The organism is Rhizobium sp. LjRoot258 (genome assembly GCF_964254185.1).
GTDB lineage: Bacteria > Pseudomonadota > Alphaproteobacteria > Rhizobiales > Rhizobiaceae > Rhizobium.
Window position 1 is genome coordinate 3,547,877 of record NZ_CAXUST020000001.1, and the last position, 223,039, is coordinate 3,770,915.

At 60.2% G+C, this 223,039-nt stretch carries 220 protein-coding genes, 2 tRNA genes, 6 pseudogenes and 3 riboswitches (2 of these 231 cut by a window edge); of the genes and pseudogenes, 103 read left to right on the forward strand and 125 right to left on the reverse strand.

What is annotated here, in order from left to right:
• From zapE to sdhC, 6 genes are all read right to left on the reverse strand, one after another.
• Window positions 1-882, reverse strand: partial view of a cell division protein ZapE gene (zapE, locus tag ACSQ9D_RS17405; protein WP_436283221.1) — the 5' portion only. It extends 282 nt beyond the left edge of the window; the window shows 882 of its 1,164 coding nt (coding positions 1-882); its start codon is at window positions 880-882; its stop codon lies beyond the left edge, outside the window.
• Window positions 883-930: 48 nt separating this feature from the next.
• Window positions 931-1,440, reverse strand: a complete 510-nt coding sequence (locus ACSQ9D_RS17410) for a protease inhibitor Inh/omp19 family protein (protein ID WP_436283222.1) — start codon at window positions 1,438-1,440, stop codon at window positions 931-933.
• 222 nt (window positions 1,441-1,662) lie between these two features.
• On the reverse strand, window positions 1,663-2,442 hold the full coding sequence (locus tag ACSQ9D_RS17415) for a succinate dehydrogenase iron-sulfur subunit (RefSeq protein WP_037116326.1): 780 nt from the start codon (window positions 2,440-2,442) through the stop codon (window positions 1,663-1,665).
• 12 nt (window positions 2,443-2,454) lie between these two features.
• Complete coding sequence (gene sdhA, locus ACSQ9D_RS17420) at window positions 2,455-4,296, reverse strand: succinate dehydrogenase flavoprotein subunit (protein ID WP_436283223.1); 1,842 nt, start codon at window positions 4,294-4,296, stop codon at window positions 2,455-2,457.
• Window positions 4,297-4,303: 7 nt separating this feature from the next.
• Window positions 4,304-4,684, reverse strand: coding sequence for a succinate dehydrogenase, hydrophobic membrane anchor protein (sdhD, locus tag ACSQ9D_RS17425; RefSeq protein ID WP_024316814.1), 381 nt, complete (start codon window positions 4,682-4,684; stop codon window positions 4,304-4,306).
• An 11-nt stretch (window positions 4,685-4,695) separates the two neighbouring features.
• Complete coding sequence (gene sdhC / locus ACSQ9D_RS17430; RefSeq protein WP_436283224.1) at window positions 4,696-5,091, reverse strand: succinate dehydrogenase, cytochrome b556 subunit; 396 nt, start codon at window positions 5,089-5,091, stop codon at window positions 4,696-4,698.
• 312 nt (window positions 5,092-5,403) lie between these two features.
• Between sdhC and ACSQ9D_RS17435 the strand changes: the two genes are divergently transcribed.
• A complete protein-coding gene (locus tag ACSQ9D_RS17435) occupies window positions 5,404-5,928 on the forward strand; it encodes a hypothetical protein (protein ID WP_436283225.1) in 525 nt (174 codons plus the stop codon).
• Here ACSQ9D_RS17435 and ACSQ9D_RS17440 read toward each other — a convergent pair.
• Genes ACSQ9D_RS17440 through tsaD form a run of 5 tightly spaced genes read right to left on the reverse strand, consistent with a single transcriptional unit; the run spans window position 5,918 to window position 9,388 of the window.
• Entirely contained in the window at window positions 5,918-6,565 is a 648-nt protein-coding gene (locus ACSQ9D_RS17440; protein ID WP_436283226.1) for a class I SAM-dependent methyltransferase, read from the reverse strand. The genes ACSQ9D_RS17435 and ACSQ9D_RS17440 overlap by 11 nt on opposite strands.
• A 7-nt stretch (window positions 6,566-6,572) precedes the next feature.
• Window positions 6,573-7,004, reverse strand: coding sequence for an EVE domain-containing protein (locus ACSQ9D_RS17445; RefSeq protein WP_436283227.1), 432 nt, complete (start codon window positions 7,002-7,004; stop codon window positions 6,573-6,575).
• Window positions 7,005-7,006: 2 nt separating this feature from the next.
• Entirely contained in the window at window positions 7,007-7,300 is a 294-nt protein-coding gene (locus ACSQ9D_RS17450) for a YciI-like protein (protein WP_024316809.1), read from the reverse strand.
• 10 nt (window positions 7,301-7,310) lie between these two features.
• The gene (locus tag ACSQ9D_RS17455; protein ID WP_436283228.1) at window positions 7,311-8,294 is read right to left on the reverse strand and encodes an NAD(P)H-dependent glycerol-3-phosphate dehydrogenase; all 984 of its coding nucleotides are present in this window, start codon (window positions 8,292-8,294) and stop codon (window positions 7,311-7,313) included.
• Window positions 8,291-9,388 carry a tRNA (adenosine(37)-N6)-threonylcarbamoyltransferase complex transferase subunit TsaD gene (tsaD, locus tag ACSQ9D_RS17460; RefSeq protein WP_436283229.1) on the reverse strand — a complete coding sequence of 366 codons (1,098 nt, stop codon included), beginning with the start codon at window positions 9,386-9,388 and terminating at the stop codon, window positions 8,291-8,293. The genes ACSQ9D_RS17455 and tsaD overlap by 4 nt, the downstream gene beginning before the upstream one ends.
• Window positions 9,389-9,461: 73 nt before the next feature.
• On the opposite strand from tsaD, the gene hemC reads away from it, so the two are divergent.
• The 7 genes from hemC to ACSQ9D_RS17495 all read left to right on the forward strand — a co-directional run bounded on the left by hemC (window position 9,462) and on the right by ACSQ9D_RS17495 (window position 15,887).
• Entirely contained in the window at window positions 9,462-10,391 is a 930-nt protein-coding gene (gene hemC, locus ACSQ9D_RS17465) for a hydroxymethylbilane synthase (protein ID WP_436283230.1), read from the forward strand.
• 7 nt (window positions 10,392-10,398) lie between these two features.
• Complete coding sequence (locus ACSQ9D_RS17470) at window positions 10,399-11,106, forward strand: uroporphyrinogen-III synthase (RefSeq protein ID WP_436283231.1); 708 nt, start codon at window positions 10,399-10,401, stop codon at window positions 11,104-11,106.
• An 88-nt stretch (window positions 11,107-11,194) separates the two neighbouring features.
• The gene (locus tag ACSQ9D_RS17475; protein WP_436283232.1) at window positions 11,195-12,406 is read left to right on the forward strand and encodes a COG4223 family protein; all 1,212 of its coding nucleotides are present in this window, start codon (window positions 11,195-11,197) and stop codon (window positions 12,404-12,406) included.
• A 3-nt stretch (window positions 12,407-12,409) separates the two neighbouring features.
• Window positions 12,410-14,002, forward strand: a complete 1,593-nt coding sequence (locus ACSQ9D_RS17480) for a heme biosynthesis protein HemY (protein ID WP_436283233.1) — start codon at window positions 12,410-12,412, stop codon at window positions 14,000-14,002.
• Between the two features lie 15 nt (window positions 14,003-14,017).
• Window positions 14,018-14,503: a TerB family tellurite resistance protein gene (locus ACSQ9D_RS17485; protein WP_007794220.1), complete on the forward strand. Its 486-nt coding sequence runs from the start codon at window positions 14,018-14,020 to the stop codon at window positions 14,501-14,503.
• Complete coding sequence (locus ACSQ9D_RS17490; protein ID WP_436283234.1) at window positions 14,493-15,251, forward strand: glutamine amidotransferase; 759 nt, start codon at window positions 14,493-14,495, stop codon at window positions 15,249-15,251. Before ACSQ9D_RS17485 ends, ACSQ9D_RS17490 begins: the two co-directional genes overlap by 11 nt.
• Window positions 15,252-15,401: 150 nt before the next feature.
• The gene (locus ACSQ9D_RS17495; RefSeq protein ID WP_037116339.1) at window positions 15,402-15,887 is read left to right on the forward strand and encodes a RidA family protein; all 486 of its coding nucleotides are present in this window, start codon (window positions 15,402-15,404) and stop codon (window positions 15,885-15,887) included.
• Between the two features lie 6 nt (window positions 15,888-15,893).
• Here ACSQ9D_RS17495 and ACSQ9D_RS17500 read toward each other — a convergent pair whose 3' ends face one another.
• Window positions 15,894-17,141, reverse strand: coding sequence for an MFS transporter (locus ACSQ9D_RS17500; protein WP_436283235.1), 1,248 nt, complete (start codon window positions 17,139-17,141; stop codon window positions 15,894-15,896).
• A 139-nt stretch (window positions 17,142-17,280) separates the two neighbouring features.
• Here ACSQ9D_RS17500 and ACSQ9D_RS17505 point away from each other — a divergent pair, with 139 nt between their 5' ends.
• Window positions 17,281-17,571 (forward strand): YggT family protein, encoded by a 291-nt coding sequence (locus ACSQ9D_RS17505; RefSeq protein ID WP_016556606.1) that lies wholly within the window; start codon window positions 17,281-17,283, stop codon window positions 17,569-17,571.
• The gene (locus ACSQ9D_RS17510; RefSeq protein ID WP_436283236.1) at window positions 17,568-17,882 is read left to right on the forward strand and encodes a DUF167 domain-containing protein; all 315 of its coding nucleotides are present in this window, start codon (window positions 17,568-17,570) and stop codon (window positions 17,880-17,882) included. Before ACSQ9D_RS17505 ends, ACSQ9D_RS17510 begins: the two co-directional genes overlap by 4 nt.
• On the opposite strand, the gene ppa is transcribed toward ACSQ9D_RS17510, so the two are convergent.
• From ppa to ACSQ9D_RS17535, 5 genes are all read right to left on the reverse strand, one after another.
• Window positions 17,883-18,419 (reverse strand): inorganic diphosphatase, encoded by a 537-nt coding sequence (gene ppa, locus ACSQ9D_RS17515; RefSeq protein ID WP_037116342.1) that lies wholly within the window; start codon window positions 18,417-18,419, stop codon window positions 17,883-17,885. It abuts the gene before it with no gap.
• 400 nt (window positions 18,420-18,819) lie between these two features.
• Window positions 18,820-19,326 carry a GNAT family N-acetyltransferase gene (locus ACSQ9D_RS17520; protein WP_037116344.1) on the reverse strand — a complete coding sequence of 169 codons (507 nt, stop codon included), beginning with the start codon at window positions 19,324-19,326 and terminating at the stop codon, window positions 18,820-18,822.
• A gap of 203 nt (window positions 19,327-19,529) precedes the next feature.
• The gene (gene typA / locus ACSQ9D_RS17525; protein WP_024316796.1) at window positions 19,530-21,347 is read right to left on the reverse strand and encodes a translational GTPase TypA; all 1,818 of its coding nucleotides are present in this window, start codon (window positions 21,345-21,347) and stop codon (window positions 19,530-19,532) included.
• Window positions 21,348-21,470: 123 nt separating this feature from the next.
• On the reverse strand, window positions 21,471-23,048 hold the full coding sequence (locus ACSQ9D_RS17530) for an alkaline phosphatase D family protein (RefSeq protein WP_436283237.1): 1,578 nt from the start codon (window positions 23,046-23,048) through the stop codon (window positions 21,471-21,473).
• 193 nt (window positions 23,049-23,241) lie between these two features.
• On the reverse strand, window positions 23,242-25,329 hold the full coding sequence (locus tag ACSQ9D_RS17535) for a M3 family metallopeptidase (RefSeq protein ID WP_436283238.1): 2,088 nt from the start codon (window positions 25,327-25,329) through the stop codon (window positions 23,242-23,244).
• Window positions 25,330-25,541: 212 nt separating this feature from the next.
• Between ACSQ9D_RS17535 and ACSQ9D_RS17540 the strand changes: the two genes are divergently transcribed.
• A complete protein-coding gene (locus ACSQ9D_RS17540; protein WP_436283239.1) occupies window positions 25,542-25,973 on the forward strand; it encodes a hypothetical protein in 432 nt (143 codons plus the stop codon).
• A gap of 2 nt (window positions 25,974-25,975) precedes the next feature.
• Here ACSQ9D_RS17540 and ACSQ9D_RS17545 read toward each other — a convergent pair whose 3' ends face one another.
• A complete protein-coding gene (locus ACSQ9D_RS17545) occupies window positions 25,976-26,617 on the reverse strand; it encodes a LysE family translocator (RefSeq protein WP_436283240.1) in 642 nt (213 codons plus the stop codon).
• Window positions 26,618-26,819: 202 nt separating this feature from the next.
• Between ACSQ9D_RS17545 and ACSQ9D_RS17550 the strand changes: the two genes are divergently transcribed.
• Window positions 26,820-28,004, forward strand: coding sequence for a multidrug effflux MFS transporter (locus ACSQ9D_RS17550; RefSeq protein WP_436283241.1), 1,185 nt, complete (start codon window positions 26,820-26,822; stop codon window positions 28,002-28,004).
• Window positions 28,005-28,052: 48 nt separating this feature from the next.
• Here the strand turns inward: ACSQ9D_RS17550 and ACSQ9D_RS17555 are convergent, their stop codons facing one another.
• Entirely contained in the window at window positions 28,053-29,276 is a 1,224-nt protein-coding gene (locus tag ACSQ9D_RS17555) for an argininosuccinate synthase (RefSeq protein WP_436283242.1), read from the reverse strand.
• Window positions 29,277-29,463: 187 nt separating this feature from the next.
• Here ACSQ9D_RS17555 and ACSQ9D_RS17560 point away from each other — a divergent pair, with 187 nt between their 5' ends.
• Together ACSQ9D_RS17560 and ACSQ9D_RS17565 are read left to right on the forward strand one after the other, a co-directional pair.
• On the forward strand, window positions 29,464-30,318 hold the full coding sequence (locus ACSQ9D_RS17560; RefSeq protein ID WP_436283243.1) for an SDR family NAD(P)-dependent oxidoreductase: 855 nt from the start codon (window positions 29,464-29,466) through the stop codon (window positions 30,316-30,318).
• Between the two features lie 81 nt (window positions 30,319-30,399).
• Window positions 30,400-31,041: a LysE family translocator gene (locus ACSQ9D_RS17565; RefSeq protein WP_024315288.1), complete on the forward strand. Its 642-nt coding sequence runs from the start codon at window positions 30,400-30,402 to the stop codon at window positions 31,039-31,041.
• A gap of 13 nt (window positions 31,042-31,054) precedes the next feature.
• Here the strand turns inward: ACSQ9D_RS17565 and ACSQ9D_RS17570 are convergent, their stop codons facing one another.
• The 5 genes from ACSQ9D_RS17570 to ACSQ9D_RS17590 form a co-directional block, all read right to left on the reverse strand.
• The gene (locus tag ACSQ9D_RS17570; protein WP_436283244.1) at window positions 31,055-31,849 is read right to left on the reverse strand and encodes an ABC transporter ATP-binding protein; all 795 of its coding nucleotides are present in this window, start codon (window positions 31,847-31,849) and stop codon (window positions 31,055-31,057) included.
• The gene (locus tag ACSQ9D_RS17575) at window positions 31,846-32,727 is read right to left on the reverse strand and encodes an ABC transporter permease (RefSeq protein WP_436283245.1); all 882 of its coding nucleotides are present in this window, start codon (window positions 32,725-32,727) and stop codon (window positions 31,846-31,848) included. Before ACSQ9D_RS17575 ends, ACSQ9D_RS17570 begins: the two co-directional genes overlap by 4 nt.
• A gap of 119 nt (window positions 32,728-32,846) precedes the next feature.
• Window positions 32,847-33,800, reverse strand: coding sequence for an ABC transporter substrate-binding protein (locus ACSQ9D_RS17580; RefSeq protein ID WP_436283246.1), 954 nt, complete (start codon window positions 33,798-33,800; stop codon window positions 32,847-32,849).
• 94 nt (window positions 33,801-33,894) lie between these two features.
• Entirely contained in the window at window positions 33,895-35,130 is a 1,236-nt protein-coding gene (gene rlmN / locus ACSQ9D_RS17585; protein ID WP_436283869.1) for a 23S rRNA (adenine(2503)-C(2))-methyltransferase RlmN, read from the reverse strand.
• A 227-nt stretch (window positions 35,131-35,357) separates the two neighbouring features.
• Window positions 35,358-35,921: an invasion associated locus B family protein gene (locus ACSQ9D_RS17590; protein WP_436283247.1), complete on the reverse strand. Its 564-nt coding sequence runs from the start codon at window positions 35,919-35,921 to the stop codon at window positions 35,358-35,360.
• Between the two features lie 333 nt (window positions 35,922-36,254).
• Between ACSQ9D_RS17590 and ACSQ9D_RS17595 the strand changes: the two genes are divergently transcribed.
• A complete protein-coding gene (locus tag ACSQ9D_RS17595) occupies window positions 36,255-36,815 on the forward strand; it encodes a sigma-70 family RNA polymerase sigma factor (RefSeq protein ID WP_037116376.1) in 561 nt (186 codons plus the stop codon).
• 13 nt (window positions 36,816-36,828) lie between these two features.
• On the opposite strand, the gene ACSQ9D_RS17600 is transcribed toward ACSQ9D_RS17595, so the two are convergent.
• A complete protein-coding gene (locus ACSQ9D_RS17600; RefSeq protein ID WP_007794295.1) occupies window positions 36,829-37,218 on the reverse strand; it encodes a YkvA family protein in 390 nt (129 codons plus the stop codon).
• Between the two features lie 51 nt (window positions 37,219-37,269).
• Window positions 37,270-37,575, reverse strand: a complete 306-nt coding sequence (locus tag ACSQ9D_RS17605; protein ID WP_436283248.1) for a 4a-hydroxytetrahydrobiopterin dehydratase — start codon at window positions 37,573-37,575, stop codon at window positions 37,270-37,272.
• A gap of 35 nt (window positions 37,576-37,610) precedes the next feature.
• Between ACSQ9D_RS17605 and ACSQ9D_RS17610 the strand changes: the two genes are divergently transcribed.
• Entirely contained in the window at window positions 37,611-38,111 is a 501-nt protein-coding gene (locus tag ACSQ9D_RS17610) for a low molecular weight protein-tyrosine-phosphatase (RefSeq protein WP_436283249.1), read from the forward strand.
• Here the strand turns inward: ACSQ9D_RS17610 and thpR are convergent.
• Complete coding sequence (thpR, locus tag ACSQ9D_RS17615) at window positions 38,018-38,611, reverse strand: RNA 2',3'-cyclic phosphodiesterase (RefSeq protein ID WP_436283250.1); 594 nt, start codon at window positions 38,609-38,611, stop codon at window positions 38,018-38,020. The genes ACSQ9D_RS17610 and thpR overlap by 94 nt on opposite strands.
• 68 nt (window positions 38,612-38,679) lie before the next feature.
• Window positions 38,680-39,324 (reverse strand): arylesterase, encoded by a 645-nt coding sequence (locus tag ACSQ9D_RS17620; RefSeq protein WP_436283251.1) that lies wholly within the window; start codon window positions 39,322-39,324, stop codon window positions 38,680-38,682.
• Window positions 39,325-39,377: 53 nt separating this feature from the next.
• On the opposite strand from ACSQ9D_RS17620, the gene ACSQ9D_RS17625 reads away from it, so the two are divergent.
• From ACSQ9D_RS17625 to ACSQ9D_RS17640, 4 genes are all read left to right on the forward strand, one after another.
• Window positions 39,378-40,085 (forward strand): ABC transporter ATP-binding protein, encoded by a 708-nt coding sequence (locus tag ACSQ9D_RS17625; RefSeq protein ID WP_436283252.1) that lies wholly within the window; start codon window positions 39,378-39,380, stop codon window positions 40,083-40,085.
• The gene (locus ACSQ9D_RS17630) at window positions 40,082-42,625 is read left to right on the forward strand and encodes an ABC transporter permease (protein ID WP_436283253.1); all 2,544 of its coding nucleotides are present in this window, start codon (window positions 40,082-40,084) and stop codon (window positions 42,623-42,625) included. The genes ACSQ9D_RS17625 and ACSQ9D_RS17630 overlap by 4 nt, the downstream gene beginning before the upstream one ends.
• Before the next feature lie 178 nt (window positions 42,626-42,803).
• Window positions 42,804-43,532 (forward strand): Bax inhibitor-1/YccA family protein, encoded by a 729-nt coding sequence (locus ACSQ9D_RS17635; RefSeq protein ID WP_037116392.1) that lies wholly within the window; start codon window positions 42,804-42,806, stop codon window positions 43,530-43,532.
• 111 nt (window positions 43,533-43,643) lie between these two features.
• Window positions 43,644-44,201: an N-acetyltransferase family protein gene (locus ACSQ9D_RS17640; RefSeq protein ID WP_436283254.1), complete on the forward strand. Its 558-nt coding sequence runs from the start codon at window positions 43,644-43,646 to the stop codon at window positions 44,199-44,201.
• A gap of 6 nt (window positions 44,202-44,207) precedes the next feature.
• Here the strand turns inward: ACSQ9D_RS17640 and ACSQ9D_RS17645 are convergent, their stop codons facing one another.
• Window positions 44,208-44,609, reverse strand: a complete 402-nt coding sequence (locus ACSQ9D_RS17645) for a DUF2794 domain-containing protein (RefSeq protein ID WP_436283255.1) — start codon at window positions 44,607-44,609, stop codon at window positions 44,208-44,210.
• Between the two features lie 366 nt (window positions 44,610-44,975).
• A complete protein-coding gene (locus ACSQ9D_RS17650; protein WP_436283256.1) occupies window positions 44,976-45,713 on the reverse strand; it encodes a DUF1223 domain-containing protein in 738 nt (245 codons plus the stop codon).
• Between the two features lie 315 nt (window positions 45,714-46,028).
• On the opposite strand from ACSQ9D_RS17650, the gene ACSQ9D_RS17655 reads away from it, so the two are divergent.
• Complete coding sequence (locus tag ACSQ9D_RS17655) at window positions 46,029-47,060, forward strand: IS110 family transposase (RefSeq protein ID WP_436283257.1); 1,032 nt, start codon at window positions 46,029-46,031, stop codon at window positions 47,058-47,060.
• Window positions 47,061-47,434: 374 nt separating this feature from the next.
• Here ACSQ9D_RS17655 and ACSQ9D_RS17660 read toward each other — a convergent pair whose 3' ends face one another.
• A complete protein-coding gene (locus ACSQ9D_RS17660; protein ID WP_436283258.1) occupies window positions 47,435-48,466 on the reverse strand; it encodes an IS110 family transposase in 1,032 nt (343 codons plus the stop codon).
• Window positions 48,467-48,596: 130 nt separating this feature from the next.
• On the opposite strand from ACSQ9D_RS17660, the gene ACSQ9D_RS17665 reads away from it, so the two are divergent.
• Complete coding sequence (locus tag ACSQ9D_RS17665; protein ID WP_436283259.1) at window positions 48,597-48,767, forward strand: hypothetical protein; 171 nt, start codon at window positions 48,597-48,599, stop codon at window positions 48,765-48,767.
• A gap of 175 nt (window positions 48,768-48,942) precedes the next feature.
• Here ACSQ9D_RS17665 and acnA read toward each other — a convergent pair whose 3' ends face one another.
• Entirely contained in the window at window positions 48,943-51,633 is a 2,691-nt protein-coding gene (gene acnA, locus ACSQ9D_RS17670) for an aconitate hydratase AcnA (RefSeq protein WP_436283260.1), read from the reverse strand.
• 258 nt (window positions 51,634-51,891) lie between these two features.
• On the opposite strand from acnA, the gene ccmA reads away from it, so the two are divergent.
• From ccmA to ACSQ9D_RS17695, 5 genes are read left to right on the forward strand one after another with little or no spacing between them, the layout of a single operon-like run.
• On the forward strand, window positions 51,892-52,539 hold the full coding sequence (ccmA, locus tag ACSQ9D_RS17675) for a heme ABC exporter ATP-binding protein CcmA (RefSeq protein ID WP_436283261.1): 648 nt from the start codon (window positions 51,892-51,894) through the stop codon (window positions 52,537-52,539).
• The gene (gene ccmB, locus ACSQ9D_RS17680) at window positions 52,536-53,195 is read left to right on the forward strand and encodes a heme exporter protein CcmB (RefSeq protein ID WP_436283262.1); all 660 of its coding nucleotides are present in this window, start codon (window positions 52,536-52,538) and stop codon (window positions 53,193-53,195) included. Before ccmA ends, ccmB begins: the two co-directional genes overlap by 4 nt.
• Window positions 53,196-53,242: 47 nt before the next feature.
• Window positions 53,243-54,010: a heme ABC transporter permease gene (locus tag ACSQ9D_RS17685; protein WP_436283263.1), complete on the forward strand. Its 768-nt coding sequence runs from the start codon at window positions 53,243-53,245 to the stop codon at window positions 54,008-54,010.
• On the forward strand, window positions 54,007-54,174 hold the full coding sequence (locus ACSQ9D_RS17690) for a heme exporter protein CcmD (RefSeq protein ID WP_436283264.1): 168 nt from the start codon (window positions 54,007-54,009) through the stop codon (window positions 54,172-54,174). The genes ACSQ9D_RS17685 and ACSQ9D_RS17690 overlap by 4 nt, the downstream gene beginning before the upstream one ends.
• Complete coding sequence (locus tag ACSQ9D_RS17695; RefSeq protein ID WP_436283265.1) at window positions 54,171-54,776, forward strand: DsbE family thiol:disulfide interchange protein; 606 nt, start codon at window positions 54,171-54,173, stop codon at window positions 54,774-54,776. The genes ACSQ9D_RS17690 and ACSQ9D_RS17695 overlap by 4 nt, the downstream gene beginning before the upstream one ends.
• On the opposite strand, the gene ACSQ9D_RS17700 is transcribed toward ACSQ9D_RS17695, so the two are convergent.
• From ACSQ9D_RS17700 to dapF, 5 genes are all read right to left on the reverse strand, one after another.
• Window positions 54,777-55,364: a DUF2585 domain-containing protein gene (locus ACSQ9D_RS17700; RefSeq protein ID WP_436283266.1), complete on the reverse strand. Its 588-nt coding sequence runs from the start codon at window positions 55,362-55,364 to the stop codon at window positions 54,777-54,779. It abuts the gene before it with no gap.
• The gene (locus ACSQ9D_RS17705) at window positions 55,361-56,005 is read right to left on the reverse strand and encodes a septation protein A (RefSeq protein WP_037116412.1); all 645 of its coding nucleotides are present in this window, start codon (window positions 56,003-56,005) and stop codon (window positions 55,361-55,363) included. Before ACSQ9D_RS17705 ends, ACSQ9D_RS17700 begins: the two co-directional genes overlap by 4 nt.
• Before the next feature lie 63 nt (window positions 56,006-56,068).
• Window positions 56,069-57,664 carry a signal recognition particle-docking protein FtsY gene (gene ftsY / locus ACSQ9D_RS17710; RefSeq protein ID WP_436283267.1) on the reverse strand — a complete coding sequence of 532 codons (1,596 nt, stop codon included), beginning with the start codon at window positions 57,662-57,664 and terminating at the stop codon, window positions 56,069-56,071.
• A 15-nt stretch (window positions 57,665-57,679) separates the two neighbouring features.
• Window positions 57,680-58,954, reverse strand: coding sequence for a tRNA (N(6)-L-threonylcarbamoyladenosine(37)-C(2))-methylthiotransferase MtaB (gene mtaB, locus ACSQ9D_RS17715; protein ID WP_436283268.1), 1,275 nt, complete (start codon window positions 58,952-58,954; stop codon window positions 57,680-57,682).
• Entirely contained in the window at window positions 58,951-59,856 is a 906-nt protein-coding gene (gene dapF, locus ACSQ9D_RS17720; protein ID WP_436283870.1) for a diaminopimelate epimerase, read from the reverse strand. Before dapF ends, mtaB begins: the two co-directional genes overlap by 4 nt.
• Before the next feature lie 209 nt (window positions 59,857-60,065).
• Between dapF and ACSQ9D_RS17725 the strand changes: the two genes are divergently transcribed.
• Complete coding sequence (locus tag ACSQ9D_RS17725) at window positions 60,066-62,024, forward strand: elongation factor G (protein ID WP_436283269.1); 1,959 nt, start codon at window positions 60,066-60,068, stop codon at window positions 62,022-62,024.
• 3 nt (window positions 62,025-62,027) lie between these two features.
• On the opposite strand, the gene ACSQ9D_RS17730 is transcribed toward ACSQ9D_RS17725, so the two are convergent.
• Window positions 62,028-63,032, reverse strand: coding sequence for an MBL fold metallo-hydrolase (locus ACSQ9D_RS17730; protein WP_436283270.1), 1,005 nt, complete (start codon window positions 63,030-63,032; stop codon window positions 62,028-62,030).
• Between the two features lie 308 nt (window positions 63,033-63,340).
• Between ACSQ9D_RS17730 and ffh the strand changes: the two genes are divergently transcribed.
• The 5 genes from ffh (at window position 63,341) to trmD (ending at window position 67,045) form a co-directional block, all read left to right on the forward strand.
• The gene (gene ffh / locus ACSQ9D_RS17735; protein ID WP_436283271.1) at window positions 63,341-64,915 is read left to right on the forward strand and encodes a signal recognition particle protein; all 1,575 of its coding nucleotides are present in this window, start codon (window positions 63,341-63,343) and stop codon (window positions 64,913-64,915) included.
• Window positions 64,916-64,929: 14 nt separating this feature from the next.
• Window positions 64,930-65,250 (forward strand): chorismate mutase, encoded by a 321-nt coding sequence (locus ACSQ9D_RS17740; protein ID WP_024315320.1) that lies wholly within the window; start codon window positions 64,930-64,932, stop codon window positions 65,248-65,250.
• 49 nt (window positions 65,251-65,299) lie between these two features.
• Window positions 65,300-65,668 carry a 30S ribosomal protein S16 gene (rpsP, locus tag ACSQ9D_RS17745; protein WP_037116424.1) on the forward strand — a complete coding sequence of 123 codons (369 nt, stop codon included), beginning with the start codon at window positions 65,300-65,302 and terminating at the stop codon, window positions 65,666-65,668.
• 118 nt (window positions 65,669-65,786) lie between these two features.
• The gene (gene rimM / locus ACSQ9D_RS17750; protein WP_436283272.1) at window positions 65,787-66,356 is read left to right on the forward strand and encodes a ribosome maturation factor RimM; all 570 of its coding nucleotides are present in this window, start codon (window positions 65,787-65,789) and stop codon (window positions 66,354-66,356) included.
• Window positions 66,357-66,364: 8 nt separating this feature from the next.
• Complete coding sequence (trmD, locus tag ACSQ9D_RS17755) at window positions 66,365-67,045, forward strand: tRNA (guanosine(37)-N1)-methyltransferase TrmD (protein WP_436283273.1); 681 nt, start codon at window positions 66,365-66,367, stop codon at window positions 67,043-67,045.
• A gap of 41 nt (window positions 67,046-67,086) precedes the next feature.
• Here trmD and ACSQ9D_RS17760 read toward each other — a convergent pair whose 3' ends face one another.
• Window positions 67,087-68,541, reverse strand: a complete 1,455-nt coding sequence (locus ACSQ9D_RS17760; protein ID WP_436283274.1) for an NCS1 family nucleobase:cation symporter-1 — start codon at window positions 68,539-68,541, stop codon at window positions 67,087-67,089.
• A gap of 344 nt (window positions 68,542-68,885) precedes the next feature.
• Between ACSQ9D_RS17760 and rplS the strand changes: the two genes are divergently transcribed.
• From rplS to ACSQ9D_RS17785, 5 genes are all read left to right on the forward strand, one after another.
• On the forward strand, window positions 68,886-69,422 hold the full coding sequence (rplS, locus tag ACSQ9D_RS17765) for a 50S ribosomal protein L19 (protein ID WP_037116434.1): 537 nt from the start codon (window positions 68,886-68,888) through the stop codon (window positions 69,420-69,422).
• 147 nt (window positions 69,423-69,569) lie between these two features.
• The gene (locus ACSQ9D_RS17770; protein ID WP_436283275.1) at window positions 69,570-70,367 is read left to right on the forward strand and encodes a transporter substrate-binding domain-containing protein; all 798 of its coding nucleotides are present in this window, start codon (window positions 69,570-69,572) and stop codon (window positions 70,365-70,367) included.
• A gap of 22 nt (window positions 70,368-70,389) precedes the next feature.
• Window positions 70,390-71,211 carry an amino acid ABC transporter permease gene (locus tag ACSQ9D_RS17775; protein ID WP_436283276.1) on the forward strand — a complete coding sequence of 274 codons (822 nt, stop codon included), beginning with the start codon at window positions 70,390-70,392 and terminating at the stop codon, window positions 71,209-71,211.
• Window positions 71,212-71,457: 246 nt separating this feature from the next.
• Window positions 71,458-72,867, forward strand: a complete 1,410-nt coding sequence (gene leuC, locus ACSQ9D_RS17780; protein WP_436283277.1) for a 3-isopropylmalate dehydratase large subunit — start codon at window positions 71,458-71,460, stop codon at window positions 72,865-72,867.
• Window positions 72,868-72,979: 112 nt separating this feature from the next.
• Window positions 72,980-73,516: a SixA phosphatase family protein gene (locus ACSQ9D_RS17785; RefSeq protein WP_436283278.1), complete on the forward strand. Its 537-nt coding sequence runs from the start codon at window positions 72,980-72,982 to the stop codon at window positions 73,514-73,516.
• 57 nt (window positions 73,517-73,573) lie between these two features.
• Here ACSQ9D_RS17785 and ACSQ9D_RS17790 read toward each other — a convergent pair whose 3' ends face one another.
• Both ACSQ9D_RS17790 and ACSQ9D_RS17795 read right to left on the reverse strand, forming a co-directional pair.
• Window positions 73,574-74,404: an aldo/keto reductase gene (locus ACSQ9D_RS17790; RefSeq protein WP_047518757.1), complete on the reverse strand. Its 831-nt coding sequence runs from the start codon at window positions 74,402-74,404 to the stop codon at window positions 73,574-73,576.
• Window positions 74,405-74,544: 140 nt separating this feature from the next.
• Entirely contained in the window at window positions 74,545-75,093 is a 549-nt protein-coding gene (locus ACSQ9D_RS17795; protein ID WP_436283279.1) for a L,D-transpeptidase family protein, read from the reverse strand.
• Window positions 75,094-75,236: 143 nt separating this feature from the next.
• Between ACSQ9D_RS17795 and ACSQ9D_RS17800 the strand changes: the two genes are divergently transcribed.
• Both ACSQ9D_RS17800 and ACSQ9D_RS17805 read left to right on the forward strand, forming a co-directional pair.
• The gene (locus ACSQ9D_RS17800) at window positions 75,237-75,920 is read left to right on the forward strand and encodes a response regulator transcription factor (protein WP_007528266.1); all 684 of its coding nucleotides are present in this window, start codon (window positions 75,237-75,239) and stop codon (window positions 75,918-75,920) included.
• A gap of 1 nt (window position 75,921) precedes the next feature.
• Window positions 75,922-76,377: a cyclic nucleotide-binding domain-containing protein gene (locus ACSQ9D_RS17805; RefSeq protein ID WP_037116444.1), complete on the forward strand. Its 456-nt coding sequence runs from the start codon at window positions 75,922-75,924 to the stop codon at window positions 76,375-76,377.
• Window positions 76,378-76,381: 4 nt separating this feature from the next.
• On the opposite strand, the gene xth is transcribed toward ACSQ9D_RS17805, so the two are convergent.
• From xth to tesB, 6 genes are all read right to left on the reverse strand, one after another.
• Window positions 76,382-77,185 carry an exodeoxyribonuclease III gene (gene xth, locus ACSQ9D_RS17810; RefSeq protein ID WP_436283280.1) on the reverse strand — a complete coding sequence of 268 codons (804 nt, stop codon included), beginning with the start codon at window positions 77,183-77,185 and terminating at the stop codon, window positions 76,382-76,384.
• Between the two features lie 123 nt (window positions 77,186-77,308).
• Entirely contained in the window at window positions 77,309-77,980 is a 672-nt protein-coding gene (locus tag ACSQ9D_RS17815) for an outer membrane lipoprotein carrier protein LolA (protein WP_436283281.1), read from the reverse strand.
• A gap of 135 nt (window positions 77,981-78,115) precedes the next feature.
• Window positions 78,116-80,776 (reverse strand): FtsK/SpoIIIE family DNA translocase, encoded by a 2,661-nt coding sequence (locus ACSQ9D_RS17820; protein ID WP_368514522.1) that lies wholly within the window; start codon window positions 80,774-80,776, stop codon window positions 78,116-78,118.
• 241 nt (window positions 80,777-81,017) lie between these two features.
• The gene (locus tag ACSQ9D_RS17825; protein WP_037116450.1) at window positions 81,018-82,451 is read right to left on the reverse strand and encodes an ammonium transporter; all 1,434 of its coding nucleotides are present in this window, start codon (window positions 82,449-82,451) and stop codon (window positions 81,018-81,020) included.
• Between the two features lie 28 nt (window positions 82,452-82,479).
• A complete protein-coding gene (locus ACSQ9D_RS17830; protein ID WP_007794422.1) occupies window positions 82,480-82,830 on the reverse strand; it encodes a P-II family nitrogen regulator in 351 nt (116 codons plus the stop codon).
• Window positions 82,831-83,041: 211 nt separating this feature from the next.
• Window positions 83,042-83,926 (reverse strand): acyl-CoA thioesterase II, encoded by an 885-nt coding sequence (gene tesB, locus ACSQ9D_RS17835; RefSeq protein ID WP_436283282.1) that lies wholly within the window; start codon window positions 83,924-83,926, stop codon window positions 83,042-83,044.
• An 86-nt stretch (window positions 83,927-84,012) separates the two neighbouring features.
• Here tesB and ACSQ9D_RS17840 point away from each other — a divergent pair, with 86 nt between their 5' ends.
• A complete protein-coding gene (locus ACSQ9D_RS17840; RefSeq protein WP_436283283.1) occupies window positions 84,013-85,227 on the forward strand; it encodes a ubiquinone biosynthesis hydroxylase in 1,215 nt (404 codons plus the stop codon).
• On the opposite strand, the gene ACSQ9D_RS17845 is transcribed toward ACSQ9D_RS17840, so the two are convergent.
• The 4 genes from ACSQ9D_RS17845 to ACSQ9D_RS17860 form a co-directional block, all read right to left on the reverse strand.
• Entirely contained in the window at window positions 85,228-85,416 is a 189-nt protein-coding gene (locus ACSQ9D_RS17845; RefSeq protein WP_007794429.1) for a Trm112 family protein, read from the reverse strand.
• A 9-nt stretch (window positions 85,417-85,425) separates the two neighbouring features.
• Window positions 85,426-86,094, reverse strand: a complete 669-nt coding sequence (locus ACSQ9D_RS17850) for an LON peptidase substrate-binding domain-containing protein (RefSeq protein ID WP_024315341.1) — start codon at window positions 86,092-86,094, stop codon at window positions 85,426-85,428.
• Between the two features lie 111 nt (window positions 86,095-86,205).
• Window positions 86,206-87,171: a thioredoxin gene (trxA, locus tag ACSQ9D_RS17855; protein WP_436283284.1), complete on the reverse strand. Its 966-nt coding sequence runs from the start codon at window positions 87,169-87,171 to the stop codon at window positions 86,206-86,208.
• 53 nt (window positions 87,172-87,224) lie between these two features.
• A complete protein-coding gene (locus tag ACSQ9D_RS17860) occupies window positions 87,225-87,734 on the reverse strand; it encodes a prolyl-tRNA synthetase associated domain-containing protein (RefSeq protein WP_436283285.1) in 510 nt (169 codons plus the stop codon).
• 253 nt (window positions 87,735-87,987) lie between these two features.
• Here ACSQ9D_RS17860 and ACSQ9D_RS17865 point away from each other — a divergent pair.
• Window positions 87,988-88,062 (forward strand) — tRNA-Gly (locus ACSQ9D_RS17865).
• 436 nt (window positions 88,063-88,498) lie between these two features.
• On the opposite strand, the gene ACSQ9D_RS17870 is transcribed toward ACSQ9D_RS17865, so the two are convergent.
• From ACSQ9D_RS17870 to ACSQ9D_RS17900, 7 genes are all read right to left on the reverse strand, one after another.
• The gene (locus ACSQ9D_RS17870) at window positions 88,499-88,681 is read right to left on the reverse strand and encodes a hypothetical protein (RefSeq protein ID WP_436283286.1); all 183 of its coding nucleotides are present in this window, start codon (window positions 88,679-88,681) and stop codon (window positions 88,499-88,501) included.
• 115 nt (window positions 88,682-88,796) lie between these two features.
• A complete protein-coding gene (locus ACSQ9D_RS17875) occupies window positions 88,797-89,846 on the reverse strand; it encodes an Ldh family oxidoreductase (RefSeq protein WP_436283287.1) in 1,050 nt (349 codons plus the stop codon).
• 33 nt (window positions 89,847-89,879) lie between these two features.
• Window positions 89,880-90,845 (reverse strand): hydroxyacid dehydrogenase, encoded by a 966-nt coding sequence (locus ACSQ9D_RS17880; protein WP_436283288.1) that lies wholly within the window; start codon window positions 90,843-90,845, stop codon window positions 89,880-89,882.
• A gap of 79 nt (window positions 90,846-90,924) precedes the next feature.
• Complete coding sequence (pdxA, locus tag ACSQ9D_RS17885; RefSeq protein WP_436283289.1) at window positions 90,925-91,908, reverse strand: 4-hydroxythreonine-4-phosphate dehydrogenase PdxA; 984 nt, start codon at window positions 91,906-91,908, stop codon at window positions 90,925-90,927.
• Window positions 91,909-91,938: 30 nt separating this feature from the next.
• Entirely contained in the window at window positions 91,939-93,072 is a 1,134-nt protein-coding gene (locus tag ACSQ9D_RS17890; protein ID WP_436283290.1) for an iron-containing alcohol dehydrogenase, read from the reverse strand.
• Window positions 93,073-93,419: 347 nt separating this feature from the next.
• The gene (locus ACSQ9D_RS17895) at window positions 93,420-94,607 is read right to left on the reverse strand and encodes a sialidase family protein (RefSeq protein ID WP_436283291.1); all 1,188 of its coding nucleotides are present in this window, start codon (window positions 94,605-94,607) and stop codon (window positions 93,420-93,422) included.
• Window positions 94,608-94,618: 11 nt separating this feature from the next.
• Complete coding sequence (locus ACSQ9D_RS17900) at window positions 94,619-95,524, reverse strand: dihydrodipicolinate synthase family protein (protein WP_436283292.1); 906 nt, start codon at window positions 95,522-95,524, stop codon at window positions 94,619-94,621.
• A gap of 306 nt (window positions 95,525-95,830) precedes the next feature.
• Here ACSQ9D_RS17900 and ACSQ9D_RS17905 point away from each other — a divergent pair, with 306 nt between their 5' ends.
• From ACSQ9D_RS17905 to ACSQ9D_RS17965, 13 genes are all read left to right on the forward strand, one after another.
• Window positions 95,831-97,480 carry an ABC transporter substrate-binding protein gene (locus ACSQ9D_RS17905; RefSeq protein WP_037116465.1) on the forward strand — a complete coding sequence of 550 codons (1,650 nt, stop codon included), beginning with the start codon at window positions 95,831-95,833 and terminating at the stop codon, window positions 97,478-97,480.
• A 141-nt stretch (window positions 97,481-97,621) separates the two neighbouring features.
• Window positions 97,622-98,578, forward strand: coding sequence for an ABC transporter permease (locus ACSQ9D_RS17910; RefSeq protein ID WP_436283293.1), 957 nt, complete (start codon window positions 97,622-97,624; stop codon window positions 98,576-98,578).
• 2 nt (window positions 98,579-98,580) lie between these two features.
• Window positions 98,581-99,543 (forward strand): ABC transporter permease, encoded by a 963-nt coding sequence (locus ACSQ9D_RS17915; protein WP_436283294.1) that lies wholly within the window; start codon window positions 98,581-98,583, stop codon window positions 99,541-99,543.
• Window positions 99,543-100,550 (forward strand): ABC transporter ATP-binding protein, encoded by a 1,008-nt coding sequence (locus tag ACSQ9D_RS17920; RefSeq protein ID WP_436283295.1) that lies wholly within the window; start codon window positions 99,543-99,545, stop codon window positions 100,548-100,550. Before ACSQ9D_RS17915 ends, ACSQ9D_RS17920 begins: the two co-directional genes overlap by 1 nt.
• The gene (locus tag ACSQ9D_RS17925) at window positions 100,550-101,542 is read left to right on the forward strand and encodes an ABC transporter ATP-binding protein (protein WP_436283296.1); all 993 of its coding nucleotides are present in this window, start codon (window positions 100,550-100,552) and stop codon (window positions 101,540-101,542) included. The genes ACSQ9D_RS17920 and ACSQ9D_RS17925 overlap by 1 nt, the downstream gene beginning before the upstream one ends.
• A complete protein-coding gene (locus ACSQ9D_RS17930; protein WP_436283297.1) occupies window positions 101,539-102,600 on the forward strand; it encodes a four-carbon acid sugar kinase family protein in 1,062 nt (353 codons plus the stop codon). The genes ACSQ9D_RS17925 and ACSQ9D_RS17930 overlap by 4 nt, the downstream gene beginning before the upstream one ends.
• 25 nt (window positions 102,601-102,625) lie before the next feature.
• On the forward strand, window positions 102,626-103,390 hold the full coding sequence (locus tag ACSQ9D_RS17935) for a FadR/GntR family transcriptional regulator (RefSeq protein ID WP_436283298.1): 765 nt from the start codon (window positions 102,626-102,628) through the stop codon (window positions 103,388-103,390).
• A gap of 47 nt (window positions 103,391-103,437) precedes the next feature.
• A riboswitch (TPP riboswitch) is annotated at window positions 103,438-103,549 on the forward strand.
• A 92-nt stretch (window positions 103,550-103,641) separates the two neighbouring features.
• On the forward strand, window positions 103,642-105,468 hold the full coding sequence (thiC, locus tag ACSQ9D_RS17940; protein WP_436283299.1) for a phosphomethylpyrimidine synthase ThiC: 1,827 nt from the start codon (window positions 103,642-103,644) through the stop codon (window positions 105,466-105,468).
• A 1-nt stretch (window position 105,469) separates the two neighbouring features.
• Window positions 105,470-106,444, forward strand: a complete 975-nt coding sequence (gene thiO, locus ACSQ9D_RS17945) for a glycine oxidase ThiO (RefSeq protein WP_436283300.1) — start codon at window positions 105,470-105,472, stop codon at window positions 106,442-106,444.
• Window positions 106,441-106,638 (forward strand): sulfur carrier protein ThiS, encoded by a 198-nt coding sequence (gene thiS / locus ACSQ9D_RS17950; RefSeq protein WP_037116485.1) that lies wholly within the window; start codon window positions 106,441-106,443, stop codon window positions 106,636-106,638. Before thiO ends, thiS begins: the two co-directional genes overlap by 4 nt.
• Window positions 106,639-106,641: 3 nt before the next feature.
• Window positions 106,642-107,415 carry a thiazole synthase gene (locus tag ACSQ9D_RS17955; protein ID WP_436283871.1) on the forward strand — a complete coding sequence of 258 codons (774 nt, stop codon included), beginning with the start codon at window positions 106,642-106,644 and terminating at the stop codon, window positions 107,413-107,415.
• Window positions 107,412-108,041, forward strand: a complete 630-nt coding sequence (locus tag ACSQ9D_RS17960) for a thiamine phosphate synthase (protein WP_436283301.1) — start codon at window positions 107,412-107,414, stop codon at window positions 108,039-108,041. The genes ACSQ9D_RS17955 and ACSQ9D_RS17960 overlap by 4 nt, the downstream gene beginning before the upstream one ends.
• A gap of 113 nt (window positions 108,042-108,154) precedes the next feature.
• A complete protein-coding gene (locus tag ACSQ9D_RS17965; protein WP_436283302.1) occupies window positions 108,155-109,480 on the forward strand; it encodes a glucoamylase family protein in 1,326 nt (441 codons plus the stop codon).
• Here ACSQ9D_RS17965 and ACSQ9D_RS17970 read toward each other — a convergent pair whose 3' ends face one another.
• From ACSQ9D_RS17970 to ACSQ9D_RS17995, 6 genes are all read right to left on the reverse strand, one after another.
• Window positions 109,481-110,521, reverse strand: a complete 1,041-nt coding sequence (locus ACSQ9D_RS17970; RefSeq protein ID WP_436283303.1) for an ABC transporter ATP-binding protein — start codon at window positions 110,519-110,521, stop codon at window positions 109,481-109,483. It abuts the gene before it with no gap.
• On the reverse strand, window positions 110,518-112,134 hold the full coding sequence (locus ACSQ9D_RS17975) for an ABC transporter permease (protein ID WP_436283304.1): 1,617 nt from the start codon (window positions 112,132-112,134) through the stop codon (window positions 110,518-110,520). Before ACSQ9D_RS17975 ends, ACSQ9D_RS17970 begins: the two co-directional genes overlap by 4 nt.
• Window positions 112,135-112,248: 114 nt before the next feature.
• Window positions 112,249-113,277, reverse strand: a complete 1,029-nt coding sequence (locus ACSQ9D_RS17980) for an iron ABC transporter substrate-binding protein (RefSeq protein ID WP_436283305.1) — start codon at window positions 113,275-113,277, stop codon at window positions 112,249-112,251.
• 142 nt (window positions 113,278-113,419) lie between these two features.
• Window positions 113,420-114,409 carry an Ldh family oxidoreductase gene (locus ACSQ9D_RS17985; RefSeq protein ID WP_436283306.1) on the reverse strand — a complete coding sequence of 330 codons (990 nt, stop codon included), beginning with the start codon at window positions 114,407-114,409 and terminating at the stop codon, window positions 113,420-113,422.
• 70 nt (window positions 114,410-114,479) lie between these two features.
• On the reverse strand, window positions 114,480-116,018 hold the full coding sequence (gene amaB / locus ACSQ9D_RS17990; RefSeq protein ID WP_436283307.1) for an L-piperidine-6-carboxylate dehydrogenase: 1,539 nt from the start codon (window positions 116,016-116,018) through the stop codon (window positions 114,480-114,482).
• Window positions 116,019-116,037: 19 nt separating this feature from the next.
• Entirely contained in the window at window positions 116,038-117,321 is a 1,284-nt protein-coding gene (locus ACSQ9D_RS17995; protein WP_436283308.1) for an NAD(P)/FAD-dependent oxidoreductase, read from the reverse strand.
• A 219-nt stretch (window positions 117,322-117,540) separates the two neighbouring features.
• On the opposite strand from ACSQ9D_RS17995, the gene ACSQ9D_RS18000 reads away from it, so the two are divergent.
• Window positions 117,541-118,431, forward strand: a complete 891-nt coding sequence (locus ACSQ9D_RS18000; RefSeq protein ID WP_436283309.1) for a LysR family transcriptional regulator — start codon at window positions 117,541-117,543, stop codon at window positions 118,429-118,431.
• Window positions 118,432-118,502: 71 nt separating this feature from the next.
• Window positions 118,503-118,739: an Lrp/AsnC ligand binding domain-containing protein gene (locus tag ACSQ9D_RS18005; protein WP_024315373.1), complete on the forward strand. Its 237-nt coding sequence runs from the start codon at window positions 118,503-118,505 to the stop codon at window positions 118,737-118,739.
• Between the two features lie 62 nt (window positions 118,740-118,801).
• Here the strand turns inward: ACSQ9D_RS18005 and ACSQ9D_RS18010 are convergent, their stop codons facing one another.
• From ACSQ9D_RS18010 to epmA, 7 genes are all read right to left on the reverse strand, one after another.
• Window positions 118,802-121,276, reverse strand: a complete 2,475-nt coding sequence (locus tag ACSQ9D_RS18010; protein ID WP_436283310.1) for a glycoside hydrolase family 2 protein — start codon at window positions 121,274-121,276, stop codon at window positions 118,802-118,804.
• A gap of 16 nt (window positions 121,277-121,292) precedes the next feature.
• Complete coding sequence (locus tag ACSQ9D_RS18015; protein WP_436283311.1) at window positions 121,293-122,255, reverse strand: DUF1839 family protein; 963 nt, start codon at window positions 122,253-122,255, stop codon at window positions 121,293-121,295.
• A gap of 8 nt (window positions 122,256-122,263) precedes the next feature.
• A complete protein-coding gene (locus ACSQ9D_RS18020; RefSeq protein ID WP_436283312.1) occupies window positions 122,264-123,172 on the reverse strand; it encodes an amino acid--[acyl-carrier-protein] ligase in 909 nt (302 codons plus the stop codon).
• Between the two features lie 4 nt (window positions 123,173-123,176).
• Window positions 123,177-124,358 carry an acyl-CoA dehydrogenase family protein gene (locus tag ACSQ9D_RS18025; RefSeq protein WP_436283313.1) on the reverse strand — a complete coding sequence of 394 codons (1,182 nt, stop codon included), beginning with the start codon at window positions 124,356-124,358 and terminating at the stop codon, window positions 123,177-123,179.
• Window positions 124,359-124,610 (reverse strand): acyl carrier protein, encoded by a 252-nt coding sequence (locus ACSQ9D_RS18030; RefSeq protein WP_024315378.1) that lies wholly within the window; start codon window positions 124,608-124,610, stop codon window positions 124,359-124,361.
• Window positions 124,611-124,868: 258 nt separating this feature from the next.
• The gene (locus ACSQ9D_RS18035) at window positions 124,869-125,924 is read right to left on the reverse strand and encodes a lysine-2,3-aminomutase-like protein (protein WP_436283314.1); all 1,056 of its coding nucleotides are present in this window, start codon (window positions 125,922-125,924) and stop codon (window positions 124,869-124,871) included.
• A complete protein-coding gene (gene epmA / locus ACSQ9D_RS18040) occupies window positions 125,921-126,988 on the reverse strand; it encodes an EF-P lysine aminoacylase EpmA (protein WP_436283315.1) in 1,068 nt (355 codons plus the stop codon). Before epmA ends, ACSQ9D_RS18035 begins: the two co-directional genes overlap by 4 nt.
• 151 nt (window positions 126,989-127,139) lie before the next feature.
• Between epmA and efp the strand changes: the two genes are divergently transcribed.
• Window positions 127,140-127,709, forward strand: a complete 570-nt coding sequence (efp, locus tag ACSQ9D_RS18045; RefSeq protein WP_024315381.1) for an elongation factor P — start codon at window positions 127,140-127,142, stop codon at window positions 127,707-127,709.
• Between the two features lie 176 nt (window positions 127,710-127,885).
• Here the strand turns inward: efp and ACSQ9D_RS18050 are convergent, their stop codons facing one another.
• Entirely contained in the window at window positions 127,886-128,149 is a 264-nt protein-coding gene (locus ACSQ9D_RS18050; RefSeq protein WP_018855881.1) for a YMGG-like glycine zipper-containing protein, read from the reverse strand.
• Window positions 128,150-128,175: 26 nt separating this feature from the next.
• The gene (locus ACSQ9D_RS18055) at window positions 128,176-128,331 is read right to left on the reverse strand and encodes a DUF3309 family protein (protein ID WP_436283316.1); all 156 of its coding nucleotides are present in this window, start codon (window positions 128,329-128,331) and stop codon (window positions 128,176-128,178) included.
• A gap of 513 nt (window positions 128,332-128,844) precedes the next feature.
• Here ACSQ9D_RS18055 and ACSQ9D_RS18060 point away from each other — a divergent pair.
• From ACSQ9D_RS18060 to ACSQ9D_RS18080, 5 genes are all read left to right on the forward strand, one after another.
• Complete coding sequence (locus tag ACSQ9D_RS18060; protein WP_436283317.1) at window positions 128,845-131,877, forward strand: helicase-related protein; 3,033 nt, start codon at window positions 128,845-128,847, stop codon at window positions 131,875-131,877.
• A 4-nt stretch (window positions 131,878-131,881) separates the two neighbouring features.
• A complete protein-coding gene (locus tag ACSQ9D_RS18065) occupies window positions 131,882-132,286 on the forward strand; it encodes an RNA-binding S4 domain-containing protein (protein WP_436283318.1) in 405 nt (134 codons plus the stop codon).
• A gap of 194 nt (window positions 132,287-132,480) precedes the next feature.
• Window positions 132,481-132,819 carry a ferredoxin FdxA gene (fdxA, locus tag ACSQ9D_RS18070; RefSeq protein WP_436283319.1) on the forward strand — a complete coding sequence of 113 codons (339 nt, stop codon included), beginning with the start codon at window positions 132,481-132,483 and terminating at the stop codon, window positions 132,817-132,819.
• Window positions 132,820-133,218: 399 nt separating this feature from the next.
• A complete protein-coding gene (locus ACSQ9D_RS18075; RefSeq protein WP_037116510.1) occupies window positions 133,219-133,791 on the forward strand; it encodes a CarD family transcriptional regulator in 573 nt (190 codons plus the stop codon).
• A 376-nt stretch (window positions 133,792-134,167) separates the two neighbouring features.
• On the forward strand, window positions 134,168-135,031 hold the full coding sequence (locus ACSQ9D_RS18080; protein WP_018855886.1) for an RNA polymerase factor sigma-32: 864 nt from the start codon (window positions 134,168-134,170) through the stop codon (window positions 135,029-135,031).
• A gap of 53 nt (window positions 135,032-135,084) precedes the next feature.
• On the opposite strand, the gene ACSQ9D_RS18085 is transcribed toward ACSQ9D_RS18080, so the two are convergent.
• The 5 genes from ACSQ9D_RS18085 to ACSQ9D_RS18105 form a co-directional block, all read right to left on the reverse strand.
• Entirely contained in the window at window positions 135,085-136,629 is a 1,545-nt protein-coding gene (locus ACSQ9D_RS18085; protein WP_436283320.1) for a M48 family metalloprotease, read from the reverse strand.
• A gap of 249 nt (window positions 136,630-136,878) precedes the next feature.
• Entirely contained in the window at window positions 136,879-137,595 is a 717-nt protein-coding gene (locus tag ACSQ9D_RS18090; RefSeq protein ID WP_436283321.1) for a thiamine ABC transporter ATP-binding protein, read from the reverse strand.
• A complete protein-coding gene (gene thiP / locus ACSQ9D_RS18095; protein WP_436283322.1) occupies window positions 137,588-139,222 on the reverse strand; it encodes a thiamine/thiamine pyrophosphate ABC transporter permease ThiP in 1,635 nt (544 codons plus the stop codon). Before thiP ends, ACSQ9D_RS18090 begins: the two co-directional genes overlap by 8 nt.
• Window positions 139,222-140,250 carry a thiamine ABC transporter substrate binding subunit gene (gene thiB, locus ACSQ9D_RS18100; protein WP_436283323.1) on the reverse strand — a complete coding sequence of 343 codons (1,029 nt, stop codon included), beginning with the start codon at window positions 140,248-140,250 and terminating at the stop codon, window positions 139,222-139,224. The genes thiP and thiB overlap by 1 nt, the downstream gene beginning before the upstream one ends.
• A 44-nt stretch (window positions 140,251-140,294) precedes the next feature.
• Window positions 140,295-140,406: riboswitch (TPP riboswitch) on the reverse strand.
• Window positions 140,407-140,466: 60 nt separating this feature from the next.
• A complete protein-coding gene (locus ACSQ9D_RS18105) occupies window positions 140,467-141,999 on the reverse strand; it encodes an MDR family MFS transporter (RefSeq protein ID WP_436283324.1) in 1,533 nt (510 codons plus the stop codon).
• Window positions 142,000-142,119: 120 nt separating this feature from the next.
• Here ACSQ9D_RS18105 and ACSQ9D_RS18110 point away from each other — a divergent pair, with 120 nt between their 5' ends.
• The 4 genes from ACSQ9D_RS18110 to ACSQ9D_RS18125 all read left to right on the forward strand — a co-directional run bounded on the left by ACSQ9D_RS18110 (window position 142,120) and on the right by ACSQ9D_RS18125 (window position 145,938).
• The gene (locus ACSQ9D_RS18110; RefSeq protein WP_436283872.1) at window positions 142,120-142,650 is read left to right on the forward strand and encodes a MarR family winged helix-turn-helix transcriptional regulator; all 531 of its coding nucleotides are present in this window, start codon (window positions 142,120-142,122) and stop codon (window positions 142,648-142,650) included.
• Window positions 142,651-142,698: 48 nt separating this feature from the next.
• Window positions 142,699-143,349, forward strand: coding sequence for a thiamine diphosphokinase (locus tag ACSQ9D_RS18115; protein ID WP_436283325.1), 651 nt, complete (start codon window positions 142,699-142,701; stop codon window positions 143,347-143,349).
• A gap of 3 nt (window positions 143,350-143,352) precedes the next feature.
• Complete coding sequence (locus tag ACSQ9D_RS18120; protein ID WP_436283326.1) at window positions 143,353-145,179, forward strand: ATP-binding cassette domain-containing protein; 1,827 nt, start codon at window positions 143,353-143,355, stop codon at window positions 145,177-145,179.
• A gap of 141 nt (window positions 145,180-145,320) precedes the next feature.
• A complete protein-coding gene (locus tag ACSQ9D_RS18125; protein WP_436283327.1) occupies window positions 145,321-145,938 on the forward strand; it encodes a DUF5666 domain-containing protein in 618 nt (205 codons plus the stop codon).
• 4 nt (window positions 145,939-145,942) lie between these two features.
• Here ACSQ9D_RS18125 and ACSQ9D_RS18130 read toward each other — a convergent pair whose 3' ends face one another.
• Complete coding sequence (locus ACSQ9D_RS18130; RefSeq protein WP_436283328.1) at window positions 145,943-147,769, reverse strand: ABC transporter ATP-binding protein/permease; 1,827 nt, start codon at window positions 147,767-147,769, stop codon at window positions 145,943-145,945.
• 150 nt (window positions 147,770-147,919) lie between these two features.
• A riboswitch (SAM riboswitch) is annotated at window positions 147,920-147,997 on the forward strand.
• Window positions 147,998-148,032: 35 nt separating this feature from the next.
• On the opposite strand from ACSQ9D_RS18130, the gene metA reads away from it, so the two are divergent.
• The 8 genes from metA to ACSQ9D_RS18170 all read left to right on the forward strand — a co-directional run bounded on the left by metA (window position 148,033) and on the right by ACSQ9D_RS18170 (window position 154,451).
• Window positions 148,033-148,956: a homoserine O-acetyltransferase MetA gene (gene metA, locus ACSQ9D_RS18135; RefSeq protein WP_436283329.1), complete on the forward strand. Its 924-nt coding sequence runs from the start codon at window positions 148,033-148,035 to the stop codon at window positions 148,954-148,956.
• Between the two features lie 137 nt (window positions 148,957-149,093).
• Complete coding sequence (locus tag ACSQ9D_RS18140; protein ID WP_436283330.1) at window positions 149,094-150,116, forward strand: aldose epimerase family protein; 1,023 nt, start codon at window positions 149,094-149,096, stop codon at window positions 150,114-150,116.
• Window positions 150,117-150,230: 114 nt separating this feature from the next.
• On the forward strand, window positions 150,231-151,004 hold the full coding sequence (locus ACSQ9D_RS18145; protein WP_436283331.1) for a GntR family transcriptional regulator: 774 nt from the start codon (window positions 150,231-150,233) through the stop codon (window positions 151,002-151,004).
• Window positions 151,001-152,032: an SIS domain-containing protein gene (locus ACSQ9D_RS18150; protein WP_436283332.1), complete on the forward strand. Its 1,032-nt coding sequence runs from the start codon at window positions 151,001-151,003 to the stop codon at window positions 152,030-152,032. The genes ACSQ9D_RS18145 and ACSQ9D_RS18150 overlap by 4 nt, the downstream gene beginning before the upstream one ends.
• Window positions 152,032-153,183: an N-acetylglucosamine-6-phosphate deacetylase gene (nagA, locus tag ACSQ9D_RS18155; RefSeq protein WP_436283333.1), complete on the forward strand. Its 1,152-nt coding sequence runs from the start codon at window positions 152,032-152,034 to the stop codon at window positions 153,181-153,183. Before ACSQ9D_RS18150 ends, nagA begins: the two co-directional genes overlap by 1 nt.
• A gap of 14 nt (window positions 153,184-153,197) precedes the next feature.
• Window positions 153,198-153,926 carry an SIS domain-containing protein gene (locus tag ACSQ9D_RS18160; protein ID WP_436283334.1) on the forward strand — a complete coding sequence of 243 codons (729 nt, stop codon included), beginning with the start codon at window positions 153,198-153,200 and terminating at the stop codon, window positions 153,924-153,926.
• Window positions 153,927-154,062: 136 nt separating this feature from the next.
• On the forward strand, window positions 154,063-154,209 hold the full coding sequence (locus ACSQ9D_RS18165; RefSeq protein WP_197065953.1) for a hypothetical protein: 147 nt from the start codon (window positions 154,063-154,065) through the stop codon (window positions 154,207-154,209).
• Between the two features lie 89 nt (window positions 154,210-154,298).
• Window positions 154,299-154,451 (forward strand): hypothetical protein, encoded by a 153-nt coding sequence (locus tag ACSQ9D_RS18170; RefSeq protein ID WP_167546215.1) that lies wholly within the window; start codon window positions 154,299-154,301, stop codon window positions 154,449-154,451.
• On the opposite strand, the gene ACSQ9D_RS18175 is transcribed toward ACSQ9D_RS18170, so the two are convergent.
• Complete coding sequence (locus tag ACSQ9D_RS18175; RefSeq protein WP_072369695.1) at window positions 154,448-155,173, reverse strand: beta-ketoacyl-ACP reductase; 726 nt, start codon at window positions 155,171-155,173, stop codon at window positions 154,448-154,450. The genes ACSQ9D_RS18170 and ACSQ9D_RS18175 overlap by 4 nt on opposite strands.
• A gap of 68 nt (window positions 155,174-155,241) precedes the next feature.
• On the reverse strand, window positions 155,242-156,423 hold the full coding sequence (locus ACSQ9D_RS18180; protein WP_436283335.1) for an acetyl-CoA C-acetyltransferase: 1,182 nt from the start codon (window positions 156,421-156,423) through the stop codon (window positions 155,242-155,244).
• Window positions 156,424-156,658: 235 nt separating this feature from the next.
• Between ACSQ9D_RS18180 and phaR the strand changes: the two genes are divergently transcribed.
• Window positions 156,659-157,231, forward strand: a complete 573-nt coding sequence (gene phaR, locus ACSQ9D_RS18185) for a polyhydroxyalkanoate synthesis repressor PhaR (RefSeq protein ID WP_007528399.1) — start codon at window positions 156,659-156,661, stop codon at window positions 157,229-157,231.
• A 3-nt stretch (window positions 157,232-157,234) separates the two neighbouring features.
• Here the strand turns inward: phaR and ACSQ9D_RS18190 are convergent, their stop codons facing one another.
• From ACSQ9D_RS18190 to mtgA, 5 genes are all read right to left on the reverse strand, one after another.
• The gene (locus ACSQ9D_RS18190) at window positions 157,235-157,642 is read right to left on the reverse strand and encodes a hypothetical protein (protein ID WP_037116545.1); all 408 of its coding nucleotides are present in this window, start codon (window positions 157,640-157,642) and stop codon (window positions 157,235-157,237) included.
• 147 nt (window positions 157,643-157,789) lie between these two features.
• Window positions 157,790-157,975, reverse strand: a complete 186-nt coding sequence (gene rpmF / locus ACSQ9D_RS18195) for a 50S ribosomal protein L32 (protein WP_003543812.1) — start codon at window positions 157,973-157,975, stop codon at window positions 157,790-157,792.
• Window positions 157,976-158,131: 156 nt separating this feature from the next.
• A complete protein-coding gene (locus ACSQ9D_RS18200) occupies window positions 158,132-158,779 on the reverse strand; it encodes a glutathione S-transferase family protein (RefSeq protein ID WP_436283336.1) in 648 nt (215 codons plus the stop codon).
• 13 nt (window positions 158,780-158,792) lie between these two features.
• The gene (locus ACSQ9D_RS18205; RefSeq protein ID WP_436283337.1) at window positions 158,793-159,512 is read right to left on the reverse strand and encodes a DUF1868 domain-containing protein; all 720 of its coding nucleotides are present in this window, start codon (window positions 159,510-159,512) and stop codon (window positions 158,793-158,795) included.
• A gap of 97 nt (window positions 159,513-159,609) precedes the next feature.
• Window positions 159,610-160,356: a monofunctional biosynthetic peptidoglycan transglycosylase gene (gene mtgA, locus ACSQ9D_RS18210; protein ID WP_436283338.1), complete on the reverse strand. Its 747-nt coding sequence runs from the start codon at window positions 160,354-160,356 to the stop codon at window positions 159,610-159,612.
• Window positions 160,357-160,491: 135 nt separating this feature from the next.
• Here mtgA and ACSQ9D_RS18215 point away from each other — a divergent pair, with 135 nt between their 5' ends.
• Together ACSQ9D_RS18215 and ACSQ9D_RS18220 are read left to right on the forward strand one after the other, a co-directional pair.
• The gene (locus ACSQ9D_RS18215; protein ID WP_436283339.1) at window positions 160,492-161,406 is read left to right on the forward strand and encodes a polyprenyl synthetase family protein; all 915 of its coding nucleotides are present in this window, start codon (window positions 160,492-160,494) and stop codon (window positions 161,404-161,406) included.
• A 118-nt stretch (window positions 161,407-161,524) separates the two neighbouring features.
• The gene (locus ACSQ9D_RS18220; protein ID WP_436283340.1) at window positions 161,525-162,163 is read left to right on the forward strand and encodes a LysE family translocator; all 639 of its coding nucleotides are present in this window, start codon (window positions 161,525-161,527) and stop codon (window positions 162,161-162,163) included.
• 17 nt (window positions 162,164-162,180) lie between these two features.
• Here ACSQ9D_RS18220 and ispG read toward each other — a convergent pair whose 3' ends face one another.
• The 3 genes from ispG to ACSQ9D_RS18235 all read right to left on the reverse strand — a co-directional run bounded on the left by ispG (window position 162,181) and on the right by ACSQ9D_RS18235 (window position 165,557).
• Window positions 162,181-163,431, reverse strand: a complete 1,251-nt coding sequence (gene ispG, locus ACSQ9D_RS18225) for a flavodoxin-dependent (E)-4-hydroxy-3-methylbut-2-enyl-diphosphate synthase (protein ID WP_436283341.1) — start codon at window positions 163,429-163,431, stop codon at window positions 162,181-162,183.
• Window positions 163,432-163,528: 97 nt separating this feature from the next.
• Window positions 163,529-164,722, reverse strand: coding sequence for an MFS transporter (locus ACSQ9D_RS18230; RefSeq protein ID WP_436283342.1), 1,194 nt, complete (start codon window positions 164,720-164,722; stop codon window positions 163,529-163,531).
• A gap of 58 nt (window positions 164,723-164,780) precedes the next feature.
• The gene (locus tag ACSQ9D_RS18235; protein ID WP_436283343.1) at window positions 164,781-165,557 is read right to left on the reverse strand and encodes a DeoR/GlpR family DNA-binding transcription regulator; all 777 of its coding nucleotides are present in this window, start codon (window positions 165,555-165,557) and stop codon (window positions 164,781-164,783) included.
• 246 nt (window positions 165,558-165,803) lie between these two features.
• On the opposite strand from ACSQ9D_RS18235, the gene ACSQ9D_RS18240 reads away from it, so the two are divergent.
• From ACSQ9D_RS18240 to ACSQ9D_RS18250, 3 genes are all read left to right on the forward strand, one after another.
• On the forward strand, window positions 165,804-166,577 hold the full coding sequence (locus ACSQ9D_RS18240) for an amino acid ABC transporter substrate-binding protein (protein ID WP_436283344.1): 774 nt from the start codon (window positions 165,804-165,806) through the stop codon (window positions 166,575-166,577).
• 102 nt (window positions 166,578-166,679) lie between these two features.
• Complete coding sequence (locus ACSQ9D_RS18245) at window positions 166,680-167,360, forward strand: amino acid ABC transporter permease (RefSeq protein ID WP_436283345.1); 681 nt, start codon at window positions 166,680-166,682, stop codon at window positions 167,358-167,360.
• Window positions 167,357-168,118 carry an amino acid ABC transporter ATP-binding protein gene (locus ACSQ9D_RS18250; protein ID WP_436283346.1) on the forward strand — a complete coding sequence of 254 codons (762 nt, stop codon included), beginning with the start codon at window positions 167,357-167,359 and terminating at the stop codon, window positions 168,116-168,118. Before ACSQ9D_RS18245 ends, ACSQ9D_RS18250 begins: the two co-directional genes overlap by 4 nt.
• Before the next feature lie 22 nt (window positions 168,119-168,140).
• On the opposite strand, the gene ACSQ9D_RS18255 is transcribed toward ACSQ9D_RS18250, so the two are convergent.
• The 3 genes from ACSQ9D_RS18255 to ACSQ9D_RS18265 all read right to left on the reverse strand — a co-directional run bounded on the left by ACSQ9D_RS18255 (window position 168,141) and on the right by ACSQ9D_RS18265 (window position 173,087).
• Window positions 168,141-168,701 carry an NADPH-dependent FMN reductase gene (locus ACSQ9D_RS18255; protein ID WP_436283347.1) on the reverse strand — a complete coding sequence of 187 codons (561 nt, stop codon included), beginning with the start codon at window positions 168,699-168,701 and terminating at the stop codon, window positions 168,141-168,143.
• A gap of 65 nt (window positions 168,702-168,766) precedes the next feature.
• Window positions 168,767-172,231, reverse strand: coding sequence for a pyruvate carboxylase (gene pyc, locus ACSQ9D_RS18260; protein WP_436283348.1), 3,465 nt, complete (start codon window positions 172,229-172,231; stop codon window positions 168,767-168,769).
• 115 nt (window positions 172,232-172,346) lie between these two features.
• The gene (locus tag ACSQ9D_RS18265) at window positions 172,347-173,087 is read right to left on the reverse strand and encodes a helix-turn-helix transcriptional regulator (protein ID WP_037116571.1); all 741 of its coding nucleotides are present in this window, start codon (window positions 173,085-173,087) and stop codon (window positions 172,347-172,349) included.
• 322 nt (window positions 173,088-173,409) lie between these two features.
• Between ACSQ9D_RS18265 and ACSQ9D_RS18270 the strand changes: the two genes are divergently transcribed.
• The 3 genes from ACSQ9D_RS18270 (at window position 173,410) to ACSQ9D_RS18280 (ending at window position 177,747) form a co-directional block, all read left to right on the forward strand.
• A complete protein-coding gene (locus tag ACSQ9D_RS18270) occupies window positions 173,410-175,173 on the forward strand; it encodes a glucan ABC transporter ATP-binding protein/ permease (protein WP_436283349.1) in 1,764 nt (587 codons plus the stop codon).
• A gap of 112 nt (window positions 175,174-175,285) precedes the next feature.
• Complete coding sequence (locus tag ACSQ9D_RS18275; protein WP_436283350.1) at window positions 175,286-175,639, forward strand: VOC family protein; 354 nt, start codon at window positions 175,286-175,288, stop codon at window positions 175,637-175,639.
• Between the two features lie 221 nt (window positions 175,640-175,860).
• Window positions 175,861-177,747: an MFS transporter gene (locus tag ACSQ9D_RS18280; RefSeq protein ID WP_436283351.1), complete on the forward strand. Its 1,887-nt coding sequence runs from the start codon at window positions 175,861-175,863 to the stop codon at window positions 177,745-177,747.
• 72 nt (window positions 177,748-177,819) lie between these two features.
• Here ACSQ9D_RS18280 and ACSQ9D_RS18285 read toward each other — a convergent pair whose 3' ends face one another.
• Both ACSQ9D_RS18285 and leuB read right to left on the reverse strand, forming a co-directional pair.
• Window positions 177,820-178,578, reverse strand: a complete 759-nt coding sequence (locus ACSQ9D_RS18285) for a phosphatase PAP2 family protein (RefSeq protein WP_436283352.1) — start codon at window positions 178,576-178,578, stop codon at window positions 177,820-177,822.
• A gap of 118 nt (window positions 178,579-178,696) precedes the next feature.
• Window positions 178,697-179,809: a 3-isopropylmalate dehydrogenase gene (gene leuB / locus ACSQ9D_RS18290; RefSeq protein ID WP_436283353.1), complete on the reverse strand. Its 1,113-nt coding sequence runs from the start codon at window positions 179,807-179,809 to the stop codon at window positions 178,697-178,699.
• A 180-nt stretch (window positions 179,810-179,989) separates the two neighbouring features.
• Between leuB and ACSQ9D_RS18295 the strand changes: the two genes are divergently transcribed.
• The gene (locus ACSQ9D_RS18295) at window positions 179,990-180,922 is read left to right on the forward strand and encodes a pyridoxal-phosphate dependent enzyme (RefSeq protein WP_436283354.1); all 933 of its coding nucleotides are present in this window, start codon (window positions 179,990-179,992) and stop codon (window positions 180,920-180,922) included.
• Window positions 180,923-180,982: 60 nt separating this feature from the next.
• Here ACSQ9D_RS18295 and leuD read toward each other — a convergent pair whose 3' ends face one another.
• From leuD to ACSQ9D_RS18310, 3 genes are all read right to left on the reverse strand, one after another.
• Complete coding sequence (gene leuD / locus ACSQ9D_RS18300) at window positions 180,983-181,591, reverse strand: 3-isopropylmalate dehydratase small subunit (RefSeq protein ID WP_037116583.1); 609 nt, start codon at window positions 181,589-181,591, stop codon at window positions 180,983-180,985.
• A 138-nt stretch (window positions 181,592-181,729) separates the two neighbouring features.
• The gene (locus tag ACSQ9D_RS18305; RefSeq protein WP_436283355.1) at window positions 181,730-182,158 is read right to left on the reverse strand and encodes a VOC family protein; all 429 of its coding nucleotides are present in this window, start codon (window positions 182,156-182,158) and stop codon (window positions 181,730-181,732) included.
• Between the two features lie 116 nt (window positions 182,159-182,274).
• Complete coding sequence (locus ACSQ9D_RS18310) at window positions 182,275-182,517, reverse strand: hypothetical protein (RefSeq protein ID WP_436283356.1); 243 nt, start codon at window positions 182,515-182,517, stop codon at window positions 182,275-182,277.
• 113 nt (window positions 182,518-182,630) lie between these two features.
• Here ACSQ9D_RS18310 and ACSQ9D_RS18315 point away from each other — a divergent pair, with 113 nt between their 5' ends.
• Both ACSQ9D_RS18315 and ACSQ9D_RS18320 read left to right on the forward strand, forming a co-directional pair.
• Window positions 182,631-183,539 carry an HpcH/HpaI aldolase/citrate lyase family protein gene (locus ACSQ9D_RS18315; RefSeq protein ID WP_436283357.1) on the forward strand — a complete coding sequence of 303 codons (909 nt, stop codon included), beginning with the start codon at window positions 182,631-182,633 and terminating at the stop codon, window positions 183,537-183,539.
• Between the two features lie 13 nt (window positions 183,540-183,552).
• Window positions 183,553-183,759: a DUF1737 domain-containing protein gene (locus ACSQ9D_RS18320; RefSeq protein ID WP_018855932.1), complete on the forward strand. Its 207-nt coding sequence runs from the start codon at window positions 183,553-183,555 to the stop codon at window positions 183,757-183,759.
• A 15-nt stretch (window positions 183,760-183,774) separates the two neighbouring features.
• On the opposite strand, the gene ACSQ9D_RS18325 is transcribed toward ACSQ9D_RS18320, so the two are convergent.
• Entirely contained in the window at window positions 183,775-184,212 is a 438-nt protein-coding gene (locus tag ACSQ9D_RS18325; protein WP_018855933.1) for a metallopeptidase family protein, read from the reverse strand.
• A 161-nt stretch (window positions 184,213-184,373) separates the two neighbouring features.
• Between ACSQ9D_RS18325 and ACSQ9D_RS18330 the strand changes: the two genes are divergently transcribed.
• Genes ACSQ9D_RS18330 through bfr form a run of 5 tightly spaced genes read left to right on the forward strand, consistent with a single transcriptional unit; the run spans window position 184,374 to window position 191,135 of the window.
• The gene (locus tag ACSQ9D_RS18330; protein WP_436283358.1) at window positions 184,374-185,321 is read left to right on the forward strand and encodes an ImuA family protein; all 948 of its coding nucleotides are present in this window, start codon (window positions 184,374-184,376) and stop codon (window positions 185,319-185,321) included.
• Window positions 185,322-185,331: 10 nt separating this feature from the next.
• Window positions 185,332-186,777, forward strand: a complete 1,446-nt coding sequence (locus ACSQ9D_RS18335) for a Y-family DNA polymerase (protein WP_436283873.1) — start codon at window positions 185,332-185,334, stop codon at window positions 186,775-186,777.
• Entirely contained in the window at window positions 186,777-190,202 is a 3,426-nt protein-coding gene (locus tag ACSQ9D_RS18340; RefSeq protein ID WP_436283359.1) for an error-prone DNA polymerase, read from the forward strand. Before ACSQ9D_RS18335 ends, ACSQ9D_RS18340 begins: the two co-directional genes overlap by 1 nt.
• Window positions 190,203-190,261: 59 nt before the next feature.
• On the forward strand, window positions 190,262-190,684 hold the full coding sequence (locus tag ACSQ9D_RS18345; protein ID WP_436283874.1) for a (2Fe-2S)-binding protein: 423 nt from the start codon (window positions 190,262-190,264) through the stop codon (window positions 190,682-190,684).
• Window positions 190,650-191,135, forward strand: coding sequence for a bacterioferritin (gene bfr, locus ACSQ9D_RS18350; protein WP_436283360.1), 486 nt, complete (start codon window positions 190,650-190,652; stop codon window positions 191,133-191,135). The genes ACSQ9D_RS18345 and bfr overlap by 35 nt, the downstream gene beginning before the upstream one ends.
• Before the next feature lie 36 nt (window positions 191,136-191,171).
• Here bfr and ACSQ9D_RS18355 read toward each other — a convergent pair whose 3' ends face one another.
• The 6 genes from ACSQ9D_RS18355 to rsfS form a co-directional block, all read right to left on the reverse strand.
• On the reverse strand, window positions 191,172-191,705 hold the full coding sequence (locus ACSQ9D_RS18355; RefSeq protein WP_436283361.1) for an RNA pyrophosphohydrolase: 534 nt from the start codon (window positions 191,703-191,705) through the stop codon (window positions 191,172-191,174).
• Between the two features lie 13 nt (window positions 191,706-191,718).
• Window positions 191,719-192,924: a divergent polysaccharide deacetylase family protein gene (locus tag ACSQ9D_RS18360; protein ID WP_436283362.1), complete on the reverse strand. Its 1,206-nt coding sequence runs from the start codon at window positions 192,922-192,924 to the stop codon at window positions 191,719-191,721.
• Window positions 192,925-193,005: 81 nt separating this feature from the next.
• Window positions 193,006-194,328 (reverse strand): S41 family peptidase, encoded by a 1,323-nt coding sequence (locus ACSQ9D_RS18365; RefSeq protein ID WP_072369779.1) that lies wholly within the window; start codon window positions 194,326-194,328, stop codon window positions 193,006-193,008.
• Window positions 194,318-195,781: a murein hydrolase activator EnvC family protein gene (locus ACSQ9D_RS18370; RefSeq protein WP_436283363.1), complete on the reverse strand. Its 1,464-nt coding sequence runs from the start codon at window positions 195,779-195,781 to the stop codon at window positions 194,318-194,320. The genes ACSQ9D_RS18365 and ACSQ9D_RS18370 overlap by 11 nt, the downstream gene beginning before the upstream one ends.
• A gap of 92 nt (window positions 195,782-195,873) precedes the next feature.
• Window positions 195,874-196,356, reverse strand: coding sequence for a 23S rRNA (pseudouridine(1915)-N(3))-methyltransferase RlmH (gene rlmH / locus ACSQ9D_RS18375; RefSeq protein WP_436283364.1), 483 nt, complete (start codon window positions 196,354-196,356; stop codon window positions 195,874-195,876).
• Window positions 196,357-196,471: 115 nt separating this feature from the next.
• The gene (gene rsfS, locus ACSQ9D_RS18380; RefSeq protein WP_007791018.1) at window positions 196,472-196,915 is read right to left on the reverse strand and encodes a ribosome silencing factor; all 444 of its coding nucleotides are present in this window, start codon (window positions 196,913-196,915) and stop codon (window positions 196,472-196,474) included.
• Between the two features lie 204 nt (window positions 196,916-197,119).
• Between rsfS and ACSQ9D_RS18385 the strand changes: the two genes are divergently transcribed.
• Window positions 197,120-197,479 carry a winged helix-turn-helix domain-containing protein gene (locus tag ACSQ9D_RS18385; RefSeq protein ID WP_024313287.1) on the forward strand — a complete coding sequence of 120 codons (360 nt, stop codon included), beginning with the start codon at window positions 197,120-197,122 and terminating at the stop codon, window positions 197,477-197,479.
• Here the strand turns inward: ACSQ9D_RS18385 and modC are convergent, their stop codons facing one another.
• The 7 genes from modC to obgE all read right to left on the reverse strand — a co-directional run bounded on the left by modC (window position 197,480) and on the right by obgE (window position 204,739).
• The gene (modC, locus tag ACSQ9D_RS18390; RefSeq protein ID WP_436283365.1) at window positions 197,480-198,547 is read right to left on the reverse strand and encodes a molybdenum ABC transporter ATP-binding protein; all 1,068 of its coding nucleotides are present in this window, start codon (window positions 198,545-198,547) and stop codon (window positions 197,480-197,482) included. It abuts the gene before it with no gap.
• Window positions 198,544-199,245, reverse strand: a complete 702-nt coding sequence (gene modB / locus ACSQ9D_RS18395; protein WP_436283366.1) for a molybdate ABC transporter permease subunit — start codon at window positions 199,243-199,245, stop codon at window positions 198,544-198,546. Before modB ends, modC begins: the two co-directional genes overlap by 4 nt.
• Window positions 199,246-199,319: 74 nt before the next feature.
• Complete coding sequence (gene modA, locus ACSQ9D_RS18400; protein WP_436283367.1) at window positions 199,320-200,105, reverse strand: molybdate ABC transporter substrate-binding protein; 786 nt, start codon at window positions 200,103-200,105, stop codon at window positions 199,320-199,322.
• Between the two features lie 488 nt (window positions 200,106-200,593).
• Window positions 200,594-201,187, reverse strand: coding sequence for a nicotinate-nucleotide adenylyltransferase (locus ACSQ9D_RS18405; RefSeq protein ID WP_436283875.1), 594 nt, complete (start codon window positions 201,185-201,187; stop codon window positions 200,594-200,596).
• Between the two features lie 37 nt (window positions 201,188-201,224).
• Window positions 201,225-202,508 (reverse strand): glutamate-5-semialdehyde dehydrogenase, encoded by a 1,284-nt coding sequence (locus ACSQ9D_RS18410; protein ID WP_436283368.1) that lies wholly within the window; start codon window positions 202,506-202,508, stop codon window positions 201,225-201,227.
• Entirely contained in the window at window positions 202,501-203,670 is a 1,170-nt protein-coding gene (proB, locus tag ACSQ9D_RS18415) for a glutamate 5-kinase (protein WP_436283369.1), read from the reverse strand. Before proB ends, ACSQ9D_RS18410 begins: the two co-directional genes overlap by 8 nt.
• The gene (gene obgE, locus ACSQ9D_RS18420) at window positions 203,657-204,739 is read right to left on the reverse strand and encodes a GTPase ObgE (protein WP_024313280.1); all 1,083 of its coding nucleotides are present in this window, start codon (window positions 204,737-204,739) and stop codon (window positions 203,657-203,659) included. Before obgE ends, proB begins: the two co-directional genes overlap by 14 nt.
• 84 nt (window positions 204,740-204,823) lie before the next feature.
• Here obgE and ACSQ9D_RS18425 point away from each other — a divergent pair, with 84 nt between their 5' ends.
• Window positions 204,824-205,687, forward strand: a complete 864-nt coding sequence (locus tag ACSQ9D_RS18425) for an endonuclease/exonuclease/phosphatase family protein (RefSeq protein WP_436283370.1) — start codon at window positions 204,824-204,826, stop codon at window positions 205,685-205,687.
• 42 nt (window positions 205,688-205,729) lie between these two features.
• On the opposite strand, the gene ACSQ9D_RS18430 is transcribed toward ACSQ9D_RS18425, so the two are convergent.
• From ACSQ9D_RS18430 to rplU, 4 genes are all read right to left on the reverse strand, one after another.
• Window positions 205,730-206,317 carry a GNAT family N-acetyltransferase gene (locus ACSQ9D_RS18430; RefSeq protein WP_436283371.1) on the reverse strand — a complete coding sequence of 196 codons (588 nt, stop codon included), beginning with the start codon at window positions 206,315-206,317 and terminating at the stop codon, window positions 205,730-205,732.
• Window positions 206,314-206,970, reverse strand: coding sequence for a GNAT family N-acetyltransferase (locus tag ACSQ9D_RS18435; protein ID WP_007790983.1), 657 nt, complete (start codon window positions 206,968-206,970; stop codon window positions 206,314-206,316). Before ACSQ9D_RS18435 ends, ACSQ9D_RS18430 begins: the two co-directional genes overlap by 4 nt.
• A gap of 126 nt (window positions 206,971-207,096) precedes the next feature.
• The gene (rpmA, locus tag ACSQ9D_RS18440; RefSeq protein ID WP_004127267.1) at window positions 207,097-207,366 is read right to left on the reverse strand and encodes a 50S ribosomal protein L27; all 270 of its coding nucleotides are present in this window, start codon (window positions 207,364-207,366) and stop codon (window positions 207,097-207,099) included.
• A gap of 35 nt (window positions 207,367-207,401) precedes the next feature.
• Window positions 207,402-207,719: a 50S ribosomal protein L21 gene (gene rplU, locus ACSQ9D_RS18445; protein WP_007790977.1), complete on the reverse strand. Its 318-nt coding sequence runs from the start codon at window positions 207,717-207,719 to the stop codon at window positions 207,402-207,404.
• 305 nt (window positions 207,720-208,024) lie between these two features.
• Between rplU and ACSQ9D_RS18450 the strand changes: the two genes are divergently transcribed.
• Window positions 208,025-208,114, forward strand: a tRNA-Ser gene (locus tag ACSQ9D_RS18450).
• 44 nt (window positions 208,115-208,158) lie between these two features.
• Here the strand turns inward: ACSQ9D_RS18450 and ACSQ9D_RS18455 are convergent.
• Window positions 208,159-209,348, reverse strand: a pseudogene (locus ACSQ9D_RS18455) (IS481 family transposase).
• 216 nt (window positions 209,349-209,564) lie between these two features.
• Between ACSQ9D_RS18455 and ACSQ9D_RS18460 the strand changes: the two are divergent.
• The 6 genes and pseudogenes from ACSQ9D_RS18460 to ACSQ9D_RS18485 all read left to right on the forward strand — a co-directional run.
• Window positions 209,565-209,722: pseudogene (locus ACSQ9D_RS18460) on the forward strand (Ku protein); the annotation flags it as partial.
• A 15-nt stretch (window positions 209,723-209,737) separates the two neighbouring features.
• A pseudogene (locus tag ACSQ9D_RS18465) lies at window positions 209,738-210,247 on the forward strand (tyrosine-type recombinase/integrase).
• A 142-nt stretch (window positions 210,248-210,389) separates the two neighbouring features.
• Window positions 210,390-210,719, forward strand: coding sequence for an ArsR/SmtB family transcription factor (locus ACSQ9D_RS18470; RefSeq protein WP_436283372.1), 330 nt, complete (start codon window positions 210,390-210,392; stop codon window positions 210,717-210,719).
• Window positions 210,716-211,171, forward strand: a pseudogene (locus ACSQ9D_RS18475) (SRPBCC family protein); the annotation flags it as partial. The gene ACSQ9D_RS18470 and the pseudogene ACSQ9D_RS18475, both read left to right, overlap by 4 nt.
• Window positions 211,172-211,198: 27 nt before the next feature.
• Window positions 211,199-211,612: a GFA family protein gene (locus tag ACSQ9D_RS18480; RefSeq protein WP_436283876.1), complete on the forward strand. Its 414-nt coding sequence runs from the start codon at window positions 211,199-211,201 to the stop codon at window positions 211,610-211,612.
• Window positions 211,613-211,615: 3 nt separating this feature from the next.
• Window positions 211,616-211,879: pseudogene (locus tag ACSQ9D_RS18485) on the forward strand (tyrosine-type recombinase/integrase); the annotation flags it as partial.
• A gap of 142 nt (window positions 211,880-212,021) precedes the next feature.
• Here ACSQ9D_RS18485 and ACSQ9D_RS18490 read toward each other — a convergent pair.
• The 3 genes from ACSQ9D_RS18490 to ACSQ9D_RS18500 form a co-directional block, all read right to left on the reverse strand.
• Window positions 212,022-212,387: a hypothetical protein gene (locus ACSQ9D_RS18490; protein WP_436283373.1), complete on the reverse strand. Its 366-nt coding sequence runs from the start codon at window positions 212,385-212,387 to the stop codon at window positions 212,022-212,024.
• A 271-nt stretch (window positions 212,388-212,658) separates the two neighbouring features.
• On the reverse strand, window positions 212,659-212,964 hold the full coding sequence (locus ACSQ9D_RS18495) for a hypothetical protein (RefSeq protein ID WP_436283374.1): 306 nt from the start codon (window positions 212,962-212,964) through the stop codon (window positions 212,659-212,661).
• A gap of 597 nt (window positions 212,965-213,561) precedes the next feature.
• Complete coding sequence (locus tag ACSQ9D_RS18500; protein ID WP_436283375.1) at window positions 213,562-214,998, reverse strand: DUF6880 family protein; 1,437 nt, start codon at window positions 214,996-214,998, stop codon at window positions 213,562-213,564.
• Window positions 214,999-215,173: 175 nt separating this feature from the next.
• Here ACSQ9D_RS18500 and ACSQ9D_RS18505 point away from each other — a divergent pair.
• Window positions 215,174-215,555: pseudogene (locus ACSQ9D_RS18505) on the forward strand (site-specific integrase); the annotation flags it as partial.
• Here the strand turns inward: ACSQ9D_RS18505 and ACSQ9D_RS18510 are convergent.
• The 6 genes from ACSQ9D_RS18510 to ACSQ9D_RS18535 form a co-directional block, all read right to left on the reverse strand.
• Window positions 215,553-216,326: a crotonase/enoyl-CoA hydratase family protein gene (locus ACSQ9D_RS18510; protein ID WP_436283376.1), complete on the reverse strand. Its 774-nt coding sequence runs from the start codon at window positions 216,324-216,326 to the stop codon at window positions 215,553-215,555. The pseudogene ACSQ9D_RS18505 and the gene ACSQ9D_RS18510 overlap by 3 nt on opposite strands.
• Complete coding sequence (locus tag ACSQ9D_RS18515) at window positions 216,326-217,213, reverse strand: hydroxymethylglutaryl-CoA lyase (protein WP_436283377.1); 888 nt, start codon at window positions 217,211-217,213, stop codon at window positions 216,326-216,328. Before ACSQ9D_RS18515 ends, ACSQ9D_RS18510 begins: the two co-directional genes overlap by 1 nt.
• Complete coding sequence (locus ACSQ9D_RS18520) at window positions 217,210-219,195, reverse strand: acetyl/propionyl/methylcrotonyl-CoA carboxylase subunit alpha (RefSeq protein WP_436283378.1); 1,986 nt, start codon at window positions 219,193-219,195, stop codon at window positions 217,210-217,212. The genes ACSQ9D_RS18515 and ACSQ9D_RS18520 overlap by 4 nt, the downstream gene beginning before the upstream one ends.
• Before the next feature lie 7 nt (window positions 219,196-219,202).
• Entirely contained in the window at window positions 219,203-220,810 is a 1,608-nt protein-coding gene (locus tag ACSQ9D_RS18525) for a carboxyl transferase domain-containing protein (protein ID WP_436283379.1), read from the reverse strand.
• A gap of 35 nt (window positions 220,811-220,845) precedes the next feature.
• A complete protein-coding gene (locus ACSQ9D_RS18530) occupies window positions 220,846-222,009 on the reverse strand; it encodes an isovaleryl-CoA dehydrogenase (protein ID WP_436283380.1) in 1,164 nt (387 codons plus the stop codon).
• 458 nt (window positions 222,010-222,467) lie between these two features.
• On the reverse strand, window positions 222,468-222,782 hold the full coding sequence (locus ACSQ9D_RS18535; protein WP_037116634.1) for a DUF6074 family protein: 315 nt from the start codon (window positions 222,780-222,782) through the stop codon (window positions 222,468-222,470).
• Between the two features lie 235 nt (window positions 222,783-223,017).
• Between ACSQ9D_RS18535 and ACSQ9D_RS18540 the strand changes: the two genes are divergently transcribed.
• Window positions 223,018-223,039 carry the 5' end (the start) of a lysophospholipid acyltransferase family protein gene (locus tag ACSQ9D_RS18540; protein ID WP_436283381.1) on the forward strand. Its footprint extends 623 nt past the window's final position, so 22 of the gene's 645 nt are visible here — the first part of the coding sequence; its start codon is at window positions 223,018-223,020; the stop codon falls past the right edge of the window.

Consider the following 223,039-nt stretch of genomic DNA (forward strand, 5'->3'; position numbering starts at 1 on the left):
GTCGGCCGCGCCCAACGGCCTTTCGCAGAGATCGGCAAATGAGAAGCGCGCCAGGCGATCGACTGCCAGCGGCACATGGATCGACCGACCCCTCATCGGAATCTCCAGCGGCTGTGCCCTGCGGCCATGCAGTGCCTGCATCCAGGATGCATCCATCGCCATGTCGGTCCGGTCATCGAGCGGCGTCAGATAGACCGGCTGACTGTCGAGCTTCTCCATCCGGTAGTCGGTCGGCGAGTCGAGGGTCGCGATCTCGACGCGCTGCTTCAGAAGATCGACAAACGGCAGGAACAGGCTTCGATTGAGGCCGTCCTTGTAGAGATTGTCCGGCTCGACATTCGAGGTCGCGACCAGCAGGCATCCGCGCCGGAAAAGTTCGGAGAAAAGCCGCGACAGGATCATCGCGTCAGCGATGTCAGTCACGGTGAACTCATCGAAGCAAAGCAGTTCGGCTTCGTCGTAGAGCGCAGCAGCGACGACCGGAATAGGATCGGCCTGCTTGGTCTCGCCCTGCTTGAGCTTCAGTCGGTGCGCCGCGATCCGGTTGTGCACATCGGTCATGAATTCATGGAAATGCGCGCGCCGCTTCTTCGCGCAGGGTGCCATTGCGAAGAACATGTCCATCAGCATCGTCTTGCCGCGGCCGACGCTGCCGTGAATGTAGAGCCCCTTGACCGATTCCGACGGCTTCTTCTTGTTGGCGAACAACCAGCCGAGAGCGCTCGCCTTTGCCGCCGGCCGCCGCTGCTTCAACCCCGACAGCACCCGATCCAGGCATTTCGCAACATGCATCTGGGCTGAATCGATTTGAAGCGCGCCCGAAGCCGTCAGCGACTTCAACTGCTCGCTGACGCTAAGCGTGTAGTCTGGCATGGGTTGCATAAAGGAGGTCCGCCTATGCAGGATCGGCGGCCTTCGCCGCCCAATCTTTTAACGGCTGAGGCTGATCGCCTGCCCGGTATTGGTCTGGCCGCTAAAGGCGTTGTCGGCAGTCTTGTAGACGCTGCCGATCTGGTTGCCGCTGCGGTCCTTCAGGATGACCTGCTTGCCCGTGACTTCCCAGGAGCCCATCGCCGTCAGTTCGCCGACGCAGCCGCGCGTACCGCCGCGCGAGCCGCTGCCGAGATTGGTAAGCGTCAGGAACATGTCGCAGGACCCGTTGACGCGCCAGCTGCCGACCATCGATTCCTTGGTGACATCCATCGCATTCGCAGCCATCGCGCCGGGCTGACCACCGGCGACGGGCGCCGTGGTCGTCGGGGCAGCGGGGAACTGCGAAGAGCCGGAAGGCGGCGGAAGCTGCCCGCCCTGAACCGAGGGAACCGGCTGCGCTGTCAGCGGCGCCGGGGCAGAATAGCTTGCATCATTATATGCGGTGCGCTGGCAGCCAGCTAACGACAGAATAACCACGAGACCTGTCGCCATATGTCTGAACTGCATCATGATACTCCTGATTTTTCCAGTATTGTCCTGAAGCTGCCGCTCAATCACGGCGGAATTATCTTGAAAGGCTGTATTGAATCAAGCCAGCGCGAGGAGAAATTGTGTCGATGTGGGAGCAACGCCGTAAACCCGAGACAAATTTGGCGCAATCCCGGGCAAATCAAGGTTTCGTGATCGGATAAAGAAAAGGGCCGCATCTGCGGCCCCCTTGCTGGACGATCAGACGCGACGCTCGACCATCATCTTCTTGATTTCGGCGATTGCCTTGGCAGGGTTCAGACCCTTCGGGCAGGTCTGCGCGCAATTCATGATCGTATGGCAACGATAGAGGCGGAACGGGTCCTCGAGGTTGTCGAGGCGCTCGCCGGTCGCTTCGTCTCGGGAGTCGATCAGCCAGCGGTAAGCCTGCAAGAGAACGGCTGGGCCGAGGTAACGGTCACCGTTCCACCAGTAGCTCGGACAGGAGGTCGAGCAGCAGGCGCAGAGAATGCACTCGTAAAGGCCGTCGAGCTTCTGGCGTTCCTCGTGGCTCTGCTTCCACTCCTTTGCCGGCGCCGGCGAAACTGTCTTCAGCCACGGCTCGATCGAGCGGTGCTGGGCGTAGAAGTTGGTCAGGTCGGGAACCAGGTCCTTGACGACAGGCAGATGCGGCAACGGATAGATCTTTACCGCGCCCTTGATGTCGTCGAGGCCCTTGGTGCAGGCCAGCGTGTTCGTGCCGTCGATGTTCATCGCGCAGGAACCGCAGATGCCCTCGCGACAGGAACGGCGTAGCGTCAGCGTCGGGTCGATCTTGTTCTTGATGTAGAGCAGGCCGTCGAGCACCATCGGGCCGCAATCGTCGACATCGATGTAGAAGGTGTCGATCGACGGGTTCTGGCCGTCATCCGGGCTCCAGCGGTAGACGCGGAATTCGCGGGTGTTCTTCGCACCCGCCGGCTTCGGCCACACCTTGCCTTCGCGCATCTGGGAATTCTTGGGAAGAGCGAGTTCAACCATGTCCAGTTCCTCTTAATACACGCGAGCCTTGGGCGCGATCTTCTTGGGATCGATGCCCTCTGCGATGAGCTCGGTGTGAACCGGGCGGTAGTCGAGCTTGACGTCGCCGGCGTCATTGACCCAGGCGAGCGTATGCTTGCGCCAGTTGACGTCGTCGCGGCCGGCGAATGCGCCTTCCGTAAAGTCTTCGCGTGCGTGGGAGCCGCGGCTTTCCTTGCGGGCCTCGGCGCCATAGATCGTGGTGATGGCGTTGGCCATCAGGTTCTGCAGCTCGAGCGTTTCCACGAGGTCGGAATTCCAGATCATCGAGCGGTCGGTGACCTTGATATCACGCATTTCCTGCCAGATGGCCGAGATGCGCTTGCAGCCCGATTCCAGCGATTCCTGCGTGCGGAACACGGCAGCGTCTTCCTGCATGGCGCGCTGCATCTTCTCGCGCAGCACGGCTGTCGGTGTGCCGCCGCTGGCGTGACGGAGGCCGTCGAAGCGATCCATGATCTTGTCGCAGGCGGCCACGTTCAGATGCGGCACCGGTGCCGCACGGTCTATCACCTCGCCGGCGCGGATTGCCGCGGCGCGGCCAAAGACCACGAGGTCGATCAGCGAGTTGGAGCCGAGACGGTTGGCGCCATGCACCGAGGCGCAGCCGGCTTCGCCCACGGCCATCAGGCCGGGGATGATGCGTTCCGGATTGGCGCTGTCGGCATTCAGCACTTCGCCCCAGTAGTTGGTCGGAATACCGCCCATGTTGTAATGGACCGTCGGCAGGACCGGGATCGGCTCGCGGGTGACGTCGACACCGGCGAAGATCTTGGCGCTCTCGGAAATCCCCGGGAGGCGCTCGTGCAGAACGGCCGGATCGAGATGGTCGAGATGCAGGAAGATATGGTCCTTGGCCTTGCCGACACCGCGGCCTTCACGGATCTCCAAGGTCATGCAGCGCGAGACGACGTCGCGCGAGGCAAGGTCCTTGGCCGAAGGCGCATAGCGTTCCATGAAGCGTTCACCTTCGGAATTCACGAGGTAACCGCCTTCGCCGCGCGCGCCTTCGGTGATGAGACAGCCCGAACCATAGATGCCGGTCGGGTGGAACTGCACGAACTCCATGTCCTGCAGCGGCAGGCCGGCACGGGCCACCATGCCGCCGCCGTCGCCGGTGCAGGTATGGGCAGACGTTGCCGAGAAATAGGCGCGGCCGTAACCGCCGGTCGCCAGCACCACCATCTTGGCGGCGAAGCGATGGATCGTGCCGTCGTCGAGGCACCAGGCGACGACGCCGGTGCAGCGGCTGCCGTCTTCCGACATGATCAGGTCGAGCGCGAAATACTCGATGAAGAATTCCGCGTTGTTGCGCAGCGACTGGCCGTAGAGCGTGTGCAGGATGGCGTGGCCGGTACGGTCGGCAACGGCGCAGGTGCGCTGCACCGGCGGGCCTTCGCCGAAGTTCTGCATGTGGCCGCCGAACGGCCGCTGATAGATCTTGCCTTCCTCATTGCGCGAGAAGGGAACGCCGTAGTGCTCCAACTCATAGACCGCCTTCGGCGCTTCCATGGTGAGATACTGCATGGCGTCGACGTCGCCGAGCCAGTCGGAGCCCTTGACGGTGTCGTAGAGATGCCACTGCCAGCTGTCAGGCGTCATGTTCTGCAGCGAGGCGGCAATCCCGCCCTGGGCGGCGACCGTGTGCGAGCGGGTCGGGAATACCTTGGTGATGCAGGCCGTGCGGAAACCCTGCTCGGCCATGCCGAGCGTGGCGCGAAGGCCGGCGCCACCGGCGCCGACGACGATCACATCGTATGAGTGATCGACATATTTGTAGGCCTTCCCATTCTGAGCGGGTGAAGTCGGTGCCATGATACGGTTATCCTACGAATGCAATTTTCAGAATGGCGAAGAGACAGAACCCCGCCATCAGGATCGAAAAGAAGGTGTTCAGCATCAGCAGCGCGAGCTTGGCGAATTCGCCATGCACGTAGTCCTCGATGATCACCTGCATGCCGAGACGCATATGAATGGTGCCGGAAATGACCATCAGGCCCATGACGACTGCAACAAACGGGCTCGACAGCGCGTGAACCACGTCCGCGTAAGGCTCGCCAGCGTGAACGATCATGAAAATGATAAAGAAGAGAAAGAGCGGCACATTGGCAACCGCAGTGACGCGCTGGCGCCAGAAATGATCGGTTCCTTCCTTGGCCGAGCCAAGGCCGCGAACCTTACCCAGAGGGGTGCGCATATCCATGAGAACAACCTTCAGAAGCGAATGAGGAAGCCGATCACCCAGACCAGCACGGTCAGACAGAGCGATACGACGATGGAAGCCTGGGCCATCTTGGTCGAGACTTCCTTATCGAGACCGTAGCCGAGATCCCAGACGAAGTGACGGAAGCCGCCGACCATGTGGTGCAGCAGCGCCCAAGTATAGCCGAGCAACACGAGCTTGCCGACGATGCTGCCGAGTATCCAGTTGACCCAATCATAATAGCCCTGGCCGGTTGCAGCCCCGATCAGCCACCAGGCGACCAGCAGCGTGCCGACATAAAGTGCGCCACCAGTAATACGGTGGACGATCGACATAACCATGGTGGGGATTGGTTTGTAAATTTGCAAATGCGGCGACAGGGGCCGGTTATTTGTGACATTCGCCATCAGAACCTCGCGGCGTCTTCTCTGCGCTCCCGGATTTCGGAGCATTCAAGGCAACCACACGAATGACAAATTTGTTTGTGTGCGTCGCATCAATGGCGACGTTTAATCACGGAAGCCCCTAACGACAAGTATAATTGCACCCCCAATTTAATTTAATCGATTTGCGTCTCTGGGTGGCGTGAACTGCGCTTGACGGCGCGGCGGCTCCGCTGCGCAGGCAGCATGGCCAGACGTCTTCTGGACAAGCGGCAGCTTTTGGCGCATTTTGCGGTTAACGCTTTGTTAACCATCTCATTTCCGGAGATCCGCGCGATGCTGAAGGCAATATCCATGCTCGTTTCTCTCGCGGCTGCGGCCCTGATCGCGCTGCCGACCTCAGCAGGCGATTTCGGCAAGAATTCGTTCTCTCGCCACGGTGGCACGAAATTCATGAGGCATCACGCACCCACGATCGTCGGCCGACCCTTTCGTGGATGGAATGATGGACGCGTCCGCTTCTCAGATGGATACGGCCGGTTCGGCCATCGTCCCGGTCGCGCGCCTCTGATCAAGCGCGCCTCATGGCCGTATCGTGGCTACAATAGTTATAGCGGCTATGGCGGACGCAACGTCATCATCTTGGTTCAGCCGCAGCCGGGTGGAGGGGTCAGCGGCACCTATTCGGGATCGTCATACGTCTATGATGCCGACGGTGGGACCTATGTCGCCAGCAGCGGCTATGGCTTGCCTGCCCCGCAGCAAACCACCAACCTCGCGCCAATGGCTAAGGTGATCAACGTCACCGCCAAGAGCAGCAGCTGTTCATACGAGGCTGGCGTCTGCGTTATCAGGCCATGAGGCGCCAAACGGTCGTTTTCTTCACCTCGCTGTCTTCCAATGCCCGGGTAACGGGAACCTCATAGACTGCGCAGAATTCCAAGCGCTTCTTGGGAAGATACGCGCGTCCCGGATCCCCAACGAGGACTGCGATACCCCGACGGCTGAGCGTCTCGAACCATGGAACGATCGCTCCCGCAAAATCGCTGTCGTAGAAGACGTCGCCCGCGAGCAAAATATCCGCCTCGACCTTGTCGCCGATCAGATCAGCACCGGTAAAATCGACTTCGACCTGGTTCAGGCCGGCGTTCAGCCGTACCGCGGTTTCGGCCCACGGGTCGATGTCGGCGGCAACGACCTTGGCCGCTCCCGCGATCTTTGCCGCAATCGCCACCAAGCCAGAACCTGTGGCGAAGTCGAGAACGCGCTTGCCGGCAACGATGTGCGGATGATCAAGTATGTAGCGCGCCAGCCCCTGACCACCCGCCCAGGCGAAGGCCCAGAAGGGTGGCGGGAGACCGATCTCCGCAAGCTCCTCTTCCGTCTTCAGCCACAACTCATGCGCTTCGTCTGCTAGATGCAATCGAATTTCCGGCACATGCGGCGGCGCCATCTCGCTGGTGTTGGCGCGGATAAAGATCTCGGGATCGGTTTTCAACGGCGTCTCAACGCGGCGGACTATCGAGGCCACCTAGCCGGCAAATCTCCAGATACTCATCGTCAGTCACCGGCTGGACCGAAAGCCGCATGGAGGTGACGAGCGACATCTTGGCAAACCTCTCGTTGGCCTTGATGTCCTTCAGCGAAACCGGTTTGGGAATGTCGCAGACGGCACGAATGTCAACGCAATCCCAGCGGTCATCGCCTTTGGCGGTCGAGTCCGGATGCGACAAGGCACACACCTCGACGATGCCCACGATCTCGAGACCTTCGTTTGAGTGATAGAAGAAGCCCTTGTCGCCAAGCTGCATCGCCCGCATGTTGTTGCGGGCGAGATAGTTGCGGACACCCGTCCACTCGGTGCCCTTCTCGCCGGCCGCCTTTTGCTGCTCCCAGGACCAGGAAGCCGGTTCTGATTTGTAAAGCCAATGCGCCACGCTCATGCCTCCGGATTGTTGAAGACCCAATTGAAGGGCTTGATCTCGACGCTCTCAAAAAGCCCGGCCCTCGTGTAGGGGTCGCTGTCCGCCAGCGCCTTGGCCGCTTCGATCGTATCGGCATGAATGATGACGAGGCTGCCGCATGGCTTGCCCTCACCGTCGAGAAACGGGCCGGCCATCTTCAACACGCCCTCAGCATTGAGCTTGTTGAGATGTTCCACGTGAGCGGGCCGGGCCTCCATGCGGACACTGAGATGATCGGGCTTGTCCTTGCAGAGAAGAGCAAAGAGCATATCGAAACTCCTATTCTGTGGTAATCGGGCGCGTCATGAGCTGATCGATCGCCTCGGCAATGCCGAGCCTCCCGTCGATGATAGCGGAAACGGCATCGGTGATCGGCATGCTAACAGCGAGCGACTGCGCCAGACGCGATGCAACAGCGGCCGCAAAGGCACCTTCGACGAGCTCGCCGTGGGCGGGATTGACTGTCTCGCCACGGCCGAGCGCAATCCCGAAGCGCAGGTTGCGCGATTGGTGGCTGGTCGCCGTCAGCACCAGGTCGCCGAGGCCGGACAGCCCGCGCACAGTATCCGCCTGTCCACCCTTGGCGACGACGAAACGCGACATCTCGGCAAGCCCGCGTGCAATCAGCGCCGCACGCGCGGAGTCTCCAATGCCGGCCCCCTCGACAATGCCGCATGCAATCGCCAGAACATTCTTCAGTGCGCCGCCGAGCTGCACGCCGACCCGGTCAGACGAGGCATAGAGCCGGAAAGTTCGACCGGAGATCGCATGTGCCAGCCTTTCGGCGACATCCATATCAGCCGCAGCAATCGCCATCGCCGTCGGCAATCCCTTGGCGATATCGGCGGCAAAGCCGGGTCCCGACAGGACAGCAACCGCATGACCGGGTATTTCGCGCTCCAGCATGTCGGTCAGAAGATTGCCCGTTGCCCTCTCAATGCCCTTGGCGCAGGTCACGACGATGGCACTGCTCCCCAAATAGGGTCGGTACTGTCTCGCGGCATCCGCCTGCGCCTGCGAGGGCATCGCGAAGAGCACGATATCTGCATCGCCGATCGCATCGGGTTCGGCGGAGAAGGCGAGAGACTCCGGCAATACGATGCCCGGCAAGACCGCATCGTGCAAACGCTCAGCGTTCAGGTCCGCGATCAGTTCAGGATCCCGACCGACCAGCGTCACCGCGTTGCGCTCCGTCAGGGCGATCACCGCGGCAAGCGCGGTTCCAAAAGCACCAGCTCCGACGACCGCAATCTTTTCGCTCATGCTTTCGCTCCCCGTTTGCCGAAGCCAAGCAAGGTTTCGGCGTTGGAATCCAGCGGCCAGCGCGAGCGCGGCTGCACATCGAGGTCATCGGGCGCCACGCCTGTCGCCATCCGCTCCAGACCAGCCCAGGCAATCATCACGGCGTTGTCGGTGCACAGCCGCAGCGGCGGCGCGACGAAACGAAAACCGTGCTTGCCGCAAAGCGACTGCAGCGTGCTGCGAACCTCCAGGTTGGCAGCCACGCCGCCGGCCACCACGAGGGCCGGTGCGCCGTCGACATGAAGGAACTCGGACTTGAAACGCTCCAGCCCGCGGCCGATGCGATCCTTCAGCGTCCGTGAGATCGCCTTCTGGAATGAGGCGCAGATGTCCGCCACATCCTGCTCCGTCAACGGCGCGATTTCGGTTGCGGCCTGGCGCACGGCCGTCTTCAAGCCGGAAAACGAGAAGTTGAGCTTGGCCTCTCCCACCAGTGGCCGCGGAAAATTGAAGCGATCCGGGTTACCACTCTTGGCCGCGCGCTCGACCGCCGGCCCGCCGGGATAAGGCAGACTGAGCAGTTTCGCCGTCTTGTCGAAGGCTTCGCCGAGCGCGTCGTCAATGGTTGTGCCCCAGCGCTCGTATTGCCCGACGCCACGGACAAGAATAAGCTGCGTATGGCCGCCAGAAACGAGCAGCATCAAGTATGGAAATGCGAGCCCATCGGTCAGCCGCGCTGTCAATGCATGCCCTTCGAGGTGATTGACGGCGTAGAGCGGCTTTCCGGAGGCCTTGGCGATCGCCTTTCCGGTCATGAGGCCGACGAGCAGACCGCCGATGAGGCCAGGCCCGGACGTTGCCGCGATGGCATCGATATCCGAGAGCGACACATTGGCACGTTTCAAGGCTTCGTCGATCAGCGTATCGAGTGCCTCGACATGGGCGCGAGCGGCGATCTCGGGCACAACGCCGCCATAGGCGCTGTGTTCCTCGAGCTGGCTCAGGACGACGTCCGAACGCACCGTCGGCTGCCCGTCGACGGCTCGCTCGACCACTGCCGCCGCAGTTTCGTCGCAGCTTGTTTCGATGCCGAGGATGCGTAGAAAGGGCGCCATGAAACCTGATCGTTGATTGCGATGGGTCTTAAACCCGTTTACGAGGAACTCCGGTAACAACGGATCAATGCGGATGCAAACAAAACCTTTCCGGATCGGCACCCGAGGCAGCCCGCTGGCACTCGCCCAGGCTCACGAAGCACGCGACAGGCTGATGGCGGCGCACGGACTGCCGGAAGAGATGTTCGAAATCGTCGTGCTGAGCACCAAGGGCGATCGCATCACCGATCGCTCGCTGGCCGAGATCGGCGGCAAGGGCCTGTTCACCGAAGAACTGGAGCAGCAGCTTACGAGCGGCGACCTCGACATCGCGGTGCATTCCGCCAAGGACATGCCGACACGGCTTCCGGAAGGGCTCTGTCTTTCTACCTACCTGCCGCGCGAGGATGTCCGGGACGCGGTGATCGGACGCACCGCGCCAAAGCTGATCGACCTGCCCCACGGCGCGACCGTCGGCTCCTCGTCGCTTCGCCGCCAGGCGCTGATCCGCCGCATGCGTCCCGATATCAAGGTCATCACCTTCCGTGGCCTCGTCGAGACACGGCTGAGAAAGCTGCAAGAAGGCCAGGTCGACGCCACGCTGCTTGCGCTCGCCGGATTGAAGCGGCTCGGCAAGGTCGACGTGATAACCGATATCCTCGCCGCGGAAACCTTTCCGCCGGCACCGGCCCAGGGTGCGATCTGCATCGAAAGCCGCATTGCTGACGCCCGCATCGATGCACTCCTTGCCCCCATCAACGATACGGCGACCTTCGACACGGTCTCCTGTGAGCGCGCCTTTCTCGCAGCCCTGGACGGCTCCTGCCGCACACCGATCGGCGGCTATGCCATCTGTGAAGGCGACCAGGTACGCTTCTCCGGCTTGATCATCACGCCGGACGGCCGCAACCAGCACGCCGTCAGCGTTGACGGTCACAGGCGCGATGCGGCCGCGTTGGGCACGCGTGCCGGGCAGGAGATTCGGGCGCGCGCCGGCAGCAGCTTCTTCGACGACTGGAGCTGATGTCCTGATGCGTGTCCTCGTGACCCGTCCTCAGCATTCGGGCGAGCGCACCGCCGAGCGTCTTCGCAAATTGGGGCACGAACCGATATTGCTGCCGCTGTCGCAGCCGGTTCACGATGGCGATGCGGCGGTGCGCGGCCTCGAGACGACCGAAGGCGGTATTGTGATCACCAGTGCTGAAACGATCAGGGCGCTTGCAACGCATAGCGCCGAGCTCGCGGTTCATCTCACGCGGCCTGTTTTTGCAGTCGGGGATGCGACGGCCGAGGAAGCGCGGACGATCGGTTTCACCGCAGTCACGGCATCCGGCGGCAGCGGCAACGAGCTCGCCGAGACAATCGCGGAAAGGGCAGGCGGCTTTGTCCTCTACCTTGCCGGCCGACCAAGAGCCGAGACCTTCGAGAAGCGCGCGCGCGAAATCGGCCTAAGGATCACTGTCGTGGAATGCTACCGGATGGAGGAGACACGGATTGCGCCGCAAACACTGCAAACGATCTTCGCGCATCAGCGGCCGGACGCGATCCTCTTTTTCTCGCGCCAGACAGCGGAAAACTTCTTTCGCATGATCGAGGCCCACGTCAGTCCCGACGGGTTGGCTGGAATGCGCTTTCTCTGCCTTAGCAAGTCCGTTGCAGAAGCAGTCCCCATACCGCTGCAGGGCGCAGTAAGCATCGCCAGCATGCCGGAGGAGCGCAGCCTTTTGTCGCTCCTTTGAACGCTTGCCCGCCCAAATTTTATCTAACCTCTTTCCTTGACTGGCATCACTGACTACTTTCGTTGCATTGCATAAATATGAGGATCTCATGGCACCAGGAAATCCGCCTCGCCACTCGAAGAGCACCGAAGAGCCGGTCACTATCGATCTGGACGCGCAGGAATTTGCTTCTGCCAGGGATGCCGAAACGAAAGCCGATGAACCGGACGCGAGCCCCTCGGATGAGCCCCCAGCGCAGTCCGAATCGCCCAACGGACCGCCGCCTCACGAAGCGCCGGCAGCTGCTGCCGATCCCGCGGCCGATGAGCCGATTCCACCAGCACCGCCTGCCCCGCAGCGCGGCAGCACGTCGGCTCTGGTCGCCGCCGGTATCGTTGGCGGCCTCATAGCACTTGTCGGCGCCGGGGCCATTCAATATGCAGGCTACCTGCCCGGCTCATCCGCACCTGTTACAGCGTCTGGCGATGTCACCAATCTCTCCGCCGAAATTGACGGGCTGAAGCAATCGGTCGCCAATCTCGCCGCTGCCCCCTCCACGTCCGATAACAATGCGCTAGAGCAGCGTATCGCTGCGTTGGAATCGACGGCCAAAGCACCGCCGCCTGTTGCCACCGACACGACCGCGGTCGATGCCCTCAATCAGAAGATCGCCGACCTGAACGGCCAGATCGATCAGCTGCGTGGCGCCATCTCTCAAGCCGCGGAACAGAAAACCTCCGACGGCGCCGATATCGAGCAACGTCTGGCTGAGACGGAGAAGAAGCTGAACGAACCGCGGCAGGACGTTGCTGTTGCCAAGGCGATCGCCGCCGCCGCGCTGAAGGCTGCAATCGATCGCGGCGGGCCGTTCCTTGCCGAGCTTGACACTTTTGCCAGCGTCTCCCCTGATGACCCGGCTGCCGCAGATCTGCGCAATTTCGCCGAGACCGGCGTTCCCTCACGCGCCGAGCTGATCCGCCAGGTACCGGATGTCGCGACGGCGATCGTCGATTCCGTCAATCAGGCCGACCCCAACCAGAGCTGGTCCGACCGATTGATGGCAAGCGCCAAAACGTTGGTTAAAGTTCGCCCCGTCGGCAATATCGAAGGCGAGAGCGTTGAGGCGATCGCCGCCCGTATGGAAGACAAGGTGAAGAACGGCGACCTACAGGGGGCCGCATCCGAATGGATCGATCTGCCGGCTCAGGCCAAGCAGGCATCGGCCGCCTTCAAACAATCGCTGGAAGCCCGCATCCGCGTCGAGGATCTCGTGGGCAGCGCCTTGTCCAAGGCCGTTTCCAACGCCGGCAAGGAGGGCTGAAGCATGGTCAGGCTCGTCATATTTGCCTTCCTCGTGCTGGCTCTCGGCTACGGATTTTCCTGGCTGGCCGATCGCCCCGGCGATCTTTCGCTGATCTGGGAAGGGCAGCTCTACCAGACCCGGCTCATTGTTGCGGCGAGCGCCCTGATTGCACTCATTGCAGTCGTGATGATCCTGTGGTGGCTGCTGCGGATGATCTGGATGTCGCCCTATTCCATCACCCGCTATTTTCGTGCCCGCAAGCGCGATCGCGGCTATCAGGCACTATCAACAGGCCTGATCGCAGCGGGCGCCGGCAATGCGCTGATGGCGCGCAAGATGGCCGCCCGCTCCCGCGGTCTGATCCGCGCCGATCAGGAACCGCTGATTGCCCTGCTGGAGGCGCAGGCTGCTTTGATCGAGGGTCGCCACGACGAAGCCCGCGCCAAATTCGAGGCGATGACCAACGATCCAGAGACCCGCGAACTCGGGTTACGCGGACTGTATCTCGAAGCCAAGCGGCTCGGCGCCAATGAGGCCGCGCGTCAATATGCGGAAAAGGCTGCCGACAACGCGCCCTATCTGCCGTGGGCTGCCCAGGCGACGCTCGAATATCGGAGCCAGGCAGGTCGCTGGGACGAGGCGCTAAGACTGCTGGAACAGCAAAAGGCCGGCCGCGTCGTCGAAAAGGCAGAGGCCGAGCGGCTTCGCGCCGTACTGCTGACCGCTCGCGCAACCGAGAAGTTAGAGAACGATCCAGCGGGAGCGCGCGACGACGCCACACATGCGCTCAAGCTCGCCGCCGACTTCGAGCCTGCCGCCGTCATCGCGGCGAAGGCGCTGTTCCGCGAAGACAAGTTGAGGAAGGCGGCGTCGATCCTCGAGCAGGCGTGGAAGTCGGCCCCGCACCCGGATATCGGCCGGACCTATGTGCGAGCCCGCAGCGGCGACTCTGCTGCTGACCGCCTGAAGCGTGCCGAGCGCCTGGAGGGGATGCGGCCAAACAACGTCGAATCCCTGCTTCTCGTGGCGCAGGCCGCTCTCGACACGAAGGATTTCGCGAAGGCCCGTGCCAAGGCGGAGGCTGCTGCCCGTATCGAGCCACGCGAATCCGCCTTTCTGCTGCTCGCCGACATCGAGGAGGCCGAAACCGGCGATCAGGGTCGCATTCGCCATTGGCTTGCTCAGGCCCTCAAGGCGCCGCGCGATCCGGCATGGCTGGCGGATGGCTTCGTTTCCGACAAATGGCTGCCGCTCTCGCCCGTCACTGGCCGACTGGATGCTTTTGTCTGGAAGGCTCCGTTCGACCATGTGGAGAAGGCGGCCGATGAAAGCACGACGATTTCGATCGACAGCGCGCTGAGAACGCTGCCGCCGGTGCGCGAAGCCCGTTCAGAAAGCACGACCAACGACCACCGCATCATCGAACTCGAGCGGGCTGCCACAATAGCTGAGGCGGCGCGTCCATCTCCAAAACCGCCTACACCAACCAAGCAGGCGGCAGAAACTGCAATTTCACCCGAACCGCGCCCCTTCTTTGGCGGCCTGCCGGACGATCCCGGCGTTCGCAATCCAGCGGCAGAGCCAGAACCCAAGACACGGCTTCGCCTTTTCTAGACAAACAGGACCTAAATGTTCGAACGCTTCCAGGAATTCTTTCAGAATCTGACTTCCGACAATGCAAAGAAAGGCTTCGCCCCCGATGATCCGCGCATCGCGGTGGCTGCGCTCTGCATGCAGGTCATGGAGGCGGACGGTCAGGTCAAGGACAGTGAGACGAAGCGGCTTCGTAAGCTGCTGAAGGATCAGTATGGGCTCGACCGCAAGCAGCTCGATGCGTTGATGGCCGCTGGCCAAGAGGCGGAAAGCGATGCCGTCGACTACTACCGCTTCACCTCGGATCTGAAACGCCACCTCAACACGGAACAGCGGCTCGAACTGATCGGAGTCCTCTGGGACATCGTCTATGCCGACGGCGAGCGCAGCGAGATGGAAGATGACGCGATCTGGCGTATCGCCGAACTTCTTGGCGTTTCGGCTCGTGAGCGCATCCAGAAGCGGCAGGAGGCAGCGCGACGGGTCACGGATACCGAGGTGGTGCAGGACGATGCCGACTGACCGCTTACCGGAGAAGGGCGAACATCCCGTCCTGATTGTTCTGCATCAGGAGCGTTCCAGCCCTGGCCGGGTCGGTCAGCTTCTGGTCGAGAAGGGATATCGGCTCGATATCCGGCGCCCGGTTCTCGGCGATAGACTGCCCTCCACGCTCGCCGAACATGCGGGCGCCGTTGTCTTCGGTGGCCCTATGAGCGCCAACGATACAGATGACTTCGTCAAGACGGAGATCAACTGGCTCGATGTGCCGCTGAGAGAGAAACGCCCGTTTCTCGGCATCTGCCTTGGCGCACAGATGCTGGTGAGGCAGCTCGGCGGCAAGGTTCAGGCGAATGCCGACGGTTCCACCGAGATCGGTTGGTATCCGCTACGTCCCACCGAGAAGGGCCGCCTGCTGATGCACTGGCCCAAGATGGTCTATCACTTCCATCGCGAAGGATTCGACCTGCCGCACGGTGCCGAGCTGCTCGCGGAAGGCGATACCTATCCCAATCAGGCCTTCCGCTATGGCGGCCATGCGTGGGGTCTGCAGTTCCATGCCGAGCTGACACGCGCGATGATGCACCGCTGGGTGGTTCACGGCGCCCATCGCTTCATTCTTCCGAACGCGCAGCAGGGTCGTGAGCATCTGGAAGGACGCATGCTCTTCGACGCGCCGCTGAAAGCGTGGCTGAACGAGTTCCTTGATATTGTTTTCGAGGGCAAGACGTCCAAATCCGTCGCAACATCCAGGGCCGTCCTTCCCGCTTAGCAGCGTGCGCCTGGCACTGCGTCGTGCTAGAATCACGCCCACCACCACCCTGGTTATATTCACGAGCAAAATTGCGTTCCGAGAAAAGATTAGATCTTGGAATTGCCGTGCCCGAGCAATGACGACCAAAGCGATCTCCGGAGGAATTCCATGGCCAACTACGAGCAGAGACTTGCCGCGATGGGATTGGTTCTACCGCAACCCCTGAAACTGCCTTCCAACATGGTCCTTCCGTTTCCGTGGGTGAATGTGCGCGGCAATCGCGCATTCGTCTCAGGCCATGGTCCGCAGAATACCGATGGTACGCCCGCCGGCCCATTCGGAGCCGTTGGCGAGAACATCTCCATTGAAGAGGCCAAGGCATCCGCGCGCAAAGTAGCTCTTTCCATGTTAGGCAGCCTGAAGCGGGAGTTGGGCAGCCTCGATCGCATTACCGGCTGGTGCCGCGTGTTCGGTATGGTGAATTGCGCGCCGCGCTTTGCCAATCCGCCAGCCGTAATCAATGGTTTTACCGAACTGATCATCGAGGTGTTCGGACCGGAGGTGGGCAGTCACTCCCGATCCGCGATTGGCGTTGCCGGCCTGCCGCTGAACTTTCCGGTCGAAATCGAAGCAGAGGTCATTGTCTCGGCCTGAGGGCCGTCACACTTGTCCTAGCCGCTCCGGCGCATCAAGCGTGTCGATCTTGCGGAGCTTCGGAAAGCTCGTTGCCCAAATCGCCGCCACGGCAAGCGTGCCAACACCGCCGATGATAACCGCAGGGACGGCGCCAAAAATGGAAGCCATCGTGCCCGCTCGAAATTCGCCGAGTTCGTTCGAGGCGCCCACGAAGACCATGTTGACGGCATTGACCCGACCGCGCAGTTCGTCCGGCGTCCAGAGTGCGATCAGGCTCTCCCGCACATAGACGGAAATCATATCGGCCGCACCCATGATGGCCAGCGCCGCGATCGACAGTTCCGTGCTGGTCGAAAACCCGAAAACGACGGTGCCGATGCCGAAAAGGGCGACGCCGACGAACATGGCGACGCCAGCACTATGCCTGAGCGGATAGGCGGCGAGAAAAATTGCCATGGCGATCGCGCCGACCCCGGGCGCCGAGCGTAGGAGGCCGAGCCCCCAAGGACCGAGGGTCAGGATATCGCGGGCGAAGATCGGCATCAGTGCCGTTGCGCCGCCCAGCAGCACCGCGAAGAGATCGAGCGAAATCGCGCCAAGCACCACTTTCTCCGCACGAATGAAGCGGAAGCCGCCGAGGATCATGTCCCAGCTTTTGGCTTCACCAGTCGTCTTCTGCGGCGGCTTGGGGATCATGTAGAGCAGTGCTGCACCAAGGGCCGCGAAGATAACAGCGACCGTGTAGGCCGTATGAGGGCTGACGCCGTATAACAGACCGCCAAGAACGGGGCCTGTGATCGCCGCGAGCTGCCATGATGACGAATTCCAGGCAATGGCGTTCGACAGATCCTCTGGCGGCACAAGGTTCGGCGCCAGCGACTGCACTGCCGGCGACATGAAGGCGCGCTCGATGCCGAAAACCAGCAGAACGGTAAATACAGGCAACGGCGAGAACGTGCCGGTTATCGTCATCAATAGCAGCGCCAGCGTACACAAGGCGCTGACGAGCGAGCAGATGGCGGCGATCGCACGTCGATTGTGCCGGTCGGCGACGGATCCTGTGACAAGGATCAGGACGAGCGACGGCAGAAATTGCACGAGGCCAATCAGTCCGAGATAGATCGCGCTGCCGGTCTGGTCATACATCTGCCAGCCGACGGCAACACTGACGATCTGCTGCGAGAAAGACAGCAAAAACCGTGCGAAGAAGAACCGGGTGTAGGACGAATGCCGGAACGCAGCAAAACGATCTCCGGTTGGCGAGAAGGACATGAAGGCTTTCCAAGGCAACAGGCCAGACGCCAACGCACGACGCCGCTGTTAAACATGATTTACAATGCGTTTCGAGACAGCACTTGCTCGTTTAGTCGTCAATGTCTACATGTCTGTCAACAACGAACTGGAGATTGCAATGCTTGCGCTTTTTCAAACCATTGATTTGGCTTTGAATCTCTACACTTGGGTGCTGATTGCCAGCGCTATCTTTTCCTGGCTGTATGCTTTCAACGTGATCAACTCCAGCAACCAATTCGTCAATTCGGTTGGCATGTTCCTCTACAACGTGACCGAACCGCTGCTGCGACCGATCCGCCGCGTGCTGCCGAACCTCGGCGGCATCGACATTTCGCCGATCATCCTGCTGCTGATCATCTTTTTCGTGCGCTCGCTGATGTGGAATTCAATCTTCCCGCTGGTGGCATGAGCCAGCCCTGGGCTGCATTCACCGACCACATCTCTCTTGCAGTTCGCCTGACGCCCAATGGCGGGCGCGACGCAATCGACCGCGTGGACACCGACGCCGAGGGCAAATCCCACCTCAAAGCCAGAGTGACTGCCGTTCCTGAAAAGGGAAAGGCGAACAAGGCGCTGATCGCGCTCGTCGCCAAGTCGCTTGGCGTCGCCAAATCATCGATCAGCCTCGCCTCAGGCGATACGTCGCGTAAAAAAACCCTCCGGATCGAAGGCGACCCGGAGGATTTGATCAGGAAATTGAGTGCTCTCGTCGAGAGCTGATCAGGCCTTTTCCTTCTTGGCGCGTTCGATCGCCTCAAGGATCAGGGCGCCGGCTTCCTTGGAATCACCCCAGCCGAAGATCTTCACCCACTTGCCGGGCTCGAGATCCTTGTAGTGCTCGAAGAAGTGCTCGATCTGCTTCAGCGTGATCTCCGGAAGGTCGGTATAGTCCTTTACCTTCTCGTAGCGCAGCGTCAGCTTCGGCGACGGTACGGCGATGATCTTCTCGTCCTTGCCGGAATTGTCTTCCATCTTGAGAACGCCAATCGGGCGCACGTTGATGACGCAGCCCGGAACGAGCGGACGCGTGCTGGCGATAAGGACGTCGATCGGATCGCCGTCTTCAGAGAGCGTGTGCGGCACGAAGCCGTAATTGCCCGGATAGGTCATCGGCGTATAGAGGAAGCGATCGACGACCAGCGTCCCGGCCTCCTTATCCATCTCGTACTTGATCGGATGGCCGCCGACGGGCACTTCAACGATTACGTTGACATCTTCCGGGGGGTTCTTGCCGATGGAGATCGCGTCAATGCGCATAGAGCTTCCCTCTAAAGGTTAAGTCGATGGTTGCCAGATACTGGGAATCATCCCGCAACGCAACACGCCCGTGCGGATTTGGGGCTGTCTTAAACCGACGGTCAGGCAATACGCGGCTTGCGGGTCGTTGCCACGCAAGCGCCGCACCGGATCCGAGCAACGTCCCTCATCGGCCTGATGAGACGCGGGCGCAGGCAACGGCTCAGCTGCCTCAGCCCTCTCCAGAGGTGGAGACCAAGCATGACCCGACGCTCCAGCTGGAGGCGACTATGCCCGTCACCAGCCCCGAGCCTATCGAGATCATGTCCGGCAACGTCGCCGTAATAAAGTTCGCGGGATTGCCGTTATCGCCCTGAGGCCACCGATTCGGACTGCAAGAGGAAAAACAAAGAGACCAGCCTCAACCCCAGATGAAGCCGATTTTCTTTAGCTGCTTCTGGTCGAAAGTTTCCATACCCTCGCAATAGTCGACGCCACCGTGGCTGCGATAGAACTGCGCGCCGGTCTCGTTTTCCTCGAGGCACCAGACGACCAGTCCATTGCAACCGAGCGACTTCAGAAGTCGTCTTGCTTCGCCGAAGAGCATGTGCCCGAGGCCAATCCCCTGGTACTCCGGCCGGAGATAGAGCTCGTAGATCTCGCCTTCCTGCGGCAGAGCACGGGCACGATTGAGGCCAAGTGTCGCGTAGCCTGCGACCGTGCCGGCCACATCGAGAACGAGTAGTGTTGCGGGTCCGCGGGTCGCCTTGCGCCACCAGCTCTCCCCGCGACGCTCGATCATTTGCCGTAACGCACGATGCGGAATAATCCCCGCATAGGTGTGCTGCCACGCAAGCCGATGCACTTCCGATATAGCTCGGGAATCTTGCGGTTCGGCCCGCCGAACATCGATCGACAACGTCTTCATAACGCTTACTCTGGTCCCATTGTCGGCAATTAACCATATGCGCCCAACGCATTCAGGTCGCTTGCCCACAGACTTAACGTGTGGACGATGGCTGAAATTTAACGCTTTTTTAACTATTGCGACAAGCCGGATTCGACGCAGCACACAATAAAAAACCCCGGCACGATGGCCGGGGTTTAAAGACTTCAAGGCGTCTGGATGGCTCAGGCGATCTTTGCCTTGCTGAAGCGCTTGCGATCGTTTGCGTCGAGATACATCTTGCGCAGGCGGATCGACTTCGGCGTCACTTCCATCAGCTCGTCGTCCTGGATCCAGGACAGGGCGCGGTCGAGCGTCATGCGGATCGGCGGCGTCAGCTTTACGGCTTCGTCCTTTCCGGCAGCGCGGATGTTGGTCAGCTGCTTGCCCTTGAGAACGTTGACTTCAAGATCGTTGTCGCGGGAGTGGATGCCGATGATCATGCCCATATAGACCTTTTCGCCCGGCTCGATCATCATCGGGCCGCGATCTTCCAGGTTGAACATGGCATAGGCCACAGCTTCGCCGGCAGCGTTTGCGAGCAGAACGCCGTTGGTACGGCCACCAATTTCGCCCTTGTAAGGCTGGTAGTCCTTGAACAGACGGTTCATCACGGCGGTACCGCGCGTGTCGGTCAGGAGTTCCGACTGATAGCCGATCAGGCCGCGCGTCGGCGCATTGAACACCAGGCGAACACGGTTGCCGCCCGAAGGACGCAGCTCGGTCATTTCGGCCTTGCGCTCGGACATCTTCTGGACGACGACGCCGGAATGCTCTTCATCGACGTCGATGACGACTTCTTCGATCGGCTCCATCAGCTGGTCGTTCTCGTCGCGATGCATCACGACGCGCGGACGCGATACGGCGAGCTCGAAACCTTCGCGGCGCATGGTTTCGATCAGAACGGCAAGCTGCAATTCGCCACGACCGGACACGTAGAAGGAATCCTTGCCTTCTGCTTCCTCGATCTTCAGCGCGACGTTGCCTTCGGCTTCCTTGTAGAGACGATCGCGGATGACGCGCGAGGTCACCTTGTCGCCTTCGGTGCCGGCCAGCGGGCTGTCGTTAACGATGAAGGACATGGTGACGGTCGGCGGATCGATCGGCTGTGCGGTCAGCGCCTCGGTAACAGCCGGATCACAGAAGGTGTCGGCAACCGTGCCCTTTGAGAGACCGGCGATGGCCACGATGTCGCCTGCGTGTGCTTCCTCGATCGAGGTGCGCTCGATGCCGCGGAAAGCGAGGATCTTCGAGATACGGCCGTTTTCGATCAGCTTGCCATCTTGGCTCAGAACCTTGACGGCCTGGTTCGGCTTGATCGAACCGGAATTGATGCGGCCGGTGATGATGCGGCCGAGGAAGGGGTTGGCTTCGAGGATCGTGCCGATCATCGTAAACGGGCCCTCGTGGACTGTCGGCTCCGGAACGTGCTCGAGCACGAGGTCGAGAAGCGGTGCCAGACCCTGGTCCTTCGGACCTTCCGGGTTGACGTTCATCCAGCCATCGCGTCCCGAACCGTAGAGGATCGGAAAGTCGAGCTGCTCGTCGGTCGCGTCGAGGTTCGCGAAGAGGTCGAAGACTTCGTTGATGACTTCTTCGTGGCGACCATCCGGACGGTCGATCTTGTTGATCGCGACGATCGGGCGGAGGCCGACCTTCAGCGCCTTGGAGACGACGAACTTCGTCTGCGGCATCGGGCCTTCGGAGGAGTCGACCAGGACGATTGCGCCGTCCACCATCGACAGGATACGCTCGACTTCGCCACCGAAGTCGGCGTGTCCGGGGGTGTCGACGATGTTGATGCGAACACCCTTCCACTCGACGGACGTTGCCTTGGCAAGAATCGTGATGCCGCGCTCTTTTTCCAGGTCGTTGCTATCCATGACGCGTTCTGCAACGCGCTGGTTCTCGCGGAACGAGCCGGACTGTTTCAGAAGCTCGTCAACCAGTGTCGTCTTGCCATGGTCAACGTGCGCGATAATCGCGATGTTGCGAAGTGCCATATTCTATATCTCTGAGGCTGGGGCGCCGCGCTGGGAGAAGGCGCCAATTTCATTTGGGCGGCTCATACAGTGTTTTTCGCTTCTGCGAAAGGGGGGAAAGCCGATTGCCTGCCATGCATGGCGTCAACTCGATATCTGCGGGTCGATGGTCGTCCGCCACAGTTCCGTGTCGTTCCGGTCCATCAGCCGCACCGTCAGTTGCTCGGTCTGCCCATCGATATCGATCAGCCCGAAAAATTGCATGCCGGCCGATGGCGGCAGGTTCTGCTCCGCGCCGCCGGGTGCTGCCCTCATGAACTTCACCTGCGGCCCGAAGGTCATGTCGAGTTGTTGCGGGCCGTAGGTTCCGGAATGGAGAGGTCCAGCCACAAATTCCCAAAATGGGAGGAACTCGCGGAACTTCGCCTTGCCGGGATCGTAGTAGTGCGCTGCCGTATAGTGCACGTCGGCCGTCAGCCAGACCATGTTGGATATGCCGGCATCGCGGACGAACCGCAGCAGGTCGGCAAACTCCAGCTCGCGACCGAGTGGCGCGCTATTGTCGCCGTTCGAGATCGACTCGCTTCCCCGCCGATGTCCGTAGTCGTCCCAGATCACAAGCCCGATCGGCAGATCGCAGGCAATCACCTTCCACGTCGCCGTCGAGCGAACCAGTTCTCGCTTCAGCCATGCCACCTGACGTTCGCCCAGCAGGAGAGAGCCATCGGAGGGGTTGGTATCAACGCCATGGCTGTTCGGGCCGCGATAAGAGCGCAGATCCACGAAGAAGACGTCGAGCAGAGGGCCATAGGCGACCTTGCGGTAAATGCGGCCGGGCTCGTCTGCGATATAACGGATCGGTGTCATCTCATGAAAGGCACGGCTGGCCCGGCTGGCGAGGATCGAAACCGACTTTTCCGTGTAGCGGTTGTCGTCGCGAAGGTCGGTCGAAGGCGACCAATTGTTCAATACCTCATGATCGTCCCATTGATAGAAGACGGGACAGACCGCGTTGAACTCCTTCACGTGACTATCGAGCAGATTATAAGCCCATTGCCCGCGAAACTGGTCGAGCGTTTGGGCGATGTCCCGCTTTGCCGCCGTGACGATCCTGTTTTTCCAGACACCGCCGTCGCGCAGCTTGATCTCGTCGGGCACCGGGTTGTCGGCATAGATCGTATCGCCGGAATGGATCATGAAATCAGGGCGGTGATAGGCAATAGTCTGATAGGTGCGCATGCCTTCGTCGTCGATACCCCAACCCTGCCCCGCCGTATCGCCCGACCACGCGAAGCGGACGCTGCGCTTGCGCAACGGCGCGGTGCGAAACCGCCCCAGGATTGGCTCCGAAAGATCGTTGATATCCTGCAAATCCGCCGCTCGGAAGCGATAGAAAATCTCCTGGTCGGGCGGAAGGTTTTCAAGCAGCAGCTTTCCGGCAAGACCGGTTTGTGGCGTGACGTCTATGGGCGCCACGCGCACGGCATTGGCGAACCTGTCGCTCGTCGAGTACTCGATATGGAGCCGAGCTGGCCGGTCCACCTGTGTCCATATCATTCCGGATCTGGTATCGATATCGCCCGACTGGACGCCGGACGCAAAAACCGGACGACTGGAGGAACCACGCGCATAGTAGGGCATCGCCAGCCCCGCCACTGCAAATCCACCTACCGCTCCCATGGATGAGAGAAAGCGTCGGCGGGTCGTTTCGGTCAATTTCATGCCAAGGACTATCCGGCTGGAGCGGGAGAGAGCCTCCCGCGCCGAACCTATGGCGGCCGTCATGTCATATTCTTGAAGACGGCATGACGGTTTTTCGAAACTTCAGTGACAGTCATGTGACGAAGCGGTCAGATGACTGTCACCCGCCAATACTTTAGCTTTTGCGCATTGAGGATGCGCAATACATGACTTGTCAGGCGTCGCTGCCGGACAGTTCTTCGAAGGTCGCAAGTCCCTTCTTCAGCAGCATTGCATCCGGGCTCGGCAACTTTCCGCGGAAGGCCTTGTAGGCATCCTCGGGATCGATCGCGCCACCGACGGAATAGATGTTGTCCTTCAGCTTGGCTGCCATTTCCCGGTTGAACGCGTCGCCCGTCTCCTCGAAGGCGGCGAAGGCGTCCGCATCAAGCACCTCGGACCACATGTAGGAATAGTAGCCGGCGGAATAACCGCCGGAGAAGATGTGCTGGAAGTGCGGCGAGGCGTGACGCATGACGATCGATTTCGGCATGCCGAGCTCCGAGAGCACCCCGGCCTGCACCGCCATCGGGTCCTCGACCTTGTCGCGTGTGTGGAACGCCATGTCGACAAGCGCGGAGGAGGTAAACTCGACCGTACTGAAGCCGGAATTGAAAGTGCGGGCCGCCAGAACCTTGTCCAGCAGCGCCTGTGGCATCGGCTCGCCGGTTTCGAAATGCACCGCATACTGCTTGAGAATCGCTGGCACCGTCAGCCAGTGCTCGTAAAGCTGCGACGGCAATTCAACGAAATCGCGCGAGACGCCCGTGCCGGAGACCGAGGGATAGGTGACGTTCGAGAGCATTCCGTGGAGCGCATGGCCGAATTCGTGGAACAGCGTGCGCGCATCGTCGAGCGACAGAAGCGCGGGCTTGCCTTCGGCAGGTTTGGCGAAATTGCAGACATTGTAGATGATCGGCAGCTCGCCCTGTCGTCCGTCCTTCAGCGGCAGCTTGTGCTGCGACTGGAACGAGCTCATCCAAGCGCCCGAGCGCTTCGAGCTGCGAGCGAAATAGTCGCCAAGGAAGAGCGCCACCAGCGTGCCCTCTTGGTCGCGGATCTCGAAAACGCGAACATCGGGATGATAGGCGGGAACGCCCTTCTTCTCGACGGCGCGAATGCCGAACAGCCGGCCAGCGACGTCGAAGCAGGCATCGATGATCTTCTCGAGTTGGAGATAAGGCTTCAACTCGGCTTCGGAGAAGTTGAACCGCTCTGCACGGATCTTCTCAGCATAGTGCCGCCAGTCCCAGGGCATGACCTCATGGTTCTTGCCCTCTGCGGCGATCAGCTTGGCGATGTCGGCCTCTTCTTCGCCGGCCCGCTTGACAGCTTTCGCCCACACCTCTCGAAGTAGGTGATTCACCGCACCGGGCGTCTTCGCCATCGTATTGTCGAGCTTCAGTTCCGCGAAGTTACCATAGCCGAGGAGCTTGGCCACCTCGCCGCGAAGCGCAAGCGTATCGCGGATGATGCCGCGATTGTCCGTCACACCATCGTTCTCGCCGCGCGCCACCCAAGCCTCGAAGGCGCGCTCACGCAGATCGCGCCGCTCGGAGAAGGTGAGAAACGGTTCGATGATCGAGCGCGACAGGGTCACGGCAAATTTGCCCTCTTCGCCTCGCTCGTGTGCAGCAGCCGCCATCGCATCCTTTAGGAATTCGGGAATGCCGTCGAGATCGGCGCCGTCGGAAAGGATCAACGCCCAGTTCTTTTCATCGGCAAGTACGTTCTGCCCGAACTGGGTGCCGAGGCCGGCGAGCTTTTCGTTGATGCCCGCAAGCTTCTCCTGCTCGGGCTTCGGCAGCTTGGCGCCAGATTTGACGAAACCCTTCCAGTGCCGCTCCAGCACCCGCGTCTGCTCCAGCGTCAGACCAAGGCTTTCGCGCGCTTCCCACAGGGCATCGATGCGGGCAAAGAGCGCCGCATTCATGCCGATCTTGGAGTAGTGACGCGACATCTTCGGCGAAATGTCCCGCTCCAGTGTTTGGATTGTGTCGTTGGTGTGAGCGCCTGCCCGGTTCCAGAACAGTGCGGATACGCGCGACAGCTGATCGCCTGCAATCTCCAGAGCAACGACCGTGTTCTCGAATGTCGGCGCTTCCTGATTTCCGGCGATTTCATCGATCTCCTTCTCGTGTGCGGCGAGTGCGGCATCGAAAGCGGAAGCGAAGTCACCGTCGTTGAGCGCATCGAACCGTGGCAGGCCATGAAGGCCGTTCCATTCGAAGAGTGCCGGATTGAATTCTGGTGTGGAAGGCATGCGGACATCCTTTGTGGCAGGCAACTGAACAGGCAATATAGGGATGCCCGTACGCAATTGGTATTGCCGATCGGACGCTCTTTCCGCCGCATGACTGTGAAAAGTTCACGGCAAGAAATGACGCATGAGAATTAACCAATCGTTAACGATTGACGCGGCTTCGGCGCGCGCGATAGCCTTGCTCGTCATCTTCTTGCAATTGGACATGGGCCATGGAAATCCTTTCTGTGCGGTCTTCGCCGAATTTCCTTTTCAGAAGAAATTCCGATAATTCTAATAGTTACAATGAATTAGAAGCCAAAATCGGCACAGCTGCGAAGCCTTCGACGGCATTCCAAATTGATGAAACAGGCGGCGATGCGCCGGATTTCTCCGCGATCAGCGCCAGCGAACTGCGCCAGTATGCAAGGCAGAGCCTCGATGCGGGCGCGATCGATCAGGATACATTCGCCGCCATCTCCGAACCGCTGCCGATGCGAACGATCGACCCAGCAGGCAACATCCTCGACCTCTCCGATATCACCGATGCGACGAGCTTCAATTTCCGGGACTACTACAAAGATCAGCTGCAGATCGCGACGTCGATCGGCGACCCGGCAACGGTGGCGACGCTCAATTCGGTCGTCAATTTCCTCGACGTCTGATCTCAGGCTTTCCGCCACCCCAGCAGGCCCGGCGTCGCGTGCCAGAGTGCCTGCGCTGCAAAACCCATGAACAAGACACCTGAGCAGCGGACGATCAGCCGCTCGTGCGAGCGATAGAACCGCCTCACCGTGCCGGCGCCAATGATCGTGATCAGGATCATATCGGCGACAATGAAGCCCAGAAACGAAACCGCAAGCAGGACCGGCAACGTGTGAAACTGCAACGCGCTCGCCGAGCCGGCAACGAGAGCCGTGAACGTCGCGAGCGCCACGGGATACCCTTTCGGGTTGGTGACGCCGAAGATCAGGCCACGGCGGAACGGCCGCTCGACGACCATCAAAGCCTGTCCGTCTGCTTTCGGCTTTGCCCTCACGGCATTCCAGCCGATCCAGGCAAGGTAGAAGCCACAGAGAAGACCGAGCGCGTCGAAGACAAAGGTCCCGATCGTCTTTGCGCCGATGATTGCAATCAGCGCCAGTGACGCCCACAGCAGATCACCGACCAGATGGCCGCCGACGAACAGCGCGCCGGCGCGACGTCCCTGCCCCGCACCGATGCCAAGCAGCGCGAGGAACGCCGGACCGGGAATGAGCACATAAAGAAGGGCAGCCAGAAAGGCGCCTGCAAGCAACGATTGGGTCATCGAAAGAACTCCGAAGGAACCACCGCAGCTTATGCGCTAATCGAAACCCGTCAAGCGATGATGGCGACCCATAAGATTTTTGAATTGCCGGATCACGCAGCTTCCGACAGAAGGAAGGGGTCGCCATTTTGCGGCTTCGCACATGCCACCAAAACCGAGTACCCCTATGCCCCCATTCCGGATGAGCGAACGGCGAACCAGCATGCTCGGCGCGCTTCTCGCAACAATCGGGCCGATCTCGATGTCGATCTACACCCCTGCGATGCCCGAGCTCGTGCAGGCGTTCCGGACGTCCGACTCGGCGATCAAGATGACGCTCTCCGTCTATTTCGCCGGTTTCTCGGTTGCGCAATTGCTTGCAGGCCCGCTCTCGGACGCCTTCGGCCGGCGCGCGGCGACGCTCCTTTTCATCGGCATCTATGTCACCGGTAGCCTGCTTGCCGCCTTTGCGCCTGGCATCGAATGGTTGCTCGCCGGCCGTCTCATCCAGGGTATCGGCGCCTCTGTCGGGATCACGGTCGCCCGCGCCATCGTGCGCGACCAGTTCACCGGAACCGAGGCCTCCCGTATCATGAACCTGATCGGGATCATGATCGCCATTGGGCCGGCCGCGGCACCGACAATCGGCGGTTTGGCGCTTGCCGCCTTCGGCTGGCAGTCCGTCTTCTTCCTTCTGATCGGTTTCGGTCTGCTGATCTGCCTTTCGGTGGTCGTCTTCATGCGCGAAACCAGCATGCCCGATCGCCGCCGTGCCCTACCCGGACCGCTGCTGGCCGCGTATACCGAGCTTGCACGTGAAAGCCGTTTCGTCTCCGCCTCGCTCGTGCTCGGCGGCTCGATCGGCGCCCTCTATGCGCAGGCGACGCTGCTCCCGTTCATCCTCATCAAGGTCGTCGGCCTCTCGCCGACAGCCTTCGGCCTCGGAATGCTGATGCAGTCCGGCTCCTACTTCCTGGGCTCCATCTGCCTGCGTTATGCGGCGCCGCGCTTGGGCGGCGACGGTTCCGTGCGCGTCGGGCTCGGGCTGCTCGGGTTCGCGGGCATCATGATTGCGCTCTCCGTCCACTTCGTGACGCCCACCTATCTCTCGATCATGGGGCCGATCGCGTTCCTGGCCTTCGGACTTGCCTTCCTGACGCCGCACATGACAACCTCGGGCCTCTACCCCTTCCCGCATATTGCCGGCTCGGCGTCCGCAATGATGGGCTTCATCCAGATGGGTGGCGGTTTTGCAGGCGGCGTCGCGGGTTCGTTGATCGGCATGCCGCTTCTCGCCTTCGGAACCGTGATCCCGACCATGGCACTGATCTCCATCGCGAGCTACGTCTGGTTCGTCCGCGCCTCACGGCGCCCTGCAAAGGTTTCCCGCGCCACGATTGGCGCATGAAAAGGCCCGCACGAGGCGGGCCTTTGATCTCTATCGGGCTGTTCTCGCTTACTTCGAGATATTGCGCTTTGCGAGCGTGCGCAGACGCAGTGCGTTGAGCTTGATGAAGCCGGCGGCATCCTTCTGGTCGTAGGCGCCCTGGTCGTCTTCGAAGGTGACGAGCTTGTCGGAGTAGAGCGACTTCGGGCTCTCGCGGCCGATGACCATGACATTGCCCTTGTAGAGCTTCAGCGTCACTTCGCCTTCGACATGCTCCTGGCTCTTGTCGATCAACGCCTGCAGCATCTCGCGCTCCGGCGAGAACCAGAAGCCGTAATAAATCAGCTCGGCGTAACGCGGCATCAGCTCATCCTTGAGGTGCGCGGCACCGCGGTCGAGCGTGATGGATTCGATTGCACGATGCGCGGCAAGCAGGATCGTGCCACCGGGCGTTTCGTAAACGCCGCGCGACTTCATGCCGACGAAGCGGTTTTCCACGAGGTCGAGACGTCCGATGCCGTTGTCGCGGCCGTAATTGTTAAGGGTTGCAAGCAGCGTTGCCGGGCTCATGCGAACGCCGTTGATCGAAATAGCATCGCCCTTCTCGAAACCCACCTTGATGATCGTTGCCTTATCAGGAGCGGCTTCCGGCGAAATCGTGCGCATATGCACGTATTCAGGAGCTTCCTGCGCCGGATCTTCCAGAACCTTGCCTTCGGACGAGGAGTGCAGCAGGTTGGCGTCGACGGAGAACGGCGCCTCTCCCTTCTTGTCCTTGGCGACCGGGATCTGATGCTGCTCAGCGAATGCCAGGAGATCGGTACGGCTCTTGAAGGCCCAGTCGCGCCACGGCGCGATGATCTTGATATCCGGGTTCAGCGCATAGGCGGAGAGCTCGAAACGAACCTGGTCGTTGCCCTTGCCGGTAGCGCCATGCGCGATCGCATCGGCGCCGGTCTTGCGGGCAATGTCGATCAGGTGCTTGGAGATCAGCGGACGCGCAATCGACGTGCCGAGCAGATAGACGCCCTCATAGACGGCATTGGCACGGAACATCGGGAAGACGAAGTCCTTCACGAACTCTTCGCGCACGTCCTCGATGTAGATTTCCTTGATGCCGAGCATCTCGGCCTTCTTGCGCGCCGGCTCCAGCTCTTCGCCCTGACCGAGATCGGCCGTGAAGGTCACGACTTCGGCGCCGAGCTCCGTCTGCAGCCATTTCAGGATGATCGAGGTATCGAGGCCGCCGGAATAGGCGAGCACGACTTTCTTCACGTCTTTCTTAGATGCCATGATGATGAGGTCCGTTGCAAAAGGGCAGCGGCAAACCCGCCAAGCCCGGTATGGCTGCGCACTTTTAGCGAGATTGACGCACGACGCAAGGGCAACGGCGACCATAGACGGCGCGGATAATGTTTGACAGGCCGAAAGCGCAACCCATATCTGCCAGCGTCCTGACAATGCTGAGGAGACGCTGGCCGTGACAAGAATCCAAGACATCATCAAGAAATCCAATGTTGCCGTCATCACCGGCGGGGCCTCCGGAATCGGGCTTGCCGCGGCAAAGCACTTTGCCCGCGCCGGCATGAGCGTCGCCATTGCCGATCTCGGCGGCGAACGGCTGGCAGAGGCCGCCAAGCAGCTGAAATCGATCTCCGGAGAGGAGCATGTGCTGGCCGTTGAAACCGACGTTGCGCAGAAGGACTCGCTGGACGCGCTGGAACGGACCGTGATCCAACGCTTCGGCCGCGTGCATATTCTCATGAACAATGCCGGCATCGGCCCCGAGACGTCGATGTTCAGCGCCCAGGCCGATTGGGACAGCATCCTCGGCGTCAACCTGCTTGGCGTCGTCAACGGAACGCGCACCTTCGGCCAGCACATGCTCTCGCACGGCGAACCGGGCCTTATCATCAACACCGGTTCGAAGCAGGGCATCACCACCCCGCCCGGCAATCCGGCCTACAATGTTTCGAAGGCCGGTGTGAAGGTGTTCACCGAAGCGCTGCAGCACGAATTGCGAAACACAGAGGGCTCGGCGATCTCTGCCCACCTGCTCATCCCCGGATTCGTCTTCACCGGCCTGACAAAGGGCGATCGTGCCGAAAAGCCGGCGGCGGCCTGGACGCCGGAACAGACCGTCGACTTCATGATCGAAAGCCTGGAACGCGGCGACTTCTACATCCTCTGCCCCGACAACGACGTCGCCCGCTCGGTGGACGAACGCCGCATGGCCTGGGCGATGGGCGACATCATCGAGAACCGTCCGCCGCTCTCGCGCTGGCACAAGGACTACGCCGACAAGTTCAAGGCCTACCTCGAACGCAAGGAATAGGTCGCATTAGAACGTTTGATTAGACATTTTCTGAAAGCCGGATATGACGGCTAAGCTTTCATCCGGCTTTCGGAGTGTACCATGGACTTCCTGCCCAGCTTTCCGACGCTTCTCGCCTTTGCCGCTGCGACCCTTCTGCTTGCGGCGACACCCGGCCCCGATATGACCCTGTCCATCAGCCGGGCGCTGGCGCAGGGCAAGAAGGCGGCGTTGTTCGTCGTTCTCGGCACGAGCCTCGGCATCGTCGTTCACACCATGCTGGTCGCCTTCGGCGTTTCGGCCTTGATCACCGCATCGCCCACGGCCTTCCTGATCCTGAAGACGGGCGGTGCAGCCTATCTGCTCTGGCTTGCCGTCCAGGCGATCCGGTACGGCTCGAAGTTCTCGGTCAACAAGGTGGAAGCGTCAAAGGGCACGCCGCTTGCCAACATCTCCTCGGGCTTCTGGGTCAACCTGTTGAACCCGAAGGTTATCATCTTCTTCATGACGTTCTTGCCGCAGTTCGTCAGTGCCGGCGACCCGACAGTGACGCAGAAGCTGCTGTTTCTCGGGTTCTGTTTCATCGTCATCGGCATGCCGGTGAATGCTGCCGTCGTCTTCGCGGCCGACTGGCTTGCCGGCTGGCTGCAGAACAACAAGAAGGTTCTGCGCGGCATGGATTTTACCTTCGCCGGCGTGTTCTCGGTTTTCGCGGCAAAGATCCTTCTGACGCAGGCGCGCTGAGTCGCCCTGCGGCTCAACCGATCAGCAGCGCGTCGTCATCCAAGGTCTGGCCGCGCATTTTGCGGAACATGGCGATCAGGTCTTCGACCTGCAGCGTCTTGCGGCTGTCACCGCTGACGTCGAGAACGATCTCCCCACCATGCAGCATGATCGTGCGGTGGCCATAATCGAGCGCCTGGCGCATGGAGTGTGTGACCATCAGCGTCGTTAGCTTGCGTTCCGAGACGATCTTCTGGGTGAGGCCCATGACGAATTCGGCCATGCCAGGATCAAGCGCCGCCGTATGCTCGTCGAGCAGCAGCACTTCGGAGCCGGCAAGCGTCGCCATGACCAGCGACACCGCCTGCCGCTGACCGCCGGAAAGCAGGTCCATGCGGTCCTTCATCCGATTTTCGAGGCCGAGGTTGAGCGCGGCAATGCGATCACGGAAATGCTCGCGGCGCTGCGGTCCGAGCGCCGAGACAAGGCCGCGCCGCTCACCGCGACGGGCCGCCAGCGCAAGGTTCTCCTCAATCGAAAGCGAGCCGCAGCTTCCCGTTAGCGGATCCTGGAAGACACGGGCGACGAGGCCGGCGCGGGCCGCCGTGGACTTGCGCGTGACATCGGCGTGGCCGATCAGAACCTGGCCTTCGCTGGCAAGCACATCGCCGGCCAGAACGCCAAGCAGCGTCGACTTGCCGGCTCCGTTCGAACCGATGACAGTGACGAACGAACCTTCTTCGATGGTAAGGCTAACACCGTTCAGTGCCTGCTTCTGCAGCGGCGTCCCCTTGCCGAAGATGACCTTGATATCCTTGAGGGTTATCACGATGCGGCACCTCCGCGGCGAAGGCGTGGAAGAATGAGCGCAACGGTAACGAGGACGGCCGTCACGAAATTGAGGTCGGATGCCTGCAGCCCGATGACATCGGTCGAGAGCGCCAGCTGGATGGCGATACGGTAGAGGATCGAGCCGAGGACGCAGCCGATCAGCGCGATCAGCAGACCCCGCCGGCCGAGCAGCGTTTCGCCGATGATGACCGCCGCAAGACCGACGACGATCGTTCCGACACCCGAGGTGACGTCGGCAAAGCCGTTCGTCTGCGCAAACAGCGCACCGCCGAGGGCGACCAGCGCATTCGAGATCGCCATGCCGAGATAGATCTGGCGGCTGGTATCGACGCCCTGGGCGCGGGCCATGCGGGCATTCGCACCAGTCGCACGCATCGCCAGACCCGAGTCGCTCTCGAGGAAGCGCCAGACGAGGACGACGGCGACAACGACGAGGACGCCGACAAACAGCGGTCGAACGTAGAAATCACGCAGCCCATGACCGAAGAACGGGCTGATCATCGTATCTGCATTGATCAGCGCGACGTTCGGCTTGCCCATGACGCGCAGATTGACCGAGAAGAGCGCGATCATCGTCAGGATCGAGGCCAGCAGATTGAGGATCTTGAACCGTACATTGAGCATCGCCGTGACGAGACCCGCCGCAGCACCAGAGACCATGGCAACGAGAGCAGCAAGCCAGGCGTTGACGCCGGCGACAATCAGCACCGCTGTCACGGCAGCACCCAACGGGAAGGAGCCGTCGACGGTCAGATCCGGAAAATCCAGCACCCGAAATGCGAGGTATACGCCGAGCGCTACGAAGGCATAGACCAACCCCAGCTCCACGGCTCCCCAGAATGCGATCTGACTCAAGGCTCCTGCCCTTTCTTCTGACCTGTCCCGCCTCTTAGCGGACCCAAGCTTCTAATACCATCAGCCGCCCCCGCATAAAACGGGAGCGGCTGGATGGTTGGTTCTGAAATCTACTTCGATCAGTCGATGGTCTTCGTCGCGCGCTTCAAAACGCTTTCCGGCAGTGTGACGCCCATCTTTGCTGCCGCACCCTTGTTGATGACGAGATCGCTGCCGGCAGCAACCTTCACCGGAATGTCCCCTGGGTTTTCGCCCTTGAGGATGCGAACGACGATCTCGCCGGTCTGCTTGCCGACGTCGTAGTAGTTGAAGCCGAGCGCAGCAATCGCACCGCGCGAGACGGAGTCCGTGTCTGCCGTGAAGAGCGGCAGCTTGCTTTCTTCGGCAACGGCAACGGCACCTTCGAGCGCAGAGATGATGGTGTTGTCAGTCGGGATGTAGATGGCATCGGCACGGCCGACGAGCGCGCGCGCAGCACCCTGCACTTCGGCGGACTTGGTGGCGGCCGACTCAACGACCGCCAGGCCGGCCTTCTCGGCCTCCGTCTTCAGGACGGCAAGCAACGATACGGAATTGGCTTCGCCGGAGTTGTAGAGGTAGCCGATCGTCTTGGCGTTCGGCAGGATTTCCTTGATGAGTGTAACATGCTCCGCAACCGGCGACATGTCGGACAGACCTGTGACGTTACCGCCGGGCTTGTCCATGTTCTTTACGAGCTGCGCGCCAAGCGGATCGGAAACGGCGGTGAAGACAACCGGAATGTCGCGCGTTGCGGAAACGACGGCCTGCGCGGAAGGGGTGGAAATCGGCACGATGACATTGGGGCCTTCGCCGGCGAACTGGCGGGCGATCTGCGCTGCCGTTGCCGGATTGCCTTGAGCGGACTCGAACATGAACTTCAGGTTCTCGCCGTCCTTGTAGCCTGCGGCCGTCAGCACATCGAGGACACCCTTGCGTGCGGCGTCGAGAGCCGGATGCTCGACAATGGCCGTGACCGCGACGGTAACGTCTTCCGCCTTGGCAGGCAGGGTAAGAGCCAGCGTGGCCGCGACAGCAAGCAGGATTGAACGCATTGGGTATCCTCCAGATATGATTTTGCCCTGCTTCTAGGAAAAGCAGGCCATGAAATCAATCATCCGGAGGTGTTTGAAGGATCAAACTTGCTGATCAATCATCCGCGCCGTGATTGGCGATCATCATCGCCTCGAAAGCCAGCCGTTCGGTCTTGCGCATGCGCTCCGATTCCGACTTCAGCTGGCCGCAGGCTGCAAGAATGTCGCGGCCGCGCGGCGTGCGGATCGGCGAGGCATAGCCGGCCGAGTTGATGAAATCGGCAAACTTCTCGATCTGCGCCCAGTCGGAACACTGATAGTTGGTGCCCGGCCACGGGTTGAACGGAATGAGGTTGATCTTCGCCGGCACGCCCTTCAGCAGCTGGACGAGACCCTTGGCATCCTCGAGGCTGTCGTTGACGTCCTTCAGCATCACATATTCGAAGGTGATGCGGCGGGCGTTCGACAAGCCCGGGTACTTCCGACAGGCATCGATCAGTTCCTTCAGCGGGTACTTCTTGTTGATCGGTACGAGGATGTCGCGCAGGTCGTCGCGCACGGCATGCAGCGAGATTGCCAGCATCACGCCGATTTCATCTCCGGTGCGGAAGATTTCGGGCACGACGCCTGACGTCGACAGCGTCACGCGACGCTTCGACAGCGACAGGCCGTCGCCATCGGTGGCGATCAGCAACGCCTGCTTCACGGCGTCGAAATTGTAGAGCGGCTCGCCCATGCCCATCATCACGATGTTGCTGACCTTGCGGCCTTCGGCTGGCATGATGGTGCCCTGCGGCGCTTCACGGTCCGGGAAATCGCCCAGCCGATCGCGGGCCAGTAGAAGCTGCGAGAGAATTTCTTCCGCCGTCAGGTTGCGCACCAGACGTTGCGTTCCGGTATGACAGAAGGAACAGGTCAGCGTGCAGCCCACCTGGCTTGAGATGCAAAGCGTTCCACGGCCCTCTTCCGGGATATAGACAGCCTCGATCTCGACCGGACGGCCGGCACCGCGCGCCGGGAAGCGCAGCAGCCACTTGCGGGTGCCGTCGTTTGACACCTGCTCCTCGACGATCTCCGGGCGCGCGATGGTGAAATGCTGCTTCAGCATCTCGCGCATGTCCTTGGCGACATTCGTCATGTGATCGAAATCGGAGACGCCGCGTACGTAGATCCAGTTCCAGAGCTGGGCCACGCGCATCTTGATCTGCTTTTCGGCCACGCCCCTTTCGCGCAGCGCAGCGCCCATTTCTTCTCGGCTCAGGCCGATCAGCGAAGGCTTCAGCGCGGCATCGGCACCGCGCATCGGCGCGCCGGCAGGCTTGGTAACGGTCATCGCATCCATGACGGACATAGTCTCTAATCCCGAATTCAACATGCGATCCTCCCAGTAAGCCGGATGACTTGCGGGCACGGAGGGCATGATGGCAGAGTTGAATGCGGAGTACGGCGGCAAAGCCGCGATCTATCCGCTATTGTGCGGGCCTTTAGCATCATTTTTGCCGCGCGTCACTAGAGATGGAAAACGACGAAGGCCGGCGCAAGGCCGGCCTTCGAATTCAATGAACAGTCACGAACCGCTTATTTGCAGCCTTCAACCTGTTTCAGCGCGGCCGAAATGCCGGAGAGCGAATAGCTGTAGGAGGTCGACGTGCCTTTGCGAGACGTAGCGTTGACGGTCATCGCGTGACCGGTCTTCATGGCCGCGACGAGTGCCGGCTCCTGAGCTGCGTTCTCAACCCAGCCGGCCTTGTCCTTGGTGAACATCACAAAGGTCTTGTTGTCGATAACGACATCGATCTTCGAGTTCTCCTTGACCGTGTAGCCCATCATTGCCTGCGGCTCGTAGGAAATGTTCTGGCCGGGACGCTGCGAGACGATGAAGAAGTTGTCACCGTGATCGATGCCCGCCGGCTTCTTTTCCGTCGGCACAGACAGCACGTAGCAGACGGTGCTCGCGCCGGACTTGTACGAATAGGCGCCCCAGGCCTGGAACTGCTGGATACGTGTCGGCGCCGTCGAAGCCGGCGTAGCCTGCTGCTGCGCTGCCGGCGCTGCAGGCTGCGACTTCTTGGACTGAGCGGATGCAATGCCGGCGCCGGTGAGAACGATGGAAAGGGCGATTGCGGTACTTCTTACAAACATGGATATCCTGCCGGTTCTTGCGATTCGAGCCCGAGGCGAACGGGCGGCGCATAATCACGATCTGCTTTATTTTGACTTAATTCAGGTTACCAAAGCGTCAACAGGGACTGCGAGAAGTCCCTGCCTGTGTCATTTTCGCCCAAGTGTCAACGTCGGGCGCTGGCGCCTCGCCCGTGATGGCGTGATGCCGCGTGGGCACGCAGACCATCGTCATGAGTGATTTAAGACATAAAGATTCAGGCAAGAGTTTGACCTTTTCAGAAACCGTTGTACGTCAATAAGCGTTGGAAATCCGTTGGAGAATTCGCTGAGCCAGGGGACTTTGCACGCAACATGAATGCCGAGGAGAAACAGCGCTTCGCCGCCCTCGCCAGGGCCGTTGCCGAACGCCGCGACCAGGAAGCATTCGCCGTGTTATTCGACTACTTCGCACCGCGCCTCAAATCTTGGTTACTACGTCAAAGGATGGCAAGCAGCGAGGCAGAAGAACTCGTTCAGGAAGTGATGATCGTGCTTTGGCACAAGGCGGGGCTCTATGATGCAACCCGATCGTCCCTGTCGACCTGGCTTTTTCGCATTGCCCGCAACCGGCGGATCGATCTTCAGCGTCGGGCCAGAGCGCATGTCCTGGATCGGGCAGACCCGGCATTGCAGCCGGTCGCTGAAAGCGGCGCCGACGAGATCCTCGCAAACGACGATCGCGACGCCCACGTGCGCGCCGCTGTCAGCCAACTCCCGGAAGAACAACGGGAAATGCTCCGCGCCGCGTTCTTTCTCGGCCAATCCCATTCGCAGATCGCGGAGGCGACGGGCTTGCCGCTCGGGACCGTAAAGTCCCGCATCCGGCTTGCCTTCGGAAAACTCAGGAAGGTGCTTGAGGCCGAGAGCGCCTGACGTACCGACGCGGCTAGATCGTCTTCATGCCTTCAGGCTTGTCGGCGAGCGCACGGTCTGCTGCTTCATAATGCCTCGGCTGCAGGTGCCTGCTGACCATCGCGAAGGCGGCGGAAAGGACTGCTACGTCGTCCGAAAAACCGATCACGGCAAAAACATCAGGGATCATGTCGATCGGCATGACGAAATAGGCAAGCGCAGCCAGAAGCACGCCGCGCACCCTCGTCGGCGTCTGCGGATCCATCGCGCAATAGAATGCGGCAACGACATCGCGCGCGAATGGAATCTGCCGCACGGCCTTCTTGAAGGTCGGCCAGAATTTCTTGCGCACAGTCTGCTCGCGCCGGCTCTGGGTATCATCGTCACCCGGCAGAAGGATCTCACCGAATTTGACGTCGTCCATCCCGATTGGTCCTTTCGTTCACGCGCACATATGGTGATGGCTGCACCGGATTCAATCAAGCCGGCGTGCTGCCGCCTTCTCCATCGCCGTCGCCAGCCGGAAGTCAAGCTCGGTCAGGCCGCCAGCATCGTGGGTGTTGAGCTTCACCTCGACGCGCGAATAGACATTGAACCACTCGGGATGATGATTGAGCCTTTCGGCCGCGAGCGCCGCTTCGGTCATGAAGCCGAAAGCCTCGACGAAATTGCGAAACTTGAAGCTTCGCGATATCGACGTGCCGGTGTCATCGAGCGACCAGCCATCCAGCTTGGCGAGCTCGGCAGCGATGGCCTGCCGTTCCAGTTTTTCCCGTTTCATGCGATTGTCCCTCCTCTTTCCATCATGGACCACAGATGAAACGCATTAGCATCCTGTTCGTTTGCATGGGCAATATCTGCCGTTCTCCCCTTGCCGAGGGCATCTTCTCGCATCTTGTCGACGCGGCCGGCTTTGCTGATCGTTTCGAGATCGGCTCTGCCGGCACCGGTGGCTGGCACCAAGGCGAGCATCCGGATCAGCGTTCGATCGCGACGGCCAGAGGTCACGGGATAGAGATCTCCCGGCAACGCGCCCGTCGGATAACGACGGAGGATTTCAGTGACTTCGGCCTGATACTCGCGATGGATCGCACAAATATCGCCGAACTGCATCGGATCCGCCCGGAAGCCACAAACATCCACCTATTCGGCGATTTCGCATTGGCGAGCGGCGAGGATATACCCGACCCCTATTATGGCGGCGGGGACGAGTTCGAACTTGTCTACGCCAGGCTCTTCACCGGCTGCAGGAAGCTGCTGGAGACGCTGGGAACAGACAATGCCTCGTGGAGCGGGAAGATCTCTTCCGTCAGATAGGGACCGCCGCCGACCGATTCCCTTGACGACAGCAGGACGAAGCGGGGAACAGTGAAGGCCGAGGTCTGGAAGTTTCCGCGACCGGCCAGATATTGCACCACATCGTCGACCCGCGACGATTTCAGCCGCGCGAGCGTGACATGCGGCGTGAACTTACGGGGATCCGGCGGCAATCCGACACGCTGGCAGATCCGCTCGATTTCGGCCTGTAGCGCATACATCTCGGCCGAAGGCGAGACGCCGGCCCAGACCGAATGCGGCTTCTTGGACCCGAATGCGCCGATACCATCCAGACGGATCTGGAATTCGGGCCGGTCGATGCGGTCGAGCCGATCGACAATTTCGTCTGCCGTCCGTCCATCGACATCGCCGATAAACCGCAAAGTGATGTGGTAATTTTCCACATCGATCCATCTTGCACCAGGGAGACCACCGCGCAGCAATGAGAGGCTCATCGCGGCATTGCGCGGAATTTCGAGGGCGGTAAAAAGTCTCGGCATCACGAGCACTCCCCGAATCTTTTGCAGGTGCTCACACGGAATCACGCATTGGGCACCTGTGCAAGCCCCTAATTCTTCACAGTAGAAATCGTTGCCAAGAATTGCGTGATAGCCGGCTCCATCCTTTCGACCATCACATCAACCCCCTTGCTGTTGGGGTGCATCCCATCCTCAAGCTGCAGACCGGCATTGAGGACAACGCCGTCGAGGAAGAAGGGATAGAGCGCAACGCCATGTTTTTGCGCAAGTTTCTGGTAGATCGGGTTGAAGCGCGCCGCATAGTCCCCGCCCATGTTCGGAGGCGCCAGCATACCGACGAGAAGGACGGCAATCCCACGCTCCTTTAGCCGGGCAATCATCTGATCGAGGTTCTTTTCACTTTCTTCGGGAGGGATGCCGCGCAGCGCATCATTGGCACCCAGTTCGAGAATCACGCCATTGGTGCCGTCAGGGATCGACCAGTCGATCCGCGCAAGACCGCCAGTCGTGGTGTCGCCGGACACTCCCGCATTGGCGATCGATATGTCGACCCCTTTGGCTTTCAGTGCTGCTTGCAGTTTTTCTGGAAAGCCATCGCCGGAAGGGAGTTGGTAGCCCGCCATCAGGCTGTCTCCAAAGCCGACCAGGCTGATGGTCCGTGCGCTAGCCGCGGCCGCAAAGATCAGCGAAGCAACAATGACGGCGATGTGAAGGCCGGCAACTTTAAATCTCATTCCGCTTTCCCTAGATTGGCAAGACGATCGGCATCTATATAGGGCGAATACTGTTGGCAAAAACCATCATCGAGTTGAAGCGCGCCGATTTGACGCTTGGCAGCGCCGCCGCCTCCGTTCATGTGCTGAAGGGCATCGACCTGACGATTGCCGCCGGAGAGTCGGTCGGCATCGTAGGACCGTCGGGCTCTGGCAAATCGACGTTGCTGATGGTGCTTGCAGGGCTTGAGAAACTCGATAGTGGCGAGATCAATGTCAGCGGCACACCATTGCATGCCCTGAGTGAAGACCTTGTGGCCGACTTCCGTGGCCGCAACATCGGCATCGTCTTCCAATCTTTCCACCTGATTGCCAACATGACGGCGCTGGAAAACGTTGCTGTGCCGCTGGAGCTTGCCAACCTTCCCAACCCCTTCGAAATCGCACGCCGCGAATTGAAATCCGTTGGTCTTGGCGATCGATTGAACCACTATCCTGGCCAGCTTTCCGGCGGCGAACAGCAACGCGTGGCAATTGCCCGCGCCCTCGCACCCTCGCCGGCATTGCTGATTGCCGACGAACCGACCGGCAACCTCGACACCGACACCGGCCGCCAGATTGCAGATCTCCTGTTTTCGAAGCAGGCTGAGCGCGGCATGACGCTGCTGCTTGTCACCCATGACACCGCCCTTGCCAAACGCTGTTCCCGGCAGATTCGGGTTCGTTCCGGCCAAATCGAGGGCGATAGTGCGCCAGTGCAGCCCGAGGCGGCGATTGCATGACATTGCTGACCCCGCGCGTCTCCCTTGCCTTTCGCCTCGCGCTCCGCGAGCTTCGCGGCGGGCTCGGCGGCTTCTACATCTTTTTGGCCTGCATCGCCCTCGGCACCGGCGCCATTGCGGCGGTCAATTCGGTTTCGCAGTCGATCACCGACACGATCGCCACGCAGGGTCAGGAGATCCTTGCCGGCGACGTGCGCTTCGAGCTCAACAACCGCGAGGCGACTGAAGCCGAAATGGGCTTCCTGCGCGGCTTCGGAAAGGTGTCGGCGTCGACTGGCCTGCGCTCGATGGCGCGCAAGCCCGACGGCTCGGATCAGGCCCTGGTCGAAGTCAAGGCGGTCGACGGCGCTTACCCACTCTACGGTACCTTCGAAGCCGATCCGAACTATCCGTTGCACGCGCTCCTATCCGGGCAGAGCGGCACCTATGGCGCAGTGGCTGCGCCGCTTCTGCTCGAGCGGCTCGGCCTCTCCATTGGCGACGAGATCCTGCTCGGCAATGTCATCCTGAACATCACCGGCACGATCAAGACTGAGCCCGACGCGGTCTCGGAAGGTTTCGGCTTCGCACCCCGCCTCCTCGTGAGCAGGGACGCGCTCAAGGCATCCGGCCTCATCCAGACCGGCAGTTTGGTCGAGCACGTTTACAAGATCCGCATGGACGACCCGGCCGAGAGATCCACGATCCGCGATCGGGCTGCGAAGGACTTTCCGTCCGCCGGCTGGTCGATCCGCACGAGCGATCGGGCAGCGCCTTCGCTAACCGAGAACATTGAGCGCTTCTCGCAATTTCTAACGCTGGTCGGACTGACGGCCCTGATCGTCGGTGGTGTCGGCGTCGCAAACGCTGTGCGTGCTTTCCTGGATTCCAAGCGCACGACGATTGCAACGTTCAAGTGCCTCGGCGCGCCGGCAGCGACCGTGGTCCTGATCTACCTGTTCCAGATCGCGATCATTGCCTTGGGCGGCATGGTCATCGGCCTCGTCATCGGAGCGCTGGCGCCAATCGTGGCGTCGCAATTTCTGGCGCAATTCCTGCCTGTTACCACCGATCTGACGTTCTACCCCGGGGCCCTGTCCCTCGCCGTCCTTTTCGGCATTCTGACAACGCTGGCCTTTGCCATCATGCCGCTCGGACATTCCCGCGAGGTTCCGGCGACAGCTCTCTTCCGTGAACAAGGTTTCGAGGCGCGGGGGCTGCCGTCGTGGCCCTACATCCTTCTTGCCGCGGTCTTTCTCCTTGCCCTTGCCGGTCTTGCCATCGTGACCGCTCACGATCGATTCATCGCGATCGTCTTTGTCGGGGCGATCGCCTTCTCCTTCGTGATCTTGCGGCTTGTCGCTGCCGGTATCGCTTGGCTCGCGCGTCGCAGCCCCCGGGTGAATTCACCCGCCCTGCGGCTCGCAATCGGCAACATCCATAGGCCCGGCGCGCTGACGCCCTCCGTCGTCCTGTCTCTCGGTCTTGGCCTTGCACTGCTCGTCACCCTCACCCTGATCGACGGCAACATGCGGCAGCAATTGACCGGGCGCATGGCCGCCGGCGCGCCGAACTTCTTCTTCGTCGACATTCAGGGATCGGAACTCGAGAGATTCCGTAGCGTCATCAAAGCCAGTTCCCCGGATGGCCACTTGGTCGAGGTGCCGATGCTGCGCGGCCGCATCCTCGCCCTCAACGGCGAGGACGTGACGAAGCGGAAAGTTCCGCCGGGCGGCCAGTGGGTCCTGCGCGGTGACCGCGGCATCACGTATTCGGAAACACTGCCGGAAAATGCATCGTTGAGCGAGGGTTCATGGTGGCCGAAGGATTATAGCGGTGAGCCGCTTGTGTCCTTTTCTGCCGAGGAAGCGAAGGAACTCGGCTTGACGATCGGCGACACCGTCACCGTTAACGTGCTTGGGCGTAACATCACAGCCAAGATCGCCAATCTGCGCAAGGTCGAGTGGGAATCGCTTTCCATCAACTTCGTGATGGTGTTCTCGCCGAATACGTTCCGCGGCGCCCCGCACGCCTGGCTGGCGACGCTCACCGACCCGACCGCGACCTCTACCCAGGAGGCCGCGATTCTCAAATCCGTGACAAATACCTATCCGACGATCACCAGCGTGCGGGTCAAGGATGCGATCGATATCGTCAACACACTGGTGGCGCAGCTTGCGACCGCGATCCGCGCCGCCGCCTCCGTTGCACTTATCGCCTCGGTGCTCGTTCTTGCCGGCGCTCTGGCTGCCGGCAACCGCGCCCGCACCCATGATGCGGTCGTCCTCAAGACACTGGGCGCGACGCGACGAATGCTGATCCGCGCCTTCTGCTACGAATACCTCATTCTCGGGGCAGCAACCGCAGTCTTCGCCCTCTTTGCCGGCGGGGTCGCGGCCTGGTTCATCACCGCCCGGATCATGCGCATCCCCTCGCACTTCCTGCCCGACGTCGCCGGCCTGACACTCATAACGGCGCTGGTGCTCACCGTCGGCATTGGACTCATCGGCACTTGGCGCATCCTCGGCCAGAAAGCGGCACCCGTTTTGCGCGAGCTCTAATTGACCAAACGGAGACATTCCCTTCACCTTACGGCGATTTAACCCGATCGCGGGTTGCAAGGGCCTTGTTTGCGAAAGGCGAAAGGCTCATATTGTGTGCAGGCTTGCTGGGCTCCGCAGCGGCGCCCGGGTTACGCGCCCGCCACCGTGTCCACACCGGAGCTTATAAGAGGAAACTATGGCTGACCTTCGTAATTACCAAGGCCGCGTACAAACTGGCGAGATGATCGACCAGGGCCTACGCAGCTATATGCTCAAGGTCTACAACCTGATGGCGCTGGGTCTGGCGATCACGGGTGTGGCCGCCTATCTCGGCTTCAATTTCGCCGTCCGGGACAATCAACTGACGCAGTTTGGCGTACTGCTCTTCCAGTCGCCGCTCCGCTGGGTGGTCATCCTTGCCCCGCTGGCCGCCGTGTTCTTCCTGAGCTTCAGGATTAACCGCATGAGCGTTGCCGCCGCGCAGACGACCTTCTGGGTCTATGCCGCGCTGGTGGGTCTGTCGCTTTCGTCGATCTTCCTGGTCTACACGCAATCGAGCATCACGCAGACGTTCTTCGTGACGGCTGCCTCCTTTGGCGCGCTCTCGCTGTATGGCTACACGACCAAGCGTGATCTCTCCGCCATGGGCTCGTTCCTGATCATGGGCCTCTTCGGTCTGATCATCGCGTCGATCGTGAACATCTTCCTGGCGTCGTCTGCCCTGCAGTTCGCGGTCTCTGTGATCGGCGTGCTGATCTTCGCCGGCCTGACCGCCTACGATACGCAGCGCATCAAGGAGCTGTATTACGAAGCCGACGGCGCGGAAGTTGCCGGCCGCAAGGCGATCATGGGTGCACTGACCTTGTATCTCGACTTCATCAATCTCTTCATGTTCCTCCTGCAGTTCATGGGCGACCGCAAGTAAGGAACCGGGATGTTGTCGAAAAAGGCGGCTTCGGCCGCCTTTTTTGTTGCCTGGTCATACGGAGAATGATTTCTGGAACGGTCCATTGTTCATATCCTCCCGGCCGACCCAATGCCCATCTTCCTCCGTGACGCTTCCCCATTCGACCTCCCCACCATCACGGCCATCTATCGCGAATCCGTGCTGAATGGTGTCGCAAGCTACGAGATCGTCCCGCCGGAGCAGAGCGAGATGGCGGCGCGATTTTCCGGCATCACGGGCCAGAACTATCCCTACATCGCCGCCATCGATGAGGATGGCAGCCTGCTCGGTTACGCCTATGCCTCAGCCTTCCGGACGCGGCCGGCCTATCGCTGGATGGTTGAAGATTCGATCTACCTGGGGCCTGAAGCACGCGGCAGGGGCGTTGGAAGGCTGCTGCTTGCCGAACTGATCCGACGCTGCACGGATCTCGGCTTTCGCCAGATGGTGGCCGTGATCGGCGGCGCACATCCGGCATCGATTGCCCTGCATCGCGCATTGGGCTTTGAGGAAACCGGCCGCCTGAGAGCAACAGGTTACAAGCACGGACGCTGGCTCGATACGATGATCATGCAGCGCGCCCTTGGTGAAGGCGCGGCCACGGACCCCGATGCCTCGACTTATCCAGGGATCCTGTTCAAAACTTGAGCCGAGCTATTTCTCGACCAGCTTCAAGGCCTTATTGAAGACCTTCAAAACCTGCTGCAGCTCGTGCCCGCGCTTCAGGATGACGCCGTGAGTGTTTAAAACGGAATAGGCACCCTGCTTGGCGGCAAGCTTCGGATTCTTCTCGATCCGAAAAAGCGGCATTTCGCCCGATCGCTTGAAAACCGAGAAGATGGCGCAGTCTTTCAGATGATCGATCGCGTAATCCCGCCACTCACCCTCGCCGACCATGCGGCCGTAAATCCACAGGATCGCGTCGAGCTCGCGACGATGAAAGGTGACCGGCGGTGGGTCCTTGCTCTGCTTGTACTCCTTGAGATCTATGACGACTGAGGAACTGTTCTCGGCCGACCGGCTTTCGCCGCGCCGCAAATCCGGCTGATCTGTCATCAGTCTCCCTGTGCCTCCGCTCGTGACAGGAGAATGACAGTTTGCCTTAGCGTTTATAAATTGCAAGCAGGCGATCAGTCACATTAATCATAGTCTGTGCAATCTCCCGAGCGCCGCAATTCAGTCAAAACAGCGCCTCATTTGCAAGGGAAATTCCCTCACGACTGCGCCGCGGGCTCGTTCGGACCCGTCGTCGCACCCGAATTGCGCATGATCTTCTGCCAGATTTGGTCTGCTGAAACGGTTGTGTGTGAGTTTGGCGCCAGCGCGCCAAAGGGCCCGGCTGACCGTATCGACCTTAACCCCAGCCCCGAATACGATCAGCCGGGCCGCCCCGTTTTCCATCCGCAGAAGCAGATGAAACGGTCAGATGTTCTTCCCGGCCATGACAACCGTCGCTCCGAGGATCGCAGATGGATTGCCATCGGCGGTGGAGGATTGAAGTAGAATCGCGCAGCCCTCAAGGTCCGGCTTCTGCATCACGCTGGCCGGCAGCGTCAAGCTCGTTTCCTTGCCCTCCCACATGCCGACGGTCTCAACATCGGCAACGCTGTTGAGGTATGCAATCTTCTGTCCGCTGTTCTCGCCCTTCTCGACGTCGATGGTCTTCTCGCGATTGAAGTAGACCATGACGACATTGGCTTTGCCCTGTCCTGCGCCGATCTTGATCTCGAGTTGGTCGTCGCGCACCTGCGCAGTCACCGGCACGGACAACCCCATGCCTTCGGCTGCATAGCCATCGATCTTCTTGTTGATCGCGCCAAGATCGGCTCCCGCTACGTGGTCGCGGCCGTTGATGATGACCTGCGGCGTATAGACGTTGGCGCGTCCCATCGTCTGCGCGTAGCCATACTGCCGCTCCGTATTCTCCTTGGAACTCAGCGTATCGGCCCATCCCATATAGTTCCAGTAATCGACGTGATAGGCGAGAGCGATAACGCCGCCGGCCTCGACGAGCTTGCGGAATGCCGCATCGGCTGGAGGACAAGAAGAACATCCCTGCGAGGTGAAGAGTTCAACCACACCTTTCGGCGTGTCCTGGGCAAAAAGTGGGCCGGCAAGCGCCACACCTGCAACCATGGAAATCAGAAACCGCGGGGACATTCACTGCACCTTTTTATTCAGTACCTACCGCCACGCTTCGCCGCAGGTTCCGATGTATGAACGTAGAGATAGTGGTTCTCGGTCCAAACGGAAAGTCACGAACGGGTGAGACCAAGCTTCGTGGAAGCCAAGCTGAAACACATCGTCGTGACCGGGCAACCGATACCTCGCGCACAACCAAAAACATGGGGTAATCGCGGCGCGATCGTCCCAGGCCATTTTTAAAATGATGGCTGGCGAGGGTGGTTGCCCCCGATAAGATGGAAATACGGGCTCACGATTGGAACCGGGCCCAAACATCAAATGGAGGCAACTTTGGACCAATATATAGGGCTGGACATTTCATTAAAAGATACCACGATTTCGATCCGACAAGACGGGAAGCGGATATGGCGCGGGAAGTGCCCTTCTGACCCAAAGCTCTTGGCGCAGGTGATCCGCAAGCACGCCCCGCACGCCAAGCGCGTTGTGTTTGAGACGGGGCCATTGTCAACGTGGTTCTATCATGCACTGATGGCAGAAGGGGTTCCCGCGATCTGCATCGAAGCGCGGCACGCGCAAAAGGTCCTGAACGAGACGCTCAACAAGACCGACGCCAATGATGCGGATGGATTGGCCCAGTTGGCCGAAGCCGGGTTCTACAAGGCGGTCCGGGTAAAGGCGTTCGACAGCATGCTGACGCGCACGCTGGTGGCGGCTCGCAATCAGTTTCTGAGCATCTCGACCCAGCTCAGCAACCAGATTCGCGGCCTGACGAAGACGTTCGGTCTCATCATTCCCAAAGGAACAGGTCGGGTATTTGATGGCAATGTAAGGGAACTCTTGGATGGGAATGACGGCCTGGCAAGGATCATATTGCCTCTGCTCGATGCGTTGCGCGACATACGCAAGCGGGCGGCTGATCTCGATCGCCAATTGCTCGCAGCGGCGCGACAGAGCCAGGCGACGAAGCTTCTAATGACGATTCCGGGTATCGGCGCCGTCACGGCGGTATCCTACGTTGCAGCGATTGAAGATCCAGATAACTTCAAAACGTCGCGCTCGGTTGGCGCCTGGCTTGGGCTGACAACGCGGCGTTACCAGTCTGGCGAGGTCGACTATGACGGCCATATCTCGCGACGAGGCGACAACCATCTGCGGGGCCTGCTTTATGAAGCAGCAACGGTGATCCTCACGAGAACCAGAGCCAATAACGAAAGCCGCCTCAAGAGCTGGGGACTTAAGCTGCGTGAGCGCTTGGGCTTCAAGCGCGCCGCGGTGGCCGTCGCCCGAAAGCTCGCGGTCATTATGCACAGCATGCTCAAGACAGGAGAAGTATTCCATGCATCGGCTGGCGCCACAGCGTAAGCGACACGCCAGCCATCTCCCTCGGCGCGTCAAACCTGGTTGTATAATCGCACTCCCTTCGTCAAGGTGTTTGAGCGTTCGGCATCGTCGCCGTTCTGCGGTAGATGCAGAGCGACGTAAATCCATTGGTTGAGTCGGTCCTCAGCGGTGATATTTTTTGAGCTGTCCAGTGCTGGGAGCAGGGTTGTCTCCGCGGTCGACATAGTGACGCCGCACAATGGGTCTTCGCAGGTAGGACCTTCCTAATGTTTGAGGCGCAGTCTCGATGAGCTGCAGCCAGGTTAAGCGGAATGATCCGACCCACGTCCGCAGCAGGGACGCTCAGTGCCTCAAATCGGGTTTGACGCGCTGAGGGAGGAAGGCTGACACTTCGCTTATGCGGTGGCGCCAGCCAATGCGTTGAACATCTCTCCTGTTTTGAGCATGCTGTGCATGATGACGGCAAGCTTTCGGGCAACCGCCACCGCAGCGCGCTTGAAGCCCAACCGCTCACGCAGCTTGAGCCCCCATCTTTTGAGACTGCTCTCGTTCCTGGCACTGGTCCTCGTGAGGATCACCGTCGCCGCTTCATAAAGCAGTCCGCGCAAATGGTTGTCGCCTCTTCGCGAGATATGGCCATCATAATCGACCTCGCCTGACTGGTAGCGCCGCGTTGTCAGCCCGCACCAGGCGCCAACCGAGCGCGACGTTCTGAAGTTTTCTGGATCTTCAATCGCCGCGACATAGGAGACGGCTGTGATGGCGCCTATACCCGGAATCGTCATCAACAGCTTTGTCGCCTGGCTCTCCCGTGCAGCCGCAAGCAATTGGCGATCAAGATCGGCCGTGCGCTTGCGGATGTCGCGCCACGCCTCAAGCAGCGGCAATATAATCCTTGCCAAGCTGTCATTCCCATCTACGAGTTCCCTCACATTGCCATCAAACACCCGTCCTCTTCCTTTGGGTACGATAAGACCGAACGTCTTCATCAACCCGCGGATCTGGTTGCTGATCTGGATCGAAATGCTCAGGAGCTGATTGCGGGCGCCCACCAGCGTGCGCGTCAGCATGCTATCGAACGCCTTTACCCGGACCACCTTGTAGAAGCCGGCTTCGGCAAGTTGCGCCAAGCCATCCGCATCATTGGCATCGGTCTTGTTGAGCGTCTCGTTCAATACCTTTTGTGCGTGCCGCGCTTCAATGCAGATCGCCGGCATCCCCTCGGCCGTCAGGGCGTGATAGAACCACGTCGACAACGGCCCCGTCTCGAATACGACGCGCCTGGCGTGCGGGGCGTGCTTGCGGATCATCTGCGCCAGAAGTTTTGGGTCAGAAGGGCACTTCCCCCGCCATATCCGCTGCCCGTCCTGTCTGATCGAGATCGCAGTATCTTTCAACGAAACGTCGAGCCCTATATATTGGTCCATGGTTGCCTCCACTTGATGTTTGGGCCCGGTTCCAATCGTGAGCCCGTTTTTCCATCTTATCGGGGGCAACCACCCCCGCCAGCCATCATCTGAGAAAAGTGGCCTGGGACGATCGCGCCGCGATTACCCCATGTTTGAGGCACTGAGCGTCCCTGCTGCGGACGTGGGTTGGATCATCCCGTTCCGGCGGCTGCACCTCATCGAGCTGCGCCAAAAACATAGGAAGGTCCTACCTGCGAAGACCCACTATGCGGCGACACCTGTCGACCGCGAAGACAACCCTGCTCCCGGCACTGGATAGCTCTGACTGGTAAGACGGTCGCTGAGGGGACGACCAACCATTCAATTTTACACCGTGTTCGCTTTCTCCGACGCGGTGACGATGCCGAGTGCCAAAACCATCTTGACGAGTAGTGTGCGATTAGACAACCGCCGGAAATCTCTTTCCGGCGGTTGTCACGGAAGCCTGTTAACAATCAGGCGGCGAGATCGCGCAGAACCGTCTGCAAGATGCCGCCGTTGTTCAGGTAGATCACTTCATCGAGCGTATCGACACGCGACAGCAGTGGAACCTCCTTCACGGTGCCGTCGCCATAGGTGATCTTGGCGATCTTCTTTTCGCGCGGCTTGATGTTTTCAAGGCCTTCGATGGTGACGATTTCGTCGCCCTTCAAACCGAGGCTTGCCCAGGTCGTGCCTTCTTCGAACACGAACGGAATGACGCCCATGCCGACCAGGTTCGAGCGGTGGATACGCTCGAAGGACTGCGCGATCACAGCCTTGACGCCAAGCAGGTTGGTGCCCTTCGCCGCCCAGTCGCGGGACGAGCCGTTGCCGTATTCGACACCTGCGAAGATGACGAGCGGAACGCCCTCGGCCTTGTACTGCATGGCCGCGTCGTAGATCGATTCTTCTTCCTTGGAGGGATAGTGGATCGTGTAGCCGCCTTCCTTGCCGTTCGGGCCGAGCATGTGGTTGCGGATGCGAATGTTGGCAAATGTGCCGCGCATCATCACTTCATGATTGCCGCGGCGCGTGCCGTACTGGTTGAAGTCCGCGACGCCGACATTGTGCTCGAGCAGGTAGGCACCGGCCGGAGACGCCGCCTTGATCGAACCGGCCGGGGAAATGTGGTCGGTGGTGATCTTGTCGCCGAACAGGCCGAGAACGCGGGCGCCCTTGATGTCGGAGACACCTGAGCCGGACTTGCCCATGCCCACGAAGTAAGGCGGGTTCTGCACGTAGGTCGAATCGTCGTCCCAGGCATAGGTCTGGCCAGGAGGAACCTGAACTGCCTGCCAGTTCTCGTCGCCCTTGAAGACGTCAGCATACTTCGTCTCATAGAGCTCGCGAGTAACGTACTTCTGGATGAATTCCTGAACTTCGTGCGAAGTCGGCCAGATATCCTTGAGGAACACCGGATTGCCGTTCTGGTCCTCGCCGATCGGCTCTTTGGTCAGGTCCTTCTGGACCGAACCGGCAAGCGCATAGGCAACGACCAGCGGCGGGGACGCCAGGTAGTTCGCCTGAACATCAGGCGAGATACGGCCTTCGAAGTTACGGTTGCCCGACAAAACGCCCGAAACGATGAGGCCCTTGTCGTTGATTGTCTTCGAGATCGGCGCCGGCAGCGGGCCGGAGTTGCCGATGCAGGTCGTGCAGCCGAAGCCGACGAGGTTGAAGCCGAGCTTGTCGAGGTGAGCCTGCAGGCCTGATTTGGCTAGGTATTCGCCGACCACCTGCGATCCTGGAGCGAGCGAGGTCTTGACCCACGGCTTGGACTTCAGGCCCTTGGCAACGGCGTTGCGGGCGAGAAGGCCGGCAGCGATCAGAACCGACGGGTTGGACGTGTTGGTGCACGACGTGATGGCGGCAATCGCGACGTCGCCATGGCCGAGGTCGAAGTCGGTGCCTTCGACGGCGTAGCGGTTGGTAAGCTGGCCCGGCTTCTTGTAGTCGGCGTCCATCGAACCAGCGAAGCCGGACGCGATGTTTTCGAGCGGGATGCGGCCTTCGGGACGCTTCGGGCCGGCCATCGCAGGCACGACGTCGCCGAGGTCGAGTTCGAGCGTGTCGGTGAAGACGAGGTCCGAACCGTCGCCGTCGCGCCACATGCCTTGAGCCTTGGAATAGGCTTCGACGAGCGCGATGCGGTCCTTGGTGCGGCCCGACATGTTGAGGTAGTTGATGGTTTCGCCGTCGACCGGGAAGAAACCGCAGGTCGCGCCGTATTCCGGACCCATGTTGCCGATCGTCGCGCGGTCTGCCAGCGGCATGTTGTCCATGCCCGGGCCGAAGAATTCGACGAATTTGGAAACGACGCCCTTCTTGCGCAGCATCTGCACGACCATCAGCACCAGGTCAGTCGCCGTGACGCCTTCCTTGAGCTTGCCGGTGAGCTTGAAGCCGATGACTTCAGGCAGGAGCATCGAGACCGGCTGGCCGAGCATGGCAGCTTCCGCTTCGATACCGCCGACGCCCCAGCCGAGAACGCCAAGGCCGTTGATCATCGTCGTATGGCTGTCGGTGCCGACGCAGGTGTCGGGATAAGCGATCGTCTCGCCGTCCTCTTCCTTCGTCCAGACGGTCTGGCCGAGGTATTCGAGATTCACCTGATGACAGATGCCAGTGCCGGGAGGAACGACGCGGAAGTTCTTGAACGCCTGCTGGCCCCACTTCAAGAAGCGATAGCGCTCGCCGTTACGCTGGTATTCCAGCTCGACGTTCTTGGCAAAAGCCTGCGGCGTCCCGAATTCGTCGACGATAACAGAGTGGTCGATGACGAGGTCGACCGGAACCAGCGGATTGATCTTCTCCGGGTCGCCACCGAGCGACACCATCGCATCACGCATCGCGGCCAGATCGACGACGGCGGGAACGCCGGTGAAGTCCTGCATCAGCACGCGCGCCGGACGATAGGCGATTTCGTTTTCGACGGCACCCTTGTTATCAAGCCATGCGGCAACGGCCAGAATGTGTTCCTTGGTCACCGACTGACCGTCTTCGAAGCGCAGCAGGTTCTCGAGCAGAACCTTCATCGAGTAAGGAAGCTTCGAAACACCCGGCAGGCCATTCGCCTCAGCCTTGGGCAGGCTGAAATAGACGTAGTCCTTGCCGTTCACGGAAAGCGTGGAACGACAATTGAAGCTGTCAAGAGATTTAGACACGAGAGACCCCGTTTCTGATAGCGAACACAATCGTGCGGACGCCTATGCACGTAATGCACATCAGGATGCGGGTACGGCCATTTCCGCTGTCCGCACGTGGAGCAAAGCCCATGTTCGGCGCAAGGATGAAATTCACGCCGACCGCTGGCGTGGTTGCGGGTCTTATAGATAATTTCTAAGAAAGGTGCCAGAGAGTGCGTGGCCCATTTCGGATTTTTTTGCATTGCGATGACTGAAAAATTAAACCACGGAAAAGTCATGTATCTCGAGGCCGCCAATCTGGCCGCGCGCCGGGGAGAAGAGCTCATTTTCGAGGGCGTATCCTTTCGCCTGGAATCAGGCGAAGCGCTGGTTTTGACAGGCAAAAATGGATCGGGAAAGTCAACTTTGTTGCGCGTCGTCGCCGGTTTGCTGCATCAGGAAAGAGGCTCGGTGAGCTTCACCGATTCGCATGGCAACACTCTCCGGCGCGTCGGCGAAATCAGCCACTATCTCGGGCACCGCAATGCGATGAAAAGCGAGTTGACGGTCGCCGAAAACCTCGACTTCTGGCGCTGCTTTCTGGGGGATACGCATGGCGGTTCGACCGTTTCCATCGATGAGGCAGCCGAGGCGGTCGGGCTCGCGGGAATAGCGCAGCTTCCTTTCGGCTACCTTTCGGCTGGCCAGCAACGCCGCTTTGCCTTCGCCAAGCTGCTTATCGCCTACCGGCCGGTCTGGATTCTCGATGAGCCGACGGCTGCGCTGGACACAAGCGGCGACCGCCTTTTTGCAGAGCTTATCGAGGCGCATCGGCGCAGCGGCGGGATCGTGCTTGCCGCAACCCACCAGCCGCTAGGCCTGGAGGGCGCGCAGGAGCTGCGGATGGCGGGATTTTCGCACACTGGTCCGGGAGTGTGGGCATGAGGGCCCTTCTGCTGCGTGACCTCAAACTTTCCATTCGCGCCGGCGGCGGCGCGCTGATCGGCGTTCTCTTCTTCCTGACCGTTGTCGCGGTCATTCCCTTCGGCGTCGGGCCTGACCTCGCACTTCTGTCTCGCATCGGTCCCGCGATCGTGTGGATCGGTGCGCTGCTTGCCGCGCTTCTCGGCCTCGACCGCCTGTTTCAGGCCGAACGCGACGATGGCTCGCTCGATCTCATGCTGATGCACGAACACCCGCTTGTTCTGACGGTGCTGGTTAAGTGCCTGGCACACTGGATCGCGACCAGCCTGCCGCTGGTCATCGCCTCGCCGCTGCTTGGCCTCTTCATGAATATGAGTGAGACGGCGATCGGCGCGACGATGCTGACGCTACTCGTCGGTTCGCCCGCGATTACTTTCATCGGCGCCGTCGGCGCAGCCGTTGCTGTCGCCTTGCCGCGTGGCGGACTGCTGGTCTCGATCCTGGTGCTGCCGCTGACCATTCCGGTGCTGATTTTCGGCGTCAGCGCCACTTATGCGGCAGTCGAAGGCCCATCGCCCTTTCTGCCGCCCTTCCTCATCCTGATCGCACTCACTCTGTTCTTCGCCGTCATCGGGCCGGCAGCGGCCACACTGGCACTACGCAACACGTCGGATTGATGGGGCGCTCGATTGCGGCATCGGGCATATCGCGGTAAGGAAACGGCATGAGCGAAACGAGCCTAGCCATCACGAAATTCAGCGATCTCGCCAACCCGACGCGGTTTCTGGCGCTGGCGGCACGCATCATTCCCTGGATGGCCGGTTTCACGGCCCTCTGTTTTATCGTGGGGCTGTATCTCTGCTTCACGACCGAAGGCGACTATCAGCAAGGCGAAACGGTTCGCATCATGTATGTCCACGTGCCAGCGGCCTGGCTGGCGATGATGGGCTATACGATCATGAGCCTCTCGGCGATCGGTACGCTGGTCTGGCGCCATCCGCTGGCGGATGTATCGGCAAAGGCCGCCGCCCCGCTCGGCGCCGCCTTCACGCTGATTGCCCTGGTGACAGGTTCGCTCTGGGGCAAGCCGATGTGGGGCACCTGGTGGGTATGGGACGCCCGGCTCACCTCCGTCTTCATCCTGTTCCTGATGTATCTCGGGCTGATCGCCCTTAATCGCGCGATCGACGACCCGTCAAAGGCCGCCCGCCTCAGCGCCGTCCTGATCCTCGTTGGCTTCGTCAACATCCCGATCATCAAGTTCTCCGTCGAATGGTGGAACACGCTGCATCAATCCGCGAGCGTACTGCGCCTCGACGGCCCCGCCATTGATCCGGAGTTCCTGCGGCCACTGCTGTTGATGGCCGTTGCGTTCACCGCGCTCTTCTTCACGTTGCACATCATGGCCATGCGCAACGAAATCTGGCGACGACGCGTCACCGCCCAGCGCCGTATGGCAGCACGCTTGGCGAGCCGCGAGGGACAGTCATGACACAGGCTTTCTATGTCTATGGCGCCTATGGCTTTGCGGCCCTCGTCACCATCGCAGCCACGCTTTGGACGTGGGCGGACGGGCGTGCGCGCCGCAGCGAGATGGCAACCCTCGAAGCAGCCGGAATCCGCCGCCGCTCCGCGCGGACAAAGGATGGCGAATGAGCACCCCACTGGAAACGAGCCGTACCAAGCGCGGATATGGGCGATATGCCGTCGCCTTGATCCCGTTGATCGTCTTTGCCGGCATTGCAGCCACCGCGGCAAAGATGCTTTACGACCAGGACGTCCACGGCAAGGATATCTCGGAAATCCCCTCTGCACTGATTGGCACGAGGGCGCCGGCACTGAACCTTGCGCCGCTTGAGGGTACCAACCTGCCGGCGCTGACTGACAGTGCCATCAAGGGCAAGCTGACCCTCGTCAACGTCTTCGCCTCCTGGTGCATTCCCTGTCGCGAAGAACATCCGATCTTGAAGGAGCTGGCAAAGGACGGCCGCCTCAACGTGGTTGCGATCAACTACAAGGACAAGAACGACAACGCGCTTCGCTTCCTCGGCGAACTCGGCAATCCCTTTGCCGCCATCGGCGTCGATCCCAAGGGGCAGGCAGCCATCGATTGGGGTGTGTACGGTATCCCGGAAAGCTATCTCGTCGCTCCCGACGGCACGATCCTCTACAAGCGGGTCGGCCCGTTCGACGAGGTCAGCCTGAAGGAAGGGCTTTTCCCCGCCATGGAAAAGGCGCTGGCCAAGCCGGCGTCCTAGTTAGATCCCGCCTTGCCAGGTCTTGATCGCCTCAATGGGCCAGATCAGCATCAGCACGTTGAGCGTCAGGTTGTCGCGAATGAGGTAGCCGGTCAAGAGCTCGAAGAAAATCGCGATCGCGACCGTTAGTGCGACGGGCGCTCGCGAGGCGAAGAAGAACCCGACCACCATGAAGACCGTGTCCATCGCGGAATTGAGAATGCTGTCGCCGTAATAATCGAGCGAGATCGTTGCCGTCCGATAGCGGTCGATGATCAAGGGCGAATTTTCCAGCAATTCCCAACCGGATTCGATCACGAGCGCCAAAAGCAGCCGCACGGCGATCGGCTTTCCGCGCATAAGGAAGTGCGCCATGCCGTAGAAAATGAAGCCGTGGATGATGTGGGACGGAGTGTACCAGTCGGAAATATGCTGAGAGTTACCGCTGGAATTGACGGTGCCTTCCCATAACTTGACATATCCGCAGGTGCAGATGGGCGTGCGACCCATCATGTATTCGGCAATGATCTGGACCAGAAAAACGGCAATGCACGCAGCAAACCAGAAGGTCTGATGCTTGGCTCTGCCTGCCGTATCCAGTGTTGTCAATTCTCGGTCTCTCCCGCCGGCGTGACCGTATGCTTCATGATCAGTGGCATCTGTGCAAGCGTGAAGATGATGGTGATCGGCATTGTGCCCCAGACCTTGAAGGCGACCCAGAAATCATCGGAGAAATTGCGCCAGACGACCTCATTCAGCACCGCGAGGAAGAGGAAGAAGATGCCCCAACGGATCGTCAGCTTGCGCCATCCCTCCGCATCGAGCTGGAAGGCCGCGTTGAAGACGTAGCCGAGCAACGATTTGCCGAAGGCGAGGCCGCCAAGCAGAGCAACGCCGAAGAGCGCGTTGACGATGGTCGGCTTCATCTTGATGAAGGTCTCGTTCTGCAAATAGATCGACAGCGACCCGAAGATGACGACCACGATGCCCGACACGAAGGGCATGATCGGCAGATGCCCGAGCACGACCTTAGAAACGATCAGTGAGATCACCGTTGCCGCCATGAAGAGGGCCGTCGCCACGAATAGTGGTCCGCCAAGCTCCGAAAGAGCCGGGAACCGCTCGACCAGCCAGGGGCCGCGCAGGTTGGCGAAGAAGAAGATCAACAGGGGGCCAAGTTCCAGCGCCAGCTTCAGCATCGGGTGATGCCGGTCGGCCGCGCTTGGGGTGATATCGCTCTCTGTCGTCATTCTATCTCAAATCCGTTTGTGAACACGAAACGCTTGCCCGTGCTTGGCGGCATATCTGTGGCATTATTGGCCGAGACCGGCAATGGCATGCGCGAAATCCTCGGCCTCGAACGGCTCCAGATCCTCGACGCCTTCTCCGACACCGATGAAATAGACCGGCAGCTTGTGCTTGGCCGAGATCGCCACGAGAATGCCACCCCGCGCCGTGCCATCGAGCTTTGTCATGATCAGGCCGTTGACGCCGGCGACATTGCGGAAGATCTCCACCTGTGACAGCGCGTTCTGCCCCGTTGTGGCGTCGAGCGTCTGCAGCACGGTATGCGGCGCATCCGGATCGAGCTTGCCGAGAACGCGAACGATCTTCTCGAGCTCCGCCATCAGCTCCGCCTTGTTCTGCAGGCGGCCGGCCGTATCGATGATCAACACGTCGCACTTCTTCGCCTTCGCCTGCTCGAAGGCGTCATAGGCAAGACCCGCGGCATCGGCGCCGAGCTTCGTGCCGATGAATTCCGACTTGGTGCGGTCAGCCCAGATCTTCAGCTGCTCGATGGCAGCGGCGCGGAACGTATCGCCGGCCGCGACCATGACCTTGAGGCCGGCACCCGAAAGCTTCGCGGCCAGCTTTCCGATCGTCGTCGTCTTGCCGGTGCCGTTGACCCCAACGATCAGGATGACGTGCGGCTTATGGCTCAGATCGAGCTGTAGCGGCTTTGCGACAGGCTTCAGCACCTTGGCGATCTCGCTTGCCATGATGCGGCTGACATCCTCGCCGGTGACGTCCTTGCCGTAACGCTCGGATGCGAGCGTATCGGTAACCCGCATCGCCGTCTCGACGCCGAGATCGGCCTGGATCAGCAGATCCTCCAGATCCTGCAGCGTCTCGTCATCGAGCTTGCGCTTGGTGAATAGTGCCGCGATCTGACCGGTGAGCTGCGAGGAGGTGCGGGCAAGGCCGGCGCGCAGCCGCTGGAACCAGGAAAGCTTTGGCGGAGGGACCAGGGGCACAGGCTCGGAAGCCGCAGGACCCGTGGCAAATCCCTTGGGAAGGACGGGAGCGGCAAAAGGATCACTTGAAGAACTGTCGTCTTCCTCTGTCCGGGCGGATATCTCTTCCGCGGCCGGAGAGATAGGATCGGCGATGGGCTCCTGCTCCGCGTCAGCTTCTGCGGCAAGCCCTGCAGCAGGCGCCTCTTCAGTTTTGCCGACAGATGCCACTTCCGCGACACCCTCATCCTCTAGCCGATCGCCACTCCCCGGCTGAAGAGCAGCAGGAAGCATCTCTTCCGTAGTGCTTTCGGCAGGAGCCTCGGTCTCGGCTTCGGCTTCCGCTTCAAGCAGCGAGAGCGGCACAAGGCCCATATCGCCGGCCTGCACCTCAGCTTGAAGAACATCGGAAACATCGTCCTCTTCCGGCGCGCGCGCTTCCGCCTGCTCGGCAAACTCCTCGACGGAGGCATCCTCGCCTACGTCATCGGCAGGCCCACCGGCCGTCTCCATCTCTTCCGCCAGGACCGGGTCGGCGGCAACGGGAAGGTTCTCCTCACGCGAATGCGGCTCCAGTTCGGAACCGAGTACCCTCGCCTCGACCGCCTCCGGCGCCTGTTCTTCCTCCGGCTTGGGGCCGAAGGTGAAGACCTTTTTGATGAAACTGAACGCCATGAGGATTCCGTAAACTCAGGCCGCGTCGGCGGCCGTCAATTGCATGTCGAGGTGCTTGCCGTTGTGGCCGGTAATTGCCGCCTGCACGAAGCTTGAAGGCGCAAGCCCCGCTGCGGCGACAAGCGTGAAGTTTTCCGTGTGCGCCAAACCGTTGTTTTCCACCAGCAGCCATTGCCGCGTTCCGACCATTCCGTCGAGATGGGACTGATGCAGGCGATGTCCAGTGGTGCGAAGCCGTGCAGCCCGCTCCTTGACCAGCGCGCGATCGAGCTGTGGCATTCGCGCGGCAGGCGTCCCTGGCCGCGGGCTGTAGGGAAAGACATGGAGATGGGCGATATTGGCCTCCTCCGCCAGCCGCACGGCATTGGCGAACATCTCTTCGCTCTCAGTCGGAAAGCCGGCTATCATATCGGCGCCGAAGCTCATGTCCGGTCGCACGCCGCGCACGTCGTTGATAAAGGCCAAGGCATCCGTGCTCGAATGGCGGCGCTTCATGCGCTTCAGGATCATGTCGTCGCCATGTTGCAGCGAAAGGTGGAGATGCGGCATGAAGCGCGCTTCGTCGGCGATAAGATCCAGCAGATGCCTGTCCGCCTCGATGCTGTCGATCGATGAAAGCCGCAGGCGGCGAATATCCGGCACCTGTTTCAAAAGCGTCTTGGCAAGCAGTCCGAGCGTCGGCTCCCCCGGCAGATCGACGCCGTAGCTGGTTGCGTCGACCCCGGTCAGCACGATCTCGCGGTAGCCGCTTTCGATGAGCTTGCGCGCCTGGTCGACGACTGCCCCCATCGGCACGGAACGCGAATTGCCACGGCCATAGGGAATGATACAGAACGTGCAGCGGTGGTCGCAACCGTTCTGGACCTGGATGAAAGCCCGCACATGACCATCGATGTGCTTGACCATCTGCGGCGCCGTCTGGCGTACGCTCATGATATCGTTGACGCGCAGTTTCTCTTCCGCTGAAACGCCGAAATCCGGAAGCGTGCGATAGGAGGCGCTTTTCAGTTTCTCTTCGTTGCCGAGAACGGCATCGACCTCGGCCATGCGAGCGAAGGTCTCCTTTTCCGTCTGCGCCGCACATCCGGTAACGACAATGCGGGCATGCGGGTTGTCACGCCGTGCGCGTCGGATCGCCTGGCGAGCCTGGCGCACAGCCTCGCTGGTGACCGCGCAAGTATTCACGAGGATGGCATTGTTGAGCCCGGCCTTCTCGGCCTCCGCCCGCATCACTTCGGATTCGTAGGTGTTCAGACGACAGCCGAAGGTGATGACCTCGACGCCGCTCACCGCGCTTCCGCTCCCTGTGTCGCATCTCGCGACCACGCACCCGTCGACGGATCGAGCGCGCCGGACCACTCCCACTCGGCAGGGCCCGTCATGATGACGTGACCATCATGCTCGCGCCATTCGATCGTCAACACACCCTGGTTGGGGCTGCTTGCGACCTTCACCGCGACTTCGCGCCCCGTCCGACCGGTACGGGCGGCAGAAACGGCCGTGGCGCAGGCGGCAGAACCGCAGGCAAGGGTCAGTCCCGCGCCCCGTTCCCAGGTGCGCGTCGTGATCGAGTTTAGAGAGGTCACCTGCGCCAGCGTTATGTTGGCGCGCTCGGGGAACATCGGATGGTTTTCGAGCAACGGGCCAAAGCGCCCGAGATCGAAGGACATTACATCCCTATCTACCCAGAAGATCGCGTGCGGATTACCCATCGAAGCGACGGAAGGTGAATGCAGCACCGGATTGTCGATCGGCCCGATTTGCAGCTCGATGCGGCTCGTGTCGTGGAATTCCTCCGCAAGCGGAATTTTGTCCCAGTCGAAGACCGGCTTACCCATATCGACGGAGATCGTCCCGTCCTCGTGTTCGACGGCATTCAGAATGCCTGCCACCGTCTGGAAGGTGAAAACCTTCTTGCCGGTTTCCGCAGCGAGTGCCTGTACGACGCAGCGCGTGCCGTTGCCACAGGCCTGCGCCTTCGACCCGTCGGAGTTCAGGATATCGATCCAGGCATCCATGCCCGATGCCTTCGGATCGTGGATCGCCATGATCTGGTCGAACTGCGTGTCCGGCTCGGCATTCAGCGCGATTGCCGCGGCAGGCGTCACCCTGTCGGCGCGGCCGCGCATGTCAACGACCAGGATCTTGTTGCCAAGCCCGTTCATCTTCGCGAATTCGACCGTTGCGCTCATGGGTGTCATGTCCGTCTCTGTTCGGGCTGTATATGGCGGAAATGCGGGGGAATTACCAGTGGGTTGACGGACTCGAACGCAGCGACACATTGATGGGAGAGCTATACCGAAGCCTCATATTTAAGAATGATCGCAACGATCTGGCGCTTTTCTTCGCTTCGAGGCATTCTTTGGTTTCGGATGCGTGCTTTTGGCAGGGAGGATCGCCGATGCGCTGCTTCACGGTACTTGGGCCCTCGCAGACGGGAAAAACGACACTCGTCGCAAAGCTGGCCTCGCTCGAGGGAACGCCCAGAAAGTCAGCCTCTCCATACGGATCAAGCCTGACGGAATTCGATTTCAAGGACGAAGCGTGGTGTGCGGTCGACACGCCTGGGGCAAACGAGGCCCTGGCCTTGGCGCAGGATGCCCTGCTCGTCAGCGACGCCTGTATCCTCTGCATATCGCCGACGCCGGACGATGCCGTTCTGGCCGCACCTTATCTGCGCGCCATCGAGGCCTCCGGCACGCCCTGCGTGGTCTTCATCAATCGGATGGACGAGCCGCGCGGTCGACTGCGCGATGTCATTGCCGCACTTCAGACCTATTCCAACCACCCCCTCGTCTTACGGCAGGTCCCGATCCGTGAAGGCGACACGATTGTCGGCAGCTGCGACCTGATTTCCGAGCGCGCCTGGCGCTACCGTGAGGGGCAGCCCTCCGCGCTGATCGAACTGCCGCAGGATGCGGTCGAGCGCGAGCACGAGGCCCGGGCAGAGATGCTCGAGCAGTTTTCGGAGTTCGATGACTGGCTTCTCGAGGAGCTCATCGAAGACCGGGAGCCGGCAAGTGACACGCTGTTTGCCATCTCCTCGCGCATCCTCAAAGAGAACCGGGTCATCCCCGTGCTGTTCGGTGCCGCCTCCCACAGCAACGGCGTCATGCGCCTGATGAAGGCCCTGCGCCACGAAGCCCCACCGGCAACGGCACTGCGGACCCGGCTCGCGACAAGTTCCGGTGCGGAAGAAACGGCACTTTCCGCCGTTAGTTTCCATGCCTATCACAAGGCCAATGTCGGCAAGACGGTGCTGGTTCGCGCGCTGGCCGACGGCTTGAAGCAGGGTGCCTCCTTGGGCGGCGCAACTCTGGGCCCGCTGCAGGAGGCCGGCAGCGGAAAGCCGATCAGCGGCAGCGTGCAGCCCGGCGGCGTCTTTGCCGCTCTGAAATCAGACCATCTGCCCGCGCCCGCCCTGCTGACGCAGTCGACAAGCGTCGAACCGCCCGACTGGACGACACCGCCGACACCGATGCTGGAGAGAATACTCGTTCCCGGCAGCGAGCGTGACGAAACCAAGCTCTCGGCAACGCTGGCGAAATTGGCGGAAACAGATCGCGGCCTGAAGGTGATGCAGGAGGAAGGCACCGGCGCGGCACTGATCTGCGCTCAGGGACCGGTCCATCTACGCGATCTTCGCAAGACGCTGTCGGAGGTCTTCCGGGTCGAAGTTTCGGACCGCGCGCCAAACCCGATCTACCGGGAGACGATCTCGAAGCCCTCGGACGTCCACTACCGGCACCGCAAGCAGACAGGCGGCGCCGGGCAATTCGCCGATGTGCAGCTCAGCGTCCGGCCGAACGAGCGCGGCCAGGGCTTCACGTTCGGCGAAAGCGTCAAAGGGGGCACTGTGCCGCGAAACTACATACCGGCAGTCGAGGCCGGTGCCCGCGAAGCGATGGAGAAAGGGCCGCTCGGCTTTCAGGTCATTGACATCGATGTGACATTGACCGATGGCCAGTATCATTCGGTCGACAGCTCTGATTTCGCCTTCCGTGCGGCCGGCAAAATGGGCGTCAAGCAGGCACTTTCACAGGCGTCCTCGGTTCTCATGCAGCCGGTCGTACGGGTGGAAATCCATATCCCCTCTATCTTTTCCGGCGGCATTGTAACGCTCGTCTCCTCAATGAGAGGTCAAGTACTCGGCTTCGATCGGGACGAGAACGCGAAGGGCTGGGACATATTTCGAGCACTCGTCCCCGGCGGGGTGCTTGACGAACTGGGACGGTCGCTCAGGTCCGCAACGCAGGGCATTGGCCATTTCTCCAAGTCTTTCGATCACTTCGAGGAGCTCTATGGCAAGGAGGCCGACACCATCATCAATACGCACGGCGCGGGGGCACAAGCGCACTGACCATCATGCCGACGGTACGTCGAATACCTCGCCGGCCCTGAGCGGACGGAACCGCTCGGGCGCTATGCCATGCTCAGCCATGGCTGCTTTTAGCGCCTTGACCGGCGCATCGATCGCCTCGTCGGTCAGCTGGAACGTCGCAAAGTGATGCCCTGCCACATAGGCCGCATTCGCCAGCTGCATGCCCATCACCGCTTCCGCAGGATTTTGATGCTGGCCCTTCATGAACCAACGCGGCTCGTATGCCCCGAAGGGAAGGATGGCGAGGCGAAAGGCGCCGTGCTTTTGCCGCGCAGCCTCATAGTTGACGCCGCCGTGGAAGCCCGTATCCCCGACGTGGTAGATCTTCCCGGCCGGCGTCGCCAGGACGAAAGCAGCCCACAGCGCCATGCGGCGATCCCCGGTGCCGCGTGCGGACCAATGATGCACCGGTTCGGCATCGATGCTGATTCCCGCAAGGGATAGGCGCGCGCCCCAATCCATAGCCGTCACCTGCATGTCGGGCACCGCACTGCGAATGATCGTATCGTTGCCGAGGGGCGTCACAACATGCGGCCGATGCTTTGCCTGTAAGAGCTTGAGCGTCACAACATCAAGATGGTCGTAGTGATTGTGGGAAACAAACACGAGATCGATCGGCGGCAGATCGTCGATTGCGATGCCCGGCGCAGCGGCGCGCTTCGGGCCGGCAAAGGTGAAGGGGCTGGCGCGCTCGGACCAAACCGGATCCGTAAGGATGTTAAGTCCCGCGACCTGAACCAACAGTGTCGCATGACCGACCATGGTCACCCGCAGATCATTTCCGTCCACGCGCAGATCGGGTTTTGCTGGTGCGAACGGGCTTGGAACCGACCTCGGCCAGCGATCGCGACCGCCGCCGAACTGCCATCTCATCAGATCTCGGAAGCCGAGAGGCTCGATGCCATCCGGATTGAAGAAATGCGTGCCGTCGAAGTGGTCGGAAACAGGCCCCTGATAGTATGGATTGCGTCGCTTGGCTGTCGGCATTCGATAAGCGGTTCCGTTTGAGAGGAAAATAGGATCTGGGTTTGGGCGCGTGCTTTTGAAAGACCCGCGCGTGGTCTTTTCTCGGCTTCCCTTGACTCCCGGCCCGTTTTCCTGTTTATCGCCGCTCAATCTGCGACGAGCTTCAAGACTCGAGCCACCGACCGGGACCCGTTAAAAGGTATAAAGAGATCCCGGAGGTCCACACCCGACAGCGCGATGCGCCCTCGGGTGCTTTTTGGCTATGCGTCTTGTTTTCGTCAAGGAAAAGCACGAGGTTTCCGCTATCCCGGAAACACAAGGAAGAGCCGATGTTTGAAAACCTCCAGGACCGTCTTGGTTCCATTCTGAATGGACTGACAGGCCGTGGCGCGCTTTCGGAAAGTGATGTTTCCGCAGCGCTGCGCGAGGTTCGCCGTGCGTTGCTGGAAGCCGACGTCGCGCTCGACGTGGTGCGTGCCTTCACCGACCGGGTCCGCGAAAAAGCCGTCGGCGCCGAGATCTTGAAGTCGATCAAGCCTGGCCAGATGGTCGTCAAGATCGTCCATGACGAGCTGATCGAGATGCTCGGTGGAGAAGGCGTCGGTGTCGACCTACACGCAGCCGCCCCCGTCGTCATCATGATGGTCGGTCTGCAGGGCTCGGGCAAGACCACCACGTCCGCCAAGATTGCCCACCGCCTGACGACGCGCGAGAAGAAGAAGGTGCTGATGGCATCGCTCGACACGCGCCGTCCGGCAGCCCAGGAGCAGTTGCGCCAACTCGGCGTCCAGGCGAGCATTGACACGTTGCCCGTCATCACGGGCCAGTCGCCCACCGATATCGCCGCCCGCGCCGTGCAGGCAGCCAAGCTCGGCGGCCATGACGTCGTCATCCTCGACACCGCCGGCCGCACTCATATCGACGAACCCTTGATGGTCGAAATGGCCGATATCAAGAAGAAGTCGAATCCGCACGAAATCCTGCTGGTCGCGGACTCGCTGACCGGTCAGGACGCCGTCAACCTCGCCCGCAATTTCGACGAGCGCGTCGGCATCACCGGCCTCGTTCTGACCCGCATGGACGGCGACGGCCGCGGCGGTGCCGCGCTGTCGATGCGCGCCGTGACAGGCAAGCCGATCAAGCTGATCGGTGTCGGCGAGCGCATGGGCGAGTTGGAGGAATTCCATCCCCGCCGTATCGCCGACCGTATTCTCGGAATGGGCGACATCGTTTCGCTGGTCGAGCGCGCTGCCGAAAATATCGACGCCGAAAAGGCGGCCGCCATGGCCGCCAAGATGGCCAAGGGCAAGTTCGACCTGAACGACCTCGCCGACCAGCTGCGCCAGATGCAGAAGATGGGCGGCATGGGCGGCATCATGAGCATGATGCCCGGCATGGCCGGCATGAAGGACAAGATGGCCTCGGCCGGCCTCAACGACAGCCTGTTCGGCCGTCAGCTCGCCATTATCGGTTCGATGACCAAGGCCGAACGCGCCAACCCTGACATGCTCAAGCATTCGCGAAAGAAGCGCATTGCCGCCGGCTCCGGTACCGATGCCTCCGACATCAACAAGCTTCTGAAGATGCACCGTCAGATGGCCGACATGATGAAGATGATGGGCGGCAAGGGCAAAGGCGGGATGATGAAGCAGATGATGGGCGGCCTTGCCGGCAAGATGGGCCTCGGTGGCCTTGGCGGCGGCATGGGCGGCATGCCTGATCTCTCCAACATCGATCCGAAGCAGCTGGAAGCACTGCAGAAGCAGGCGGAAGCCGCAGGCCTCGGCAAGCCGAGCGGCGGCATGCCTGGCCTCGGCGGTGGTTTGCCGGGTCTGGGCGGCGCCAAGCTCCCCGGCCTTGGCGGTGGTTTCCCGGGTCTGCCCGGCTTGCCAAAGAAGAAGTGAAGGGTCGCGTAGAGATGATTGATCCTGAAATCAAAGCCCAGCTTTCGAGCTATCGCCAGTCGATCGACAACATCGACGCGGCATTGGTCCATATCCTGGCCGAACGTTTCCGCTGCACCAAAGAGGTCGGCGTTCTCAAGGCCAAGTACAAGTTGCCGCCGGCCGATCCGGCACGCGAAGAATACCAGATCGAACGCCTTCGCCATCTGGCGAAGGATGCCAATCTGGATCCGGATTTCGCCGAGAAGTTCCTGAACTTCGTCATCAAGGAAGTCATCCGGCATCATGAGCAGATCGCCGCGGATCACGCCGAAAACGGCGCCGCAGCAAAATGAACCATACCGCCAAACCAAGCGGTCCAAAAAAGTCCAAGGAGTAAAGAAAATGGCACTGAAAATTCGTCTCGCCCGCGGTGGCTCCAAGAAGCGTCCGTACTACCATGTTGTCGTCGCCGACGCCCGTTCGCCGCGCGATGGCCGCTTCCTCGAAAAGCTCGGTTCCTGGAACCCGATGCTCGCCAAGGATGATGCAAAGCGCATTGAACTGAACGCCGAGCGCATCAAGCATTGGCTCGACAACGGCGCACAGCCGACCGACCGCGTTCTGCGCTTCCTCGACGAAGCTGGCGTTGCAAAGCGCGAAACCAAGAACAACCCGGTCAAGGCAAAGCCGGGCAAGAAGGCTCAGGAGCGTGCTGCTGAAAAGGCTCAGAAGGCCGCTGACGCTGCCGAAGCTGCTGCTTCCGCAGAATAATCGGGATCCTTCCCTTATGAAGCGGGCGGCATGGTGACATGCCGCCCGTTTTCGTTTTCATTCCGCCGCACTTCGGTTAAGAGAAGCCCCAGATTTGCGGCTTCATGTGAAGGACGTCATGGCAAAGCTTGAAAATCCGATTCTGATGGCAACGATCGGTGGCGCCCAGGGGCTGCGCGGCGAAGTGCGGGCCAAGGCCTATACCGCCGACCCGACCGCGCTCGGCGACTACGGCAACCTGCACAGCATGGATGGGCGCACCTTCGAGATCCTCGATATCCGGGAAATGAAGAACGTTGTCGTCGTCCGCTTCCGCGGCATCAACGACCGCAATGCGGCCGAGGCGCTGAACGGATTGGAGCTCTACATCGAGCGCGACAACCTTCCGGACGAGGAGTTGGAGGAGGACGAATTCTTCTACGCCGATCTCGAGGGGCTGGAAGCGCTCGACGACCAGGGCGTCAGCTACGGCACCGTGACCGGCGTTTTCGACTTCGGCGCCGGCGATCTCCTGGAACTGAAGGGGCCCGGCAAGCGCCCGGTACTGATCCCCTTCTCGGAAGTCTCGGTGCTCGACATCGACCTCGAAGGCGGCAAGATCACCATCGATCCGCTGGCTGCCGGCCTCGTCGACGGTGAGGATGACGGCCCGAAATTCACACCCGACAAGCCAAAAAAGAACAAGTGAGGCCGTCGATGGCGTTCCGCGCGACCGTGCTGACACTCTACCCGGAAATGTTTCCGGGCCATCTCGGCTACTCCCTTGCCGGCAAGGCAATCGAGCGTGGCCAGTGGTCGCTCGATACCGTGCAGATCCGCGATTTCGCCACAGACAAGCACCGCACCGTCGATGACACGCCCGCCGGCGGCGGCGCCGGTATGGTGCTGAAGGCCGACGTTCTCGCCCGCGCCATCGACAGCGCCTCCGAAAATGACACCCGCCCGCGACTGCTGATGAGCCCGCGCGGCAAGCCGTTGACACAGGAGCGCGTGCGCGAACTCGCATCCGGCGACGGCGTTATCATCGTTTGCGGCCGCTTCGAGGGGGTGGATCAGCGTGTCATCGATGCACGCGAGCTCGAAGAAGTCTCGATCGGCGACTACGTGCTTTCGGGCGGCGAGCCGGCGGCACTGACCGTGCTCGATGCGATCGTCCGCATTCTGCCCGGCGTCATGGGCAACGATCTTTCCGGACTGCATGAGAGCTTCGAAGGCGGCCTGCTGGAGCATCCGCACTATACCCGGCCGCAAGAATGGGAAGGCCGGGAAATTCCGGCGATCCTTACATCGGGGAACCACGGTGCGATCGACAAATGGCGCCGCGAGCAGGCACGTCAGCTGACTCGGGAACGGCGCCCGGACCTGCTGGAAGAATAAGAAGTGCCCGGGCGAAGCCGGGCACTCGATCTTCGGGTTGGTCAGCTGGTGGCTCCGACCGCCGAGCCACGCGCGCTCATGCGCAACACGTAGTAGACGACGCCGCCAATGCCGACGCCGAAGAACCAGCCATAGGTCGCCCACCAATCCGGCAGGATTGACGTGAAGGTCGGTAGGATCGATGAGAACAGCGCACCGATCACGAAGGCGATGAAGGCATTCGTGTGCCAGCCGTTCTGGAAGCGGAACTCGCCATTCTCCTGATAGAGGGCCGCAACGTTCAACTCGCCCTTACGGATGAGATAGTAGTCCACCATCATGATCCCGAAGATCGGCCCCATCGTCGAACCGATGAAGTTGACGAAATGCGCGGCACCCGTTTCCCACGGTGCGAACGGATAGAGCACCAGCGCAATCAGAGCAGCGATGTAACCGCCCCGCTTGAAGCTGATCTGCCGGGGGAAGACATTCGAGAAATCGAAAGCCGGCGAGACGAAGTTTGCAACCACGTTGATGCCAAGCGTTGCGACGGCAAAGGTCAGAGCCGCAAGCAGCGCAAGGAACCAGCTGTCGAATTTCGCCGAGATCGCCTCCGGATGCAGCAGCACTTCACCGTAGACGGTGAACGCAGCCGTCGTCGTAACGCCGGCGACGAGGCAGAAGGCGATAAGATTGATCGGCAGACCCCAGAGATTGCCCTTGCGAAGGGTCTTGGTGTCCTTGGCATAGCGGGAAAAATCGCAGAAGTTCAGGTAGAGAGCCGCAAAGTAGGTGATCCATGTCGCGGCAACCGCGGCAAGAGCCGGGAACGAGCCCGGTTCGCCTGGAATGCCCGCATCCTTCGTCTTCTCAAGCAGGACGTCGCGCGGGATCTCGGCTCCGAAGGAGAAGGTGCCTGCCTTGATGACAAGATAGACCGCCAGGACAAGCATCATCACCCAGACGGCCGGACCAGCCATATCCTGGAACTTGCGCACCGTCTCCATGCCACGCTGGATGATCAGCAGCTGCAGGGCCCAGACGACGACGAAGCATATGACCTCCAGCGTCGAATGGCTGAGCATATGGCTATTCTGATGGAAGGCGAGCATGCTCTCGTTGCGGATCAGCAGGGCAACAATCGCGCCGGATGCGGCCGCCGTTTGCGCACCGTACCAGAAGCAGGCGACGACCGCGCGCACGAGGGCCGGGGCATTGGCCCCGAACGTACCGAACGAGGCGCGGGCAAGAACCGGGAACGGCACCCCCGTCTTGACGCCGGCATTGCCGACGAGGCTCATGAGGAAGAAGATGACCAGCGATCCGATACCAATCGCGATCACGAAGTTGATGAAGCTGCCGCATAGCAGGAAAAGGCTCGCGGCAAGATAATAACCCCAGAGGCTGTGAACGTCCGAAGTCCACACATTGAAGATACTGAAGGCGCCCCACTTCCTCTCCTGAGCGGGCGCCAAGTCCTCGTTATATAACGAGGGCGACGGATTGCTTAGCGTCATTCATTCCCCTCCGAAACTCAAACGGATCACAATTTGACCCAAACGAGAATCTGCTCTCCTCTTGTGCATTTGACAAATATTTAATCAAATGAGTCACAGGCTTGACATCGAGCAATGCTGGCAAAGGCTGCATTTGGCGCTCGGCGCGGCGAAATTTCCAGCCCGAAGGGGTGACAAAGTCCGCGCAATAGGGTATCGGCACGCCCGGAATGGGAAATTTCCCATCAACCACGTAAAGAAAAACAGACGAATTCGCTCCTGCCCTCACCGGCAAATATCTGCGGCTTGACCAAGGATAGATCGTCAGAGCGCTCTGGCTGTTGAACCAACAAAGAGGTTGAGTCATGAACATCATTCAGCAGCTTGAGGCCGAACAGGTCGCCAAGATCGAAGCCCAGCGCACGCTTCCGGAGTTCTCCCCGGGCGACACCGTTCGCGTCAACGTCCGCGTCAAGGAAGGCACCCGTACCCGCGTACAGGCCTACGAAGGCGTTTGCATCGCTCGCTCCGGCGGCGGTTTGCAGGAAAACTTCACGGTTCGCAAGATCTCCTACGGCGAAGGCGTCGAGCGCGTATTCCCGGTCTACTCCCCGGCTATCGAAAGCGTAGAAGTCGTTCGCCGCGGTAAGGTCCGTCGCGCCAAGCTCTACTACCTGCGCGACCGTCGCGGCAAGTCGGCTCGTATCGTCGAGAACACCGGCACCCGCGCCCGCAAGCTCAACGACGCCGAGCGTCAGGCCGTTGCCGAGGAAAAGGCACGCCTGGAAGCCGAAAAGGTTGCAGCAGCTCAGGCGCTCGCAGCCGAGAAGGCAGCACAGGAAGCCGCAGAAGCCAAGGCAGCAGCAGAAGCTGCAGCCGCTGCGGAACCGGCAGCAGAATAAGTTTTGCAGCAACGCAAAAATCTTTGCACGGAAAGGCGGTCTTTGGGCCGCCTTTCCTGTTTTTGGATGCCCGCATACGGCAATGCTCTTGCCATCGGCTTCGCACCTATGACAGGTTTCGCGAGCCATGTTTCGGGGAGATATTCAATGCCGTTCCGCCGCACCGTCCTTGCTGGACTGACCGCTCTCATTCTGTCGCCACTGGCAGCCTTGGCCGCCGATCTTCCGAACCTTCAAGGCAAGTCGGTCGTCGTCGTTACCGAGAACGCCTACCCGCCGCTGCAGTTCGTCGATCCGAAGTCGGGCAAGGCGATCGGCTGGGAATATGATGCGATGAACGAGATCGCCAAGCGGTTGAATTTCAAGGTCGAGTACCAGAACACCAGCTGGGACGCGATGATCCAGGCCGTCTCGGACAACCAGTACAACATCGGCATGACCGGCATCACCATCAAGGATGATCGCAAGGCCAAGGTGGATTTCTCCGATCCCTACATGCGCTCGCAGCAGTTCATGCTGGTGCGCGGCGACGAGAAACGCTTCACCGACGCAAAGACGTTCGGTGCCTTCAATGACGGCCTCGTCGGCGCACAGCCGGGTACCTCGCCTTTCTATACGGCCGTCTACGAGATTCTCGACGGCAACGAGCAAAACCCCCGCGTGAAGCTCTTCGAGACCTTCGGCGCCACCGTGCAGGCCCTCAAGGCCGGCGACGTCGACGTGGTGCTGACCGACAGCGTCGCTGCCAAGGGTTATGTCGACGCCTCGAACGGCGGCCTGAAGGTCATCGGCGGCCCGCTCGGCACTGAGGATTTCGGCTTCATCTTCCCGAAGGCCTCCGATCTGGTTGCGCCGGTGAATGCCGCGATCGCAAGCCTGAAGGCCGACGGCACCTTTGATGCCCTAAACAAGAAGTGGTTCCTCGACTACAAGATGGGCGAATGATCCGGTCTTCGGCTGACACGTGATGGCTCCTCAGCAAGCCCCTGGTGGGCATAGTAAGGGCGACTACCCCTGGTGGCTGGTCGCCCTTGTCGTGATCGGCATCGTCCTTGCCGTCGTCATCATTACCAACGACATCTATGCGCAGGTCTTTCGCACCATCTTCAACGGCGTCGGCGTCACCATCTTCGTGACGTTGGTGGGATTCGCACTGGCGACCATCCTCGGCCTCGGCATAGCGCTGCTTGGGCTGTCCGACAGCGTCGCGCTCCGCCAGACCTCGCGCTTCTATATCGAGGTTATCCGCGGCGTGCCGATGCTGGTGCTGCTGTTTTATGTTGCCTTCGTCGGCGCCCCTGGCATCGTCGCCGCCTACAATTTTCTGACCACGCCGCTGGTCCAGGCCGGCTTCAGCGAGCCGGTGATGGTGCGGGACTTCTCGCTGATGTGGCGGGCGATCATCGCCCTGATGATCGGCTATTCGTCCTTCATCGCCGAGGTTTTCCGTGCCGGCATTCAGTCCGTCGATCATGGGCAGATCGAAGCGGCCAAAGCGCTCGGCCTGTCGCGCTATCACCGCTTCCGCTTCGTCGTCTTTCCGCAGGCGATCAAGGTGATCTTCCCGCCGCTGTCGAACGATTTCGTGGCGATGGTGAAGGACAGTTCGCTGGTCTCGGTACTCGGCGTTTCCGACATCACGCAGATGGGCAAGATCTACGCCTCCGGCTCGTTCCGCTTCTTTGAAACCTATTCGATCGTCACCTATATCTACCTCATCCTGACAATCGGTTTGTCGCTTGCCCTGAGGCAAGTGGAGAAACGGATGCGCGGCAGGGATCAGCGATAGCGGCTGAATGATTCGAATTGCCGCCGTCGCGAAAAATTGGTATGTGACAGCCCATGGAATCCAAATTTAGTTGCATTGGGGCACATATTTTCGTGCTGCAGGATCATTACCGCCTGCCGGCACGCTTCTTTGCGGCCGTTTCCGGTGCACTCAACAGCCGACTTCGTTGATCGAATGACGGCCCGGCGGGCCTCTCCGCCACCAGCTCCATTTCTCCACACGCTTCCAAAAAACGGACTTACCGCCATGAGCGCACCGCGTACCCTTTACGACAAGATCTGGGACGACCATCTGGTCGATCAACAGGACGACGGCACCTGTCTTCTCTACATCGACCGCCACCTGGTCCACGAAGTTACCTCGCCGCAGGCTTTCGAAGGCCTGCGTATGACCGGCCGCAAGGTTCGTGCGCCTGAAAAGACACTGGCTGTCGTCGACCACAACGTCCCGACCTCGCCGGATCGTCATCTCGGCATCAAGAACGAGGAAAGCCGCATCCAGGTCGAGCAGCTCGCCATCAACGCCGCTGAATTCAACGTCGAATACTACTCGGAGAACGACAAGCGCCAGGGCATCGTCCACATCATCGGACCGGAACAGGGCTTCACCCTGCCGGGCATGACGATCGTCTGCGGCGACAGCCACACCTCGACGCACGGCGCCTTCGGCTCGCTTGCACATGGCATTGGCACGTCTGAGGTCGAGCACGTGCTCGCAACCCAGACGCTGATCCAGAAGAAGGCGAAGAACATGCTGGTGCAGGTCGACGGCCAGCTGCCGGCTGGCGTCACTGCCAAGGATATCGTTCTCGCCATCATCGGCGAAATCGGCACGGCCGGCGGCACCGGCTACGTCATCGAATATGCCGGCGAAGCCATTCGCGCGCTGTCGATGGAAGGCCGCATGACGATCTGCAACATGTCGATCGAAGGCGGCGCCCGCGCCGGCCTGATCGCGCCTGACGACATTACCTTCGAGTACATCAAGGGCAAGCCGCGTGCGCCGAAGGGCGAGACGCTGGAGCAGGCTATCGCTTACTGGAAGACCCTGAAGTCAGACGAGGGCGCGCATTTCGACCGGGTTGTGAAGCTCAACGCCGCCGAGCTGCCCCCGATCGTTTCCTGGGGCTCCTCGCCGGAGGACGTTGTTTCCGTTCAGGGCGTGGTTCCGAACCCGGACGAAATCCCGGAAGAGACGAAGCGCGCTTCCAAATGGCGTGCGCTTGACTACATGGGCCTGAAGCCCGGCACCCCGATCACCGAGATCAACATCGACCGTGTCTTCATCGGTTCCTGCACCAACGGCCGCATCGAGGACCTGCGCGCCGTTGCCAAGGTCGTCGAAGGCAAGACCGTTGCCTCGACGGTCAACGCCATGATCGTTCCAGGCTCCGGCCTCGTGAAGGAGCAGGCAGAGCAGGAAGGCCTCGACAAGATCTTCAAGGCGGCCGGCTTCGACTGGCGCGAGCCGGGCTGCTCCATGTGCCTGGCCATGAACGACGACCGCCTGAAGCCCGGCGAACGCTGCGCCTCGACCTCGAACCGCAACTTCGAAGGCCGTCAGGGCTTCAAGGGTCGGACGCACCTCGTCTCGCCGGCAATGGCCGCCGCTGCCGCGATCGCCGGCCATTTCGTCGATATTCGCGAGTGGAACTAACAACAGATAGCCTCCCTCTCGCAGACGAGGGGGAGGTTATCCCAGCAGACACCGGACGTATTCGGTGAGACAATAGCCGCGTTCGATCCTGGGCTCCTTTTGGATGAGCAACATGAACGCCGCAAAGTCGACCGCGAAACGACGCCTCCTGCTTCTTCGCCACGCCAAATCCGCGTGGCCTTCCGACACTGCGGACCACGACCGTCCACTCGCGGGTCGAGGCGAGAAGGCGGCACCGCTGATGGGCCGCTATCTCGCTCACGAAAGACTTATTCCCGATCTGGTGCTCGTATCGTCTGCTCGCCGTACGCAGGAGACTTGGGAACTCCTCGCCAAGAAGCTTCCATCCTCGATCACAAAGCAGGATGCGGAAGATTTGTACGAAGCGTCCGCGGCGAAAATCGCTGCCGTCATGCAGACCATCGGCCCGCAGGTTCGAACGCTCATGCTGATCGGGCACAATCCGGGATTTCAGGATCTCGCAGACGGTCTGATCGGCGAAGGCGATCCGGAGGCATGCGCTCGCATCAGGGAGAAATTCCCGACGGCAGCACTCGCAGTCATCGATTTCGATGCCGATCGCTGGAAGGATCTGAAACCGAGAAGCGGCATGCTGGAACGGTTCATCACGCCGCGCTCACTTGGCTGACTGCCCAAGACGGCATCTCCCCTCTCTCGAAACGGAGAAGGGAGAGCGGAGTTCCGATCAGAAGTTGGCCGTGTACGGATCCGGCCCCATACGGGCGCCCTTGTCGTCAAGCTTGGCGATTGCCGCCATGTCGGTCGCATCGAGCTTGAAATCGAAGACCTTGAAATTCTCCTCGATGCGCGACGGCGTCACCGACTTCGGAATGACCACGAGGCCGCTGTCGATATGCCAGCGGATGATGACCTGCGCGGGCGTCTTTCCATGCTTCTTGGCGATATCGCCAATCGTCGGATCGGCGATCAACTTGCCCTGACCGAGAGGGCTCCAGGATTGGGTGACGATGTTCAGCTTCTTGTGTGCTTCCTGCGCCGCCTTCTGCTGGAAATCGGGATGCAGCTCGATCTGGTTGATGACGGGAACGACGCCCGTGTCGCCGATGATCTGTTCGAGATGATCCGGATAGAAGTTCGAAACGCCGATGGAACGGGCGCGGCCTTCTTCCCTGATCTTCACGAAAGCCTTCCAGGTTTCGCGATACAGCCCACGGTGCGGCGATGGCCAGTGGATGAGGTAGAGATCGACATACTCCGTGCCGAGGTTCTTCAGGCTGCCCTCGAACGCACGCATGGTCGCGTCGTAGCCCTGGTCGGTATTGCGAAGCTTGGTGGTGACGAAAATGTCCTTGCGATCGAGACCGGACGAGCGGATGCCTTCGCCGACACCTTCCTCGTTGTCATAGCCGGAAGCCGTGTCGATGTGACGATAGCCGGCGGCAATGGCCGTACGCACCGTCGGTGCTGCGATGTCCTGGGGCGTCTGCCAAACACCGAGGCCGACCTGGGGAATGGAATGTCCGTCATGGAAAGTGATGATGGGTTGCTGTGCCACAATATGTCTCCGGAAGTTTAAAGAATTCGACGGGGCGTGATTGAACCCGCGTCCTTTGCGGATTTCCCTGCGCGCATTTCAGCCCGTGCGCCGGTCGAAAGGCATATAGGTCAGCAGGGCTGGTTTATCACCCCCGCGGATCAAAGAACGCGAATGACTGTGCCCTTGCGCATGAAGGGCAGAAGGCGACGCATATCGCGCGGATGAACCGCCACACATCCCGCGGTCGGCTCGTAGCCGGGCTTGATCAGATGGAAGAAGATTGCCGAGCCGCGATTTCGCATCCGCGACGTGATATTCCAGTCCATGACGAGGCAGACGTCATAGAGCCCGTCCTTGCGCTTCATTTCCTCGTGGCTCGGCCGAAACGGCGCTCTGACGAGCCTGTTGTAATTCGCATTCTCGGGCTGGTCGCACCAAAGCATATCCCCACGAATGCGGCGAACCGCAAGTGGCGTCTCAAGGCGTATGGGTCGGTCGCCGCGGCGGAAGCCGGAAAGCAGCGTCATCGAGGCTATGGGGGTGGCACCATCTCCCTCGCGCTTGAGAACCGTTCGGCCTGAACGACCAATTGCGGCGGGCACGGTAATCGTGCCGAACTGGATCAAAGCCCTGCTTTTTTTGCCCGGCGCAGGACGAACGAGGAGGGTCGTCGACTTTATCGGTCTCGGACGCCTTCTTTTCTCCATTTTTCTCACATGTGGTTGCGATTGCTAGGACAACGATTGAAATCATATAGCATCGTATACGACAACAGCTCGGTCGCCCGATCTTTGCCAATGGTGGAAAATTGGCGTAGGAATGAGGGACCGCAGGCGAGGGATAGAGCCGCATGACCGCACGCACCATTCTCTTGGTGGATGATGATGACGATCTCCGCGAGACACTCACGGAGCAGCTTTCTCTCTATGACGAGTTCACGGTCCTTCAGGAAACGACGGCGGCCAAGGGTGTCGAGCGCGCGCGATCAACGCCGATCGACCTGCTCATCATGGATGTGGGCCTGCCTGACATGGACGGCCGCGAGGCTGTGAAGCTGCTGCGCAAGGGCGGACTGAAAGCCCCGATCATCATGCTGACCGGCCATGACACAGACTCGGATACGATCCTTGGCTTGGAGGCCGGCGCCAACGACTACATCACCAAGCCATTCCGCTTTGCGGTCCTGCTTGCGCGCATCCGCGTACAGCTGCGACAGCATGAGCAAAGCGAGGATGCTACCTTCAATGTCGGCCCCTACGTCTTCAAGCCGAGCCAGAAGCTCCTTACGATGGACAGCGGCCAAAAGATCCGCCTGACCGAGAAGGAAGCGGCGATCATTCGCTACCTCTATCGCGCGGAACAAAAGGTCGTCACCCGTGACGTACTGCTTGAAGAGGTATGGGGTTACAATTCGGGCGTCACGACGCACACGCTGGAAACCCATGTCTACCGGCTGCGCCAGAAGATCGAACGCGATCCCTCCAACGCCGAAATTCTGGTAACGGAAAACGGCGGCTACAAGATCATACCGTAAGATGGCACTGAACGATGACATCCGGCTGCTGTCGCAGCTTCCGCTGTTCCACGGAATGTCCGAGGATCAGTTGCGGCTGATCGCCTTCGGCGCGGACAGACGTGTCATTTCAGCCGGCCAGATGCTCTTTCGGGAAGGCTCGCCGGCGGAAAGCGCCTATGTCATCCTCGGTGGCGGCGTCGAACTCAGCCGGACGGGTCGCGATGGCCAGCCCGAAATTCAAAGCACCGTCGGACCCGGCACGCTTCTGTCCGAACTTGCGTTGATCACGTTGGTCGAGCGCAAGTTTACGGCCATTGCAACGGAAGACACGAGCATTATCCGCATCACCCGCTCGCTCTTCCATCGGCTGATCGAGGAGTATCCGGATGCCGCCAGACTGATCGAGCATCGCATCCGCGACAACATCGCGGAGCTCGCGGCCAAAGCCGCTGCCCAACTTCACCGCTTTGTCTGACAGATCAGAGATTGAAGTGCGCCGTGACCGGCACATGGTCGGACGGCCGTTCCCAGCCGCGCGCTTCCTTCAGGATGTCGATGCGCTGCAGGTGCGGCCCAAGGTCTTTTGAGGACCATATATGGTCGAGGCGGCGACCGCGATCAGCCGCTTCCCAGTCCTTGGCGCGATAGCTCCACCATGTATAGAGCTTTTCGTTTTCCGGGACGTGCTGCCGCATCAGGTCGAGCCAGGCGCCACGTTGCATCACCTCGAGAAGACCTTCGGTCTCCACAGGCGTGTGGCTGACGATCTTGAGCAGCTGCTTGTGTGACCAGACGTCGTGCTCAAGGGGAGCAATGTTAAGGTCGCCGACAAGGATTGCCGAGGTGTTCGCCTCGCCATTTGCCTTGAGTTGTTTCATTTCCTCGACGAAATCGAGCTTGTGGCCGAATTTCGGATTGATCGTCCGATCCGGTTCGTCACCGCCGGCTGGCACGTAGAAGTTATGCAGGCGAATACGACGGCTACCGCGCTCGAAGACGGCCGAGATGTGTCGCGTGTCACCGACGTTGCAATAGTCTTGGCGGTGGTCCTCGACCAGCGGAAAGCGCGATGCGATGGCAACGCCGTGATAGCCCTTCTGGCCATGGATGATGATATGTTCGTAGCCCATTGCGCGCAACGGCGAGGCAGGAAACAGGTCGTTCGGAACCTTGGTTTCCTGGAGGCAAAGGATGTCTGGCTTATGCTTGAGGACGAATTGCTCGACGATCGGCATGCGCAGCCGCAGAGAATTGATATTCCAAGTCGTAACCGAGAAGCCCATGCGATTGCCTTTCAAAACCGGACAAACTCGCTTTAGAGCAAAGGCCGTGCCGATGGAACGGATGCGCGCAAAGAAAAACGCCCCCGGGATCGCAGGGCGTTCCTCTCGTAAAACAGCAGAAAATCAATCTCGGTAAGCGGCTGTTCCCGGGATCACCTCGTACGGCACCCTGAACACCTTGTCGTCGAACTGTACGCCGGTCTTGACGTTGAAGACCATGACCGAGGTGTCCTTGCCCTGGTTGTCGGTGATCGTCCACTGGCGAAGATCATAGGTCTTCGGATCGAACATCATCGTAATCGTCGAGTTGCCAAAAACCGTGTTGTTGCCGAGAGCGATTGTCGTCAGGTCGGATTCCTGCTTGACGCTCTTCACCGAACCGGCCGACAAATCGATACGCTGCGCCAGCAGCAGACTGAGAGGCGTCTTGGAGAGGGGGTAGAGATCCCACGTCTTGAGCTTCGTATTCCCGACAGCCACGTTCTTTCCGTCAGCAATGACGCGGATCGGCGACGGATTGTCATAGTTGAAACGCAGCTTGCCGGGGCGCTGGATGTAGAACTTTCCGCCCGTCTGCTCGCCGCGCGGGCCGAATTGAACGAATTCGCCCTGCATCGTGGCGACACTCGAGAAGTGGTCCGCGATCGCCTGTGCTGTAGCGTTGCTGGAAGCCGCGGATGCCGCTTGGGCATAGGCCGCGATCGGGATCGCAGACGCAGCAGCGACCGCCAGCGTACCCAAAAGATGGCGCCGGGTCAGCGAGATGCGGTCCAGGATAGAATCGGAGTTGTTCATCTATGTCTCCTTTATGCAATTTGAATGCTGCGGAAACGCGGCGCCTTCATGGCGTAGTTCGCAGACCTGCATAAACTAACGGTTTCGAGGCAATCAGGTTTCCGTGAAGACGGCGTCATTCAATTGCTGCTGACCTCAGCGGTCGAGAATATCGCCTTCGGTCGGAACCAGGATCTCGCGTTTACCAGCATGGTTGGCGGGGCCGATGATGCCTTCCTGCTCCATCCGCTCGATCAGTGATGCGGCGCGGTTGTACCCAATGCCAAGTCTGCGCTGAATATACGACGTTGACGCCTTTCCGTCACGCAGAACGATGGCGACGGCCTGATCATACGGATCGTCGGAATCGGAGAGATTGGACGTCCCGGCCGGACCACCACCGTAATCGCCATCGTCGTCCTCGTCGGCCGTGATGGCGTCAAGGTACTGCGGCGCGCCTTGCGTCTTCAGATAAGAGACGATCTCTTCCACTTCCATGTCGGCAACGAACGGGCCGTGGACACGCTGAATGCGTCCGCCCCCGGCCATGTAAAGCATATCGCCCATTCCGAGCAGCTGCTCTGCGCCCTGTTCACCGAGGATGGTGCGGCTGTCGATCTTCGACGTCACCTGGAAGGAGATGCGGGTCGGGAAGTTCGCCTTGATCGTACCCGTGATGACGTCGACGGACGGACGCTGCGTCGCCATGATAACATGGATGCCGGCAGCACGTGCCATCTGCGCCAGGCGCTGCACCGCGCCTTCAATGTCCTTGCCCGCGACCATCATCAGGTCAGCCATCTCGTCAATGATGACGACGATATAAGGCATCGGCTGCAGGTCGAATTCCTCCGTCTCGTACATTGCCTCGCCGGTATGGCGGTCGAAGCCTGTCTGGACGGTTCGCGAGATCACGTCACCCTTGGCGAGCGCCTGTTCGACGCGGCTGTTGAAGCCGTCGATGTTGCGGACGCCGATCTTGGACATCTTCTTGTAGCGCTCTTCCATCTCGCGGACGGTCCACTTGAGCGCAACGACAGCCTTCTTCGGATCCGTCACGACGGGCGAGAGAAGGTGCGGAATGCCGTCATAGACCGACAATTCGAGCATCTTCGGATCGATCATGATCAGGCGACACTGCTCGGGCGTCATACGATAGAGCAGGGACAGGATCATCGTGTTGATGGCGACCGATTTACCGGAACCGGTCGTACCGGCGACGAGCAGGTGCGGCATCTTCGCAAGATCGGCGATGACAGCCTCGCCGCCGATGGTCTTGCCGAGCGCCATGGCGAGTTTCGCCTTCGAGCCTTCAAAGTCGCGGGAGGCGATGAGCTCGCGCAGATAGACGGTCTCGCGCGTCGAGTTCGGGAGTTCGATACCGATGGCGTTGCGGCCTGGCACGACTGCGACGCGGGCAGCGATCGCGCTCATCGAACGGGCGATATCGTCGGCAAGGCCGATGACGCGGGACGATTTGATGCCCGGCGCAGGTTCCAGTTCGTAAAGCGTCACGACGGGACCCGGGCGAACATGGATAATCTCGCCCTTGACGCCGAAATCCTCGAGCACGCCTTCGAGCATGCGCGCATTCTGCTCCAGTGCATCAGCAGACAGCGTCGAATCACGCACGACATTCTTCGGTTCGGCGAGCAGGTGCATCGACGGAAGCTGGAAGCCTTCGGGACGAATGAACGATCCCTGCTGTTCGCGTTCGACGCGGGCACCGGGTTTCGGCCGCGCCACAGGCTGCACGACGCGCGGCTCCGCACGCCCGGTCGGCTTGGCTGGGGCACGCATCATCCAGTCGTCGTCATCGGGCAGGATATCGGCCGGACGCGGCGGCATATCGTCGAACGGCAGATCGTCGTCATCCTCGTCATCATTAAGCGAAATGGATGGCGCAGAAACAACACGGCGCTGCGAGGCAGCGCGCGTGTCCATTGATGGTTCCATGCGCTCTCCGCGCGCGACCGGCGCCTTTGCGCGGACCGGCTCGTTCAGCTTGCCAAACTCGTCATCATTGAAATCGTAAGGCGACTCGAAATCGTCCTGCCGCCGCTTGCGGGGACCCATGCCGAGCAGGCGTCGCAGCCGAGCCTGGCTCATGTACCAGGCGTGCGTCAGCGCACCGAAGGCAAGCCAGCCACCGTCATCGTCATCCTCGTCTTCATCGCCCACCGAACGCAGCTTCGAGCGAGTGTTTGCATATTCAGCCTCTGCCTCGTCCTCTTCATCCTCGCTGCGACCAACGATACCGGCGGCAAACAACATCATCCACACTGTCGGGACAGCAAACACGCAGCCGACCGCCGTCGCGAAAGCGCCCGTCGGATAGGCGCCAACAAACAGCGCAGGAAACCGCAGGATCATATCGCCGATGACGCCGCCGATGCCATTCGGGATCGGCCAGGTGAGCGGCGGCGGGAAGCAACCGATGACGGCCGAGGAGAGCACGGAGCCGAGGCCCCAGGCGGCGGCTCGCGCCGGAATACGGCTGAAACGGCGGCCTGAGATCAATGCGAGCGCCCAAGCCACGACCGGCAAAAGCGCGACGACACTGGCAAGGCCGAAGAATTGCATGGCGATGTCGGCGAAGGCGGCGCCGCTGTAGCCCAGAATGTTGCTCGGTTCGTTCCCCGTCGCATAGGAATAGCTCGGATCCGCGACGTTCCAGGTCGCGAGCGCTGCGACTGCCAATGCGAGCAGCAGGAAGATCGCGAAGCCAAAAAGCGTCTGCGCCTGCCGGAGCATGAAACCCGAAAGGGAAAAACGGTCCGGCCGGCCATCCATTGCTGGCGATGTGCTTCTTGCCATATGTGTACCCGTCCAATGCGTGAGAGCGTGCGAATCGCCAAGCGGCTGCGCTCAGTGCCTTCGCCCCACCTAATCAGAGGACGGTTAAAGCGGTATTAACCATGCCGTCCCCACATCTTGCACCGGAAAATAAAAAAGCCCGAACCTGTGGAGGTCCGGGCCAAGAGCGGTCTATTCGGATGAATAGGCCGCGACGGGCTGTTCAGCGGCGCCTACTTCCGCAAGCGCCGCAATGCCTTGATTACGAGTGGTAGGCTGCTTCGCCGTGGGTTGCGAGGTCGAGACCTTCGCGCTCGGCTTCGACAGAGACGCGCAGACCAATGACGACATCAACGATCTTGTAGAGGATCGCGGAACCGACGCCCGACCATACGATCGTCGTCAGGACGGCCTTCAGCTGAGCGAGAACCTGCGTCGCCGTACCCGGATAGCTGGCTGCGAAATCAGCCGTCGAGTAATCGACGATGCCTGCACCACCAAGCGCCGGGTTGACCAGGATACCGGTGCCAATAGCGCCGAGGATACCGCCGATGCAGTGAACGCCGAAGACGTCAAGGCTGTCGTCGTAGTTGAACTTGTTCTTCACGACGTCGACGAAGAAGTAGCAGACCGGCGAAACGATGAGGCCGAGAACGATCGAACCCATCGGGCCGGCGAAGCCGGCTGCCGGGGTGACGGCAACGAGACCAGCGACGGCACCCGAGGCTGCACCGAGCATCGAAGCCTTGCCGCGTGCAAAGTTTTCGACGAGGCACCAGGACACAGCGGCAGCAGCCGTTGCAACGAAGGTGTTGATCATTGCGAGCGAAGCATAGGCGTTGGCTTCGAGGTTAGAGCCGGCGTTGAAGCCGAACCAACCAACCCACAGAAGCGAAGCACCGACCATGGTCAGGGTCATGGAATGCGGAGCCATGATTTCCTTCTTATAGCCCGTACGCTTGCCGAGCATGATGGCGCCGATGAGACCGGCAATACCGGCATTGATGTGGACGACCGTGCCGCCGGCGAAGTCAAGCGCGCCGTAGGAGAAGATCAGACCCGATGGCGAGGTGTAGGAGCTCGGACCGCCCCAGAACCAGACCATGTGTGCCATCGGGAAGTAGACGAACGTGACCCACAGGACAACGAAGAGCATGACAGCCGAGAACTTGATGCGCTCGGCAAAGGCGCCGACGATCAGCGCCGGCGTGATGCAGGCGAAGGTCATCTGGAAGCAGACGAAGGACAACTCCGGAATGGCAACGCCCTTCGTGAAGGTCTCGGACAGGGTCGTCGTGTCGACACCCGCGAGGAAAGCCTTCGAGAAGCCGCCGACGAAGCTGTTGAGCGAACCGCCATCGGTAAAGGCTAGCGAATAGCCGTAAGTTACCCAGATGATCATCACCACGGCCGTGATCATGAAGACCTGCATGAGAACCGAGAGCATGTTCTTGGCGCGAACGAGACCGCCGTAGAACAGGGCAAGGCCCGGGATCGTCATCAAAAGGACCAGAACCGTCGAGATCAGCATCCAGGTGTTGTCACCCTTGTCGACCGTCATCGCAGGAGCAGCAGCGGCGGCAGCAGGCGCAGCCGTCGTGGCGGCATCCTGCGCGAAGGCAGCGATCGGCGCGAGCAGCGCAGCCGACGCAGCAGCAAGCCGCGCATATGTGGAAGAAAACTTCGAAATTGACATTGAAAGAGGCTCCCTTGCTCTGCCGCGCTTACAGCGCTTCTGTGTCGGTTTCGCCGGTGCGGATGCGCACGGCATGGTCGATCGAATAGACGAAGATCTTGCCGTCGCCGATCTGGCCGGTCTTGGCAGATGACGCGATAGCCTCGACGGCCTTGTCGACGAGTTCGGAGGCAACCGCGATCTCGATCTTGAGCTTCGGCAGGAAGCTGACCGCATATTCGGTGCCGCGATAAATCTCAGTATGCCCCTTCTGGCGCCCGTAGCCCTTCACTTCGGTCACGGTCAGGCCCTGAATGCCGATCGCCGTGAGGGCTTCACGCACCTCATCCAGCTTGAACGGCTTGATAATGGCCATCACAATTTTCATCTGGTTTTCCATCCTTCGTTACCCTCGGCGCGGAGCCGACTCTCCTTGCCGCTGACGTTCCCGAACAGCGACCGGGGATATACATTCAAAGGGCGTGCCAGATTCGAGGGGTGAAACTAACTCATTGAAAAATAAAAGTTATATAAATTGGCGCCAATAAACAGGCAAATGATTGCCCAATATTCGATCATAAAATATCCAAATGAATAAATATGCCTATAATTTATTCATTTGCCCTTTTACGAATCAGTCCCTCCTGCGCTACCGACGCAATCAGGAGACCGTCTTTCGTAAACAGACTACCGCGGGTCAGCCCCCTCGCGCCGGAGGCAGAGGGGCTGTCCTGCGTATAAAGAAGCCAATCGTCGAGTTTTGTCGGCCGATGGAACCACATGGAGTGATCGAGGCTGGCGACCTGGATCGTCTGGTCGAAGATCGACGTTCCATGCGGATGGAGCGAGGTATCGAGCAGGGTCATGTCGGAGAGATAGGCAAGAATGGCAGCCTGATAGTACCGATCGTCGGGAACCGGCCCCGTTGCCCGAACCCAGACATGCTGCACCGGATCAAGCTTCTTATCCGAGAAATAGTGCGTGAGCGATATCGGCCGGATTTCGATCGGCCGTTCGCGCTCCCAGTATTTGCGAATCGGGGCCGGCGCGTTGGCGAGAAACTGAGCCGCGATCTGCTGTTCATCGAGCAGCTTCTCGGGAACGGGCACATCGGGCATGGCAATCTGGTGATCGAAACCGGGTTCCTCGATCTGGAACGAAGAAGATAGGGCGAAAATTGCCTTTCCATGCTGGATGGCCACGACCCGGCGCGTATTGAAACTCGATCCGTCACGAATCCGCTCCACCTGATAGACGATCGGCACCGAGGGATCGCCGGGGCGCATGAAGTAAGCGTGCAACGAATGCACGGTGCGTTCGCGCTCCACCGTGCGCTGTGCCGCCATCAACGCCTGGGCAATGACCTGACCGCCGAACACGCGCTGCCAGCCGACCTGCGGGCTTCGTCCACGAAAGATGTCAACCTCGATCGGCTCGAGATCCAGCGTAGAAAGCAGGGTCTCCATTGCGGTCGGTTTTTCGGTGTCGCGCGTCATTTTGTATAGCTCCGGGCGGTAGGAAGTGCGGCAGCGATGATCTATATAGATCAATACGATATTCACAAGAAACGGAGCGGAACTCCATGCGGGACATGCTAGTTGTAGGCGCGGGTTATGTAGGGCTCTCCGCTGCCGTGGCAGTCAAGCAGGCGGCGCCTCACCTCGATATCGCGGTCGTCGAAGCAGCGCCTGCTGGTGTATGGCAGAAGGACATGCGCGCCTCGGCAATTATCGCCGCCGCAACCAGGATGCTTGAGGTTTTCGGCATCTGGGACGAGATCGAGCCCGAAGCGCAGCCGATCACCAAGATGATCGTTACCGATTCGAAGACATCCGATCCGGTGCGCCCGGTCTTCCTGACTTTCGATGGTGAAGTGGAGGATGGACGGCCTTTCGCGCACATGATTTCAAATGTCGCATTGGTCGGGGCACTCCGCGGAGCATGTGACCGGCTTGGCATCGAAATTCGTCACGGCTTCAGCGCGACCGGGCTTTCCATTGCCGATACGCATGCAGCGGTCACGGCCTCGGATGGCAGCGTGCTGGAAGCCCGGCTCGTCGTCGCCTGCGACGGCGTCCGCTCACACCTACGGGATCTGGCAGGCATCAAGACAGTCTCTTGGGACTACGGCCAGTCGGGGATCGTCACGACGGTCGAGCATGAGCGTCCGCATCATGGTTGTGCGGAAGAGCATTTCCTTCCGTCTGGACCTTTTGCCATCCTGCCGCTGAAAGGGAACCGCTCCTCGCTTGTCTGGACGGAGCCGACGTCGGAGGCCAACCGTCTCGTCACATCCGACGATCTCATCTTTGAGGAAGAGCTGGAGCGCCGCTTCGGTCACAAGCTCGGTACCTTGAGGGTTGTCGGCGAGAAGCGGGCCTTCCCGCTCGGGTTGACGCTTGCAAGGGCTTTCGTGGCGCCGCGTGTAGCACTCGCCGGCGACGCTGCGCACGGCATTCACCCGATTTCGGGCCAGGGCCTGAATCTCGGCTTCAAGGATGTTGCCGCCCTTGCCGAGACCATCGTCGAAGCCGACCGACTCGGCCTGGATATCGGTTCAATCAATATCCTCGAGCGCTATCAGGCATGGCGTCGCTTCGACACCTTCCGCATGGGCGTCACCACGGACGTGCTGAACCGGCTCTTTTCGAACGATATGGCACCACTGCGCATCGCCCGCGATTTCGGTCTCGGTATCGTCGATCGCCTCCCCGGCCTCAAATCGTTCTTCATCGGACAGGCTGCCGGCACCACCGCCAAAGACAATCCCCGCCTGCTGGCAGGGCAGACAATCTAGTCAGTCGTCCAGACCGCGCGCCTCTGAGACCAGCATGATCGGAATGCCATCACGGATCGGATAGGCTAGGCGCGCCTTTTCCGACACGAGTTCATTATGCTCCCGGTCGTAGGTAAGGCGCCCCTTGGTCAGGGGGCATACCAGCAATTCCAGAAGCTTCGGGTCAACGCGGCTGAGCTTTTCATCCATAAGACGAACCTACTGCAGAACCGTGTCCGAGTCACCGAAGACACGCGCCAGCACGATCTCCGTGATCGCGATCAGCGTTTCGGCCCGCGTCTTTAGATCGGGCGCCTCCAGAAGGGCTTGCTTCTCGGCTGGCCCGAAGGGCGACATCATCGCGAGCGAATTGACCAAGGTGAGATTGCTGGCGCGCTCGACGCTTTCCCAATCGGCCTCGAGCTTGTTTGCGTCGAGATAGGCCTTGAAGGCGGCTAGAAGCGCGGCACGATCAACGGCATCCTCCTCGTCGCGCGCGGAAAGATCGGCAATGAAGGGGGCGATGCGGAAAGTCCGGAACGGATGATGCGTCTCCCGTTCCTCCAGCAGGCGAAAACGGCAGATGCCCGTGAGGGAAACGATATAGCGACCATCACCTGTCTCTGCGAACGAGGTAATGCGCCCAAGGCAGCCAACCGGAGCCAGATGAGCCTCGCCCGGCCCCTCCTGGTCGCCCAGTGCCGGCTGAACGATGCCGATTAGCCGATTGCCTGACAAGGCGGCATCAAACATCGCAAGATAGCGCGGCTCGAAAATATTGAGGGGCAACTGGCCGGTGGGCAGCAGCAGCGCGCCGCCAAGCGGAAAGACCGCGATCGTATCGGGCAGATCACCGGGTTTCAGATATCGTGCATTCCCCACTTGCATAGAGACTGGTCCTGCGTCACCGGCAAGCGCGACACGATGCGCCCGCACAAACGGAAATGTGGGGCCCGGCTCCAAAAACGCAAGGGCGCTGATCGAAACTTAGAGGGCGGATTAGGAAAACAGCATGGCGGAAAGCTTGCGCCGCGCCGAAACCGTTGCAGAATCCTTGAAACCCCAGACGTCGAAGAACTGCAGCAGCTGGCGGCGCGCACCATCGTCGTCGAAAGCCCGGTCCTTGCGCATGATATAGAGCAAATGCTCTGCCGATTCCTCGCGCCGACCCTCAACGTTGCGGATCTTAGCAAGTTTCAGCCGGGCTTCGTGATCATCGGGATTTCGCGCCAACTCCTGCTCCAGGGCAACGGGGTCACCGAGCTTGCGCGCTTCCTCGATCTGGTCGAGCTTCTTCGATACGGCCTGGATCGCCGGGTCCTTCGCCATTTCCTCCGGCAGTTCGGTCAGCGCCTCGCGCGCGCGCTCATGCTGGTTTGCCGCAATCATGCACTCCGCCATTCCCGCCAAAGCCTTGGCATTTTCGGGATCGGCCTGCATGATGGCGCCGTAAAGCTGTGCGGCACCGTTGATATCGCCGGATGCCAGCAGTTCGTCAGCCTCCTTCAGGACAGCCTCGATTTCGGCCGCCTGATCGGCGCCGGCCGGACCAGCGATGCGATCGATGAACTGATGAATCTGGCTCTCCGGCACAGCACCCATGAAACCATCGGCAGGACGACCGCCGACAAAGGCGATCACGGCCGGAATCGACTGGATGCCGAGCTGGCCTGCGATCGAGGGATGGTCATCGATGTTCATCTTGACCAATTTGACGCGCCCTTGCGCTTCGTTGACGACCTTTTCGAGCACCGGCGTCAGCTGCTTGCAAGGACCGCACCAAGGCGCCCAGAAATCCACGAGAACCGGCTGGTTGCGTGATTCCTCGATGACATCCTTCGCAAAACCCGCAGTCGTCGTATCCTTGATATAGCCAGCCGCGCCCGGGGCCGGTGCTGCCCCGTAGTTTGCCGTGGCCGTCATCTGGCCAAAGGAATTGTTGTAAGGATTGTCGTTGCCGCTCATGGATATCTCCCGCCGCGCCGGTCAGCCGGCTTTTCTAGCGCTAAAATCGTATGTCAGGACGTCACTTTCAAGACAAGCGGCTTGTGCCCTGTCGCTTCCATAAAGCGAATGAGGTCGCTGCTTGCGATCGATGTCGTGGCATCATTGGACAACGGATGACAATTGATCGTCTCGTCTTCCATCAGATCGACATCGAGAACGAACGTCACGTTTCCGCCCGTATCGTTGATCGCTCCAAACGCCGTGACCGAACCGGGAGCGACGCCAAGATACTCCATCAGCTTTTCCGGCTTTCCGAACGAGACCTTGCTGGCGGCGCCGATTAGCGTATGCACCGTCTTCAGATCCACCGTCGCGTTCTCTTCCACCGTCAGCAGGAAAAATTGATCCTTCTTATCTTTGACGAAGAGGTTCTTTGTGTGGCCGCCGGGGATCTCGTCACGCAGCGCGACCGATTCGGCGACCGTGAACACGGGCGCGTGATCCTTGGTGCAGTGCTTGATATCCAGGCCGTCAAGAAAGGCAAAAAGGTCATCTTTGGTCTTCGGCGTCACGTCGGTCATCATAAAATCCATGCGGTCAGGAGAGCGATAGGGTGCCTGATTACGTCCCGCCACCGTCTTTTGCAACGCTCGGAGTCGACGCTTTGCCCTGCATTTGCGGCACTTCCGATGACTTCAAGCGAGGTTCGAGAATTTTTCTTCGAGTTTCCGTCATTTCCCTGTTGCATTTGAAAATCGTTTGGGCGATATAGCGCCCGTCGCCGCAAGGTGGCGCCCACGGTCCTCACAACTACCCCGGACCGATGCGGATTGAGCGGGTGTAGCTCAGGGGTAGAGCACAACCTTGCCAAGGTTGGGGTCGAGGGTTCAAATCCCTTCGCCCGCTCCAAATTTTCTCTTGTCCAGCCCAGAGACATAGGTAACAATACGTACCCAAGACATGGGTGACAACCTCGTGCCGAACGGGTTGTCGATGGTTTGCAAGGTCCTCTGCTCCAAGTCGATATCCGAGATCATAGTGCATGAAGCTGGCGAGCCAAATGCGGTCGTCGACAGACCAGGTTCTATCTTCAGCTGGAAGCGTAGCACCTCGCTGCATCACCCCAGAAGATGGGGCGCAAGCCGAATACTCCGGTACAAAACGTCGCCTATCTCTAAGGTTGGGCACCTTTCAAAGGTGATTCTACTTTCCGACAACGGTCTGGGGATCGCCTGTATTTCCAAGATGTTGGAAATGGCCACTGCGACTCGATGAGATCGCCGGGCAACAAAATACCGACTGTCGGCGGCGCCAAACTGTCGGTTCTCGGATTTGGAAAATAGGATTAGCGGGAAGAACCGCGGGACGACGTCCAGGCATTTTCCGCTGCGTTCTTAGAGGGACCAGTGTCGCGCTGATCCCCGCGCTCTGCATCGTCGCGAGACGCTTCCACCTGCCGGTCGGCAATGTAAGGCGCCAGCATCTGCTCCAAATGAGCAGCGGTCAGGCCTGCTGCAAAGCTTCTCATCTCATCCCTCATAGCATTTACACTTTGTAAACACTTACCGGCTCGCAGCGCCGATCGAAACGGTGCGATCGAACTCTCCACGTGCTTTTGTTCGGGCTAGGATGAGCGCTCGGCACTAGGGCATAGCCACCCCGAGCCGTTCGGCATGGGGTGCGAGTGATGTCACGATGCTAGGGTGCAGCACCACCCCTTCTGCGAGAGCGCCCCGCTTGCGCGCCAGGCCGTTTTCACCCGGCAGCCGAACGCGTGCAACACCCAGGCGCGGTGGATTGCTGCGGCACGCATCGGCGAGCCAGCCGGTCTGTCGCAGAAAGGCATCACGACCACCAAAGGCGTCAGGATCGAAGACCTGGATAGTGACAGCAGCGTTCGTACCCTTCGGTCCGTCAACGCGGCCAAGTCCGGCAAGACCTTGCGTGAAAGCTTCGACGTGAAGGGCCATGCCGTAACCCTTCTGGCCATGATCAAGCCCTCCGACGGGTAGGAGCGTGCCGCCCCGTTCGATTACCCGCGGATCGCGGCTAGGCTCGCCATTCTCGTCCATCAGCCATTCGTGCTCATACTGCCGGCCTTCGCGAACCAGGCGCTGCGCCATGTTGACCGTCGTGATCGAAGCACTGATGTCGATCAGAATCGGGTCGCCGGGGGTCGGAATGCCATGTGCGACCGGGTTAGGCGTGTAGACGCCCTTTCGGCCCCCGAATGGCGCGACCTGCGCCCCGGATGGGCTGGAGCTTGCGATGCTGACCATGTAGCCGCGATCGGTAGCAATGGTGAGATAGGCGGCCAGGCAACCTATATGGTGGCTGTCGGCGATCGCGATCGTCGCGGTGCCGTAGGTTTTTGCGCGGTCGCAGGCAAGCTTCACCGCCTCGGATGTCAGCCATGCGCCGGGAAGGCGGCGCCCATGCCAGGCAATGGCAGGCCCACGGTCGGACAAGACCTCTGGCATACCCTCGCGCTTCATCACGCCATCGGCGATACTTTGCAAATACCAGCCTGCCAACGCCAGACCATGCGTCGTGTGCCCCATCAGATCGGCTTCGACGAGATAGTGGGCGACAGCAGTGGCCTTTTCCCCCTCAAGCCCGGCCACAGTAAACAATGCCCGCGCGAATCGGCGCAGCGTATCCGGTGCATAGCGGATATCGGATGTCTCGCCCATAATTCTCTCCATTCGTTGCCGGCATCAGGCGGGTCAGCGCGCCAGAAAGCGGGGTTCAAGTGTCCGGCCGTCAAACGCCGCAAGCACGTTCTCGGCCGCCATGATCGAAACGGCGCGTTTCGCATCGAGCGTGACGCCCGCGACATGGGGCGTAACCAGTGTGTTCGATAGCTGGAACAAGGGACTGTTGATGCCGGGCGGCTCGACGGCGAAACTGTCCAGCCCGGCGCCAGCGAGATGCCCTTCTTCAAGGGCGGCGATCAACGCGTTCTCGTCGACGACTTCGCCGCGCGCCGTGTTGATCAGGAATGCGCCCTGCTTCATCAGCCCGAAGCGGCGGGCGTCGATCAGGTTCTGCGTCTCCGAGGTCAACGGACAGTGCAGGCTGACGATGTCGGAGTTCGCAAGAAGGGTATCGAGATCGGTTTCGCGGCAGACGCCACCGTGAAAGGCGCTGTCCGGCGCGTGTGGATCGAAGGCCGAGACGATCATGCCGATGGCGCCAGCCATTCTGGCAAGCGTCTGACCGATGAAGCCGAAGCCTACAAGACCGAGCCGCTGGCCGCGCAGCTCACGTCCCCTGTACTGGTTCTTGTCCCAGATGCCGTCCCGGATCAGTGCATCTTGGCGCGGCAGATCCTTGACCAGCGACATGATCAGCGCAAGCGCATGTTCGGCAACCGAATGCCCGTTGCTGCCCGTGGTCATTGACACCGGGATGCCGAGCGCCGTGGCCGACTTCACATCGATGTCGTTCGTTCCGACGCCATGCTTGGCGATATGCCGCAGCTTTCCGCCGGCTTGCATTTCCTCCGGCCCGAGAAGATCGGCGAGCAGGCGCACAATAACTGCATCCGGCTTGTAGGCCTTCATTATCTCGATAACGGCCTGTCGGTCGATATAGGGAGGAGTGGCGATGACGCTTGCTCCGGCTTCTTCCAGAAGGGCACGGCCTTCCGGCGCCAGTTCGCCGCCGAGAATGACAACTGTCTTTTCCATCGCTCATCTCCTTCAAAGAGCAAAGCGGATCGAGCGGCGCAATGCTGCGCCCCTCGACGAGCGGAAAGCCTTCGAGGCGTTAGGCCGCCTGCCGGCGCGGAGACCGCGCCATCAGCCGCGCATAGGCGATAGCCGAAAGCATATTCACGTGGTTGGCCTTGCCCGTGCCGGCGATATCGAAGGCCGTACCGTGGTCAACCGACACGCGATCGATCGGCAGGCCGAGCGAGACGTTGACCGCCGTGTCGAAGGCAATGAGCTTGATCGGAATGTGGCCCTGGTCGTGATACTGCGCAATGACGAGATCGAAGGCGCCGTTATAGGCACGCGCAAACACGGTATCGGCCGAGATCGGCCCCACGACATCGATGCCCTTCGCCTGCGCCAGTTCGACGGCCGGCGCCAGGAATTCGGTATCCTCGGTACCAAACAGACCGTTTTCGCCGCAATGCGGATTGAGGCCGGCAACCGCGATGCGCGCCTTCAGGCCAAGGCGCATGAAGTGATTGTGGCCTGCCTCAATCGTCGCCAGGACACGCTCGGTCTTGGCGCGCTCGATCGCCCCTTTGAGCGAGATATGAGTGGAAACGTGGATGGTATTCAGCCGCTCTGAGGCGAGCAGCATAAAGGAACTCTTCGAACCCGTCAGGTGCGCCAGCAGGCCGGTATGGCCATCATAGTGGTGACCGGCAAGGTTCATCGCTTCCTTGTTGATCGGTGCGGTGACGATGACATCGACGTTGCCTGACATCGCGAGATCGACGGCGCGACTGATGTAGCGCACCGAGGCATCGCCCGCGACCGGGCTGACCTTACCGATCTCAGGCAGCGGTGCGCCAAGCTCCACTTCGTCGACCGCGATCTTGCCGGCCGTATCTGCCAGCGCAAAGGAAAGTCCGGTTGCCGCAGCGCGATTGGCGCGCTCCAGCGCCTCGGTATTGCCGACGATGACGAAATCGCGACGCTCCTGCTCCGGCATCGTGGCCAGCGCCTTGACGATTACCTCGGGGCCGACGCCTGCCGGATCGCCGAGCGTCACGGCGACTTTCGCATTCCTGTCCATCACTCACGGTCCTCTTTGGGAAAGCGCACCTTAAAAGGCGGCTTCATAGATCGAGCGGATATCGGCGCGCGACAGGTCGCGCGGATTATTGTCGAGCAGACGACGGATGGCAAAGGCATCATCAGCCATTGCATCCAGATCGCCTTCCGGCACGCCGAGACCGGAGAGCTTCATTTCAATCCCGAGTTCGGCGCAGAAGGAATAGGCGGCATCGAATACAGATTCGATATTGTCTGAAGTCTTGCGGCCAAGCGCTGCCATGACGGCACTGGTCTTTTCAGGCACCGCTGGCGTGTTGAATGCGAGGACATGCGGGAAGATCAGCGCGTTTGCCGCACCATGCGCCACATGCCAGCGAGTCCCAAGCGGATAGGCGAGCGCGTGGCCGCCAGCGGTGTTGACCGGGCCGAGACAGAAACCGCCATAGAGGGAGGCGAGTGACAGGCCGGCGCGCGCTTCAGCGTCGGACCCATCCTTGACAGCGCGGGCCAGATATTTTCCGACCAACCGTGTACCGTCGATTGCGTAGAGGTCGATCATGGGATGCGCCTTGCGATTGGTGAACGCCTCGACACAATGAGCCATGGCATCGACACCCGTCGCTGCGGTCGTGCGCGAGGGCACGCTGAAGGTCAGCGCCGGATCGACGACGGCGATATCTGCCAACATATGCATGCTCTCGACGGCAAGCTTGGCCATCGTCGTCGGATCGGTGACGAGGGCTCGGATGCCCGCCTCGCTGCCGGTGCCTGACGTCGTCGGCACCTGCGCCAGCGCAACGCGGCGCGGTCTCTTGACCTTGTTTGGCCCGACAACTTCATGCAGCGTCTGCGACGAACCGGCGAGAACGGCGGCAAGTTTCGCAAGATCCATGGCACTGCCGCCGCCGAAGCCGACGACAAGCTGGGCATCCACCGCGTTTGCCGCCGCCAACACCTTGTCGAGATTGGCCGTATCCGGCTCGGGCGTTACATCGGCAAACACCGTGATTTCACCCTTGAGCGCCAGCGCATCGACGCGCGTTGCGTTGAAGGCGTCGGAAATGACGAGGGTTCTGACATAGCCCTTCTCGCTCGCCCACTTGCCGAGCCGCTCCGCCGTGCCGATGCCGAACTCGATCAGGTGCGGTCGGACGATTGTTATAGGCGAATCCAAGCTGACCACTGGACGACTCCTCCCTGCGAATGCTGCGGCATTTCGACCACTAAGATGTAAATTTGTTATACAATGTCGCCACCCTTGGCAAGCAGCGACATCACCCACATGGGAAAAAATTGCGTTTCGGCGGATCGTGCCGCGCAGAGGGCAAGACCAAATATTCAATCATCTATTTGATATTAAAGGTCGAAATAGTGGACACGAACGTCTGATCATCGTGATATCAGGCTGGCGCCGCATTGTCAGGAAAGCGATATGAAGTTGTCAAAACAGGCGTTGAAAGCCGACGCAACAGCCGCTTCTGAGCGCCGCGCCGGCTCTAGAATGTTCACAACTGACGACCTATGAAGGCCTCACGCAATCGCGTTAGCCGAAAGCCGGACGTATTTTATGGTTCGGCGGTAGTAGGTGTAGGCGATGTGCACGGCACCATCAGGCCCTTGGACGATCGAAGGGTAGGAAAACTCGCGATTGACGGAGTCCTTCGAGTTGTTGCTGAGGCAATATCCATCGCCGGTATCGAGGTCGATGCGGCGGGGGAAACTGGCGCCGCCATCACTGGAGAGGGCTAGGCTGAGTGGCGCGCGAGGCACGCCCCAGACTGCCTTACGGCGCTCGATCGTCGGCGCCGGCGCGACCTTCACCTCCTCGTCGCCTTCGATCTCGTCGTAGAGCGATTGGCGCCGGGCATCCGACGTCAACGCGTTCGAATGGTTGTAAACCATTGCGATCATGCCATTTTTCAGTTTGGTCGCCTGGATCGACGAGTTGTTGTTCGGCAGATCGATGGGCTGAGGCGCGCTCCAATGCTCACCGCCATCGCTCGAGCGGCTGGACAGAACCGATTCAGAGAAGCGGTTGCGGTAGAAGGCGACAAGGTTGTCGCCGTCGAGCAGCACGATGTTCATGTGAACCGCCCCAACGCTGTCTGGGACCTCGGTTAGGACCCAACTCTTGCCCTGATCGCGCGAGATCAGCACGCCTGCCGTATCCACGTCGCCTGTCCAGCGCTCGCCGGGCAAACCGATGCAGCGAAAGATCGGCAGGAGCCAGATACCGCTTTTATTGATGAGGATCGGCTGGCGAACAAACGTGCCCGGGATATCGCAGAGAACGCGCACCCCTCCGAATGTTTTGCCGCCGTCGCCCGAGATCCGGCATTTGACAACAGACCCATCCTGATTGCCCGAGGTCTGCGAGGTATAAAGCAGCCAAACCGTTCCGTCTGGCGCATTGAAAATCAAAGGATTTTGCTCTGATTTCGCCGGATCGTCGGACATCTTCTCCGGCTGCGACCAACGCGATGCTCCAGGGGCGAGCCGCGACATGTAAATGGAAATGTCGCCCATCCCCTCCATCGTGCCGCCGAACCAGACGCAGGTCAGCGTCCCCTCGGGCAAAAAGGCGAGATTGGCTGCGTGGTTCTGGATGCAGGGAGAGGGAAGATAGGCATCGGCACGCCCCTTCTCCCTTGCATTCTCAACGACCTCGCCGGTCATCAGCGCCGGAACGGCTTCGGGTGGCAAACCTGTAGAGCTCATGGTCGCGCTCCTTACGGCAACTTGGCGTAGGCTTCGGAAAGTGCAGCATGGTCGGCATCGCTGATCGGCATCAGCGGCGCGCGCGTGCGCCGCCATGTATCATTGCCGGTCTTGAGGCCGACCATGGCCTTGATCGTCGGGATTTGCACATAGGAATTGGAAAGCGTTCGGTAGGCATTGATGCGAGCCTGAGCGACCTCGACCTCGCCAGCGTGCGCCTCGTCGTGCACCTTATCGTAGACGGTGCGCAGCGAGTCCGCGACGAGATTGGAGGTTGCCGTGATGCAGCCCGCACCTCCCGCCTTCAACAGTGGCAGGAGCAGCGGATCGGCGCCCGCCAACACGGAGAAGCCCGGATAAGCCGCGATGATTGCCTGCATGTTGTTGAAATCTCCGGCAGATTCCTTGATTCCTACCACCGTGTCGGGGAAGGCTTCGATCAACTTGCCGATCAACGGAATGGAAAGCGGAACGCCCGAGACCTGCGGGATGTGATAGAGAATGACCTGCAGCCGGTTGTCGGCGACCTTTTCGAGAACTTGCGAGTAGGCGACAAATAGCCCGTCGTCGGATACGCCCTTGTAGTAGAAGGGCGGCAGCATCACGACCTTCGTCACGCCGAGGGAAAGAGCGTGCTTGGTCAGCTCCACCGTTTCCGGAATGGCGACAACGCCGGTTCCGGGGAGCAGCTTGTCAGCCGGCACGCCTGCCTTGAGCGCCGCCTCTAGTATCGCCCGGCGCTCGCCCGAGGAAAAGGAATTTGCTTCGCCCGTCGTGCCAAGCAAGGCCACACCGTGGCAACCTTCCTGCAGCAGACGCCGGCAGTGCACGGTGAACAGGCCAAGGTCCGGGCTGTTATCCGCATTGAGCGGCGTTGCGGCCGCGCTGAATACGCCTGTAATCTTGTGATCGCTCATATCGTCCTCCTCGGATGAACGCCGCATGGCTGGCGGCAAAGGCGGGAATCCAGGCCCGCGAGATGCGGGTTTCTTCGTCCCCACAAGAAGTGTTGTCAATATGACAATACGAGGTGGTGGCCACTTCATTTTTTAAGTCACGGAAAATGTTGACAAAAATATTTCACGCTTTTCCAAAACTAACACAAAGATTAATTTCTGTTGACATATTTACATTATCGCGCGAGTGTCTGCGCCATGTCGTGACGCACTTTCGGGATAGAGTGGAAAGTGGAGACGCCATCAATTTTGCCATGGGAGGACAACATGACTGATCGCAATGAAGAAAAATCTGCGCAGGGAACGCAGATGTCGCGCCGCGAGGCATTGAAGCTCGGCCTCGCCGCCGGTGTCGGCCTCACCGTATTCGGGATGAACGCCCGTATCGTGTTCGCCGATGAAGGACAGGTTCTCAAGGCCGCGCATCCGGCGTTCGACCAGGACTGGTCGCCGCTGCGTGGCGGCGGACGTCCTTTCCGCTGGAACTCGATCTGGTGGGCTTCGCCGATGTATTTCGACAGCGAAGGCAAGATCAAGCCATACGTCTTCACCAGCTGGGAATCCTCCGACAACAAGGTCTGGACCTTCAAGATCGATCCGAAGGCCGTCTTCTCCGATGGCAGCAAGATCACCTCGGCCGACGTCAAGGGCTCATGGGAAGTCGCGTCCATGCCCAACACCAAGAGCCAGCGCGCCGATCAGGTGCTGAGCAAGGTTCAGGGTTACAAGGAAATCAGCGGCGGTTCGGCCAACGAACTGACAGGCGTTGCTACGCCTGACGAAGGCACTGTTGTCGTGACCCTGACGGATGTCGATCCAATCTTCTTCATGCGCCTTGCCAACCATATCGCTCCGATCACCAAGGCAGCGCAGTCGCGCGGCAGCGATGGCGAGGAAGTCGCCGATTGGTACAAGCCCGACAGCAGCCCGGTGTTCTCCGGCCCCTTCAAGCTGACCAGCCTCGATATCGATGCCGGCAAGTTGGTATTCGAGCCGAACGAGAAGTTTTTCGGGCCGAAGCCGAAGCTTGCCCGTATCGAGATCACATCGGTGGAAGACAACGTCACTGCGACCTCGCTGATCAACTCGGGCGAGTTCAACGCCCACACCGAGCTTGTGACCTCCACCATCATCCAGGATCTCGGTCCCGAATTCTCCTCCGGCCCGCTGATCCCGACCAGCCAGCACTTCTGGTTCAACATCAGCCGCGCTCCGATGGACGATCCGAAGGTTCGCCAGGCGCTGATCATGGCGATCGATCGCGACGGCCTGTTCAAGGCATCCTATCCGGATGGACCGCACAAGAAGGCTGATCAGATTCTCAATTCCGTCCCCGGCGCCGACAATTCCGGCTTCGAGCCCTACCCCTACGATCCGGCAGCGGCCAAGAAGTTGCTTGCCGAATCCAGCTACGGTGGTCCCGAGCGCCTGCCAAAGATCCTCTTTGTCGGCATCTCGGCCCCGGCCATCGAAGCCGCAGCCCAGTTCATCGCCGAACAGTGGCGCCAGAACCTCGGCATCACCGCCGTCGACATGAAACCGCAACAGGACTCCTACGCCGGTCCTGACCAGAACGCGGTCCAGATCTTCCGCGATGACGTTGGGACACGCGTTCCTGACGCCGCCTCCTATCTCGCCGGCTGCATCGCCTCGACCTCGTCGAACGCACAAAACAAGCTTGGCGGATACAAGAACGACAAGGTTGATGCCGCCCTTGCCGAAGCGGCCAAGAAGCCGGCTGACGACCCGCAGCGCATCAAGCTCGCGCAGGATGCCCAGAAGGCATTCCGCGACGATTGGGCGTTCATTCCGTGGTATTCTCAGGCGATGTCGCGCTGGGCCACCAAGGAGGTCAAGGGCATGGAAAAGAACCTCGACTGGCAGGTCGTGGCGCCCTGGGACATCTCGGTCGGCTGAGCCGGCGTCCGAAAATAGCCTCCGGGCATTTGGCAACCGCGCGAAGACCGCAAGGCCTTCGCGCAAGTTTCAAGAAGAGACGGCATCTCTGCGGGGACGACCCGAATACGGAGCCATGCCGACAACAGGTGGGAGGTAACCTTGTTACGCTACGTGCTAACCCGGTTTGCCATCTGGATTCCGTCCGTCCTGATAGTCATGCTGGCCGTGTATGCGCTGGCCTTCTACGGCGCCGGCGATCCGATCAAGCTGATCTTTCTGCGCGCACCCGGCGACGTTGCCTATAATCCCGAGCGCATCGAAGCGATCCGCGAAAGCGCCGGCCTGAACAAGCCGTTCATCGTGCAGTTCGGCCTTTATATCTGGAACCTGCTGCATGGCCAGTTCGGCAACTCGCTGACCTCGGGCCGGTCGGTCTGGGCCATGGTTTCGGCAGCTGCGCCGGTTTCCTTCCAACTGGCGCTCTGTTCCATCATCTTGACCGCCGTCGTCGCCATTCCGCTCGGCATGATCGCGGCGATGAACCAGAACACGAGGCTCGACTACACGATCCTTGGCAGCGCGCTCTTCCTGTGGGCGATCCCGGCCTACGTCGCTGGTCCGCTGCTCATGGTCGCCCTGATCGTGCTGTTGCCGATGATCAAGGTCCCCTACGGCTGGGGCGGCGTCTTTGACGTACGTATCATCTTGCCGCTGATCGTGCTGTCGTTCCAGCCGATCGCGCTCATCGTGCGCCAGACGCGTGCGGCGGTCATCGAGGTTCTCTCGGAGGACTTTGTACGCACCGCCCGCGCCAAGGGCGTTCCGGAAATCGTGGTGGCTCTGCGCCACATTCTACGCCCGGTATTGACGCCTGTCGTGACCCAGCTCGGCCTGATCATGATTACCATCGTCAACGGCGCGATCTTCGTCGAACTCGTTTTCGGTCTGCCGGGCCTCGGACGCCTGACCGTTCAGGCGCTGACCAACTCGGACTATCCCGTCATTCTGGCAATCACGCTGATCGGATCCTTCCTGGTCATGGCCTCGAACCTCTTGGTCGACGTGCTCTATCCGCTGCTTGATCCGCGCGCCAATGATGCAAGAAGGAGCCGCTGACCATGTCCGCAATCCCTCTCTCCACGATCGAAGCCACGCAGGAAGAACCCCCGGTCAACCTGTGGCGCGACGCCTGGCATCGCCTGAAGCGCAACAAGCTTGCCCTGTTCGGCCTGATTGTCGTCCTGATCCTCGCCTTCACCGCGATCTTTGGTCCCTACCTGGCGCCTTACGATTATCTGAGCCAGGATCTGCAGGCGCGAAACGCCGTTCCCTCGCTGCACCATCTTTTCGGCACGGACGATCTTGGCCGCGACGTCTTCAGCCGCGTCGTCTTCGGCACGCGCACGGCTTTCCTGGTTGCGATCGTCGTGACCTTGATCGCCGTTGCGATCGGTCTCGTGCTTGGAGCCATTGCCGGTTTCTTCGGCAATCCATTTGACAGCGCCATCATGTGGCTGACGGATGTGACCATGTCGGTGCCGAACCTGCTGCTCGTTGTCGTTATCAATGCGTCGCTGAAGACACCGATCGCGAAATGGATGGAGGCCCAGTACATGGCAACCCTCAATCCATTCTATCGCCAGACGGTATGGGTGGATTTCTTCCTGGTCTTCGGCTCGATGGCGCTGATCTCCTGGCCGCCCTATGCGCGCTTGGTGCGCGCCCAGGTGCTGTCGATCCGCAGCCGCCCCTATATCACCGCGGCCCAGGCTCTCGGCCTGTCCAACTGGGTCATCATGAAGCGTTACGTGGTACCGAACGCGCTTGGACCGCTGATCGTCTCCGTCAGTGCTGGTCTCGGCACGGCGATGGTTCTAGAAAGCGCCTTCAGCTTCCTCGGCGTCGGCGTCAATCCGCCGACCCCCAGCTGGGGCAACATGATTTCGGACGGTCTACGCGTCTGGCAGCATTATCCCCATCTCCTTGCCGCACCGGCAGCCGTCCTCGGCCTTGCCTCGGTTGCCTTCAGCTTCCTCGGCGATGGCCTCAACGACGCACTCAATCCGCGGGGCAGCAAGTGATGAACACGACCAAATCCAGTGAACGACTGCTCGATGTCCGCGGCCTCACCGTCGAAATCGACGGACGCAACGGCCCTGCCGTTGTCGTCGACGGGATCGACCTCCACGTCAACAAGGGCGAGACGCTCGGCGTCGTCGGCGAGTCCGGCTGTGGCAAGAGTCTGACGATGCTGAGCCTGATGCGGCTCCTGCCCAACAAGATCAAGGTCACCAAAGGCTCGGCCAGCTTTGACGGCAATGACTTGCAGAAGATGTCGAACAAGGAACTGCGCAAGGTACGCGGCGGCGATATCGGGTTCGTCTTCCAGGATCCGATGACCTCGCTAAACCCGGTCATGCGGGTCGGCGACCAGATCTGCGAGCCACTGATCTATCATCGCAGGATGAGCAAGGCGGAGGCCCGCGCACGTGCCGTCGAACTGCTGCGTCTCGTCGGCATTCCCGGTCCGGAAGAGCGGCTGCAGGCCTATCCGCACGAACTGTCTGGCGGCATGCGCCAGCGCGTGATGATCGCCATTGGCCTTGCCTGCAATCCGAAGCTCCTGATCGCCGACGAACCGACGACGGCGCTCGACGTCACCATCCAGGCCCAGATCGTCGATCTCGTGAAGGATCTGCGCGCCAAGCTCGGCATGTCGGTGGTCTGGATCACTCATGACCTGGCGCTGATCGCCGGTCTCGTCGATCGCGTCGCCGTGCTTTACGCCGGCACCGTTGTCGAGGATGCGCCGGTCGATGAACTCTACGCTCGCCCGAGCCATCCCTACACGCGCGGTCTCTTGGCCTCGATCCCGAAGCTGTCGGATGCACCGGCAAGCCGGCTGAGCTCGATCGGCGGCACACCGCCCGAACCGGGTCGCCGGCCGAAGGGATGCCCCTTTGCGCCGCGCTGTCCGCTGGCGGAAGCGATTTGCCTCGAGCGCGTACCGAAGCTCGAGCCGCTGGCCGGCGCCGGAAATCACCGGGCCGCCTGTTTTGTCGTCCAGAAAATGCAGGAGGCTGCGTGATGGGTGCCCAACCGCTGCTCAGGGTCGAGAACCTCGTCAAGCATTTCCACGTCAAGCTCGGCGCCTTCGGCGAACGCTCGGCGACGGTCTATGCGCTCGACAACGTCAATCTCGATATCATGGAAGGCGAGACGCTGAGCCTCGTCGGCGAATCCGGCTGCGGCAAGTCGACGACCGGCTTCACCATCCTCAACCTCTACAAGGCAACCAGCGGCAAGGTCGTCTACAAGGGCCAGGATCTGGCAACGCTGGACGAGAAGCAGATGCGGCCCTTCCGCCGCGACCTGCAGATCGTCTTCCAGGATCCCTATTCGACGCTCAACCCGCGCATGACGATCGGGGAGGCGATTGGAGAGCCGATCCTGTTCCACAAGCTCTGCACCAAGGCGGAACTGAAGGACCGGGTCGCGACGCTGCTGACCGACGTCGGCCTGTCGACCCGCTTTGCCCAGCGCTATCCGCACGAGCTTTCCGGCGGCCAACGGCAGCGTGTCGTCATCGCCCGCGCGCTCGCCTGCCAGCCCAAGTTCATCGTCTGCGACGAAGCGATCTCCGCACTCGACGTTTCCATTCAGGCGCAGATCATCAACCTGCTGCTCGACCTGCAGGAAAAATATGGCCTGACCTACCTGTTCATCGCCCACGATCTGGCCGTCGTTCGCCATATCAGCACCCGTGTCGGCGTGATGTATCTCGGCCGTCTGGCGGAGCTTGCGACCCGCGAGGAGCTGTTCGACAACCCGCTGCATCCCTACACCAAAGCGCTGCTGTCGGCCGTTCCGGACACCGATCCGGAGCTGGAGCGCAGCCGCAAGCGCCAGATCCTGCAGGGTGACGTGCCAAGTCCGCTCAATCCACCGGCCGGCTGCCGCTTCCATACGCGATGCCCGATCGCCATGGAGGCTTGCAGCAGGGCGGTTCCGGAATGGAAGGAAGCCAAGCCCGGCCATCTCGTCGCCTGCCACGCGGTCAACACCGGACAAACCACATGACGTTGAAGGTCGCGATCATCGCTGACGATCTGACCGGCGCACTGGACACGGGAACCCCCTTTGTCGACGCCGGGCTTTCCGTCGCTGTCGCGATCGAGGTCGAAGCCATATCGGATGCGCTTATGACCGGTTGCGAGGTCGTGGTGGTCAACACGGCCTCAAGAGCTCTCCCGGAGGAGGAAGCGGCAGGAAGGGTCAGCGTTGCGGCGAAGGCCCTTCTTGCCGCCTCGCCTCAGATCGTTTTGAAAAAGATAGACTCCCGTCTCAAGGGGAATGTTGCAGCAGAAAGCGCAGCTATTGCCGCCGTCTTCGGCCACGCGGCAATCGTCGTGGCACCAGCCATCCCCGATCAAGAGCGTTTGACCCGCAACGGCCATGTCGTCGGCCGCGGCGTCAACGAGCCGCTACCGATTGCCGATCTCTTCAAGACAGCTGACGGCCAGGTCCTCGTGCGTGACGCCGAGACTGATGGCGATCTCGACCGGCTGGTCGGCAGGCACGACTGGAAGATCACACTTGCCGTTGGCGCGCGCGGCATCGGCGCCGCGCTTGCTCGCAAGATCGGCAGGGCCAACAAAGCAGGCCGACCCTTTGCGGCATCAAATCGGACAGTTTTCGCCGTCGGTTCCCGCGACCCGATCACAGCGGCACAAATGACCAAGCTGGAGGCTTCCGGTGTCCTGACCTCGGCCATTGATGCTCCCGTGGGAATGCTACCGGACGAACAGCGGTTAGGCCTGCCGGTGCTTCTGCGCTGTACAGGCGAAATCACCGGCGAGACCGCGGCAGTTGCCGACCGGTTCGCGAAAGGCGTAAAGTCGATCATAGATGCGACGCGCCCGGAGATGCTGATGGTTGGCGGTGGCGATACGGCGCTGGCAGTTTTTCGCGAGCTCGGAATTCGGATCCTGAGGCCGCAGGGCGAAATCGAGGCGGGCATTCCGTGGTTTGACGTCAAAACGGCCGATGGCCTGCGTTTCCGCTGCGCGGTGAAGTCCGGGGGCTTCGGAAATTCTGATAGTTTGGTAAGACTGATTGCACAGAATCAGGCGGCATAGGACAATGCCGACGGGGAGAATGAAGGTGGACGAAGCAAACGGTGTATCGGCGAATGCGCAAGCGTCGCCTGCGACAAAGCCGGAGCGCGGTAAGGCCGTCAAGCTGGTCGATCGGGTGTTCGATCAGTTGCAAGAGCGCATTCGCTCGGGAAACTATCCGCCCGATTCACGACTTCCCGGTGAGCACGAGCTTGCGTCGATGCTTGGCGTCTCGCGCCCCATCGTGCGCGACGCGTTGGCACGCTTGCGCGATCAGGGCATCGTCTACGCCAGGCAAGGTGCCGGCACCTTCGTCAGCGCTCATGGCTCGCCGACGACGCAGCTTTCCTATTCGCCGGTCAAGACGATCGCCGATATTCAGCGCTGCTATGAGTTTCGCCTGACGATCGAGCCTGCTGCCGCCTATTTTGCTGCCAAGCGCCGCGACGAGGCGGCGATTCAGAAGATCGCAGCTGCTCTCGCCGATCTCCGTGAGGCGACCAGCCACCAGCTTCATCGCACTGACGCCGACTTCACGTTCCATCGTGCGGTCACGGAAGCCGCCAACAACCACTACTACACGGCCTCGATCGATGCCCTGAAAGCGCATATCGCGGTCGGCATGCATCTTCACGGTCTGTCTCTGCTTGGCCCGCGCCAAGGTCTTGAGCAGGTCTACGAAGAACACAACAAGATCTACCTCGCCATCGTCGAAGGCCGCGCGGAAGACGCGCGGGCGCTGATGAAGGCGCATCTCGAGGGCTCGCAGAGCCGCCTCTTCGAAGGCCGGGCGCTGGACCTTTCGATGTAGCCTACGCGGTCGGCTTGACAGCTTTGCTACTCTGGTTCTAACCTTTTCGCATTCACCAGGGGGGTCCCGGCAAGGGGCTGAGATACTGCTATCGCGCGCAGTGACCCGTTGAACCTGATCCAGTTCATACTGGCGTAGGGACGGTGCAAGCGCTCGAAGGCATTGGATTCTCGCGAGGAAACCGTGTCAGCGTCTTTTCATCATTCCGGCTGAGGACTGGGTCTCCAAATGCAAACTTGGAGCCTCAAACCATGAATATTGCCGCAAAGAATATCACCCCGACCGTTACGACAGGCCCATTGCCGGCCTCTCGAAAAATCTACATTCCCGGAGAAATCCACCCTGATGTCCGCGTCCCGATGCGCGAGATCAGCCTTCACCCGACATCGGGCGAACCGCCGGTCACGGTCTATGATTCCTCGGGCATCTACACCGTCGAAGGTGCCGACATCCGCATCGAGCAGGGACTACCAGAACTGCGCCGCGGCTGGGTGGTCGCCCGCGGTGACGTCGAAGCCTATCAGGGCCGCCAGGTCCGCCCCGAAGACAACGGCTTTGCCAGCGGCGAACGGCTGACGCCGGAATTTCCCGGCACGCGCCAGCCGCTCCGCGCAAGGGACGGCAAGGCCGTGACCCAGCTCGCCTATGCGCGCGCCGGCATTATCACACCGGAGATGGAATTCATCGCGATCCGCGAGAACCTTGGCCGCAAGGCGCAGGCGGAGGCTATCACGCGCGACGGCGAAAGCTTCGGCGCCCGGATTCCGGATCACGTAACCCCGGAATTCGTCCGGCAGGAGATTGCCACCGGCCGAGCGATCATTCCCGCCAACATCAATCATCCCGAATCCGAACCGATGATCATCGGCCGGAACTTCCTGGTGAAGATCAACGCCAATATCGGCAACTCCGCCGTCACGTCTTCCATGGCCGAAGAGGTCGAGAAGATGGTCTGGGCTGCCCGCTGGGGCGCCGATACAGTCATGGATCTCTCCACCGGCCGCAACATCCACAACATCCGCGAATGGATCATCCGCAACTCGCCACTGCCGATCGGCACGGTTCCACTTTATCAGGCGCTTGAGAAGGTCGAGGGCATTGCCGAGAACCTGACCTGGGAAGTCTATCGCGACACCCTGATCGAGCAGGCCGAGCAGGGGGTCGACTACTTCACCATCCACGCCGGCGTGCGGCTGCACTACATTCCGCTCACCGTCAACCGCGTCACCGGCATCGTTTCGCGCGGTGGCTCGATCATGGCCAAGTGGTGTCTTCATCACCACCGCGAGAGCTTCCTCTACGAGCATTTCGAGGAGATCTGCGACATCTGCCGCGCCTATGACGTCTCCTTCTCGCTCGGCGACGGCCTGCGTCCGGGCTCGATTGCCGACGCCAACGACGCGGCACAGTTCGCCGAGCTGGAAACGCTCGGCGAACTGACGAAGATCGCCTGGGCCAAGGACTGCCAGGTCATGATCGAAGGCCCCGGCCACGTGCCGATGCACAAGATCAAGGAGAACATGGACAAGCAGCTCGCCGTCTGCGGCGAGGCGCCCTTCTATACGCTGGGACCGCTGACCACCGACATTGCACCCGGCTACGACCACATCACCTCGGGCATCGGTGCTGCGATGATCGGCTGGTTCGGTACGGCGATGCTCTGCTACGTCACCCCGAAGGAGCATCTTGGTCTACCCGACCGCAACGACGTGAAGACCGGCGTCATCACCTACAAGATCGCTGCCCACGCGGCCGATCTCGCCAAGGGGCACCCGGCCGCTCAATTGCGCGACGACGCCCTGTCACGCGCTCGCTTCGAATTCCGCTGGGAGGACCAGTTCAACCTCGCGCTGGACCCCGAAACCGCCCGCAGCTTCCATGACGAGACGCTGCCGAAGGAAGCGCACAAGGTGGCGCACTTCTGCTCCATGTGCGGCCCGAAGTTCTGCTCGATGCGGATCTCGCACGACATCCGTGCCGAGGCGCAGAAGGAAGGGCTCGACGCGATGGCGGCGAAATACCGCGAGGGCGGCGATCTCTACATGCCAATCAATGCCGTCGAACAGTCGGGCGACTGATATGCATGTGCTTGTCAAAGGGGCCGGCGTTGCCGGCCTCGTCGTCGCCCACGAACTCAGCCTTCGCGGTGCCGATGCGACGGTCATTGATCCGGCTAAAGGCTCCAGGCAGGCAGCCTCCTGGCTCGCGGGCGGCATGCTCGCGCCCTGGTGCGAGCGCGAAAGTGCCGAGGAAGCCGTATTGCTGCGAGGTCGCGATGCTCCCGACCGGTGGGACATGATGCTGCCGGGGGAGGTACACCGAAACGGAACGCTGGTCGTTGCTCCCGCCCGCGACCAGAGCGAGCTCAATCGCTTCGCCGGTCGCACAAGCGGCCATGAATGGTTGGATGAAGAAAATATCGCCTCATGGGAGCCAGCTCTGGCAGGGCGCTTCAGGCGCGCCCTTTTCTTCCCACTGGAAGGACACCTCAATCCAAGGCGAGTCTTGGGTCTGCTGCGAGAAAAACTTGTCGATCGGCGTGTTGCATTCATCGAGCGAGTGGCCGGAGAGACCGACTACGACGACATCGTGGATTGCACTGGCGCCGCGCGGATCGGACAGACGAGCGGACTTCGCGGCGTTCGCGGCGAAATGCTTTATCTGGAAACCGGCGAGGTTACCCTCACCAGGCCCGTTCGCCTGCTGCATCCCCGCTTCCCCGTCTATATCGTTCCGCGCGGAGATGGCCTGTTCATGGTGGGTGCCACCATGATCGAGACGGAGTTTGACGGTCCGATCTCGGCGCGTTCGATGATGGAGTTGTTGAACGCCGCCTATGCAGTGCATCCCGCCTTCGCGGACGCTGCAGTGGTCGAAACCGGCGTGGGCATCCGGCCGGCATTCGCCGACAATTTTCCCCGCGCGACCCGCGAGCGCGGTGCGGTCGTGCTCAATGGCCTCTATCGCCACGGCTTCCTGCTTGCGCCCGCAATGGCGCAGGAAGCCGTTGACCTTGTCTTCTCCAGAACTGAACCAGGAGGAAATAGCCGATGAAACTGATCGTCAACGGCGAGCATCACGACCTCATTGCAGCAACGTTGTCGGAACTGCTGACGCTGATGGAATACGAGGGCGAATGGTTGGCGACCGCCGTCAACGGCGAAATCGTCCACCGCGAGGACCGTGTCGACCATGCGCTTAACGACAATGACAGGATCGAAATCTTGTCGCCGATGCAGGGCGGCTGAATGATGCTGAAGCTCTATAACGCCGAGGTTTCGTCCCGCTTGCTTCTTGGCACTGCGCGATACCCTTCGCCCGCGATCCTAGCGGAGGCCGTCAAACGATCAGAAACGGAGATTGTCACTGTCTCATTGCGCCGAGAGACCGCTGGCGGGCGTAGCGGCGGCGCCTTCTTCGAACTGATCCGGGCGCTCGGCGTCCGCGTGCTGCCGAACACAGCCGGCTGCCATGGGGTCTCCGAGGCCGTGTTGACAGCCAAGATGGCGCGAGAGCTGTTTGGCACCAGCTGGATCAAACTGGAGGTGATCGGCAATCACGATACGCTTCAGCCTGATGTCTTCGGACTGGTCGAGGCAGCGCGCATTCTTTCAAGCGAAGGCTTTCAGGTTTTTCCCTACACAACCGATGACCTTGTGGTCGCCGAGAGGCTGCTCGAAGCGGGATGCCGGGTGTTGATGCCCTGGTGTGCCCCGATCGGCAGTGCCGCGGGACCGCTCAACCTTTCGGCGCTGCGTTCGATGCGCGCGCATTTTCCCGACATCCCATTAATCGTCGACGCCGGTATCGGCCGGCCTTCGCACGCGGCAACCGTCATGGAACTCGGCTTCGATGCGGTCCTCTTGAACACGGCCGTTGCCGGCGCCGGCGACCCGGTTGCCATGGCCGGGGCATTCGCCAAGGCGATCGACGCGGGCCGGCAAGCGTTCAGCGCCGGCTTGCTGGAGCCGCGCGATGTCGCAGTCCCGTCGACACCTGTCATTGGAAAGGCCGTCTTCGCATGAAACTCGATCCCTTCTATCTCATCGTCGACAGCGCCGATTGGATCGCGCGGCTCGTGCCCCTCGGCGTCAGGCTCGTGCAGTTGCGGATCAAGAACAAGGCGCCCGCGCAGTTGCGGGCTGAAATCCGCACCGCGAAAGCGATTTGCGCCTTGAACGACTGCCAGCTGATCGTAAACGACTACTGGCAGCTCGCCATTGAAGAAGCGTGCGCTTTCGTTCACCTCGGCCAGGAGGACCTGGAAACGGCCGACCTCGGCGCCATTCGTGCCGCCGGCCTGAAGCTCGGGCTGTCGACCCACGACGATGCCGAACTCGAAACAGCAAAGGCAGCAAAGCCGGACTACATCGCGCTCGGCCCGATCTATCCGACCATTCTCAAGCAGATGAAATGGTCGCCGCAAGGACCGGAACGCCTGCGCACATGGAAGGCGCACGTCGGCGATCTGCCGCTCGTCGCCATCGGTGGGCTGAACGTCGATCGAATAAAGGGCGTTCTTTCTCAAGGCGCCGACAGTGCTGCTGTCGTGACCGACATCACCTTGAACCCCGATCCCGAGGCGCGAACACGGCAGTGGCTCGCTGCCACCACACCCTGGCGAACGGTGAAAATGCCATCGGGTGAGTAGCAGAGCCGGGCGGCCGAGGGACGTGCTGTCGCATGCCGTCAAAAATGATTGATTTGCGCATCATGCTTCACCATTTTGAACGGGGGCTAGACAACAAGTTGGGTTTGGCACGTATGTTACAACGGACCGAGGAATCGGATGTCGCGCTGATCGACAGGCTTCAGCGGGGCGCATTCAATTATTTCCCGAAGCATTACAATCGCGAAAACGGACTTGTTGCGGATACTTCAGTCGCGGGCGTCCCCTGCAGTATCGCTGCGGTCGGCTTTGCCTTGTCGTCCTATACCGTCGCGGTCGAGCGTGGCTGGATGGAGCGCGCCGACGCGATAGAGCGCACGCTGAAGACACTTTGCTTCTTTGCCAACGGTCACCAGGGCCGTGAGCGACACGCGATCGGCTATCGCGGCTTCTTCTATCACTTCCTGCACATGGACACCGGCCATCGTGCCTGGAACAGCGAGCTGTCGACAATCGACACCACGCTTCTGGTTGCGGGCATGTTGACCGCTGCGGCCTATTTCGACCGCAACACCGAAGCCGAGATTGAAATCCGCAGACTCGCGAGCTTGGTCTATGAGAGGATCGACTGGCACTGGGCTCTCAACAAGGGCGAGACGGTCTGCATGGGCTGGAAGCCAGGCAGTGGCTTCCTGCGTTGGCGCTGGCAAGGCTACGACGAAGCGGTCCTGCTTTATACGCTGGCGCTTGCCTCCCCGACGCACCCAATCCCGGCGTCGAGCTACGATGCCTTCACCGAAAGCTATTCGTGGATGCTGTTTGGCGACCAACCTTATGTCTATGCCGGCCCGCTCTTCATTCACTTCTTCTCACATGCCTGGATTGATTTCCGCGGAATCCAGGACAAGGCGATGGCCGATCGCAACTGGGACTATTTCCGCAACACGCAGCTATCGATCGCCGTGCAGCGGGACTACGCGGACCGCAATCCCGGGCACTTTGTCGGCTACAACAAGGACATCTGGGGCCTGTCTGCCTCGGATGGCCCGCCACCGACCCGCAACATGCGTGGCGGTCGCCACCCGCGCGTGCTCGGCTATGCCGCCCGCGGCGCGCCGCTCGGACCCGATGACGGCACGATCGCACCCTGGGCAGCGCTCGCCTCCCTCCCGTATGACCGCCAGGCTTCGCTCGATGGCCTTCGTGCCCTTATGTCCACTTACCCCAACCTGCTCTATGAGGATCGTTTTCCCGATGGGTTCAATCCGACCGTGAAGACCAAGCGACCTGAAGGCTGGGTCGACGACCGCTGCGTCGGCATCGATCAGGGACTTCTTGTGATGACGATCGAAAATGATCGGTCCGATTTCATATGGGGTCTCATGCGGCGCTCACCGGTGATGCGGCGCGGTCTCGAGCGCGCTGGTTTTACCGGCGGCTGGCTGTCTGAAGACGAAAGTTTCGAACGGAAGACCGCCTGATCAGCGGTTTCCGAAAACATGCGCCTTACCGGCGATATCGAGACGAACGCGGTCTCCCTGTGACGGAAGTGCGACGCTCGAGGTCTTGATCATGATCGGCGGCAGGGCGACGCCTTCGAGTGACACAGCAACGGTGCAGGTCGCCCCACCGAATTCCACTTCGACCACCCGTCCGCGATAGGTCTGCTCGCTTTGATCAGGAACGACCCTGATCTGTTCAGGCCGCAACATGATCTCAACCTTGCCCTGATGACCGCCATCGACCGCGACACGGCCGAGCGCACAATCGGCAAAGCCGTTGCGAACGATTGCCGGGAGCATCACCGCGTCGCCGAGGAACAGGGCTGTCTCTCGATCGAGGGGCTGCAGGTAAACCGATTGCGGCGAACCGGCCTGGATCAATCGCCCTTCCCGCAGGACGGCAACCTGATCGGCGAAGGAGAGCGCCTCCGCCTGATCGTGCGTGACGAGGATCGTCGTGATGCCTGCGGACTGAAGAACGCGTGCCACGGCCTTCCGCATGTTCTCGCGCAGACCTGTATCGAGTGCCGAAAACGGTTCATCGAGCAACATCAAGCGCGGCTTGCGGCCGAGCGCGCGGGCAAGTGCCACACGCTGTTGCTGGCCGCCGGAAAGCTGGTGCGGCCGGCGGTTCAGCATGTTGCGGTCAAGCTCGACCATATCAAGCAGGTCGATAATGCGTCGTTCGCGATCGGGCGCGCCGCGCTCGAAGCCAAAACCGATATTGTCGGCAACACTCAGATGTGGGAACAGCGCGCCGTCCTGCGACACGATGCCGATGCCTCGCTTATGCGCGGGCACTGCTACGGGACCATCGGCCAGAAGCTCGCCGTCGAGCGTCACTTGGCCGCCATCAGGCTGCTCAAAACCGGCAATGATGCGCAGCAGCGTGGTCTTGCCCGACCCTGAAGGCCCGACGACGGCAGTGCGGCTGCCTGCGGCAACATCGAGTGAAATATTCTGCAATGCCTGGACATGCCCATAGCGCTTGCTGATGCGATCGATCGTAAGCAGCGTCATTGTCCGGCTGTCCGTTTCGATTGGGCATAAAGAAGAAGGGTGAGCGGCAGCGATAGCACGACCATCATGAATGCGTAAGGCGCCGCCGCCACGTAGTCGATTTCGCTGGTCAGCGACCAGAACTTCGTCGCAAGCGTCTCGACGCCGTTCGGCGCCAGCATCAATGTCGCGGTGAGCTCGTTCGTGATGCCGAGACCGACAAGTGCAACGCTGGCGGCTGCACCCGGCGCGGCAAGCCGCATGGTGATCTGCCTCACGGCCTGGGCAGGCGTGCGGCCAAGCCCCATTGCCGCACGCTCAAGCTCCACGGGCGCCTGAGCGATGCTGGCGCGGAGACCCACCATGGCACGCGGCAGGAACAGCAGTATGTAAGCAACAATAAGGGTCGCGAAGGTTTGATAGAGCGGCAGAACAAGACGGACGGTAATCGTCACCAGTGCGAGCGCAACGACCACACCCGGCAACGAGCCGACATAGTAGTGGCAGGCCTCGAGCAGGCGCTGAAGACGCCCCGGCGCACGCACAGAGAGCCAGGCCATCGGTGCGGCGGCAATCGTTGCGAGCACGCCACCGGCAATGGCAAGAACGATGGTTTGTGCGAACGCATTGCCGACCGTTCCGACATGCCAGACCTCAAGTCCGCCGAGATAGAGCCACCGCACCAGCGTCACGAGGGGGACGCCGAGCGTCAAGGCCGCCAGTCCCACCTGCAGCACGATGGCCGGCACGACGAACCAGCCGAGCCGGCGACGATCCGCCGGCCGGGCTGAGCCGGATCCGACCCGGGCATATCGTTCATTGCCGCGCAACAGGATTTCGAGACCAAGCAGAACCAGGCAGCAGCAGACAAGAACACCGCCCAGCATGTTGGCGGCCGGGCTGTTGTAGGCGGATTGGAACTGGTCGACGATCGCGGTGGCGAACGTGTCGAAACGGATCATCACGTAAAGACCGTATTCCGACAGCAGGTGCAGCCCGATCAGCAGCGAGCCGCCGCAGATGGCGAAGCGCAATTGCGGCAGGATGGTACGGAAGAACAAACGCCAAGGCCCGAGCCCGAGGGAAGCGGCGGCATCCTCGATGGCAGGATCAAGCCGGCGCAAGGCAGCGGCGACCGGGAGGTAGAGAAACGGAAAATAGGCAAGTACGGAAACGAAGATGCCGCTCTGCAGCCCGCGCATGCCGGGGACAAGGCTGATCCAGGCGTAACTATGGACGAAGGCCGGCACCGCGAGCGGCGCAACCGCCAACCACGACCAGAGCCGGGCGAAGGGTATATCCGTCCGTTCGACTAGCCAGGCAAGCGTCACGGCAAGAACGATCGACAGCGGAATGGTAAAGGCTTCCAGCAGCACCGTGTTGACGAGCAGTTCGCCAACACGCGCGCGAAACACCAGCTCCTTGACGGTCTGCCAGCCTACATCAAAGGTTATCCAGCCGATGAAACCAAGCGGCACCAGACTGAACAACGCTACGACGGAGGCAACCAGGACAACGGAAAGGTGGGGCAACCGCGCCCGCAGCCGATCCATTCCCGCCACCGGCCGAGCGATCGGCCCTTCATGACCGGGAGCAAGCAATCTGTTGTCCTGCAGCAAGGCCGCCGCCTTCATACGCTGAAAAAGGAAGGCAACCGCCTTGAAAGGCGGTTGCCGATTTCGGCATGCCCTACGTTTTTCTTGAGCCAAAAGCAATAGTTTTGACCGTCAGGGCCTTTAACGGAAAGACTAGATGATGCCGGCGGCAGTCATCAGTTCCGTCACCTTCTTGCTGTTCAGCTTGGCTGCATCGACCTTCGGTGCGTTCAGATCAGCCAGCGGAACGAGCTTGTTGTTTGAAGTGGCATCCTTACCGATGGCGTATTCGTAGGATGTACCGTTCTTGAGGACGTCCTGGCCGGGCTGGCCGGTCACGAACTTCAGGAAGGCCTGAGCCTCCTTGGCATGCTGGCTCGACTTCAGGACGCCGCCGCCGGAGATGCTGACGAATGCGCCCGGATCCTGGTTCTTGAAGTAGTGCAAGGCGACGTTCTTGCTGTTTTCGCCGGTCTTCGCCTGATCGCTGAACCAGTAGTAGTGATAGATCACCGCGCCTTCGACTTCGCCGGCATTGACCGCCTTCATGGCGACGCTGTTGCCCTTGTATGGCGTGGAGTTTTCCTTAAGTGCCTTAAGCCAAGCCGCCGTTGCTTCCTCGCCCTTGAGTTCGAGCAAGGCGCTGACGATCGCCTGGAAGTCAGCGCCGGCCGGCGAAGCGCCCCAACGACCCTTCCAGGCCGGATCCGCCAGGTCGAGCAGCGACTTCGGCAACTTGTCTTCGGTCAGCTTCGTCTTGTCGTAGGCAAAAATGGTGGAGCGAGCGGCGATGCCCGTCCACATGCCATCAGACGGACGATATTGCTCGGGAACCTGGTCCAGGGTCTCCTTGTCAACGGGCGCGAAGAGGCCAGCGGAATCGACCAGCGTCATGGCCGGTGAGTTCTCGGTCAGGAAAACGTCGGCCGGCGATGCATCGCCCTCCTGAACGATCTGGTTGGCGAGCTGCATGTCGCTGCCCTGGCGCATCGTTACCTTGATGCCGGTTGCCTTGGTGAATGCGTCGATCCACTCGCGCCCGAGGCTCTCATGCTGAGCGTTGTAAACGACGATACCTTCGGATTCCTGTGCCACAGCGCCACCGGCGACCAGCGAAGTCGCGGCAAAGAGCGAGGCAGCGAGCGCTACAGCACCGGAAGCGCGATTAAAGGAAATTTTCATGAAGCCCTCCATGGTGTTTCACCCGTGATCCCCAAGGTGATGAGAGCCCGTATATTTTTGTTGATTTGGAATTTCAAGTTTTAGAGGTGGTTCAGGGATCAAAAATACTTGAAATCGCTCATCAACTTTAGAATCGTTCTAGCTAGAGCGAATGGATGGTGGCAACGACGTCACCCTCGACCTCGATGCCGCTTTCCAGCGCCTGTCTACGAGCCGTTTGGCCGCGGCGCCCCGGGAGCCGAACACCGGGGTCAGATGAGATCTCGCCCACCAGCATGGCCAATCGCTCAGCAACACCACTTCCACCGCTGGCGGTCGGGTTGATGACGATCAGCATCTGTCCAAGACCGGGCGCCGAACCTTTGTCATCGAAGAGCGACGACGACTCGAAGGAGAAATTGGCCCCCGTCAACGCACCGGCGAGGATTTCGACCATCATCGCCAACGCCGCACCTTTGGCCTCTCCAGATGGGGCCATCGTCCCCTCGAGCGCGGCAATCGCATCCGTCGTCGGCTGACCGTTCCGGTCAAACGCCCAATCCGCGGGGATATCGACGCCTTTCTGGCGCGCGGCCATCACCTTGCCGCGGGCGACACGGGAGAGTGCAAGGTCAATGACGAGAGGGTCTGTCTCCGGGATCGGCGCGGCAAACGCGATGGGGTTCGTTCCAAACACGGGTTTGCGCCCGCCCCAAGCTGCCATGGAGGCTGTGGCATTGGCGACCATCAGAGCGACAAGCCCCATTTCCGCGAACCGCTCAACGGTCAAGGCAAGGACGCCGGCGTGGTGCGAACGGCGAACTGCCGCCAAGGCAATGCCCTGTTGCCTGGCAATCTCGGGAAGAACCGAAGCGGCGAGATCGAAGGCCGGATAGGCGTAGCCGTGACAGGCATCGATCTGCACGACCGCGGGAAACAGACGTTCGAGCTGCGGCTTGGCAAATCCATCGACCTTGCCTGCCTTCGCCTGCTTTGCGTAAGCCTCGACACGGCGCAGGCCATGGCCTCCCTGTCCGGCAGCTTCGGCGGCAACAAGCGCCCTGGCGACCGAGCGCGCATTTGCCTCGTCCACGCGATTACGCGTCAGGGCATCGATAACCAGCGTTTCCGCCGCAACGAGGGTCAAATGCATGGCGACCTGCAAAAAGAAAAGGGTGATGGCTTGTTATGTCATCACCCCTTCGGCTGCAATGCAGCAACGATCATTCGACGTCGAACTTTACGCCCTGTGCAAGCGGCAGTGTCTTGCCATAATTGACCGTGTTCGTCGCCCTGCGCATGTAGGCTTTCCAGGCATCCGAGCCGGATTCGCGGCCACCGCCAGTTTCCTTCTCGCCACCGAACGCACCACCGATTTCGGCTCCGGACGGACCGAGGTTGATATTTGCAATTCCGCAATCCGAACCGCGAGCCGAAACGAAGGTCTCGGCTTCGCGCATGTCATTCGTGAAGATCGAAGAGGAAAGCCCCTGCGGCACCGCGTTGTGCAGTTCCAATACCTGATCGAAGTCTGTGTACTTCATCACGTAGAGGATCGGCGCAAACGTCTCATGCTCGACGGGGCCGGTCTGGGAAGGCATTTCGACGAGAGCCGGACGGACATAGAAAGCGTCCTCCGCACCGTTTTCGACGCGCTCGCCACCGGTAACGTTGCCGCCGGCCGCCTTCGCCTGCTCCAAAGCGGACTGCATATTGCTGAAGGCCTGCTTGTCGATCAGCGGCCCGACGAGCGTCCCGGCTTCCAGAGGATTGCCGATCGACACGGAGCCATAGGCCTTCTGGAGGCGCGGAACGAGTTGGTCATAGACGCTCTCGTGAACGAACAGACGGCGCAGCGTCGTGCAGCGCTGGCCGGCCGTACCCATGGCGGAGAAGGCAACACCACGCAGCGTCAGATCAAGATCGGCCGTTGGGCAGATGATCGCGGCATTGTTGCCGCCGAGTTCGAGGATGGCGCGGGCGAAACGCTGCGACAGGCGAGGACCGACAGCGCGGCCCATGGCCGTCGAGCCGGTCGCGGAGACGAGCGGCACCCTGGGGTGATCGACGAGGACTTCGCCGACAGCGCGCCCACCGATGAGCAACGTCGACAGGTTGGCAGGCGCGGCCCCGCCTTCGGCAACGAACCGCTTCACTGCCCTTTCAAAAAGCGCCTGAACGGCGAGGGCCGTCAACGGCGTCTTTTCCGACGGCTTCCAGACCGTCGAGTTGCCGCAGACAAGCGCCAGGGCGGCATTCCAGGACCAGACGGCAACAGGGAAATTGAAAGCCGAGATGATGCCGACGACGCCGAGCGGATGCCAGCTTTCCATCATCCGGTGTTCGGAGCGCTCCGTTGCAATGGTCAAACCGTAGAGCTGGCGTGACAAGCCGACGGCAAAGTCGCAGATGTCGATCATTTCCTGGACTTCGCCGAGCCCCTCGGAGGTGATCTTGCCAACCTCGATCGAGACAAGTCGACCAAGAGCGGTTTTTGCAGCACGGAGCTCTTCGCCGAGCAGGCGCACGAGTTCACCGCGCTTCGGAGCCGGAACGGCCCGCCATTCAAGGAATGCCTCGTGGGCGGCCTCGATGGCAGCCTTTGCCTCGGAGCCCGAATGCTCCTTCAGCGCACCGATCTCCTTGCCGGTGACCGGAGAGCTGACACGAAGCGTGCCGCCGGTATAGCGGTCGGCACCGACGCCCAGTTCGGTGAGCAGTTCTTTCGTCCTGGTGGCGAGATCAAGTGCAGAAACAGTCATTGGTTCAACCTCGGTGTTCTCAAAAACGGGCGTCGGCGAAATGGGCGACTTGGGCGCCGGCTTCGTACCACACTTCCTTCACTGCACGGAAGCTCGGCTCGGACGGCGCGGTAAGCGGCAATGGCAGGTCCGCTTCCGTCGTCTGCCCCAGGATGAGCCGGGCAAGCGTACGGCCGAAGACGGTACCGGGCGCAATACCGCGACCGTTATAGCCAGAGAAACCGACGACATTGGGCGCGAACCTGTGGAACCGGGGCAACGCATTGTCGGTCATCCCGATCTTACCATACCACTGACATTCGAACTCGACATCGCCTAGCTGCGGAAAGAGCTTCTTCAGCGACCGTTTGGCCCAGGCTGTGTGGATCCCAAGCCCGGTATTGCGCAGAGCACCGACACTGCCGAAAACCAAGCGTCCGGCCTGGTCCATACGGTAGGACGACAGGATTTCCTTCGTATCCCAAACCCCCTCGCGCCCGGCGAGAATGGAACCACGCAGATTGTCGCTGAGCGGCTTGGTAGCAAGATTGAAATAGGGCAGGTGCACTTGTTCGTTGCGCACCTCCTCCCAGGGACCGGTGCTATATGCGTCAGTCGCCACGATGATCCAGTCGGCCGTCACCTCACCCTTTGCAGTCTTTACGGTCCAGCGATTGCCTTTTCGCTCGGTCTCGATGACGGGGCTCGATGTGTGGATAGAAACGCCGGCCTTAACGGCTGCATGGGCCAGACCGCGGGCGTAGGCGAGCGGCTGCAGCGTACCTGCGCGCATGTCGAGCAATGATCCCATATAGGCATTGCTGCCGACACGCTTGGCCGTCCCAGCGGCGTCCAGCAGCGTCACTGGCGCTCCGCGCGCTGCCCACTGCCGCGCGCGGTCCTCGATCTCCTTCAAGCCACTCGCACCGACGGCAACGTGAAGCGTGCCGTTTCGTTCGAGCTCGCAGGCGATGCCGTGCTTGTCGATCAATTCCATCACCAGCCTCGGCGCATTGCCCAACAGGTCGAGCAAACGTTCGCCGTAAACCGGCCCGAGAACACCCGGAAGGTCGTCAGGCATGACCCACATGCCGGCGTTGATGAGGCCAACGTTGCGGCCCGCACCGCCAAAGCCGATTTCCTTGGCTTCCAGCAACACGACCTTCGAGCCCGCTTCGGCCAGATGCAGACTTGAGGAAAGGCCGGTATAACCTCCGCCCACGACGACGACATCGGCGCTCACTGCGCCCGCAAGCGACGATGTCACGGGCGGGAGAGGAGCGGTCTTTTCCCAAAGGCCGTGGGAACGGGGATCGTTCAGCATCGATCAAAATCCATCCATTAAACTGGCGGCATTCTAGCGCCGCGCGATTGCTTGTAAAACCGCTGATCAGGCTGCCGATCGCAGGCCGGGATGGCGAGTCCAGCAGATCGATCGCATTTCCAGTTCATTCCGATTCTGTCGGATGGATTACTTTACAAAGTCGGATAAGCCGTAAATATCGACATTTAGGAAATAGCTTATTCTGAAATGGAATGATGGATGCTGCCATCACGACGCTTTCTTCCGTCGACATCCTTGCTTGTCGCCTTCGAGTCCGTTTCCCGGACCGGTAGCGTGACAGCCGCCGCGCGCGAACTCGACCTCACACAGAGCGCCGTCAGCCGCCAGATCAAGGCGCTGGAAGAGCAACTCGGCGTCGAGCTGTTCGTGCGCGAACGCCAGACCGTGCGGTTGACACTCGCCGGCGACGGCTATGCGCGCGAGATACGCGAGGCGCTGCGGCGCATTTCGAGCGCATCGCTCAACCTTCGCGCCAACCCGCACGGCGGTACGCTCAACCTGGCCATTCTCCCGACATTCGGGACACGATGGCTGGCGCCCCGGCTCGGAGGCTTCCTCGCAGCCAATCCGGGGGTGACGATCAATCTCGTCACCCGACTGTCGCCCTTTGACTTCCGGCTCGATTCCATTGACGCGGCCATTCACTTCGGCCACCCGCATTGGCCTGGCGCGGAGCTGACATTTCTGATGTCGGAGAAGACCGTACCAGCCTGCAGCCCCGGGTTCCGCAGCCGGCACGCGATCAGCACGGCGCAAGACTTGCTCGACGTTTCACTGCTGCATCTGACGACGCGGCCGGATGCCTGGGAGCGCTGGTTCGCCGACAATGGCGTGAATTTTCAGACCGTGCACGGCATGCTCTTCGACCAGTTCGCGACCGCCGCCCAAGCGGCGATGGCGGGTCTCGGCGTTGCGTTGCTGCCGACCTTTCTCATCCACGACGAGCTGAAGCGCGGCGACCTGATTGCAGCCGTCGATCGCGAAATGGAAAGCAGCGAGCGCTACTATCTCGCCTATCCGACAGAACGGGCCGACTACGCGCCTTTGGAAGCATTTCGCCGCTGGATCGTTCGAGAAGCCACCACCTAACGGAACAGCTTGCGTCGACATGGCGCTTTCGATCATTATGCGCCGAACCAGAATATGATGCAGGAACCCCCATGAAGCCCATTTTCGTTCAGCTCCAGTGCGCACCCGGCAAGACCTACGAGGTCGCCGATGCCATTTACCAAACAGAGCGCGCTTCCGAGCTCTACTCGACGAGCGGCGACTATGATCTCCTGCTCAAGGTCTATGTCGAAGAGGGGCAGGACATCGGCAAGTTCATCAACGACAACATCGCCAACATCCCTGGTATCGTGCGTTCACTGACGACGCTGACCTTCAAGGCTTTCTGAGCCGCCATCTCAAGCGCCCGCCGATCCGGCAAGTGCCAAATGGACACGTTGCAGGCTGAGCCTCAAAATGAGAGCACTCGCGAGCCCCCGAGGCTTGTTATCTCACCAGAAGGCGCGTCTCCATCGGCCGATCCCGACAGCGGAAGTAACCGGACGCGCTTGGCGGTGCCGGGCGCAAGATGAAACCAATCGTCATCTGGTCGATAGCCATCGACATTGACGTGGACGGACTGAGCGAACCTGTCGGCTGAGATATCGAGTCCCCACGCATCGTCCTGTCGCGTCACCGACACCTGGATTTCGGCGTCGTGAAAGGCCTTGCAGCGCCCCAACGGAAAATGGAAGGCGTCGGCGACCACGGGACCACCGTTCGGCAGACGCAGGCGAGCGACGGTGACGTCGTGAGAAGGCGGACCGAAGCGGAAGGCGTAGGTCGTATCGAAAAATGCGCCAAAGAGATCGGTGGCGGTAAAGGCCTCGCGGCTTCTCGGCGCCAAAGTCAGAATGCGGCCGCCACTAACGACGTGCTGCTTGCCATGCCGCAAGCAAACCAGCTCGAGATCAAGCTGGAGAGCGTGTTCGGTCTCATTGAGCACGTGAATGTCGAGGCCATTCGTACCCTCGTCGGTCACAACCACCTGCACCGGTCGGAAAGCGCGGCGCAAGGCATACCAGACCGGCTTTGGTTCTCCGGTCGAATCGATCACACCCCAACCGGCACCGGGCATCAGATCCTGCAGGGTCCAGACCAGTGCACCGTTGCATGTCGACCCGTTGCGGCGCCATTCGGCGAAGCTCGCTTCCGCAACTTCGCCGGTGACGACGCGGGAAAGATCCAGGTAGCGCTCGCGATCTTCGCGACGAAGCCGCGCCGGATCCTCGCGATAGAGTTCTTCCAGATAGAAATCCCTGATGTCCTCGAAATCCCATGACGCGCCGCGATCGCGGGGAATCCGCGATTTCCATAGCGGACTGTGGACTGGCGGTATATCCAGGTGGCGCTGCAGCGTTCGCTGTTGCGGCACATGGGCGAAGGCCAAGCTCTCGGCTGCGAACCGCACGTTCGCGCGTCGCGCGTCGTCGAGCGGTCGCATATAGGCGCCCACCCCGTAATAGTGGGTAACACCTGCGTTCGGGGAGAATGGCATCGCGCCGCCTGAGGGCGAGTTCGCCACATACGGGACGTCAGGCCTCATACGGCCGGCAATCGCTGGAATGATCTCCTCCGTAATGGGGCCGGCCCAATACTCACGCGGCAATCCGAGCATGGCCGCCTGCTGATAGATCTCGCTGCCACCGCAGAGCACCGCCAGCGACGGGCATCCCTGGACGGCGTGCAGGAATTCCTCGACCTCCGCGTGGACATGCGCAGTAAGAGCTTTGTCGTTCTTCGGATAGTCGAAATTGGCAAACATGAAGTCCTGCCAGACGAGCAGACCGAGTTCGTCGCAGAGCTGAAAGAAGTCTAGCGTCTCGTAGGCCATCGTCCCGCCAATGCGGATCATGTTCATGCCCGCCTGGGCCGCAAGGCGGAGGAACGGCTCGTAGTCTGCCTTCCCACCTGGCAACCGAACGATATCGGCCGTTGTCCAGACAGCGCCACGGCAAAAGACGCGCTCGCCGTTGATCAACAGCGCAAAATCATCGCCGTGCGCTCCGCGGTCGACGTCGATGCGCCGAAAGCCGGTTCGGCCTGCGTGATGCTCAACACCGTCAACGACGATCGAGAAATCATAAAGGTGAGGCGCGCCGTGCGTATGCGGCCACCAGAGATCGACGTCCTTCAGCCTGAGGATTGCCGAGTAGTGGTTCTCTGCGACCTTTTCGAAGGTCTGCTGAATATCTCCGCAGCGAAGCACAAGGTCCGGATTGTCGACATTCGTATGAAGCGAAACGCTCAGCCGCCCGGTGCCGTCCGCCTCAAGCACGGCACGCACCGAGACGTTGTCGATCGAAACGACATCGCGGCGGACGAGCGTGATGGGTCGCCATGGACCGACGGCATGAATTTCCGGACACCAGCCCGGCATGCGCCCAAGAAGCGTTGTGCGGACGTTCTTCAAGCCCTGCGGCGTGACCATCTGCGGCCGCCAGCGAGGGCGCGGGCCGGGTTCGGCCAGCCGCGGTGCAAGCGCTCGGAAGCAAAGCGCGAGCTCGTCTCCGCCAGACAGCGTCACCGGTATCTCGTACATGGTGAACATGCTTTCCGACGACAGGATCTCCTGGCCATTGAGAAAGACATGACACAGCGTCGCCAGCCCCTCGAAGCGAAGGATCGCATCACCGGGCTGCGTGTCAAAAAGCCGGCAGAGATACCACGCATCGCGGGTATCGAGCGGCTCCGGATTTTCACGGTCGAAATGCCCGGCCTTTTCCAAAGCCGCGGCAACTGTCCCTGGCACTTCGGCGGCGATAAACCGTGCTGATAAGGGGATGTCATGTGGGGTTGCACAAGCGCCCGGTTCCGTCAGAACCAGATTCCACCCTTCGGCGAGCAGAGTTTCCTCTGCACCGACACTCGCCAACCGTCCCCGCATACTCAGACTCCCGGCTTCACAAGCGCTCCTTGAGCGAAGCCATCATGGAATCCCATGCATCGGCTGCCGGATCAAGCGCCGTGCGCAGGGGATCGTATTTCTTGCGGGTCACGGCCCGGGCGAGCTGGAACTGCACCGACTTTGCGACTTCGGAAATTCGGCGTGCATCATTGATGGCGGACGAGAATTCTCTGGCAGAGAGCCAAGCCAAATGATCGCCGGCAAGCTCGAAATTGGCACCGAACTGACGCAACGTGTTGAATGCGTACTTGTGAAAGAAACCAAAAGGCCGCTCTGCCATTGCCTCCACCTGCTGCGGAAACACTTCAGCGAAGGCGCTGATCGGGTTCGAGACGGGTCTGCGGCTGAAGTGCCGTCCGAGAAGTTTGCGTGCCGTAGTGCTCATACGAGCAGCGTCAGGCATGAAAACGGGAAACTTCGCAAATTCTGTGTAGGGGAGAAACGGCGGATCTTCTGCCGTCAGATGCAACTGGAACAGCCCGTCAAAGTCTTCCCCCTCGAGCTCGAAATAGCCGCCATTGTGGAAATACTCGACGCGCTTGCCAGCAAAGTCGAGCCTGTTGATTGCTACCGTGGTCTTGCCATGCTCTGTCCGATAGGCAGTGCCCTGCGTATCGGGCATATAGAACGAATCCATCTCGATCAGGCAAAGACGCCAGCGCGCAATCTGCACCTCGACGTGCCATTCGACGCGGTCGAAGATGGCAAGTTCGGTGACGCGGATGTCGTAAAGTGACTGAAGATCCTCGAGTGGCACTTTGAAGAAGGTGAATTGATCGCCTTCGAAGTCTTGTGTGAGCGTGAACCCAAGCATCGCCTCCGGCGCGGCACCGACGGCGTTCAACACTTCGATCCAGAGGTCGACGTAGCAATTGGTTTGCGGCCACATGCGCTCGCTGGAATGAAGCGCATGCGGCTGATAGCCGTCCGGGCGCACCTGCGGGAAGACGACTTTCATTGATCCGTTCAGCCCCACAGCGCTTGACGCACCTTGGAAGGCCAATGCTTGACCTCGAGCCCGTGGTGGTGGAACAGGGCAAGAGCGATGCGTTCAAGCCCGAAGCCAACGCAGGCGGTATGCGCAACGCTGCCGTCTTCGAGATAAAGGTCCCATTTCGCGCCGAACGCGTCCTGATGGTAGTTGAAGCTCATGCAGGCCGTCGGGTTCGCGACCGAAGTGATCGCAATGAGCAGCTCGAACTTCAGGTTCTGATCGCGCTGATTGTTGGCGAGCATCTTGCCGGCGCGGCCGAAGAACGGATCGTTCGCCACATCGATGGTCACATCCAGGCCGACCGCCTTCATCATGTCGATGCCGCGGTCCATCCAGCTTTGACGGAAATCCGTGACGTGCTGCTCCGTACCCATGCAAATGTATTCGCGCATGCGGAAAAGTTGCTGGCGGGCTGGATCCTGCGACGGCTCATGGCGGAAGCAATAGGACTGCAGGTCGAAAAGGCCGCCGCTCATCGGCAGTTTGCCACGGCGAGCAATCGTCGGATAGAGCGGATAGCACGCCGCAGGAGTCAACACGATGTCGGTTGCCTGTTGATCCTTCGTCCAGTCATCGCCCACTTCCATGCACTGAAGGAGGTTGACGTGGTCGAGTTCACTGCCGCAGAAACTGTGAACAGTGCCGGCGAGCTGCGGGAAGCTCTTCATATAACCGCTCTTCTCGAAGAAGGCACGGTTCATCCCGGGCGGAAACCGCATCGCTTCAGCGCCGTCGGCGCCGCCGAACTTGTCGATCAGCCGCTCGAAGGCGGCAATGACGTCTTCGAATTGTCCGCTGCGCCCGTAAAGACCGTCAACACCCGTATCGATCAAGAGGCCAGATTCAAAAAGCCTGTCCAGAAACGTTGTCTGCACGTCCATGTCGTCACCCCAATAGGCTAGTGTCCTGCTTGTGGACAAGAAGCATACTCGACGTGTTGCCGAGGATGCGGTCGTTCGAGATCATGAGTTGCGCAGAATGGGCATCGCGCAGATGGCGGCCGACGCTGAATGGCGTGCCGTTCTTGTAGCCCATGATCCCGCAAATCAGCATCACATGGTTGACGATTTCGAGAATCGTTTCCGATGAGGCGATCTTCACGTTGTTCATTGTGACGGCAAAGCCCATGGAGGATAGCTTGTCTGCGTCGCTCTTGGCATCCTCGTAGGCCTTCAGGCCGGCGACGACGTTGGAGCGAACCATCTGCAGCAGGTTGGACACCTCAGCCAGTCGCAGGGCTCCGGGCGGTGGCGCACCGGGCGACTTGCGTGCAGCGGCGCGCACGAATGCCTGTGCGCGGCCCACTGCGTCGACGGCGATGCCGTACCAGACACTGCTCCAGAGGAGGTGCGACGATGCCAGCATCGATTGAGCTGCGATCTCTGCAAAGGGCTTCGGCAGGATCTGCTCGGCTGGCGCCTCGCCTTTGAACAGGAAGCCGTCCGAACACGTACCGCGCATGCCGAGTGTGTTCCACGCATGCGTTTTTTCCAACGCGTACTGCTCCTTGACGAAAACGGTCAGAACCTGATCCGAAGAGGCCGCATTTGCGTGGGCGCGAGACGTAATCATGATCGCATCGGCGTAGGAGCCGTACGATATGACCGTCGCGTCTTTCTGCAGACGGCAAATGTCACCGTCCACCTCGACGGCGCAGATGCTATTCCTGAGATTGCCGCCGATACCGCCTTCCGTCGTCGCCGACGCGATCAGCAATTGCTCGAGCGCCACGCGTTGCATGAAAGCCCGATGCCATTCACTCTCGCCGCCATGCTCGACAAGGCTGCAGAGCTTGATGTGATGCATGGCGAAGACCATGGCGGCCGCGGAACACGCCTGCCCAAGCATCGAGCATAGCTCGGCGATCTGCGCAATCGTGGCGCCTTCACCGCCCAAGTGGCGTGGGATCTGAATTCCGAGCAGCCGCCCAGCCTTCATTGCATCTACGGCTTCGTGCGGGAACCTCCCATCAAAATCGACGGAATCCGCATGCTTTGCCGCGATCGCGGACACGCGGGCGACCCTGGCTGCAAGATCCTCTTCCGCGATTTTGACCGGATAGTTCATTTAGGCGACCTTCCGGCTATCTTTGATCTGGTCGACAGTCTTCGCGATCGCCGCGATGCTGGCGAAAGACCTGCGATTCAAGAGATTGTCGGGAAACTCGATGTCAAAAGCCTCTTCGATGCCAAGCATAAGCTGCACGGAAGCAAACGAAGTTAGGCCGACCGCATAGAGGTCGGCATCATCGGCGACTTGATCGACAGAGACTGGAAGCTTTCCGAATTTGGCCAGGAGCTCACGGATCGTAGTATTCATTATGACTTCTCCAAGATGATCATATCTCGAGTGGCGAAACTGCCTTGTTCTCGGAATAGGCGTAGTCTGGAAAAGACAAAATTCTCCTAAATGACGTAGTTAAAGCGAGCTAAGCAGCTCAGCTAAATTCTTATAAAGCAAACTGGAGAAAGCAGAACTTATGTTAGATTTCAATATTTTGTCCGAGAATTACATTCACACGTCGTGAGAGCGGCTTGCGGCACATTGTCCAAGAACAACACTTCTCTCGTCGACTTTTCACGAAGCAACAGGCGGATAAAGGTGCTCGGCGCCGCGATAGTCCGAAACTGAATAGCAGCCTTCGCCCGTCTTTCTGATCGACTGTCCAGCGATGACGGCCTTGCCGTGGCCACCGGGTATGTCGAGTATGTAGGTGGGTTGGCAGAGACCGGAGATCCGGCCGCGCAAAGCGGCGACTAGTTTCTGTCCTTCTTCGATCGTCAGCCGAAAATGGCTCGTTCCGGGCGCGAGATCCGGATGGTGCAGGTAGTAAGGCTTCACACGGGTCTCGACAAAGGCCTTCATCAACTCTGCAAGCACGGTCGGATCATCATTGACGCCCTTAAGGAGCACCGATTGGCTGATCATGACTATTCCGGCATCGACGAGGCGGGCGCAGGCCGCACGCGCTTCATTCGTCAGCTCGCGCGGATGATTGGCATGCAGGGCCACGTAAACAGTTTTGCCACTCGCTCTCAGCGCCGCAATCAAGGCCGCATCGACGCTTGACGGATCAACGACAGGGACACGTGTATGGAACCGCACGATCTTCACGTGATCGATCGACGCCAACTGGCGAAGAATTTCTGCCAGCCGCCGCGGAGACAGCACCAACGGATCGCCGCCTGTCAGGATCACCTCCCAGATTTCCTCGTGGTTGCGGATGTAGGCAAAGGCTGCCGTCATTGCCCCGGGGTCCAGCGTGCCGAGGCCCTGCGGACCGACCATCTCGCGGCGAAAGCAGAAGCGACAGTAGACCGGGCATACGTGAACGGCCTTCAACAACACCCGGTCGGGATAGCGATGAACGATCCCTTGCACGGGACTGTGGGCTTCGTCGCCGATCGGGTCTGCACGCTCTCCCTGAGCAACGATAAGTTCGACCGGGTCCGGCACGAATTGCCGGGCGATCGGGTCTGCAGCGTCCGTGCGATCGATGAGACCCGCGACCGTTGGCGTCAATGCAATGGCGTAATGCGCGGAAACCTCCGCCAAGGCTTCCCGGTCTCTTTGACCGAGCAGCCCGGCGCGTTCCAGACCCTCGACGGTCTTGATAGGCCCGACACTGTTCATCTGCCATACTCCGCGACCGGCGCCCACATCACCTGATCGATCCGCGACGCCCCGGTTGCCAGCATCACCAACCGGTCGAAGCCAAGGGCGATACCGCTCGCCTCCGGCATGATGGCAAGGGCGTCCAGAAAATCCTCGTCGATCGGATAGGTCTCGCCATAGATGCGGGCCTTCTCGGACATCTCGATCTCGAAGCGGCGGCGCTGCTCCGCCGGATTGGTGAGCTCACCGAAGCCGTTTGCGAGCTCGACACCACAGGCATAGACCTCGAAACGTTCGGCAACGCGAGGATCATGCGCCGACGGACGCGCCAGCGCTGCTTCCGACACCGGATATTCGTCAAGAATGGTGACGCGGCCGAAGCCCAGCTGAGGTTCGACCTTTTCAACGAGCACGCGGCTGAACAAATCCGCCCAACCGTCATCGTCGGCAACGCGCATGCCGATCCGCTTCATCTCGCTCGCGAGATGCGCTCGATCCGTCGCACCGTCGGTCGCAACGGACGCCAGGAGATCTATACCCGCATAGCGGTCGAAAGCTGCGGCAACGCTTATCCGGTCCGGCCCCACAAACGGATCGCACGCGCTACCTCGATAGGTCAGGCGTGTCGTCTTCGTGGTTTCTGCAGCAAGCGCCACAATGCGAACGCAGTCCATCATCAGGCTCTCGTAGCTTTCGTCCACACGATACCATTCAAGCATCGTGAATTCCGGATGATGCAACGGTCCGCGCTCGCGATTGCGGTAGACGTGCGCGAAGCAGGCGATGCGCTGCTCTCCGGCCGAAAGCAATTTCTTGCAGGCAAACTCAGGCGAGGTATGCAGATAAAGCGGCGCCGCCTTCTGACCGTCGGTCGTCAATGCTTCGGTGGCAAACGCATGAAGATGCGCCTCGTTGCCTGGCGACACCTGCAGCGTCGCGGTGTCGACTTCCAGAAAATCCTCGCTCAGGAAGTAGCCACGCAACGCAGACTGGATCGCATTCCGCCCAATCAGGAACGGGCGACGGTCCAAATGCACGCTCGGCGTCCACCACGGCGATACTTTGGCGATCGAGGGCTTCATCGGCATTGTCCTGACCGACCTATCCAACGCTGGGGCTGGCTATTTGCCGGATTTTAGGTTAGTTGCGCCCCAAAAGAACAATCAATTGCGTCTCCGAGGCTGTATCGACAGTCCTCTACGACGCCAAAAGCCGAGTTACAAGGAAGTCTTAATGGTCAAGGTCATCGCCTCTTCCGTCCGCAAGGGCAACGTTCTCGACGTGGATGGCAAGCTCTACGTCGTTCTGACTGCCCAGAACTTCCATCCGGGCAAGGGCACGCCGGTTACCCAGGTCGACATGCGTCGTATCGTCGACGGCGTTAAGGTCGCCGAGCGCTGGCGTACGACCGAACAGGTCGAGCGCGCCTTCGTCGAAGACGTGAACTTCCAGTATCTTTACGAAGATGGTGAAGGATTCCACTTCATGAACCCGGCGACCTACGATCAGGTGGTCGTGAACGATGAAACGATGGGCGATCAGAAGGCCTATCTGCAGGAAGGCATGACCTGCATTCTGTCGATCCATGAAGGCGTTCCGCTTGCGCTCGAGCTGCCGCGCCATGTGACCCTCGAAATTACGGAAACCGAACCGGTCGTTAAGGGCCAGACGGCTTCTTCCTCCTACAAGCCGGCAATGCTGTCGAACGGCGTGCGCACCATGGTGCCGCCGCATATTAACGCCGGCACGCGCGTGGTTATCGCCACGGAAGACAATTCCTACGTCGAGCGCGCAAAGGACTGATCGTGCGCCTGATGCGCTGAGAAAACGAAGGCCGCTTCGGAAACGAAGCGGCCTTTTTCTTGTCAGCAGTTGCGTTCATATCGCGACTGCTGTTCAAACAAAAAGCGCCGATCACGCCGGCGCTTTTTTCTTAAAGTAACAAAGTTAGGTCGCAGGCCTCCTCAGTCGGCCCCGCCTTAGTAGCGCGGGCAACGTGCTTCGTAGCGGCGGCCATATCTGTCCCTGTAGACGCAGTAGCCACGACGCTCAACGGACTGGCCGATCAATGCGCCAGCAAGACCGCCGGCTACGGCACCGATTGCTGCGCCGCCCCAGCTGTGGCTAACAGCACCACCAATAATGGCGCCGCTGCCTGCACCGATCGCGGTGCCTTGTTCAGTCGCCGTGCAAGAAGCAAGCGCCCCAACAAGGGCGCCAATAAGAACAATCTTTTTCATCATGAGATAACTCCGAGTTTTTTCGTCGCTTAGATGCGACCCATTAGCACAAGGACAATAATAATTACGAGAACTAGTCCCAAACCGCCGGAAGGTCCATAGCCCCATCCACGGCTATAACCCCAATTTGGTAAGGCGCCGATCAAAAGCAGAATGAGGATGATGAGAAGTATCGTGCCAAGCATGGTTCAAGTCCTCGACGTCAGTGCACTCGGAATGGACGAGAAACACGCATCACTGATTTTTGTTCCATATGTATCAAATGTTCCGCTTTGACGGTAAGACCACCCGATCAAGCCCGATTTTCGGTCGCTCCGCGTAACGCAACACCATCGCGAAAAGACTGAGGCAGAAGTCGCCCGGCGATTTCCGGGAAAAGCGGTTAACAAAGCCGAATCCAACCCGCCCACGCGTATGACGCGAATTTTACGATTCAGCATCTTGTGGGAAAAAGCGATTCAAAATCAATACTTAGCCGTGAACAAACACTGAATCAGCCGGAGTCAGCGATTCGTCTCCGATTCGTTCTCAAGCTGTTCCGAATCGGAAAACGAGCAATCTGCAAGCTATTCGCGCAACAGAAAACCGCGGAGTAAATTCAAATCAGCCCTTGCGTTTGAGACAACGGCTGTCCATGTGTTGTGTGCTTCGGAGAGGAGCTGACTTGATCTGGGGCGCCCCGCCTCATCTGCAGGACCATGACACTGACATCGCAGCCGATGATACTGAGTGGGCGCGGAGTAACCGCGGTGCTCGGGCCAACCAATACCGGCAAGACGCATTATGCCATCGAGCGCATGGTTGCCCACGGCACCGGCGTGATCGGGCTGCCGTTGCGGCTGCTGGCACGCGAGGTCTACACACGCGTCGCCGAAAAGGTCGGAATCCAGAATGTTGCGCTGGTAACGGGCGAGGAGAAGATATCGCCTCCCAACGCCCGCTTTTCGGTCTGTACCGTCGAGGCAATGCCGCGCGAGACCAAGGCAGCTTTCGTCGCCATCGATGAAGTTCAGCTTGCCGGCGATCTGGAGCGCGGGCACATCTTCACGGACCGCATCCTGCACCTGCGCGGCCGCGACGAAACCCTGTTGCTCGGCGCCGGCACGATGCGCCCGATTCTGCAGCAACTTCTCCCCGGAATCACCGTGGTCGAGCGACCCCGGCTTTCTCACCTGTTCTACGCTGGACAGAAGAAGACCACCCGCCTGCCGCAGCGCTCGGCGATTGTCGCTTTCTCCGCGGACGAAGTCTATGCGATCGCTGAGTTGATCCGCAGACAGCGTGGCGGGGCGGCCGTGGTTCTCGGAGCCCTCAGTCCGCGCACCCGCAATGCGCAGGTGGCGCTTTATCAGGCCGGGGATGTGGAATATCTGGTCGCGACGGATGCGATCGGCATGGGTCTCAATCTCGATGTCGATCACGTCGCCTTCGCGCAGGATCGCAAATTCGACGGCTATCAGTTCCGCAACCTCAACCCTGCCGAACTCGGGCAGATTGCCGGTCGCGCAGGCCGCCATGTTCGCGACGGAACATTTGGCGTCACCGGCCAAGTGGATCCTTTTGATGAGGAATTGGTCGAACGCATCGAAGGTCATGAGTTCGACAATGTAAAAGTGCTGCAGTGGCGCACAAAGAACCTCGATTTCGCTTCCATTCATGCGCTGCGGGCGAGCCTTGAAACCGGCCCTACCGTTTCCGGCCTGACACGCGCTCTGCCTGCCGTCGACCAGCAAGCGCTGGAACACCTGTCGCGTTACCCTGAAATCATTGACCTTGCTGACAATCCGGCGCGGGTCGAGAAGTTGTGGGAGGCGTGCGCGCTGCCGGACTACCGGCGCATTGCCCCGGCCCAACACGCCGATCTCATCTCCACCCTCTTTTCCGATCTCGTGCGCTATGGCACGGTAAACGAGGACTTCCTTGCCGAGCAGGTACATCGTGCGGATCGAACAGACGGTGAAATTGACACGCTTTCGGCGCGAATCGCGCAGATAAGGACTTGGACCTATGTATCGAATCGGCCCAATTGGCTTGCCGATCCGACACACTGGCAGGAAAAGACGCGGGAAATCGAAGATCGATTGTCCGATGCGTTACATGAAAGGTTGACGAAACGCTTTGTTGATCGCAGGACATCTGTGCTCATGAAGCGCCTGAGAGAGAATGCGATGCTGGAAGCTGAAATCAGTGTAAATGGCGATGTCTTCGTTGAAGGACATCATGTGGGGCAACTGTCGGGATTCCGGTTCACGCCCATTTCGGGAGCGGATGGACCGGACGCTAAGGCTGTTCAGTCTGCTTCGCAAAAGGCGCTCGCTCTGGAATTCGAGGCACGTGCTGCTCGCCTCCATGCGGCCGGCAATGGCGATCTCGCGATCGGCTCCGACGGTTCGATCCGCTGGTTGGGCGATCCGGTGGCACGTCTGGCGGGAAGCGATCATGTGATGCGCCCGCGCGTCATCATTCTTGCCGACGAGCAGTTGACCGGCAATGCGCGCGACCACGTGGCCGCTCGTATCGAGCGCTTTGTAAATCATCACATCAGCACGGTCCTGAAGCCGCTTGACGATCTGTCCCGCGCAGAGGATCTGCAAGGCCTGGCGAAGGGCCTGGCATTTCAGCTCGTCGAGAACCTCGGTGTTCTGTTCCGGCGCGACGTAACCGAAGAGGTAAAGTCCCTGGATCAGGATGCGCGCGCCTCCATGCGCCGCTATGGCGTTCGCTTCGGCGCCTACCATATCTTCGTTCCCGCTCTTCTGAAGCCCGCGCCGGCCGAGCTCATCACGCTCCTCTGGGCGCTGAAGAATGACGGTCTCGACAAGCCCGGGTATGGCGATCTCATTCCTGTGCTTGCTGCGGGCCGCACTTCGGTCGTGACCGATCCAGGTTTCGAGCGCACGTTCTACAAGCTGGCCGGCTTCCGGTTCCTTGGCAAACGCGCAGTTCGCATCGATATCCTGGAGCGCCTGGCGGATATCATTCGCCCGCTGCTTCAGTGGAAGCCCGGCCAGGCCAATCGCCCGGAAGGCGCATATGACGGCCGTCGCTTCACCACGACGACCGCCATGCTTTCGATCCTTGGCGCCACCCTCGAGGACATGGAAGAGATCTTGAAGGGACTCGGCTATCGTGCCGATGCCGTGAAGGCAGAAGAGGCGGCAGCCTATTTGTCGGCTCAGGACGCCTCGGCGGCACCGGCGACCGAAACCGCATCCGAGGAAAATGCCGAGAAAGCGGATCATGACGATGCCGACAGCACATCGGAGGAGCCCGCCTCGGAAGTCCCCGCTGCCGAAGCAGTGAGCGCCGAACAGCCCGTCGCCGCTACCGCGGAAGAGGCCGAGGAACCGAAGCCGGTCCTTCTCTGGCGGCTCGGTGGCCGTACGGACAATCAGCGTCAGGCTCGCAGCCCCGGCGAACGCCGCGGCGGCAACAATCGCAGCCAGGACCGCGGACCTGGTCATCGTCGCCAAGGCGGTGAAGGTGGAGAAGGCCGCGACGGCAACCGCCAGCATCATGGCAAGGACGGCGGCAAGCCACAGCAGGGACGCGGCGACCGCAACGAACAGCGTGGCGACCGTCAGGACCGGGGCGATCGCAAGGATCGCAACAACCGCGGCGGCCCGCAGCCGTTGCGCTTCGAGGCAAAGCCACCGCGCAAGGAAAAGCCGATCGATCCGGATTCGCCTTTCGCCAAGCTCGCTGCCTTGAAGGAGCAGATGAAGAAGTAAGCAGATGGGCGGGGATGCACAGCCAGGAAGCGGTTCGCGACAGCGCATCGACAAGTGGCTGTTCTTCACACGTATGGTGAAATCGCGCTCGCTGGCACAAAGCTACATTCAATCCGGGCATGTACGGATCAATGGCGAGCGCGCGCTCCAACCGAGCCAAACGATCAAAGCAGGCGATAAGGTCGAGCTTGCACTGGAGCGGCGCGACGTTGTCCTCATCGTCAAGTCGGGAGGTAAGCGACGTGGCCCGTACGAGGAAGCCCGGCTGCTCTACGAGGACCTTACGCCGCCACCCGATGAGGCAAAGCGCTTGACGCCTTACGAACAGGCGATCCGTGCCACCGGCGCGGGCAGGCCCACGAAGAAGGATCGCCGTGCAATCGACAGGCTGATCTCGGACGAGGATTAGAAAACTCTGTCCAAACTGCCGGGTTTTGCGATTTCTTTATTCTTGAAATCCGCAGGCAAAGCCGATACGTCACAGTCAACTTGCCGGATAGCGTGACTGCCTCCCAAGCCTGTCAACGCTTCCTCTCCGGTTAAGGGAAAGGCGCGACGTTCCAGGTTGCCCGGCCCCATTGTATGGAAGTCCTGGAGTTCTTCATGACCTATGTCGTGACCGACAATTGCATTCGCTGCAAATATACCGACTGCGTGGAAGTCTGCCCTGTCGACTGCTTCTATGAAGGCGAGAACTTCCTCGTCATTCATCCCGACGAGTGCATCGACTGTGGCGTTTGCGAACCGGAATGTCCCGCCGAGGCGATCAAGCCGGATACGGAGCCGGGCCTCGACAAGTGGCTCAAGATCAATGCCGAGTATGCCAGCATCTGGCCGAACATCACAGTCAAGAAAGACGGTATGCCTGAGGCAAAGGAATTGGACGGCGAAAGTGGCAAGTTCGAGAAGTATTTCTCGGAAAAGCCCGGATCAGGCGACTGATCCCATCTGTTTCGAAGCCTGAGCCTGAAACCGTGTTCAGTTGGCTGAAAAAGGCCTGAAGCGTGCCGCCGGCATATGGGTGGCATGTGTTGCGCGCATGACTCAGGCGCAGTAAATTATTGATTTCCTCATATTTTTGTGATAGCTTTTCTAAACTGATCCATTTGCGGCATGAAGCATGCCCGAACCACCACGAAAGCAAAACAAATCCACAAACGCGGTTTCCGTGACATATCAATGCCTTGAGCCGTGAGGTTCCAAGCTTGTGCGCGCGGATATGTCCGCTTTTGTCCGGTAGGACCAGAAGTAAGTCACCCGACGGATCTGACCGTCTCATCCGGGCCTGACTGACCCGGCTCCGGCTGCAGCCGGAAGCGTAACAGGGAGTTTTTGAATAGAATGACGACCCAGCAGAAAAAACCTTCTTCCGCACGTCACGGCTTCAAGACCGGTGAATCGATCGTGTACCCCGCACATGGCGTCGGTACCATCAGCGCCATCGAAGAGCAAGAAGTAGCAGGCATGAAGCTCGAACTTTTCGTTATCGATTTCGAGAAGGACAAGATGCGCCTGAAAGTGCCGGTCGCCAAGGCCATGAGCATCGGCATGCGTAAACTCTCCGAAACCGATTTTGTCGAGCGTGCATTGAAGGTTGTGCAGGGCAAGGCGCGCGTCAAGCGTACCATGTGGTCCCGTCGCGCCCAGGAATATGATGCCAAGATCAATTCCGGCGACCTCATCGCCATCGCTGAAGTTGTCCGCGATCTCTATCGCGCCGAGAACCAGCCGGAACAGTCCTATTCCGAACGCCAGCTTTACGAAGCTGCGCTTGATCGCATGGCACGCGAGATCGCTGCCGTGAACAAGATGTCGGAAACGGAAGCCGTCCGTCTCGTAGAGACCAACCTCAACAAGGGTCCGAAGCGCGGCAAGGCAATCGAGGAAGACGAATCTCAGGACGAAGCTGCATAAGCTCCTTGTTTTTCTTGCAAAAAACCCGGCCTCGCGCCGGGTTTTTTATTGGAACTTTTTCCGTCCTGGTGCGTTTTAACGATGTAGCTGCGGACCGCGTCGGGAACTGACATCACCCTCGAACGCTCGCATTCCTGTAAACGTTCGATGAGGAGCGGATCATGCCTTCCACGTTCTGCCTATCCGGCAACTTGAAGAAACAGGTCCTACCCGGCCGTATTACCGGCGCATAACGCTAAGCTAGGGTCCCATCTGGAAACGTCCAGAGTTCGGGGCCTTTATACGTTCAAGACATGAATTTGGTCTGGGCAGCAATGTCCGGAAGCAAGCATTCTTTGCCCTTTTTTGGCGTGACGCCCGAATTCAGGAGACCGATATGAAGAACATGTCAGCAGACCGGCGCATGATTAAAATCGCCATGGCGGCTCCCTACCTTGCTCGCGAAGAGGAACACGATCTCGCAATCCGCTGGAAGAACAATGATGACCGTGGCGCCCGCAATCAGATAGCCATGGCCCATATGCGTCTCGTCATCTCAATGGCGGGAAAATTTCGCAATTTCGGCCTACCGATGAGCGACCTTGTGCAGGAGGGCTACGTCGGTCTGCTGGAGGCCGCAGCACGCTTCGAGCCCGAGCGTGATGTCCGCTTCTCCACCTATGCAAGTTGGTGGATCCGCGCCTCCATCCAGGATTACATCCTTCGCAACTGGTCGATTGTTCGCGGCGGTACGAGCTCTGCTCAGAAGGCCCTGTTCTTCAATCTTCGTCGTCTGCGCGCCAAGCTCGCTAGGGGTGACACTCAGCTTACTCTCCAATCCATCCACCAGGAGATCGCCGCCGCTCTCGGCGTCAGCCTCTCCGACGTCCAGACGATGGATGCAAGGCTTTCAAGCAACGACGCTTCGCTTCAAGCGCCCTCGGTTTCAGGCGATGCCGACAGCGCCGAGAAGATGGACTTCCTCGTCAGCGATGATCCTCTCCCTGACGAGCAGGTATCGAACATGATTGATGGCGAGCGCCGACGCAACTGGCTCGCTTCCGCCCTGAAGCACCTCAATGAGCGGGAAATGAAGATCATTAGCGCCCGAAGACTTGCCGAAGACGGCGCTACGCTTGAGGAACTCGGCGCCGACCTCGGTATTTCCAAGGAGCGCGTCCGGCAGATCGAAAGCCGGGCAATGGAAAAACTCCGCAGCGCACTCGTCAGCGCTGACCCTTATATGGCCGCATCGGCCTGAGAGAGCTTACTCCCCCAGTGATGCAACTAGCCCGGTGAAAACCGGGCCTGTTCTTATTCTGCGATGATCTTGACGCGGTCGCCCGGAGAAACGGAGGCGCCGGTCGGCAAAGCGTTGATAAGCTTGAAGAGATCGAGCTTTCGATCCGTTCCCATCATCCGCGCAGCAAGCGTCGTGATGTTTTCGCCCGGCCGGACTTTGACGACCCTTATGCGCAGAGGCTTCAGCGAAGCCGTCTCTTCCGGCGTCATTCGGCGGAAGCTTGCCCGCAACACATCGGCTGTCTGCTGCAGTGTCGGGCTCCCCTTCGGCACCGCCGTCAGGAACCGGAAGATCTGCGAATTGTTGCGGATGACGGTGACGTCGAAATCCCAACGATCTGCGCTCGCGCGGGCCGTTGCCGCCTCCATCCCATTGACTGTGACCTGCTGGATGGTGGAGGGGTCGAGACCGGTGACCCAGCCGCTGGAGATATAGTTGGTCAGGCTCTGGTTTTGATTATCGGCGACGCCATCGAAGCGGATCGCGACATCGCCCGGGCCGGTCGCCATGACCGCCTCGACCTTGTTGTCGATCTTGAAATCAGGTGGCACGTCGAAGCGGATACCGAGCCCGCCATGCAGGAAAGTCTGGCCGCGGACATAGCCCTCCTCCGGGCTGTCGCCGTAGAGCAGGCCATCGATCCCGTCGAGATAATAGTCCCTGCCGTTGTCGCCAACCTTGCCTTCCTGGCCAAAGGCGCGCGCATGGTCGCGCGCGAGCTCGATGCGCTGCGCCGAGTTCGGGTGGCTGGACAGGAAGTCGAGGCTCTGGTCGGCCTCGGGATCGACCGACATGAAGCGGCTGTAAGCGGCCATCGAATCCAGGAACCGAGCCGCCGCATAGGGATCGTAGCCCGCTTCTCCGAGCATACGAACGCCGATGACGTCTGCCTGCAGCTCCTGCTGGCGCGAGAAAGCGGCCAATCGGAGCTTGCCGCGAGCCAGAGCCTGCTTTCCGGCAATGTCGCTGGACAGCACCTCGGCAACGACGCGGCTGGCGATAACTTCCGCTTCCTCACGCTTCTGCCGTTCGATGCCATGGTTTGCCGTGACGTGGCCCATCTCATGCGAGAGAACGGCAGCGACCTCGGATGCGTCGTTTGCAAGTGCCAGCAAGCCGCGCGTTACATAGAGATAGCCGCCCGGCAGGGCAAAGGCGTTGATAGCTGGCGAATTCAAGATGGTGATGCGGTAGGACTGGCTCGGATTCTCGGAGACGGCCGTCAACGCGCCTGCGATACGGGCAACCAGGCGCTCGGTCTTTGGGTCCTTGTACTCGCCACCATAGCTTGCAACGATGCGCGGATGCTCGCGAGCGCCCATGGCAGCGCGCGGATCGTTCTTCTGCACCTCATCGACGATCTGCGGATTGGAGGATGGTGCAACGCTTGGCTGATAGGATTGCTCGAGAATAGACTGGCAGCCGTTTAGCGCCATGCTTGTGGCACAGATGAACAAGGTCCGTCGGACCAGACGGCACGCTGAAGAGAGCACATCACTGGAAGGCGCGGGCAATTTCCACGTCGTCATGCTGTCCAGTCTGGCTCTCCAAGTCATCTTGCTTGTCGGCCGGCCCGCTTGCGCGACCCGGTCGGTCTCATGGTGATTCAACAGGCGTCCGTCCCCGTTCTTGCACTGCACAATCGGGGACACAAGTCTTTGCTGTAACTGATTTCCGCATCGGATGCATAGCGAGACTCTGACTAAATGTGGCGCCGTTGTATTTTAGCAAGCCTAACGTGCTTTTTGGAGTTTCCTCGGTCGCCTCAAATTATGGCGAAAGTGCCGTTGTGACTGTCAAATTCGTCAACTGCGGAGAAATTGCGTCAATCCAGGATGATCCTCGCAACCCAGAAACGTACCAATCGGAGCTGCCACGACAATCCTACCGCCTTCGATGAAGAGGCCGAAATCTGCGATGCGTTTGACCTCGTCCGGATCATGCGACACGACGACGACGGTATTGCCGGTCTCGCGATGCATATCGAGCAGCAGCGCCGCCATTCCGTTTCGCAAACCGGGGTCGAGCGCCGCGAAGGGCTCGTCCAGCAGGAGCACTGGACGGTTGCGAACAAGCGCGCGCGCAAAGGCGGTCCGCTGCCGCTCCCCGCCGGACAGCGTACCCGGCATTCGCCGTTCGAAACCGGCAAGCCCCACCTTTTCAAGCGCAGACGTGATCGATCGGCGATCGGCGGCCGTGAGTTTCATCGCCGGGTTGATACCAAGGCCGATGTTGGTGAAAATATCGAGATGCGCAAACAGGTTGTTGTCCTGAAATACGAGAGAGACGGCTCGTCTCGCCGGGTACTCGTCGGTCACGTCCTTTCCCGCGATCAGAATCCGCCCGCGGGCGGGCACATCGAAGCCGGCGAGCAGATTCAAAAAGGTCGACTTGCCGGCCCCGGACGCGCCCGTCACGGCAATCACGGCGCCGGCGGGAAGCCGGCAATCGAAATGAAAGGCTTGCCTCCCGAGTTGGAGACTGACATCGCGCATCTCGATCGAGAACTGCGGATCATGCATGGAAAGCCCCCTCGCGCCGCGCAGGCCCCATGGTCCCGGCGATCGTGAGCAGCAGGCAGACGAGGCCAAGGATCAATGCCAGCCCATCCGCATCGTTGGTCCGGTAGCTCCCCATGCGGCTATAAACGAGCCAAGGCAGTGTGACGAAACTATCCGAGCCGAACAGCGCAACGGCGCCCAGATCGCCGAGCGACAATGCCATCGCGAACGAAAATGCCGTGAGCATCGGCTTGAATAGCGCCGGCATGTCGACCAGGCGCAGCCGCGCCCAGCCGGTGACACCAAGGCTCGCCGCGAGTTTCTGCGTCCGGCGCTTGTGAACGATGAAGGCCGGCTCGAGCACACGCATCACAAAGGGCAGGGACATCAACGCGTTGATCGCGACAATCAGCAGCGGAGCGAACACGCTCACGTCGCCGAAATTTGTCAGTGCAAGAAACCACCCCGTCGCAAGGACGATCGGCGGCACCAGCAACACCAGCGACGACGCGCCACCCGCGGCAGCAAAAAATGCTCTCGCGCCGGAGGCCGCCGAACCCCGGAGAAGGACGGCGCGGCGCGCGCTCACCAGTGTCATCGAGACCAGCAAAGCGAGAACCGCCGCGGAGATCGAAATGGCAAGGCTGGTCGCAGCCGACTGCCAGAAAATGCGTTCGCTCAGGAGCTTCATCAGATCGGACCGAAGACCCGCCACGACGACGGACATCAAAGGTAGCCCCAGAAACAGCGCGGCGAGCATCACGACGCTGCCATCTGCAAGCCGCGCTGCCGGCAGCTGGCCATCCGGACGCCTGACGGCCTTACCTGCCGTCATGCCTTCGTCCTGCGGAGCGGGAAGAAGCGACAAGCCGCCAAGAATGACAGCGGTCAGGACGATCTGGAGCAGGGAGAGAGCGACGGCCCTGCCTGGGTCGAAATCAAAGCGAAGCGATTGATAGATGGCAACCTCGACCGTCGTTGCCGCAGGCCCGCCACCCAATGTCAGCACGAGCGTGAAGCTCGTGGCGCACAGCATGAAGATCAGGCCCGCGATACCAGGAATGACCGAGCGCAGAACTGGCCATTCGATGAAGCGGAAAATCGAACCAGGCCGCATGCCGAGACCACTCGCCATCAGCCAATATTCCGCTGGCACACGCTCCAGTGCCGCCAGCATCAAGCGGCACGCAAGCGGCATGTTAAAGAACACATGCGCCAGCAAGATCCCGGAAAGCCCGTAGATGCTGATCGGTTCCGCCATGCCGAGCTCGAGCAACAACGAGTTCAGTATCCCCTGCCGCCCCCAGATTCGGATCAATCCGAGCGCTCCGATCAGAACAGGGAGCCCCATCGGCACAGCCATGAGGCGAATGATCCAAGTACGGCCGGGGAAATGCCGCTGACGTGCTAGGGCCTGTGCGACTGGAATGGCAAGAACGACGGACAGTACTGTCGAAAGCAGAGCCTGCAGCAAGGTGAACCGCAGGATCCGCAAAATGTAGGGTTCGAACATCGCCGTCAGAATAGACGAAGCTCCGCTCGAAAGAAGCAAGGCAAAGGTTGCAAGGCCCACGAAACCAGCGATGCCGACGAGGCTCACGGCCCCGCCCAGTATCACCTGTCGCATCTCAGCCTTTGTCAAAAGCATCAGTTCATGCTCATGGCGGCCAGCCACTCGTCGATCCAGGCCTTGCGGTTCTCGGCGACTTCATCCGACCTCATCAGGAAGGTCTTTGAGGGGCTCACAAGCTTGCCGAATGCGTCGGGCAGCGGTTGCGATGTCGCCGAAACCGGCATCATCCAGTTGTTGGTCGGGATGGTATCCTGGAACCCCGGCGTCACCATGAATTTCAGGAAATCGCGCGCAAGCTCCTTGTCGTGCGCATTCTTCAGCAGGCCGGCCACTTCGATCTGTATGTAATGGCCCTCTGAAAATGCGGCAGCCTGATAGCGGTCCGTATTTTCCGCGACCATATGGTAGGCGGGCGAGGTCGTGTAGGAGAGCACCATCGGCGCCTCGCCCTTGGTGAACAGCCCATAGGCCTCGGACCAGCCGGGAGTTACCGTCAGCACGCGCTTCTTGAGTTTTGCCCAAGCTTCGGGCGACTTGTCGCCGTAAATAGCCTTTACCCACAGCAAGAGACCGAGCCCGGGCGTCGAGGTGCGCGGATCCTCTATGACGATCTTCTGCGAAGGGTCGCCTTCGACCAGCTCCTTCATGCTCTGCGGTGGGTTCTTGATTGTCTGCGTGTCGTAGATGACGGCGAAGTGGCCATAATCATAAGGCACGAACACGTCGTCCTTGAAGTCGCCCGGCACCTTAAGCGCAGCGACATCGACACCACTTGCCTCGAACAGGCCGGTTGCTTTCGCTTCCGTAGTCAGGTTCGTGTCCAGGCCGAGCACGACGTCTGCCTTCGTAGCAGCGCCTTCGAGCTTGAGACGCGACAACAGCGCCACGCCATCAGCCACACTGACGAAATTGACGCTGCAGCCGCATGTCTTCTCGAATGCTTCCTTGACCTTCGGCCCCGGTCCCCATTCGGATGTGAAGCTCTCGTAGGTGTAGACGGTGAGTGTCTTGTCCGCCGCCTGCGCGCCCACGCCGGCAAGGCCGACAGCCGCGACAAAGGCCGCGGTCAGCAGCGAACGGCTCGTGAATATGTGTTCGAACATGGCACCTCTCCTCTGGTTTGCTTGAAGGGGAAAAGGGCGGTGCCAGATGTCACGCGTCTAATCCCTCCGCCGGTGTTAGCCGGATCAGGTTCCGCGGGTTGGCTTTCAGCCTCTCAGCCGCGCACCGAATGGCACGAGGCACCCCGTTAGAGCGTTTGAAGGTGTATCGCCACGCTTGGTCTCTTGCAAGTGGCGGCCTCGGTCCGCCACCGGCATTTACTCCGCTGCTTCGGCACTGGCTGCCGGCCGCACCTCGGCCGCGCGAGGCAACTGCGTCGGCTTCAGCATCAAGGCGGTGCAAAGGCCGATAAGAGCGATCGCGCAGGAAGCCATGAACAGCGGAATGAAGGCATTGGCATAGGCTTCGGCCACAGCCTGACGCGCAACCTCCGGCAAAGCTGCCAGCATCTTCGGCGTCAGCTGCTCGATATCGGTCACGCCGGGAATGGAAAGTCCCGTCTTGCCGAGTTGTGAGCCAACGATCGCGCCATAAATGGAGATCGCGATCGATGCGCCGCCCATGCGCGAGAGCGTTACCGACCCGGTCGCCGCGCCGACATCGCGGGCGGGCGCCGCATTCTGAACGCCAACGACGGGCACCTGCTGTGCAAGGCCGACACCAAAGCCGTGAAGCGCCATCACCGCCCCGATAAGCAAGACCGGCGTTCCTGCATGAACCTGAGTGAGCAGCACGAATGCGATGGCACTGCAGGTCAAGCTTGCTATTGCAAACGGCTTATAGCGCCCGGTGATGGAGATGATGCGCCCGGCCGAGAGCGACCCGCAAACAATGCCGCCGGTCAAGAGAATAAAGAATGCTCCGGCCGCCGACGGTGAAAGGCCGGTCGTTGTCTGCAGGAACAATGCAAAATAATTGACCATGCCAATGCCGATCGCGCCGCTCATGATCGACATCACAAGCAACAGGCTGAACGTGGAATTGCGGAACAGCGACAGAGGAACAATCGGCTCGGCGGCGCGACGCTCGACGAAAATCCATCCGATGACTGCAGCGACACCAAGCGCCACCATGGCGAGGTTCTGCGGTGCCACCAGCGAACCGAAGAGCTGAGCGCCATCGGCGGCCAGCACGATGCTTGCCGTCGTCAAGGCGAGCAGCAGGGCGCCGGCATAATCGATCTTCGGACGACGATTCGGCTTCCGGTAAGGCAGCATCAGTGCCAGGCCGACAAGGACAACAAAACCGATCGGAACGTTGACGAGGAAGATCGAGCGCCAACCGAAGAGATCGCTCATCGCACCACCGAGCACCGGTCCGATAGCGCCGGACGCCATCAACACAAGGCTCGAATAGCTCTGGTAACGCGCGCGTTCGCGGGGCTCAAACAAATCGGCGTTGACCGCAAAGATCGATACCATGATCCCACCCCCGCCAAGCCCCTGCAGCACGCGGGCCGCAATCAGCGTGTTCATGGATATAGCCAGTCCGCAGACGGCTGAGCCGACCGTGAAGATCATGATCGCGGCCATCATCACATACTTGCGGCCGAAGAGATCACCAAGCTTGCCGTAAAGCGGCATCACTGCGCTCACAGCGAGGAGATAGGCAGAGCCGATCCAGCCAAACCGTTCGAGATGGCCGAACTCGCCAACGATCGTCGGCAGGGCCGTTGCAACGATCTGGTTGTCGAGCGTCGCCATGAACATGGCTGCCATCAGGAAAAGGAAGAGGATGAACCGCCGACGATGATCTGTCACAAGCGGCGCCGCGGCAATTTGAGTGTCCATGAAGTGTCGTTCCGAATGAGGCGTTGAAACAACTTATGTGCTATTAGCATATATTTGTCAATGTCACTTGATTGACCTCGGCATATTCTCAATCGACACATGACATGCTATATTTCCGGAATGAACGAGAGCTTGATGAACCTCACCAACACGGACCCCACCACCAACGAGCCGGGCATTGTGCGCATCGGTCAAAGCATGACACGCATGCGCCTCATGACCGGGCGCCGACTGATCGGGCGGCTCGCCATCCAGAGTGTGGCTCCCGGTCTTGAGCTATCGCACCTTGACGTACTGGACGCTGTGCGGCGCGCTCAGGAGACCGGTGAAGTAACAGTCGGGACGATCGCCGAGATGATGCGGATCGATCCGTCGCGCGCGAGCCGCATCGTCGCGGATATGGTCGGACGCAATATTCTGCGGCGAAAGGCATCACAGACCGATGCGCGACGGATCATTGTGGTGATGACGCCACTCGGACAGAGGCTGTTGTCGGAGATACGCGCGCAGAAGCTCACGTTCGTTTCCGAAGTGGTCAAAGACTGGAAACCGGAAGAGATCGAGGCGTTCGGGGAGCTGTTCGAGAAGTTCATTTCCGGCTACGAGGACGTTTTTCAAGCGCGCATCAAGGATATCGTCGGCGAAGCCTGAACGGCGGCCCTTTCCCTTCCCCCCCGCTTTGCGCTATGGGCAATGCGCATGAGCCAATCCACCTTCACCATTCTGCTTGGCGGCGAGTTGCAGGTAACCGATCGTCTGCGCGACGCCATCTCGGACAGCCGTTTCATTGCGGCCGACGGGGGAATGCGTCATGCGGCTGCGCTCGGCGTCGTTCCGGAGCTCTGGGTCGGTGATTTCGACTCGACGCCAACTGATCTTGCGGGCGCCTTTCCGGCTGTGCCGAGACAACCCTACCCCGCCGCAAAGGCTTCCACCGATGGTGAGATTGCGGTCTCAGAAGCGATCGCACGTGGGGCGAAACGTCTTATTTTGGCAGGTGCCCTCGCGGGTGAGCGTTCCGACCATGCCATCCAGCACCTGCTCTATGCCGTCAGCCTTGCAGAACAGGGCTATGACATGCTTCTGACGTCGGGCGGGGAGGAGGCTGTGCCACTGATTGCCGGCAAAATCGAGCTGGACCTGCCGCCTGACAGTCTCTTTTCGGTTCCCGGTCTCAGCGAACTTCACGGGCTGACGATCGAAAACGCGCGCTACCCGCTGGCCGATTTCCATTTGCCCTTCGGCTCGTCGCGCACCATTTCCAATGTCGCGAACGGCAAGGTGCGCTTTTCGCTCGAGAGCGGCCGAGCCATTGTGCTCGCCCGCCCCTATGACCTTTCCGGAGTCTGATCTTTGGCGCCTCCCATTCTGAAACTCGATGACGTCTTTCTCAGCTTCGGCGGCACCCCATTGCTTGCCGGCGCCGCCCTGCAGGTGGAGCCTGGAGACAAGATCTGTCTCGTCGGCCGCAACGGCTCTGGAAAGTCGACGCTTCTGAAAATCGCCGCCGGCATCACCGAAGCGCAGTCGGGCGAGGTCTTCCGCCACCCGTCGTCAACGGTGCGCTACCTCGAACAGGCCCCTGATTTCGCAGGCTACAAGACCGTGCAGGCCTATGCCGAAGCGGGGCTTGGTCCCGGCGACGACCACTACCGTGTTACCTATCTCCTCTCGCACCTCGGGCTCACCGGCGACGAGGATCCCAACAACCTCTCAGGAGGCGAGGCGCGCCGCGCCGCCCTCGCACGTGTCCTAGCGCCCGAGCCCGATATCCTGCTCCTCGACGAGCCGACCAACCATCTCGACCTGCCGACCATCGAATGGCTGGAAAGCGAACTGCAGAAGAGCCGCAGTGCGCTCGTCCTGATCTCCCACGACCGGCGCTTCCTCGAGAAGGTTTCGACGGCGACCGTCTGGCTGGACCGCGGCACCTCGCGCCGGCTCGACAAGGGCTTCGCCCATTTCGAAGCCTGGCGTGACCAGGTGCTGGAAGCGGAAGAACTTGAACAGCACAAGCTCGGCAAGGCAATCGAGCGCGAAGAGCACTGGCTGCGTTACGGTGTCACCGCACGGCGCAAGCGCAACATGCGCCGCCTCGGCGAACTGCAGACCATGCGCACGCAATATCGCGGCCACAAAGGCCCGCAAGGGACCGTGCAGGCCACGGTTTCCGACGCGCAGGAATCCGGCAAACTCGTTGTCGAGGCCGACAAGATCACGAAGACCTTCGGGGATAGGCCCATTGTCGCACCCTTCTCCATCCGCGTGCATCGCGGTGATTGCATCGGTCTCGTCGGCCCGAACGGCGCCGGCAAGACGACGCTCCTGAAGATGCTGACCGGACAACTCGCGCCGGACAGCGGCACGATAAAACTCGGGACCAATCTGGAAATCGCGACGCTGGATCAGAAGCGCGAAGACCTCAATCCAGACGAAACGCTCGCCCACTACCTGACGGATGGCCGCGGCGAGAACCTGCTCGTCAACGGTGAACAGAGGCACGTGACCGGCTACATGAAGGAGTTCCTGTTCCAGCCTGAACAGACGCGGACGCCGATCAGGAATCTATCCGGTGGCGAGCGCGCGCGACTGATGCTGGCGCGGATCATGTCGCGTCCGGCAAACCTATTGATCCTCGACGAGCCAACCAACGATCTAGACATCGAGACGCTGGATCTGCTGCAGGAAATCGTTGCAGGCTTCCCCGGCACCGTCATCCTCGTCAGCCACGACCGCGACTTTCTCGACCGCACGGTAACGTCGACGATCGCCCCGGCGGTCCCGGATGCACCTGATGGACGCTGGATCGAATATGCAGGCGGCTATTCGGACATGCTCGCGCAACGAAAGGGCATCGCCGACGAGCGAAGGAAGGCCGAGAAGGCGGCGGAACGATCGAAACCGCGGGATGCAGCAGCCCCGGCCGAGACTGCGAAAGGAAAGGCTAAGCTCTCGTTCAAGCAGAAGTTCGCGCTCGAAAATCTCCCGAAGGAAATGGCCAAGGCCGAAGCCGAGATCGCAAAACGGGAGGAGCGGATGACGGACTCCGGCCTGTTCACCAAGGACCCCACCACATTCAACCGTCTGGCAGCGGAGATGGAGAAGCTCCGGGACAGCCTGACGAAAATGGAAGAGGAATGGCTGGAACTCGAGATGCTGCGGGAGGAATTGGAGGGCTAAGGCCCTCTCGCGCCCTTTCAATCCGACCCGTCTCTGCCGCGCGACCTGGCTTTCACGTTTCATTGATTCGTCAGCTTTCGACCGGCAGGACTAAGCTGCGCGCCGTATCCGCAGCTTGCACGACGGCAAGGAAAGCAGACTATGCCACACAATCTCAAAGCATCTACCGCGCTCGTCTGGGCCGCGGGTTTCCTCGTTATTACGTCGCACGGCGCGCTTGCCCAGGAAGCGCAACGCGTGCGCGGCGCGATTGAAAGCCTGAGCGGCAACACGTTGGTGGTCAAAACACGAGAAGGCACAAAGCAAACGGTGACATTGAAGCCAGACTGGAAGGTCCGCGGCATCAAGAAGGCCGCCGTGGAAGACATCAAGCCGGGCGATTTCGTTGGCGTTGCATCATTGCCAAAAGCTGATGGCGGCGATGGCGCTCTCGAAGTGCTGATCTTTCCGGGAGCGATGAAGGGCACCGGAGAAGGCAGTCGCCCCTGGGACTTGAGGCCAAACAGCACGATGACCAACGCGACGGTCGCGAAAGCCGTCAAGGCAGTCGATGGCCACACCATCACGCTGACATATCAAGGCAAGGAAAAGACGATATCGATCGCCGACGATACACCGATCGTCACCTTCGCCCCTGCCGGAAAGGCAGACCTTGTCGCAGGAGCGCGCGTGATCGTGATGGGCGAAAGAGCTGCAGACGGCACGGTGTCGGCAGCAAACGTCACAGTCGGTAAAAACGGCGTCGTGCCGCCGATGTAAGCCGTCAGAGCGCGGGTGCGGGTGCGTTTGGCGCTTTTGCCACGACCTTCACTTCCGGCTTCGCATGCAGAGCTTCCAGATGCAGCACGCGCGGCTTGAAAGTGTCGACGAAGGCGTCTGAGCGACCGATGTAGATCATCGTGGTGTCAGGCATCGAAGCCAGGACGCCCATCATCGATGATTGCCATTCCGGCTCCATGCCTTCCAGCACTTCGTCGAACACGATCCATTTCGGTCGTACGAGAAGCAGGCGAGCAAAACCGATCGCACGCTGCTCGTCAGAATCGAGCAGCTTGTCCCACCGGGCCCGGGCATCGAGCCGGGAAACCAGATGGTGGAGTCCTGCCTTTTCCAGTGCTGCCACGACGTCGGCATTCTCATAGGTGTCCGCAGACTCAGGAAACGCCAGCGCTTCGCGGAGCGAACCCCCGGGGATGTAAGCCGATTGCGCGACGAAAAGCATGTCGTCGGCGGGCGGCAAGCCGATCTTACCGCCCCCGCACGGCCAAAGCTCGGAGAGTGCAAGGAAGAGCAGTTTGCGGTTCACGTTGTGATCGCCGTTGATCATGACCTTTTCGCCGACCTTGATCGTCACGGCGCCTTCGTGCACGCGGAACCCGCCGCACTGGTCGATCTCTTCGCCAATCTTAGAAGCGATCCGTACATGGTCCAGGGTCAGTGTCCCGGGCGGGCTGCGCTCGTAGCTAATCGTGCCCCTGAGATTGATCTCGTCGCTCATGGTGGTGAGCGCTTGACGAAAATCGGTGACACGCATCAGTGTGGCGCGCCATTCGGCAATGGGTCCGAAGTTCGCCACATACCAGCGAAGGGCCGTGTTGACCTGGTTGAAAGCACCGACCGATACCATCAGCTCGCCAAACGTCAGGCCGCCGGAGAAGTATGCCGGTGCGGCTACAATGATCGGGATGACCACGACAAGCCAGCCGTAGCCGGCTGACACCCAGGTAAGGTTGACGTTGGCCATCGCCACCCGCTTGATGACGGCGAGCACCGCGCTGATGTCGGTATTGATCCGCTGCTGCTCATTCTCCTCGCCGCGCGCCACCGTAATCGCCGGCATGTTCTCGTTGGCATGCATCAGCGCAAAGCGAAGTTCCGCCTCCTTCGAGAAACGATCCGCATTGAGCTTCACGAGCTTGCGGCCTACCAGCTGGCTGAGAATAGATGCGGACGCCGCATAGAAGATTGCGGCCCAAACCATATAGCCCGGAATGGAGAAGGCATAGGTGCCGAAACGGAAGACAAAGCCGCTGGACAATTCCCATAGCACGCCGATGAAACTGATGAGCAAGATCGTCGCCTGCACCAGCCCGATCATCAGGGTCGTCGTGCTTTCCGCGAGGTTGCGGGCATCTTCGTGTAGGCGCTGATCGGGATTGACGCCGATGAGGCCGCTGGCCGAAAGCCGAAGCGCACGCTTGCGCTGGAGCCATTGGTTGACGAGATCGCGCGTCAGACCTTCGCGCATGTAGAGCGCGGTCATCTGGTTCAGCCAGGCCTGCACGACGTTGAGCAAGAGCAGCATGCCCGCAATCAGCGCGAAGACCTTCAGCTGATGGAAGAACCCATGCAAATCACGCCGAGCGATGCTGTCGTAAAAGGGCGCGTTCCACTGGTTGAGGATGACGGTCGCATAGGCGGTGGCGAGAATGATGGCGATCAGCGCCGTTGCGATCAGCAAGACCCGTCCCCGCACGGGTGAATGCCAGAAAGCCGAGAACATGACCTTCATGCGATAGCCCAGGCTCAGATCGTATCCTACTCTGTCCTGCCGTTGAATGCTTGGCCTGCCTTCGAGGTCATCTGCCATTACGCGTCCCTAGCCGTCATTCTACTTCAATAAACATCGCGATTCGTTGTGTCCACCAACAGATTCTAGCAGCCATTAACGTGGGAGTGACCTCGCATCGACCCCTCCGTTCGTTTGGGCAATTGATTCGCAGGTCGACTAACGCTATTTAGAACGCTCCGTGGTGATTTGGCCGGCCGGCTTGCAGCCACGTTAAAGAAGTCGCTAAAGGGCCGCGTGCGGACCGATAGCGATGTATTCGTTGTTTTGATCGAGTGACCGCAATGCCCATCAAGATCCCCGATACCTTGCCTGCATTTGAAACCCTGGTTCAGGAAGGCGTGCGCGTGATGACCGAGACGGTGGCTATCCGTCAGGACATCCGACCGCTGCAGATCGGGCTTCTCAACCTCATGCCGAACAAGATCAAGACGGAATTGCAGATGGCCCGCCTGGTCGGCGCGTCTCCACTGCAGGTGGAACTTTCGCTGATCCGCGTGGGTAACCACAAAGCAAAGAACACCTCGGAAGACCATCTTCTCGCCTTCTACCAGACGTGGGAGGAAGTGAAGCACCGCAAGTTCGACGGCTTCATCACTACCGGCGCGCCGATCGAGACGCTGCCCTACGAGGACGTGAACTATTGGGGCGAAATGCAGCAGATTTTCGACTGGACGGAAACCAACGTCCATTCGTCGATGAACGTCTGCTGGGGTGCAATGGCCGCGATCTATCATTTCCACGGTGTTCCGAAGTACGAGCTCAAGGAGAAGGCCTTCGGCGTCTACCGGCACCGGAACCTGAAGCCGTCATCCGTTTACCTGAACGGTTTCTCGGACAATTTCGAAGTGCCGGTGTCGCGCTGGACCGAAGTCCGCCGCGGCGACATCGAAAAGTCGGAAAGCCTTGAGATCCTGATGGAGTCCAACGAAATGGGCGTCTGCCTCGTGCATGAGCGGAAGGGCAAGCGGCTCTATATGTTCAATCATGTGGAATATGATTCCACGTCGCTTTCCGACGAATATTTCCGCGACGTGAATGCCGGCGTTCCGATCAAGATGCCGCACAACTACTTCCCGCACAACGATCCGTCGCTGACGCCGCAAAACCGCTGGCGCAGCCACGCGCACCTGTTGTTCGGCAACTGGATCAACGAGATCTACCAGACCACGCCTTACGATCTCAACGATATCGGCAAGAGCGACTGAGACGAGCAACGCCAAGCGGCTGGGCGGAGCGTGTCCCCGGTCTGGTAGCGTTTCTTTTTTGCGGCACACCCGTTGCGGTTTGCGGCAAATGGGGGCAGGGTCCCTGCCTCAATCGAAGATATATCTGGACGGTCGTTATGGCGGAAGTGTTGAAACGGGAAGTTTTTGGGCAGACCAAGTCGGGAGAAACTGTCTATCGGATCGAGATCAAGGGTGGCGGGCTGACAGCCAAGATCATCACCTGGGGTGCCGTCATTCAGGATCTCCGCCTCGACGACCACGATGCCCCGCTTCTGCTCGGCTTCGACGATTTCGACAGCTACCCCGCTCACTCCTCCTACTTTGGCGCAACGCCCGGACGCTGCGCAAACCGCATCGGCGGCGGCAAGTTCACGCTGGATGGCAAGACCTATCAGCTCGATCTCAACGAGAAGGGCGTGACCCACCTGCATGGCGGCAGCGACAACATCGCCAAGCAGAACTGGACAATCGTCGAGCATGATGTCGACCGCGTTGTGCTGAAGATCGTCGATCCGGACGGCCGCGCCGGCTATCCGGGCAACTGCACTATCCAGGCAACCTACTGGGTGCATGGCGACGGCGAATTCTCCGTCGTCTACGAATCGACCAGTGATCAGCCGACGATCGCCAACGTTTGCCAACATGCCTATTTCAACCTCGACGGCCGTGACGATGCGCTCGGCCACGACATCATGATTGCAGCCGACGGCTACCTCGTCACCGATGAACTGCAGGTCCCGACGGGTGAGATCCGACCCGTCGCCGGAACTGTCTTCGACTTCCGCGAGATGTCGCCGATGAAGCGGTTCGACGGCAGCGAGCAGGCGCTCTACGATCACAATTTCTGCCTTTCCGATGACCGGACCGCCAAGCGGTCCGTCGCGCTTGCGCGCAGCCTGAACTCGGGCGTTTCGCTGGAAGTACGCACGACGGAGCCCGGCGTCCAGTTCTATGCCGCCTTCAAGCTCAACGTGCCTGTGCCCGGCCTCGACGGACGCAAATATGGTCCGTTCGCCGGCTTCTGCCTGGAAACGCAGATCTGGCCCGATGCAATCAATCACGAGGGATTTCCGAACGCCGTTCTGCGCCCGGGCGAGGTCCTGCGTCAGGAAACGGACTACGTTTTCTCGAAGAGCTGACGCTCTCATCTTGTGCTCGAATGAACAAACCCTCGCAGTCGGCCTGCGAGGGTTTTTCTTTTTAGAGTTATTTCTCGCTTGCGATTGGTTCTAAATAGGTTCTATTACTGGAACATGGATAGAACCAGTCTGATAGCTGAGCTGAACAGCCGTGGTCTGCGCGACGAGGCGTTGACGGGACCGCTTTACAAGCGGCTGGCGCAGGCCCTGACTGGCCTGATTCAGGAAGGATTACTGAAGCCTGGAACGGCACTCCCCGGCGAGCGCGATATGGCCGAAGCGCTGAAGGTCGGACGCGTGACTGTTCGAACCGCCTATCGTGACCTGATGAACGCTGGCACGCTCGAGTCTCGGCACGGGAGCGGCACCTTCGTTTCCAGCAAGGTTGAACGCATGGAACAATCGCTGTGGCGGCTCTCCTCGTTTTCTGCCGACATGCGCTCGCGCGGTCGCGCCCCTGCCGCAAGGATCTTGTCTCGGACGGTCAATACGCCATCTCCCGATGAGGCGTTCCTGCTTGGCCTCGGCCTTGATGAACCCGTCCTTCGCCTCGATCGTCTGCGTCTTGCCGACGGGCTGCCGCTTGCGATCGAACGCGCTGTCGTGCCGATAAAATTCCTTGGAGAAAATGGTGGTGGAGAAGGATCTCTTTACGAAGCACTCGCGGCAAACGGCCACCGCCCCGTTCGGGCGCTGCAGAGATTGACGGCGGTCACGCTCGATCCGTCATCGGCCGCCGCGCTGCACGTGAATGCCGGCGCGCCCGCGCTACTCATCGAACGCGTCTCGCGCCTGGAAGACCAGCGTGTCGTCGAATACACCCGCTCCCACTATCGTGGCGATGCATATGATTTTGTTGCGGAATTAAGAATTGGAGATGACCTATGAGTGAAACCCAGTCGCTAATGTTGCAGGAAGCCGACCAATCGCCGGAGGTCGTCGCAACCCTGCTTCAGAAAGAAAAGTCCGGCTTCGACGAAATTGCGAAGCTGTTTGCATCAGGCGTTCCGACCGTGGTGACGACGGCAGCGCGCGGGTCGTCGGACCATGCCGCGACCTTCTTCAAATACCTGTTCGAGATCACCTGTGGCGTGCCGGTCGCATCGGTTGGCCCATCGATCGCGTCAGTCTATGGTGCGTCTCTGCATCTGAAGGGGGGCATCCACTTCACGGTGTCGCAATCCGGCGCAAGCCCCGACATCATTGCCTTGCAGGATGCGGCAAAGCATGGCGGCGCAACGACGATCGCCGTCGTCAACGTCACCGACAGCCCGCTCGCCAAGCAGGCCGACATCGTTCTCGGCCTCAATGCTGGCCCGGAGAAGAGCGTGGCAGCGACCAAGTCCTTCATCGCCTCGGTTGCCGCGCTTTCCGGTGTCACGGCAGCCATCAGCGGCAAGCGCGATCTGCATGCCGCCTTGGAAAAGCTGCCGGAAGCCCTCCAGGCGACCAGTGGGATCGATACGAAGGCGGCAGAGGACGTTCTTTTCGACGCCAGCTCTCTTTATACGGCCGGTCGCGGCCCCGCTTTCGCCATTGCGCTCGAGGCAGCATTGAAAGCCAAGGAGACGGCCAGCTTGCACGCGGAAGCCTTCTCGCTTGCCGAACTGATGCATGGGCCGATGCGTCTTGTTCAGCCGGGCTTCCCAATCGTCGCCTTCACGCCTGATGATCCGGCATTCAGCAACAACGTCCAAGCGCTTGAGCGGCTGCGGAAGCTCGGCGCAACCACCGTGCCGTTCTCGGGCCAGCCGGTCTCCGGCATCAATTTGCAGGTGCCGACGACGGGCAGCGGTCTGCTCGACCCGCTCGTTTCGCTGCTCGTCTACTATCGCCTGATCGAGTCAGTCACACGGCGCAAGGGCTTCGACCCGGACAAGCCGGCCAATCTCCTCAAGGTCACGGAGACGATGTGATGGTTCGCAAGATCTTCTCCGGCGCCCGGATCTTCGACGGCCAACGCTTCCACGACGATAAGGCGCTCATTGTGTCGGACGGGCGCGTCGAGGCCATTGCGACGGCAAGCGAACTGCCGGAGGGCGAGCACACGCGGTTCGAAGGTGGGGTTCTTTCGGCAGGCTTCATCGATGCGCAGGTAAATGGGGGTGGCGGGCGAATGCTCAACGACGAGCCCTCTGCAGCCTCCATGTACATGATTGCCGAGGGTCATCGGCCCTATGGCACGACTGCGCTGCTGCCGACGCTAATCACCGATACGGCGGACGCGACGGCGGCGGCGATCGAGGCGGCCAAGGAAGCCGTCAAGACGAATCGCGGCGTGTCGGGTCTCCATCTTGAAGGCCCACATCTGGCGCCGGCACGCAAGGGGGCACATCTTGCCGAACTCATGCGCCCCGTTGAAGACAAGGACGTGACAGCCTTCATTGCGGCCAAGGAAGCGATCGGTACCCTGCTGGTAACGATGGCGGCCGAGCAAGTAACCTCAAAACAGGTACGCGAACTCAGCGAAGCCGGCGTCACCGTCAGCATTGGCCATTCCGATTGTTCCAGCGAGGTGGCGGAGGCTCGCTTCGACGCCGGCGCGCGGGGTGTCACCCATCTTTTCAACGCCATGAGCCAACTCGGCCACCGGGCGCCCGGCCTCGTCGGTGCCGCCATCGATCATCCTTCGGTCTGGTGCGGCATCATTGCCGATGGCCATCATGTTGATCCGAAGGCGCTTCGAACCGCTCTTCGCGCCAAACGGGGTGAAGGCAGGCTATTTTTCGTCACCGACGCGATGTCGCTGGTTGGATCGGAGCAAGACTCCTTCACGCTGAATGGCCGCACCGTCCGACGCGAGAGAGGTGGCTTCTGCTCGAAGCTGGTTCTGTCCGACGGCACGCTTGCCGGCTCCGACGTGGATATGGTGTCGACCATCCGCTATGGCGTTACCTATCTGGAACTGCCGCTCGCAGAGGCCCTTCGCATGGCGACGCTCTACCCGGCGCGCTTCCTGCGCCTTGAAGACCACGGCCACCTTTCGCCGGGTGCCCGAGCCGATCTGGTGCATCTGACCGATGCTCTCCAGGTCACTCGGACCTTCATCAGCGGCGAAGCGGCCTAGAAATCGAGGACGTGATGACAGCGATCACCGATGCTTACTTCTCCAATCTGATTGGCCGACTCGAGACTTTGAAGACGGAGCTCGCTGAGCCCATGGCTTTGGCGGCCAATGCGATCCTAGAAGCCGCCCGCAATGACAAGCGGGTCTATGTGTTCGGCACCGGACACTCGCACATGCTGGCCGAAGAGGTGCACTATCGGGCAGGTGGCCTCGCTTTCACCGTTCCGGTTCTCGTTGGCTCCGCGATGCTGCACGAGGGCGCGGTGATCAGCTCCGTCTATGAGCGGACAGAAGGATTGGTGCGGCCGGTGCTGGAACGCTACGGCATGCAGCCGGGCGATGTCATCATCATCGCGTCGAACTCCGGCGTGAATGCAGCGCCGATCGAAGCCGCCGATTATGGCCACGAGATCGGCGCCAAGGTGATCGCGATCACGTCGGTCTCCTATTCGAGTGCGGTCGCGAACGGGCGACGACGCCTTGCCGACATCGCCGATATCGTGTTGGACAACGGTCTTCCTCCCGGCGATGCAGTGATTGCGCTCCCAGGCACGGAGCTAAAAGTCGGCCCGGTTTCGACCGCTATCGGCGCGACGGTCCTCAACGCCATCTTCGCTGACGTCGCTTTGGAGCTGTCGAAAGGCGGCGACGCACCGATTTATCTCAGTGCCAATATGCCTGGCGCTGCCGCGGTCAATCAGCGACTGGTGACGAAATATCGACCGCGCAATCCCCATCTCTAAGAGCCCCGATTGTCAACGCCACGCTGACAGTCGGTCGTCAAAGTTCAATCTACCGGGCCGTGAGGGCGAGGCGCATATTTCTTTCAAGAACAGCGGCGGAGGCCAAGCCCCGCCAGACTTTGAAAGGAACCGTCGCATGACTCAGATCATCTTGAATTCAGCGGTTGCCATCCTCATTGCGGCCGCCTTCGTAACCACAGCCACCGCCGCTCTTCGCGGCGAAGGCCGTGCAATGCAGAAGGTGCCGGTCAGGGCTAAAACAAAGCGCCACCCAAAGGGCTGAAAGACAGCCAAATAATTCCTCAAATCGGCCCCAATATCGACACCGGGTTGAACGACCAATGCGTCGTGGGGAATTTGGAGTGCAGGGCAATGACGAGAATTATCGGTGCGGCCGCAATGTTGACAATCGCCATGGCGGCCTATGCGGCATACTTGAATCCATACGATACGCGCAGCCAGCAAGGCCGCTATTCGCAGCAGATCGAGAGCCACGATAACGGCCTTACGGCGTCCATCCGCTAAACGAACAACTGACCACCATTGGCGCTTAGCGTCGATCCGGTGATGAAACCTGCGTCGTCGGAAACCAGGAAGACGACACAGCGCGCCACCTCTTCCGGTTCGCCGAGACGGCCAACCGGAATCTGCGGAATGATCCGCTCGTTCAGCACTTTCTCCGGCACTGCAAGAACCATTTCCGTACCGATATAGCCTGGGCAGATCGCGTTCACGGTGATGTTTTTGGCAGCACCTTCCTGCGCAAGCGCCTTGGTGAACCCGAGGTCTCCGGCCTTCGCAGCCGAATAGTTCACCTGTCCCATCTGACCCTTTTGGCCGTTGATCGAGGAAATGTTGACGATCCGCCCGTAGCTTCGGTCGCGCATGCCGCCCCAGACCTGGTGTGTCATGTTGAAGAGACCGGTGAGGTTGGTGTTGACGACCTCGTGCCACTGCTGCGGTGTCATCTTGTGGAACATTGCGTCCCGCGTGATGCCGGCGTTATTAACAAGGACATCGATCACACCCAGTTCGGCCTCGACCTTCGCGATGCCTTCGCCGCATGACGTGTAGTCGGAAACATCCCATTTGAAGACCGGAATGCCTGTAGCGCCGTGAAAGGCGTTCGCCTTTTCGTCGTTGCCAGCGTAGTTGGCGGCAACCGTATAGCCGGCATTCTTCAGCGCGAGAGAAATCGCGGCGCCAATGCCGCGGGTACCACCAGTGACAACAGCCACCCTGCTCATGTTCCGCTCCCTTGTTTGAAGGCCCCGCTATACTGCGGGGCTCAGGTTCTAATTGGGCTGCCTGCTATTCAAAGAGCTTCGAAGCACATTGCGACGCCCATGCCGCCACCGATGCAGAGCGTCGCCAATCCCTTCTTCGCGCCACGGCGCTTCATCTCAAAAAGGAGCGTATTGAGCACCCGCGCGCCGGAAGCGCCGATTGGATGGCCGATCGCGATCGCGCCACCGTTGACGTTGACAATCGAAGGATCCCAGCCGAGGTCCTTGTTGACGGCACAGGCCTGCGCGGCGAAGGCTTCGTTCGCTTCGACGAGATCGAGATCGCCGACGGACCAGCCCGCCTTCTCCAGCGCCTTGCGCGACGCCGGGATCGGGCCGGTTCCCATGACCTGCGGATCAACGCCTGCTGTCGCCCAGGAGACAATGCGCACGAGCGGCTGGATGCCCCGACGAGAGGCTTCGGCCTCGGTCATCAGCACGGCTGCGGCGGCGCCATCGTTCAGGCCGGAGGCATTTGCTGCAGTCACCGTGCCCTCTTTGTCGAAAGCCGGACGCAGTTTGGCCATCGAGTCTAACGTCGCGCCGTAACGGATGTACTCGTCGGCATCAACGGTCACGTCGCCCTTTCGTGTCTGGATGACGAAGGGGATGATTTCATCGCTGAATCGGCCGGCCTTTTGCGCGGCTTCCGCCTTATTCTGCGACGCGACGGCAAATCGGTCCTGCTCTTCGCGGGAGAGCTGCCACTGGCGCGCAATGTTCTCGGCGGTGATGCCCATGTGATAGCCATAGAAGGCATCCGTCAGGCCGTCCTTGATCATGGTGTCGACCATCTTCATGTCGCCCATTTTCACGCCGCCTCGCAAATGCGCCGCGTGCGGCGCCATCGACATCGACTCTTGGCCGCCCGCGACGATGATTTTTGCATCACCGAGCGCGATCTGCTGCATGCCGAGCGCGACGGCGCGAAGACCCGAGCCACAGAGCTGGTTGACGCCCCATGCGGTCGCTTCCTTGGGAACGCCGGCCTTCATGGCCGCCTGGCGGGCGGGGTTCTGGCCTTCGCCAGCCGCAAGAACCTGGCCGAGAATGACTTCATCGACTTCGCCGGCCTCGACACCTGCACGCTCCAGCGCGCCCTTGACCGCAGCCGCACCCAGTTCATGGGCCGGAACGGTGGCGAAGGCGCCATTGAATGAGCCAACGGCAGTGCGACCTGCACTAGCGATGACGATGGATGAACTCGACATGACGATCTCCTCGTTAACTCCACCAGATATAGCGAAACTGACAAAGCTTCATTGTCAAGTCAAACGACAAGACTCTACCATTCAATTTTAGGGATTGCTTACGCTGAGGCAAATTATCTCTGCCTTAAAAGGGGTTGCCGCATCGCACAAAGAGATTGTCACTGGGCTTCGTTTGCGTCTACATTCCTCAGTGGAGGAATTTCCATAACAATCAGACGGGCTTCGGGAGACTGATATGGCGAAGAATGACGGGCAGATCGTAATCAAGAAATACGCCAATCGCCGCCTCTATAACACAGGCACCAGCACTTACGTGACGTTGGAAGACCTGGCAGAGATGGTGAAGAAGGGTGAGGATTTTACAGTCCAGGATGCAAAGAGCGGCGACGACATTACCCACTCGGTACTGACGCAAATCATTTTCGAACAGGAATCCAAGACGGGCAACACGCTCCTGCCGATCTCGTTCCTCCGCCAACTGATTACCTACTACGGCGACCAGATGCAGATGGTCGTCCCGAGCTTCTTGGAACATTCCATGCGCGCCTTTACCGAACAGCAGGCGCAGATGCGCGAGCAGGTCACGCGCGCTTTCGGCGAAACGCCCATCGGCAAGAACCTGCAACTACCGATGCAAATGGTCGAAGACCAGGTCCGTCGCAACACCGAGATGTTCCAGCAAGCGATGCAGATGTTCTCGCCGTTCATGACACCGCCGGCTAAGGAGAGCCGCAAGGCGGAGGCAAAAGACATCGACGAGCTGAAGGAACAGCTGCGCGCGCTTCAGAACAAACTCGACAATCTATGAGCTTCAGAGCCCGATCGAAACATCGCGCCCGGCGGTGCGAATAGACACGGCAAAGCCGCCAATCACATCGATCAACGCAATCGTCATCAGGATGAAGAAAACCTGGGTGGCAGCATCTTGGACGAGGAGAAACTCGACCAGGAAGGCTATGAAGACGAGCATTGACAGCATGTGATTGGCCAGGCTGCCGCCGCCATTGCGCGTCGCCTTCAGTATTTCGAAAAATAGCACCGCAAGTGCGATGACGATGAAAAGATCGCCAAGCGACATGCTCCACATGGCCCCCGAAATCATCGACAAAACGATGACGTCGTTTTGCAGCGAGGGAAGCCCGCCGCCGCCCATCAAGCCCAGCATCGACATATTGTAAAGAATGAATGGAATAATCATCAGCGGCACAGCATTGAACATCTGGCATATCTCCCCTCAGCGAGAGAATAGTGCCGTAAACAGCCGCATGACTTCAAGGCATCAAAAGAATGTATTTGTCGCGGGAAAAAGCAAAAGGCCGGCACAGGGCCGACCTCGCAAATCCTACTCAGGCAGAACGCAAATGTATTATGCGCTTTCCTTCGGCGTCAGAACCTGACGGCCACGATACATACCGGTCTTCAGATCGATATGGTGGGGGCGGCGCAGTTCGCCGGAGTTCTTGTCTTCAACGTAGGTCGGAGCCTTCAGTGCGTCTGCAGAGCGGCGCATACCGCGCTTGGACGGGCTCGTTTTTCTCTTCGGTACAGCCATTTTAATTACTCCACTTCACGGGCAAACACATCCAACGGCCAGACTGGCGGCCGAAACGACGGATCGCGATTTCGGAAATTTTGCGCGCTTATACATGCCTTGGGGGAGCTTGACCAGTCCCCAAGCTTATTTTTTGAGATTCGTGCGATTCAGAGGTCAGATCTCGTCTTCCTCGACGATCCAGGCCTCGGCCCGCGCCGCCTCTTCCCACTTCTTCCAGGCCGGATGCGTCTTGACGGCGGCGATATAGCTCAGAGTATCGCTGGCAGAAACCAGGTCGTAGACGTCGAAGCGGTTGACAACCGGTGCGAACATCGCATCGGCGCCGGAAAAATCGCCAAAAAGGAACGGTCCGCCGGAGTGAGCGCGCAGGTCACGCCAGATCGTCTCGATGCGGGCGACGTCGGCCATGACGCCGTCAGCGAGCGCGATCTTGCCCTTCGGCCGCCGGATATTCATCGGGCAAGCGTTGCGCAAGGCCCTGAAACCCGAAAGCATCTCCATGGAAACAGCGCGCGCCACCGCTCTCTTGTCGCGCTCCTTTGGCCAGATCCCGGCTTCCGGGAAAAGCTCGGCAACATACTCGATGATCGCCAGCGACTGCCAGACACGAACGTCGCCGTGCTGGAGCACCGGCACCTGACCCGTTGGCGAAAACTCCTTGAAGTGCACATTGCCGGCCGCGAAATCGAAAGGGACAAGCACTTCCTCGAAGGGAACGCCCGCGGCCGTCATGGCGATCCATGGCCGAAACGACCACGACGAATAGTTCTTGTTGCCGATATAGAGCCTCAGCTTGTCCAATAGGGTCTTCCTTTTACGTTGCGGGCGCGAGCACAAGCCGCTCCTCGAAATGGTTCATATCGTCGAAAGTGCAGAAGGCCGGCGGCTTCAATCTTATCACCGGAGCGTTTTCGCGCAGCGCGGCGAGCGTGCTGTCGATCATCGCCTGCCATGCCGGGAGTACTGCTTCCGGCAGCCGAATGATTGGATAGCAGAATGTGATGTGGAACGCATAGGCATCATGGTCCGGGTGCCGGTAGCCGAAGACATGCGCAAGAGCGTCACGCCATTCCTTCATGATTTGCCGATCTGCGACCGTAGCACCATTTACGGTAAGCCCCACCGGCGTCACTTCGGTAACCTCAACATCGAAGGGTCCGAGCGGTTCGAAGGATTGCAATCGATCCAGATAGTTCTCGCTCATGCGCTCGATCGCAGTATCAAGCGCTACATCCTGCGGCCAGTAGGGCAACCTGCGGCGATACTCGATGATGCCCTGAAAGAGCGTCATGTGCAGACTGGAGATCGGAGTGAAGGCGAACCAAGATGCTTCCGGCATCTCTAGAAAGCGCCGGCGCGCTTCAATGATCATCTGCTGCGCCGGCGATCCCTCGATCAGATGGCAGACGACCGTATTGCCCGGCTCGCGCAGAAACGTGCCGGTTGCGTCGTATCGCGTCCCGAAATGACTTGGCGGAGTAGGGTTACGGGTGGCGGAATAAGTCAGAAGTGCGGGCGAAAAGGCAGAGATCATCGCTGGTAGTCCAGTCGTTGGTGGCGGGATTTCCGTCCATACTTTTGAAGCACGAATGCCAGATGACACTCATGAACACCAACGACTTATTGCGATATCAATCATAAATGCATCTGATGTAATCGCCCGACCCTCGCGCGCGCCGCTCGATGAGGCTGGCGAGCCGTCGCAATCCTCGCCCGGGCTTGCCAGCATGGCGATCAAAGGGGTTGGGAAGCGACACGGCGAGAAGCGCAGCCTGCCGGCTGGTCAACTTCGATGCCGGCACTTTGAAATGGTGGCGCGCCGCAGCCTCGATGCCATAGATCCCGGGGCCCCATTCGGCAATGTTGAGGTAGATTTCGATCAGCCGTCGCTTTGACCAGATAAAGTCTGCCGTCACAGCCAATGGCAGCTCCAGCGCCTTGCGAACGAAGGAACGGCTATTCCACAGAAACAGGTTCTTTACCGTCTGCATCGGGATCGTGCTGCCGCCACGGGTGGAGTGACCGCCTAGTGTATCCTCCAAGAGCATGCGCATCTCACCCCAATCGACGCCACCATGGAAACAGTACTGTCCGTCTTCGGACATCATTACCGACTGAACAAGAACCGGTGAGATATTGTCGATTGAGACCCATTGCCGGTCGTAACCGCGCAGCAGCACCAGATCGCGAAGCATGAGCGTGGAAACCGGGTGGATGAAGGGCAGCAGGTAAAGGACGATCAAGACGTACGGAAGGATGACGAGCGCCGCCAGCGCGAGAACGATGCGCATGATCACAGGGCGACCTTTAAGCCAAAAAAACACGTGCCTGTGAAACGGCACGGTCATGCGATCCTCTCTCTCCGGCGTGATGTCCAATTCCCCGACCCAGTCTCTTGCCCTTCCTCCTCCATACCGTTTGCGAACTGGCATTGCCAGAGACAAAGGAAATCTTCGCCGCACCATCGACAATTCCGTTGCAAGCAGAAGGCGGCTCATGCCAAACAGCGCGCCATGGACGCAAGCTCTGAAACATTCGAAGCCAAACTGGCCGCCACCGCGCGCGAGATCGAGGCTGTGCTCGACATCCTGCTGTCGCCGGCAGCGCTGAACGACGAAATCGCCCGGCCGGAGGGCCTGTGTTCGGCGATGCACTATGCCGTCCTGAACGGCGGCAAGCGACTGCGGCCTTTCCTTGTCGTTGAAACGGCATCGTTGCTCGGCGGCGACAGGAGCGTGGCGCTGAGGGTGGGAGCGGCACTCGAATGCGTGCACTGTTATTCGCTCGTTCACGATGATCTGCCGGCGATGGACGATGACGACCTGCGCCGAGGCAAGCCGACGGTGCACATCGCTTACGACGAAGCGACTGCCATTCTCGCGGGCGACAGCCTGCTGACCTATGCCTTTGACATCATCGCAGCGCCTGAAACGACCTTGCCGGACACAGCCAAAGTGGCGTTGACGCTGGCCCTGGCGCGCGCCGCCGGCATTGGAGGCATGGCAGGCGGGCAGGCTCTCGACCTTGCTGCCGAAAAACAGGTCCCGGACGAACAGGGCATCGTTACGCTGCAAGCCATGAAGACAGGCGCACTCATCCGCTTCGCCTGCGAGGCAGGCGCCATCATCGCCGGTGCGTCGGCAGAGGATCGCGCGCGATTGCGCCAGTTCGGCGAGAGGATCGGCCTCGCCTTCCAGCTCGCCGACGACATTCTTGATCTCACTTCTGATGCCGCCACAATGGGCAAGGCGACAGGCAAGGATGCCGGTCGCGGAAAAGGCACGCTGGTGGCACTGCATGGTATCGCATGGGCCGAAACCAAGCTTGCTGAGCATGTGTGCGAAGCCGAAGCATTGCTGTCTGCTTACGCCGAGCGCAGCATCATTCTCGCCGAAGCTGCTCGCTTCATTGCCGGACGCAAGAGCTGAAAAAGCGTCACCGGGACAATATTTCCGCCAACACACGAGACACAGTCTCTTGTCGATCGCCCGGAACCGCGCCTAAGAAACGAGGCCAAGATCCAACCGACCGAATAAGAGACGTAAGATGCATGAGATCCTGACCTACCTACCGCAGATCCTGCCTGCCTACGTCGCTTATTTGATCGCCGTCATCAGCCCCGGCCCGGCAATCATGGCAATCGTGTCGACGTCGATGACGCATGGCCGCAAGGCAGGCATGACCATCTCGCTCGGCATCTTTGCGGGCTCGTTCACCTGGGCCTGTGCCGCCGCTCTCGGCCTGGCAACCATCCTCCAGACCTACGCCATCACGCTCGAGATCCTGAAGATTTTCGGCGGGATCTATCTGCTGTATCTCGCCTACAAGGCCTTCAAGGCCGTCCGCGCCAACGATGACCTGCCGCAGGCTGTCGTGCAAAAGAGCCTTACGGCGCGCGCCCTGCTGCTGCGCGGCTACGGCATTCACGTTACCAATCCGAAGGCCATCTTTGCGTGGCTGGCGATCATAGCGCTCGGAATGCCGCAGGGCGCCCCGGCATCCGTCGCCGGCCTCATCATCGGCGTCTGCATGGCAACAGGCTTTACCATCTTCATGGGCTACGCAGTATTGTTCTCGACACCGCACGCACTGAAGATTTACCGCAACCTGCGCCGCTGGATCGAAGGGGCTATGGCCGCCTTCTACTGTGTTGCGGGGCTGAAGCTGCTGGCCAGCCGAATCTGAGTGCTTTCGACCGCGCCTTATTCGGCGGCCGTCTTCTGCCCAAATCGCTTTTCGATGTAGTCGGCGACAAGCGCCTCGAAGTCGGAAGCGATGTTCGGTCCGCGCAGCGTCAATGCCTTGCTGCCATCGATGAACACAGGCGCAGCCGGCGTCTCACCGGTGCCAGGCAATGAAATGCCGATGTCAGCGTGCTTGCTTTCACCCGGCCCGTTGACGATGCAGCCCATGACCGCAACGTTTAGCGCTTCGACGCCCGGATATTTCTCGCGCCAGACCGGCATGTTCTTGCGGATGTCGTTCTGGATGTTCTGCGCCAATTCCTGGAAAACGGTCGAGGTCGTGCGCCCGCAGCCGGGACAAGCGGCAACGACAGGGATAAACTGGCGGAAGCCCATCACCTGCAGCAGCTCTTGGGCGACCTGTACTTCGCGCGTCCTGTCGCCATTCGGCTCCGGCGTCAGCGACACGCGGATGGTATCGCCGATGCCCTGTTGCAGCACATAACCCATGGCAGCGGATGAGGCGACAATCCCCTTGCTGCCCATGCCGGCCTCTGTAAGACCGAGATGCAACGCATGATCAGAGCGTTCGGAGAGCATCGAATAGACGGCGATCAGATCCTGTACCTGGCTAACCTTGGCCGACAGGATGATGCGGTTGCGCGGCAGACCTATCTCTTCGGCAAGATTGGCCGAAATCAACGCGGACTGCACGATCGCTTCGCGGGTCACTTGGCGCGCCGAAAGCGGTGAGCCAGCTTCCGCGTTCTGATCCATCAGCGTCGTGAGTAGCTCCTGATCGAGCGAACCCCAGTTGACGCCGATGCGCACCGGCTTGTCGTAGCGGATCGCCATCTCAATGATGTCGCCGAACTGCTTGTCCTTCTTGTCCTTGAAGCCGACGTTGCCCGGGTTGATACGGTATTTCGCCAACGCCTCGGCACAGGCCGGATGATCGGCAAGAAGCTTGTGGCCAATGTAGTGAAAATCGCCGACGAGCGGCACGTCGATGCCAAGCCGCAACAGCCGCTCGCGAATCTTGGGAACCGCGGCCGCACTGTCGTCGCGATCCACGGTGATCCGGACAAGCTCCGAACCCGCCTTGAAGAGAGCCGCCACCTGCGCGACGGTCGCGTCGACATCGGCCGTATCGGTATTCGTCATCGACTGGACGACAACGGGCGCGCCGCCGCCCACGATGACGCCGCCAACATCGACGGCGACGGATGCGCGGCGCGGTTTCGGATCAAAATCTGCAGCAGAAGACATATAGAGTTCTTGAACCCCTGAAATTCGTGTCTTTCAGGTGGATCATGCCCGCTTTGTTGTCAACCGCCCCACGCATCACTTTTGCTTGGAGCCTGCTTTAGTGCCCGCCGCCCGATATGCCGTCAGCATAGCGCGCCAGATTGGAAAACAGCAATACGACCACCAAGAGCACGGGCAGTGCCATGAACACGACGCTGAAGCCGATATGCTCGGCCACGAAGCCGATTGCAGACGGCGCGACCAGCATGCCGGAATAGCCCATGGTGGTGACGACAGAGAGCCCGATCCCGGCTTTCAGACCTGGAATGTTGCCGGCGGCGGAAAAGGCGATCGGCACCATATTGGAAATGCCGATGCCACACAGGGCAAAGCCGACGATCGCCATTTCGGCATCGGGCGCAAAGGCTGCAAGCAACATGCCCGCGATGGCGAAAAGCGTGCAGATGCGCAACGTCTTGACTCCACCCAGCCGATCACGAACGAGATCCCCCGCAAATCGCATGACGGCCATCGTCAGCGAAAACGCCGCAAAGCCAAAGCCGGAAAGGGCAATCGAGGCACCCAGCTCCTGCCGAAGATACAGAGCGCCCCAATCGAGCACTGCGCCTTCCGGAACCATTGAAAACAACGCCATGAGACCGAGTAGCCAAGGAAGCGGTACAAGCGGCAGCCGTGCCTTCTCCTTCTTCTCGTCAGGATGCGGCGGATCGGCAAGGATCATCGGCCAGGCGACACCCAGGAAGATTGCCGCAAGCAATGTTGCCAGCTCGGCATGCCCGAGCACGCCGAGCTTGGCGATCACCAGGCCACCGAGGCCCGAACCGATCAAGCCGCCCAGGCTCCAGAAGGCATGGCAGGACGACATGATCGCGCGCCGCATCGATTTCTCGACGGCGACGGCATTGGCATTCATAGCAACGTCCATTGCGCCGATGAAGCCACCGAACAGAAAGAGCGAAACCGCTCCAGTCGCAATATTGGGCGCCAGAGTGAGCGCCAGAAGGATTGGCAGCAGGCAAAAGGCGGCCACTTGCACGACGAGCCGCGAGCCATGGCGTGCGATTTGCGCGCCGGCAATCGGCATCATTGTCAGTGAGCCCAGACCGAAGACCAGGATCATGAGTCCAAGCTGGAACTTGCTCAGCTGCAGGCGTTCAGCAAACTCCGGGATCTTTGGCGCCCAGCAGCCGACCAGGAAACCGTTCATCAGGAAGAGCAGCGAAACGGCCGCTCTATTCTTCGTTACAAAACCGGTTTTGACGGCCGACGCCATTTTCGTCTGAGTATCCATCTCTTCTTCCGATATCCCCCGAGCACCCGGCTTAAGGCCGATTGCCCCTTTGAATGAATTACGCCGCCTCGCCAGCGACAATCGTTCTGCACCCACGGTCGCGATATTGCGCAAGCACGTCAGGCTCGACATCGCGCTCGACAACCAGGCATTCGCAATGCGCCACCGGCAGCACCGCATGAGGCGCCGCCGTCCCGAATTTCTCTGACGTGACGGCAACCATAACCTTCCGGCTCCTTGACGTCGCAAAGCGCTTGAATTCGGCATCCTCGAAGCCGAATGTGGTCACTCCGGTAGCCAGGTCGATGCCGCAAGCTCCAAGAATACAGAGATCCGGCGACAGGGTTTCCATATCGCGCATCGCCTTGGCGCCCAGCGCGCCGCCAACCTGTCGATCGATCATCCCGCCAATGAGAATGACACTGATCGCAGGCTTCTCGATCAGCGCCGCGGCGATTGCGGGTGCATTTGTCGCCGCAGTCAGCGTCATGTCCGGCGGCAATGCGGCCGCAATGGCAAGGTTGGTGCTTCCCGCATCGAAGAAAACCATTGAACCGGGCGCAATCTGCGACACTGCAGCCAGCGCCAGCGCGCGTTTCCGATCGCTTGCGACACCCATGCGATGCTTCATGCTGCCGCCAGCCGAAGAAACCGGCAACGCGCCCCCGTATACACGTTCGCAAAGGCCCGCAGCCGCCATCTCGCGAAGGTCGCGGCGTACCGTATCCTCGGACACGCCGAACTCTACCGCCAGTGTGGCAGCCAGAACGCGCCCATGGGTTTGCAGCTTGCGGGAAATGGCGCTTTGCCGCTCTTGCATCAGAAGTTCGTTCATGTTCGTGCCGGTTCTGTCGATCTCGCCGTCAATCGTGCAAAAATACGCATAAACAAGTATGATCGCGCACGCAAGACTCGTCCCGGACACATTTCCTCGCAGCCTGAAACAAGCCGCGCCAAACTCGCCATAAATGAGAAAAATATTCGCACGTGCCCATTTTCTTTGCAGTTTTCTACGCTTCCTCTCACATGCTTTTCTGCGATTTTCGCAGCATCGAACACACCGGGTGAATTGGATAATAAAATGAACCTTCTGAAGACCATCGCTGCCGCAGCCCTCATTCAGGCCGCCGCGCTTCTTCCTGCCGTTGCTGGCGAAAACCTCGCCGCCATCAAATCATCAGGCGTCTTCAAGATCGGCACCGAGGGAACCTACGCTCCGTTCACCTATCATGACGACAGCAGCAAGCTCGTCGGCTTCGACGTGGAGATCGGCGAAGCGGTTGCTGCCAAGCTTGGCGTCAAGGCAAAATTCGTCGAAGGCAAATGGGACGGGTTGATCGCCGGTCTCGATGCGAAGCGCTACGACACCGTCATCAACCAAGTCGGTATTACCGAGGCGCGCAAGCAGAAATACGACTTCTCCGAGCCGTATATTGCGTCAAAGGCTGTCCTCATCGTCCGCGATGGCGACGACAGCATTAAGGGCTTTGCAGACCTCAAGGGCAAGAAGTCGGCTCAGTCGCTGACCAGCAACTTCGGCAAGCTCGCCGAGCAGTCCGGCGCCGAACTCGTCGGCACCGATGGCTTCGACCAATCGATCCAACTCGTGCTGACCAAGCGCGCAGATGCGACGATCAACGACAGCCTTTCCTTCCTCGACTTCAAAAAGCACAAGCCGGAAGCTCCGGTGAAGATCGTCGCCCAGCAGGAAAATGCCGACTATTCCGGCATCATCATCCGCAAGGGCGAGCCGGAACTGCTGGAAGCAATCAACAAGGCGCTCGCCGACATCAAGGCTGACGGCACCTACAAAAAGATCTCCGACAAATACTTCGGCCAGGACGTTTCGAAGTAGTCATACTGCCGGCGGCTTGCTGCCGCCGCCACATCCTTTATATGTGCCTGAAAAGCGTTCAGCGAAATCTCGCTGGACGCGTCTTTCTTTGGGGATTGCACCTTGCCGAACTGGCTTCAATTGATGGCGGATTCGCTCGGACCGCTCCTCTGGGCCGGCCTGATCTTCACGATCCCGCTGACACTCCTTTCCTTTGCGTTCGGCCTGATCCTCGGGCTGATCACCGCGATCGGGCGGCTCTTCGGACCGGCGCCGGTTGCCACGATCGCCCGTTTCTATGTCTGGGCTATCAGAGGCACGCCGCTTCTGGTGCAGCTTTTCGTGATCTTCTATGGACTGCCAAGCATCGGCATCCTGCTCGATGCCTTTCCCGCAGCACTGATCGGCTTCACCCTCAACATCGGCGCCTACAGCTCCGAGATCATCCGCGCCGTCATCTCCTCCGTGCCGAAGGGGCAGTGGGAAGCAGCCTACTCGATCGGCATGAGCTGGCGTCAGGCAATGAGCCGCACGATCCTGCCGCAGGCTGGGCGCGTTGCGGTGCCGCCGCTTTCCAACACGTTCATTTCGCTGGTGAAGGACACCTCGCTTGCAGCCGCCATTACGGTCCCGGAGCTGTTCCAGGCTGCGCAGCGAATCGTCGCGACCACTTACGAGCCGCTGATCCTCTACATCGAGGCTGCATTGATATACCTTGCTTTGAGCTCCGTCCTATCAGCGCTGCAGGTCCGCCTCGAGCGTCGCTTTGCGCGCTACGGCGGTATGCTGGAGGCAAACGCATGATCGAGCTTTCCCATATCGAAAAGCGCTTCGGCGACGCCGTCATCTTGAAAGATATCAGCATCCGCATTCCGGAAGGTAGTGTTACGGCCCTCGTCGGCCCGTCAGGTGGCGGCAAGAGCACGCTGCTGCGCTGCATCAACCTGCTCGAGATCCCGACAGCAGGGATGATCCGCCTCGGCGCGGAGAAGCTGAGCTTTACGCCGGGCCAGAAGACCGGCTGGCAGGCGATCCAGAAGATCCGCCGGCAGACCGGCATGGTATTCCAGAACTTCCAGCTCTTTCCGCATCAGACAGCCATCGAGAATGTGATGGAAGGGCTCGTCACCGTTCTGAGGTGGCCGAAGGAGAAGGCACGGGAGCGGGCAATGGAATTGCTGACGAAGGTCGGAATGGCGCACAAGGCCGATGCCTGGCCCTCGACGCTCTCGGGTGGTCAGCAACAGCGTGTTGCAATCGCCCGCGCGCTTGCCCCGTCTCCGCGCGTTCTTCTCTGCGATGAACCGACATCGGCGCTCGACCCCGAGCTCTCCGCCGAAGTCGTTGACGTTCTCGGTCGTCTCGCCAGCGAAGGCACAACCATGGTGATGGCGACGCATGACCTGCGCCTCGCCTCCAAGATCGCCAACGACGTGGTCTTCCTCGAGGCCGGCAGCGTTGTCGAGACGGGAAGCGCAAGGAACATCTTCACGGCGCCGGAGCGCGAGCGCACCAAGCGCTTCATCTCGACGATCAACGCCGCCCATACCTACGACATATAGGCATGCGCGGCGACAGGATGCTTTAGACCGCGCGCGCCGCCTTCAGCGCCTTGCCCCACCAGATAAGCTGGTCGATTTGGTTCTTGGCGGCCTCGACGAGATGCGCGTAGTCGTTCAGGCTCTTTCCCTCCTTGGCGACCGAGAGATATTCCGGGAAAGATATGTGAACGCCCGTCTTCACGGAAACGGCGCTCATTTCCACGAAAATCAGCCGCAGCTGCTCGACTGCGCGGGCGCCCCCGACACCGCCGTAGCCGACAAAAGCGACTGGCTTATGCACGAACTCCCCGAGATCGATCGCATTCTTGAGAACTGCGGTCGGGCCATGGTTGTACTCGGCGGCTGTGAAGATATAGCCGTCGAACTCGCGCAGCTTCTTCTTCCAGCGCTCCGCCGTTTCGTTTTCGGCCGAGCTCGCGCTCGCCTGCCCGAGGAAAGACATCGGGTAGTCCAGCAAGTCGAGAACTTCAACCTCGAGTTCGGGGCGGCTTACGGCAATTTCGGCAATCCATTTGGCGGGGTGCTCCGCAAAGCGGCCGATCCGTGTGCTTCCGACGACAACGGCAATCTTGAGCTTACTCATATCAACCCTTTCATGAAAAATAGAAGGGCGGCCCGAAGGCCGCCCTTCGGTCATTCCGATGTTGGTCAGCCGGCGTAGCTGACCAACAGATCCTTTGCATCGATCTGATCGCCGGCCTTGACGAGCACTTCCGCGATCGTGCCGTCCTTCTCGGCATGAATTGCCGTTTCCATCTTCATGGCCTCGATCGAAACCAGCACGTCGCCGGCATTGATCGCCTGGCCCGGCGAGACGAAGACGCGCGAGATGACGCCCGGCATCGGCGCGCCGACATGCGCGGCATTGCCCGGCTCGGCCTTGCGGCGGGCAGCGGCGCCGGTGGCGCCATGCGCACGATCCGGAACCTTGATGCGGCGGGGCTGGCCGTTGAGTTCGAAGAAGACCGTGACCATGCCCTGGCTGTCCGTGCCGCTCATCGCCTGGTTGACGATGACAAGCGTCTTGCCCTTCTCGATGTCGGCAAACAGTTCCTCGCCATCAGCAAGGCCGTAGAAATAGGCAGGCGTCGGCAGCACCGAGACCGGGCCGTAGGTGTCGGAGGCCAGTGCGAAGTCGGTGAACACCTTCGGATACATCAGATAGGACGCGAATTCGAAGTCGCTGACCTCGCGCTCCAGCTTGGTCTCGATCGTCTTGCGCTCGGCATCGAGATCGGCATCTTCGAGCAGCGAGCCCGGGCGGACCGTATAGGGTGCATCGCCCTTCAGCGCCTTCTTCTGCAGCGCTTCCGGCCAGCCCGACGGCGGCTGGCCGAGGTCGCCCTTCAGCATCGAAACGACCGATTCCGGGAAGGAGACCTCCTTGTCGGCGCTGACGACGTCGGCAACGGTCAGGTCCTGCGACACCATCATCAACGCCATGTCGCCGACGACCTTGGAGGACGGCGTCACCTTGACGATATCGCCGAACATCTGGTTGGCATCGGCATAGGCCTGCGCCACTTCGTGCCAGCGGGTTTCCAGGCCAAGCGAGCGGGCCTGCTCCTTGAGGTTGGTGAACTGGCCGCCTGGCATTTCGTGCAGATAGACTTCCGATGCCGGCCCCTTGAGGTCGCTTTCGAAGGCAGCGTACTGGTGACGGACCGCTTCCCAATAGAAGGAGATGCGGCGGATCCATTCCGGATCGAGGCCGGGATCGCGCTCGGAGCCACGCAGTGCCTCAACGATCGAGCCCAGGCAGGGCTGCGACGTATTGCCGGATAGTGCGTCCATCGCCGCATCGACAGCATCGACGCCGGCATCGACGGCCGCGAGAACCGTTGCCGCGGCAATGCCCGAGGTGTCGTGCGTGTGGAAATGGATCGGCAGGCTGGTCGCGTCGCGCAGCGCCTTGAACAGGACCTTGGCGGCAGCCGGCTTCAAGAGACCGGCCATATCCTTGAGGGCGATGATATGCGCACCGGCCTTTTCGAGCTCAACGGCGAGATCGGTGTAGTACTTGAGATCGTACTTCGGGCGCGCAGAGTTCAGGATGTCGCCGGTGTAGCAGATCGTGGCTTCGCAGAGCTTGTTTTCTTCGGCCACCGCATCCATCGAGACGCGCATGTTGTCGACCCAGTTCAGGCAGTCGAAGACCCGGAAAAGATCGATGCCCCCTGCGGCCGCCTGCCGGACGAAGTATTTGACGACGTTATCAGGGTAGTTCTTGTAGCCGACGCCGTTTGCCCCGCGCAGCAGCATCTGCAAGAGCAGGTTGGGAGCAGCCTCGCGCACCAGCGACAGCCGTTCCCACGGATCTTCCGTCAGGAAGCGCATCGACACATCGAAGGTCGCACCACCCCAGCATTCGAGTGACAGCAGGTTCGGCAGGGCGTGCGCGTAGGTGCCGGCGATACGGGCGATATCATAGGTGCGCATGCGGGTCGCAAGCAGCGACTGATGGCCATCGCGCATCGTCGTATCGGTCATCAGGATGCGCTTTTCGTTGCGCATCCATTCGCCGAACTTCTTCGGGCCGAGCGTATCGAGAAGCTGCTTCGTGCCGTCGGGAATACCGTTGCCGTTGGTATAGGGCACGATCGGCTCGGCGATATCTGCCGATGGCTTCGGGCGATCCTTGGCTTCGGGATGACCGTTGACCGTCACATCGGCGAGGTAGGTCAGAAGCTTGGTTGCGCGGTCCTGTCGCTTGACCTGCTGGAAGAGCTCCGGCGTCGAGTCGATGAAGCGCGTGGTGTAGCTGTTATCCCTAAACTTCGGATGCGTGATGATCGCTTCCAGGAAGGTCAGGTTGGTGGCCACGCCGCGGATGCGGAATTCGCGCAGCGCCCGGTCCATGCGGGCGATCGCCTCCGACGGGTTCGGTGCCCAGGCCGTGACCTTGACCAGCAGCGGGTCGTAGTAGCGCGTAATGATCGCACCGGAATAGGAGGTGCCGCCATCGAGGCGGATGCCGAAGCCGGACGCCGAACGATAAGCGGTGATACGGCCGTAATCCGGAATGAAGTTGTGCTCCGGGTCTTCGGTGGTGATGCGGCACTGCAGGGCATGGCCGTTGAGGCGAATGTCCTTCTGCTGCGGCACGCCCGATTCCGGCGTCCCGATCGCAAAGCCATCGAGAATATGAATCTGCGCCTTGACGATGTCGATGCCGGTAACGACTTCGGTGACCGTATGCTCGACTTGGATGCGCGGATTGACTTCGATGAAGTAGAACTTGCCGGTGTCGACATCCATCAGATATTCGACGGTGCCGGCCCCGATGTAGTTGGTGGCGCCCGCAATCTTCAACGAGTAGGCCGCCAGTTCCTGGCGCTGCGCCTCGCTCAGATAGGGGGCCGGCGCACGCTCGACGACCTTCTGGTTGCGGCGCTGGATCGAGCAATCGCGCTCGAAGAGATGCACGACGTTGCCATGCGTGTCGCCAAGGATCTGGCTTTCGACATGGCGCGCACGCTCGACGAGCTTTTCCAGATAGACCTCGTCCTTGCCGAAGGCGGCCATTGCCTCGCGCTTGGCTTCCGTCACCTCGCGCGCAAGATCGGCCTCCCGGCGAATGACGCGCATGCCGCGCCCGCCGCCGCCCCAGGAGGCCTTCAGCATCACGGGGTAGCCGATCGCGGCGGCCATGCGGGCGACTTCGGCCATATCATCCGGCAGCGGTTCCGTTGCCGGCACGACAGGCACGCCGACGGAGATCGCCAGATTGCGCGCCGCGACCTTGTTGCCGAGCTGGCGCATGGTATCGGCCGTCGGGCCGATGAAGGTGATGCCGGCATTGTTGCAGGCATCGACGAATTCCGGGCTCTCAGACAGCAGGCCGTAGCCCGGATGGATCGCATCGGCACCGGAAAGCTTGGCGACGCGGATCACCTCATCGATCGACAGATAGCTCTCGATCGGCCCGAGATCACGGGCAAGATGCGGCCCGCGGCCGACCTGATAGCTCTCGTCGGCCTTGAACCTGTGCAGCGCCAGCTTGTCTTCTTCCGCCCATATCGCGACCGTTTTTATCCCGAGCTCGTTGGCCGCGCGAAACACGCGGATGGCAATTTCTGAACGGTTGGCAACAAGTATCTTGGAAATGGGCAATGCAGTCTCCTCACGGCATCGAAACGGGCAATGCTGCACCCGCGAAGAGAAGTCTTAACGCGCTGTCACGGAAAGTTCAATTTCTTGAACCGCCCCAAATAGAATTTCTCTAAGACTAGGTGATGAGCCCATGCCGGAAGGCGACAGCAACTGCATGCTGCCTATTTTTGGCTTTCAGCTTGTCTTGCAGGCCATTCATGTACCAGTCGACGGTGTGGTTTGAAATCTTGAGGCGTTTGCCGATCTCCACCGAGGTCATGCCTTCCGCAAGGTATTGAAGTATTTCCATCTCTCGGCGCGTCAAGCGCGTGTCGATGCCTGAGACTTCTTCAAGTGTCTGCGCCTCCCCCTTCAGATCAAGCAGACGCCAGAACGCCTTTCGGGCAACGGCATCAAAAAGGGAGATCTCGACAGGAGAGAGGTCCACCGGCGTTCCGCCGACGCTCATGTTGCCGAGGATGCCGTTTCGGCCATGGATAGGGAAAATGTAGCCGTCCTTCAGGCCATGGCTATGTGCGTCCGCCATCATTTGCTCCATGCGGTGATGGTGCGGATCCTTGCGAAAAGCCGCCAGACTGTCCTTCCAACGAAATGGTCTTTGCGCATATGCGAGATAGCGTACCGTCGGATCGGTCAGAACGTATTTCTTCGAAATATAGATCTGCGGCCATTTCTCTGGCCAATGGCCGGCCAACATAAGACTGATTGGATCTTCAGTCGCTTTCAGATGTCGCAAAAGGCCATAGTACTGGAAGCCGTAGGAGCGGATGATATGCTCCAGTTCGCCGACGACTCGCTCGGGTCTCCGACACTCTTCCAGAACGACAAGCAATTGAATTAATGAATGAATATTCACAGAAATGCCCCTACCCAATTGGGCTCCGTGCCGAATGGTCACGACTAATGGACGTGCCTGGTTTGGGCGCCCTTCGACGCAATCAAAATGTCAATCTATGGTGTGCCAACGCGGCCCCGCAGCGCAAGTGAAAATTGCGAAATTCACGATACGCCCCAAAAAATTTCAGAACGTTCCCTTGGAATGGATCACTACGGGCGCTGCAGGCGCAAAATAATCGGGCCACCGTTGTCTGCCTGAACGCTCCGTTAATCGCTGGTTCAGGTATCTTTTTGTAGCGTTGCAGTGTCCCTTATTTCGCACATGCACAAGAGGTATCACCGTGTCGCTATTCAAGGTCTATGCAAGAGCTTTGCGCTATCTTGGCGCCTACAAGCTCCGCGTATCCCTGGTCGTTGTCGCGAACATCGTGCTTGCCGCGATCACAATTGCCGAACCGATTTTGTTCGGCCGCATCATCGATGCGATCTCCGGCAAGGGCGAAGTCAAACCCATCCTTTTCATCTGGGCCGGCTTTGCGGTATTCAACACGATAGCATTTGTTCTCGTCGCTCGTGAGGCTGACCGGCTGGCGCATGGTCGCCGCGCAACGCTTCTGACTGAAGCCTTCGGCCGTATCATTTCGATGCCGCTTTCCTGGCATCACCAGCGCGGCACCTCCAATGCTTTGCACACACTTCTTCGTGCATGTGAAACGTTGTTCGGCCTCTGGCTGGAATTCATGCGCAATCACTTGGCCACCGCCGTTGCGATCGTCATCCTCATCCCGACCGCGATATCGATGGACCTTCGTCTTTCGGGCGTGCTCGTCGTGCTCGGCGTGGCCTACTGGCTGATCGGTCGTCTTGTCATGAGCCGCACCAAGGATGGCCAGGCGTCGGTCGAAAACCACTACCATTCGGTCTTTTCGCATGTCAGCGACTCGATCAGCAACGTATCGGTCCTGCATAGCTACAACCGCATCGAAGCGGAAACCAAGGCGCTGAAGTCCTTTGCGGAGCGCCTGCTGCAGGCTCAGTATCCGGTTCTCGACTGGTGGGCTCTGGCTGGCGCCATGAACCGCATGGCATCGACCATCGCCATGATGATCATTCTGGTGATCGGGACGCTGATGGTTCAGTCCGGCGAACTCCGCATCGGTGACGTCATTGCCTTCATCGGCTTTGCCAACCTGCTGATCTCGCGTCTCGACCAGATGCGCCAGTTCGCAACGCAGATTTTCGAGGCCCGCTCGAAACTCGAGGACTTCTACTCGCTCGAAGACTCGGTGCGTGAACGCGAAGAACCGGCCGGCAATTCCGATATCGCCGACGTCAAGGGTGAAGTCGAATTCCGCAACGTGTCGTTCCGCTTCGGCAATACCGCGCAGGGCCTGCACAACGTGTCTTTCACCGCCAAGGCTGGCCAGACGGTTGCGATCGTCGGTCCGACCGGCTCGGGCAAGACCACGATGATCAACCTGCTGCAGCGTGTCTATGACCCGGACAGCGGCCAGATCTTGGTCGATGGCCACGATACGACGAAGATCACCCGCAAGTCGCTTCGCCGCTATATCGCAACCGTGTTCCAGGATGCCGGCCTGCTCAACCGCTCGATCAGCGACAACATTCGCCTCGGCCGGGAAGGTGCTTCTGATGAAGACATGCGTCGCGCCGCAGAAGCCGCTGCTGCCGCCGACTTCATCGAGACACGCGAAGATCAGTACGACACCCATGTCGGTGAGCGCGGCAACAAGCTCTCGGGCGGTGAACGCCAGCGTGTGGCGATTGCGCGCGCCATCCTCAAGGATGCGCCGATCCTGGTACTCGACGAAGCCACAAGCGCGCTCGACGTCGAAACGGAAAACCGCGTGAAGGCCGCAATCGACAATCTGCGCCAGAACCGCACGACCTTCATTATCGCCCACCGTCTTTCGACGGTTCGTGAAGCGGACAAGGTCTTGTTCCTGGACGGTGGCCGGGTGGTTGAAGAAGGCAGCTTCGAAGAACTCAGCCATAGCAACGGCCGCTTCGCGGCATTGCTCCGTGCCAGCGGCATTCTCACCGACGAGGAAGTCCGCAAGGCACATACGACTGAAGCCGCCTGATCAAGGCATGTAGCCCAATCGATCAAAGCCGGATGGTTCTGCCATCCGGCTTTTTTCTTGGCCGGCGAGCGCCATCTCCTAATATATCTGAAGCGAAGACGCGGGAGGTCGCATGCAAGTCAGACGAATTGTCGTCAATCTCGAAACCCCTGATCCGGCTGTCGCAAGGGAATTCTATCAGGGTATCCTCGGACTGGAACTCCTCATGGATCACGGCTGGATCGCGACCTATGGCTCAAGCCAGCAGATGTCGATCCAGGTAAGCTTCGCAAGCGAGGGCGGCTCGGGCACACCGGTTCCGGGCCTTTCGATCGAGGTCGATGATGTCGATGAGGTCTTCGCAGCCATGAGTGCATCGGCCTTCGAAATCGTCTACGGGCCGACCAACGAGCCTTGGGGTGTTCGACGCTTCTATGTGCGCGACCCCTTCGGAACAATCGTAAATATTCTTTCGCATAGGCCGTGAAGCCGGAATTGCCCCGACCAATCGGGCGGTACTGCGAGGCCGCCGCCATCCAGCGACAATCCGTGCAGGGGCGTTAGACTAAAGTCATAATCCCAAAGCCGCTCTCTGTATGGATGAGCTTTTCTGTCACACTCTCGTCGGGCGAACCGCGACCCCGGGGTATGCTTTGAGGAGAGCATGGGCGCGCGCCGCGTTTCAAATCATTCTGTGGAGGACAGAAAATGGCAAATATCGCAAGCGTCGACGGCGCCAAGGCCGGTCCGATGACGGGCGAGGAGAAGAAGGTTATCTTCGCCTCATCGCTCGGCACGGTTTTCGAATGGTATGACTTCTATCTTTACGGTTCGCTCGCCACCTATATCGGCGCGACCTACTTCACCCAGTATCCGGAAGCAACGCGAAACATCTTCACGCTTTTGGCCTTTGCCGCCGGCTTCTTGGTGCGCCCGTTCGGCGCGCTCGTCTTCGGCCGCCTCGGCGACCTCGTCGGCCGCAAATACACGTTCCTGGTGACGATCCTCATCATGGGCCTCTCGACGTTCCTCGTCGGCGTTCTTCCCGGTGCGGCGACGATCGGCATCGCAGCGCCGATCATCCTGGTCGGGCTTCGCCTGCTGCAGGGTCTTGCGCTCGGCGGTGAATATGGCGGTGCGGCAACCTATGTGGCAGAACACGCGCCAAATGGGCGGCGCGGCTACTTCACGTCATGGATCCAAACCACTGCAACGCTCGGCCTGTTCCTGTCGCTGATCGTTATCGTCGGTGTTCAGTTCCTGATGGGCAAAGAAGCCTTTGCCGCATGGGGCTGGCGCATTCCGTTCCTGGTCTCCGTCGTGCTTCTCGGCGTCTCCGTCTGGATCCGGCTGAAGATGAACGAGTCACCTGCGTTCCAGAGAATGAAGGCGGAAGGCAAGGGCTCCAAAGCCCCGCTCACCGAAGCCTTCGGCCAGTGGAAGAACGCCAAGATCGCGCTGATCGCGCTTCTCGGCGCCACCATGGGTCAGGCAGTCGTCTGGTATGGCGGCCAGTTCTACGCACTGTTCTTCCTGCAGAACGTGCTCAAGGTCGATCTGCAATCGGCAAACATCATGGTGGCCATTGCCCTGATCCTCGGCACGCCCTTCTTCGTCGTCTTCGGCGGCCTCTCCGACAGGATCGGCCGCAAGCCGATCATCATGGCCGGCCTGCTGATTGCAGCGGTAACCTACAACCCGCTGTTCAAGGCCATGACCTGGACGGCCAACCCGGCACTTGCCGAAGCCCAAGCATCGGTCCGCGCAACTGTGACGGCCGACCCGGCTGACTGCAAATTCCAGTTCAACCCGACAGGAACGTCGAAGTTCACCAGCTCCTGCGACGTGGCGACGGCCTTCCTGACCAAGAACTCGGTGCCTTACGATGTCGTGCCCGGTCCGGCCGGTCAGCCGGCAACCGTCAAGATCGGCGATGAAACCATCGCCAGCTTCGACGCCATCGCGGCCGGCGACAAGGCAAAGGCCCTGACGTCAGCTTTCGAAAAGAGCATCAATATCGCCCTTCATGACGGCGGCTATCCGCTGAACCGCGGCGCCGTCAAGGTTCCGGATGCCAAACTGGAAGCCTTCATTTCCGCCAATCCCGAGCTTGCGCTAAACGCAGATGCGATCCGCGCCGGCACCAAGGAAACCATGCCTGCCGACAAGCTCGTGGCCGGCAAGCTTCTGACGGCGGATGAGGCAAAGGGCGTCACCGACATGGCGGTCTACAACCTTGCCAAGGGCGGCACCTTCGCCATGACGGCCGACCCGGCCCGTGTCAATTGGATCGGCACGATCGCCATTCTGTTCGTGCTCGTCCTCTACGTGACGATGGTCTACGGTCCGATCGCCGCGCTTCTGGTCGAGCTCTTCCCGACCCGCATCCGCTACACCGGCATGTCACTGCCGTATCATATCGGCAACGGCTGGTTCGGTGGTCTGTTGCCCGCGACGGCCTTCGCAATGAGTGCCGCAACCGGCGATATCTACTTTGGCCTCTGGTATCCGATCGTCTTCGCAGCGATCACGCTGGTCATCGGTCTCATCTTCCTGCCGGAAACGAAGGACCGCGATATCCACGCCATGGATTGATCCGAGCACTCGAGATCTGAACAATGGCCCGGCGCGCCCAAAGCGCCGGGCTTTTTCGTGCCAGACAATGACCTAAAGAAGGCGGCTGAGCCGCGGTGTCGGCCAACCATCACGACCGATCGAAAACACCAGTCCGAAGCGCGCGAACAGGATGGACGTTGCGAAAGCCAGCCAGGCCCCCAATGCGAGGCCGGCTGCGACGTCGCTCGGATAATGCACACCGATGATGACGCGCGTGGCGCCAAGCCAGAGGCCGATACCGATGAAACCAAGCCGGAATCGAGGAAAGAGGAGCGCCAGGGCCATGAACAACGCGCCGATATTGGAGGAATGGCCCGACGGAAAGCTCTGGTGCAGGAAGTCCATATTGAAGGGCGAGAAGCTGAAGATGCCCTCCTGATCATAAAGCAATGGTCGAGCGCGGCCGAGGGCAAACTTCAGCAGATTGGAAATGATGCTGGCAAACAACACCGACAGACCGGCATAAGCGGTCATCTGTCCAAAATGGACGAGCCGGAAGCGGCGGCGGACCTTCCATAATCGCCGGCGGACGAAATAGCCCGTAGCCAGGATCGTTGAAAGTCCCACCAGGATCCAGACGAGCCTGCCAATGTCGGTGACATCGCCGGCGATCGATACCAGCGGAGGCGAAAGACTTGTGGCCGCCTTGCCCAGCGGCCGGTCGAAGACAAAGAAGGCGATGGCGACCGCGTTGACGGCGAAAAGCGTGAAGCCCTTCCAGGGGACCCGTCGATGGATCGAGCGCCGCGCATCGTAGCGCTTTCGCAGATAGCTCCGGCAGTTCGGCTTGCGATCGATGACTTCGTTCATTCTGCTCCCGCTCTTTGCTCAGTGCAGAACGGAAATAGGAACGGCATCAGTCGCCTTCAAGAAAAGGCCTTCCGCAGCAATTGGTGCGGAAGGCTCGAAACGTGTTTCACGTGAAATATCAGATAGACAGCGCCCTGAACTCAGCGAGGATCGCGTCGCCCATCTCCGTCGTGCCGACCTTTTTGCAGCCTTCGGCCATGATGTCGCCGGTGCGGATGCCCTTGTCGAGCACGTTGGCGATCGCCTTTTCCAGATTGTCGGCTTCATTCACGAGGTTGAAGGAATAGCGCAGGCACATGGCGAAAGAAGCAATCATCGCGATCGGATTGGCAATGCCCTTGCCGGCGATATCGGGTGCCGACCCATGTACCGGCTCGTAGAGCGCCTTGCGCTTGCCGGTCTTGGCGTCCGGCGCCCCGAGCGAGGCCGACGGCAGCATGCCGAGCGAACCGGTCAACATGGCGGCAACGTCGGACAGCATATCGCCGAAAAGGTTATCGGTAACAATGACATCGAACTGCTTCGGCTGGCGAACGAGCTGCATGCCGCCGGCATCGGCCAGCATATGCTCAAGCTGGACGTCCGAATACTTGGCCTTGTGCGTTTCCGTCACGACCTGGTTCCAAAGCACACCCGACTTCATGACGTTGCGCTTTTCCATCGAGCAAACGCGGTTCTGGCGGGTACGCGCCATTTCGAAGGCGACACCGGCGATCCGCTCGATCTCGTAAGTATCGTAGACCTGCGTATCGATGCCGCGCTTCTGGCCATTGCCAAGATCGATGATCTCCTTCGGCTCGCCGAAATAGACGCCGCCGGTCAGCTCGCGGATAATGAGGATGTCGAGACCTTCAACCAGCTCCGGCTTCAGCGACGAAGCTGATGCAAGTGCCGGGTAGCAGATGGCCGGACGCAGGTTCGCAAACAGCTGCAAATCCTTGCGCAGGCGCAGCAGGCCGGCCTCCGGGCGCACCTCATAGGGAACACTATCCCACTTCGGGCCGCCGACGGCACCGAAGAGAACGGCGTCCGCTGTAAGCGCCTTCTGCATGTCGGCTTCGGAGATCGCGGCACCATGCGCGTCATAGGCGCTGCCGCCGACCAGACCTTCGTCCGTGACGAAGCCGGCATTCATTGCCTCGTTCATATAGGCAATGATCTTGCGGACCTCACCCATGGCTTCTGGGCCGATGCCGTCACCCGGCAACAGGAAAAGATTGCGCGTTGTCATGAAACCCTCCGCGGAAAAACAAGTTGCGGCTTCTTAGACCCGCAAAAACGGCATTTCAAGCGAGCGGGAGGCCGATTCGGTACGGTTGCGGAATTACTGCCGACATCTCGCGTTGACCGATCGGCGCAAGAGGGTCCACACAAGGAGAACCTCTATCGACACGCTCACCTGGATACCATCATGCCATCTACGCCCCTGCATCTCGACACTCCGCTTTTCCGCACATCAGCCAGCTACAGCGCGAGCAACAAGCCGCTATGGCTGAAGCTCGATGCGCTGCAGCCATCTGGAAGCTTCAAGCTCCGCGGTGTCGGCCGGCTTTGTCAGCATGAGATCGAGAACGGCGCCCGCGAGATTTTCTGCGCCTCCGGCGGCAATGCCGGGATCGCCGCCGCTTATGCCGGACGTGCACTCGGCATTCCGGTTACGATCGTCGTGCCTGAGACGACATCGCCAGAAGTGCGCCAATCGATCGAGGCAACCGGCGCGACTGTCCTCGTGCATGGATCAGTGTTCGACGAAGCCAATGCCTATGCAATCGAACGCGCGAATGCCAGGAAGGCAGCCTATGTGCACCCGTTCGACCATCCGCTTCTGTGGGAAGGGCACGGCACATTGATCGACGAGGTTGTCGCAAAGGGCGCCGTCTTTGATTGCGTCATCACGAGCGTCGGCGGTGGCGGCTTGCTTGCGGGCATCGTTGCCGGTCTCAAGCGAAACGGCTTGTCGCATGTGCCCGTCATAGCCGTCGAAACCGAAGGAGCCGAGTCGCTTCATGCGAGCCTCGCGGCCAACGAACGCATCATCTTGCCGGCGATCACCTCAATCGCCAGTTCGCTCGGTGCGCGCCAGGTGGCGCAGCATGCCTTCGATCTGCCGAAGCACCACGTGATCGAAAGCGTCACGGTCACGGATGCACAGGCGCTCGCCGCCTGCCTCAAGTTCGCCGATGCCTATCGCATTCTGGTTGAGCCCGCCTGCGGGGCTGCGCTGGCAGTCGCCGACGTGCATGCCGACATTCTCGCAAGATTCAACAACCCGCTGGTCGAAGTCTGCGGCGGCATCGGCGTCTCGCTGGAGAAGCTGAAAGCCTGGAAAGAACGGCTGCTGTAAGCCACCAAAGAAAAAGCCGGGCAAAAGCCCGGCTTTGACCAATGCTTGCGCCTTTAAGACTTACGCAGCCCAGGGGTGCGACGCCGCGTTCTGCGCTTCGAAGTTGTCGATCGCCTTGCCCTTCTCGAGCGTCAGGCCGATATCATCGAGGCCGTTCAGCAGGCAGTGGCGCTTGAACTCGTCGAGGTCAAACTTGATCGAACCGCCGTCCGGGCCCGTGATCTCAAGATTTTCCAGATCGATCGTCAGGATCGCGTTGGAACCGCGCGAGGCGTCGTCCATCAGCTTGTCGAGGTTTTCCTGGCTGACCATGATCGGCAAAATGCCGTTCTTGAAACAGTTGTTGTAGAAAATGTCGGCGAAGCTGGTCGAGATGACGCAACGGATGCCGAAGTCGAGAAGAGCCCACGGCGCATGCTCGCGCGAGGAGCCGCAACCGAAATTGTCGCCGGCAACGAGGATCTTCGCATTCTGATAGGCCGGCTTGTTCAACACGAAATCCGGGTTCGGGGAACCGTCCTCATTGTAGCGGGCTTCGGCGAAAAGGCCCTTGCCAAGACCGGTGCGCTTGATCGTCTTCAGGTAATCCTTCGGAATGATCATGTCGGTATCGATGTTGACAACCGGCAGAGGGGCAGCGACGCCCGTCAGCTTTACGAATTTGTCCATGGCCTGGCTCCAATGTCAGCAGACGTAGTTTTGTTGATCAGCGTTTAGTCCAGATTTCGACCGAAATGAAGGAAAATTTGCATCGTAGGAGAGGCCGCGCGCGGATTCGACGCGCAGCCAGCCATGGTCATTGTGAGATCAATTTGCATTCGCTGGTGCATTCATCGCCCAGAGAACCCCGAACGGGTCGCGAAGCTGGCCATATCGATCACCCCAGAACATCAGCTGGACGGGCAGGATCACCTCGGCGCCGGCAGCGACGGCACGGTCCCACCAGAAATCGATGTCGTCGACAACCAACTGAAGGGTGAAGCCCTGATGCGTCTCGAAGGGATGACCATGTTCGGGATAGGCATCGCACAACATCAACGAGCTTCCATTGATGTAAAGATGGACATGCATCGTCCGCCCGTTTTCGTCCACGGGGACCACAAACGCCTCTTCGGCGCCGAAAGCACGCTTGTAAAATTCCGCGGCCTTCAACGCGCCATCGACCGTGATATACGGCAGCAAGCCATTCTTGACCGGCGGCATCTTCATTGTGCCGGTTTCCGTTGTGGTATCCATGCTGTCCTCCATTGTTTGATTTGGTTCGGGCAGAAGCCCTGGCCTTTCAAAGACGCAGGAAGATCAGACGAGCCGACAGCGATGCCGAGAATTTTTCTGGAAAAACTATCCGCCGATCAGAGATCGATGATTGTGCCGCGACCGTCATTCCAGATGCGCATGTTCTCGCCGGAATGAGGCTTGGTCTTGGGAGTAGCGCGGACCGGGGCAGGTTTCATCTTCAGCGAAAGCGCGCGGCCGGCCATAAGCACCGTCAGAATGCCGCCGACGGCAAGCGTCACCGAAAAGGTGAGGACTGCCAGCGCGACGAAGGCGGTGATGCCTGCGAGCAGGAGGAAGATGGAACGGATGCTTTGCATGAGCTTTAGACCTTTCTTCAGAAAGGAATGTGGTCCTTCACTTTCTTCTCTGCAAGATAAGCATGGCTTTTTGTTGTCTTGCTACTTGCCGCAAAGCTTGGCACAGATGCGTGATGAGCTCAAATTCCATGCCCCGCTCCGTCAGCCTGCGTCGTTCGGTGTTGAGTGTCCCCGCCATCAATAGCCGTGCCTTGGAGAAGACCCATGAACTGGATTGCGATGCGATCATCTTCGACCTGGAGGATTCCGTAGCTCCCGAGAAAAAGGTGGAAGCGCGCGAGAAGCTGAAGGCTTTCTTTTCCGGCAAACCGCTCGCAAACAAAGAGCGGATCATCCGAATAAACACACTCTCTTCGACCTTTGGCCATGCCGACATGGAACTGGTGCGAACCTTGGAACCTGATGCCGTTCTTTTGCCGAAGGTGAACGAGCCGCAGGACGTGATGTCGGTCGGCGATCTTCTCGCTGATGCAGATGCGCCGGAGAGCCTGCGCATCTGGGCAATGATCGAAACGCCGCGCGGCATCCTGAATGCCGCCGCCATCGCCGAGGCGGGACGCACCCAGGGTTCAAGGCTCGATTGCTTTGTCCTCGGCCTCAACGATCTTCGCAAGGAAACGGGCGTCCTGCCGCAGCCAGGCCGCACCTATCTCGTGCCCTGGCTGATGCAGGTCGTCCTTGCTGTCCGTGCCTATGGCCTCGACGCAATCGACAGTGTCTTCAATGATTTCAGGGACGCCGACGCCTTCGATGCCGAATGCGCGCATGCCCGGGCCATGGGCTTCGATGGCAAGATGCTAATCCATCCGGCCCAGATCGAAGCGGCAAACCGGCATTTTGGCCCGGACGAGTCGGCAATTGCCGAGGCGGAGGCGATCATCGCCGCCTTTGCCGACCCTGCTGCCGAAGGCCTCAACGTCATCAATGTCAATGGCCGGATGATCGAGCGGCTGCATCTTGTCCAGGCGGAAGGTCTGGTTCATAAAGCCCGCCTGATTGCAGAACGCCAAACGGCGAAGTGAAAGACGACTTTAGATGAAGCTTTATCGCCTTCTGACCGGCCAGGATGATGCCGCTTTCTGCCACCGCGTGACCGACGCCCTCAACAAGGGTTGGTCGTTGAACGGCTCGCCGTCGCTGACCTTCAATACACAGACCGGCCAGGTGATGTGCGCTCAGGCGATCGTCAAGGAAGTCGAAGGCAAGGACTACCACCCGGACATGAAGCTGTCCGAACAATAAGCGCGAGCTGGGAGCTTAGCGCTCTGCCGCCTCTTCGGCGCTCGCCTCGATCCGCTCCATGTCGTCGTCGCTCAGACCGAAATGGTGGCCGATTTCATGGATGAGGACATGGGTGATGATATCGCCCAGCGTCTCGTCGTTCTCGGCCCAATAGTCGAGGATCGGCCGCCGGTAGAGGCGGATGCGGTTCGGCAGTTCGCCGGTTTCCATTGTGAAACGCTCCGAGATGCCCCGGCCTTCAAAGAGGCCGAGAAGGTCGAACGGCGTTTCCAACGCCATGTCCTCGAACACGTCGTCATCAGGGAAATCTTCGATCTCGATGGTTAAGTTGGTGGTCAGCGAGCGGAATTCTTCCGGCAGGTGGCTATATGCCTCCATCGCCAACGACTCGAAAGTGCTGATCGTCGGCGCGTGGCGATCCCGCCAATCCTCGCTCTGGTCTATGCGGGCCATAAATATTCCTTCCTTTGCGGCCCATATAGAACCTTTGCGCACGATTTTCGAGAGCGGAATCAAAGGCAGGAATAAATTCACATCAAATGCCTGTTGACTCTTTCATCTGCCTCTGGAATCCATAAGAACATAACAGGAACATTCAAGAGTTGGAGAACGTCATGGCACAGCCGGCCGTGGCGCGCGAGCAGCTTTTTGCACTCCGCGAAACCATTGCAAAGCTTGAAGGAAAGCCCGCGCCGGCTCTGGCAGCAGCGGAAAGCCAGGCCTTGGCTGAAAGCGGCCTGGCCGCGAAAAGAAACGGTGTCTTACGTCTTCCCCTTGGAATACCCGCGCTCGACGAGGCAATTGATGGCGGCTTGCCGCTCGATGGAATTACCGAGGTTCGCTCCGCTCTCTTGCGGGAGGCCGGTGCTGGCAGCGGCTTTGTGCTGGCGCTCGCCGCCATGCTGCAGGGTCAAACCAAAGAGAGCCCAAATGCCTCGCTACCGATCCTCTGGATCGCCGACACGGTGTGCACGATGGAGGCGGGAGCGCCCTACGCCGTTGGCCTGCGGGATTTTGGCCTGAAGCCGGACCTGTTCTTCTATGCCAGTCCGCGCAAGCTTGAGGACGCCCTCTGGCTTGCGGAAGCGGCAGTCGAAAGCGGCGTCTTTCCCGCGACGATTCTGGAAGTCCGGGGCAACCCAAAGCTCTTCGGCCTGACGGAGAGCCGTCGTTTAAGTTTGCGGGCAAAGGCATCCAAACGCCCGCTTTTCCTGTTGCGGCAGGCTGGAGAGGAAGAAGCCAGCAGCGCTCATTTCCGTCTCCTTGCAGCACCCGCGCCGGCACAGGCGCGCCCCTTGCCGGATGGCACGATGCTGGGCGGTAGCATCGGCAATCCGGCTTTTCATCTCACCCTGGAGAAGAGCCGCAATCCGGCTCTCCTCTCCTTTCTACTGGAGTGGAACCCCCATGACCGCCGTTTTTTTGCCGTCTCCCAATCAGCCGACCCTCGCCTTCCAGACGAATGCGCAGCGCATTCTGGCGCTCCATTTTCCGCATCTCCCGACCGACCGGATCGCAAGAAAGAAATGGGGTCTCTCCTGGCGTTCGCGCGGACGTCCTGAGGCGCCGCCAATCGTCTGTTCCAGTCGCCTCAACAATACGATGCGGCTGACAGCGCTGGATGAGGCGGCAGAAGCCCTCAATCTCAGAAAGAGTATGGGCGTCGCCGAGGCCCGCGCCATCCACCCCAAGCTCGATGTGATTGAGGACGACCCGGCCGCCAACCGACGCTTCCTGGAAGCGATCGCCGACTGGTGCGATCGCTATACCCCGCTTGTCGCTCTCGACGGGGTTGACGGCCTGTTTCTCGACATCACCGGCTGTGCCCATCTGTTCAGCGGCGAGACGGCACTTCTCAAGGATATTCTCGCCAGACTTTTCCAGATGGGGCTTGATGCACGCGGCGCCGTCTCTTCGTCGCCGGGATTGTCCTGGGCTATCAGCCGTTTCGGTCCAGGCAGGATCATCGAACACGGGGAAGCCGAGCAGGCTCTGGCGCCTTTGCCGGTCGCGGCCCTCCGCCTCCAAGAAGAAACCGTAGGCGCCCTGAATAAAATGGGGCTCAAATATGTAGGCGATCTGCTGGACGCACCACGCGCCCCGCTTGCCCGCCGCTTCGGAGGAGCCTTGCTCTTGAGGCTCGATCAGGCGCTTGGGACAGATGAAGAGCCGGTATCTCCGCGGCTGCCAGTCGCGAGCCTCTCGGTCGAACGTCGCCTGATCGAACCGATCGCAGCCGAAGACGATATTCTCGCGCTCACCGCTCAGGTCGCTGTCTCGCTGAAGCCCTCGCTGGAAGCCCGTGGCGTCGGAGGTCGTATCTTCGAACTGGTCCTGTTCCGCGTCGATGGAAAGGTGTTCCGTATTTCCGCGGGGACGGCCCAGCCCCTCAGAGAGCCCAAGCGTATCGCCACTCTTTTTGCTGAGCGCCTGCAGGCAATCCACGATGATTTCGATGCAGGCTACGGATTCGAGATCCTTCGTCTCAACGTGCTCCTTCACGAAGATTTCGTGACGTCGCAAGGCGACTTCGAAGCCCGCCAGCAAAAGGATGCATCGCTTGCTGCCTTCGTGGATCGGGTTTCCGCCCGCCTTGGGGAAGATTGCCTGCAGACCTTTCAATTGCGGGAAAGCCACGTGCCGGAACGAGCCGTCATTGCCGTACCCGCAATCGATCACCTATCCGCTCCGGAGACCAGGGAAGGACATCCTCCACCGGCCAGGAGCGAGCGGCCCATCCGATTGCTGCGCAAGCCGGAACGAATGGACGCCTTTGCCGTCGAAGTCCCCGATGGTGCACCCGCCAGCTTTTGCTGGCGACGCATGCAGCATCGGGTCCTGAAGAGCGAAGGGCCTGAACGGCTGGCAATGGAATGGTGGCTCGATGGATCGGATGCGCGGGATAGGGATTATTTCCGTATCGAGGACGATCAAGGACGCCGCTTCTGGATCTATCGCCATGGTCACTATGAGCGTGACGCAGCACAGAGCTGGTACATGCATGGAGTTATTGCCTGATGCCCGCGTTCTTCGAGATCGGCGCCAAGACCAATTTCTCTTTTCTGGAAGGTGCATCCAAGCCCGAAGAAATGATCGTCAAGGCTGCAGTTCTGAAGCTTGGAGGACTTGGCATCGCCGACCGCAATTCGGTTGCAGGCGTTGTCAGGGCGCATGCCCAGTCAAAGGCGATCCAACAGAAATTCGAGCGAATGAAAGCCGGGCTTCTGGAGGAGCATGAAAAGAAGGACGCCATTCTCGATCCGATCCGTTTTCAGCCGGGCGTCCGCCTGGTCTTCGCGGATGGAACGCCGGAGATCCTTGCCTATCCGCAGGATCGCAAAGGCTGGGCACATCTCTGCCGATTGCTGAGCGCTGGCAACCTAAGAGCCGAAAAGGGAAAGTGCATCCTGACGGAAGCGGATCTGACGGAATGGGGCGACAACATGATGCTCGCGCTCATTCCCGATCCGTCCATTGCCGATGATGGCAATCACGCGGCGTTCGAAGCGTGCTTGGAACGCTTCCGAAAGCGTTTCCGAAAGAAAATCCACATGGCGCTCGCCCCCGCCTATGACGGCCGCGACAAGCGCATGTTCGCGACCATCTCCATGCTGGCCGACCGCAAACGCATCCCGCTGATCGCAACCAACCAGCCGCTCTACCACGACGCCACCCGTCGCCCCCTCGCCGACATCGTAACATCGATCCGGGAACACGTTCCGATTCCCCAGGCCGGCTTTCATCTGGCGCCGAATGCCGAGCGCTATCTCAAGGAGGGGGGCGAAATCCTGCGCCTCTTCAGAGACTATTCGCATGCCGTAACGAACACGGAAAAGTTCTTTGGCAGCCTTTCGTTTTCACTTGACGAACTGGAACACAACTATCCCCCCGAGAATGACGAGGGGGAGACGCCTTATGAAACCCTGGAGCGCCTTACCAGAACCGGCGCGGCAAAACGCTTCCCCGGCGGCATACCGGAGAAAGTCCAGCAGAACATCGAATATGAACTGAGCCTCGTTCGCCAGAAGCAATATGAACCATACTTCCTGACGGTCCACCGGATCATCCAACACGCTCGCCATGAGAAGAAGATCCTCTGCCAGGGTCGCGGCTCTGCGGCAAACTCGGTCATTTGCTATTGCCTTGAAATAACGGAGGTCAATCCACAGAAGAGCACGCTGCTCTTCGACAGATTTCTGTCGATGGACCGCGACGAGCCGCCGGATATCGATGTCGATTTTGAACACGAGAGGCGCGAAGAAGTCATCCAGCATATCTACGAGAAATACGGCAAGGAACATGCCGGCCTGACGGCAGGGGTGACGACCTACCGCACCCGGTCCGCCGGACGCGAAGTCTCGAAGGCCTTTGGCCTCTCGGAGGACGTCCAGTCCGCGATTGGCAGTCTGGTCTGGGGTTGGTCGGAAGAGAAACTATCCGAGCGGGAGGCAAAGGCCGCCGGGCTCGACATTTTCGACCCCATGACCAAGAACGTGCTGAAATACGCATCCGAGCTTCTTGGCTTTCCCCGCCACCTCACCCAGCATGTCGGAGGCTTCGTCATCACCAGGGACAGGCTGGATGAAGTCGTTCCGATCATGAAGACGGCAATGCCGGGGCGCTACATGGTCGAGTGGGACAAGGATGACCTCGACAATCTGAAGATCCTCAAGGTCGACATTCTGGCGCTTGGAATGCTGACCGCACTGAAGCGGGCATTCGATCTGCTTCTCCTGCATTACGACGTCAAGAAGACGCTCGCCGATCTCGGCAACGACAAGCATGAAGACGAAGAGCCCGTCTACGAGATGATATGCCGGGCCGATACGCTTGGCGTCTTCCAGATCGAGAGCCGGGCGCAGATGAGTATGCTGCCGCGCCTGAAGCCCAAAAAATTCTACGACCTCGTCATCGAGGTCGCCATCGTTAGGCCCGGCCCCATCCAGGGCGACATGGTCCACCCCTATCTGAAACGAAGAGAAGAAACGGCGCGCGGTATCCCAATAGCGTATCCAAGCAAGGAGTTGGAAAGTGTCCTGGAGCGAACGCTTGGCGTACCGCTCTTTCAGGAACAGGCGATGCAAATCGCCATCACAGCGGCTGATTTCATGCCGGCCGAAGCCGATCAGCTGAGGCGGGCCATGGCGACCTTCAAACGGACGGGCACCATCGGCAATTTCGAGAAGCGATTCATTGAGGGCATGGTTAAGAAACAATACCCGCGCGATTTCGCGCAGCAATGCTTCAATCAGATAAAGGGTTTTGGCGAATACGGTTTCCCGGAAAGCCACGCCGCCTCTTTTGCCCTACTCGTCTACGCCTCTTCCTGGGTAAAGGCTTACTATCCCGACGTCTTCTGCGCCGCGATGCTGAATTCGCAGCCGATGGGCTTTTATGCCCCCGCCCAGCTCGTCAGGGATGCCCGGGAACATGGCGTTGAGATCAGGCCGGTCGATATCAACGAGTCGAACTGGGATTGTCTGCTGGAAGAGGCCGAATTCGACAAAGGCGCAATTGATTTCCGGCATGCCGCCATGCGGGAAGTCGTCCAGACAAAGCGAGCGGTTCGGCTTGGGTTTCGGCAGATAAAAGGGCTGTCGGAAGTGAACATGCAGCAGTTGGTCGCCAACAGAGGCAAGGGCTATTCCTCGATCCGCGATCTCTGGCTGCGTTCGGGCCTGCAAAAGGCAGATATAGAGCGACTTGCCGATGCAGATGCCTTTCATTCCATCGGACTGTCGCGGCGGGAGGCACTCTGGGCTGTGCGGGCGCTCGATGCGAAGAGTGCTGCCGAAAAGCTCCCTCTGTTCGACCAAGTGAGCCACATCGACCTGCAGGTCGAGCCTGAGACACAGCTGCCGGAAATGCTGCCAGGCGAACAGGTCATTGAGGACTACCGCTATCTCTCGCTCTCCTTGAAGGGCCACCCCGTCTCATTCCTTCGCGATGAATTCCGCAAAGCCGGGGTCGTTCGGAATGTCGATCTTCTCACCGTCCCGAACGGCAGAAGGGTGACGATCGCCGGCCTGGTTTTGGTGCGTCAGCGACCGGGCTCGGCCAAGGGCGTCATCTTCATGACATTGGAAGACGAGACGGGCGTTGCCAACGCCATTGTCTGGAAGGACGCATTCGAAAGATACCGCGCGATCGTCATGGGGGCACGGCTCGTGAAGATTCATGGCAAGCTTCAGAGCCAGAGCGGCGTGATCCATACTGTCGTTGACCATATCGAGGATATGACGCATGCGCTTGGAATCCTGCAGAAGGAAGCCCGTCGATTCGGCGTTAGCGATCGTTCGGATGAAGCGCTGAATCCGACGATGGATCCCCGCCAAAGGAAACTCGCAAACTCACTTGAAAGGGCCGTCATGGAGAAGAGGCTGACAAGCGGCCATTCTGGAGAAACAATTCAAGTCATGCCGAAAGGCCGCAATTTTCATTGAGGACAGCTCATCAAGCTGCGACCTACTGGATTGCATCACACCTGAAAAGCGTCCTTTTCATTTTCGCAACATGCGACGAATGGCCTAGTCCACGGTTCAATTTTTTCTTGACACTCGCCGTCTTCTTTTGCAGAAAAGACGAGAGTGAATGTCATGTTTGGAATGACGCCGTGCTTGTCTGCAGCTGCAACTACATAACTGATCACGAAATCCGGGAAGTCATCAACGAGCTTCTCGAGCAGGACTGTTGGCAGCTCATCGTGCCTGCAAAGGTATACCACGCCATGGAAAAACGGGGCCGCTGCTGTGGCTGCTTCCCGAACGTGGTCGATATTATCATCCAGACAACCGAGGAATATCACGCCCGTCACCACTCGACGGAAGACGAATTATTTGATTTCATGTCCCGCCTGAGAAAATTCCATGAAGAAAGCAGGAGAGCGGACATTGAAAGGCGACAAAAAAGTCATCGAGCGGCTTAACGAGGCCCTCTTTCTCGAACTCGGCGCCGTAAACCAATACTGGGTCCACTACCGGCTTCTTGAAGATTGGGGCTATACCAAGCTTGCCAAGAAGGAACGGGCGGAATCCATCGAGGAAATGCATCACGCCGACCGCCTGGTCGCACGCATCATCTTCCTCGAAGGTCATCCCAACCTCCAGACCCTTGCACCGCTTCGCATCGGCCAGAACGTCAAGGAAGTTCTCGAAGCCGATCTTGCCGGTGAATACGATGCGCGTACCTCCTACAAGAAATCACGCGACATCTGTCATGAGGCCGGCGACTATGTCTCGATGAAGCTGTTCGAGGAACTTCTGGCCGACGAGGAAGGTCACATCGACTTCCTCGAAACGCAGCTCGATCTGCTCGGCAAGATCGGCGAATCGAAGTACGGCCAGCTCAACGCCGACTCCGCCAACGAGGCCGAATAAGATTGCCAATGACCGGCAGCCTTGGCCGCCGGTCGTTCACTCTGCAGCACTTAGGTCAGCCAGGTGCCTGAACTCATCGACGACCTGCTCGTAGACAGCCCGTTTGAAGGGCACAATGAGACCGGGCAGGCTTTCCATCGGCTTCCAATCCCAAGCATCGAATTCAGCGGCATGGCCGCCAGGCGGCGGATTGATCGCGATCTCGCTCTCGTCTCCATCGAAACGGAACGCGAACCAGCGCTGTGTTTGGCCGCGGAACTTCCCCTTCAGCCCGATGCCGACCAATTGCGGCGGCAAATCGTAGTTGATCCAGCTCTTGGCTTCCGCGAGCAGCGTCACAGTGCGAATTCCTGTTTCCTCGTAAAGTTCGCGGTAGGCGGCCTCGAGCGGATCCTCGCCCTTGTCTATGCCGCCCTGCGGCATCTGCCAAAGCTGCGGCGATCCATCATACTCGGAATTCTCTTCCGGAATCCTTCGCCCCGCCCATACGAGGCCCTGGCGGTTGAGGATCATAACGCCGACGCAGGGGCGATACGGAAGGTCCTCGGCTTTGACGATCGGCTTGCTCATCGGCTCTCTCTATTCAAGGCCTTTTGGGATCATTGGTCAGCGCGGCAACACCGACAATCTCAATTCCTCGCATTGCGGCTTCCTGCGTCCATTGCGCGATGGCATCAATGCTCTCATCAAAGGCGGCCGCAACGCCGATTGCCTGGCCATTGCGCTTTGCGACGCGTTCAAGTTCGTCCAGCTTCTGGATGATGGCGTTCACGTCAATCTGCTTGTCCAGTTGCACATCGGCAAAGGCATAGGGGATTTCCGTCCCCTTTGCGATCACCGCGGTCTTGGTCTGGGCCGACGTTCCGTCGTCGAGAAACAGCAGCCCGCGCTTTCCGATATCTCGCATGACCGGCTCCATGGCGTTGGGGTCGGCAAGGAAGCGGCCACCCTGATAGTTCATGATGCCCGTATAATTGGTGATCTCGCCCATCGCCCGGTGCAGGCTTTCAAGATTCGTCGCAACCGACTTCGACGTCAGAAGCGTGTCGGGTCCCGGATCGTTCGCCGGGTAATCAAAAGGCTCGAATGGAACCTGCAGCAGGATCTCGTGGCCACTGCGGCGCGCTTCCTGCATCCAGCGCTGCAAACTGTTGCCGCTGGCGGCAAACGCGAACGTGACCTCCTCCGGCAATTGCTGGATGGCCCGCTGTGTACCGGTCTGGCTAAGTCCGAGGCCACTCACGACGATAGCGATGCGTGTTCCGTGCGCACCGGACCATGGTCGCGCATACTGGTCCATCGGGCGACGCCCGTCCGGCCCGACGATCGGCAGCCGTCCCAACGGCGTCTCTTCCAGAAGGGTGTCATTCGGTATCGCCGCCATCCGTGGATCCTGCCCGACCTGCGAGGCATCGACCAACACCGGGCCATTTCCGTCGCGTTGTCTCGGAGAGTATTTCGTGACGACAGATCCGTCGCCGGTGACCATCTGCTCTACATTCGCACCCGATCTTGGATTTGAAGACACCATGCCATTGGGAGCAGCAGCGGATGGAGATTGCGGCGGCGCCTGGTTCTGAACGGTGTCTGAAGGTGGCGCGACCGTCTGATCTTGCGCCGACGGCGTCTCCCGCTTCAACCCGTCGCCGCGAAACGCCGTATAGAGAGACGAAGCCCCGATCAGGACGAGGCAAATCCCGGCGACAACACGACCCGTACGCAGAATACCGGGCCGCTGGCGCCTGGCCTTGCGGTTCTGTCCCAGAGGTGCGTGCAAATCGGTATTCAAACTTCTTTTCCGCTTCAGAATCAGGACAGCAAAAAGGCGCCAGGCCGGATACACCATCCGGCCTGACGCCTGAAATTGCAATTACTTGGCGCTGACGGCCTTGTCCGGATTGGGCGGGAAGGACGGATCAGTCTTCTTGCCGCGAAGCAGGTCAAGTGCATAGTTGAGCTGGACGTCGTCCTTCGGATCCGGTGGAACATAGGCAACGGAACCGGAGCCCTCGTCCGTCTCGCTCTTACCCTTGATGTGCCCGCGCAGGCTGGACTCGCCTTCCGTGACCATCTTGCCCTTGAGGTCATCCGGAAGGGGCTCCTCAACCTTGATATCAGGCGTGATGCCTGTGCCTTGGATCGAGCGGCCCGATGGCGTGTAGTACAGCGCCGTCGTCAGTCGCAGCGCTCCGTTTTCGCCGAGTGGGATGATCGTCTGAACCGACCCCTTGCCGAACGAGCGCGTACCGAGAACGGTAGCGCGGCGCAGATCCTGCAACGCACCGGCAACGATTTCCGAAGCAGATGCCGAACCGCCGTTGATAAGCACGATCACCGGCTTTCCATCGGTCAGGTCGCCCGGCCCCGCGTTGAAGCGGCGGGTCTCATCCGCATTGCGGCCACGGGTGGAAACCACTTCGCCACGTTGCAGCAGGGCATCCGATACCTGGATTGCCTGATCGAGCAGACCGCCAGGGTTCAGACGCAGGTCGAGGACGTAGCCCTTCAGCTTGTCGGCCGGAACCGTTTTCTTGATCTTCTCGATCGCTTTTTCGAGATCGGGATAGGTCTTTTCCGTAAATGAGATGACGCGCAGGTAGCCGACATCATCCTCGACGCGCGACTTGACGGCCTGAACCGCGACGACGTCGCGAACGATCGTCAACTGGATCGGTTTATCGGCACCCTTGCGGATCAGAGTGAGCTTGATCGGCGTGTTGACCGGGCCACGCATCTTTTCGACTGCATCTTCCAGCTTCAGGCCGCGAACCGACTGACCGTCGATCTCGGAGATGTAATCACCAGCAAGCACGCCGGCCTTGGCCGCGGGCGTGTCGTCGATCGGGGTGATGACCTTGACAAGCTCGTCTTCCATAGTGACCTCGATGCCGAGGCCGCCGAATTCGCCCTTCGTCTGGGTCTGCATATCGGCTGCATCCTTGGCATTCATGTAGCTCGAGTGCGGATCCAGCGAAGAAAGCATGCCGTTGATGGCATTTTCGATGAGCTTGTCCTCGGCCGGCGGTGTCACATACTGCGCGCGCACGCGCTCAAAGACGTCACCAAAAACGGAAAGCTCCTTGTAAGTGGAGGCTCCAGCCGCTTCCGCGGGAACACCCGCCGAATAGATAACGCTCATCGCGGTCGCACCCATCAATGCGCCGACCAGAACAAGAGAAGCCCTACGAATCATTGCGTGCCTTTCCAGTGTCTTTAGCGGTCCACCAAGGCCGGGAATCGACCGGTTTTCCATCTTTTCGAAATTCAATGTAAAGCGTTGGACGGTTGGTTTCCAGCGCCAATGCTGTTGCGCTCGCCACTCTTTTTGCGCCCATGGCAGCAAGCGGCTCGCCGGAGAAAACGAACTTGCCCTGGCGCGTGCTGATCGTCTCCATTCCGGAGAGGACGAGGTGGTAGCCGTCGCCGGTGTCGAGGATGATCATTTGGCCGTAGCTGCGGAATGCACCCGCGTAGACAACAAGCCCGTCTGCGGGAGCGGTAACCACCGTTTCCGGATTGGTGGCAAGCGTCATTCCCATCGCCTCATGGCCGGTTCCGTCGGCATCGCCGAACTGGCGGAGGATATCGCCTGCCACAGGCAATTCCAGCTTCGCCTTCAATTCTCCGAAGGGATATGCCGGCGCAATGCGGTTTTTATCAGGCACACCGCTCTCTGCGAGCGCCTTGGCTTGGGCGCGCTGCTCGTCGGTCAAGAGCTTGCGGTTCTCCTCGGCCTGGCGGGCTGCAGCGGCGGCTTCGCGAACCGATGCGATCTCGGTTTCCATCGATGCGACCAGACCCTCAAGGCTTGTCGCCTTGCTGGCAAGATCTTCCGAGCGTTTCCTCTCCGCATCCAGTTCCGCGGCGCTGCTGCGGCTCAGCTTTTCGTTTTCGGCGAGAAGCAGGTCCATGCGGCGCTCCTCCTCGATGCTGTTCGTCATCGTTGCGGTGAGGCTGGACTTCTCGGCAGCGCTTGCGGCCTGCAATGAAGAAAGGTTGGCGAGATCGGCGGCGAGCTTGTCGGTCTCCCTTCGGATGCCGGGAACCACCGCGCCAAGCAGGATTGCGCTCCGTACCGAGGCAAGCGCGTCATCAGGCGTGACGAGTAGCGCCGGCGGCGGATTACGCCCCATGCGCTGCAAGGCACCCAGCACCTCGGCCAGCAAGCCGCGCCGTTCATGCAGCGACCCCCGAACCGCATCTTCTTTTACGCCCAGATTGGCAAGCTTCTTTTCGCTCTCCAGGATCTGTTTCTCGAGCGACTTACGCCGCGTCGCCGAATCGATCAGCGCCTGACGAACACTGCTGGTGCTCTTGTCCAAATCGGCGATGCTCTTCTGAAGCTCGGCAACCTTATCGGATGAGAGGCCAATCGTCTTCGACAAGGCTTCAAGCTGAGCCCTTGTCTCGTCCCGTTTTTTCGCCAGCTCGGCCGCCGGATCGGCGGGCGGTTGTGCCACCGTGGTCGTCGTCGCGGCAGCCGCCTCCACTGCTGTCGAGGCCGGCGGTCCGGTATCTCTCGACGCGTCCTGCGCGAAGGCGCTGGCGGCGAAGGGTCGGCTCGCAATTGCCGTCACAGAGACGCTCAAGCCTGCGGCCAAGGCCGACAGAATGACGTATTTTTGCTTGAACGCACGTGTCGGCATACGAGCTGCGAGATCCTTTAAAATCGCGCGGAGATTAAGCTGATTTGGCATGCTTTGCCAGATCGATTGATGCTTCGCGCATACCGCACCGGCTAGGCGCGATGATATGGATGGCCCGAAAGGATCGTAACGGCACGGTACAACTGTTCTGCGATCAGCGTGCGAACCAACTGATGCGGCCAGGTCATCTTGCCGAGACATAGGGTGGCATCGGCAAGGTCGTATAGCGACGGATCGAGACCGTCGGCACCGCCGATAGCAATCGTCAGGTCGCGCTTTCCCTGATCGCGATACTTTCCAAGGAGGCTGGCAAATCCTTCGCTATCCAAGGCCTTGCCCCGCTCGTCCAACAGAATGAGAACGCTCCCGTCGGCCAGCGACTTTTGCAGCATCGCCGCTTCGTCACGCTTACGGGTATCGGCATTCGAGGCACGACTTTCAGCAACTTCGGCCACGCGGGAAAATTCGAGGCCAACCGCGGGGCCGGCCTTGGCAAAGCGATCGAAATAGCGGGCCGCAAGATCTTTCTCCGGGCCGGACTTCAGCCGCCCCACTGCAAAAAGACCAACACGCATCATCCGCTCCCGCAGTTCGGCATAAGGCGACACACACATGCCGCCGGCCGGGTTCGATCATCCGGCCAATAAAATGCCGTCTATCAGGCGCCGGACGCAGCGTCCAGGCAGCCTGTTAGTGCACCGTTTCCTCGTCCATATCAGGCGCGGCCCACATCTTTTCGATGTTGTAGAACTCGCGTATCTCAGGACGGAAGACATGGACGATGACATCGCCGGTGTCGATCAGGATCCAATCGCCGCCTTCCTGACCTTCGACACGGGCGCTTCCAAGGCCCTCGTCTTTGAGATCAGTCAGCAGGTGGTCAGAGATCGCCATGACATGCCTGTTCGAGCGCCCGGAGACGACGACCATGAAGTCTCCCAATGCTGATTTTCCAGCGATGTCGATGGTGACGATATCTTCAGCCTTAGAGTCCTCGAGGCTTGTGAGGACGGCGTGCAGGGCGCGGGCGGCAGCATCGGCGCCACGTTCCGGGCTCTTTGGGACAACGGCAAGCGTTTTTCCCTTGGCGTGTACTGTTGTCAGTGCTTTCCCTTTCTCCGAATGACAAAACATGCACATCACTGATTTGGTGACCAAATCATAGTTAAGATAGGCACCAAACCATTAACGTTTCAAGACGCGCACAATCACAAAGCGTGAATGTCCGTCTTAGTCACAAACCTTTGTTGAATGGAGGACTGCATGTCGCCGGCTGTGTACAGCCCCTATGACCACACGTAAAGTGGGTTCCGTTTCCGACTGCAAAAGACCCGTCCGATGAAAAGCCCTGCCGCAGACACACTCACTCCGATTCTCCGCATCAGCTTCCCCCATCAAGACCGGCTCGGGCGCGGCAAGATGGAGCTGCTCGAACATATCAGGGACACGGGATCGATTTCCGCCGCCGGCAGAGCGATGGACATGTCCTATCGTCGCGCCTGGTTGCTTGTCAGCGACATGAACAGGATGTTCCGGGACCCTGTAGTCGAATCCCAGCGCGGTGGGCAGAAGGGAGGGGGTGCGGCTCTGACGCCGTTTGGCGATGAACTCCTTGCCCGCTTTCGAAAAATGGAGCGGATGATGAAGTCCACGCTTGCGGAGGATCTGGCGTGGCTGGAGGCCAACAGTAGTCGCTGATCATTGTTCCAGGGCGACCGTCTTTATGACGGCGAAGACCGGCGCCCCGATGCACACGCCCAGCCGCTCTGCCGAAAAGCTTGTAATCCGGGAAAGAATGATATCCCCGCCACAATCGATCAGAACATCGACCGTCGCGTCATCAGCCTGCGTCATGTTCTGAACAGTGCCCTTCAGAATGTTCAACGCGCTTAGTGCTTCGGGCTCTCTCATCGCGAGCATCACATCACGAGACGGGATCCGGACGCGAACGGCCTTGCCAGGTGTGAGCATCGCTCCCGGGACACGAAGCTGGGCCGATTTTAACACAATCGTCGCAATGCGATGCTGTGCGTCGACGCTTTCCACTTTACCTTCGAGGAGAGCACCAGCGTCACGCCGTTCGAACGAGGCGGGCGGATGGCTCAGCACATCCAAGGCTGAACCGACCGCCTCCACCTTGCCATCCTGCATGACCACGACCTGATTGGCGAGGCGCGCTACCTCGGTGATCGAATGGCTGACATAGACGATCGGAATGTCCATCTCGTCGCGCAGCCGCTCGAGATAGGGCATGACCTCAGCCTTTCGGGCATCATCCAATGCCGCCAGCGGCTCGTCCATCAATAGCAGACGCGGAGCCGAGAGCAGCGCCCGGCCAATTGCCACGCGTTGCTTCTCGCCACCGGAGAGCTTTTCGGGCCTGCGCTCGAGCAAGTTTTCGATGCCGAGCAATGCAACAATTCGATCCAGGCTCTCCGCCGGACCGGCGGCTTTGGCAAACCACCGGCCATAGGAAAGGTTGTGACGGACGCTGAGGTGCGGAAACAGCCGCGCCTCCTGGAAGACATAACCGAACCTGCGGCGATGCTTCGCAACAAAGATTCGACGGTCGGTATCCGTGACGACCTCGCCGTCGAGGATCACCTGTCCATCGTCGGGCCGCGCCAACCCGGCAATGATACGGATCATCGACGTCTTGCCGGAACCGGAACGACCGAAAAGCGCTGTGATACCGCACTCCGACGTAAAGGCGGCATCAAGCGCGAAGGCACCAAGCCGCTGCTTTGCTTTCACGACGAGCGTCATTCCGGATCGATCCTCCGACCGACGATGCGGGAGAGGAATTCCGAGGCAAGCAACGCGACCATCGAGATGGCGATGGCGACGAGGGTCAATCGCAAAGCGCCGGCATCACCGCCCGGCACCTGCGTGAAGGAGTAGATCGCGGACGAAAGCGTCTGCGTCTCGCCCGGAATGTTGGAGACGAACGTGATCGTCGCCCCGAACTCTCCCATCGCTTTGGCAAAGGAAAGGATCATGCCGGCAATGATCCCAGGGAGCGTCAGGGGTAGCGTGATCGTCAGAAAGACCCAGATTGGACTGGCTCCCAGCGTGCCGGCTGCCTCCTCCAATTTTCGATCAACCGATTCGATCGAAAGCCGGATACTGCGCACCATCAAGGGAAAGGCCATGACCGCGCAGGCAAGTGCTGCACCTGTCCAGCGGAAAGAAAATACGATGCCAAAATACTGATCGAGAAAACTGCCGATCGGCCCGCGCCGCCCGAAGAGGATCAGTAAAATGAAGCCCGTGACGACAGGGGGAAGGATCAGCGGCAGGTGAACGACACTATTGAGAACCGACTTACCCCAAAACCGCCCGCGCGCGAGCAGAAAGGCGACCCCGATGCCGAACGGGAGACTCGCCAGCATCGCCACCACTGACACGCGCAGACTGAGCAAGATCGCCGTCCATTCATCATTGCTCAGGCCGAGCGCATCCAAGCTGTTTTCTCCAAAAATAGGAGACCCGGTCGAACGGGCCTTCTCACGCTATGTCTTCATGCGAAAATTCGCAATCATTTCAAGATGGTGAAGCCCTGCTCGGTAAAAAAATGAGCCGCCTTTTCCGATTTCAGGAATTCCAGGTAAGCCGTAGTATCCGGGTTCTGGCTCTCGGAGAGAATGGCGATCGGATAAATGATCGGTGGATGCGAGTCCGCCGGGAACGTGCCGACGACAGCAACGCCCGTATCCGCGGTGGCGTCGGTCTGGTACACGATGCCATAAGGCGCCTCGCCGCGCGATACCAGGGCGAGCGCGGCACGAACGCTCTCGGCACCGGCGACTTTGGCCTCAACTGAGGGCCACACGCCAAGCGCTTCGAGTGCGGCCTTGCCGTACTTGCCGGCCGGCACAGACTTCACCTCGCCCATGGCGAGTTTGCCGTCACCGAGCAGAGCAGCGAGGTCAAAACCCTTTTTGATCTCGACCGGCTTGGCGTGATCCTTGGCTGCGACAAGTACGATCCGGTTACCCAACAGATTTGACCGGCCGTCGACCTTGATCAGGCTGTTCTTCGCAAGATAGTCCATCCAGTCCAAGTCGGCGGAGATGAAGATGTCGGCAGGCGCGCCGCCTTCGATCTGCTTTGCAAGCGCCGAGCTCGCAGCATAGGAGGCAACGGCTTCCTTACCGCCGTCCTTTGCCCACGCGGCGTTCGCTGCATCGAGCGCGTTCTTCAAGCTGGCCGCCGCAAAAACAGTGACCTTTTCCGCTGCTGCGCCAGGCGTTGCGGCAACACCCAAGAAGACTGCCGAAATGGCAGCGGCGGCAAATTTGATCCATTGGCGGTGACTGCGCATGATCTCTCCCTGAATTTTCGAAATATCCGGAGAAATATAACGTTGCCAGCGACTTGGCTAGCGTTATATTTTCGCAAGCATAACCATCGGGTCGCTCGCCAACCCCGGACTTCACGCATTCGTGAAGTGCATGGCTGAGCAATGCCACTCCTCGAAACCGCGAAAACGACCCTAAATTCTAAGGGAATGCTTGCAGAGAGCGCGAGGCTTCGGCAGAAATCGTTTGAGAATGCAAAAGAAATGAGCAAACTGGAAACGGTTTCGAGTTAGAGCTATGCTCATGGCGCATTGCTGCAATGCAATGGACTCGCTTCAAAAATCCGGAGACTATGGTACAACACACTCATCGAACGGCGATCTCCTCCTCCCAAAGCCGTTGGATATGGATCGGCGACACTCCTCCTCCCAGTTGTCGATCAAGTTTATGAAGCCCGACGGATCTCCTCCCCCGTCGGGCTTTTCATTTGCGCTCTCCCGGAAAATCGAACTTATTTCAAGGCACCGTTCGTGGCGCGGATGGCGGTCGAGCTAAGGCCGGATCGAGGACCGTGTATGAACGTCCAGGCTGGTGCCCGCCGCTTCCAGAGAGCGCGGGAATCGTCCTCATCGATGCGAGCGAAATCAAACGTCCTCGCCATCTTCGACGACAGAAACGACAGCGTGGAGCCCGGCCGGTCGATAACGGCGATCGGAAATGTGTTGACGATGTCCTGCCAGCGTTGCCACAGATGGAAAGTCTTCAGGCTGTCCGCCCCCATGATCCAGATGAAATGGACATGCGGGTTGCGCGCTTTGACGCGCGCCAAGGTGTTCGCCGTGAAGCTCGTGGCGAAATCGCGCTCGAACGCGGTGATCTTGATCGAGGGATGTCGGCCAAGCCTCTCGCTCAAAACGATGCGTTCGGCAAGCGGCAGCAGATGCCGCCGATCCTTCAGCGGATTGCCGGGAGTGACCATCCACCACAACTGGTCGAGGCCGAGGCGCTTGATTGCGATTTCGGCGACGAGCGCGTGTCCCTCATGCGGCGGATTGAAGGAACCGCCGAAAAGACCGACCACCATGCCCCGCTCGCTATGCGGCATGCGAAAGAAACGTCGGTCGATTTCGTCGTTGATCACGTCAGGGCCGGGTCTGTCCGGTGCCGTGCACGCGGTATTTGAAGGATGTCAGCTGCTCGACGCCCACAGGGCCGCGAGCGTGCATCTTGCCGGTCGCGATGCCGATCTCGGCACCCATTCCGAACTCGCCGCCATCGGCAAACTGCGTCGATGCATTGTGCAGCAGGATCGCCGAATCAACCTCGGTGAAGAACCTCTCCACCACGGTTGGATCGTCGGCAATCACGGCCTCGGTGTGGTTGGAGGAGTAGGTCTGGATATGCTGGATCGCACCAGAAATGCCATCGACGACGGCGACCGAAACGATGGCATCCAGATACTCTGTCGACCAGTCTTCCTCCGTGGCGGGTTTCACGCCAGGCATTGCCTGAACAACGGCAGCCGCACCGCGGATCTCGCAACCGGCTCCCGCCAGGGCTTCCAGCAGCGGACGAAGATGCGTATCGGCTGCAGCACTATCGACGAGAATCGTCTCCACTGCACCGCAGATACCCGTGCGCCGCATCTTCGCATTGACGACGATCTCCTTCGCCATGCGGAGATCGGCGGACGCGTCCACATAAATATGGCAAAGCCCCTCGAGGTGCGCGAAGACGGGCACTCGGGCCTCGTTTTGAACGCGCGCCACAAGACTCTTGCCGCCACGCGGAACGATAACGTCGATTGCACCATCCAGTCCGCGCAACATCGCGCCGACGGCGGCCCTGTCGGTCACCGGCACGAGCTGAATGGCATGTTCTGGAAGTCCGGCGGCCTTCAAGCCCTGTACGAGGCAGGCATGGATCGCCTGCGATGAACGCCGAGAGTCCGAGCCACAACGCAGAATAACCGCATTGCCGGCTTTCAGGCAAAGCGCACCCGCATCCGCCGTCACGTTCGGACGGCTCTCGAAAATCACCCCGATGACGCCGAGCGGTGTGCGAACGCGCTCGATCTTCAAGCCATTCGGCCGCTCCCAGGCTGCGACCACCTCGCCGACCGGATCCTTGAGGGCGGCAATCGCGCGGATACCTTCGGCCATGTCGACAACGCGCTTTTCGGTCAAAGTCAAACGATCGACGAAGGACTCGAGCATATCAGTGCCGGCGACATCCTTAAGATCCTTGGCATTCTCCGAGAGGATGTGATCCTTGCCGGCGAGGATCGCATCTGCCATGGCATTCAATGCCCTGTTCTTCGCCTCGGTGGATGCAAAGCCCAACGGTCGCGCCGCGGCCTTGGCCTTGCGGCCGATGTCGTTCATCAGCACGTCAATGTCAGGGCTCTGCGCAACGGTATCAAGCATAGCTTGCGTCCTTCTTCTGCCTTTCTGATTTTGATTTGATCTGCGAGGTCATCACCATGTCGTCGCGATGGATCATCGCCGCACGTCCCGCGTATCCGAGGATCGCCTCGATCTCCGCAGACTTGCGGCCGGTAATCTGGCGCGCCTCTTCGGCATCGTAGCCGACAAGCCCTCGCGCGATCTCGCGGCCGTGGGGGCCGACGATCGCCACCGTATCACCACGGCTGAACAGCCCGACAACCTTGCGCACGCCTGCGGGAAGCAAGCTCTTGCCGGCACCGAGCGCAGCAACGGCGCCCTCGTCGACGTGAAGTTCGCCTGCCGGCTGCAGCTGACCCGCAATCCAGGTCTTTCTCGCTGTGACGGGCGTGCCTGACGGCGCAAACCATGAGGAACGCGCCCCACTCTCGATTGCAGAGAGCGGACTGTCCGTTTTACCGGAGGCAATGATCATTGCGCAGCCGGCTGTCGTGGCAATTTTGCCGGCATCGATCTTGGTGCGCATTCCGCCACGCGACAGCTCCGACGCTGCGCCACCCGCCATGGCTTCGATCTCAGGCGTGATCTCAGCGATCGTGGCGAGAAACTCCGCCTGGGGATCGAGATGCGGCGGCGCCGTATAGAGACCATCGATGTCGGATAGCAGAATCAGCAGATCGGCGCCGGTCATCGTCGCGACACGCGCAGCCAGACGATCATTGTCACCGTAGCGAATTTCGCTGGTGGCAACGGTGTCGTTCTCGTTGATGATCGGCACGGCACCGATCTTTAAAAGCTGATTGATGGTGGCGCGCGCGTTCAGATAGCGGCGGCGCTCTTCGGTGTCGCCGAGCGTCAGGAGAATTTGGCCGGCAACGATCTCGTCCCTCGACAGGCTTTCTGACCAGGCACGCGCCAGGGCGATTTGGCCGACGGCCGCCGACGCCTGGCTTTCCTCCAGCTTCAGCGCGCCCGAAGGCAGGTCGAGGACCGACCGGCCGAGCGCGATTGCGCCCGAGGAAACGACGAGGATGTCAACGCCCCTGGCTTTCAGCGCCGCAATATCGCGGCACATTGCGTCCAGCCATGCCTTCTTCAGACCTGTCTTGCGATCGACGAGGAGAGCCGAGCCAATCTTGATGACGACGCGCCGATAGCGCTGGAGCGACTTACGCGTCGTCATTCGCCTCGCCTTCATCATCCGACACCATGTCGCGGTGGCGAAGCTTTGGTGCCTTGGCAAGCTTTTCCGCCGCACCGGCATTCGCCTCGACGATGATATCCCGCAAGGCACGCAACACTTCGGTCATGCCCTTGCCAGTCGCCGCCGAAATCTGGAACGGCGTCCTGCCGCAAGCCTTGGCAAGTTCCTTCGTCTTCTTCTTCAGTGTTGCATCGTCCAGCACGTCGATCTGCGAAAGCGCAACGATCTCGGCTTTGTCGGTCAGGTCGTTGCCATAGGCTTCGAGCTCCGTCTTCACCGTCGTATAAGCCTTGCCGACTTTTTCCTCCTGCGCAGACACGAGATGCAGCAGCACGCGCGTGCGCTCGACGTGTCCGAGGAAGCGATCGCCAATGCCCACACCTTCATGCGCGCCTTCGATCAACCCGGGAATATCAGCGAGAATAAACTCCTGCCCGTCGATGGTGGCCACGCCGAGATTTGGGTGAAGCGTCGTGAAGGGATAGTTGGCGATCTTCGGTCGGGCACGCGTTACAGCTGCAAGAAAGGTCGACTTGCCGGCATTTGGCAAACCGACGAGGCCGGCATCAGCAATCAGCTTCAGATGCAGCCAGACCGTCTTTTCTTCGCCGGGCAGACCCGGATTTGCCCAATCCGGCGCCTGATTGACCGACGACTTGAAATGCGCGTTGCCAAAACCGCCATTGCCGCCCGTCGCGATCCGGAACCGTTGCCCCTCTCTCGTCAAGTCGCAGATCAGTGTTTCCTGGTCCTCTTCGAGAACCTGCGTGCCGACCGGAACCTTGAGTGTGACGTCATCGCCGTTGGCGCCGGTGCGGTTTCTACCCATACCGTGCGTGCCGATTTTAGCCTTGAAGTGCTGCTGGTAGCGGAAGTCGATCAGCGTATTGAGGCCATTGACCGCCTCGACCCACACATCGCCGCCGCGTCCGCCGTCACCGCCGTCGGGGCCGCCGAACTCGATGAACTTCTCGCGCCGGAAGGAGACACTGCCCCCGCCGCCGTCTCCGGACTTGATATAGACCTTTGCTTCGTCGAGAAATTTCATTTTACTTCCATTGTCCAGTGGCAGCTCATCGCCCCTCTTGCCGCTTTCGATATAGGCGGTTCAATCGGAGGTCAAAGGGTTATCGTGAAGTTTGCGAGCTATAACATACAGTACGGCTTCGGTCTTGATGGCATCTACGACCTCGACCGAATCGCTGCGAGCCTCGAAGGCGGCGACATCATCGCGCTCCAGGAGGTGACCCGAGGCTTCGTTCGCAACGATTATGCCGACATGGTTGCGGACCTTGCCGCACTTTTTCCCAACCATTTCTGGGCCTATGGACCGGCTTGTGATCTGCATGTCGAGGAGGCTTCCGACGGTTGGCCGCCGCGCGGAACCCGTTTCCAGTTCGGAAACATGGTGCTCTCGCGCTGGCCGATCCTGTCGACCCGAACACTGCTTCTGCCGCGCAGCCGAACGATCTCCAAGATTAATCTCCAGCGTGGGGCGACTGAGGCCGTTATCGGGACGCCTGCCGGCGCGCTGCGTGTTTATTCGGTGCATCTCGATCATGTCTCCATCGACGAGCGCGGCCGGCAGCTTTCCCACCTGAACGAGCGCATCAATGCCTTTGTTACCGAGGGCGGGTCGCTCACGGGTTCCGCAGAATTCGATATTAGCGATCCACCGCTGCCGGAGGATTATATCGTCCTGGGAGACTTCAACATGACGCCGGAATCGCCGGAATACTGCATTTTCGCCGGCGCCTGCGACGGCTATTACGGCCGCGTCCCGCGTATTGGCACGCCCATCGACGCACTTGCGGCGCTGAAGCCCTACACGCCCGGCAGCTATAGCTGGATGGATCCCAAGGATCACGGCAAACGCATGCATCTTGATTACTGCTTTGTCAGCTGCGGCGTTGCAGGCCGCCTAAAATCGGCAAAGATCGATACGAATTCGGTCGGCTCCGATCACTTTCCCGTCTGGGTCGAGATCGACGCGTAGGGGTCGAGGCGTCCCGATGTATCGGGACGCCTCCTTTTCATCTCAAGCGATCCCGGCCTGTTGTAGGGCACCTGGCTTCAGCATCGTCTCGACATGCGTCACCATAGTGTTGCGCGCGAAGCTGTAGATTTCGCTGCAACCGGTCATCCGGAAGCCGAGCTTTTCCTGCAGCTTCAGCGACGCCGGGTTGTCGGCGAAGACGCCGGAATGGACCGCCATCTCAGGCATGCGGCGCGAAAAGCGCCCCAACACAGCCGATACGGCCTCGCTCATGTAGCCCCGCCGCCAGTAGTAGCGGTTCAGCCAATAGCCAAGGTGCCAAAGGCCATGGCGAAGCTCGACCGCGACGACGCCGATATGAGCATCGTCGCCGGCCGTGATGGCAAACTGCCAATCGGGCATGCCGCCCGCCGTCACCGGCACCAGCCAGTCGAGCGCGTCCTGCCTGTCGTAGGGAGCAGGAACGCGCGCGAGCATCCGGGTGACGGCGAAATCGGACAACGTGTCTGCGATCGCATCCGCGTCACTCAGCCTGTGCGGGCGCAGCACCAGCCGATCGGTTGTGATGACCGGCAGCGGGCCGGGCGTCATCGACTGGCTCCTGGGTCTTTGAAGACTGATCGCGTTCATAAGACGCTCCCCCAGCTTCTCAACGACATCCAGGTCTTGCGATCGAGCCTGTACCACTCGACCGGCACGTTGCTGCCGAGCGCCAGTGATGCCGCCAGCCCCGATCCCTGGAACTGGAAACCGCACTTCTGGATCACCCGCCGCGAAGCGACGTTCATGACCCGGCAACGGGCATCGATCTGATCGACATCCTGCCTCGTACGGAAGACCATATCGACCAGAGCATGGCATGCCTCGGTCATAAAGCCTTGATTCCAGTAAGGTTCTCCAAGCCAGTAACCAATCTCGACAGTCCGCCCGTCGAGATGCGGTTCGACCCCACAGCAACCCACAAATGCGCCGTTCTCCGCCTTGGTAATCGCATAGACGCACTTGCCGATCTCGCCGTTTTTCGTGCGACGCACGAAGTCGGCGGCATCATTGGCCGTGTACGGGTGCGGCATGCGCGACACCATGGTGGCGACTTTGGCGTTGTTGGCAAGATGGGCAAGGGCGTCGATGTCTTCTTCGTGCGGCGCGCGCATGACGAGCCGTTCCGACAATAAGACAGGGCAATCGGTCCTTAACCGTTCCGGCCTCAGCCGTTCCTTGGGAGACCGCTGGTCTTCCCGGGGAGACCGCGATTGGCCTTCCCTCAACAATTCGCCTTGCATGTTCAGTCCTCCTTCGTTGGACAAGAAAAAAGGGGAGATGGCGCCCCATCTCCCCTGTTTTCTGGACTGAACCTGATACGCTCAGCCGGGTCGATGAGACGCCGGCTGTTTTAGAGCGCTACCGGCTTATTCCGCTGCTTCCGCTTTCGGCATTACAGACACGTATACGCGACCGTTGGCCTTCGTTCGGTAGTTCACATTGCCGGCGGTAAGAGCAAAGATCGTGTGATCCTTACCGAGGCCGACGTTGGAACCCGGATGCCACTGCGTACCGCGCTGACGCACGATAATGTTGCCTGCGATGACGGCTTCGCCGCCGAACTTCTTCACGCCAAGGCGCTTGGATTCGGAATCACGACCGTTGCGCGATGAACCGCCAGCTTTTTTGTGTGCCATTGGAGTTCTCCTTTAAACCTTAAAGTCCCGTGATCTTACTTAGCAGCCACGATGTCCGTAATACGGACAACGGTGTGATGCTGGCGATGGCCGCGCGTACGCTTCGAGTTCTGACGGCGGCGCTTCTTGAAGGCGATGACCTTCTTGCCGCGGTTGTGCTCGACCACTTCGGCCTTGACGGAAGCGCCCTTGACGAAGGGAGCACCAATCGCAGCGTCGGCGCCTTCGCCGATTACGAGGACTTCGGTGAATTCAATTGCGTCGCCGGCGGTTGCTTCAAGCTTCTCGATGGTCAGCACGTCGTTTGCTGCCACACGGTACTGCTTACCGCCGGTCTTGATGACTGCGAACATTTTTTATCCTTTCATGTTCGTTCCGGCTCATACCCGCAGTAAGCAGGTGGCCGTCTTTTTATCAGTCGAGGTTAAGCAGGGATTTCAGAGGCTTTCGCCCAGAACTCTCGCTGCCGGTGATCGGCCCCGCGCGAACGCGAGACTGGCAAGGCGCGGACTTATCCACACCTATTGCGAAGCCGAGATACGCGAGGCCAAAAACACTGTCAAGGCAAAAGGATGAAAAGCTTTGAGATTTCGTCTTGCCAGCCCGTCATTCTCTCGCTAAGAGAACGCCCGCGCCGAACAAGCGCCGACCAGACCGCGGAGAGGTGGCAGAGTGGTCGAATGCACCGCACTCGAAATGCGGCATACCTGCAAGGGTATCGTGGGTTCAAATCCCACCCTCTCCGCCATTGGATCCTCTGTCCATACCGGAGACATAGGTAACAGAGCGTACCTAAGACATGGGTGACAACCTCGTGCCGAACGGGTTGTCGATGGTTTGCAAGGTCCTCTGCTCCAGGCCGATATATCCGAGATCATAGTGCATGAAGCTGACGAGCCAAATACCGTCGTCGACCTCCTTGATTCCCAGTTTCTGTCCGGCCAGCACGGTCGAGATATTGATCTTCTTGCGGTAGATGCAGATGCGGCCGCAATGGGTCACCAGTGCGTCACGGTCGTGGAACGGATAGGTGATCTCCGGCAGGCCCGTTATATCGGCGCGCCGATGGGCTGTAGAGATCGACCGGCGTCTTCATCGCCACGGCTTCATGCGGCCGCTCGGTATTGAATTCGCTGACGAACGCATCGAAGCGGGCCTGTTGCTGCAGGATATTTCCGCCAGGTGGCCTGGTCGCCTCTTTCTTGAGCGTCAGGTGCATGCGCATCATGCCGGCCATTCTCTTGCGGATGGCCCGGCCTGATGCGCTCGAGCGCGATGCCGAGCCGCAGCCACCAGACCGACAGCTTTGACAGATTGTAGAGGCCGTTGGGGCTGGCGAACGGCAGGCCGTTGTCACTCCGGATCGCGAGCGGCAGGCCATGTTCGGCAAACAATCGGCGGAACGCCTCGAACACACCCACCTCCTTTGTCGATTCGAAGGCCTCGCAGGCAAGCCGGTAGCGTGACGCCTGGTCAGTGACCGTCAGCGGGTAACAGTAGCGGCCATCGCCGAGCTTGAACTCGCCCTTGAAATCGGCGCACCACAGGTCGTTCGGCAGCAATGCCTGAGACAATGCTGTTCCTTCGGCTCGGTGTCGTTGCCGCTTACGGGCATGGGCGACCAGCCCGTGCCGGTCAAGAACGGCATGCACCGTGCTCTTCGACGGCACGCGCACATCGCCGGCCAGACGCTTCACCAGCAGTTCTCTGATCTTCCTGGCACCCCAATGCGGCTTCTCCTTCTTGAGCCGCACAATCATTGCCTCCACCGGCGCGGGCAACTGGTTGGCGTAACGCACCGGCCGCCGCGAGCGATCCGTCAGCGCCTCCAGGCCGTCGTCCTTGTAGCGATTGAAGATCTTGTAGCCGGTCTTGCGCGAGATGCCGAACTCCCGGCACACATCGCTCATGCCTTCGCCCTCAAGCAGCCGGGCGACGAAACGTAGACGTTCCTCCATTACCGAAGTCTCTCTCCACGGCATCAACACCTCCCGCAAAAAGGCGAAAAGTGTTACCCCTGTCTCCGGTACAAAACGTCACCTATCTCTCAGGTCGGGCACTCTGTGTTTCAAGTAGATGCGCAATACGCTGACCATATCAAGTGCTCGCATCAGGCGCGTGCGCGTGCATGAGCAGTCCAAGGGCCACACTTGAGGCGCTTTCGTCGTCGTTTCGGCCATTTGATCGTTGTGCTATTTGTTCTCAAGCCGCGTGGAGAAGGCATCGTCCTGTGGACGCTTCGGTTCAGTGACGGGGTAGGCCGGAGGTGTCCTACTTCCAGGAAATAGATGACGACGCCGATCCGGAACTCATCCCGCTCGTGGAGAAGTGGACGAAGCACTGGGGCCGAAGATGGTGAGCGCGGCGCGGCATGAAACGCCGCTGCAAGTCCTTTGATACGAAGCTGGAAGCGGAGAAGTGGGCGCGTGACCTGGAGGCCCAGGTCGATCGCTTCGGTGTCGCGCCCGACACCCGGATCTTGGAGAGCACAACGCTCGGTGAGCTCCTGGAGCGCTACCAGCGCGAGGTCTCGCCGACGAAGCGAGGCTCGACGTCCTGCGGCGCCATGAGCTTGCTTACCGGACGATGATCGGATTGAGCCAACAAGACATCGCCTCGTTCCGCGACGAGCGTCTCCGCACCGTAGCTCCATCTACCACTGTTCGCGAGCTCGCTCGAACAAGCCTGGCGACGTCTCCTTGCGCGATCGAACGTCAAGGTTCTGCGCTTCCACGATCTCCGCCACGAGGGCGTAAGTCGTCTTTTCGAGCGCGGTCTCAACGTAATCGAGGTTTCTACGATCAGCGGGCACAAGGAACTGCGAATGCTCCGGAGATACGCACACCTCAGTGCGGATGATCTCGTTGCTCGTCCGGGGTAGCCATGCATCTGCCTAACATGCAGGCTGGGGCAGCCACTACTGCGATGCGGAAGGGCGGCGAGAGCCGTCCCTTCGTGCATTGGCGCACAGGTTAATTCAAATAGCATTGACTAATTGATTAGTGTTGGCTATTTGATTGCTCATGACCGAGGCTGAAACCATAACTGCTGTCATGCGCGCCCTTGCTGATCCCACGCGGCGGGCCGTGTTCGAGCGCATCGTCAATTCCGACGAGATCACCGTCGTTGAGTTGACCCGCGGCAGCAGTGTGACGCAGGGCGCTATCTCCCAACATCTCAAGTCCTTGAAACAGGCCGGCCTTGTTTGCGAGCGCCCCGAGGGGCGCAATGTCTATTATCGCGCCCAACCCGACGGTCTGGAGCCGCTAGCCGACTGGATGAGCGACTATGGCGTATTCTGGCGCGAACGCTTCGCCGATCTGAGAAACCTGCTGAAGGAAATTGACCCATGAACCAAGCCGTGAATCCGGACACGCAGGCCATTGTGGTCGACGACGTCTTCCCGCACGCGCCCGCAGTCATCTGGAAAGCCTTGACGAGCGGCGAGCTCATCGGCCGTTGGCTGATGGCGCCGACAGGCTTCGAGCCTGCGGTCGGCAGCCATTTCACCTTTCAAACCAAGCCTGCAGGCGAATGGGACGGCACCATTCATTGCGAGGTGCTGGAGGTCGTGCCGAATGAGCGTCTGTCCTATGCGTGGAAGGGCGGCCATGAGGGCAATGACGGCTACGGCTCGAAACTGGAGACCGTGGTCACCTTCACCATCTCCACGGCCGAGACGGGCACGCGCCTGCGCCTCACCCATTCCGGCTTCGTGCTTCCGAAGAACGACACCGCCTACCGCAACATGAGCGAAGGCTGGAAAAAAGTGGTCAAGAATCTCGACAGAGTGGTCGCCGAAGAGGCTGCATTGAAGCAACAGGAGAACGACATGAACACGCCCTATACCGGTGGCTGCGCCTGCGGCGAAATCCGCTACGAGATATCAAGCGAACCGGCCGTCATGGTTGACTGTCAGTGCCGGCAATGTCAGCGCGACAGCGGCACCGGACATCAATCGCACCTGACTTTTGTTGCGGCTGAGGTGAAGGTCGAGGGAGAAGCATCGCATTGGCAGACCGTCGGCGATGGCGGAACCGTCAAGCGACGTGCCTTCTGCCCGACATGCGGTTCGTCCGTCCACATGACATTTCCCGACATGCCGGATGTGTTCATCGTCACGCCGGCAAGCCTCGACGACCCAAGCCGCTATAAGCCACAGCTGGTGTCCTGGACCGCAGCCGGACATGCCTGGGATCACCTCGATCCGGCACTGCCGAAATTCGACAAGATGCCGACGACGTGAAACATCGAGGTTGCCAGCCGCCATTGGGGGCTGCCGCTTAGTCGCAATGTGGTGAAGCTCGTCCGCCGTCGGGTAATCCGAAACGAGCGCAGCCGGCGCCTGACCGGTGACGAGGAGCAACGTCTCCTCGATGGCTGCGACGCCGGACAGATCCCATTCCTCAAGACGATCGTCATTCTCGCCATCGAGACCGGGATGCGCCGAGGGGAGATCCTGGGACTGAAGTGGTCCGACGTTTCCCATAATCGCCGGGTGATCACGAGCGCCGCCGCCTTCTTGCGATCCTTCGCGCTATCGGCCCAGCCCACTTTCGTGAGCTTCGTCGCGCCGATGCCTTTGGGATAGGGCGGCGCATCGGCCGAGAACCATGCGGGCGGCACGCGCTCGATGCCGATCGCCGAAAGCTCCTTCAGCACGCGTGCGGCGTCCTTGTCGTCGCCCGAAATAATGCGCGTGCCGAATGCGTCACAAAGCTTGTCGCGTTCCGCTTCGAAGGCTGCGTCATGCGTGGCCTTCGCGGCGGTCCATCCGCGTCCCAGGCCTTCTGATCGTCTTTGCTGAAGCGCTTCAGGAAGACCAGCGAGGCCTTAACCGTCGCATCGGCTGAGCGGAAAGTTTCTTCCGGCAGCCCCACTACAGCGAGGATTTTAGCCTTGCCCTCGCACCAGCGCCACAGCCATGTCAGCGACGGATTGTTGAGATTGCCGTCGGGCAGGACGATGCCATTGGATCCCTTGCGTTCCAAGGTTTTCCCGCAGCCTCTGGTTTTCGTCAAGTTTGGATCTCGTCGCCCAAATTGGCTAGGGCCACATTCTCGGCACGGCCAAGTATTTGCCGCGCATCCCAATACTCAGGATCGACCAGCTGCCGATGTCTGGCTGCATGTAAGCGAATGTTCGCGAGTCTAACATGAGGCTCAGACGTGTTAAGAAAATGCGTTCTTTTTAACTCATTGAGCGCACATGTTAAAGCCGACCAACATCGCAGGGCCACGCTGACGGCGCTTCCTTGGTAGTTGGGCGCTACGCAAGCCGCTGCGATATGATTCAGCCGAAGCTCTCGACTGCCCTCTCGATCCCGGGCTGGGACTTCGCCAGGTCATCGCGGTTCATGACCGCCTTGATCTCAACACTGGCATCAAACGCAAGAAACCATGGCTCAGCAACGGCCGGTATCTCCGAGGTGTCCGTCATGTCGAAGAAAATAAGGCCCGTTCTTTTCCCGTCGAATTCAGTGAAGTAGGCCGCTTCGGGTTTGAGATCAGCAAGGATGGATTGAATCTTGGTGACGAGGCTGCCGTCTTTGATTGCTGCGTTTCCCTTGTCAACGGGAAGCGAAACTTTGAGCATCATTCGCATTTCTATCCTCCTTTTTCGTGCATATGTGGCTCTCAGCGACGCCTCATGCCCGCCAAGCGGGTCGACGAGGCCGTGCTTTACGTTGCTTTAAGCACCTCAGCATATAAGAATACCATGAGATACGTCATCGCTGCGTTTATTCTGGCGTGCTTCGTTACCTGGGATTTTGCCGAGAGAAAGGGATCCGTCTCTTTGGCGGCTCTGGATACCATCACTCATTATGCGAAGCAGCCATCTCGAATTCTACAAAGGCTAGCGGCTCGATAGTAAGTAACGCGCGCTTCCCTATTCCATACGCATCGGGATCTGGGAGATTTGGATTTTCTGACTTGCGGGATTTCTGCCGCTTCCATCGGCGCGCTGAATGGCCGCCGCTACGACAATGGAATCGTTCACGGTGAACACGACTACCCGCGCTCGTGGCGCGAAAGGAGCTCAGGCTTTCGCCAAAGCTTTGATGCGCCGGGATAGTCCTTGGCTCACCTCCAGGGGGCGTCTGCGCAGGATCATCAACAGCGGTGGGAGATCATATGGCGATGATCAGAAAACGAAGAGGCGGCCTTGGCCCGTGCAGATCCAGATGATCCTTCGTCACGGTCCTGCGGCCGTCCAGAATGCGGTCTTCTTCGCGTGCTTGCCCCTCAGCTCTGCAACATAGCCAGGATGTGACGTAAAGGTGTCGAAGTCGCTAATCTTCGTCGACAGCCGCTCACATTCAACGAGATGTCGCGCGGCAAAGCGATAGCGGCTGGATTTCGCTCGATCGAGCGTAAAGTCGATCATAGCCCGCAGGGCGATGGTGGCTGCCAACGGATACTTCTCCCGGAGATGCTCGGACGCCGGTGTCAACAGTTCGTAGTGATCGCCATCAAGTTCGGCTGCACGCGTGCGGACGAGCGTCGCAGCCTTGTCGAGCGCCGGCCATGACACCAGGAAGGCGAGCGCTTGGTGGACATCCTGGAAGCGGCTCACATAGTTGAAGGCGTTCTCTTCTGCTTCGAGATCATCGAAATCCGGTAGGCGCTTCAGAAAAGCTCGCAGGTGCCGCTCGTTCAGCGATTGTTCGAAGCACTGCCAGCGAAAGGCCTGCGCTTCGTCCCTCCGGCTGAGAGCTTCAAGCACATCGAGGCGGGCCTCTTCCCACTCGAACGGGGATGGTCTGGCCTTCATCTCAACGCGATTGATGGCATCCCATGCCTCTCCGGCCCGGTCCGCCTTCAGCAGACGCTGGGCGATTTCTGCCGCAATCATTGGCACGGATCTCGCCTGCTCGCTCTGCTGCGCGATGAAGGCATCAACATCACCCTGGGCATCGGCGATCTGCTCCAATGCTGACCTGATGGTTCTGTTGCGATGGCGGAGATTGATTTCGTCTTCGTAAACTGGACGACTGCTTCCCCAACCGATCACGACACGGCCTGCCTCAGGCGGCGTATCGACCGGCGCTTTTGCCCAATCGTCGAACAACGACTTCAGCCGATCGAGGCCTTCCGCACCCAGCGCTGGCGACAGGTTCTCGATCAGACGATCATACTGCCCGTAGTCATTGCCCTGCAACGCGCGAAAGGTTTGTTCTGCGAGAAGGCGCGGGTCCGGTTTTGCCGCGTTCGCTATCGTGCCCAGATCGACGCAGGTTCGATGAAAGACATGCATGATTGTGCCGTTGCCATCGTCGCATCGCTCGAAAATCGAACGCGCCAGGCCCATGAAGCGCCACATCACCTCCAGCGCCTCGTCCGGATCGCTGCTGGCGATCGTATCAAGGATCACGTGCCGCTGTGTCTCCAGATCGCTCTTCAAGGCCTTCACCCGGCGCCAGTTGATCACGGAGCGGGAGCGCTCGATCGATGAAAGCCGCTTTGTTACTTCCCTTGCAACTTCAGCGCTGCTCTGCTTTCCGGCGAGTTCGATCCGTAGCCTGCGTTTGGTCGCGGCGCTGCCCGTGCTGATCTCGATCAGCAACTCAGCCAGCCTCTCGGCGCCCAGCACCTCCAGGTTTTTGGCGTTCAGCGTCGTTTTCGGTGCCATGCATTTTTCCAAGATTTCCGTCGTTGAGAACCATATACGCCGGTAGCATTCAGGGCGACAGCGGGTTGAGCTTTACCTCGACAACCCTCCGTGGACGAAACATCGATGTGTGCCGGGATAGACCTTGGCACCCCCGCCAGGGGCAGCGTGATCTTCAACACCCGCTGGAGATCACATGGCAACTATCAGGAAACTCAGGGGACGCTGGCAAGCACAGGTCCGCCGGCGTGGCATGAAGCCCCGTTGCAAATCGTTCGATAGCAAGATTGAAGCAGAGAAGTGGGCACGAGATCTCGAAGCCTAGGTCGATCGCTTCGGTGCAGCTCCAGACACGCGGATCCTTGCGTCGACGACGCTCAGCGAGCTGCTGGAGCGCTATAAGGTGGAGGTCTCACCGACGAAACGCGGATCGGTCCAGGAGATCCAACGCTCAAACATCATGACATCGCATACCGGACGATGGTTGGCCTCTCACCGCAGGACATCTCGTCGTTCAGAAACGAGCGCTTGAAACGGTAGCTCCATCTACAACAGTTCGGGAGCTCGCCATTCAGTCACGTCATACGCTGCCTTTCGAAGAAAGCGGCAATGCCGGCCTGTGCCTCGTCCGTCTCCCAGCTATCCGCGAGCTGAGAAATCACGCTCTCGACGATCTCGTCCGTGATGGGCGAGGCGAGAGAACGCACCAAGGCTTTGGCGCGCGCTGCAGCCTGCGGCGAGGCCGCAATGAATTCGTCGACCTCCCTGTCGACGGCGCGATCGAGATCGGCGGGCGCGACAATGGAAGCGACCAGACCGATCGACTTGGCATGGGCAGCGTTAAACATTCGACCGGAGACGAATAGGGACCGCGCTGCAGAACTGCCTATCCGCGCTACGACATAGGGGCTGATCGTTGCCGGTATTAGCCCAAGCCGGACTTCCGTCAGGCCGAAACGCGCTGCCTCCGACGCAATCACGGTATCGCAGACGCTGATCAACCCGATACCGCCGCCGAAAGCGCTCCCCTGGACGCAACCAATAAGCGGCCTCGGCACCTCGTTCAGCGCCTTGAACATCATAGCCAGCCGTCGCGCTTCTGCAATTCTCTCCGCCCGGCTCGCCTGGAACTGCGCTCTCATCCACTCCAGATCGCCCCCTGCACAGAAGCTCTTGCCGGCCCCGGCAAGCACGATGGCGCGTACCCTCTTATCCGACCCAAGTGCGCTTGCTGCTTCGGTCAACTCGTCGATCATCTGCGCGGACATTGCATTGTGCTTGTCTTTGCGGGCAAGCGTAAGCCGCGCGACACCGCGTTCGTCGATCGAGATCATCAGCGTTTCCGGCATTATCCTGCGCTCCTTAGGCCCTGTGCGAAACGGGCGGCCTGTTCCAGCTTCTCCGCCGAGAGCCCGGTCCGGTAGCCCTTGCGGGCAAGGAACTGCGCGACAGCCAAAGTATCGACGTTGCCCTTAGCGCCCGGCGCATAAGGGCAGCCGCCCAATCCGCCGACCGACGCATCAAAAACCCGCAGCCCGTGCTTTAGCGAAACGTCGATGTTTTCGAGTGCCCAGCCGTCGGTGTCGTGGAAATGACCGGCAAGCATCGTCGCCGGTGCATAGGAAAGGACCGTCACCAGCATCTGGTCGACCTCGTCAGGGCGTCCTCGGCCGATTGTATCGCCGAGGCTGATCTCGTAGCAGCCCAATGCATGCAGGCTTTCGACGACCCGCGCCGCCGCATCGGGCGAGACGGCCCCCTCATAGGGACATTCGACCACGCAGCTGACGTAGCCGCGCATGGGGACGCCGCGCGCAAGGCTTGCTTCGGCAACCGGCTTGAAACGTTCGATGCTCTCGGCGATGGAGCAGTTGATATTCTGCTGCGAGAAGCTTTCTGAGGCAGACGCAAAGATCGCGACTTCGTCCGCGCCCGCCGCCATTGCAGCCTCGAAGCCTTTCATATTCGGCGTCAGAACGGCGTAGCGGACCCCCGGTCTGCGCTTGATACCGGCCATCACCTCGGCAGCATCAGCGAGCTGGGGAACCCACTTCGGGCTGACAAAGCTCGTCGCCTCGATCCGCTCGAAACCACATTCCGAGATCATGTCGATCAGGGCGATCTTCGTCGCCGTCGGGATCAGATCCTTCTCGTTCTGGAGACCATCGCGAGGCGCCATCTCGACGATCGACACGTCCCGCGGCAGCAGTGAAGATTCTCCGGCCTGCACAATCACGTCTCCTCTACCCGCAGCGTCAGAAGTACCGCGCCTTCGTCGACCTGCTGCCCTTCACTCACCTCGACGGATTCCACCGTTCCATCGCGGGCTGCGACAAGCGTGAGTTCCATCTTCATGGCCTCCATGACCACAAGCGCGTCACCCTCGGAGACTTCCGACCCCGAACTCGTACGCACGATCTTGATAAAGCCCGGCATCGGCGCGATCAGCCTGTTGCCGTCAGCCACATCCGTCGCATTGAAATCGAGCGGGTTGCCGAGATGAAACACATGCGTTCTGTGATCCACGCTGACAACCAGATGATGCGCCGCTAGACTCGCCTTGACCTGCACCTGCCGGCCATCGACCTCCGCCCGGCATCCGTCATCCTGCCGGCTGACGATCTTCACGGGAATGACTCGCCGGCCATCGTGCACCGCAAAGAAATCGAATCCCTTGGCGGCAACCCGCAGCGTTGAATGCCCGCCCTCGTAGGTTAGCACCACGATGCGCTGCATTTCGCTCCAAAGCTGCCAGTGCCCCAGCGTCAGCCACGGGTCGCCATCCGATGATTGCATAAGCGCGCCCAACGACAGGACGGCGGCAAGCGCAACGACGGTGTCCACCGGCGGCTCGATAGCGGTCAGCGATCGAAGGTTGCGATCGATCAGCCCGGTATCTGGATGGCCAGCGGTAAATTCCTCCTGTGCGCTCAGTCTGGCGAGAAAGTCGAGATTGGTGGTGACGCCGACGACATGCGAGCTCTGCAAGGCCCTGGTCAGTCGCAACAGCGCGACACTCCGAGTGGGCCCGTGCACGACCATCTTGGCGATCAGAGGATCGTAATGAGCGGAGACCGTGTCGCCGGGACGGATCCCGGCATCGATCCGCGCCGTAACGTCAGGAAAATCTAGATGCCTGATCGTTCCCGTCGCGGGCAGGAAACCCTTGGCCGCATCCTCGGCATAAATTCGCGCCTCGAAAGCCCAGCCGTAGATTTCCAGCTCCGACTGCTTCTTCGGCAGGGCTTCGCCAGCCGCCACGCGGAATTGCCACTCGACCAGATCGACCCCGGTAATTGCCTCAGTGACGGCGTGTTCGACCTGAAGGCGGGTATTCATCTCCATGAAATAGAAGCGATCCGGCCAGAGGCCGTTTGACACATCCGCGATGAACTCCACGGTGCCGGCACCACGATAGGAGATGGCACGCCCCGCGCGCACGGCCGCCTCACCCATCGCGCGGCGCATCTCTGGCGTCATGCCGGGCGCTGGCGCCTCCTCGATCACCTTCTGATGGCGGCGCTGGAGCGAGCAATCGCGCTCGAAAAGATGAACGACGTTGCCATGCCGATCCCCGAAGATCTGAACTTCGATGTGGCGAGGTCGAATAAGGCACCGCTCTATCAACACGGCATCGTCACCGAAGGCGGCCATGGCCTCCCGTCGTGCGGCAGCGAGCGCCTCTGGAAAATCCTCTTCGCTGTCGACCCGTCGCATTCCCTTGCCACCGCCACCGGCGCGGGCCTTGATAAGGACAGGGTAGCCGATCAAGGTCGCCTGATCGGCCATAAACCCGTCGTTCTGTTCCTCGCCATGATAGCCCGGAACAACCGGGACCCCGGATTGGTCCATCAACGCCTTTGCCGCATCCTTCAATCCCATGGCGCGAATGGAAGATGCCTGCGGTCCAATGAAGACGATGCCCGCGGCCTCGACGGCTGCTGCGAAATCGGCATTCTCGGACAAAAAACCGTAACCGGGATGAATGGCTTCAGCGCCGGTCCGTTCCGCCGCAGCCAAGATCCGTTCGATCGAGAGATAGCTTTCCTGTGCGCTGGCGGAGCCTAAGCGGACGGCCTCGTCGGCCATCTCGACATGCAGCGCCCCGACATCAGCATCCGAATAGACCGCCACTGTGGCAATCCCCATGCGCCTGGCCGTTCGAATCACCCGACAAGCAATCTCGCCACGGTTTGCGATGAGAATTTTCTGGAACATCCCTACCTCACATCCGGAATAGGCCGAAGCGCGTCGCTTCAATCGGTGCATTCAGCGCCGCAGACAGCGAGAGACCGAGCACATCGCGGCTCTTGGCTGGATCAATCACCCCATCATCCCAAAGGCGCGCCGACGCATAGAGCGGATGGCTCTGCCGTTCGAAGAGATCGAGCACCGGCTGCTTGAAAGTAGCCTCATCCTCCGGCGTCCAGGGGGTGCCGGCGCGGGAAAGCGCTTCTCCCCGCACGGTCGCAAGGACACCGGCCGCCTGCTCTCCACCCATGACCGAGATGCGGCTGTTCGGCCATGTCCAGAGAAAGCGCGGCGAGAAGGCGCGCCCCGCCATGCCGTAGTTGCCCGCACCAAAGGAACCGCCAACCAGCATCGTCACCTTCGGCACAGCAGTCGTTGCGACCGCGGTAACGAGCTTGGCGCCATTCTTTGCGATGCCTTCCGTCTCGTATTTGCGGCCAACCATGAAGCCGGTGATGTTCTGCAGGAAGACTAGCGGTATCCTGCGCTGCGAGCAGAGCTCAACGAAATGGGCACCCTTCAGAGCCGACTCCGAGAACAGCACACCGTTATTGGCGACAACGCCAACGGGAATACCGTGGATATGGGCAAAGCCGCAGACCAGCGTCGTCCCGTAGCGTGTCTTGAACTCATCGAAGCGGGAGCCGTCGACGACACGCGCAATGACTTCGCGCACGTCGTAGGGCACGCGCAGATCGGCGGGGACGATACCCGCAATTTCGGCCGGATCAAACAGCGGCGCTTCGACTGGTTGCCGCTCGATGCCGCGGATCTTGCACCGATTGAGGTTGGCGACAGCGCGCCTCGCCAAGGCCAGTGCGTGGGCATCGTCACGAGCGAGATGGTCGGCAACGCCGGAGAGCCTTGTGTGCACATCGCCACCGCCGAGATCCTCCGCCGAAACAACTTCGCCGGTCGCAGCCTTGACCAATGGAGGACCGGCAAGAAAGATCGTCCCTTGGCCTTCGACGATGATCGCCTCATCGGACATGGCAGGCACATAGGCGCCACCCGCCGTACACGAGCCCATGACCACGGCAATCTGCGGAATTCCCGCTGCCGACATATTTGCCTGATTGTAGAATATCCGGCCGAAATGATCGCGATCCGGGAACACCTCGTCCTGGTTCGGCAGATTCGCGCCGCCGGAATCCACCAAATAGATGCAGGGCAGATTGTTCTGGGCGGCAATTTCCTGCGCTCGCAGATGCTTCTTCACCGTCAGTGGAAAGTAGGTGCCGCCTTTGACGGTCGCATCGTTGCAGACGATCATGCAATCGCGCCCCGAGACGCGGCCGATGCCGGTAATCAGGCCCGCAGCCGGTGCTTCGTTGCCATACATTCCGTGGGCCGCGGTCAATCCGACCTCGAGAAACGGTGTGGCTGGATCGAGGAGGCCCGCGATGCGATCGCGCGGCAGCATCTTGCCGCGGGCAACATGACGCTCACGCGCTGTCGCTCCGCCGCCGTTTGCGGCACTCGCCGCTGCTTCCTCGATGGCGCGGATCGCTTCGGCCATCGCCGCGCGATTTGTCCTGAAGCTCTCCGAATTCGTCGAAATCTGCGACTTCAAAACCGTCATTTGTCACCAGGATGGTTGTCGGATGAACTTTCAGATCAGGCCGTTTCAGCAAATAGCTCGCGGCCGATCAGCATGCGTCTGATTTCAGAGGTTCCGGCACCGATCTCGTAGAGCTTTGCGTCGCGCAGCAGCCGGGCGGCGGGATAGTCGTTCGTGTAGCCATTGCCGCCGAGTGCCTGGATCGTCTCTAGGGCCAGAAGCGTCGCTTTCTCGGCGGCATAGAGGATGCAGCCGGCAGCATCCTTGCGTGTCGTCTCGCCGCGATCGCAGGCGGCGGCCACCGCATAGACGTACGCACGTGCTGTGTTCATGGCCACGTACATGTCGGCGAGCTTGCCCTGCATCAGTTGAAACTCGCCGATCGCCTGACCGAATTGCTTTCTCTCATGAAGATAGGGCACGACGACATCCATGCAGGCCGCCATGATGCCGATCGGCCCGGCGGAAAGAACGACGCGCTCATAGTCGAGTCCCGACATCAGAACGCGTGCGCCGCCGCCGACAGTATCGACCACATTTGCCTCGGGAACCTCACAGTCCTCGAAGATCAGTTCGCAGGTGTTGGAACCGCGCATGCCTAGCTTGTCGAGCTTCGGGCCGGTTGAAAAGCCCTTGAATGCCTTCTCGACGAGGAAGGCGGTGATGCCGCGCGGTCCTGCTTCCGGGTCTGTCTTTGCGTAGACCACCAGCACATCGGCATCCGGGCCGTTGGTGATCCACATCTTGTTGCCGTTGAGAACGTAACTTTCGCCTTGCTTCTCCGCCCGAAGCTTCATCGAAACGACGTCTGATCCGGCGCCCGGCTCCGACATCGCAAGTGCGCCGACATGCTCGCCGGAGATAAGCTTGGGCAGATACCGCGACTTCTGCTCTGCCGTTCCATTGCGGCTGATCTGATTGACGCACAAATTGGAATGGGCGCCGTAGCTGAGCCCGACTGAGGCCGAAGCGCGGCTAATCTCCTCCATCGCGACGCAATGGGCCAGGTATCCTAGGCCGGCGCCGCCATAGGCCTCCTCGGCCGTGATCCCGAGCAGCCCCATGTCGCCCATCTCGCGCCAGAGCGGCGTCGGGAAATTGTTGCTGCTGTCCGTCTCGGCGGCGAGCGGCGCAATACGCTCCGTCGCAAACCGGCGAACGCTGTCGCGAAGCGCCTCGATCTCGTCCGCCAGACCAAATCTCAAACCACCTGAATACATGCCTTCCCTCCCAAGTCCGGCGCGCGGTTGCCGCGGCGTCCGGCATGCGTGTGTCGTTATTCCCCCGTCATTGTTTTTCACGCGCGTATCTTGTCGGCAGCTCCTCCACTGCCGGTCGGCTCGATAAATTTCGTTGAAGAACGCGAAAATGGCAAGCATTTCCGGTCGGCCGGTCCGACCTGGCCGCCAGTTTGCTCTGGTGGATCTTCGATAGATCTTCCGCCGGCATCTGCCCTTCCTCCCGAGATAGGCGACGACTCGAATACGCAGGCGGTCTTTGGAGATCCGCACGCAATATGAGGATGCTAGCACCGGGCGCGCGGAATTTCTGAACCAAGAAGGCTCGTCTTGCGCAAACTATGGAAAGGAATTGGCCGCCTGGACGACAAGTTCGCCTGATCGGGCCGCCCGATGAAGTCAGGCAACCCAATGGGCGGCAAGAGCCGATGGCTGTGGGATCAGCGCTTTATGGCGCGGCCGCTGCGGCTTTCAGAGAGTGCGCGCACCTGATGGCGGCGAACGAGCTCGGCCTGTACCTCAGCCTGAAATGTCATGACCTGGTCGCGGACCTCAGCTTCGGAGCAGCCAAGCGACGTCAGCTCGTCTGCCAGCCGGCGGCATTCGGTCTTCCAGAAGCGCACTGCGTCCTCACCGTGGCTGCGATCCAACTCGGCCGCGCACCGATCAATGTCACCGGCGCGCGAAGCGACCGGGAAAATAACGATCTCGCTTGTCGTCATTGCTTGCAGAGTTTTGTTTGACTGTACTGGCATCGACTCGTTCCGTTGTGTCCGACTCATACCTAGCTGACCATGGTTAACGCTTTCCCCATCACGTCAGGCGAACGCATCACTTCGGCTCACCGCAAGTCGCATCAGCCGTCGCTGACACGCTCAGACGCGGGTACTTTGAGCACCGTCTTCCGCCACAAGCGGGACTTCCTAACCGTCAAAAATGCCGTTAGGCTTCTGCAAGCTGCTTTGTCGGTGCAGCGGGGGGCTGAAATCGGTGAGAAGTGTGATCGCGAAGC

What these genes read in the sequence shown, in the direction of transcription:
- ACSQ9D_RS17820 (WP_368514522.1), bottom strand. Translation starts at nt 80,776, where the DNA reads ATGGCAAGAAGCACATCGCCAGCAATGGATGGCCGGCCGGACCGTTTT.
- ACSQ9D_RS17875 (WP_436283287.1), bottom strand. Translation starts at nt 89,846, where the DNA reads ATGGGCGAGACATCCGATATCCGCTATGCACCGGATACGCTGCGCCGA.
- ACSQ9D_RS17995 (WP_436283308.1), bottom strand. Translation starts at nt 117,321, where the DNA reads ATGCTGAACGATCCCCGTTCCCACGGCCTTTGGGAAAAGACCGCTCCT.
- rpmF (WP_003543812.1), bottom strand. Translation starts at nt 157,975, where the DNA reads ATGGCTGTACCGAAGAGAAAAACGAGCCCGTCCAAGCGCGGTATGCGC.
- tsaD (WP_436283229.1), bottom strand. Translation starts at nt 9,388, where the DNA reads ATGGCGCCCTTTCTACGCATCCTCGGCATCGAAACAAGCTGCGACGAA.
- ACSQ9D_RS17870 (WP_436283286.1), bottom strand. Translation starts at nt 88,681, where the DNA reads ATGAGAAGCTTTGCAGCAGGCCTGACCGCTGCTCATTTGGAGCAGATG.
- ACSQ9D_RS17665 (WP_436283259.1), top strand. Translation starts at nt 48,597, where the DNA reads ATGTTTGAGGCACTGAGCGTCCCTGCTGCGGACGTGGGTTGGATCATC.
- ACSQ9D_RS18115 (WP_436283325.1), top strand. Translation starts at nt 142,699, where the DNA reads ATGAGCCAATCCACCTTCACCATTCTGCTTGGCGGCGAGTTGCAGGTA.
- ACSQ9D_RS17475 (WP_436283232.1), top strand. Translation starts at nt 11,195, where the DNA reads ATGGCACCAGGAAATCCGCCTCGCCACTCGAAGAGCACCGAAGAGCCG.
- ACSQ9D_RS18240 (WP_436283344.1), top strand. Translation starts at nt 165,804, where the DNA reads ATGAACCTTCTGAAGACCATCGCTGCCGCAGCCCTCATTCAGGCCGCC.
- typA (WP_024316796.1), bottom strand. Translation starts at nt 21,347, where the DNA reads ATGGCACTTCGCAACATCGCGATTATCGCGCACGTTGACCATGGCAAG.
- ACSQ9D_RS17850 (WP_024315341.1), bottom strand. Translation starts at nt 86,094, where the DNA reads ATGCAAGTGGGGAATGCACGATATCTGAAACCCGGTGATCTGCCCGAT.
- ACSQ9D_RS17965 (WP_436283302.1), top strand. Translation starts at nt 108,155, where the DNA reads ATGTTACAACGGACCGAGGAATCGGATGTCGCGCTGATCGACAGGCTT.
- ACSQ9D_RS18280 (WP_436283351.1), top strand. Translation starts at nt 175,861, where the DNA reads ATGGCAAATATCGCAAGCGTCGACGGCGCCAAGGCCGGTCCGATGACG.
- ccmB (WP_436283262.1), top strand. Translation starts at nt 52,536, where the DNA reads ATGAGGGCCCTTCTGCTGCGTGACCTCAAACTTTCCATTCGCGCCGGC.
- ACSQ9D_RS17470 (WP_436283231.1), top strand. Translation starts at nt 10,399, where the DNA reads ATGCGTGTCCTCGTGACCCGTCCTCAGCATTCGGGCGAGCGCACCGCC.
- ACSQ9D_RS18410 (WP_436283368.1), bottom strand. Translation starts at nt 202,508, where the DNA reads ATGCTTGATACCGTTGCGCAGAGCCCTGACATTGACGTGCTGATGAAC.
- ACSQ9D_RS18230 (WP_436283342.1), bottom strand. Translation starts at nt 164,722, where the DNA reads ATGGATACTCAGACGAAAATGGCGTCGGCCGTCAAAACCGGTTTTGTA.
- pdxA (WP_436283289.1), bottom strand. Translation starts at nt 91,908, where the DNA reads ATGGACAGGAATGCGAAAGTCGCCGTGACGCTCGGCGATCCGGCAGGC.
- modC (WP_436283365.1), bottom strand. Translation starts at nt 198,547, where the DNA reads ATGACGCTCGTCGTGAAAGCAAAGCAGCGGCTTGGTGCCTTCGCGCTT.
- ACSQ9D_RS18215 (WP_436283339.1), top strand. Translation starts at nt 160,492, where the DNA reads ATGGACGCAAGCTCTGAAACATTCGAAGCCAAACTGGCCGCCACCGCG.
- phaR (WP_007528399.1), top strand. Translation starts at nt 156,659, where the DNA reads ATGGCGAAGAATGACGGGCAGATCGTAATCAAGAAATACGCCAATCGC.
- ACSQ9D_RS18405 (WP_436283875.1), bottom strand. Translation starts at nt 201,187, where the DNA reads ATGCCGCATAGCGAGCGGGGCATGGTGGTCGGTCTTTTCGGCGGTTCC.
- ACSQ9D_RS17545 (WP_436283240.1), bottom strand. Translation starts at nt 26,617, where the DNA reads ATGACCCAATCGTTGCTTGCAGGCGCCTTTCTGGCTGCCCTTCTTTAT.
- ffh (WP_436283271.1), top strand. Translation starts at nt 63,341, where the DNA reads ATGTTTGAAAACCTCCAGGACCGTCTTGGTTCCATTCTGAATGGACTG.
- sdhA (WP_436283223.1), bottom strand. Translation starts at nt 4,296, where the DNA reads ATGGCACCGACTTCACCCGCTCAGAATGGGAAGGCCTACAAATATGTC.
- ACSQ9D_RS18520 (WP_436283378.1), bottom strand. Translation starts at nt 219,195, where the DNA reads ATGTTCCAGAAAATTCTCATCGCAAACCGTGGCGAGATTGCTTGTCGG.
- ACSQ9D_RS17520 (WP_037116344.1), bottom strand. Translation starts at nt 19,326, where the DNA reads ATGAAGACGTTGTCGATCGATGTTCGGCGGGCCGAACCGCAAGATTCC.
- ACSQ9D_RS17590 (WP_436283247.1), bottom strand. Translation starts at nt 35,921, where the DNA reads ATGTTTGTAAGAAGTACCGCAATCGCCCTTTCCATCGTTCTCACCGGC.
- ACSQ9D_RS18205 (WP_436283337.1), bottom strand. Translation starts at nt 159,512, where the DNA reads ATGATCTCTGCCTTTTCGCCCGCACTTCTGACTTATTCCGCCACCCGT.
- ACSQ9D_RS17415 (WP_037116326.1), bottom strand. Translation starts at nt 2,442, where the DNA reads ATGGTTGAACTCGCTCTTCCCAAGAATTCCCAGATGCGCGAAGGCAAG.
- ACSQ9D_RS18500 (WP_436283375.1), bottom strand. Translation starts at nt 214,998, where the DNA reads ATGGCACCGAAAACGACGCTGAACGCCAAAAACCTGGAGGTGCTGGGC.
- ACSQ9D_RS17985 (WP_436283306.1), bottom strand. Translation starts at nt 114,409, where the DNA reads ATGCATTTGACCCTCGTTGCGGCGGAAACGCTGGTTATCGATGCCCTG.
- hemC (WP_436283230.1), top strand. Translation starts at nt 9,462, where the DNA reads ATGCAAACAAAACCTTTCCGGATCGGCACCCGAGGCAGCCCGCTGGCA.
- ACSQ9D_RS18530 (WP_436283380.1), bottom strand. Translation starts at nt 222,009, where the DNA reads ATGTATTCAGGTGGTTTGAGATTTGGTCTGGCGGACGAGATCGAGGCG.
- ccmA (WP_436283261.1), top strand. Translation starts at nt 51,892, where the DNA reads ATGTATCTCGAGGCCGCCAATCTGGCCGCGCGCCGGGGAGAAGAGCTC.
- ACSQ9D_RS18355 (WP_436283361.1), bottom strand. Translation starts at nt 191,705, where the DNA reads ATGAGCAAGCCGATCGTCAAAGCCGAGGACCTTCCGTATCGCCCCTGC.
- ACSQ9D_RS18140 (WP_436283330.1), top strand. Translation starts at nt 149,094, where the DNA reads ATGGCGGAAGTGTTGAAACGGGAAGTTTTTGGGCAGACCAAGTCGGGA.
- ACSQ9D_RS17725 (WP_436283269.1), top strand. Translation starts at nt 60,066, where the DNA reads ATGCGCTGCTTCACGGTACTTGGGCCCTCGCAGACGGGAAAAACGACA.
- ACSQ9D_RS17800 (WP_007528266.1), top strand. Translation starts at nt 75,237, where the DNA reads ATGACCGCACGCACCATTCTCTTGGTGGATGATGATGACGATCTCCGC.
- ACSQ9D_RS18170 (WP_167546215.1), top strand. Translation starts at nt 154,299, where the DNA reads ATGACGAGAATTATCGGTGCGGCCGCAATGTTGACAATCGCCATGGCG.
- ACSQ9D_RS17805 (WP_037116444.1), top strand. Translation starts at nt 75,922, where the DNA reads ATGGCACTGAACGATGACATCCGGCTGCTGTCGCAGCTTCCGCTGTTC.
- ACSQ9D_RS17510 (WP_436283236.1), top strand. Translation starts at nt 17,568, where the DNA reads ATGAGCCAGCCCTGGGCTGCATTCACCGACCACATCTCTCTTGCAGTT.
- ACSQ9D_RS18035 (WP_436283314.1), bottom strand. Translation starts at nt 125,924, where the DNA reads ATGAACAGTGTCGGGCCTATCAAGACCGTCGAGGGTCTGGAACGCGCC.
- ACSQ9D_RS17830 (WP_007794422.1), bottom strand. Translation starts at nt 82,830, where the DNA reads ATGGAAAACCAGATGAAAATTGTGATGGCCATTATCAAGCCGTTCAAG.
- ACSQ9D_RS18285 (WP_436283352.1), bottom strand. Translation starts at nt 178,578, where the DNA reads ATGAACGAAGTCATCGATCGCAAGCCGAACTGCCGGAGCTATCTGCGA.
- ACSQ9D_RS17930 (WP_436283297.1), top strand. Translation starts at nt 101,539, where the DNA reads ATGACGTTGAAGGTCGCGATCATCGCTGACGATCTGACCGGCGCACTG.
- ACSQ9D_RS17860 (WP_436283285.1), bottom strand. Translation starts at nt 87,734, where the DNA reads ATGACCGACGTGACGCCGAAGACCAAAGATGACCTTTTTGCCTTTCTT.
- ACSQ9D_RS18080 (WP_018855886.1), top strand. Translation starts at nt 134,168, where the DNA reads ATGAAGAACATGTCAGCAGACCGGCGCATGATTAAAATCGCCATGGCG.
- ACSQ9D_RS17600 (WP_007794295.1), bottom strand. Translation starts at nt 37,218, where the DNA reads ATGGACGACGTCAAATTCGGTGAGATCCTTCTGCCGGGTGACGATGAT.
- ACSQ9D_RS17695 (WP_436283265.1), top strand. Translation starts at nt 54,171, where the DNA reads ATGAGCACCCCACTGGAAACGAGCCGTACCAAGCGCGGATATGGGCGA.
- ACSQ9D_RS18480 (WP_436283876.1), top strand. Translation starts at nt 211,199, where the DNA reads ATGAACACGCCCTATACCGGTGGCTGCGCCTGCGGCGAAATCCGCTAC.
- ACSQ9D_RS18015 (WP_436283311.1), bottom strand. Translation starts at nt 122,255, where the DNA reads ATGAAAGTCGTCTTCCCGCAGGTGCGCCCGGACGGCTATCAGCCGCAT.
- xth (WP_436283280.1), bottom strand. Translation starts at nt 77,185, where the DNA reads ATGGGCTTCTCGGTTACGACTTGGAATATCAATTCTCTGCGGCTGCGC.
- ACSQ9D_RS17895 (WP_436283291.1), bottom strand. Translation starts at nt 94,607, where the DNA reads ATGAGCTCTACAGGTTTGCCACCCGAAGCCGTTCCGGCGCTGATGACC.
- ACSQ9D_RS17500 (WP_436283235.1), bottom strand. Translation starts at nt 17,141, where the DNA reads ATGTCCTTCTCGCCAACCGGAGATCGTTTTGCTGCGTTCCGGCATTCG.
- obgE (WP_024313280.1), bottom strand. Translation starts at nt 204,739, where the DNA reads ATGAAATTTCTCGACGAAGCAAAGGTCTATATCAAGTCCGGAGACGGC.
- ACSQ9D_RS17455 (WP_436283228.1), bottom strand. Translation starts at nt 8,294, where the DNA reads ATGAGCGAAAAGATTGCGGTCGTCGGAGCTGGTGCTTTTGGAACCGCG.
- ACSQ9D_RS17660 (WP_436283258.1), bottom strand. Translation starts at nt 48,466, where the DNA reads ATGGACCAATATATAGGGCTCGACGTTTCGTTGAAAGATACTGCGATC.
- ACSQ9D_RS18385 (WP_024313287.1), top strand. Translation starts at nt 197,120, where the DNA reads ATGAAAAGCCCTGCCGCAGACACACTCACTCCGATTCTCCGCATCAGC.
- ACSQ9D_RS17925 (WP_436283296.1), top strand. Translation starts at nt 100,550, where the DNA reads ATGGGTGCCCAACCGCTGCTCAGGGTCGAGAACCTCGTCAAGCATTTC.
- rplS (WP_037116434.1), top strand. Translation starts at nt 68,886, where the DNA reads ATGAACATCATTCAGCAGCTTGAGGCCGAACAGGTCGCCAAGATCGAA.
- ACSQ9D_RS17595 (WP_037116376.1), top strand. Translation starts at nt 36,255, where the DNA reads ATGAATGCCGAGGAGAAACAGCGCTTCGCCGCCCTCGCCAGGGCCGTT.
- thiO (WP_436283300.1), top strand. Translation starts at nt 105,470, where the DNA reads ATGCATGTGCTTGTCAAAGGGGCCGGCGTTGCCGGCCTCGTCGTCGCC.
- ACSQ9D_RS18320 (WP_018855932.1), top strand. Translation starts at nt 183,553, where the DNA reads ATGAAGCTTTATCGCCTTCTGACCGGCCAGGATGATGCCGCTTTCTGC.
- ACSQ9D_RS18000 (WP_436283309.1), top strand. Translation starts at nt 117,541, where the DNA reads ATGCTGCCATCACGACGCTTTCTTCCGTCGACATCCTTGCTTGTCGCC.
- ACSQ9D_RS17635 (WP_037116392.1), top strand. Translation starts at nt 42,804, where the DNA reads ATGGCTGACCTTCGTAATTACCAAGGCCGCGTACAAACTGGCGAGATG.
- ACSQ9D_RS18175 (WP_072369695.1), bottom strand. Translation starts at nt 155,173, where the DNA reads ATGAGCAGGGTGGCTGTTGTCACTGGTGGTACCCGCGGCATTGGCGCC.
- ACSQ9D_RS17485 (WP_007794220.1), top strand. Translation starts at nt 14,018, where the DNA reads ATGTTCGAACGCTTCCAGGAATTCTTTCAGAATCTGACTTCCGACAAT.
- ACSQ9D_RS17620 (WP_436283251.1), bottom strand. Translation starts at nt 39,324, where the DNA reads ATGAGATTTAAAGTTGCCGGCCTTCACATCGCCGTCATTGTTGCTTCG.
- ACSQ9D_RS17975 (WP_436283304.1), bottom strand. Translation starts at nt 112,134, where the DNA reads ATGAAGGCGGCGGCCTTGCTGCAGGACAACAGATTGCTTGCTCCCGGT.
- ACSQ9D_RS17550 (WP_436283241.1), top strand. Translation starts at nt 26,820, where the DNA reads ATGCTCGGCGCGCTTCTCGCAACAATCGGGCCGATCTCGATGTCGATC.
- sdhC (WP_436283224.1), bottom strand. Translation starts at nt 5,091, where the DNA reads ATGGCGAATGTCACAAATAACCGGCCCCTGTCGCCGCATTTGCAAATT.
- ACSQ9D_RS18525 (WP_436283379.1), bottom strand. Translation starts at nt 220,810, where the DNA reads ATGACGGTTTTGAAGTCGCAGATTTCGACGAATTCGGAGAGCTTCAGG.
- ACSQ9D_RS18535 (WP_037116634.1), bottom strand. Translation starts at nt 222,782, where the DNA reads ATGCCAGTACAGTCAAACAAAACTCTGCAAGCAATGACGACAAGCGAG.
- amaB (WP_436283307.1), bottom strand. Translation starts at nt 116,018, where the DNA reads ATGACTGTTTCTGCACTTGATCTCGCCACCAGGACGAAAGAACTGCTC.
- ACSQ9D_RS18510 (WP_436283376.1), bottom strand. Translation starts at nt 216,326, where the DNA reads ATGCCGGAAACGCTGATGATCTCGATCGACGAACGCGGTGTCGCGCGG.
- ACSQ9D_RS17845 (WP_007794429.1), bottom strand. Translation starts at nt 85,416, where the DNA reads ATGGATGAAAAGCTCAGCCGCGTTGACCCGAAGCTTCTGGAATTGCTG.
- ppa (WP_037116342.1), bottom strand. Translation starts at nt 18,419, where the DNA reads ATGCGCATTGACGCGATCTCCATCGGCAAGAACCCCCCGGAAGATGTC.
- rpsP (WP_037116424.1), top strand. Translation starts at nt 65,300, where the DNA reads ATGGCACTGAAAATTCGTCTCGCCCGCGGTGGCTCCAAGAAGCGTCCG.
- ACSQ9D_RS18190 (WP_037116545.1), bottom strand. Translation starts at nt 157,642, where the DNA reads ATGTTCAATGCTGTGCCGCTGATGATTATTCCATTCATTCTTTACAAT.
- ACSQ9D_RS17815 (WP_436283281.1), bottom strand. Translation starts at nt 77,980, where the DNA reads ATGAACAACTCCGATTCTATCCTGGACCGCATCTCGCTGACCCGGCGC.
- tesB (WP_436283282.1), bottom strand. Translation starts at nt 83,926, where the DNA reads ATGACGCGCGACACCGAAAAACCGACCGCAATGGAGACCCTGCTTTCT.
- ACSQ9D_RS18255 (WP_436283347.1), bottom strand. Translation starts at nt 168,701, where the DNA reads ATGAGTAAGCTCAAGATTGCCGTTGTCGTCGGAAGCACACGGATCGGC.
- ACSQ9D_RS17980 (WP_436283305.1), bottom strand. Translation starts at nt 113,277, where the DNA reads ATGAAAATTTCCTTTAATCGCGCTTCCGGTGCTGTAGCGCTCGCTGCC.
- ACSQ9D_RS17685 (WP_436283263.1), top strand. Translation starts at nt 53,243, where the DNA reads ATGAGCGAAACGAGCCTAGCCATCACGAAATTCAGCGATCTCGCCAAC.
- ACSQ9D_RS17785 (WP_436283278.1), top strand. Translation starts at nt 72,980, where the DNA reads ATGAACGCCGCAAAGTCGACCGCGAAACGACGCCTCCTGCTTCTTCGC.
- rlmN (WP_436283869.1), bottom strand. Translation starts at nt 35,130, where the DNA reads ATGTCCGTCATGGATGCGATGACCGTTACCAAGCCTGCCGGCGCGCCG.
- ACSQ9D_RS18315 (WP_436283357.1), top strand. Translation starts at nt 182,631, where the DNA reads ATGAGCTCAAATTCCATGCCCCGCTCCGTCAGCCTGCGTCGTTCGGTG.
- rpmA (WP_004127267.1), bottom strand. Translation starts at nt 207,366, where the DNA reads ATGGCACACAAAAAAGCTGGCGGTTCATCGCGCAACGGTCGTGATTCC.
- ACSQ9D_RS18180 (WP_436283335.1), bottom strand. Translation starts at nt 156,423, where the DNA reads ATGTCGAGTTCATCCATCGTCATCGCTAGTGCAGGTCGCACTGCCGTT.
- ACSQ9D_RS18055 (WP_436283316.1), bottom strand. Translation starts at nt 128,331, where the DNA reads ATGCTTGGCACGATACTTCTCATCATCCTCATTCTGCTTTTGATCGGC.
- ACSQ9D_RS17480 (WP_436283233.1), top strand. Translation starts at nt 12,410, where the DNA reads ATGGTCAGGCTCGTCATATTTGCCTTCCTCGTGCTGGCTCTCGGCTAC.
- metA (WP_436283329.1), top strand. Translation starts at nt 148,033, where the DNA reads ATGCCCATCAAGATCCCCGATACCTTGCCTGCATTTGAAACCCTGGTT.
- ACSQ9D_RS17555 (WP_436283242.1), bottom strand. Translation starts at nt 29,276, where the DNA reads ATGGCATCTAAGAAAGACGTGAAGAAAGTCGTGCTCGCCTATTCCGGC.
- ACSQ9D_RS18275 (WP_436283350.1), top strand. Translation starts at nt 175,286, where the DNA reads ATGCAAGTCAGACGAATTGTCGTCAATCTCGAAACCCCTGATCCGGCT.
- ACSQ9D_RS17650 (WP_436283256.1), bottom strand. Translation starts at nt 45,713, where the DNA reads ATGTCCCCGCGGTTTCTGATTTCCATGGTTGCAGGTGTGGCGCTTGCC.
- ACSQ9D_RS17970 (WP_436283303.1), bottom strand. Translation starts at nt 110,521, where the DNA reads ATGACGCTGCTTACGATCGATCGCATCAGCAAGCGCTATGGGCATGTC.
- ACSQ9D_RS17690 (WP_436283264.1), top strand. Translation starts at nt 54,007, where the DNA reads ATGACACAGGCTTTCTATGTCTATGGCGCCTATGGCTTTGCGGCCCTC.
- ACSQ9D_RS17645 (WP_436283255.1), bottom strand. Translation starts at nt 44,609, where the DNA reads ATGACAGATCAGCCGGATTTGCGGCGCGGCGAAAGCCGGTCGGCCGAG.
- ACSQ9D_RS17730 (WP_436283270.1), bottom strand. Translation starts at nt 63,032, where the DNA reads ATGCCGACAGCCAAGCGACGCAATCCATACTATCAGGGGCCTGTTTCC.
- ACSQ9D_RS18310 (WP_436283356.1), bottom strand. Translation starts at nt 182,517, where the DNA reads ATGCAAAGCATCCGTTCCATCTTCCTCCTGCTCGCAGGCATCACCGCC.
- ACSQ9D_RS17530 (WP_436283237.1), bottom strand. Translation starts at nt 23,048, where the DNA reads ATGAAATTGACCGAAACGACCCGCCGACGCTTTCTCTCATCCATGGGA.
- ACSQ9D_RS17770 (WP_436283275.1), top strand. Translation starts at nt 69,570, where the DNA reads ATGCCGTTCCGCCGCACCGTCCTTGCTGGACTGACCGCTCTCATTCTG.
- ACSQ9D_RS17565 (WP_024315288.1), top strand. Translation starts at nt 30,400, where the DNA reads ATGGACTTCCTGCCCAGCTTTCCGACGCTTCTCGCCTTTGCCGCTGCG.
- ACSQ9D_RS17920 (WP_436283295.1), top strand. Translation starts at nt 99,543, where the DNA reads ATGAACACGACCAAATCCAGTGAACGACTGCTCGATGTCCGCGGCCTC.
- ACSQ9D_RS17960 (WP_436283301.1), top strand. Translation starts at nt 107,412, where the DNA reads ATGAAACTCGATCCCTTCTATCTCATCGTCGACAGCGCCGATTGGATC.
- ACSQ9D_RS18065 (WP_436283318.1), top strand. Translation starts at nt 131,882, where the DNA reads ATGGGCGGGGATGCACAGCCAGGAAGCGGTTCGCGACAGCGCATCGAC.
- ACSQ9D_RS18235 (WP_436283343.1), bottom strand. Translation starts at nt 165,557, where the DNA reads ATGAACGAACTTCTGATGCAAGAGCGGCAAAGCGCCATTTCCCGCAAG.
- ACSQ9D_RS17640 (WP_436283254.1), top strand. Translation starts at nt 43,644, where the DNA reads ATGCCCATCTTCCTCCGTGACGCTTCCCCATTCGACCTCCCCACCATC.
- ACSQ9D_RS18025 (WP_436283313.1), bottom strand. Translation starts at nt 124,358, where the DNA reads ATGAACTATCCGGTCAAAATCGCGGAAGAGGATCTTGCAGCCAGGGTC.
- ACSQ9D_RS17825 (WP_037116450.1), bottom strand. Translation starts at nt 82,451, where the DNA reads ATGTCAATTTCGAAGTTTTCTTCCACATATGCGCGGCTTGCTGCTGCG.
- ACSQ9D_RS18295 (WP_436283354.1), top strand. Translation starts at nt 179,990, where the DNA reads ATGCCATCTACGCCCCTGCATCTCGACACTCCGCTTTTCCGCACATCA.
- proB (WP_436283369.1), bottom strand. Translation starts at nt 203,670, where the DNA reads ATGACGACGCGTAAGTCGCTCCAGCGCTATCGGCGCGTCGTCATCAAG.
- ACSQ9D_RS17880 (WP_436283288.1), bottom strand. Translation starts at nt 90,845, where the DNA reads ATGGAAAAGACAGTTGTCATTCTCGGCGGCGAACTGGCGCCGGAAGGC.
- ACSQ9D_RS18060 (WP_436283317.1), top strand. Translation starts at nt 128,845, where the DNA reads ATGACACTGACATCGCAGCCGATGATACTGAGTGGGCGCGGAGTAACC.
- ACSQ9D_RS17740 (WP_024315320.1), top strand. Translation starts at nt 64,930, where the DNA reads ATGATTGATCCTGAAATCAAAGCCCAGCTTTCGAGCTATCGCCAGTCG.
- ACSQ9D_RS17905 (WP_037116465.1), top strand. Translation starts at nt 95,831, where the DNA reads ATGACTGATCGCAATGAAGAAAAATCTGCGCAGGGAACGCAGATGTCG.
- ACSQ9D_RS17610 (WP_436283249.1), top strand. Translation starts at nt 37,611, where the DNA reads ATGAAACGCATTAGCATCCTGTTCGTTTGCATGGGCAATATCTGCCGT.
- ACSQ9D_RS18075 (WP_037116510.1), top strand. Translation starts at nt 133,219, where the DNA reads ATGACGACCCAGCAGAAAAAACCTTCTTCCGCACGTCACGGCTTCAAG.
- ACSQ9D_RS18495 (WP_436283374.1), bottom strand. Translation starts at nt 212,964, where the DNA reads ATGATGCTCAAAGTTTCGCTTCCCGTTGACAAGGGAAACGCAGCAATC.
- ACSQ9D_RS17450 (WP_024316809.1), bottom strand. Translation starts at nt 7,300, where the DNA reads ATGCTCTTTGCTCTTCTCTGCAAGGACAAGCCCGATCATCTCAGTGTC.
- ACSQ9D_RS18160 (WP_436283334.1), top strand. Translation starts at nt 153,198, where the DNA reads ATGACAGCGATCACCGATGCTTACTTCTCCAATCTGATTGGCCGACTC.
- ACSQ9D_RS18125 (WP_436283327.1), top strand. Translation starts at nt 145,321, where the DNA reads ATGCCACACAATCTCAAAGCATCTACCGCGCTCGTCTGGGCCGCGGGT.
- ACSQ9D_RS17840 (WP_436283283.1), top strand. Translation starts at nt 84,013, where the DNA reads ATGCGGGACATGCTAGTTGTAGGCGCGGGTTATGTAGGGCTCTCCGCT.
- ACSQ9D_RS18010 (WP_436283310.1), bottom strand. Translation starts at nt 121,276, where the DNA reads ATGCGGGGACGGTTGGCGAGTGTCGGTGCAGAGGAAACTCTGCTCGCC.
- ACSQ9D_RS17900 (WP_436283292.1), bottom strand. Translation starts at nt 95,524, where the DNA reads ATGAGCGATCACAAGATTACAGGCGTATTCAGCGCGGCCGCAACGCCG.
- thiS (WP_037116485.1), top strand. Translation starts at nt 106,441, where the DNA reads ATGAAACTGATCGTCAACGGCGAGCATCACGACCTCATTGCAGCAACG.
- ACSQ9D_RS18145 (WP_436283331.1), top strand. Translation starts at nt 150,231, where the DNA reads ATGGATAGAACCAGTCTGATAGCTGAGCTGAACAGCCGTGGTCTGCGC.
- ftsY (WP_436283267.1), bottom strand. Translation starts at nt 57,664, where the DNA reads ATGGCGTTCAGTTTCATCAAAAAGGTCTTCACCTTCGGCCCCAAGCCG.
- ACSQ9D_RS18370 (WP_436283363.1), bottom strand. Translation starts at nt 195,781, where the DNA reads ATGCCGACACGTGCGTTCAAGCAAAAATACGTCATTCTGTCGGCCTTG.
- rlmH (WP_436283364.1), bottom strand. Translation starts at nt 196,356, where the DNA reads ATGCGTGTTGGTCTTTTTGCAGTGGGGCGGCTGAAGTCCGGCCCGGAG.
- modA (WP_436283367.1), bottom strand. Translation starts at nt 200,105, where the DNA reads ATGCGCAGTCACCGCCAATGGATCAAATTTGCCGCCGCTGCCATTTCG.
- ACSQ9D_RS18470 (WP_436283372.1), top strand. Translation starts at nt 210,390, where the DNA reads ATGACCGAGGCTGAAACCATAACTGCTGTCATGCGCGCCCTTGCTGAT.
- ACSQ9D_RS17775 (WP_436283276.1), top strand. Translation starts at nt 70,390, where the DNA reads ATGGCTCCTCAGCAAGCCCCTGGTGGGCATAGTAAGGGCGACTACCCC.
- efp (WP_024315381.1), top strand. Translation starts at nt 127,140, where the DNA reads ATGGTCAAGGTCATCGCCTCTTCCGTCCGCAAGGGCAACGTTCTCGAC.
- ACSQ9D_RS17915 (WP_436283294.1), top strand. Translation starts at nt 98,581, where the DNA reads ATGTCCGCAATCCCTCTCTCCACGATCGAAGCCACGCAGGAAGAACCC.
- thiB (WP_436283323.1), bottom strand. Translation starts at nt 140,250, where the DNA reads ATGTTCGAACACATATTCACGAGCCGTTCGCTGCTGACCGCGGCCTTT.
- ACSQ9D_RS17505 (WP_016556606.1), top strand. Translation starts at nt 17,281, where the DNA reads ATGCTTGCGCTTTTTCAAACCATTGATTTGGCTTTGAATCTCTACACT.
- ACSQ9D_RS18330 (WP_436283358.1), top strand. Translation starts at nt 184,374, where the DNA reads ATGGCACAGCCGGCCGTGGCGCGCGAGCAGCTTTTTGCACTCCGCGAA.
- ACSQ9D_RS18325 (WP_018855933.1), bottom strand. Translation starts at nt 184,212, where the DNA reads ATGGCCCGCATAGACCAGAGCGAGGATTGGCGGGATCGCCACGCGCCG.
- thiC (WP_436283299.1), top strand. Translation starts at nt 103,642, where the DNA reads ATGAATATTGCCGCAAAGAATATCACCCCGACCGTTACGACAGGCCCA.
- ACSQ9D_RS18020 (WP_436283312.1), bottom strand. Translation starts at nt 123,172, where the DNA reads ATGGACGTGCAGACAACGTTTCTGGACAGGCTTTTTGAATCTGGCCTC.
- ACSQ9D_RS18150 (WP_436283332.1), top strand. Translation starts at nt 151,001, where the DNA reads ATGAGTGAAACCCAGTCGCTAATGTTGCAGGAAGCCGACCAATCGCCG.
- rimM (WP_436283272.1), top strand. Translation starts at nt 65,787, where the DNA reads ATGGCAAAGCTTGAAAATCCGATTCTGATGGCAACGATCGGTGGCGCC.
- ACSQ9D_RS18105 (WP_436283324.1), bottom strand. Translation starts at nt 141,999, where the DNA reads ATGGACACTCAAATTGCCGCGGCGCCGCTTGTGACAGATCATCGTCGG.
- ACSQ9D_RS18030 (WP_024315378.1), bottom strand. Translation starts at nt 124,610, where the DNA reads ATGAATACTACGATCCGTGAGCTCCTGGCCAAATTCGGAAAGCTTCCA.
- ACSQ9D_RS17410 (WP_436283222.1), bottom strand. Translation starts at nt 1,440, where the DNA reads ATGCAGTTCAGACATATGGCGACAGGTCTCGTGGTTATTCTGTCGTTA.
- trmD (WP_436283273.1), top strand. Translation starts at nt 66,365, where the DNA reads ATGGCGTTCCGCGCGACCGTGCTGACACTCTACCCGGAAATGTTTCCG.
- ACSQ9D_RS18110 (WP_436283872.1), top strand. Translation starts at nt 142,120, where the DNA reads ATGAACGAGAGCTTGATGAACCTCACCAACACGGACCCCACCACCAAC.
- ACSQ9D_RS18130 (WP_436283328.1), bottom strand. Translation starts at nt 147,769, where the DNA reads ATGGCAGATGACCTCGAAGGCAGGCCAAGCATTCAACGGCAGGACAGA.
- ACSQ9D_RS18365 (WP_072369779.1), bottom strand. Translation starts at nt 194,328, where the DNA reads ATGATTCGTAGGGCTTCTCTTGTTCTGGTCGGCGCATTGATGGGTGCG.
- ACSQ9D_RS18305 (WP_436283355.1), bottom strand. Translation starts at nt 182,158, where the DNA reads ATGGATACCACAACGGAAACCGGCACAATGAAGATGCCGCCGGTCAAG.
- ACSQ9D_RS18090 (WP_436283321.1), bottom strand. Translation starts at nt 137,595, where the DNA reads ATGCATGATCCGCAGTTCTCGATCGAGATGCGCGATGTCAGTCTCCAA.
- nagA (WP_436283333.1), top strand. Translation starts at nt 152,032, where the DNA reads ATGGTTCGCAAGATCTTCTCCGGCGCCCGGATCTTCGACGGCCAACGC.
- ACSQ9D_RS18050 (WP_018855881.1), bottom strand. Translation starts at nt 128,149, where the DNA reads ATGATGAAAAAGATTGTTCTTATTGGCGCCCTTGTTGGGGCGCTTGCT.
- thiP (WP_436283322.1), bottom strand. Translation starts at nt 139,222, where the DNA reads ATGCTTTTGACAAAGGCTGAGATGCGACAGGTGATACTGGGCGGGGCC.
- ACSQ9D_RS18340 (WP_436283359.1), top strand. Translation starts at nt 186,777, where the DNA reads ATGCCCGCGTTCTTCGAGATCGGCGCCAAGACCAATTTCTCTTTTCTG.
- ACSQ9D_RS17490 (WP_436283234.1), top strand. Translation starts at nt 14,493, where the DNA reads ATGCCGACTGACCGCTTACCGGAGAAGGGCGAACATCCCGTCCTGATT.
- sdhD (WP_024316814.1), bottom strand. Translation starts at nt 4,684, where the DNA reads ATGGATATGCGCACCCCTCTGGGTAAGGTTCGCGGCCTTGGCTCGGCC.
- thpR (WP_436283250.1), bottom strand. Translation starts at nt 38,611, where the DNA reads ATGCCGAGACTTTTTACCGCCCTCGAAATTCCGCGCAATGCCGCGATG.
- trxA (WP_436283284.1), bottom strand. Translation starts at nt 87,171, where the DNA reads ATGAGCGGCAACGACAATCCTTACAACAATTCCTTTGGCCAGATGACG.
- ACSQ9D_RS17760 (WP_436283274.1), bottom strand. Translation starts at nt 68,541, where the DNA reads ATGACGCTAAGCAATCCGTCGCCCTCGTTATATAACGAGGACTTGGCG.
- leuB (WP_436283353.1), bottom strand. Translation starts at nt 179,809, where the DNA reads ATGACAACGCGCAATCTTTTCCTGTTGCCGGGTGACGGCATCGGCCCA.
- ACSQ9D_RS17535 (WP_436283238.1), bottom strand. Translation starts at nt 25,329, where the DNA reads ATGCCTTCCACACCAGAATTCAATCCGGCACTCTTCGAATGGAACGGC.
- ACSQ9D_RS17580 (WP_436283246.1), bottom strand. Translation starts at nt 33,800, where the DNA reads ATGCGTTCAATCCTGCTTGCTGTCGCGGCCACGCTGGCTCTTACCCTG.
- ACSQ9D_RS17795 (WP_436283279.1), bottom strand. Translation starts at nt 75,093, where the DNA reads ATGGAGAAAAGAAGGCGTCCGAGACCGATAAAGTCGACGACCCTCCTC.
- dapF (WP_436283870.1), bottom strand. Translation starts at nt 59,856, where the DNA reads ATGAGCGCAACGGTCGAATTCGCGAAGATGAACGGGCTTGGCAACAAG.
- ACSQ9D_RS17495 (WP_037116339.1), top strand. Translation starts at nt 15,402, where the DNA reads ATGGCCAACTACGAGCAGAGACTTGCCGCGATGGGATTGGTTCTACCG.
- ACSQ9D_RS17705 (WP_037116412.1), bottom strand. Translation starts at nt 56,005, where the DNA reads ATGACGACAGAGAGCGATATCACCCCAAGCGCGGCCGACCGGCATCAC.
- ACSQ9D_RS18165 (WP_197065953.1), top strand. Translation starts at nt 154,063, where the DNA reads ATGACTCAGATCATCTTGAATTCAGCGGTTGCCATCCTCATTGCGGCC.
- ACSQ9D_RS17435 (WP_436283225.1), top strand. Translation starts at nt 5,404, where the DNA reads ATGCTGAAGGCAATATCCATGCTCGTTTCTCTCGCGGCTGCGGCCCTG.
- fdxA (WP_436283319.1), top strand. Translation starts at nt 132,481, where the DNA reads ATGACCTATGTCGTGACCGACAATTGCATTCGCTGCAAATATACCGAC.
- ACSQ9D_RS18430 (WP_436283371.1), bottom strand. Translation starts at nt 206,317, where the DNA reads ATGAACGCGATCAGTCTTCAAAGACCCAGGAGCCAGTCGATGACGCCC.
- leuC (WP_436283277.1), top strand. Translation starts at nt 71,458, where the DNA reads ATGAGCGCACCGCGTACCCTTTACGACAAGATCTGGGACGACCATCTG.
- ACSQ9D_RS18085 (WP_436283320.1), bottom strand. Translation starts at nt 136,629, where the DNA reads ATGACTTGGAGAGCCAGACTGGACAGCATGACGACGTGGAAATTGCCC.
- ACSQ9D_RS17605 (WP_436283248.1), bottom strand. Translation starts at nt 37,575, where the DNA reads ATGAAACGGGAAAAACTGGAACGGCAGGCCATCGCTGCCGAGCTCGCC.
- epmA (WP_436283315.1), bottom strand. Translation starts at nt 126,988, where the DNA reads ATGAAGCCCTCGATCGCCAAAGTATCGCCGTGGTGGACGCCGAGCGTG.
- ispG (WP_436283341.1), bottom strand. Translation starts at nt 163,431, where the DNA reads ATGTCTTCTGCTGCAGATTTTGATCCGAAACCGCGCCGCGCATCCGTC.
- ACSQ9D_RS18005 (WP_024315373.1), top strand. Translation starts at nt 118,503, where the DNA reads ATGAAGCCCATTTTCGTTCAGCTCCAGTGCGCACCCGGCAAGACCTAC.
- leuD (WP_037116583.1), bottom strand. Translation starts at nt 181,591, where the DNA reads ATGGACAAATTCGTAAAGCTGACGGGCGTCGCTGCCCCTCTGCCGGTT.
- rsfS (WP_007791018.1), bottom strand. Translation starts at nt 196,915, where the DNA reads ATGTTTTGTCATTCGGAGAAAGGGAAAGCACTGACAACAGTACACGCC.
- ACSQ9D_RS18220 (WP_436283340.1), top strand. Translation starts at nt 161,525, where the DNA reads ATGCATGAGATCCTGACCTACCTACCGCAGATCCTGCCTGCCTACGTC.
- ACSQ9D_RS17955 (WP_436283871.1), top strand. Translation starts at nt 106,642, where the DNA reads ATGCTGAAGCTCTATAACGCCGAGGTTTCGTCCCGCTTGCTTCTTGGC.
- ACSQ9D_RS17540 (WP_436283239.1), top strand. Translation starts at nt 25,542, where the DNA reads ATGGAAATCCTTTCTGTGCGGTCTTCGCCGAATTTCCTTTTCAGAAGA.
- ACSQ9D_RS18435 (WP_007790983.1), bottom strand. Translation starts at nt 206,970, where the DNA reads ATGCAAGGCGAATTGTTGAGGGAAGGCCAATCGCGGTCTCCCCGGGAA.
- rplU (WP_007790977.1), bottom strand. Translation starts at nt 207,719, where the DNA reads ATGTTCGCAGTCATCAAGACCGGCGGTAAGCAGTACCGTGTGGCAGCA.
- ACSQ9D_RS18250 (WP_436283346.1), top strand. Translation starts at nt 167,357, where the DNA reads ATGATCGAGCTTTCCCATATCGAAAAGCGCTTCGGCGACGCCGTCATC.
- ACSQ9D_RS17630 (WP_436283253.1), top strand. Translation starts at nt 40,082, where the DNA reads ATGACATTGCTGACCCCGCGCGTCTCCCTTGCCTTTCGCCTCGCGCTC.